Here is a 227,874-nt window from a genome sequence, read left to right as displayed (position 1 = left end):
CCGGGCGAGGGAGCCGGAGAGGACATCGAGCGCGCAGCACGTCCGAGTGACAGCGGTGGCGTAGGACGGGACGCGTCCGGAACGGTAGGCCCCGGGGGGGCGGGTGGCGTATCCGGTGGTTCCAGTGGCGTCGACGCGCGTCGCCCCCGAGCGGTCGGCGCGCCCCCGCGCGCCGAAGAGCTTCCGCGCGCCGAAGGGGCACCGCGACGGCGCGCGGAAGAGCCGCCGCGCCCCCGCGCCGAGGGGGCATCCCGCCCCGGCGCGGAGGAACCGTCCCGCCCTCATGCCGAGGGGGCACCCCGCTCCCCTGCCGAAGGGTCCTGGCGCCCGCGCGCCGAAGAAGCTTCCCGGGCCGCGGAGCCGCCCCACGCCGAGGGGGCACCCCGCCCCCGCGCCGAAGAGCCGCCCCGCCCCCGCGCCGAGGGGGCACCCCACGCCGAGGAGCCCACGCGCACCGAAGCGCCGCCGCGCACTCAGGAACCCTCACGCACCGAACTCCCGCAGCGCGGCCAGGAACCCCCGCGCGCCCAGGAACCCCCGCGCACCGAACTCCCGCAGCGCGCCCAGGAACCCCCACGCGCCCAGGAACCCCCGCGTACCGAACTCCCGCAGCGCGCCCAGGAACCCCCGCGCACCGAACCCCCGCAACGCACCCAGGAACCCCCACGCACCCAGGAACCCCCGAGCCCCCAGGAACCCCCGCCCCCGCGCGCCGACAAGCCCCCCCACCCCGAAGGCCCCCCGCGTGCCCCGCGTGCCCCGCACGCCCCGCACGCCCCAACCCCCCCGCCCGACGACGTCACCTGGCAGAGCAGCCCCCCGGGGTCCCTCTACGACTACATCAAGGTCGCGTCGTTCTCGATCGGCCCGGACGGGCTGGTCGACCAGTGGAGCGGTCGTGCCGAGCGGCTGTTCGGGGTGGCCGCGCGGGACGCCGTCGGCAAGGACCCGATCGACGCGTTCGTCCCCGCGGCGCTGCGCCCGCGCGGCCACCGCAAGATGGCCGAGATCCTCGACGGGCGGGAGTGGACCGGCTCCGTCCCGTTCCGTCTGCCCCCGGCCGACGGCGGCCTCAGGGACGGCTACGGCGACCTGGCCGACGCCTCGGTCACCGGCGTCCGCGAGGGCGTCGCCGAGGTCTACGTCATGCCCGCGCGGACGAAGGACGGCGACCGGTCGGCGGTGTGCATCGTCGTCGACGTCCGCGCGCTGCGGCAGGTCGAGACCGACCTCGCCGCCTCCCAGGCCGTCTTCGGCCAGTCCCCCTTCGGCTTCCTGCTGTTCGGCACCGACCTGAAGGTGCAGCGCGCCAACCGCCGCGTCGCCGCCGTCTTCGGCGGCGCCGTCGAGGATCACCGCGGCCGCACCGTCCACGACTACCTGCCGCGCCACGAGGCCGACCGCATGCAGGCCGCGCTGCGCCGCGTCCTGGAGACCGGCGAGGCCGTCGTCGACATGCAGATCGTCGGGCCCGTACCCGGCGGCGGCGAGCGCCGCCACTGGTCGGTCAACCTCTACCGCGTGCACAGCGGCTCCGGCCGCCCCATCGGCGTCGCGGGCCTCGGCAACGACGTCACCAGCCGCCACGCCGCCGCCCGCGAGGCCGCCCACGCCCGCCGCAACCTCGCCCTGCTCAACGACGCCGGGACCCGCATCGGCAACTCCCTCGACCTGGAGACCACCGCCCGCGAACTGCTCGACGTCGCCGTCCCCGGCTTCTGCGACCTCGCCTCCGTCGACCTCTACCAGGGCCTCCTCGACGGCGACGAGACCGCCCACGTGCGCGCCAGCCTCGCCGACGGCAGCGCCGAACTGCGCCGCGTCGCCTTCGCGAGCGCCGTGTCCGACGCGCCGTTCCCCGACGGCACCGGCCCCGTCGAGGTCGGCTCCGTGCACCGCTTCGCCTTCACCTCGCCCTGCGCCGACGCCCTGCGCACCGCCCGGCCCAAGCTGATCGCCGCCGACGACGGCAGCGGGCCCGCGCGCCGCCTCACCAGCGGGCTGATCCAGTCGACGCTCGCCGTGCCGATGGTGGCGCACGACACCGTGGTCGGCCTCGCCCAGTTCGCCCGCGCGAAGGGCAGCGAGCCCTTCGGCGAACGCGACCGGTCCCTCGCCGTGGAGCTGGCCGCGCGCGCCGCCGTCTGCATCGACAACGCCCGCCTCTACCGCCGCGAGCACGAGCGCGCCCTGATACTGCAACGGTCCCTGCTCCCGCCCGGCGACCCGGAGGCCGCGGGGCTCGACATCGCCTGTCGCTATCTGCCGGGCAACACCGCGACCGAGGTCGGCGGCGACTGGTTCGACGTCATCGAACTGCCGGGCCACCGCACCGCCCTCGTCGTCGGCGACGTCATGGGCCGCGGCCTGCGCGCCGCCGTCGCCATGGGCGAGCTGCGCTCCGCCGTGCGCACCCTCGCGCTGCTCGACCTGGAGCCCGCCGAGGTGCTCTCCGCGCTCGACGAGATCGCGGGCGGCCTCGGCAACCCCGCGGGCCCGCGGCACACCTCCCGCTCCGCCCGCGCCTCCTCGGCCCGGCGCGCCGCGCCCGACGCCGACGACCTCGCCGAGGTCTACCTGGCGACGTGCGTGTACGCCGTGTACGACGCCGTCACCCGCCGCGTCACCTTCGCCAACGCGGGCCATCTGCCGCCCGTCCTGGTCGAGCCCGGCGAGTCCGCGCTGATGCTCGACGTGCCGCCCGGCATGCCCCTCGGCGTCGGCGGCGAGCCCTTCGAGGAGGTCGAGGTGGACCTGCCCGAGGGCGCCCTGCTCGCCCTCTACACCGACGGCCTCGTCGAGTCCCGCGACCACGCCCTCGACGAGGGCCTGAACGCGTTCGTCGGCGCGCTCACCGACCCCGCGGACGCCCTTGAGGACATCTGCGACCACGTGCTCAACACCCTCGACACCCACCACGGCGAGGACGACATCGCGCTGCTCCTGGCCCGCGTCCAGGGCCTGCCCGCCGAGCACGTCGGCGACTGGACGCTGCCGCGCGAGCCGCAGTCCGTGGGCCGCGCCCGCGAGCTGGCCTGCGCCCGCCTGCGCGAGTGGGACCTGGAGGCGCTCGTCGACACCGCCGAGCTGCTCGTCAGCGAACTCGTCACCAACGCCCTGCGGTACGGCGAGGGCGAGATCCGGCTGCGCCTGCTGCTCGACCGGACGCTGGTCTGCGAGGTCTGGGACACCGGGCTCGTCCAGCCGCGCCGCCGCCGCGCCCGCGACACCGACGAGGGCGGCCGCGGCCTCCAACTCGTCGACCTGCTCAGCGAGTCCTGGGGCTCACGCCGCACGCCCCGCGGCAAGACGGTCTGGTTCGAACTGGCCCTGCCGGACGGCGACGCACCCCGCATGGACACGGCGGAGGCACTGATGAGCCTGTTCTGAGTACGGGGGTCCGGTGCGGGGTCGCGTACGGGGGCGGGGGCGGGGGCGGGGCCAAGCAGTACGCATCGGGGCTGTCCCCGGGGGCCCTGGCGGGCCGTCACGTCGTCGCCTTGAGCGCGGCGAGCCGCGCCGCCACCTCCGCCGCGTCCCCCAGCCGCTCGCCCAGCTCGAACTCCGCCAGGAGCGCCGGGCCTTCGGGTCCGTCCGCCCGCCGCACCGCCTCCGCGAACCGCGCCACCTCGTCACCCGTGCCCCCGGCGCCGGGCTCCGGCGCCACGCTGTCGCGCGCGTGGGCCACCCACCGGTCCCGGTGCGACTGGAGGTCCGTGAGCCGGATCTTGAGCGAGTCGAGGGCGTCCCCCAGCCGGTCGGCGACGGCGGTCTGCGCGGCGATCACCGCCGCCATGCCGTCGGCGGCCCGCTCGGCCCGCACCTGCCGCACCAGGGCGGCCCTCGCGAGCCCGTCGAGCCGGTCGGCCTCCTCGGTGCGGCCCGCGCCCCGCAGCGCGTCCGCCCTGCCGCTGGCGGCGCGTGCCTGGGCGGCCCACGCGGCGGCCGCGCGCTGGTCCTCCGCGTGGTCCTCGCCGAGGAACCGCAGCTCGGTGCGGGCGGCGGCGACGGCCTGCTCCGCTTCGAGCACGGTCCCGGCGCACTCCGCCACCAGCGCCGCGAGGGCCTTGCCCGGATCCTCGGCCGGGTCGAGCAGCGCGTGGAGGTCGGCCCCGGCCAGGCGCGTCACCCGCCCCAGGATCGTCTGCTTGGTCATCCCTGCGCTCCCTGCGCTCCCTGAGTGCCCCGCACTCCGTACGCTCCCTGTGTGCCCCGCGCTCCCCGGCGCCCGAACTCCCCGAGCCGCGCGCGGGTCCGCGGCCCGCCGAACGCTGCGGGCACACCGCCCTCGACGAGGATCCCACCCAGCACGGCACCGCCCACACCGCTTTCCGGCACTCCGTCCGCCGACGGATTGCCGTACGCGCGTACGTCCCGCTCGGCGAGCGCCCGCGCCCGGCGGCCGGACTCCGCGGCCCGCCGGGCCCCGTCGAGCGCCGCGCCCAGCCGCGCCCGGCCACCGCCGCCGGGCGCCCGCGACCCGGCCGCGTCCGCCTCCGCGTGCCGCTGCTCCGCCTCGCGCAGCCACCGCCCCGCCTCCGCGAGCCGAGTGCGCGCCGCGCAGCCCACCGCGCCCCGGTGCGTGGCGACGCGGTCGTCGGCCGCCGCGACGTCGCCGCGGGCGATCAGCAGCGCCTGGTCGAGCAGCGCACGGGCCCGGCCGTCCGCCTCGTCCCCCGCGCCCGCCTCCGCCAGTGCCTCGGCCAGCGCCGCGTGGGCCTCCACCAGGCGTCGCAGCGCGCCGACCGGGTCGTACGACTCCGTGTCCCGCTCCCGCCGCACCTCCGCCACGACGTGCTCCACCCGCTCGACCCGTTCGACCCGCTCCGCCCGCGCCCCACCGGCTCCGCCCGCCCCGCGCGCGTCGGCGGCGTCGGCCTCGGCCGCCTCCAGCGCCCCGGGCAGCCGCCAGTCGGCCGCGCCGACCTCCCAGGCGAACCGCAGCACACCGTCGACGAGCCTGCCCGCCTGGCCCACCGCGCCCTCGGCCGCGCGCAGATGGACGGCGGCCCTGCCGGGGTCGGCGGTGTCGAGGGCCTGGCGGGCCTGGTTCAGCCGGGTCGTGGCGAACACCAGCCGGTCCTTGGCCTGCTCCACGTCGCCGAGGACCGCGTCGGACGCCGCGGGCGCGTACCGCGAGCGCAGCTCCTTGAGCATGCCGTCCGCCTCCAGGGCGCGGGCGTTGACCTGCCGGAACACCCGTTCCGCGCGCTCCACCGCGTCCGGCGCCCGCTGTTCGAGCGCGCGCAGCTCGTCCCAGGCCGCCGCCTCGGCGTCCAGGAGGCGGCCCGCCCGGGAGCAGTGGGCGGTGATCTCGTCGAGCAGCCGCCGCCGCGTCCCGTCGTCGCCGCGGAACCCGTCCAGCCGCTGCCGCAGCGCGAAGGCCGCCGCCACCTCCTCGCGCGCGGCGGCCACCGCGGCCACGGCGGCCACGGCGTCTCCGGACCCGCTCGGCGCCCGCTCGCCCTCCGTACCGGACGCGGCGGTCACGAACGCCACCTCCTCGGCGCTGGTGCGCACCGCGTCATCGGTCGCGACCAGCAGCCGCCGCGCCTCCGCGTCCAGGTCCGCCAACGGCACCCGAGGGGCACCCGTGCCGCCCGGAGTCGTCCGCGTGGTGAAGCGCCGCCTGCGGCGCACGGCGGCCACGGCCGCGAACGCCGCAGCGGCGCCCACCGCGACGACCGGCAGCGCCAGGTCACCCGCGACGCCGTCGTCCTGGGCCCGGGTGACGGGGGCGGTGGCCCCGCCCGGAGCGGCGTGCGCCGTCGGCGTGCCTCCCGGGAGCCAGCACCCGAGGAGCAGCGCGGCGGCCACGGCCCGCGCGGCGGTGCGCGACGGGCGCGACGGGGACGTCGGCGTCACACCTGGCAGCGTAGGCGGGCCCCCGGGGCCTCGCGACCGGGGCCGGACCCCCACCTCGTACGGTGTACGGCACACGGGGAGCAGAAGGGGGCGCGGGGTGGACGGGATCTGGGCGGGCGTGCGCGAACGGGTGCTCGCGGTGCGGGACGCGCCGCACTGGCGGGAGGTCTTCGGCGCCGACTGGCTGGGCACGCACGGCCATGGCTTCCGCCTGGAGCCGGTGCTCACGGAGGCCGAGGTGGCGGCCGTCGAACGGCGGCTGGGCGCGGAGCTGCCCGCCGAGTACCGGGCGTTCCTGCGCCAGGTCGGCGCGGGCGGCGCGGGCCCCGACTACGGCCTCTTCCCGCGGCGCCCGCCCGCGCCGGACGCCGAGCCCGGCCAGGCGGGGCCCCCGTTCCGCCCGGAGGCCACCGCGGAGCTGGACGCCCACGAGGCGCGGGAGCCCCGCGCGGCCGACTACGACGACGGGGACGGCGGGGACGGCGGGGACGCCCTGCGCCGCGCCTACGCCGCCTGGGAGCGCCGCCGCGATCAGCTCGAAGCCGCCCTCACCGAAGGGACCCTCTACCTGGGCGAGCGGGGCTGCGCCTACTCCAACCTGCTGGTCGTGACGGGCCCGGAGCGCGGCACCGTGTGGGAGGACGTGCGGGCCGTCGGCGAGGGGTGCGGCCCCTGCGGCGCCGGGGCCGGGACCGGGTCACCTTCGCCGAGTGGTACCTCGGCTGGCTGGAGCACGCGGAGCGGACGGCCGCCGAGGGGCGGCGCGGCTACGGCACGTAGCGCACCTCGGGGAAGCGCGCCGACGGGCCGTCCAGGAGGCGGCCGTCCCGGTCGCGCAGCCAGCGGTCGAAGAACGCGGTGACATAGGCGCGCTGGGCGGCGACCGCGCGCTCCGGGTCGACGGTGCCGATGTTCTTCTCGACGACGTCGTGGGGGCGGCCCGCCTGGGGCAGGACGGATGCCAGGTCCGTGTACGTCTGGTGGCGGGAGCCGCGGAGGGTGAAGTCCCGCTTCCAGCCCGGCGTGCGGGACCAGAAGGCGCCCCAGGAGGGCTCGGTGGTGTGGTCGCTGCCGTCGCGGCCCATCAGGAGCAGCGGGCGGTCCACGCCGTGCTCGGCGACCGGGGTGAGGTGGGTGCCGTTGGGCTCGCCGTTCAGTTCCAGCGTGCCGTCCAGGTCCACGGCGGCCTTGACGCGCCGGTCCTCGTACATCGTCTCGGCGGCGGCGACACCGCCCGCGGACTGCCCGACCATGCCGACGCGCCCGCGGTCGACCACCCGGGACAGGCCGCCCGGCAGGTCGCCGAGCCGGTCCAGGACGAACCGGTCGTCGGCGACCCGGACCTCCAGGACCTTCTTCAGGAGCCGGGACAGCGCCTCGTCGCCGTCCACCCCGGCCAGGGCGTCCCGCAGCGGCTTGTCGTCCCTGACGGTCCCGTCGGGGAACTGCACGCCCGGCGCCTCGTAGGTGTGGTCCACGGTGACGACGACGTAGCCGCGGCTCGCCAGCTCCTCCACCAGCGACGTGCCCCAGGTACGGGGGTCGCCCGCGCCCGCCGAGTACAGCAGCACCGGCAACCGGCCGCCGCGGGCGTCCACCGGGGCCCCCTGGCGGGCGTGGGAGCGCATGCCCGCCCAGTCGACGGCGCCCTGGGGGATCCCGTGCGGGGCCGCCGCGTCCCAGCGCTCGGCGGCGCCCGCCGCCATGTACGGCGCGGTCCGGGCGCCGCCCGCCTTCCGGGCCGGGTACCAGACGCTCACCATCAGCTCCCGGTACGGCTGCGAGGTGACCCACGGGTCGTGCCGGGAGCGGTCGACGAGGCGGGTCGAGAGGGTGCCGACGGGGTGCGGGCCGGTGGGGGCGGGCAGCTCGGGGCGGACGGCCGCCGTCGGCGCCTTCAGGGCGGCGGAAGCGGCGGAAGCAGAGGGCACGGCGGTGGCGTGCGGTGCGGCGGCCGGAGCGGCGCCCGCGGTGCCCAGTGTGACGGCGGCGGCGAGCCCGAGGCCCAGCAGGGTCCGGCGGTGGCGCGGAGCGCGCGCGGCGTGACGATCCATGCCTCCATGCTGGTCCCGCGCGGCACCCCGAACCATGGGGGCCACCAGCAGAATCCCGCCTGGGGGATTACCCCCAGGCCCTCAGGCCCCCCGGGTCCCGCCCGGTCGCCCCGGCGACCCCGCTACCGCCCCCGCCGCCGGATCCGGTTCCCCAGCCACACCAGCGGGTCGTACTTGCGGTCCACCGTCCGCTCCTTCAGCGGGATCAGCGCGTTGTCCGTGATGCGGATGCCCTCGGGGCACACCTCCGTGCAGCACTTGGTGATGTTGCAGTAGCCGAGGCCGTGCTCGTCCTGGGCGGTGGTCTTGCGGTCCAGGCCCGCGTCCGCCGCCGCGTCCAGCGGGTGCATGTCCAGCTCGGCGACCCGCATCAGGAAGCGCGGCCCCGCGAACGCCGCCTTGTTCTCCTCGTGGTCCCGCACCACATGGCAGGTGTCCTGGCACAGGAAGCACTCGATGCACTTGCGGAACTCCTGGGAGCGGTCCACGTCCTCCTGCGTCATGCGGTACTCGCCGGGCGCCACCCCGGGCGGCGGCACGAAGGCGGGCACCTCCCGCGCCTTGGCGTAGTTGAAGCCGACGTCCGTCACCAGGTCGCGGACGACGGGGAAGGCCCGCAGCGGCGTCACGGTGATCGTCTCGTCCCGGGCGAACACCGACATGCGGGTCATGCACATCAGCCGGGGCCGCCCGTTGATCTCCGCCGAGCAGGAACCGCACTTGCCCGCCTTGCAGTTCCAGCGCACCGCGAGGTCCGGGGCCTGCGTCGCCTGGAGGCGGTGGACGATGTCGAGGACCACCTCGCCGTCGTTGACCTCGACGGTGAAGTCCTCAAGGCCGCCGCCGTCGACGTCCCCCCGCCAGACCTTGAATCGCGCGTCGTACGAACTCACTCGTAGAGCTCCTCTTCGGCGAGGTACTTGACCAGCTCCTCCTTGTCGAACAGGGCGAGCAGGTCGGGACGGATGGGGTCGGTGGTGACCCGGGTCAGGGCGATCTGGCCGCGGGCGGGATCCTCCGCGTTCGCCGCCGTGGGGTCGGCCAGGCGGCACAGCAGGTTCACGGGGCGCCAGGCGCGGTTCATCCCCGGGTGGTCCTCGCGGGTGTGGCCGCCGCGGCTCTCCGTGCGCTCCAGGGCGGCGCGCGCCACGCACTCGCTGACCAGGAGCATGTTCCGCAGGTCCAGCGCCAGGTGCCAGCCCGGGTTGAACTGGCGGTGGCCCTCCACCCCGGCCCGGCGCGCCCGCGCCCGCAGCCGCCCCAGCCGGTGCAGGGCGTCCGCCATCTCGCCCTCGCGGCGGATGATGCCGACCAGGTCGTTCATGGTCTGCTGGAGCTCCTGGTGCAGGGCGTACGGGTTCTCGGGGGCGGCGCCCGCCTCGGGGTCCTCGGCGCTGAACGGCCGCAGCGCCTCCGCCGCCGCCGCGTCCACCTGCGCGTCGTCCACCGGGGGCCGGGCGGCGAGGTCGGCCGCGTACCGGGCCGCGTACAGACCGGCGCGCCGCCCGAAGACCAGCAGGTCGGACAGGGAGTTGCCGCCGAGCCGGTTGGAGCCGTGCATGCCGCCCGCGACCTCGCCCGCGGCGAAGAGCCCGGGCACGCCCTGGGCCGCCGCCGTGTCCGAGTCGACGGCGACGCCGCCCATCACGTAGTGGCAGGTCGGCCCGACCTCCATCGCCTCGGCGGTGATGTCGACGTCCGCCAGCTCCTTGAACTGGTGGTACATGGACGGCAGTCGGCGCTTGATGACCTCGGCGGGCATCCGCGTCGACACGTCGAGGAAGACCCCGCCGTGCGGGGAGCCGCGGCCCGCCTTCACCTCGGCGTTGATGGCCCGGGCCACCTCGTCGCGGGGCAGGAGTTCGGGCGGGCGGCGGTTGTGGTCCGGGTCGTCGTACCAGCGGTCGCCCTCGTCCTCCGACTCCGCGTACTTCTCCTTGAAGACGTCCGGGATGTAGTCGAACATGAACCGCTTGCCGTCGGAATTGCGCAGCACGCCGCCGTCGCCGCGGACCGACTCGGTGACGAGGATGCCTTTCACCGAGGGCGGCCACACCATGCCCGTCGGATGGAACTGCACGAACTCCATGTTCAGCAGCGGCGCGCCCGCGAGCAGCGCCAGCGCGTGCCCGTCGCCCGTGTACTCCCACGAGTTCGACGTCACCTTGAAGGACTTGCCGATGCCGCCGGTGGCGAGGACCACGCTCGGCGCCTCGACGACGAAGAAGCGGCCGCTCTCCCGCTCGTAGCAGAAGGCGCCGCTCACCCGCTCGCCGTCCTTCAGCACACGGGTGACCGTGCACTCCTGGAAGACCTTCAACCGGGCCTCGTAGTCCCCGAATTCGCGCCTGTCCTCCTGCTGGAGGGCGACGACCTTCTGCTGGAGGGTGCGGATCAGTTCGAGGCCGGTGCGGTCGCCGACGTGGGCGAGCCGGGGGTACTCGTGCCCGCCGAAGTTCCGCTGCGAGATGCGGCCGTCCTTCGTGCGGTCGAAGAGGGCGCCCCAGGTCTCCAGTTCCCACACGCGGTCGGGCGCCTCGCGCGCGTGGAGTTCCGCCATGCGCCACTGGTTGAGGAACTTGCCGCCGCGCATCGTGTCGCGGAAGTGCACCTGCCAGTTGTCACCGGAGTTCACATTGCCCATGGCCGCCGCGATGCCGCCCTCGGCCATCACCGTGTGGGCCTTGCCGAACAGCGACTTGCAGATCACCGCCGTACGGGCGCCCTGCTCACGGGCCTCGATCGCGGCCCTGAGGCCCGCGCCGCCCGCGCCCACCACGACGACGTCCCACTGCTGGCGCTCCACTTGAGACATCAGAACAACCTCGGATCGTCGAAGGCCCCGGACGCGATGAGATACACGTAGAAGTCGGCCAGCGCCACGCTGATCAGCGAGGCCCAGGCGAGCAGCATGTGGCGGCCGTTGAGCCAGCCCACCCACCGCCACATCCGGTAGCGCACCGGGTGCTTGGAGAAGTGCTTGAGCTTTCCGCCGACGACATGCCGACAGGAGTGGCAGGACAGCGTGTACGCCCAGATCAGCGCGATGTTCACCAGGAACACCAGCGTGCCGAGGCCCATGTGGCCCCAGTCGTAGTGCTCGTCGCGGAAGGCGAGCACGGTGTCGTACGTGAGGATGCCCGCGACCGGCACGGCGGCGTAGAAGAAGTAGCGGTGGACGTTCTGCAGGATCAGCGGGAAACGCGTCTCACCGGTGTACGAGGCGTGCGGCTCGGCCACCGCGCAGGCGGGCGGGGACGCCCAGAACCCCCGGTAGTACGCCTTGCGGTAGTAGTAGCAGGTGAGGCGGAAGCCGAGCGGGAAGATCAGGATGAGCAGCGCCGGGGAGAGGCCCCACCAGCTGCCGAAGACCTCCCAGTTGGGGCCGTCGCGCATCGGCGCGCAGTTGTCCGCGAGGCAGGGGGAGTAGAACGGCGAGACGTAGGGCGCCTCGTAGTAGTCGGCGTTGTCGAATGCCCGCCAGGTCGAGTACACGACGAACGCGAGCAGTCCCGCGGCGGTCGCGGCGGGCTGCAGCCACCAGCGGTCGGTGCGCAGATGGGCAGCGGCGATCGCGGCGCGCGTGCCGTGCCGTACGCCGCCGGGGGCCGTGCCCTTCTTCAGATGGGGTTCGGTGCCAGTGGCCAACGAGGCTCCACTCCTTCGTCGACGAGCGGGCGGGGCGGACTGGGGCGGGGGGCGGGGTGGGAGCAGGGCGGTGCGGCTAGGGGGCGCGGCGGTGCTGGGCGCCGAGGCCCTCGTCGTCGCTGTCCGTCCACAGGGAGCTGTCGTACGGGGTGTCCGGGACGGGCACCATCGGGGGCTGCTCCCGGGGCTTCGGGGGTGCGGGGGTGCGGGGGCGGGGCGGGCGCCGTTGCCGCGCGCAGCAGGGCGACGCTGTCGCGGAGGTGGTCGGTGTCCATGCGGACCCGGCGGAAGTCGACCCCCGACAGCTGCGCGTCGGCTCGGCGCGCGACCTGGTCCACCGTGCGGACCAGGTCGTCCACGCAGCGCTGAATGGCCGTCAGATCATCGTGCAGAGCCATGACTTGCCCTCACTTCACGGGTGCGGTGGCAACGTTCACGCAATCGCTCATGCGCCTGCGAGTGTCGCGCGTCACATCCGGCTTGGGAAGGGATCTGCCGGGATTCCAGCCCATCGGGGCGCCCGCCTCCGGCGTGGGCGCCCGGCGCCGCCGCAGCGGCGCCTCCCGCGCCCCGCCCCCGGGCGCCGGACGTGCTCGGGCGGCCCGGCGTCGGACGGGCTCGGGCGGCCCGGCGTCGGACGGGCTCGGGCGGCCCGGCGTTGGGCCGCACGGGTGGTGTGGGCGGGGGATGCCGCCGTGTCGGCGGGGCGTGCCACGCCCCGTCGCCTTCAGTGGGGTGATATCGGCGATACATGTGATCAACTCCATATTTGCCCCGGAGGTACCCGTCATGCCCCACGACCGCGCCAGGCCGCGACCGGTCCGCCCGGCGGCCACGGTCCGATCCGCCGTGTTCCTCGTCGCCGGAGTGCTCGCGCTGCCCGCCCTCGCGGGCTGCGGCGCGCCCGACGAGGCGGCCAGGGCGACCGCCGGGCAGGACGTCGCGCCCGCCGCCCGCGACCTCGTGGCCGACGGCGGCACCCTGAAGTGGGCGGTGGATGCGCTTCCGGAGACCTTCAACACCTTCCAGTCGGACGCCGACGCCGCCACCTCCCGCGTCGTGGGCGCCGTCCTGCCGTCGATGTACCGGCTCGACGCGCAGGGCAGGGTCGAGGCCGACGCCGACTTCCTGGAGTCGGCGAAGGTCGTCGAGCGCGAGCCGAAGCAGGTCGTCCTGTACAAGCTGAACCAGCAGGCGGTGTGGAGCGACGGCCGCGAGATCGGCGCCGACGACTTCGCCGCCCAGTGGCGGGCGCTGTCCGGCAAGGACAGCGCGTACTGGACGGCCCGCAACGCGGGCTACGACCGCATCGAGAAGATCGAGCGCGGCGCGAACAACCTGGAGGTCCGGGTCACCTTCGCCAAGCCCTACGCCGACTGGCGCGCGCTGTTCTCGCCGCTGTACCCGAAGGACGTCATGGGCACCCCCGACTCCTTCAACGACGGCGCCCGCGCCAGGCTCAAGGTCACCGCGGGCCCCTTCGCCCTGAAGGACGTCGACCGCGACGCGGGCGAGATCCGGCTGAAGCGCAACCCCCGCTGGTGGGGCAGCCCCGCCAAGCTCGACCAGCTGGTCCTGCGCGAGGTGCCGCGGGACCGCAGGGCCGCCGCGCTCGCCGCGGGCAAGGTCGACCTGGCGGAGGTCGACGCCGCCGACGCGGGCCGCATCGCCCTCGCTGGCCGCGACAAGGCCGCCGGGGGCCCCTCGCGCACGGCCCCGGCGCCCGGCTCACGCCCGCGGCCGCCCTGCGCTCCTGGGCCGTCGCCAACGGCTCCGACGAGGAGGCCGCCGAGGCCGAGCAGCAGGCCCGGGAGAAGACCCGGAAGGCCGTCGAGCGCTACCGCGGCGAACAGCGGGGCCTCGGCGGCTATGTCGTCCGCAAGTCCCTCGAACCCGCCTACACCCAGCTCGCCCTCAACGGCTCCGAGGGCCCCCTCGCCGACGACCGCGTGCGCCGCGCCGTCGCCCGCGCCCTGGACCGCGCCGAGCTGGCCGAAACGGTTCTGAAGCCCCTCGGCCTGCCCGCCAAGCCCGTCGGCAGCCATCTGGCGCTGGCCGGGCAGGCGGCGTACGAGGACAACAGCGGCGCCCTCGGCGACCAGGACGCCGAGGAGGCGCGGGCGCTGCTCGCCGACGCGGGCTGGACGCCCGGCGGTCCCGTCGACGCCGACCAGGAGAAGAAGGACAAGAAGGAGAGGGACAAGAAGAAGGAGAAGGACAGGGAGGAGAAAGAGGGCCTGGCCGGGGGCGGGGCCGACACCGACGAGGCGGCCGACGACGGCACGTACATCGTCGGCGAGGACGACCAGAAGCCCGCGGACGACCAGAAGCCCGCGGACGACCAGAAGCCCGCGGACGACCAGAAGCCCGCGGACGACCAGAAGCCCGGTGACAGCGGCACCTCCGTGCTCGCCCCCGCCCCGGCCGCCGCGTACCAGCGGGCCGTGCTCCTGCACCAGGCCGACGCGCTCGGCGCGCGCCGCGAGGCCGACAAGGAGAAGCGCAAGGACCCCGGCGGCCACGCCAAGGAGCACGCCCGCGGCGGCGCGCCCGGCGCGTACGCCCCGAAGGGCACCGCCGCCCCCAAGGGCCCCGCTAAGGAGGGCCCCGCCAAGAAGAACGGCCCCGCCTCCGGACCCCTCGCCAAGGACGGCAAGGCCCTCACCCTCCGCTTCGTGCTGCCCTCCGGCGACGGCTCCGAGGCGCTGCGCACCGTGGCCGACCGGATCTCGCGGATGCTGGACCGCATCGGTGTCCGCACGGAGATCGCGAAGGTCGCCGACGAGAGCTACTTCAAGGACCACATCGCGTCCGGCCAGTACGACCTGGCCCTGTACTCCTGGCCCGCGTCCGCCTTCCCGGCCACCGACGCCCGCCCGATCTACGCCAAGCCGGTCCCGGCCGCCGACGGCTCCCTGAACGTCGAGCAGAACTACACGCGCGTCGGCACCGACCACATCGACCAGCTCTTCGACCAGGCCCTCGCCGAGCTGGACGAGGGCGAGAACCAGTCCCTGGTGAAGCAGGCCGACGCCCGCATCTGGGCCGCCGCGGGCTCCATCCCGCTCTACCAGCGCCCCCAGCTCGTGGCGGCCCGCGCCAACCTCGCCAACGCGGGCGCCTTCGGCTTCCAGACCCCGCAGTACGAGGACATCGGCTATCTGAAGCCGGGGGCGAAGCCGTCGGCTCCGGCACGCTGAGCTGCGCGGATCACGGCCTTCGGCCTGGTTCGTCCTCAAGCGCCGGACGGGCTGGATCTCCCCCGTCAGGCCGCTTCCAGCGGTGGCACGTAGGATGGGGTATGGCCGTGGCGTGTCCTGCCCGGCAGGGCGCGCGTACCGCAAAAGGAAAGGTACGCGCAGCCGTCCACTCATCCCGGGAGAAGCGCAGCTCGCATGCCCACGCGCCACGACATCCGCAACGTCGCCATCGTCGCCCACGTCGACCACGGCAAGACGACCATCGTCGACGCCATGCTCAAGCAGGCCGGTGCCTTCGCCGCGCACCAGCTCGACTCCGTCGACGACCGCATGATGGACTCGAACGACCTGGAGCGTGAGAAGGGCATCACGATCCTGGCGAAGAACACCGCCGTCAAGTACCACCCCAAGGACGGCGGCGACCCGATCACGATCAACATCATCGACACCCCCGGCCACGCCGACTTCGGCGGCGAGGTCGAGCGCGGCCTGTCGATGGTGGACGCGGTCGTCCTCCTGGTCGACGCCTCCGAGGGCCCGCTGCCGCAGACCCGCTTCGTGCTGCGCAAGGCCCTCCAGCAGCGGCTGCCCGTCATCCTGTGCATCAACAAGACGGACCGCCCCGACTCGCGCATCGACGAGGTCGTCAACGAGACCTACGACCTCTTCCTCGACCTGGACGCCGACGAGGACCAGATCGAGTTCCCGATCGTCTACGCCTGCGGCCGCGACGGCATCGCCTCGCTGACCAAGCCGGAGGACGGCACGGTCCCGCAGGACAGCGACAGCCTGGAGCCGTTCTTCTCCACGCTCCTGGAGCACGTCCCGGCGCCGGAGTACGACGAGGGCGCCCCGCTCCAGGCCCACGTGACGAACCTGGACGCGGACAACTTCCTCGGCCGCATCGCGCTGCTCCGCGTCGAGCAGGGCGAGCTGAAGAAGGGCCAGACCGTCGCCTGGATCAAGCGCGACGGCACCATCGCCAACGTCCGCATCGCCGAGCTGATGATGACCGAGGCGCTCACCCGCAAGCCCGCCGAGAAGGCCGGTCCCGGCGACATCTGCGCCGTCGCGGGCATCCCCGACATCATGATCGGCGAGACCCTCGCGGACCCGGAGAACCCGGTCGCGCTCCCGCTGATCACGGTCGACGAGCCCGCGATCTCCATGACCATCGGTACGAACACCTCGCCGCTGGTCGGCCGCGGCGGCACCGGCAAGGGCGCCGACGCGAAGGCCGCCGTGAAGGACCGCAAGGTCACCGCCCGCCAGGTCAAGGACCGCCTCGACCGCGAGCTGATCGGCAACGTCTCGCTGCGCGTCCTGGACACCGAGCGCCCCGACGCCTGGGAGGTCCAGGGCCGCGGTGAGCTGGCCCTGGCGATCCTCGTGGAGACCATGCGCCGCGAGGGCTACGAGATGACGGTCGGCAAGCCCCAGGTCGTCACCAAGGAGGTCGACGGCAAGACGTACGAGCCCGTCGAGCGCATGACGATCGACGTGCCCGAGGAGCACATGGGCGCCGTCACGCAGCTCATGGGCGTCCGCAAGGGCCGCATGGACAACATGTCGAACCACGGCTCCGGCTGGGTGCGCATGGAGTTCGTCGTTCCGTCCCGCGGCCTCATCGGCTTCCGTACGGAGTTCCTGACCAACACCCGCGGCACGGGCATCGCGCACTCCATCCACGAGGGCCACGAGCCCTGGTTCGGCACCCTGACGACCCGCAACAACGGCTCGCTCGTCGCCGACCGCTCCGGTGCCGTCACCGCGTTCGCGATGACGAACCTCCAGGAGCGCGGCGTGCTCTTCGTGGAGCCGGGCACCGAGGTGTACGAGGGCATGATCGTCGGCGAGAACTCCCGCTCCGACGACATGGACGTCAACATCACCAAGGAGAAGAAGCTCACGAACATGCGGTCCTCGACCGCTGACGTGGCCGAGTCCATCGTCCCGCCGCGCAAGCTCTCCCTGGAGCAGTCCCTGGAGTTCTGCCGGGACGACGAGTGCGTCGAGGTCACCCCGGAGGCGGTTCGCATCCGCAAGGTGAACCTGGACCAGCGCGAGCGCGCCCGCGCCGCGTCGCGCGCCAAGCACGGATAGCCGCCGCCCGCTGTCTTCTCGCTGCGGCCTCGTCGTGGCAGGTCGCGCAGTTCCCCGCGCCCCTTCGGGGCGCTGAGGCCGGTTTCCCCCACACAGGTTCCGTGTGGGGAAACCGGCCTCCGGCGCATCCGGGACCGGTAGCGTGGCGCGCGACACCCGCCCCACGGGACGTCCAGCACCCCTCGGCAACCGGTTTTTGGCTCGGATCTGTCCGCTATACGGACAGCTCTGACCGTTAGATGGGTAACACGTCCGTTTCGCAACCATCTATCTCGGATCGGTTTGTCCGGATTTTGGAAGTTGTACGGACCAGGTGTGATTGAACCGAGACCAAAAGGGTGTGGTCGGGCCGTATCTCATGGCTAATAGTTGACCGCGTATAGCTCGGGTCAATGGGTCACGCGCTGTGGGGAGCGCCGACTCACGAGCACACTGGGGTACTCGATCTTCGCCGTCAGGGGTGTCGGCGCTGCTTCACGTACCCCCTCTTGTAGTGAACAAGTGGACTCATGAGGAGGAACCCCATGCGTGGTGCCAAGAGCGCCAAGTGGGTCGCGATAGCCGGCGTTGTGGCGCTTACCGCCACTGCCTGTGGTGGGGGCGACGACGACAAGAAGAACAGCGGGAAGGTCGACCCCAAGGGGATCGTCAGCTACGCCAACGGTGAGCCGCAGAACCCGCTGCAGCCGTCGAACACCATGGAGGCGTACGGCAGCGTCGTTATCGACTCCCTCTTCACCGGGCTTGTTCACTACGACAAGCAGGGCAACATCACCTACGAGAACGCCGAGTCGGTGAAGCCGTCCCAGGGCAACAAGGTCTGGACGGTCAAGCTGAAGCCGGGCTGGAAGTTCCACAATGGCGAGCCGGTCACGGCCAAGTCCTACGTGGACGCCTGGAACTGGGCCGCCGACCCGGCCAACGGCCAGCAGAACAGCGCCTGGTACCGGGACATCGTCGGCTACGACGACGTGCACCCGGCCAAGGGCAAGGCCAAGAAGAAGGCCATGTCCGGTCTGAAGGTCGTCGACCAGAACACCTTCACCATCACGCTGAAGAACGGCATTCCCTACTACGAGTACAAGCTCGTGTACACGCCGTTCTACCCGCTGCCCTCGGAGGCCCTGAAGGACCCGAAGAAGTACGGCGAGGCCCCCGTCGGCAACGGCCCGTACAAGTTCCAGAAGTGGGACCACAAGAAGGTCATCTCGGTCCGCGCCTGGGACGGCTACAAGGGCAACAACAAGCCGAAGAACGGCGGCATCGACTTCAAGGCGTACACCAAGGACACCGCGGCCTACGCCGACCTGAAGTCGGACAACGTCGACACGATGCCGCTCGTCCCGAACAGCGAGCTGGCCAACTTCAAGAACGACTTCGGCGACCGCGCCATCGAGTCGGACTACTCGGCGCTCAACACGGTCAACTTCGCCTTCTACAAGCCGCAGTGGAAGGACATCGACGTCAAGGTCCTCCAGGGCCTGTCGATGGCCATCGACCGCGACACCATCGCCAAGACGGTGTTCTACGGCACCCGTGAGTCGGCCACCGGCTGGGTCGCCAAGGGCGTGAAGGGCTACCAGGAAGACGCCTGCGGCAAGTTCTGCAAGTACGACCCGAAGGCCGCCAAGGACTCGATCAAGGCCGGTGGCGGTGTCCCCGGCAACAAGATCTCCATCCAGTACAACGCCGACCAGCCGCACAAGGACTGGGTCGTCGCGGTCTGCAACTCGATCACCAAGGCGACCGGTGTGAAGTGCACCGGCGACGCGGTGACCGACTTCGCGGCCGACACGGAGATCCGTGACCAGAAGAAGGTCAAGTCGATGTACCGCTCCGGCTGGGTGCTCGACTACCCGTTCAACGGCAACTTCCTCGCCGACCTCTACGGCACCGGCGTCGACGGCAACAAGGGCGGCTTCTCGGACAAGAAGTTCGACAAGCTGACCGCCGAGGCCGACAAGGCGAAGACCACGGACGAGTCCGCGGAGCTGTACCAGAAGGCCGAGAAGGAGCTGGTCAACAGCTTCCCGGGCATCCCGCTCTGGTACAACAAGACGCTCTCCGCCTACTCGAACAACGTGAAGAAGATCGAGTTCGACCAGGCCGGTGACCCCGTGCTCACCGAGGTCGAGGTCTTCGAGAAGTAGCAGTCGCCGGAGCCACACTCCCGTGAAGCGACGCCCGGCGATCCCGGGCGTCGCTTCCGGGCGGCTCCGCAATGGACGGAGGCACCACTATGGGGCGCTACGTCGCGAGGCGACTGCTCCAGATGATCCCGGTCTTCATCGGGACCACCCTGCTGATCTTCCTGATGGTCAACGCCCTGCCCGGCGACCCAGTCAAGGCGCTGTGGGGCGACAAGCCGCCGGACCCGGCACAGGTCGCGCAGATCAAGCACGACCGGGGCCTGGACCTGCCCCTGTGGGAGCAGTATCTGCACTACATGAAGGGCCTGTTCCAGGGAGACTTCGGCAACACCATCGCCGGTAACCGGCCCATCCTCGACGAGATCACGCAGGCCTTCCCGGTCTCGATGCGGCTTGCCGCCATGGCCTGGACCTTCGAACTCGTCGTCGGCATCACCCTGGGCGTGATCGCCGGAGTGCGGCGCGGCCGCATCCTGGACAACACGGTGACGCTCTTCACGCTGCTCGTGATTTCCGTCCCGATCTTCGTGTTCGGCCTGGGACTCCAGCTGATCTTCGGCAACGAGCTCGGCTGGGTGAAACCCACGGTGCAGGACTCGGAGAACTTCCAGCAGCTGATGCTGCCCGCGCTGGTCCTCGGCCTGGTCGGCCTGGCCTACGTGGCGCGTCTGACCCGTACCTCCATCAAGGAGAACCGGTCGGCGGACTACATGCGCACCGCGGTCGCCAAGGGCCTGCCGCGCCAGCGCATCGTCACGCGGCACCTGCTGCGCAACTCCCTGATCCCCGTGGTGACGTACCTCGGTACGGACATCGGCACGCTGATGGGCGGCGCCGTGATCACCGAGGGCATCTTCAACGTGACGGGCGTGGGCAACCTGCTCTTCCAGGGCATCGCCCGGCGTGAAGGCGCGATCATCGTCGGTGTCGTCACCGTCCTGGTCCTCGTGTACCTCCTGGCCAGCCTGCTCGTCGACCTGCTTTACGCGGTCCTGGACCCGAGGATCCGTTATGCCTGACCTCACCAAGACCACGCCCGCCGAGGCGGCGGCCGAGACGCCGGTCGTCACCGCGAAGCCCGACGGGGGCGAGGCGAGCGCCGCCCGCAGCCTGTGGGGCGACGCCTGGCGGGACCTGCGCCGCAGGCCGCTGTTCGTCATCTCCGCCGCGCTGATCCTCCTGGTGCTGCTGGTGTCGGCCTTCCCGGGCCTGTTCACCAGCACCGACCCCGCGAGCGGCGATCTGCAGAAGCACTTCCTGGGCTCGCCCAACCTCGGGCACTTCTTCCAGGAGGACTGGTTCGGGTACGACCGGCAGGGCCGCAGCATCTACGCCCGCATGGTCTACGGCGCCCGCAACTCCGTGATGGTCGGCCTCGGCGTGACCGTGCTGGTCACCGTCTTCGGCGGTCTGGTCGGCATGCTGGCGGGCTACTTCGGCGGCTTCTGGGACAGCCTGCTCTCCCGGATCACCGATGTGTTCTTCGGCATCCCGTTCCTGCTCGGCGCGATGGTCGTCCTGAACGCCTTCACCGAGCGCAACGTCTGGGTGATCACCGGCGCCCTCGCCTTCCTCGGCTGGACGCAGATCGCCCGCGTGATGCGCGGCGCGGTCATCACGACCAAGCACGCGGACTACGTGGTGGCGGCGCGGGCCCTCGGCGCGGACACCAAGCGGATCCTGTTCCGGCACGTGCTGCCGAACGCCATCGCGCCGGTCATCGTCATCGCCACCATCGCGCTCGGCACGTACATCGTCGCGGAGTCGACGCTGTCGTACCTGGGCCTCGGCTTCGCCAGCGACTCCGTCTCGTGGGGCGCCGACATCTCCGACGCCACCCAGGACATCCGGAACAACCCGCACACGCTGATCTTCCCGGCGGGAATGCTCAGCATCACCGTGCTGGCGTTCATCATGCTCGGCGACGCGGTACGCGAAGCCCTCGACCCGAAGCTGCGCTGAGGGAGGCGTACGTGACGATCACAGAGAAGACCGCGGACGTCCCCGCCCCGCGTTCGGGCGGGAAGCCGAGCGGGCGCCTGCTCGACGTGAAGGACCTGCACGTCGAGTTCCACACCCGCGACGGCGTGGTCAAGGCCGTCAACGGCGTCAACTACAGCGTGGACGCGGGCGAAACGCTCGCCGTGCTCGGCGAGTCCGGCTCCGGCAAGTCCGTGACCGCGCAGGCCATCATGGGCATCCTCGACATGCCGCCCGGAAAGATCCCGCAGGGCGAGATCCTCTTCCGCGGCCAGGACATGCTGAAGATGTCGAACGAGGAGCGCCGGAAGATCCGCGGCCGCAAGATCGCGATGATCTTCCAGGACGCGCTCAGCTCGCTCAACCCGGTGCTCAGCGTGGGCTACCAGCTCGGCGAGATGTTCCGGGTGCACGAGGGCATGAGCCGCAAGGAAGCCAAGGCCAAGGCCATCGAGCTGATGGAGCGGGTCAAGATCCCGGCGGCCAAGGAGCGGGTCAACGACTACCCGCACCAGTTCTCGGGCGGTATGCGCCAGCGCATCATGATCGCGATGGCGCTGGCCCTCGAACCGGACCTGATCATCGCCGACGAGCCCACCACGGCGCTCGACGTGACGGTCCAGGCCCAGGTCATGGACCTCCTGGCGGAGCTCCAGTCCGAGTACAACATGGGCCTGATCCTCATCACCCACGACCTGGGTGTGGTCGCGGACGTCGCCGACAAGATCGCGGTGATGTACGCGGGCCGGATCGTGGAGACGGCGCCGGTGCACGAGCTGTACAAGCGGCCCGCGCACCCGTACACGCGCGGTCTGCTCGACTCCATCCCGCGGCTCGACCAGAAGGGCCAGGAGCTCTACGCGATCAAGGGGCTGCCGCCGAACCTGCTGCGGATCCCCTCGGGCTGCGCCTTCAACCCGCGCTGCCCCAAGGCGCAGGACATCTGCCGTACCGAGGTCCCGCCGCTCGTCTCCGTGACGGAGCGGGACGGCGCGGAGCTGGCGGGTCGCGGCAGCGCGTGCCACTTCTGGAAGGAGACGATCCATGGCTGAGCAGCCCAAGAAGGACGCCGCGGACGTCACGGACACCACCGACGCCACGCCGAACGTCTCGGAGGTGGAAACGGTCGACGCCGTCACCGAGACGGAGGCCGTCGCCGCCATCGAGACGCCCGCCGAGCGCGGCGAGCCGATCCTCCAGGTCCGCAACCTGATGAAGCACTTCCCGCTGACCCAGGGCATCCTCGTCAAGCGCCAGATCGGCGCGGTGAAGGCGGTCGACGGCGTCTCGTTCGACCTCTACCAGGGCGAAACCCTCGGCATCGTGGGCGAGTCGGGCTGCGGCAAGTCCACGGTCGCCAAGCTCCTGATGACCCTGGAGCGGGCCACCGCCGGTGAGGTCTTCTACAAGGGCCAGGACATCACCAAGCTGTCCGGGCGCGCGCTGAAGGCGGTCCGCCGGAACATCCAGATGGTGTTCCAGGACCCGTACACCTCGCTCAACCCCCGTATGACGGTGGGCGACATCATCGGGGAGCCCTTCGAGATCCACCCCGAGGTGGCCCCGAAGGGCGACCGGCGCCGCAAGGTCCAGGAACTCCTGGACGTCGTCGGCCTCAACCCCGAGTACATCAACCGCTACCCGCACCAGTTCTCGGGCGGTCAGCGCCAGCGCATCGGCATCGCACGCGGCCTGGCGCTCAACCCCGAGATCATCATCTGCGACGAGCCGGTCTCGGCCCTGGACGTGTCCGTCCAGGCCCAGGTCATCAACCTGATGGAGAAGCTCCAGGACGAGTTCAACCTGTCCTACATCTTCATCGCGCACGACCTGTCGATCGTCCGGCACATCTCGGACCGCGTGGGCGTGATGTACCTCGGCAAGATGGCCGAGATCGGCACGGACGAGCAGATCTACGACCACCCGACGCACCCGTACACGCAGGCGCTGCTGTCCGCGGTCCCCGTCCCGGACCCGGAGGCCCGCGAGGGCCGCGAGCGCATCATCCTCACCGGTGACGTGCCCTCGCCCGCCAACCCGCCGTCCGGCTGCCGCTTCCGCACCCGCTGCTGGAAGGCGCAGGACAAGTGCGCGGAGGAGATCCCGCTGCTCGCGGTCCCCGAGCGCTTCAAGGGCAAGGACACCCCCGCCGCCCACGAGTCGGCGTGCCACTTCGCGGAGGAGAAGGACGTGGTGCACGCGGCCTGACGCCGCCGTGCGCCGCGCGCGCTGATTCGCCAAGGGCCCGGAACCGGTCGTCGGTTCCGGGCCCTTGGCGTGCGGGCGTAACACCGGCGGGCCCTCAGGCGTGTACCAGGCGTGGACAGCAGCCGAGCGATCAGAAGCGGGGGGCGATGATCCAGCGAGTGGACGAGCCGGGAGACGCCCGGCGAACGGGGAACGGGCGGCGGGGCCGGTCGCGGAGTTCGACGCGTTCTACGCCGCGACGGCCAAGCGGGTCGTCGCCGCCGTGTACGCCATGACCGGTGACCTCGCCGAGGCGGAGGATGCCGTTCAGGAGGCGTACGTACGGGCCTGGCAACGGTGGGGCGGCTCACCCGGGGTGGCGCCGACCCGCTGCCGTGGGTGCGGACGGTGGCGGGGCGGCTCGCCATCAGCACGTGGCGCAGGGCGCGGAACCGGGCGGTGGCCCACTTCCGGCACGGCCCGCAGGCACACGTGCCGGAACTGTCGGCGGACCGCGTGGCGTTGCTCGCCGCCCTGCGCGAACTACCGCCCCGGCAGCGGCAGGTGGTCGTCCTGCACCACCTGCTCGACCTGCCGGTGGCGCAGGTGGCCCGCGAGACGGGCACCACCAGCGGCGCGGTGCGCACGCGCCTGAGCCGGGCGCGCAAGGTGCTCGGCACCCGCCTGACCGAGGCGGGCACCGAGGACGCCGACGGCGGGCGTCCCGCGCCCCTCACCCAGGAGGCCCTCAACCATGGCTGACGTGAAGATCGACGAGCTGCTCGACGACGTGCAGGTCACCCTGCCGAGCGCCGCGGAGGTACGGGCGCGGGGCGGGCGGCGGCGGGCCAGGCGCCGGGCCGCGGGTGTCGCGGCGGCCGTGGCGGTGGTCGCCGCCGGGGCCGTGACCTGGGTGGCGCTGCCGGACGACGCGGGCAGGGACGCGCGCCCCGCGACCCGGCCTGGCCCGACGCTCGTGGTCGAAGGCATGCCGCGCATGCTGCCGCCCGACCAGCTTCCGGACGACGCCCGCCGCGACTGGCGCACTGAGGAGGCGGGCGTCAAGGACTTTCCCCTGCCGCGGATCGCGGACCGCAGCACCTGCCCCGACGCGTATCGCTCCCGGAAGACGCCGCGCCACATCCAGTACCTCGACAGGTACTACGCCACCAAGGGCGACCACGCCGACGCCACTCACCGCGTCGTCGAGTACGCGAACCCGGCGGTGGCCGCGCGGGAGCTTGAGGTCTACCAGGGTGAACTGGCTGCCTGCGGGCTGCACTTCACCGCTGGCGACAAGCCGTACTACTCGGGTGCCGCCAAGGGCGACGGCTCGCGCCTGCACGTGACCGTCGAGCGCGACGGCAAGTGGGTCTCGGTGGTGGAGGTGCAGGTCGAGGGGATCGGCGGCTAAGGGTGACGGCGCGGGGCCCGGGTGTCAGACGGGCTCCGGGTGTCACACGGGCTCCGCCTCCACGATGTCCGGGAACGTGGGGGCCTCGATGAGGCGGGTGAGGCGGAAGCCCGCCTTCTGGAAGAGGGCGGCGAACTCGTCCCGGGTGCGTTCCTGGCCGGTGAAGGCCGCCAGCATGATGACGTCGACGGCCTTGCCGAAGTGCGGGGCGTTGCCCTCGGGCAGGACCGGGTCGACGGCGACGAGGCGGCCCGTGGGCGGGACGGCGGCGCGGATGGCGCGCAGGATGCCCAGGCACTCCTCGTCGCTCCAGTCGTGCAGGATGTGCTTGAGGACGTAGACGTCGCCGCCCGGCGGTACGGCCGTGAAGAAGTCCCCGGCCTGGGCCCGCCACCGCCCCGTCAGCTCCTTGGTGTCGAGCAGGTGGCGGGCGACGGTCTGCTCCTGGTCGAAGAGCACGCCGGTGAGCCCGGGACGGCGCGTGAGTACGGCTTTCAGCAGGCCGCCGCGGCCGCCGCCGACGTCCACGACGGTGCCGGTCTCCGGGAACGGGTACGTCTCCGCGATGACCTCGTCCACGGGGCCGGACAGCGCGGCCATGCCGAGGTCGAACAGGCTCTGGGCGTCGGGGTGCGTGGCGAGGTAGGCGAAGAACGGTGCCCCGTGCACGGTGTCGAAGCCGGGGGTGCCCGTGCGGAGCGTGTCGTCCAGGGCGGCGATGGCCCGCACCATGAGGGCGTCGGTGCTGAAGAGGACCTCGTCGCGCTGCGCGCCCGGCGTGCCGCGCAGCCGCTCGGCGGCCGGGGTCAGCGCGAAGGCGCCGTCCGCGTCCTCGCGGAAGACCCCCTTGGTGGCGAGCAGCCGCAGCACGCGGCGCAGCGACGGGGCGTGCACGCCCGCGCGCCGGGCGAGTTCGGGGACGGGCAGGGTGCCGCCCGCGTCGGCGAGGTGGTCCGCCACGCGGTGCACGGTCACGGCGCGCAGGGCGGAGGAGTAGAGGTGGCTGGCGGCGAGTTCGGTCACCACGAGGGCGGTCTCGGCGGCGGCGCGCGTACGGACGGGGTCCGTGTCGAGGCTCGCGGCGGGATCGCCGGGTGAGCGGGTCACCGTACGCCTCCCCTCCTGAACCGTGGCCCGTGAACCGTGGCCTGTGGCCCGTGGATGTGACGCGGACGCGCCACCCCCTCAGCGTGGCAGCGGCGGATTCCCCCTGTCACGGCCGGGTGCGGCCGGACCGTCGAAGTCCGGCCACGGGGCGGGGGAGGCGCCCGCCTCCACCCCCGCCCCCGCCTCCGCCCCCGGCGAGACACCGCGCTGCGGCATCCGGATGGCTTGGTTCCTCATACGGGTGGGCTAAATGTGCGAGATGCCCCTCATGTCGCGATATTGGCCGTAACACGCGCACCGCACCGCTGGCGCGCAGAGCGATCGAGGAGGCAGTTCATGCGAGGAGCCACGCACGCCAAGTGGGCCGCTTGCGCGGTGGTCGTCGCGCTCGCGGCGACGGGCTGTGGGGGTGGGAGCGGCGGCGGCGACGGCTCCGGGGTCGTGGGGTCCTCCTGGGGCGACCCGCAGAACCCGCTGGAGCCCGCCAACACCAACGAGGTGCAGGGCGGCAAGGTCCTCGACATGATCTTCCGCGGCCTGAAGCGGTACGACCCGAAGACCGGCGAGGCCAAGGACATGATCGCGGAGTCGATCGAGACCAAGGACTCGCAGACCTTCACCGTCAAGCTCAAGGACGGCTGGAAGTTCAGCAACGGCGAGGCCGTCACCGCGAAGTCGTTCGTGGACGCGTGGAACTACGGGGCGCATCTGAAGAACAACCAGAAGAACGCCTACTTCTTCGGCTACATCGAGGGCTACGACAAGGTCCACCCCGAGAAGGGGGACCCCACCGCCGACACCCTCTCCGGGCTCAAGGTCGTCGACCCGCGCACCTTCACCGTGAAGCTCACCCAGAAGTTCTCCACCTGGCCCGAGACCCTCGGCTACCCGGCGTTCGCCCCGCTGCCGCGCGCCTTCTTCGACGACCACGCGGCCTGGCTGTCCAAGCCCGTCGGCAACGGCCCGTACACCATCAAGTCGTACCGCAAGGGCGCCAAGATGGAGCTGCGCAAGTGGGAGGAGTACAAGGGCCCCGACGAGGCGCAGAACGGCGGCGTGGACCTCACCGTCTACACCGACAACAACACCGCCTACACCGCCCTCATGGCGGGCAACCTCGACCTCGTCGACGACGTCCCCGCGGCGCAGCTCCGCAACGTCAAGAGCGACCTCGGCGACCGCTACATCAACACGCCCGCGGGCATCATCCAGACGCTGTCCTTTCCGTTCTACGACCGCCAGTGGAACAAGCCGGGCATGGAGAAGGTCCGCCGCGGCCTGTCCATGGCCATCAACCGGCAGCAGATCACCGACACGATCTTCCAGAAGACCCGCACCCCCGCCAAGGACTGGACCTCGCCGGTGCTCGGCGAGGACGGCGGCTACAGCTCGACCCTGTGCGGCGACGCCTGCGACTACGACGCCGAGCAGGCCAAGAAGCTCGTCGAGGAGGGCGGCGGCATCCCCGGCGGCACCCTGAAGATCTCGTACAACGCCGACACCGGCTCCCACAAGGAGTGGGTGGACGCCGTCTGCAACTCCATCAACAAGGCGCTCGGCAGCGGCAAGGCCTGCGTCGGCAACCCCATCGGCACCTTCGCCGACTTCCGCAGCCAGGCCTCGCAGCAGAAGCTGTCCGGCGCCTGGCGCGCGGGCTGGCAGATGGACTACCCGCTGATCCAGAACTTCCTCGCCCCGCTGTACTACACCGACGCGCCGTCCAACGACGGCAAGTACAGCAGCGAGGAGTTCGACAAGCTCGTCGACGAGGCCAACGCCGAGACCGACACCGCCAAGGCCGTCGCCACGTTCCAGGACGCCGAGAAGGTCCTCGCCAAGGACATGGCCGCCATCCCGCTCTGGTACCAGAACGGCAGCGCGGGCTACTCCGACCGCGTCTCCGACGTGCGGCTGAACCAGTTCAGCGTGCCCGTCTACGCGGAGATCAAGGTCAACTGAGCCGAGCGGCCGCCCCGCACCGCGGCCGGGGCGGCCGCTTCCCAACCTCCGGAGCGAGCCCATGGGCCGATACGTGATCCGGCGCCTGCTGCAGATGATCCCGGTCTTCTTCGGCGCCACCCTGCTGATCTTCCTGATGGTGCACGTGATGGGCGACCCCGTCGCGGGCCTGTGCGGCGACCGCAAGTGCGACCCCGCGACGGCCGCCCAGCTCAAGAAGGAGTTCGGCCTCGATAAGCCCGTGTGGCAGCAGTACACGACCTACATGGGCAACGTCTTCACCGGCGACTTCGGCACCGCCTTCAACGGGCAGAAGGTCACCGAGCTGATGGCGGACGCGTTCCCCGTGACCATCCGGCTCACGCTCGTCGCCATCGTCTTCGAGATCGTCATCGGGATCAGCCTGGGCGTCCTGACGGGCCTTCGGCGCGGCAAGCCCATCGACACCACGGTCCTGCTGCTCACCCTCGTCGTCATCTCCGTCCCCACGTTCGTCACCGGCCTGCTCCTGCAACTGCTGCTCGGCGTCGAGTGGGGCGTCATCAAGCCCGCCGTCTCCGCCGAGGCCACCGTCGACGAGCTGATCGTGCCCGGCCTGGTGCTGGCGTCGGTGTCCCTCGCGTACGTCACCCGGCTCACCCGGACCTCCATCGCCGAGAACCGCCGCGCCGACTACGTCCGCACGGCCGTCGCCAAGGGCCTGCCCCGGCGCCGCGTCGTCGTCCGCCACCTGCTGCGCAACTCGCTCATCCCGGTCGTCACGTTCATCGGCACCGACGTGGGCGCCCTCATGGGCGGCGCGATCGTCACCGAGCGGATCTTCAACATCCACGGCGTCGGCTACCAGCTCTACCAGGGCATCCTGCGGCAGAGCACCCAGACCGTCGTCGGCTTCGTGACCGTACTCGTCCTCGTCTTCCTGGCGGCCAACCTGATCGTCGACCTCCTGTACGCCGTACTCGACCCGAGGATCCGCTATGCCTGAGCCGCACGAGCCCGAGGGCGCCATCGCCGGGACCGGCGCGGGCGGGGCGATGGACCTCGCGACCAGCGAGGCCACCACCCTCGCCCCCGGCGGCCCCGGCGGGGACCCGCCGCACCCGCCCGCAGCCTGTGGTCCGACGCCTGGCGCGACCTGCGGCGCAACCCGGTCTTCCTGATCTCGGGCCTGATCATCCTCTTCCTGGTCTTCGTCTCCCTGTGGCCCTCCGCGATCGCCTCCGGCGACCCGCTGGACTGCGACCTGGCCAACGCCCAGAAGGGCTCCTCGCCCGGCCACCCCTTCGGCTTCGACGGCCAGGGCTGCGACGTCTACACGCGGACCGTGTACGGCGCCCGGGCCTCCGTCACCGTCGGCGTCTGCGCCACGCTCGGCGTGGCGGTCCTCGGCAGCGTCCTCGGCGGGCTCGCGGGCTTCTTCGGCGGCGTCTGGGACGCGATCCTCTCCCGCGTCACGGACATCTTCTTCGCCATCCCCGTCGTCCTCGGCGGCCTCGTGCTGCTGTCCGTGGTCACCTCCAGCACCGTCTGGCCGGTCATCGGCTTCATGGTGCTGCTCGGTTGGCCGCAGATCTCCCGCATCGCCCGCGGCTCGGTGATCACCGCCAAGCAGAACGACTACGTGCAGGCGGCCCGCGCCCTCGGCGCCTCGAACTCCCGCATGCTGCTGCGCCACATCGCGCCCAACGCCGTGGCCCCGGTGATCGTCGTCGCCACCATCGCGCTCGGCACGTACATCGCGCTGGAGGCGACCCTGTCCTACCTCGGCGTCGGCCTGAAGCCGCCCACCGTGAGCTGGGGCATCGACATCTCCGCCGCCTCCCCGTACATCCGCAACGCCCCGCACATGCTGCTGTGGCCCGCGGGCGCCCTCGCGGTGACCGTGCTCGCGTTCATCATGCTCGGCGACGCGGTGCGCGACGCCCTCGACCCGAAGCTGAGGTAGCGCCCATGGCGAACACGGCATCCACGGAACCCACGGCGCCCGCGGCCCCCCTGCTGGAAGTGCGCGACCTGCACGTGGAGTTCAAGACCCGCGACGGCGTCGCCAAGGCCGTCAACGGGGTCGCGTACGCCGTCGCGGCGGGCGAGACCCTCGCGGTGCTCGGCGAGTCCGGCTCCGGCAAGTCGGTCACCGCCCAGGCGATCATGGGCATCCTCGACATGCCGCCCGGCCGCGTCACCGGCGGCGAGATCCTCTTCCAGGGCCGGGACCTGCTGAAGCTCAAGGAGGAGGAGCGGCGCAAGGTCCGCGGCGCGGGCATGGCGATGATCTTCCAGGACGCGCTCAGCTCCCTGAACCCCGTCCTGAGCGTCGGCGACCAGCTCGGCGAGATGTTCGTCGTCCACCGGGGCATGTCCCGCAAGGACGCCCGCGCCAAGGCCGTCGAGCTGATGGACCGGGTGCGCATCCCCGCCGCCAAGGAGCGCGTCGGCCAGTACCCGCACCAGTTCAGCGGCGGCATGCGCCAGCGCATCATGATCGCCATGGCGCTGGCCCTGGAACCCGCGCTGATCATCGCCGACGAGCCCACGACCGCCCTGGACGTCACCGTCCAGGCCCAGGTCATGGACCTCCTCGCCGAGCTCCAGCGGGAGCTGAACATGGGCCTGATCCTCATCACCCACGACCTCGGTGTGGTCGCGGACGTCGCCGACACCATCGCCGTCATGTACGCGGGCCGGATCGTCGAGAAGGCGCCCGTCCACGAGATCTACAAGGCCCCGGCCCACCCCTACACCCGCGGCCTGCTCGACTCCATCCCCCGCCTGGACCAGAAGGGCCAGGACCTCTACGCCATCAAGGGCCTGCCGCCCAACCTCATGAACATCCCGCCCGGCTGCGCCTTCAACCCCCGCTGCCCGCTGGCCCAGGACGTGTGCCGCACCGAGGAGCCGCCGCTCGCGAAGGTCACGTACGAGGGCCTGACCGCCGAGCGGCGCAGCGCCTGCCACTTCTGGAAGGAGACCCTCCGTGGCTGAGCCCATCCTGGAGGTGCGGGGCCTCGTCAAGCACTACCCGCTCACGCAGGGCGTCCTGATCAAGAAGCAGGTCGGCGCGGTCAAGGCCGTCGACGGCGTCGACTTCGACCTCGGGCGCGGCGAGACCCTGGGCATCGTCGGGGAGTCCGGCTGCGGCAAGTCCACCGTCGCCAAGATGCTGGTCAACCTGGAGCGGCCGACCGCCGGGGCGATCCGCTTCAAGGGCGAGGACATCACCAAGCTGTCCGGCCGCGCCCTGAAAACCGTGCGCCGCAACATCCAGATGGTGTTCCAGGACCCGTACACCTCCCTCAACCCCCGCATGACCGTCGGCGACATCATCGGGGAGCCGTACGAGATCCATCCCGAGGTCGCGCCGAAGGGCTCGCGCCGCGCGAAGGTCCAGGAACTCCTGGACGTCGTCGGCCTCAACCCCGAGTACATCAACCGCTATCCGCACCAGTTCTCCGGCGGCCAGCGCCAGCGCATCGGCATCGCCCGCGGGCTCGCGCTGCGGCCCGAGGTCATCGTCGCCGACGAGCCCGTCTCCGCCCTGGACGTGTCCGTCCAGGCCCAGGTCGTCAACCTCCTCGAACGCCTCCAGGACGAGTTCGACCTGAGCTACGTCTTCATCGCGCACGACCTGTCGATCGTGCGGCACATCTCCGACCGGGTCGGGGTGATGTACCTCGGGCGGATCGTCGAGATCGGTACGGACGCGGAGATCTACGAGCATCCGACGCACCCCTACACACAGGCGCTGCTGTCCGCGGTGCCCGTGCCCGACCCCGAGGCGCGGGAGGGGCGCGAGCGGATCATCCTCTCCGGGGACGTGCCCTCGCCCGCGAATCCGCCGTCCGGCTGCCGCTTCCGGACGCGGTGCTGGAAGGCGCGGGAGCGGTGTGCCCTTGAGGTGCCGCTGCTCGCCGTCCCGGCGGAGTTCCGGTCCGTGGCCGGACCGGCGGCCCATGACTCGGCGTGCCACTTCGCGGAGGAGAAGCGGGTAGTGCCGTAGGGACCCTCGCGGGGGGGCCTCAAACGCCGGACGGGCTTTCCCTGGCGGCGAAACACGGGTGCAACCCCGGCGACGCGGGGGCGTCATGAGAGCGCGCCACCCTGGTGGCGTACGGCCGTGCGGGTGCCGTCGGACCGGCCGGGGCGCGCCATGTCGCCCCGGCCGGTCGCCGTGTCACGCCAGGCCGAGCGACCGCTTGAGGAAGTCGACCTGGAGGAGCAGCAGGTTCTCGGCGACCTGTTCCTGCGGGGTCATGTGCGTGACCCCGGAGAGGGGGAGCACCTCGTGCGGCCGTCCGGCGGCGAGCAGCGCGGAGGACAGGCGCAGGGCGTGCGCGACGACCACGTTGTCGTCGGCGAGGCCGTGGACGATGAGCATCGGGCGGTGCGGCTCGGCGGGGTCGACGAGCCCGTCGTCCGTGACGAGCGAGCTGTGCCGGTAGGCCTCGGGGGAGGTCCGCGGGTCGCCCAGGTACCGCTCCTGGTAGTGGGTGTCGTACAGCCGCAGATCCGTCACCGGCGCCCCGACGACCGCCGCGTGGAAGACGTCGGGGCGGCGCAGCGCGGCCATCCCGGCGAGGTAGCCGCCGAACGACCAGCCGCGGATGGCGACCCGGGACAGGTCGAGCGGGAAGCGCTCGGCGAGCGCGTGCAGGGCCGCCACCTGGTCGTCGAGGGTCAGCGTGAGGTCGCCCTTGATCGACTTCTCCCAGGCGGGGGAGCGGCCGGGCGTGCCGCGGCCGTCCGCGACGACGACGGCGAAGCCCTGCTCGGCGAACCACTGCGAGGTGAGGAACATGTTCCGCGCCTTGAGCACCCGCTGGGCGTGCGGGCCGCCGTACGGATCGAGGAGGACCGGCAGCGGCCCGTCCGCCGGGTCGTACCCGGTGGGCAGCAGCACGGCGCTCGGAACGCGGCGCGCGCCCGCCTCGGTGAACGTCACGCGGGGGCTGAGCACCGGCTGCTGCGCGTGCGAGGCGACGGTCGCCACGTCCTTGCCGTCGCGCAGCACCCGCACCCGCGCGCCGGAGCGGTCGAGCGTGGCCGAAACGAGCACGGTGACGTCGCCCGCCCGGACCGCCGAGTGCACCCCGGGCTCCTGGGAGATCCGCTCCACGCCGAGTTCGTTGACGCGGTAGACATGGACCTCGCCCAGCTCCGGGTCGTCGGCCCCCTCGCCCGCGGACGCCGAGACCAGGACCGAGTCGTCGGTCACGTCGAGGACGGCGCGGACGTGCAACTGCGCTCCGGTGAGCGGCCGTTCACCCACCGCGAGGACCCGCGCGCCGCCCTCGTCGGCGATCCGCACGAGCTGTCCGCTGGGCGACCAGCAGGGCACTCCGGGGAACAGTTCCAGCCAGTCCTCGTCCTCGTCGGCGTGCACCATCCGGGTCGAGCCGTCGGCCGGGTCCACGGCCAGGTAGAGCAGGCTGCGCTGGTCCCTGGCCTGCACGAGGAGCAGCGGCGCCCCGCTGGCCGACCAGTGCACCCGCGCCAGGTACGGGTAGCGGCCCCGGTCCCAGACGACCTCGGTGCGCGCGCCGTCCAGGTCCACCACGAAGAGCCGCACGTCCGCGTTGGCGGTGCCCGCCGCCGGGTACGCGACCGGCACCGGCTCCCGGTCCGGGTGCGCGGGGTCGGCGATCCACCAGCGCCGCACGGGCGCGTCGTCGACCCGCGCGACGAGCAGCCGGTCGGACTCCGGTGACCACCAGAAGCCCCGGTGCCGGTCCATCTCCTCGGCCGCGATGAACTCCGCGAGCCCGTACGTCACCGTGTCCGCCTCGGCGGCCTCCGGCGCGGCCAGGGCCCTGTCGCCCGTGCCGTCGGCCGCCGTGACGCGCAGGGCGCCCTGGGCGACGTACGCGACATGACGGCCGTCGGGGGAGGGGCGCGGGTCGATCACCGGGCCCGGCACGGGCAGTTCGCGGGCCGTGCCCGCGCGCAGCTCCGCGGTGAACAGGCGGCCCGACAGGGCGAAGGCGGCCAGCTCCACGGCCGCGTCCGTGGCGTAGCCGACGATGCCCGCGCCGCCCTCGCGGGTGCGCTCGCGCCGGGCCCGCTCGGCGGCGGACAGGCGCTCCGACGAGCCGCCCAGGAGCACGCCGGGGTCGGCGGCGATCCGCTCGCCGCCGTCGGCGCCGTCCGCGAGGTCCAGGACCCACAGCTGGTTCGCGCGGTCGGTGCCGGACGCGGAGCGCGTGAAGACGACCCGCGAGCCGTCCGGCGCCACGGTGAACGCGCGGGGCGCCCCGAGTGAGAAGCGCTGCGTGCGGGCATGCTGTCGCGGGAAGGAGAGCCGCCCGGCCGAACTGTCGACGGGGCCGGGGGATTCGGGGATCTCGGTGGTCATCCTCCGAGCCTAGGCGGCGTGCGACCCACGTGCTTCGGTGCTTCGACTCATGCTGTCCGTCGGATAGTTATGATCCGTAGCGCGTGGTGGGTATGACCTTGCTGGCGGTCGGGGTAGGACTTCCGCCGGCAGGGCTGGGGTGCGGCTTGGGGAAGTGGGAGGTGATCCGCCGTGGTGCTGTCCGTCTCGGTGGTGCTGCTGCTGGCCATCATCGTGGTCATGCTGGTGCGGAAGCAGGGGCTCAAGACGATTCACGCGATCGTCTGCGGCCTGCTCGGTTTCTATCTGGCGAGCTCGTCGATGGCTCCGACCATCGACGAACTGTCGAACAACCTCGCCAACGTGATCGAGGACATAAAGTTCTGACCGCGTCCGGCCGCCGCTGCCGCGGGGGCCCGTCCGGTGGTCACCGGCGGGCGTGCGCGGCAGCGGCGGTCAGGCACGGGCGCGCGCGGTCGGCGCGCGGCAGGGGCGCGTCGGACTCGTAGGCTGTTCCCATGACGGAACTGCCCGCCCGGCGCCTGCTCCTCGTGCACGCGCACCCCGACGACGAGTCGATCAACAACGGCGCCACCATGGCCAGGTACGCGGCCGAAGGCGCCCACGTCACGGTGGTGACCTGCACGCTCGGCGAGGAGGGCGAGGTCATCCCGGCCGAGCTGGCGCACCTCGCGCCCGACCGCGAGGACACCCTCGGCGCGCACCGCGTCGGCGAGCTGGCCGCCGCGATGAAGGCGCTCGGCGTCACCGACCACCGCTTCCTCGGCGGCGCGGGCCGCTACCGCGACTCCGGCATGATGGGCGCCGAGCAGAACCACCGCGACGGCGCCTTCTGGTCCGCCGACGTCGACGAGGCCGCGGCGTCGCTGGTCGAGGTGATCCGCGAGGTGCGCCCGCAGGTCCTGGTCACCTACGACCCCGACGGGGGCTACGGCCACCCCGACCACATCCAGGCCCACCGCGTCGCCATGCGCGCGGCCGACCTCGCGGGCGAGCCCTCCTTCCGCGCCGACCTGGGCGCGCCGCACACGATCGCCAAGGTCTACTGGAACCGGGCGCCGCGCACGGTCGTCGAAGAGGCGTTCCGCGGGCTTGCGGACGCGCTGGTGGCCTCGTCGTTCACGACCCCGGCCACCGTCGCCGACGTACCCGGCGTGACGGACGACGAACGGATCACGACGGAGATCGACGGACGGGCCTTCGCCGCGGCGAAGGCGGCGGCCATGCGGGCGCACGCCACGCAGATCGAGGTGGACGGGCCGCTGTTCGTGCTGTCCAACCACCTGGCCCAGCCGATCTTCGACGTGGAGTACTACGAGCTGGTGAGAGGCGAGGCGAGCGCGGTGGACGGAGCGCGCGAGACGGATCTGTTCGCGGGGCTCGGCCTCGGGGACCACGGACACCACGGAGAGGTGGCGCAGTGAGTACGCGGTCCAGGGCTTCCTCTTCTTCCTCCTCCTCGGCGCCGAAGGGCTCCGCCAAGGGCGCCGCGGGGACCAGGGCCTCCGGCCCGGCGAAGGCCGCGTCCGGGGCCAAGGGCGCTCCCGTCGCCCAGCAGGCGGCGCCCGGCGGGTTCCTCGCGCAGCCGCTGAACGGCGTCCGCCTGGTCGCCTACGCCGGGCTGTTCCTGCTTGGCGCGGTCGTCGGCGTCGCGGGCGCCCTCGTCCAACAGGGCTGGTTCCCGGGCGGGTTGCTGCTCGCGCTGGTCGGCACGGCCGGTGCCTTCTACGGCGGCTCGTGCGCGACCGGCACCAGAGGCGGGGCGGTCGCGCCCGCCGCGGGCTGGCTCGTCGCCGTCATGCTGCTCACGGCGACGCGCCCGGAGGGCGACTTCGTGTTCGGCGCCGGACTCGGCTCGTACGCCTTCCTGCTGGGCGGTATGGGCGTGGCTGTGATGTGTGCCACGCTCTGGCAGCGACCGCAACCGGGGTCGTCCACCGCCCGACTTGGCAAGTGACGTACCACTTCGGCCCGTGTCCCGCAGGGGTTTGACGCCGGTCACGGGATGACCGCCGAGCGCGGCCAGTATGGTGGTGCGCGCCGCCGAGCCGCCCGAGTGGTCGAGACGGGCGGCGGAGCCAACCAGGAGAACCTGCCTTGAGTCGTGAAACTGACAGTTCGTCCTCCGGTCCCCAGGGGCGCTCGGGTGCCGCGTATCCCTCGGGTACGCCGCCGTACGGCTCGCCCACCCAGGGCATCGCGCCCGGCGCGGACGGAGCCCGGCCCGGCGACGAGCGGTCCGGCGAACCCAAGACCGAGACCACGCTGACCACCCGCATCCGGATCAACATCCCCGGGTCGCGGCCGATCCCGCCCGTCGTCATGCGCAAGCCCGTGGGCGACGCCGACGGCGACGCCGACACCGGCGCGGGTCCCGACGACGCGGGATCCGGCGTGGGCGCCCTCAGCGGCGCCTCGGCGCTCTCCTCCTCGGCGCCCGCGGCGCCCGCGGCGCCTTCCGTGCCGACCGCACCCTCCGTGACCGGCACGGCTTCCGGTCTCTCCAGCCGCTCCGGTGGCGCCGAGCGTGACGGCGGGGCCAGCGGCTCGGCTTCCGGCGCCGCGTCGGGGGCTCCGCGCGCCGCCGCCGACGACTCGGTGGGCGGCGGGGGCGCGGGCGACGACGGCAAGACCAGCGACTGGTTCGCGCCGCGCAAGAGTCCGAAGACGCCGTCCGCCCCGGCCACCGGTTCGGGTGATTCCGGCTCCGGTGGCTTCGACGTGTCCGGCGCGGTCGCGGCCGGGCCGCTCGGCTCCGGCGGCCCCGGCGCGCCGCAGGGCGGGTACCCCGGGCCCGACGGCCCCACCGGCGGCCCGGTGACCGGCGACGGCCCGATGCTGCCGCCCGAGCCGCCCGCCGGATCCGACCCGCTCACGGACCCCCTCACCGATCCGCTGCCCGACCCGCTGACCGATCCGCTCGCGGGCCCGCCCGGCGGCCCCGGCCGGATGAGCGACGACACCGCCATCCTCACGCCGCAGAAGCCCGCGCCGGGCCCCGGCCCGGGTCACGGCGGCCCGCGCCCGCCCGCCTCCGGTGCCCCTGGCGGCCCCGGCACCCCGGGCGCCCCGGGCGTTCCCGGTGGCAATGTCTCCGGGGACACCCTCAACAGCGGCATCCCGGTCGTCCCGCCGCACACCGGCCAGGGCGCGCCGGGCTCCCCGTTCGCCCCCGGCGGGCAGCCCGACGAGCCGCAGCCGCACACGCCGCCGAAGCTGCCCGAGCCGCCCAAGTCCAGCGGCCCGGCCGCCCCGGCGCCGAAGAAGAAGGGCCGCAGCAAGCTGGTCCTGCTGGTCGGCGTGGTCGTCGTCCTCGGCTGCGGCGCGTACGGCGCGGGGCTGCTCATGAACCACGCCGACGTGCCGAAGGGCACCACCGTCCTCGGCGTCGACATCGGCGGCGGCACCCGCGACGAGGCCGTCAAGAAGATCGACGCGGCGCTCGGCGAGCGGATCAACAAGCCGCTGAAGCTGTCCGTCGGCGGCGAGCAGGTCTCCCTGCGCCCCGACCAGGCCGGGCTCACCCTCGACAGCCAGGCCACGGTCCGCTCCGCCGCGGGCAGCGACTACAACCCCGTGTCGGTGATCGGCGGCCTGTTCGGCGGCGAGCGCGTCGTCGAGCCCGAGATGCCGGTCGACGAGGAGAAGCTGGCGGCCGCCCTGGAGCGCGCCGCGGGCGGCTCCGGCTCCGCCAAGGAGGGCACGGTCAAGTTCGTGCCCGGCAAGGCCGTCGCCGTCTACGGCAAGGCGGGCAAGGGCATCGACGCCGACAAGGCCTCGGACGCGGTCGCTCAGGCGTACAAGAAGCAGGTCGAGACCGGCAGCGCGGGCAGCGTCGCCGTGCCCGTCACCAACCGCAGCCCGAAGGTCTCCGACGCCGAGGTCGACCGGTTCATGCGGACCTTCGCCAAGCCCGCCATGTCCGGCAACGTCACCATCAAGACGGAGAGCGGCGGCGGCATCCCGCTCGGCCCGGCCAGGTCGCTGCCGCAGGTGCTCGGCGTGAAGGTCGTCGACGGCAAGCTCGTCGAGACGTACGACCTGAAGGCCCTCAAGGCGCTCTACGGCAGCACGTTCGACGGCGTCCTGATCCAGCGCGGCAACGGCGAGAAGACACCGGTCCAGCCGACGGACGTCGCGCAGGCCATGGCCAAGGCCCTGCGCGGCAAGACGCCCGCGGAGCGGATCGTGACGATCGAGACCAACCCCAGCTGACGGCCGCCGCCGGACCACCGGCTTCGCCGGGTTCGTCCACCTGTGCCGGACGGGCGGGATTTCCCCCGGCCCGTCCGGCTTTCGTCTGCGCGCCTGTCCCCGTGTTTCGTCTGTGCGCCTGTCCCCGTGACAGGACATCGCCAAGCAGCTGTCATCCGGCGGACATGACATCTGTCATCCCGGGAACGGCACGGACGACACTGCCGCCGCACCCCCCTGACCAGCAACGATGGGGGCATGAAGACGACAGGTAACGCCGTCACCTTCGACCGGGTGACCAAGGCGTACGGCGATGTCCGGGCCGTCGACGGGCTCACCCTCACCCTGCACCCGGGCGAGACCGTGGCGCTGCTCGGGCCGAACGGCGCGGGCAAGTCCTCCACCCTCGACCTGCTGCTCGGGCTCAGGCGCCCGGACAGCGGCACGGTGAGCGTGTTCGGCACCAGCCCCCGCGAGGCCATCACCGCGGGGAAGGTCGGCGCGATGCTGCAGAGCGGCGGGCTCATGGACGAGGTCACCGTGCGGGAGCTGGTCCGCCTCGCCTGCGACCTGCACCCGAGGCCCCACCGGGCGGGCGACGTGCTGGCCCGCGCGGGCATCACGGAGATCGCGGACCGCAAGGTCAACAAGCTCTCCGGCGGCCAGGAGCAGCGTGTGCGGTTCGCGCTCGCGACGGCGGGCGCCAACGACCTGATCGTGCTCGACGAGCCGACCACCGGCATGGACGTCACGGCCCGGCAGGCGTTCTGGGCGACCATCCGCGAGCAGGCCGACCAGGGCCGCGCGGTGCTGTTCGCCACCCACTACCTGGAGGAGGCCGACGCCATCGCCGACCGCGTCCTCGTCCTGCACCGCGGGCGGCTCCTCGCGGACGGCTCCGCCACCGCCATCAAGGCCATGGCGGGCGCCCGCAAGGTCAGCTTCGACCTGGAGGAGCTGGGCGGACCCGGCGGCCCCGGCGGTGCCGCGGCCGCCGACACGGTCCGCGGGCTGCGCGCGCTGCCCTGCGTCACCGGCCTCGACGTGTCGGGCCGCACGGTCCGGCTGCGGTCCACCGACGCCGACGCGACCGTGCACGCGCTGTACGGGCTCGGCGTGTACCCGCGCAACCTGGAGGTCGCGGGCCTCGGCCTGGAGCAGGCCTTCGTCGCGATCACGACGGCTGAGGAGGCCAAGGCGGCATGAAGAGCGGCTCCCTCGTCCGGCTGGAGATCAGCCGGTCCCTGCGCAACAAGAAGTTCCTGTTCTTCTCCGTGCTCTATCCGGTGCTCCTGTTCCTGATCGTCTCCGGCAGCCAGGACGCGTCCAGCAGGGTCGGCGGCACCGACCTGAGCGTGCCCGCGTTCATGATGGTGTCGATGGCGTCGTTCGGGGCGCTCACCGCCGTCCTGATGGGCAACAGCGAGCGCATCGCCAAGGAGCGCGAGAGCGGCTGGGTGCGGCAGCTGCGCCTGACCAGCCTGCCGGGCCGCGGCTACGTCCTGGCGAAGACGGCCAGCGCCGCCGTGATCAGCCTGCCGTCGATCGTGCTCGTCCTCGCCGCCGGCGCCGTGGTCAAGGGCGTGCGCCTGGACGCCTGGCAGTGGCTCGCGCTGACCGGCGCGATCTGGGCGGGCAGCCTGTGCTTCGCCGCGCTCGGCGTGGCCGTGGGCTACCTCGCGACCGGCGACACCGTGCGGCCCATCAGCATGATCCTGTACTTCGGCCTGTCGCTGCTCGGCGGCCTGTGGATGCCCGCGACGACGTTCCCGCGCTGGCTGCGGGACCTCGCCGAGTGGCTGCCCACGCACGCGTACGCCGCCCTCGGCCGGTCCATCGAGCTGGGCGACGCCCCGCACGCCCGGGACGTGCTGCTGCTGGCCGCGTACTGCGCGCTCTTCGCGGGCGCCGCGGCCTGGCTGTACCGGAAGGACACACTGAAGGCGTGAACGACGCACCGCACCTCGACCGCCACCCCATGCACACCTTCGGACAGGGCGACCTGAGCCGCCGCCAGGCCCGCGCCAAGCTCGGCTGGATCGGCATCTGGCTGGTCTTCATGGCCGCGCCGGTGCGGGACCTGGTGGAGGGCGGGCGCCCGCTCGCCGCGACCGTGCTCGGCTGGCTGGGGCTCGGCGCGTTCGTCGGCTGCTACCTGGTGCTGGTGTTCCGCTACACCCTGAAGGTCGAGCGGTGGCGCCTGGTGCACGCGACGCTCGGCGCCCTGGTGGCCCTCGCCGCCGCCCTGTCGACCGGCATGGACGCCGCCTGGCTCGGCCTGTGGGTGTACGTCGCGGTATCGGCGGGCGCTGTCCTGCCCACCCGGCAGGCCGCCTGGGTCATCCCCGGCGTCACCGCCCTGATGCTGGTGATCGGCGTGTACGCGCACGGGGTGCGCGCCGTTGACCTGGTCATGGGGCTCGGCGTGACGACGCTCCTGGTCGGGTACGCGATGACGGGCGTGCGCCACCTCATCCGTACGACGGTCCAGCTGCGGCAGGCCCGAGCCACCGTCGCCCAGCTCGCCGCCAACGAGGAGCGGCTGCGCCTCGCCCGCGACCTGCACGACCTGCTCGGCCACTCGCTGTCCCTGATCACCCTGAAGAGCGAGCTGGCCGGGCGCATGCTGCCCGGCCAGCCCGACAAGGCCGCCCAGCAGGTCGCCGACATCGAGCAGGTCAGCCGCCAGGCCCTGGTGGACGTGCGGGCCGCCGTCACCGGCTACCGCAGGCTCACCCTGCCCGGCCAGCTCGCCGGGGCCCGCACGGCACTCCTCGCCGCGGGCATCGACGCCCACGTGCCCCTGGAGCCGCCGGGGGAGGGGCCCGCGCCCGACGAGGAGCGGGAGGCCGCGCTCGCCTGGGCGCTGCGCGAGGCGGTGACCAACGTGGTCCGGCACAGCGGCGCCCGGAACTGCGCGGTGACGCTCGCCTCGCGGCAGACCCTCGCGGGCCCCGTCCTGGAGCTGACCGTCGAGGACGACGGCGTGGGGCCCGCGCACGGCGTGACGCCCGCCGTCCCGCACGGCAACGGCCTCACGGGGCTCACCGAACGCTTGGCGGCCGTCGGCGGCGCCCTCGACGTCGGCCCGGCCTCGGAGCGGGGCCCGGCGCGGGGCGAGCGGCGCAAGGGGCACCCCGGCTTCCGGCTCACCGCGCGGGTGCCGCTGGAGCCGGACCCGGCGCGGGACGGCGCCGCCTCGGCTCTAGGATCTCCCGCATGACCGGCACGAAAGGGCCCGCCAGCGGGTCGGCACCGGGACCCGGCGGCACCGTCAGGGTGCTGCTCGCCGAGGACCAGTCGATGGTCCGGGAGGCGCTCGCGGCGCTGCTCGGCCTGGAACCGGACATCGAGGTCGTCGCGCAGGCCGCCCGGGGCGACGAGGTGCTCGCCGCGGCGCGCGCCCACGCCGTGGACGTGGCGCTCCTCGACATCGAGATGCCCGGCGGCACCGGCATCGAGGCCGCCGCCGAACTGCGCGCCGAGCTGCCCGAGGTGAAGGTCGTCGTGCTGACCACCTTCGGCCGCCCCGGCTATCTGCGCAGCGCCATGGAGGCCGGGGCGGTCGCCTTCCTGGTCAAGGACGCGCCCGCCGCGCAGCTCGCCGACGCCGTGCGCCGGGTCCTCGCGGGGGAGCGGGTCATCGACCCGACGCTGGCCGCCGCCGCGCTCGCCGAGGGCGCCAACCCGCTCACCGACCGGGAGCGCGAGGTGCTGCGCGCCGCCGCCGACGGCGCCACCAACGCCGAGCTGGCCGCCGCCCTGCACCTCTCCCAGGGCACGGTGCGCAACTACCTGTCGACGGCCATCCAGAAGCTGGCCGCCCGCAACCGCGCCGACGCGGTCCGGGTCGCCCGCGACAAGGGCTGGCTGTGACCCGCGGGCCCGCCGCGTGACTCAGTCCGCCTGACTCAGTCCGCCTGACCCGCGGAGCCCGGCGTCCGGCCCGCGGGCCCGTCAGTTGAGCCGTGCCCGCGCCGCCCGCGCCTGCCGCCGCACCCGCTCCGCGGCCGCCTCGTCGGTGGCGGTGAGCGTCTGCGCGTACCGCTCCAGCTCCACGGCCCCCGCCGGGAAGTCACCGGTCTGCACCAGGAGCAGCGCCCGGTCGTAGCGCAGCCGGTGCGCGGGCGACGGAAGGAGCAGGGACAGCTCGACGGCCCACAGGGCGACGTCGGCGCGCTCGGGGCGGGCGGCGGCCCACACCCGGATGTTGTTCAGGACCCGCAGCACGATGTCCAGCGGCTCGGCGGGCCGCAGCATCGCCGGATCGAGCGACGCCCCCGTCGCCCCCGCGACCAGGAGCTGGGCGTCCGCGCAGCTCAGCACCCGCCCCCCGCCGAACGGATCGGCGAGCACCGGCTCCGGCCTGCCGTACGCCTCGGGGCTGCCGAAGCCGACGACGAAGTGCCCGGGCAGGGCCACCCCGTGCACCGGCGCCCCGGCGCGGCGCGCGACCTCCATCCACAGCACCGAGAGCAGGATCGGCAGGCCCCGGCGCCGCCGCAGCACCTCGTGCAGCAGGGACGACTCCAGGCGCTGGTAGTCACCCGGGCGGCCCCGGAACCCGTAGGCCCCGCCCAGGAGTTCGGCGAGCGCCACGGCCCACTCGTGGGGGCCGCCGGGCCGGGGCCGCAGCAGCGCCGCCAGCTGGTCGAGCCGCCGCAGCGCCGCCGCCATGCCCGCGTCGCCGAGCGCGGGGTCCGCCTCCGCGCCGATCAGCAGGCACAGTCGGGCCACGTCGGGCCGCTCGGCCCGCGCCTCGGCGGCGAAGGCCCGGCGCCGGCGCCCGGTCCTGACAGGTCGGGGATGCATACGTCCCTGGTGCCCTGCCGGGCCGATCGCTAGTGGTCGCCACGGCGGCCGGGGCGGCGTCAGTTGAGCTTCGCGCGGGCCGCCCGCGCCTGCTGCCGCACCCGCTCCGCGGTCGTCGGCTCGATGGCGGCCACGATGTCCGCGTACTCCTCCAGGCCGCGCGCGCCCGTGAGGAAGTCACCGCGCTCCACCAGGAGCTGGGCCCGTTCGTAGCGCAGCCGCGCCGGGTGCGCGGGCAGCAGCAGGGACAGCTCCAGGGCCCACAGTGCCACGTGGGAGCGCTCCGAGCGGGCCGCCGCCCAGGCGCGGATGTTGTTGAGGATGCGCAGCATGATGTTCAGCGGGTCGGCCGCCGCCAGCAGCGACGGGTTGAGCTTGCCGCCCGTCGTCTGCGCCACCAGCTGCTCGGCGTCCTCGCTGGTGAGCAGCTTTCCGCCGTTGAAGGGGTCGGCCAGGACCTGCTCCGGCCTGCCGTACGCCTCGGGGCTGCCGAAGCCGACGACGAAGTGCCCGGGCAGGGCCACCCCGTACACCGGCGCCCCGGCGCGGCGCGCGACCTCCATCCACAGCACCGAGAGCAGGATCGGCAGGCCCCGCTTGCGCCGCAGCACCTCGTGCAGCAGCGAGGACTCCAGGCGCTGGTAGTCGGCGGCCGTGCCGTGGAACCCGTGCCGCCCGCCGAGGAGTTCGGCCACCGCCTCGGCCCACGCGCGCGGCCCGCCCGGCCGGAACGGCAGCTCGCCCGCCAGCTTGTCCAGCTCGATCTGCGCGGCGTCGATGCCCGCCTCGTCGAGCGCCGGGTCCGCCTCCCCGCTCAGGAGCAGGCACAGCAAGGACAGGTCGGGCCGCTCCGACCGGGCCTCGTCGGCGAACCTGCGCCGCCATTCACTGGACTTCGCGGGCTGTGCGCGCATCCCTGCCTCGTCGTTTCTGTGTGGGCCGGTCCGGCGGGGCCGGGACGGTGGTGCCGGTGGTGCTGCTTCCCGTGCTCTGTTCGTCGTACGCGTGCCCGGCTGTGCGCCGTGCGCGCCGTACGGGTCCCCCGCGACTTTCGTATCCCTGCCTGTACGGACGCCCCTACGTCCGTACGGGGCTCGGCGGGTCCCTGAGGATCCGTACGGGCCACGCACCGTTCGTGGGACGTGGGCCGGGGCGGCCGCTGGGGGACGATCGCCCACGGGGTTCCGCTGCTGTCTGCGTCGTGCGGCGCCGTGCCGTCACAGGGGCCGCGGGGGAGCGTGGCCGCTCAGGGCCCCTCGGCGCCCGTTCCGGGCACCCCCGGCGCCCCTCACGGCGCGGTCCCTTCCGGCTCCCGGTAGTGGTGGTAGCGGTGGTGGAGAGCGAAGCCCATCCGGTCGTACAGCGCCAGCGCCCCGGCGTTGTCCTCCTCCACCTGGAGCCAGGCCGCCGAGGCGCCCTCGTCGAGGGCCCGCCGCGCGAGCGCCGCCATCACGGCCGTGGCCAGGCCCTGGCGCCGCCGCGCCGGGTCCACCTCCACCGCCATGAAGCCCGCCCACCGGCCGTCGACCACGCACCGCCCGATCGCCGCGGGCACGCCGTCGCCGCCGCTCTCGCCGGGCACGGCGGCGAACCACACCGAGGGTCCGCCCGTGAGCACCTTGAGCATGTGCGGCCCCGGCCGCGCGGACCGCTGGTAGCGGCGCAGCCACGCCTCGTCGACGTCCCGGGTCAGGGCCACGCGGCCCGTGTCCGCGTCCAGGTCGCCGACCGGCGCGAGCCCGCCGACGTGCACCCGCGTCGTCACCTCCCGCCGCCAGCCCCGCTCGTCGAGCGCGGCGCACAGCGCCTCCTGGGTGCCCGCGGCGCCCGTGGCGGCCTGCACATAGGCGGGCAGCCCCCGCCGCGCGTACCAACTCCGCACGTACGCCAGGGCCGTATCCAGCGGGCGGCCCGGATCGCCCAGCGGCAGCACCGAGTTGGCCCGCCGCGTGAACCCGGAGGCCCCCCGCAGTTCCCACTCCCCGAGCCGCTCGCTCTCCACCGGCGGCCAGGCCCGCGCGCAGGCCCGCGCCACCTCCTCGTACGACGCGGCGGGCCCCCGCCTGCGGGCGGGCGCGGCCGGGACGACCTTCCCGGCCACCAGGGCTTTCTCCGCGATCCGGACACTCTCGCCGTCCCGCCGTGTGATCACGAGCACACCGTCAGTCCACGATGTGAGAACACCGACCGTGTCGGTGAATCCGACGCCGTGCTCGCCTCCGCCGGTGCCTCGCCGGACCGATACGCGTTTACCCACGTCAGCAGGGGTGATGCGGACCTCAAGCCGTCCGCCCGCAGTGAATTCCACAGCTCTGTGCGCCCCTCGTGTTCGGATCATGCCCAAGAACGGAGATACTAGGTGCGGGCATCGACGACGCCGCGCTCCCGCGCGCCAGGCGAGCGGAGCCTGAGGACGGCCCGCCAACGCCCGTATCGAGGAGGAACGACAGCGTGACCTACGTCATCGCGCAGCCTTGTGTCGACGTCAAGGACAAGGCGTGCATCGAGGAGTGCCCGGTCGACTGCATTTACGAGGGCAACCGGTCCTTGTACATCCACCCGGACGAATGCGTCGACTGCGGAGCTTGCGAACCGGTCTGCCCGGTCGAGGCGATCTTCTACGAGGACGACACTCCTGAAGAGTGGAAGGACTACTACAAGGCGAACGTCGAGTTCTTCGACGAGCTCGGCTCGCCCGGTGGCGCCAGCAAGCTCGGCCTGATCGAGCGCGACCACCCCTTCATCGCAGCGCTGCCGCCGCAGAACGGTTAAGCGGCCGCATGAGCGCCACCCCGGTCCCGTACGGCGATTCCCGCTGTACGGGACCGGGGCGTTCGTCACAGAACCACATCCCCGCGGGAGCCCGTCAGTGTCCGTAGTCTCCGACCGTCTGCCCACCTTCCCCTGGGACAAGCTCGAACCGTACAAGGCGACGGCCGCCGCCCACCCGGACGGCATCGTCGACCTGTCGGTCGGCACGCCCGTCGACCCGGTGCCCGAGGTGATCCAGAAGGCGCTCGTCGCGGCGGCCGACTCCCCGGGCTATCCGACGGTGTGGGGCACGCCCGAGCTGCGGGACGCCCTCACCGGCTGGTGCGAGCGCCGCCTGGGCGCCCGGGGCGTCACGCACCGCAACGTCCTGCCGATCGTCGGCTCCAAGGAGCTGGTCGCCTGGCTGCCCACCCAGCTGGGCCTCGGCCCCGGCGACCGGGTGGCCTACCCGCGCCTGGCCTACCCGACGTACGAGGTCGGCGCCCGCCTGGCCCGCGCCGACCACGTCACGTACGACGACCCGACGGAGCTGGACCCCGCGGGCCTGAAGCTGCTCTGGCTCAACTCGCCCTCCAACCCGACCGGCCGTGTCCTGTCAAAGGACGAACTGACCCGCGCCGTGGCCTGGGCGCGCGAGCACGGCGTGCTCGTCGCCAGCGACGAGTGCTATCTGGAGCTGGGCTGGGAGGCCGACCCCACGTCGGTCCTGCACCCGGACGTCTGCGGCGGTTCGTACGACGGCGTCGTCGCCGTCCACTCCCTGTCGAAGCGGTCGAACCTCGCCGGTTACCGCGCCGCGTTCCTCGCCGGGGACGCCGCCGTCCTCGGCGAACTGCTCCAGATCCGCAAGCACGGCGGCATGATGACGTCCGCGCCGACGCAGGCCGCGGTGGTGGCCGCGCTCGGCGACGACGCCCACGTCCGCGAGCAGCGCGAGCGCTACGCCGCCCGCCGCGCCGTCCTGCGCGAGGCCCTCGTCGGCCACGGCTTCCGCATCGAACACAGCGAGGCCAGCCTCTACTTGTGGGCCACCCGCGACGAGTCCTGCTGGGACACCGTCGCCCACCTCGCGACTCTGGGCATCCTCGTGGCCCCCGGCGACTTCTACGGAGAGGCGGGCCGCGATTTCGTCCGCGTGGCCCTCACGGCCACGGACGAACGAGTCCGCGCGGCAGCCACCCGCCTGAACTAGCACCCCAGCCACGCTGAACGCTGCCGCTCACGCTGCCCGTGCTGGGCGGTGCCGTTCCGCCGTCCCGGCTGTGGGCAATCGTCCCGCTGGGCGGGACGGGTGGGCACAGCCCACCCGGTGCCGGGTGCCCGGAAAGCAGAAGGGTGCGGAGCCGAGCTCCCGCACCCCCAGCCACGCACAAGGCGCCCACGCCAGGAAAGGGCGTCCGCGCCAGAAAATGGCCTTAGCCCACCGGCAGGTCCTTCACCGGCAGCTGGTCGGTCGACAGACCCTTGCCCAGCTCACCCGAGGGCAGCCCGCCCTGCGCGTCGTCCAGCACCTTGCCCGCGCTACCGGCCACGTCGTCCGCCGCCTGCTGCGCCACCGGCGCCCCCGTGCGGACGCTCTTGCCCGCGGCCTTCCCCACGGCCGGAACGGCCTTCGTCATCGCCTTGCCACCGGCTTCCCCGGCGAGGCCGCTCACGTGCCGGGTCGCGCCATCGACGGCGCCGCCCAGCTCCGCGGCGTCCACCGCGGTGACTCCGGCCGTGTGCGGGGAGGCGGGGAGCTCGACGGCGCTCGCGGAGCCGGCCGCACCGACCACGGGTGCCGCTCCCGCCGCGACGAGCAGCGCGGCACGGGCGATCCGGCGGGTCAGAGGGAGGGACATGATGCTCCTTAGACGGAAGAGAACGGTGGAGTGTCCGACCGGAGGGCTCCGGTGCCCGGACGCAGTGACTACCGCTCGAAGCCCGGGAAGGTTGCGGCGCGGCAACGTAAAGAGTTGGTAATGCGTCGCATAATCGCCTGCGGATAAAATCGGGCAAAGTTCATCTGCGATGGCGCCGCCGAAATGGCCCAATTCCCTTTCCGCACAAGGAATTCCGGCCCCTTGCCCGCCCGGCGCGAAAGCCCGTGCCCGTCGTCACCTCCATGGGCGCCCCGTGCCTCTTCCGGGTGAGGTCCCGCACTACTGCCCAGCGACGATTCGGACGTCGCCCATGCCCCTGTCGGCCCCCTCGGAGCCGTACGCCGACGCCCCGGAGTCACTCCCCGCGGCACCGGAGCGCTCTTTCCCCACGGAATGTTCACGCCGGGAACGCAGCACGCGCCACGCGTCGCCGCTCTTCCCGCCGCGCCCGGCCCGCCATTCGCGGCCCGCGTACGACACCCGCTCCACACCGAGCGCGGAGGCGTTGGCCACGGCCCAGTGCGCCACCTCCCAGCCGCGCTGCGGAGCGCCAGCTTCCGGTGAGAGCGCGGCCGTGCCGGTCACCGGGACGCGCACCGTCCGCCCGTGCGCGGGCGCCCCCTCCGGCAGCACCTCGCGCCCGAAGTCCCGCACCAGCGCCCGCCGCACCGCCCGCGCGCCCCCGGGCTCGTCCGGCTCCGCGGCGCCCCGCCCCTCGCAGGTGAAGGCCGCCGGTGCCCGGCCGGTGAGCGCGGCGGCGAGCAGCGCGGCGTCCGGCTCGTGCTTGGCGTACGCCTGCGGGAAGCCGCTGCGCTGCACGCGCTGCGCGGCGACCGTCAGGGGCAGCCGCGAGTAGCCCGGCACCTTGTCGAGCCGGGCGTAGAACCGCTCCGCCGCGTACACCGGGTCCATGATCTGCCGCTCGCTGCCCCAGCCCTGGGACGGCCGCTGCTGGAACAGGCCGAGCGAATCCCGGTCCCCGTGGCGGATGTTGTGCAGCCCCGACTCCTGGAGGGCGGTCGCCAGGGCGATGGTCACCGCGCGCTCGGGCATGCCGCGCCGGGTGCCGACGACGGCGACCGTCGCCGCGTTCGCGGCCTGCTCCGCGCTCAGTTCGTACCGCGCGCCGTCGCCGTCGCCCGACACCACCACGCACCGCGCCGGACGCCCGCCGCTCACGTACTGCACCACCACGTAGGCCACGACCGCGAGCAGCACCGCGAGGGCCGCCCCGACGCGCAGGAGGCGGCCGCGCCGGACGAACAAGGACGGCGGCGACGGTGGCGACGGCGTCGACGGCGTCGACGGCAGGGACGGATCGGACACGCGGACCAAGGTACTGGAGCCCCCCGACCATGCCGGAACCAGCGACTCCGCTGCTGGCGGCACGCTGCTGACGGCCCCCCGGCGGAGCCTTGCTGACGGCCCGCGGCGGAGCGTTAGGGTCGACGCCATGGACGCGACCTCAGCCAAGCCCGCACTCGACCTCACGCTCGACGCCGCCGCGCTCACCGCCGCCCTCGTGGACTTCCCGTCCCCGAGCGGCCAGGAGGCGGCGCTCGCGGACGCCATCGAGACGGCGCTGCGTGCCCTGCCGCACCTGACGGTCGACCGGTACGGCAACAACGTGGTGGCCCGCACCCACCTGGGTCGCGCCGAGCGGGTCATCCTCGCCGGGCACATCGACACCGTGCCCATCGCCGACAACGTACCCTCGCGCCTGGACGAGGACGGCGTCCTGTGGGGCTGCGGCACCTGCGACATGAAGTCCGGCGTCGCGGTGCAGCTGCGCATCGCCCAGGAGGTCACCGCGCCCAACCGCGACCTGACCTTCGTCTTCTACGACAACGAGGAGGTCGCCGCGCACCTCAACGGCCTCGGACACGTGGCCGACGCCCACCCCGAGTGGCTCGCGGGCGACTTCGCGGTGCTCCTCGAACCCACCGACGGCCTGGTCGAGGGCGGCTGCCAGGGCACGCTGCGCATGCACCTGAAGACCACGGGGGAGCGGGCGCACTCCGCGCGCGCCTGGATGGGCTCCAACGCGATCCACGCGGCCGCCCCGATCCTCGCCAAGCTCGCCGCGTACGAGCCGCGCAGGCCCGTCGTCGACGGCCTCCAGTACCACGAGGGCCTCAACGCCGTCGGCATCGAGGGCGGCGTCGCGACCAACGTCATCCCCGACGCCTGCACCGTCGTCGTCAACTTCCGCTACGCGCCGGACCGCACGCCCGAGGAGGCGGAGGCCTTCGTCCGCGACTACTTCGCCGACTGCGGGGTCGACGAGTTCGTCGTCGACGACCACACCGGGGGCGCCCGGCCCGGCCTCACCCACCCCGCCGCGGCCGCCTTCCTCGCAGCCGTCGGCGGCGAGGCGCGGCCCAAGTTCGGCTGGACCGACGTCTCCCGCTTCAGCGCGCTCGGCGTGCCCGCCGTCAACTACGGCCCCGGGGCGCCGCTGCTCGCCCACAAGGTGGACGAGCGGGTGCGGGCCTCCCTGATCCCCGAGGCCGAGCACCGCCTGCGAGCCTGGCTGACCTCCTGACCTCCTGACCGGCCTCGCTGGCCTCCTCAGGCACTTCCTTCTGTCATGACTTCTGTTATTACGCCGTACGTAACGCCCTGAGACCTACGCTGAAGTGGCACACGTCAGTGGAAGGGGATGGTCATGGGCAGTCCGGAAGCACAGGGTCCGCCGGAGGAGCAGCGTCTGGGGCCGGTGGTGCGGCGGCGTGAGCAGATCACACCCGGCACCACCGACCAGCGCCTCCTCGACACCGAGGGCGACTCGGAGTGGGTGCACACCGACCCCTGGCGGGTGATGCGGATCCAGTCCGAGTTCGTCGAGGGCTTCGGCGCCCTCGCCGAACTCCCCAGCGCCATCAGCGTCTTCGGCTCCGCGCGCACGCGCCCCGACTCGCCGGAGTACGAGGCGGGCGTGCGCCTCGGCCGGGCCCTGGTCGAGGCGGGCTTCGCCGTGATCACCGGCGGCGGGCCCGGCGCGATGGAGGCCGCCAACAAGGGCGCGCGCGCCGCCAAGGGCGTCTCCGTCGGGCTCGGCATCGAGCTGCCCTTCGAGCAGGGCCTCAACCCGCACGTCGACATCGGCGTCAACTTCCGCTACTTCTTCGTCCGCAAGACGATGTTCGTGAAGTACGCGCAGGGGTTCGTCGTCCTGCCCGGGGGCCTCGGCACGCTCGACGAGCTCTTCGAGGCCCTCACGCTCGTCCAGACGCGCAAGGTCACCCGCTTCCCCATCGTCCTCTTCGGCTCCGCCTACTGGGGCGGCCTCGTCGACTGGCTCCGCGACACCGTGGTCGCCCAGGGCAAGGCCTCCGAGCACGACCTGCTGCTCTTCCACGTGACGGACGACGTGGAGGAGGCGGTGACGCTGGTGACGAAGGAGGTCGGCCGCTGACCCTGGCGGGGGCGCCCCGTACCGGGGTCGTCGGCGCTGCGCGCCTCGCCCTCAAGCGCCGGGCGGGCTCCTTCGCCCACCCACCCGCCCTCCATCGCGCTGGCGCGCTCGTCCTCAAACGCCGGACGGGCTGGAAATAGCCCGTCCGGCGTTTGAGGACGAGGCCGTCAGGCCGATGGAGCGGGGTGCCAGGGGCGGCAGCCCCTGGTTTCGGGAAGGGGCGGGATTGGGGAGCCCCCGGCAGGGTCAGGCCAGCCCGCGGCGCGCCACCGCGGGGCGACGGTGGCCCGCGATGGACGCCACCATGTCCACCACCTGCCGCGTCTCCGCGACTTCGTGGACGCGGTACACCTGCGCCCCCAGCCACGCCGAGACCGCCGTGGTGGCCAAGGTCCCCACCACCCGCTCCTTCACGGGCCGGTCCAGCGTCTCCCCGACGAAGTCCTTGTTGGACAGCGACACCAGGACGGGCCACCCGGTCTCCACCAGCTCCCCGAGCCGCCGCGTGGCCTCCAGCGAGTGCCGCGTGTTCTTGCCGAAGTCGTGCCCGGGATCGATCAGGACGGACTCGCGCGGCACGCCCAGCTCCACGGCCCGCTCGGCGAGCCCCACGGTCACCCGGAGGATGTCGGCCACGACGTCCTCGTACTCCACCCGATGCGGCCGGGTCCGCGGCTCCGCGCCGCCCGCGTGGGTGCAGACGAGACCCACCCCGTACCGCGCCGCGACCTCCGCGAGCTTCGGGTCGACGCCGCCCCAGGCGTCGTTGAGCAGATCGGCGCCCACGTCGCACACGGCCTCGCCGACCTCGTGCCGCCAGGTGTCGACGCTGATGACGACGTCCGGGAAGCGCCGCCGCACCTCGGCGACGAACCCGACCGTGCGGCGCGCCTCCTCCTCGGCGGTGACCTCCTCGCCGGGACCGGCCTTGACGCCGCCGATGTCGATGATGGCGGCGCCCTCGGCCACCGCCTGCTCCACGCGGGCGAGGGCGGCCTCGTCGTGGAACGTGGCGCCCTGGTCGTAGAAGGAGTCCGGGGTCCGGTTCACGATCGCCATGATCACCGGCTCGTGCGCATCGAACACGCGCCTGCCCAGCTTGAGCATCCCCTGTGCGCCTCCTTGTAGTTCTTCGGCGTTCTTCAGCCGCCGCCGACTGCCGCCAGTGACCTTAACTGTCAGACCCGCATGGCACGATCGGACCGAGACAGTTGCCGAGCGTGGGGACCCGCACAGATGGTCATGTTCCTGTTCCTGGTCATCGCCCTGGTCGTCGTGGTCGGCGCGGTGACGCTGGCCGTCCTCGGCGGCTCGGAGAGCGGCGCGCTGGCGGACGTGCCGCCGGAGCGGTTCGCCGACCCGCTGCCGCCGGACCGCCCACTGCGCCGCGCCGACGTGGAGGCGGTCCGCTTCCCGATGACGGTCCGGGGCTATCGGATGGTGGACGTGGACGAGGCCCTGGACCGCCTGGCCGCGGAGCTGGCCGAGCGGGACGCCCGCATCGCGGAGCTGGAGACGGCCCTCGCGGGCGCCCAGGCGACGGCGGTCGGCGGCTCGGCCCTGTTCCGGGGGTACGGCGCGGGAGCCGCCCCGGCCGACCCGCCGACCGCCGGACCCGTGGCCGACCGGCCGGTCGAGCTGCGCGACCAGAGGACCGCGAGTGACGTGAGCGGCCCGAGCGACCGCAAGGACCTGAGCGGACCGAGCGACCGCGCCAACCCGGCTGACCGCGCCAACCCGGCTGACCGCGCCGACCAGTCGGCCCCCGGTCCCGCGTCCGAGGAGAAGGAGGACGACCGGTGAGCGGCGGCGCCATAGCGGGCCCGGACGGCGCGCTGCGCTGCCCCTGGGGCCTGTCCACGGACGACTACGTGGCGTACCACGACGAGGAGTGGGGCCGCCCGGTGCACGGCGACGACGCCCTGTTCGAGCGCCTCTCCCTGGAGGCCTTCCAGTCGGGGCTGTCCTGGATCACGATCCTGCGCCGCCGCGAGGGCTTCCGGGCGGCGTTCTCCGGCTTCAAGATCGCCGAGGTCGCCGCGTTCACGGACGCCGACCGCGAGCGCCTCCTGGCCGACGCGGGCATCATCCGCAACCGCGCCAAGGTCGACGCGACCCTCGCCAACGCCCGCGTGCTCGCCGACTGGCCCGAGGGCGAGCTGGACCGGCTGATCTGGTCGTTCGCCCCGGACCCCGCCGCCCGCCCGGCACCGCGCACGCTCGCCGACGTGCCCGCGGTCACGGACGCGTCGACGGCCCTGTCCAAGGCCCTCAAGAAGCAGGGCCTCCGCTTCGTCGGCCCCACCACGGCGTACGCGCTGATGCAGGCCTGCGGCCTCGTCAACGACCACTTGGCGGACTGCGTGGCCCGCCCGGCCAGCGGGGCCCGGTGAGGCGTCCGGCGGGGGCTCAGCGGCCCAGGTAGCGCGGCTTGGCCTTGTCGAGGAAGGCCTGGACGGCGATCGCGTGGTCCTCGGACTCGCCCGCCCTCGACTGCAGCTCGTCCTCCTTGTCGAGGGTCTCGTCGAGGGAGTGCGACGCGGCGTACGCGAGTGACTCCTTGATCGCGGCGTAGGCGACCGTGGGGCCCTCGGCGAGCGCCCGGGCCACCGCGCGGGCCTCGTCGGCCAGCGCGTCCGCCGGGACGACCTTGTGCGCGATCCCCAGGTCGTACGCCTCCTGGGCCTTGAGGGAGCGCGGGAAGAGCAGCAGGTCGGCGGCGCGGCTCGGGCCGAGCAGCCGGGACAGCGTCCAGGACACGCCCGAGTCGGCGGTCAGCGCGACTCCGGCGAAGGAGGTGGTGAACGACGCCGTGTCCGCGACGACGCGGTAGTCCGCGGCCAGCGCGAAGCCGAAGCCCGCCCCCGCGGCCACGCCGTTCACGCCCGCCACGACCGGCTTCGGCATGCCGGTCAGGGCCCGCACGATCGGGTTGTAGTGCTCCCGCACGGTGCTCATCGTCTGCCCGCCGCCCGACGCGCGGGACTCCTTCAGGACGCCGACGTGCTCCTTGAGGTCCTGGCCCACGCAGAAGGCGCGGCCCGTCGCGGTGAGCAGCACCGCCCGCACGGCGGAGTCCGCGGCGGCCTCCCGGGCCGCCTCCCTGAAGGCGACCTTGGCCTCGACGTTCATCGCGTTCATCGCGTCGGGGCGGTTCAGCGTGATCGTCGCGAGCCCGTCGCTCACCTCGTAGAGCACGGTGTCGGCCATGGTGTCCCTTCCGTGGGGTCCGCCGGGTCGGTCGGACGGCGTCCGGACGGCGTCGTCGGGCCCAGCATGACCTAGATCATCGGCCTCCGGTATGCGGCGGTGGATGTGACCTGCGTCAAAGAAACTGAGGCGGGAGGAACGTGTGGGGCGGCGCAGTATTGCAGCCACATCGCCGAATTGAGTGGTTTTGCGGGCGCGCGTTGCGCAAGCGATGCCGACCGATGTTGGTCATCGGGTCCCGCGATGCGGGATAATGACCTGGAAGCAATGTGTTCGATGCCGGTGACACCTGGGTTGTCGGCTGCGACAAGGCTGGTTTCAGGAAGGGGAACGAGCATGGCGGCCATGAAGCCGCGGACGGGCGACGGCCCGCTCGAGGTGACCAAGGAGGGGCGGGGCATCGTCATGCGCGTTCCGCTCGAAGGCGGCGGTCGACTTGTCGTCGAACTGACCCCGGACGAGGCCGACGCGCTCGGCGACGCCCTGAAGAAGGTCGTCGGCTGACGCGTAGCGCCCACACGTTTCCACTGCCCCGGCAGCGCCGTACGCATCGTACGACGCACCGGGGCAGTGCCGTGTCCTAGCCGGACGGCCCCAACAGGATCTTGATGCCCCGCACCTAGGAGCCCCGGTGGCGCCCCGAAGGGGCGCGGGCGGTGTCGGTATGCGGCTCCGCCGCGTGGGCGCGCTCAGTCAGGGGCGGCTAAGCGGTGCCGTGCCCCGGGCAGCGCGGGCGACGGTAGCGCCCCGAAGGGGCGCGGGGAACTGCGCGCTCAGCCAGATGCGGCCCGCAGAGGGAAGGCGACCGCGAGGGGCACGACGGACCGTCCAGCGCCGTGCCCCGGGCAACGGGGGTACACGGTGGCGCCCCGAATGGGGTGCGGGGCGGTGTCGGTATGCGGCTCCGCCGCGTGGGCGCGCTCAGCCAGGGGCGGCTAAGCGGTGCCGTGCCCCGGGCAGCGCGGGCGACGGTAGCGCCCCGAAGGGGCGCGGGGAACTGCGCGCTCAGCCAGATGCGGCCCGCAGAGGGAAGGCGGCCTGGACGGGCACGACGGACCGTCCAGCGCCGGGCCCCGGGCAACGGGGGCACACGGTGGCGCCCTGAAGGGGCGCGGGGAACTGCGCGCTCAGCCAGATGCGGCCCGCAGGGAGAAGACGACCGCGCGCGGCCCCGCCGCAGGCGGCCCGCACGGCAGTGGGGCCAGAGGACCCCGCCCAAGCACAGCGCAGCGTTACCGCTTGACCGCGCACAACAGCCCGTCCCCCACCGGCAGCAGCGACGGCACCAGGTGCTGGCTCTCGTGCACGGCCCGCAGCAGCTCGCGCAGGTGCAGCACCTCCACGGGCTGCGGGCCCGAGTCCACGGTGCGGCCGTCCGCGAAGACCCCCTCGAAGCAGACGAGGCCGCCGGGCCGCAGCAGGCGCAACGATTCAGCGAGGTAGTCGAGGCACTCCAGCCGGTCGCCGTCGCAGAAGACGAGGTCGTAGCCGCCGTCGGCGAGGCGCGGCAGGACGTCCAGGGCCCGGCCCGGGATGAACCGCGCGCGGTTCCCGGCGAAGCCCGCCGCCCGGAAGGCCATGCGGGCGAACTGCTGGCGCTCCGGCTCCGGGTCCACGGTCGTCAGGACGCCGTCGGGACGCATGCCGTGCAGCAAGTGGATGCCCGAGACGCCGGTGCCCGTGCCGATCTCGGCGACCGCCTTGGCGTCCACGGCGGCGGCGAGCATCCCCAGCGCGGCGCCGGTGCCGGGCGACACCGAGCGGAGGCCCGCGTCCCTGGCCCGGTCCCGGGCCCAGCGCAGCGCCTCGTCCTCGGCGACAAAGGCGTCGGCGAACGCCCAGCTCGTCTGCCGGTTGCCGGTAATGGCCCTCTCCTGTCCCCGTGGTTGCCTGGCCGTGACTGTATCCGTTGGGGCCGGGAACCCGCAGATGGGACCGTGCGTTAAGGAGGGGTGTAAGGACAACGGGGGTTACGGATGGATCAAGTCGCCGGGTCGGGCGCCGACGAAGTCGGGACGCACCTCACGAAGGCTGTACCAAATTCCAGTAAAAACCCTTATCCGGAGCTAACGGGCGAGGTGGTTATGGTAGGGGCTCCACTGGACACCACCAGAGCCGACAGGGGAGGTGCGGCCGAGTCCGCGGATCGGGGAGGAGCGCTCCGGCGTTTTCTCAGGTTGGCGGGTAGGCCGAAATCCGTGACCGACACCGCTGACCGCGCCATCGACTCCGCTCAGACCGCGACCTTTGCCGCTGACGCGGATTCGCAGGCGTGGACTCCTCCCACGTGGGAAGAGATCGTCAGCACCCACAGCGGCCGCGTCTACCGCCTCGCCTACCGCCTGACGGGCAACCAGCACGACGCCGAGGACCTCACCCAGGAAGTCTTCGTCCGCGTCTTCCGCTCCCTGTCGACGTACACGCCCGGCACCTTCGAGGGCTGGCTGCACCGCATCACCACCAACCTCTTCCTGGACATGGTGCGCCGCAAGCAGCGCATCCGCTTCGACGCCCTCGGCGACGACGCGGCGGAGCGGCTGCCCAGCCGCGAGCCGTCCCCCAGCAGGTGTTCAACGACACGCACTTCGACGCGGACGTCCAGCAGGCGCTGGACACGCTCGCGCCCGAGTTCCGCGCCGCCGTCGTCCTGTGCGACATCGAGGGCCTGTCGTACGAGGAGATCGCCGCCACCCTGGGCGTCAAGCTCGGTACGGTCCGCAGCCGTATCCACCGCGGCCGCTCCCAGCTCCGCAAGGCGCTCCAGCACCGTTCCCCGAGGCCCGCGCCGAGCGTCGCTCGCTCGCCGTCACCGGGGCCATGGCGCTGGGAGGAGGGGGCGCGACCGCGTGAGTGGATCACGGTCGAATCCTGCCGAGCGGCACTTCGCCGAGCAGCACCTGGGAGACCGACTCGCCGCGCTGGTCGATGGCGAGCTCAGTCATGACGCGCGCGAGCGAGTCCTCGCGCACCTGGCCACCTGTCCGAAGTGCAAGACCGAGGCCGACGCCCAGCGTCGGCTCAAGAGCGTGTTCGCACAGACGGCGCCGCCACCGCCCAGCGAGAGCTTCCTCGCCCGCCTCCAGAGCCTGCCCGCGAGCGACCTCGACGACTTCGACGACATCGGGCGGAGCGGTGGCCCCCGCTCGCCCGTCGACGAGGGCTTCGCCACCGGGTCGTCCGAGTCCACGGGGCTGCCCGGGGGAGGCGTCTTCACCGTCAGCGGCGGTCGGCCCCTCGCGGGATATCTGCCCTCGGGTGCCCACGCCGCGGTGCTGCCGAGCGAGCAGCGCGGCTTCCGCATCCACGACGTCGGCAGGCCCGAGGCCGTCGACCGGGGCGGCTGGCGCGGGCGGCGGTTCGCCTTCGCGGCGGCCGGAGCGGTGTCGCTGGCCGCGATAGCCCTCGGCGGGGTCACGGTCAACGCCCCCGTCGCCACGGGCGAGCAGCGCGGCGGAGCCAACAGCAACAGCAACGCCACGTCCCCCCGCTCCCAGAACGCCCCGGCCACGGGCGTCCCCGAGTCGCTGCGCCGCCGGGGCAACAGCCCGTTCTCCGCGCAGGCCCAGCGGCCCCCGCGGGTGCTCGCGCCGACGGCCGCCGCGGTCCCGCTCCTCGCGGGCGCGGGCGCCCCGGCGGGGCGTACACCGCAGCAGGTCACCGCCTCCCTCCTCGCGGGCGCGGGCGTCCTGTCCCCGCTGGTCCGGGCCGTCGCCCCGGACGCCGAAGGCGGGGCGACCAGGGGGCTCACCCTCAGCGCCGCGGACTCCGCGCCGATCGCGCCGCCCTCGGCGTACGGCCCGGTGCGGGGCGCTTCGCGGATCCACTGAGGTCTCGGGGCGGGGCCGTCCGCCTCGTTCCCGCTCTTTCCGGCGCTGACGCGCGCTGCACGTCCGCGGGGAGACCTGATTGAATCCTCCGTGTCCGCCGGAGCCCCCGGCGGACTCGGAGCCGCGCCGCAATCGGCGCCCGCCGCAGGCCAGTTGTGGGGAGAGCATGGACGACGGGAAGCCCACCCAGGCGAAGCCGAACTGGTGGAGTCAGCCCCGCCGGGACGCGGGGCCTGACGCGGGCGCGGGCACCTCTGCCGGTGCGGGCGAGGGTTCCGTGACCGCGGGTCACGCCCCGGCTGCCGACGGCGACCCCGTGGCGGACGCCGAGCCGACCCGGGCCCCCGAGCCCACCGGGACCCCAGGAGCCGAGCGTCCCCGCCCCCTGCACGACCCGGACCCGTACAGCACGCCGCCGTACGGCGAGCCGGGCCCCTGGGCGCCCGCCCCGCCCGTCCAGCACCCCATGGCGACCCCGTCGCACGGCACACCGGCGTACGGCGCCCAGCCGCCGACCGCCCCCGCGCACGGCACCCCGGCCCACGGCACCCCGGCCCACGGAGTCCCCGCGCCCACCGCACCGGCTCCGGCCGCCCCCGCGCATGGCATGCCCACACCCGGCCCCCAGGGCCCCGGCACGGCGCCTGCCTCCCCGCCGCCCGCCGACCCCTACGGCGCCCCCGCCGCGGGCGCACAGCCCCCCGCCGCCCCCACCCAGGCGGCCCACCCCGCCCCGGCCGACGGCACCCCCGCGCCGAGCGCCCCCGCCGCCGCACCGGCCCCCGGCGCCCCCGCCCACGGCACCCCGACACCCGGCGTCCCCGGCGCCCCCGCCCCCGTAGACCCCTGGCAGCGCTACGACCCCTGGAGCGCGCCGCTTCAGCAGACCGGGGCCGGGGTGGACACCGTGGAGCGGCGGCGCAAGCGGCGGCGGCGCGGGCTGGTGCTCGGAGCCGTGGTGATCGCTCTCGTGGCGGGTGGGGTCGGGGGAGTCACCGGGGCCTATCTGGAGCGGGAGGGCGGCTTCGGCCAAGACGTGGAGCTGCCGCAGGCCGGGGCGGAGTCCCAGGCGCGGCCCAAGGACAGCGTCGCCGGGATCGCCGCGAGCGCGCTGCCCGGCGTCGTGACGCTGCACGTGCGCGGCGACGACGGCGCGGGCACCGGCACCGGCTTCGTGCTCGACGGCAAGGGCCACATCCTCACCAACAACCACGTCGTGGAGCCCGGCGGCACCGGCGGCGAGATATCCGTGACCTTCAGCGGCGGCGAGACCGCGCGCGCCAAGGTCGTCGGCCGCGACGCCGGGTACGACCTCGCCGTCGTCAAGGTCTCCGGCGTACGCGGACTGAAGCCGCTGCCCCTCGGCAACTCCGAGAACGTCCGGGTCGGTGACCCCGTCGTTGCCATCGGCGCGCCCTTCGACCTCGCCAACACCGTCACCTCCGGGATCATCAGCGCCAAGGAGCGCCCGATCACGGCGGGCGGCGAGAAGGGCGACGGCAGCGACGTGTCGTACGTGAACGCCCTGCAGACCGACGCGCCCATCAACCCGGGCAACTCGGGCGGCCCCCTGGTCGACTCCAAGGCCCGCGTCATCGGCATCAACAGCGCCATCCGCTCCGCCGACGGCGGCTCGGAGTCCGACGGCGGCCAGTCCGGCTCGATCGGCCTCGGCTTCGCCATACCGATCAACCAGGGCAAGCGGGTCGCCGAGGAGCTGATCAACACGGGGCGCGCCACGCACCCGGTGATCGGCGTCACCATCGACAAGCGGTTCACGGGGGACGGCGCCCGCATCGCCCGCGAGAGCCAGGACGGCGGCCCCGCCGTCAACCGCGGCGGCCCCGGCGACCGGGCCGGGCTCAGGCCGGGCGACGTGATCACCGAGGTCGACGGCCAGCGCGTGCACTCCGGCGACGAGCTGATCGTCAAGGTCCGCGCGCACCGGCCGAAGGACCGCCTGGAGCTGACGGTCGAGCGGGACGGAGACGAACGCGAGGTGACGCTGGTCCTCGGCTCCGCGAGCGGGGACTGACGAGCGGGGGCTGACGAGGGGGACTGAACGGGGCCGGTCCCCGGGCGTTCGGATTCGGTTCACGTCCGATCCAGGTTGTCGCCCGGCGGCTACCGGCTGGACAGCAGCGGCGGGTACCGTAGAGCGGGTCCGGACGGCAAGGAGTTCAGGGTGTTCAACGACATCGGCGTATTCGAGATAGTGACGCTGGTCATCCTCGCCGTGCTCATCTTCGGCCCGGACAAGCTGCCGAAGCTGATCCAGGACGTCGCCAGGACCGTCCGCAAGATCCGCCAGTTCTCCGACAGTGCGAAGCAGGACATACGGGACGAGCTGGGGCCGGAGTTCAAGGACTTCGAGTTCGAGGACCTGAACCCGAAGAAGTTCCTCCGCAAGCAGCTGGAGAACGACGACCTCGGTCTGAAGGAAATCCGCAACGGCTTCGACCTGCGCAAGGAAATGGCCGAAGTCGCGGACGCCGTGCACGGCCGCGAGAGCGAGTCGGGCGAGGACTCCGGCTCCCGGCCCGCCACCGGCGGCGCCAGCGGCGCCCGCGTCGACATGACCAAGCGGCCCGAGAAGCCCGCGGCGGACGAGCACCCGCCGTTCGACGCGGACGCCACCTGACCGGTCCGGCGGGCGCCGCGCGCCCCCTGCCGCGCGCCCGGACCGCCCCCGCCGGGCGCCGTCCGTCCGGCGTCCGGCCACCGCTTCCGGCCGGTGCCGCCCGCCCGGCGCCGCGCGTGCGCCAGCGGACGCTCCCCGTGCGCCGCCCGGCGCTCCCCGCGCGCTGAGGGCCGCGATCCGGACACCCGCCCGTCCACTGCCTTACCGGCATCGGGAATCGGTGTGGCTATCCTGCCTTGTTGTCCGGCGTGAGGACGCCCGAGGGGGGCGGGCCGCTCCGGACCCACGAGAGTGAGGAGGCGGCCAGGTACATGGAGACGACGAGTCGGGTAGGCGCACAGGCGTCGGCCGCGGAAGGGACCGCGCAGGCGGTGCCCTCCGCCCGGCGCACGGTCGACGGCTACCTGTTGGCGCCCTTTCCCTGGTACGGCCTGGACGAGGCCTTCACGGGACCGCGCTGGCTGATGCGGGTCGGCACCGCCGCGGACGGCGCCGTGGAGCACGGTTCGATCGGCCACGGCGAGGAGCCGTCGGTGCGGACCGAAGGGGGGTTCGGGAACGGGGACAGGGAGCGGTTCGCGGTCGTGGTGACCGTCGCCGCCAACCCGGTGCGCCGCAGCGCGGACGGCACCGGCGTCCTTGAGGCGACCTCGGTGTCCTCCGCGGCCTGGCTCGCCGGGGTCGGTCTGCTGTCCCTCACCTGGCCCGGGCAGATGGACCACAGCCTGCGGGACGACTGGCTCGACCAGCAGACGGAGACCGCGTGGGTCCTCGCGGACGACCTGGACGGCGCCGACTGGTCGACGCTGTCCCTCCCCGTGGACGGGGAGCCCACCTCGTTCCACTACCGGGAGTCCGAGTACGGCTGGGTGCTCGCCGGGTCCACCAAGGAGGGGGTGCATCTGGGGGCGTACGGACGCGGGATGAGCGCGTACGGCCTTGGCTTCGCCGTGATCAAGGACATCGCCCAGTACGCCGGGTGACTCCGCGGGCCCGCTGTGGTGCTCCGCCGCCGCGCGGCGGATTTCCCCGCCCATCCGCCCCCTTTCAGGGCGGGTGGGCGGGAAAAGAGCGTCTAGAACTTGTTCCGCGGCGTGATCCCCAGGGACATGCCCGACAGGCCGCGCTGGCGGCCGCCCAGCTTGCCCGCGATCGTGCGCAGCGCGCTGCCCGCGGGGGAGTCGGGGTCGGCGAGGACCACCGGCCTGCCCTCGTCGCCGCCCTCGCGCAGCCGCACGTCGATCGGGATGGAGCCGAGGACGGGCACCGTCGCGCCGGTCGTCCGGGTGAGGCCCTCGGCGACCTTCTGACCGCCGCCCGTGCCGAAGACGTCGACCATCTCGCCGCAGTGCGGGCAGGGCAGGCCCGACATGTTCTCCACCACGCCGACGATCTTCTGGTGGGTCTGCACGGCGATGGAGCCCGCGCGCTCGGCGACCTCGGCGGCGGCCTGCTGCGGCGTGGTCACCACCAGGATCTCCGCGTTCGGCACGAGCTGGGCGACGGAGATCGCGATGTCGCCCGTGCCCGGCGGCAGGTCCAGGAGCAGCACGTCCAGGTCGCCCCAGAAGACGTCCGCGAGGAACTGCTGGAGCGCGCGGTGCAGCATCGGGCCGCGCCACACCACCGGCGCGTTGCCCGGCGTGAACATGCCGATGGAGATGACCTTCACGCCGTTCGCCGACGGCGGCATGATCATGTTCTCGACCTGGGTGGGGCTGCCCTCCACGCCCAGCATGCGCGGCACCGAGTGGCCGTAGATGTCGGCGTCGACCACGCCGACCTTCAGGCCGTCGGCGGCCATCGCCGCCGCCAGGTTCACCGTCACGGACGACTTGCCGACGCCGCCCTTGCCGGAGGCGACCGCGTACACCCGGGTGAGCGAGCCGGGCTTGGCGAACGGCACCTCGCGCTCGGCCTGGCCGCCGCGCAGCGCCGCCGCCAGCTCCTTGCGCTGCTCGTCGCTCATCACGTCGAGGGTCACGTCGACGCGCGTGACGCCCTCGACGCGGGAGACGGCGTCCGACACGTTCGTCGTGATGGTGTCCCGCATCGGGCAGCCGGAGACCGTCAGATACACGGTGACCGCGACCGCGCCATCCGCGCCGATCTCCACGGACTTGACCATCCCCAGCTCGGTGATGGGCCGCTGGATCTCGGGGTCGTTCACCGTCGCCAGCGCTTCGCGCACCGCGTCTTCCGTAACCATGTACTCGATGGTACGGCTCCCGGTAGGGGGTCCGGAAGGCCCGTCAGCGGTCGCCTACATCACGTGCCGGACGGGACTCGGACGGGAAGAGCGCGCGCTGCTCCTCCAGCTCCCTGACCAGGTCCTGGAGTTCGGAGCGCAGCCAGTCGCGGGTGGCGACCTCGCCGAGGCCCATGCGCAGCGAGGCCAGCTCCCGCGTCAGGTACTCGGTGTCGGCGATGGAGCGCTCGTTCTGCTTGCGGTCCTGCTCGTGGGTGACGCGGTCGCGGTCGTCCTGGCGGTTCTGCGCGAGCAGGATCAGCGGGGCGGCGTACGAGGCCTGGAGCGAGAGCATCAGCGTCAGGAAGATGAAGGGGTACTGGTCGAAGCGGAGTTCCTTCGGCGCGGAGACGTTCCACACCACCCACAGGATGATCACGACCGTCATCCAGACGATGAACCGGCCCGTGCCGAGGAAGCGGGCGATGCGCTCCGAGAGCCGCCCGAACGCCTCCGGGTCGTAGTCCGGAAGCAGCTTGCGGCGCGGCGCCCGCGGCTGGTCGAGGCGGAACCGGGGGCGGTTCTCGCGGCCCTCGCCCCGGCCCTCGCGCCGCTCCCCGCGCGGCTCGCGGTCACGCGCCATGACCGGCCCCTTCCTGGAGGTGGAACTCCGTCTCGCGCCAGTCGTCGGGCAGCATGTGGTCGAGGACGTCGTCGACGGTGACCGCGCCGAGCAGCGAGCCGCCCTCGTCGACGACGGGCGCCGCCACCATGTCGTACGTGGCGAAGAAGCCCGCGACGACCGGCAGCGGGTCCTCCGGGGCGAGCGGGCGCAGGTCGTCGTCGAGGATCGAGCCGACCAGCGTGTACGGGGGGTCGCGCAGCAGCCGCTGGAAGTGCACCGTGCCCAGGTACTTCCCGGTCGGCGTCTCGTCCGGCGGGCGGCACACGTAGACCTGCGCGGCGAGCGCGGGGGACAGGTCCTGCTGGCGCACCCGCGCCAGCGCGTCGGCGACCGTCGCGTCGGGCCGCAGCACGATCGGCTCGGTCGTCATCAGACCGCCCGCGGTCCGCTCCTCGTACGCCATCAGGCGGCGCACGTCCGCGGCCTCGCCCGGCTGCATCAGGGTCAGCAGCCGCTCCTTGTCGTCCTCGGGCAGCTCGGCGAGCAGGTCGGCGGCGTCGTCGGGGTCCATGGCCTCCAGGACGTCGGCGGCGCGCTCCTCCTTGAGCTTGCCTAGGATCTCGATCTGGTCGTCCTCGGGCAGCTCTTCGAGGACGTCCGCGAGCCGGTCGTCGTCGAGGGCGGCGGCGACCTCGGCGCGGCGCTTGGCGGAGAGGTGGTGCAGCACGTTGGCGAGGTCGGCGGGGCGCAGCTGCTCGAAGGTGGCGAGCAGGCTCTCCGCGCCCTGCCCGTGCTCTTCGAGGGAGAAGCCGTCCACGGCCGACCAGTCCACGGTCAGCGCCTCCCCCTTGCGCCGGAAGGTGCCCCCCTTGCCCTTGCGTACGAAGACCCGGTCGACCTCCCACTCGCGGCGGGCCGGGAGCTGGGTCACCGACACGTCGAGGACGGTGACCTCCTCGCCGGTCTCCACCAGGCGCACCCGGCGGTCCAGCATCTCGCCGAGGATGAGCCGTTCGGTGGGGCGCTGCTCGAAGCGGCGCACGTTCAGCACGCCGGTGGAGATGACCTGGCCCGACTCGATGCCGGTCACCCGGGTCATGGGCAGGAAGATGCGCTTGCGGGTCGCCAGCTCCACGACGAGCCCCAGCAGCCGCGGTGGGCGGTGGCGCAGGCGGAGCATCACGACGAGGTCGCGCACCCGGCCGACCTGGTCGCCGTTGGGGTCGAAGACGGCGGTGTCGGACAGGTGCGAGACGAAGATCCGGGGCGCGCCTCCTGCCATGCGCCGCGCCTTTCTGCCGGTCGGATGCGCCGAGCGCCGGTTTGCCGGGGCATGCCGCTTTGATCACGCCATGCGTGCTTCAGGCTAGCCCGTACCGGCCGCATATGCCCTGGTGAGACGTCCGGACGGAGGGGGTCCGGAGGCGGTGCGCGGCACCGGTACGCTGACGCCTGTGACTGCGATGCGAGGGGCTGGCCGTACGCGAAGGGCCGCTCTGGTGAGCACGGTGTGCGCGGGTCTGGTCGTGACCGGGTGCGGGGGCGGCGGCGAGGATCCGGACGCGGGCACCAACGGCGTCGGCAAGCTGTCCCCGGCGAAGATCCAGAGCCGGACCGTGAGCGTCGCCAAGGCCGCGCCCGCGGTGCGCCTGTCCGGCTCGGTCACCAGCAAGGGCCACACGTACAAGCTCGACATGCGGCTCAAGGAGGACGGCGGTACGGGCTCGGTGACGGCCAAGGGCGAGACGTTCCGCCTGCTGCGCGTCGGCGAGAACCTGTACCTGAAGGCGGACGCGGGCTTCTGGGCGCACGACGCCAAGGCGGGCGGCGGATCGCCCGCGGACAGCTCGGCGGCGGCCAAGCTCGACGGCAAGTACGTGAAGGTGCCCACCGGTGACCCCGCCTACCAGCAGCTGAGCGGCTTCACCGACAAGGACGTCCTCCTCGACGGCACGCTCACCCTGCACGGCACGCTCACCAAGGGGGACCGCACCACGTCCGGTGCCCAGCGCGTCATCAAGCTCACCGGCGACGACGGGGCGGGCGGCACGCTCGCGGTGGCCCTCGACGGGAAGCCGTACCCGCTGCGGCTCCAGCGGGCGGGCGGCGCGGGCACGCTGCGGCTCAGCGAGTGGGGCAAGGACTTCCCCCTCGCGGAGCCGGGCCCGGCGGAGACGGTGGACTACGGCAAGCAGCTGCCGACGCGCTAGGCGTCGCGGGGCGGGCGGGGGTCCGCGGACACGGCCTGGCGCCGCTTGCGGCGCCCGCGCAGCAGCCGGGGCAGGGCCGCGGGCATCGGCTGCCGGGTCGTCGCGGGCGTCGGCAGGGGCGGCGCCGCGAGGGAGCCGTCCGGCAGGTCCAGGTCGGCCGTCACGGGCGTGAGGCGCAGCACGCGGCAGGTCGCCGCCCAGCGCTCCACCATCGCCTCGCCGTCGGGCGCGTTCAGGCGCTTGCCCTTCAGCTCGGCCACGGCGGCCTCCCAGGCCTCCGAGCGCGGCGGCAGTTCGGTGACGGTCGCGGTCCAGGCGACGACGCGGCCGCCCTTGTCCTTGCTGCGGACGGTGACCTCGGCGGTGGCGCCGTCGCCGAGGCCCGGCAGGGGCTGCTCGCCGGGGCCGTCGCCGACGAGGTGGGCGGCGCCGTCGTGCCAGACGTGCCACAGGGCCCGGTCGGGGCCCGCGCCGCGCACCCAGATCAGCCCGGACTTCTTGGTGGCCTCCTCGACCAGCGCGCGCTCCAGCAATGCCTCAGTCATACCGGCAGCGTATCCCCGGCGTGGGCGGGTGGAGCCCGTCCGGCGTTTGAGGACGAGCGCGCAGCGCGATCAACCTCGCGTGCGGCTCACAGCCACCCGTTGCGCTTCAGGGTGCGGTGGATCGCGTAGCAGACCGTGGCGATCAGGCCGAGGACCATGGGGTAGCCGAAGCGCCAGTGCAGCTCCGGCATGTGGTCGAAGTTCATGCCGTACACGCCGCAGACCGCCGTCGGGACGGCGATGATCGCCGCCCAGGAGGTGATCTTCCGCATGTCCTCGTTCTGGGCGACCGCGGCCTGCGCGAGGTTGGCCTGGAGGATGGAGTTGAGGAGTTCGTCGAAGCCGAGGACCTGCTCCTGGACGCGCGCGAGGTGGTCGGCGACGTCGCGGAAGTACTTCTGGATGTCGGGGTCGACGAGCCGCATGGGCCGCTCGCTGAGCAGCTGCATGGGCCGCAGCAGCGGCGACACGGCGCGCTTGAACTCCAGGACCTCGCGCTTGAGCTGGTAGATCCGCCCGGCGTCGACGCCGCGCGAGACGCCCTTGCCGGTGGGCGCGAACACCTCGTTCTCGACGTCGTCGATGTCGACCTGCATGGCGTCGGCGACGGCGAGGTAGCCGTCGACGACGTGGTCGGCGATGGTGTGCAGGACGGCCGAGGGGCCCTTGGCGAGCAGTTCGGGCTCGTCCTGGAGGCGGCTTCGCAGCGCGCGCAGCGAGCCGTGGCCGCCGTGCCGCACGGTGATGAAGAAGTCCCGGCCGGTGAAGCACATGACCTCGCCGGTCTCGACGACCTCGCTGGTGGCGGTGAGTTCGGCGTGCTCGACGTAGTGGATGGTCTTGAAGACCGTGAACAGCGTGTCGTCGTACCGCTCCAGCTTGGGCCGCTGGTGGGCGTGGACGGCGTCCTCGACGGCCAGCGGGTGCAGGCCGAACTCGGCGGCGATCCCGGCGAACTCGGCCTCCGTGGGCTCGTGCAGCCCGATCCAGGCGAAGCCGCCGTCGCGGCGGACCTGGAGCATCGCCTCGTGCGGCGTCAGCGCCTCGCCGGGCTTGTCGCAGGAGACGCGGCGGCCGTCGCGGTAGACGGCGCAGTCGACGACGGCGGAGGCGGCGCGGGGGTCGCGCGTGGCGTCGTACGAGGTGTAGGGGGAGGCACTGTCCTTGCGCAGGGACGGGCGTACGACGGCACGCAGGTCGCGGATCATCGACATGGGCGGGCTCCTTCGACGAAAGGCCGCCTGCGACGGGTGGAACTGCCCGGAATGGGGACGTTCGGGCCGTGGGAACGGGCACGTCCACAAAGCGGGGAGCACCGCACCGGCGCGGTGGCAGCAACGCTACTGATGCAGATCAGGTGAAACGCGGTGCTCTTCCGTGGTGCCGGGCACGCACCGGCCGGGGGCCGGTGGTTGGCGGCGTGCCGTCAGCACGGTCGCAGCCTCGTCGCTGCGGGGGTTCAGCGGGCGGAAGAGCGGGTGGTACTGCACGGTCGACTTCGATCCATGACAGCCCCACCTCCTCCGGCCGGTCCCCCGTAGGGGAGGTCCAGGCGCACCGGGCGCCGTCCGTCGAGTCGGGCCCCGAGGGGCCCTGAGGTCCGGGCTTGAGAGCGACGCTTCTGCGTGCCGCCCGGGCCAGCAGCCAACAGTATCAGCCGACTGCCGCGTCAAACCCCCACCTTTACCCATCACTGACGAGTTCTATGCTCGCGTCATGGCTGATGTTCTTGCGCTCGTTGAGGCCCGGCTACGCGAGAGCCTGGGGGAGCCGGACGCGCGCGCCGCGGTGACGTTCCTCGGCACGGACCGCGTGGAGGTGCTGCGCTTCCTGGACGGGGACGTCGTCCGGTACGCCACGCTCGGCATGGCGGCGGCGCCCATGGCCGACCCCACGGCGGTGCTCGCCGACCCGGTCAGGGGTCCGCGGGCGGAGCTGGTCCTCTCGGTGCGCGGCGGTCTCGCCGACACCGGCAAGGTGCTGCGGCCGCTGGCCGTGCTGGCGGCGTCGCCGCAGGTGGAGGGCGTGATCGTGGCGCCCGGTGCCTCGCTGGACGTGGGGGAGCCGCTGTGGCCCGGGGCGCCGTTCACCTCGGTGCTCGTCGCCGAGTCCGGCGGTCTGGTGCCGGACCTGGAGCTGGACGCCCCGATGGACCCCGTGCGGTTCCTGCCGCTGCTGCCGATGACCCCCAACGAGGCGGCGTGGAAGCGTGTGCACGGCGCGCAGGCGCTCCAGGAGCGCTGGCTGGCGCGCGGCACGGATCTGCGCGATCCCCTGCGCGGGTCCGTGCCGCTCGACTGACGTACGGGGTGTACGCGGCTGACGTACGGGGCGTACGCGGCTGACGTACGGGGCGTACGCGTACGGGCGGAGGCGCGCCGGGCGCCCGTGGGGCGCGGCCAACCGCCCGTCGGAGCGGGTCAGTTGGCGAAGGCGCTGACGCCGTCCTCCGTCGCGTGGCGGGGCTGAAGCTCCTCGGCCTCGCGCGTGAGCGCGGTGCGCCGGGCCCAGACCACCGCCGCGCCGAGCACCGCCGCCACGGCGGCGACCACGAACGGGATGTGGACGTCGGTCCACTCCTCGATCTTCGGCGCGAAGTACGGGGCCGCGGCTGCGGCGAACCAGCGCACGAAGTTGTAGCCCGCGCTGGCCACCGGCCGCGGCGCGTTGGAGACGCCGAGCGCCAGCTCTGTGTACACGGTGTTGTTCACGCCGATGAACGCGCCGGACAGGACCGTGCAGACGACGGCCGCCGTGTGGTTTCCGTACCCCAGGACCAGCACGTCCGCGGCGAGCAGCACGAGCGAGCCGCCGAGCACCTTCAGGGAGCCGAACCGCTCCTGGAGCCGGGGCGCGACGAGCACCGAGAACACGGCGAGCAGCACGCCCCAGGCGAAGAACACCGCCCCCGATTTGTACGGGGTCATGTCCAGGACGAAGGGCGTGAAGGCCAGGACCGTGAAGAACGTGTAGTTGTAGAAGAACGCGGAGGCCGCCACCGAGGCCAGACCGCCGTGGCCGAGCGCCCGGACGGGGTCGAGCAGCGAGGTCCTGCGGGCGGGCCGCGGCTGCTCCTTGAGGAACGCGGCGATGCACAGGAAGCCGACGGCCATCAGGGCGGCGGTGCCGAAGAACGGGTAGCGCCAGCTCGCGTCCCCGAGCAGCGCGCCGAGCAGCGGCCCGCAGGCCATGCCGAGGCCGAGCGCCGACTCGTACAGCAGGATCGCGGCGGCGCTGCCCCCGGCCGCGGCGCCCACGATGACGGCGAGCGCGGTGGACACGAACAGGGCGTTGCCGAGGCCCCACCCGGCGCGGAACCCGACGAGCTGCGCGACCGAGTCCGAGGTCCCCGCGAGGCCCGCGAAGACCACCACGAGCGCGAGCCCGGCGAGCAGCGTCTTCCTGCCGCCGACGCGGCTGGACACGAAGCCGGTGACCAGCATGGCCACGGCGGTGATCAGGAAGTACGAGGTGAACAGCAGCGAGACCTGGCTCGGCGTGGCGTCGAGCCCCTGGGCGATGGACGGCAGGATCGGGTCGACGAGCCCGATGCCCATGAACGCCACGACGGACGCGCCCGCCGTGGCCCACACCGCCTTCGGCTGGCGCAGGATCCCGCCCGCGCCCGCGTCGAAGGGGTCGCCCTCGGCGGGGCCTGCTGTGCTGGTGCGCATACGGCCGCTCCTAGATCGTTGAGGTATGCACATATTAAGTTAGCGGGGCTAACTAATGCAAGCTACATCTAGTTTTCCCTGGTGGGGGCGGTGGGGAGGGGTGGCGGGTCCGGGGCGCGGACCGTGCGGAGACCGCCTCCGGACGGGTGATCGTCCTTGACGCGGCGGCCGGGGGTAGGACCGTGGGGCGCTATGAGGGGCGAACCCAGTTGCCCGAAGTGTGGTGGCCGGGTCAGGGCTCCCGGCCTCTTTGCCGACTCCTGGCAGTGCGATGTGCACGGGACCGTGCATCCGCTGCAACCCGTGATCCCGCCCAGCGTCGAGGCCCTCCAGGTCGTGGTGCACCGCGCCCGGGTGCCGGTGTGGATGCCCTGGCCGCTGCCCGTCGGATGGCTGTTCACGGGCGTGGCCTGCGCGGGCGACGACCGCAGCGGGGGGCGGGCGACCGCCGTGGCCTGCTCGGGGCCCGCGCCGCTCGGCGGGATCGGTGAACTGGTCCTGGTCGCCGAGGAGTTGGGCGTCGGCCTCGGCGCGCGCTACGCGGGCATCGACGGGCCCGACCCCGGCCCCGCCATGAGCCTCGGCAAGCCGCCAGCCGCCAAGGTCCTCGCGGCGGGGCGGCCCACGCCCATGTGGCACGTGCCCGGGGCGCCGGACGACCGGGCGGTGTTCGCGGGGGAGGCGCGGGGGCTCTGGCTGTGGGCCATCGCCTGGCCCGAGCAGTCGGGGCTCCTCATGTACGACGAGGTGGTCCTGACGGACCTGCGCGACGCGGGCGCGGAGGTGGAACTCCTGCCGTGCGGAGCGCTCTCCCCACGCCTCCTGACGCCGTAGCCCTCGCGGGAGGGCGCCCCAGTCCCGCCCCTTCACCGAAACCAGGGGGCTCCGCCCCCTGGCACCCCCGAATCGGCGCTTCGCGCCTCGTCCTCAAACGCCGGACGGGCTGGATCCCGCCTGCTCGCCGCCGTCGGCTCCCCGGGGCGCGCCGCGGGGCCACCCGGCAGGGACCGTTACCCTTAAGTGTCCCCCGTCCGCCCGAACCGCGTGGAGCCGAGCCGTGCGCATCGACCTGCACACCCACTCCACCGCGTCCGACGGCACGGACACCCCCGCCCAGCTCGTGCGCAACGCCGCGGCCGCCGGGCTCGACGTCATCGCGCTGACCGACCACGACACCACCCGCGGCCACGCCGAGGCCATCGCCGCGCTGCCGCCGGGGCTCACCCTGGTCACCGGCGCCGAGCTGTCCTGCCGCCTCGACGGCGTCGGCCTGCACATGCTGGCCTACCTCTTCGACCCCGACGAGCCGGAGCTGGCCCGCGAGCGGGAGCTGGTCCGCGACGACCGGGTCCCGCGCGCCAAGGCGATGGTCGCCAAGCTCCAGGAGCTGGGCGTGCCCGTGACCTGGGAGCAGGTCGCGCGCATCGCGGGCGACGGCTCCGTGGGCCGCCCGCACGTCGCGGAGGCCCTCGTCGAGCTGGGCGTCGTCGCCAGCGTCTCCGACGCCTTCACGCCCGCCTGGCTCGCCGACGGCGGCCGCGCCTACGCCGGGAAGCACGAACTCGACCCCTTCGAGGCGATCCGCCTGGTCAAGGCCGCGGGCGGCGTCACCGTCCTCGCGCACCCGGCCGCCGCCCAGCGCGGCAAGGTCGTCCCGGAGTCCGCCATAGCCGAGCTGGCCGCCGCGGGCCTCGACGGCGTCGAGGTCGACCACCCCGAGCAGCTCGCGTACGCGCCCGAGGCGGGCCCCCGCCTGCGCGGCCTCGCCGCCGACCTGGGCCTGCTCGTCACCGGCTCCAGCGACTACCACGGCAGCCGCAAGACCGTCTCGCTCGGCGAGTACACCACCGACCCCGAGATCTACGGCGAGATCACCCGCCGCGCCACCGGGGCGTTCCCGGTGCCCGGCGCGGGCGGACGCACCACCGCCTGACCGGGCGCCACCCCCTCACTCCCCTCACCACGGCCGCCGCCGTCACCGACGGTGGGCCCGCCCCTGGGCGCGCTCACCGGTGCCCGTCCGGCGCCGCACCCCTCGTACGACTCCTCGCAAGGCCATCACTGTGTTCGACATCGCTGTCTTCGGATCCCTCTTCCTCACCCTGTTCGTCATCATGGACCCCCCGGGGATCACCCCGATCTTCCTCGCCCTGACCGCGGGCCGCCCCGCCAAGGTGCAGAAGAAGATGGCCTTCCAGGCGGTGTGCGTGGCCTTCGGGGTCATCGCCGTCTTCGGCGTCGTAGGCCAGCAGATCCTCGACTACCTGCACGTCTCCACCCAGGCGCTGATGATCGCCGGTGGTCTGCTGCTGCTCCTGGTAGCGCTCGACCTGCTCACCGGCAAGACCGACGAGCCCAAGCAGACCAAGGACGTGAACGTCGCGCTGGTGCCGCTCGGCATGCCGCTGCTCGCCGGGCCCGGCGCGATCGTGCAGGTCATCCTGGCCGTGCAGCACGCCAGCGGCGCCGAGCAGGTGTCGGTGTGGGTGGCGATCCTCGCCATCCACGTGGTGCTGTTCCTGGCGATGCGCTTCTCGCTGCTGATCATCCGGGTGATCAAGGACGGCGGCGTCGTCCTGGTGACCCGGCTCGCGGGCATGATGCTCTCGGCCATCGCCGTCCAGCAGATCATCAACGGCGTCACGCAGGTGATCAACGGCGCCTGACGCGCCGCGCGACGGCACGCGGCGCGCCCCGCGCGACAGAGCCCTGTACGGCACCGGTCGGTCCGGTGTCATACAGGGCTCTGCGGCGTGCGGGGACGGATGCGGCGTTACGAGGCGGTGGTCTCGGCCGGGCGGATGTAGAGGCGCTGGCCTATGGCCGCGGCCTGCTGCACGATCCGATTGACGGAGGCGGCGTCCACAACGGTGCTGTCCACGGCGGTGCCGTCGACGTCGTCGAGTCGCAGGATTTCGAAGCGCACGGGCTTCTCCCTTCGTCTGGTGATCCTCCTGAAGGAGAACTTCTGGTGGCTGCCGGAGCAGCCTTCACACGAGTCACAACGACTTGCCCTCGTCAAACATTCCCTACGCTAAAGAAAATTTTCGCGTGGCTAATGAACACCGTGTGTCGTGACTGTATCGCGGCTGGTTGTGTTCGCTGAGTGACGGCCTCTGGTTGTGCCCGCAGTGTGACGGACGGGACAATGCGCTCTGTATGGACACGGACGACACCCTCGACGAGACCGGCGGTATCGCCGCCCAGCTCGCGCGCGCCAACGGCCTCCTCGAGCGCATGCTCGCCGAAGTGGCGAAGACCCCGTCCACCCACGCGATCTTCGTCGACGCCGGGTACCTCTACGCCGCAGCGGGCCGCCTCGCCGCCGGTACCGAGGACCGCCGCGCCTTCGACCTGGACGCCGAGGGGCTGATCGACGCGCTGATCGACAAGGCCCGCACCGTCTTCGCCGACAGCAGACTGCTCCGCGTCTACTGGTACGACGGCGCCCGGCGCCGCATCCACACCATCGAGCAGCAGTCCATCGCCGAGCTGCCGGACGTCAAGGTGCGCCTGGGCAACCTCAACGCGAACAACCAGCAGAAGGGCGTCGACTCGCTGATCCGCGGCGACCTGGAGTCCCTGGCCCGGCACCGCGCCATCAGCGACGCGGCCCTGATCGGCGGCGACGAGGACCTCGTATCGGCCGTGGAGGCCGCGCAGGGGTACGGGGCCCGGGTCCACCTGTGGGGCATCGAGGCCCCCGAGGGCCGCAACCAGGCGGAGCCGCTGCTGTGGGAGGTCGACAGCCAGCGCACCCTCGACGCCGACTTCTTCAAGCCGTTCATCACGCGCCGCCCCGCCGTGCCCTACGAGGGGCCGACGGCCACGCCCCGCCCCTCACGGGAGGACGTGCGCTTCGTCGGCGCGCAGATCTCCGCCAAGTGGCTCTCCGCGCGCGGGCGCGAGGCGCTGGTGGGCCTGCTGCCCGGCCATCCGTACCTGCCGGGCTCCGTCGACCAGGAGCTGCTGGTCGAGGCCGAGCGGCTGCTCGACTACTCGCTGCGCGGCCAGTCCGACCTGCGCCGGGTGCTGCGCGACGGCTTCTGGGAGCACCTCCAGAAGTGCTACTGACAGCGCTTCTGACCGGGCCGCGCGCTACCGGTCCCAGAAGGCGATCAGCGCGGCGGCCGTGGCCTGAGGCCGGTCGGTGTTGGGGGAGTGCTCGGCGCCGGTGATCACCGTGCGGTGGGCGCCGAGGCGGCGGGCCATGTCGTCCAGGAGCGGCACCGGCCAGGTGTCGTCGCGCTCACCGGAGAGCACGTGCTTGGGCAGCGCGGTGGCCTTCAGCTCGTCGACGCGGTCGGGCTCCACGCAGAGCTGACGGCCGGTGGCGATGAGCTGCGCCGGGTTGTTGCGCAGCCAGCGGGCGCGCAGGGCGGCGCCCTCCGCGCCCCCGTTCACATCGGTGTCCTCCGGCGGCTCCAGCGCCCACATGGCCTCCCACACGGCGGCCATGGAGTGGGCGGCGACCGCCTCGGTCAGCAGCTCGGCGCGCTCGCGCTGCCGCGGCGAGATCCGGCCCGGCCCCGACGACATCAGCGTGAGCGAGGCGAACGTCCCGGGCGCGAGCAGCACCGCCGCCCGCGCGATCAGCCCGCCCAGGGAGTGGCCGAGCAGGTGGAGCGGGGTGCCGGGCGGACCGGCGACGGCCGCCGCCTGCGCGAGCACGTCACGCGCCAGCTCGTCCCTCGCGTACGCCGACTCGTCGTCGGGCCCCGGCGACTCGTACTGGCCCCGGCCGTCCACCGCCACCGGCCGGTACCCGGCGTCGGCCAGCGGCCGCAGCAGCGCGATGAAGTCCTCCTTGCTGCCGGTGAAACCCGGAAGCAGCAGCACCGTTCCCTTGTCCGGGCCGACGGGCTCGGCGTCGAGCACGGCGAACGCGCCGCGCTCGGTGTCCAGCGTCCGGGCGCGGGTGCCCGGCGGCGGAGTGAAGGTGGGGGGCCGACTCATGGGCACGAGGCTACTGGCCCCGGGGCACCGGCCGCGCGGGCGCTGCGCCGGACCCGGCCGGGAAACGCGTCCGCCCGCCCCGGTGCGTACGGCACCGGGGCGGGCGGGGCGGCGTCAGCCGGGGGCCTTACGCCTCCGGGGCCTCGGGGGCCTGCGCGACCGACTTGCGCGTGCGGCGGCGGCGCGGCTTGGGCGCCGCCTCCTCAGCGGCCGGGGCGGCCTCGGCCGCGGGGGCCGCGGCAGCGGCGGTCTCGGCGCCCGCGCGCGTCCGGCGACGGCGGCGGGGCGCACGCGCGGGAGCGGCCTCCGCCACGGCGGCCTCGGCAGCGGCCGGGGCCGCCTCCTCGGTCGCCGCGGGGGCGGGCGCCGCGTCCACGGGCGCTCCGGCCCGCGTGCGGCGGCGGCGCCGCGGCGTGCGCGCGGGGCGCTCGGCCGGGGCCGCCTCCTCCGTCGCCCGGGAGCGGGTGCGGGACCGGCCGCCCCGCCCGCCGCCGCGGGCGGAGGGCTCGCCGAGGTCCTCGATCTCCTCGGCGTCGAGCCCGGCGCGGGTGCGCTCGGCACGGGGCAGGACGCCCTTGGTGCCCTCGGGGATGTTCAGGTCCGTGAAGAGGTGCGGGGAGCTGGAGTAGGTCTCCGCCGGGTCGTTGAAGTCCAGGTCGAGCGCCTTGTTGATCAGCTGCCAGCGCGGGATGTCGTCCCAGTCGACCAGCGTGATCGCGGTGCCCGACGCGCCCGCGCGGCCGGTGCGGCCGATGCGGTGCAGATAGGTCTTCTCGTCCTCGGGCGACTGGTAGTTGATGACGTGCGTGACGCCCTCGACGTCGATGCCGCGGGCGGCGACGTCGGTGCAGACGAGCACGTCCACCTTGCCGTTGCGGAAGGCGCGCAGCGCCTGCTCGCGGGCGCCCTGGCCGAGGTCGCCGTGGACCGCGCCGGAGGCGAAGCCGCGCCGCTCCAGCTGCTCGGCGATGTCGGCCGCCGTGCGCTTCGTACGGCAGAAGATCATCGCCAGGCCGCGGCCCTCCGCCTGGAGGATGCGGGCGACCATCTCGGGCTTGTCCATGGAGTGCGCGCGGTAGACGAACTGCGCGATGTTCGCCACGGTCGCGCCCTCGTCGTCCGGCGCGGTGGCGCGGATGTGCGTGGGCTGCGACATGTAGCGCCGCGCGAGGCCGATGACCGCGCCCGGCATGGTCGCCGAGAACAGCATGGTCTGGCGCTTCACCGGAAGCATGTTGATGATCTTCTCGACGTCGGGCAGGAAGCCCAGGTCGAGCATCTCGTCGGCCTCGTCCAGGACGAGGCACTTGACGTGCTTCAGGTTCAGCTTGCGCTGGCCCGCGAGGTCGAGCAGGCGGCCCGGCGTGCCGACGACCACGTCGACGCCCTTCTTGAGGGCCTCGACCTGCGGCTCGTAGGCCCGGCCGCCGTATATGGCGAGGACGCGGACGTTGCGCGCCTTGCCCGCGGTCAGCAGGTCGTTGGTGACCTGCGTGCACAGCTCGCGGGTGGGGACGACCACGAGCGCCTGGGGGGCCTGCGTGAGGTCCTCGGGGGTGCCGCGGCCCGCCTCGACGTCGGCGGGGACGACGACGCGCTCCAGGAGCGGAAGGCCGAAGCCGAGCGTCTTGCCCGTGCCGGTCTTGGCCTGGCCGATGACGTCGGTGCCGGAGAGCGCGACCGGGAGGGTCATCTCCTGGATGGGGAAGGGGTTCACGATGCCGACGGCCTCCAGGGCCTCGGCTGTCTCGGGGAGGATTCCGAGTTCTCGGAAAGTCGTAGTCAGGGTTATGCCTCTTCTGTGAGACGCGGCGCGAGGCGAACGCTGGGGGTCGTGACCGTGCTGGGGACAGCCGACCGCCTGTGGAACGAGCTGGCGAGCCGGGTGACACGGGACCACTGCCGACGCTCTAGCGCTCACACCGCTGAGGGGATCCCTCCGTCTGCCGCACGCATGTCGCGCACCGCCCAGGAGGGCTGTCTGGTCGGAGCCGATCGGGCCACCGACCGGGCATCCTCATTCATACGGCCCGTCGAATACTCGGCGGGCGCATTACCACTGTACCCCGGAATCTCGCATGCGTGTCCGGGGAATTGTCCACGTACTCATCGTCACAGTGGCTGACCAGGGCCTTACCGCTGGCGGCAGGGGGGCTATTGTGCGCTTCATGGAGACGCCTGACACCCCTGCCAACGCCCCCGAAGCAGCCGAAGCGCCCACCGGGGTCGCCGCCCAGGACTGGGCGAAAGCTTCCGCCGACCCGCAGTACCGGGCCGCGGTCGTGGACCTGCTCGGCGCGCTCGCCTACGGAGAGCTGGCGGCGTTCGAGCGGCTGGCGGAGGACGCGAAGCTGGCGCCGACGCTCGCCGACAAGGCGGAGCTGGCGAAGATGGCGTCCGCCGAGTTCCACCACTTCGAGCAGTTGCGCGACCGGCTCGCCGCGATCGGCGCGGAGCCCACCGAGGCCATGGAGCCGTTCGTCGCCGCCCTGGACGGCTTCCACCGGCAGACCGCGCCGTCGGACTGGCTGGAGGGCCTGGTCAAGGCGTACGTGGGCGACTCGATCGCCAGTGACTTCTACCGCGAGGTGGCGGCGCGGCTCGACGTCGACACGCGCGGGCTCGTCCTGGGCGTGCTGGACGACACCGGGCACGCCAGCTTCGCCGTCGAGAAGGTGCGCGCCGCGATCGACGCCGACCCGCGCGTCGGCGGGCGGCTCGCGCTGTGGGCGCGGCGGCTGATGGGCGAGGCCCTGTCGCAGTCCCAGCGGGTGGTCGCCGACCGGGACGCCCTGTCGACCATGCTGGTCGGCGGCGTGGCGGACGGCTTCGACCTGGCGGAGGTCGGCCGGATGTTCTCCCGCATCACGGAGGCGCACACCAAGCGGATGTCCGCCCTGGGCCTGGCGGCCTGACCCCGCCGCCCCGGGCCCGCGGGGGCGGGGGTCAGGCCGGGAGCTGGCGGCGGTGCAGCCGCCGCCGCGGGCGCAGCAGCAGCGAGAGCAGCGCGGCGGCCACCACCACGGCCCCGACGAGCGTGGCGGCGGCATGGCCCGCGCCGAGCGCCGTGTGCGTCACGAACGCGCCGAAGAGCGCGCCGCACACGCCGGTCGCGAGGACGAGCGCCCGGGACGGAAGCCGGTCGGGCAGGCGGCGGGACGACGCCCAGGCGAGGGCCAGGCCGAGGAGTGTGGAGCCGAGCGCTTCCAGGATCACTGTGTGGTCCCTCCCTCAAGGTCCGAGGCCAGGTGTGAATCCGGTCCGGGACCAGCTGCGAGTCCGGTCCGGGACCAGGTGCGAGTCCGGTCCGGGACCGGCTGCGCATCCGGTCCGAGGCCAGGTGCAAATCGGTCCTAGCCGGTCTTACCCCCGGGACCCGGAACACAACCCTCCACACCACCCCTGTCTCCGAACGGACGGCCCCCACCGCCATCTGCGGTGAACGGTGGGTGAACTGGACGGAACGTGGGGGTGGGGCCTGAGGCGCAGGGGGAAGCGGGGGCGCTCAGGGGCGCGCGGGTGCGTGGCATGGCGGTGCTGAGGCGCCCGGCCGTCCGGGGGCGCGGGGGTCACGGCGTTCATCGGCCACTCCGGCGTCGGGAGGCGCCCGGCCGTCCGGGGGCGCGGGCGCGTGTGGGGGCGGGTACGAGAACGGCCCGGTGGTCGGGACCACCGGGCCGATGCCGTGCGGGCCGCCGCGCGAGCGGCGCCGTCGTGGGGCTACAGGGCGCCGAAGCCCACCTTCCGCTGGGTCGGCTCGCCGATCTCCACGTACGCGAGGCGGTCGGCGGGGACCAGGACCTTGCGGCCGTGGTCGTCCACCAGGGTCAGGAGCTGGGCCTTGCCCGCCAGGGCGTCGGACACCGCGCTCTCGACCTCCTCGACGCTCTGACCGCTCTCCAGAACGATCTCGCGCGGCGCGTGCTGCACGCCGATCTTGACCTCCACGCCTTGTCCCTCCGCCGGTCAGTGATGTGCGCGGCCGCCCGCGCCGTACCAGCACAGATTAGCCCGGTGAGGCGACGGGAACGGCTCCGGCCGCGCACGCCAGGAGCGAACACCGGCCGGGAAGAACCGCGGGGCGCCGGGGCGCCCCGCGGTCAGTGGCCCTCCGCGCCGTGCAGCGGGAAGCCCGCGATGCCGCGCCAGGCCAGCGAGGTGAGCAGTTCCACGGCCCGCTCGCGGGGCACGCCGCCGTCACTGTGCAGCCAGTAGCGCGCGACCACCTGGGCGAGGCCGCCGAGGCCGGAGGCGAGCAGCATCGACTCGGCCTTGGACAGGCCGGTGTCCTCCGCGATGACCTCGCAGATCGCCTCCGCGCACTCCAGGGTGACCTTGTCCACGCGCTCGCGGACCGCGGGCTCGTTCGTCAGGTCCGACTCGAAGACCAGCCGGAACGCGCCGCCGTCGTCCTCCACGTACCCGAAGTAGGCGTCCATGGTGGCCGCCACGCGCTGCTTGTTCTCCGTGGTCGAGGCGAGGGCCGCGCGGACCGCCTGGAGCAGGTTCTCGCAGTGCTGGTCGAGCAGGGCCAGGTAGAGGTCGAGCTTGCCGGGGAAGTGCTGGTAGAGCACCGGCTTGCTGACGCCCGCCCGCTCGGCGATGTCGTCCATGGCCGCCGCGTGGTACCCCTGGGCGACGAAGACCTCCTGGGCCGCGCCGAGGAGCTGGTTGCGTCGGGCACGGCGCGGCAGGCGTGTGCCTCGCGGGCGTGCCGCCTCTGTCTGCTCGATGGCTGTCACGCCGCCTCCCAAATTCGTCCTTGTGCCGCGGTGTGCGCCGCGCCGCCATCGTACTTTTCGGTAACTGTGATGTGCGCGGTGCGAGCGCAGAATTTCACGGACTGGATGCTCGCGAAAGCCGTGTGTAGCGGGGCGAACACGGGCAGGCGCGGTCCGTGCGCGTGCGCCGGGTGGGCGCACGCGCACGGCGTCGGCGGCATCTTAGGCGCCACCGGTCACTCGGCGGTGGCGGTCCTCGTCCGTCAGCGGTAGTCGTCCTCGTCGAGGTCCACCACGCGGGCCTGCTCGGCGGCGTCGGCCACGTTGGCGGCGCCCGGGTCGACGTCCTCCAGGGAGCCGTCGCGCCGCGGGGCCAGGTCGGTGTGCTGCTCGGCGGCGTCGGCCTCGGGCGTCTCCTCGTCGTACTCGTCCGGGGCCTGCTCGGCCTCGAACGTGTCCGGGTCGCTGGGGTCAACCGTCATGGTGGGGACTCCTCGGCTCTCTTGTCCGGGACGTGCGCGGGGCTTTCCCCGGCGCGGCCCGGGGTGCGGGTGGCCTGCGGCGTGGTCCTCTGCGCGTTCCCCGTCGAGCCTAGGCAACACCCGCGGGAGGCGCTACGCGATCTGTCGGCGTCCGACGGTCGGCCTGTCGGCCTGTCGGCGTCCGATAATCGGCGTCCGAGCTGTTACGAGATCCGAACGGGCCCTGTGATGCCGAACACGCGATCCAACGCGTGATCACCTCGTAACATTGCCGCATGTCCTCGACCGAGTTGCCGCACGCCCTGGCCGCCTCCGCCGCCCCCAGGCCGGGGGGCGTGGGCGGGACCGAGGGCGAGCGTCTGGACTCGGTGTCCCTGCCGGGCCTGACGCTCGGCGTCCGCTCCCGCCCCGGGGCCCGGGCGGACCTGCCTCCCGCGCTGTACGTGCACGGGCTCGGGGGCTCCTCGCAGAACTGGTCGGCGCTGATGCCGCTGGTCGAGGATGTCGTCGACGGGGAGGCCCTGGACCTGCCGGGCTTCGGCGACTCCCCGCCGCCGGACGACGGCGACTACTCGGTGACCGGGCACGCCCGCGCGGTCATCCGCTATCTGGACGCGCGCGGACGCGGCCCGGTGCACCTGGTCGGCAACTCGCTGGGCGGCGCGATCACCACGCGCGTCGCCGCGGTCCGCCCCGACCTGGTCCGCACGCTCACGCTGATCTCGCCCGCCCTGCCCGAGCTGCGCGTGCAGCGCACGGCGGTGCCCACGGGCCTGCTCGCCATCCCCGGCGTGGCCGCCCTGTTCACCCGGCTCACCAAGGACTGGACGCCCGAGCAGCGGGTCCGCGGCGTCATGGAGCTGTGCTACGGCGATCCGGCGAACGCCTCGCCGGAGGCGTTCGCCGCCGCCGTGCGCGAGATGGAGCGCCGCCTCGCGCACCCCTACTTCTGGGACGCCATGGCCCGCTCGGCCCGCGGCATCGTGAACGCGTACACGCTGGGCGGCCAGCACGGCCTCTGGCGCCAGGCCGAGCGGGTGCTCGCCCCGACGCTGCTGGTGTACGGCGGGCGGGACCTGCTCGTGTCGTACCGCATGGCCCGCAAGGCCTCGGCGGCCTTCCGCGACTCCCGGCTGCTCACCCTGCCGGAGGCGGGGCACGTGGCGATGATGGAGTTCCCGGCCGTGGTGGCCAACGCGTTCCGTGAACTCCTGGCCGAAGCCGATGAGTTGAGGGATGCCGGGGGTGTGCGGGATCGTGGCGGCGTGAGCGACGACCGCCGTGATTCGGGTACTCCTTCGGGTACGACTTCGGGTGCGAGGAGCTGAGGCGCCGCGTGGGACGTCATAGCCGCCGGGGCCCGGCCGACACAGCAGACACCAGCAGCACCTCCGGTATACCGAAGGCCCAGGCGACCCCGTCCGGGCCCGGCACCGGCCGCCGCCGACGCGGCACCGCACCCGACGGCACACCGGCGCACGGCATCCCCCAGGCGACGCCGCCCCATGGCGTCCCGCAGGCGACGCCGCCCCATGGCGTCCCGCAGGCCAGACCCCCGCGCGGGGCCGCACCGGCGACGCCGCCGCACGGCGTGCCGCAGGCGGCCCCGCCCGGCGGCACCCCCCACGTCCGGGGCGGGCACCCCGAGCAGCGGGAGGCCGGGGGCGGCTGGGGCGAGGTCGGCGGGGGAGCGGTGCGCGCTCCGCGGGGCGGGGCGCCCCGGGGGCGGGTGCCCGGACCCCGGCGGGAGGACGTGGCGGCCTTCGACCGGCTGCCCGACCCCCGCGGCGAGGAGGACGCCCCCGCCTCCCGGGCGTCCCACGCGCCGCCGCCCCGCGACCCGTACGAGTCCGTCACGGACTGGGACCCCGAAGGGCCCGGCGGCGACGGAGCCGAGAACGCCGAGAACGCCGACGAAGAGCCGGAGGCCCCCGTGCGGGAGCGTCGTCGTGGCCGCACCGTGACCGGCATCGCCGCCGCGGCCGTGACCACCGTCCTCGCGATCGTCGTGGCCGGTCAGGTGGCCGGTGACGCCAAGGGCGACGGGTCCGGCGCCGCGGCCGCGAAGGGCGGCGCGGACGACCGGGGCGGCGACGACTCCGCGTCCCGCTCGGACAACCGGCCGACCCCGGCCGACTCCCCGTCCGCGGCCCCCGCGTCGTACGAGCAGAAGATGGGCCGGAAGTATCCGCTCGCCCCGAAACTCACGGCGTCGGGGAAGTTCGAGGTGATTCCCGGATTCGACCGGGCGCCGGGGCGGGGCAGAAGTTCCGGTACCGCGTCGACGTCGAGAAGGGAATGCGTCTTGACGGTGAACTCTTCGCCGAGGCCGTGCAGAAGACCCTGAACGACAACCGGAGTTGGGCCCACAACGGCGCCCGCACCTTCGAGCGGATCTCCTCCGGGAAACCCGATTTCGTGATTACGCTCGCGAGTCCCGGAACCACCGGAAAATGGTGTGCGAAGTCCGGCCTGAACGTCGTGGAACAGAACGTGTCCTGCGACTCCGCCGCCACTGAGCGCGTCATGATCAACGCCTATCGCTGGGCGCAGGGCGCCAAGACCTACGGCGACCGCATCCACCCCTACCGGCAGATGCTGATCAATCACGAGGTCGGCCACCGGCTCGGCCACGGCCACGTGGACTGCCAGCGCGACGGCGAACTCGCTCCGGTCATGCAGCAGCAGACCAAGTTCCTCGATCACGACGGAATCCGCTGCAAGGCCAACCCCTGGGTATTTCCCAAGGGTTGAGACGGATTGGCTCGACTGCAGAGACATCGCGTTGACATTCCGCGCGGCATCGTCCATATTTCTCCGCATGTCGATCCGTCACGCCTCCAACAGCGCCGCCCTTGAGCTGGCGCTCTTCGGCGTGACCGCGCTCTGCGTGGCCGACATTCACTGTCGCTGACGCCCGCCCCCGGCGCGTGCGTCGCGTTTCTTCCCCCGTATCGCGTTCCCGGCCGCCTGTGTGCCGTGGCACGGTCCACGATGTGGTCTGGCGTCCGGATCCCGGACAAGCGGTCGGGGCGTGCGCGCCCGGGGCGGGCTCTCGCGCATTCCCCGTTGTTCCCCCCCCGCTGATTCCGTTTCCGGCTCCACCGCTTTCCGAGAGGCACTCCGATGCGTCTGCGTCGTCAGAAGTCCGTCATATCCCGCCGCACGGCAGTGGCGTCCGCCACCCTGGTCGTCCTGGCCGTGGGCGCCGCCGCCTGCGCGGGACCTGAGGACAAGAGCGACGCGGGCGGCGACGGCAAGCCCCGCAAGGGCGGCACGCTCACCGTCCTGAACCGGGACCCGCAGAGCGACTTCGACCCGGCGCGCCTGTACACCTCCGGCGGCGGCAATGTGCCGAGCCTGGTCTTCCGCACCCTCACCACCCGCAACCGCGAGAACGGCGCCGAGGGCACCAAGGTCGTCCCCGACCTCGCCGAGAGCCTCGGCAAGCCCAGCAAGAACGCCACCGTGTGGACGTACAAGCTGAAGCCGGGCCTCAAGTTCGAGGACGGCTCGCCGATCACCACCAAGGACATCAAGTACGGCATCGAGCGGTCCTTCGCCGCCGAGCTGTCCGGCGGCGCGCCCTTCCTGCGGGACTGGCTCATCGGCGGGTCCACCTACCAGGGCCCGTACAAGGACAAGAAGGGCCTGGACTCCGTCGAGACGCCGGACGACCGGACGATTGTCTTCCGTCTCAATAAGCCCGTCGGCGACTTCGACTACGTCGCCACCCAGACGTCGTTCGCGCCCGTGCCGAAGGCCAAGGACAAGGGCACCAAGTACGAGGAGCACCCGGTCTCCTCGGGCCCGTACAAGGTCGTCAAGAACACGGGCGACGGCGAGCGCCTCCAGCTGGAGCGCAACCCGCACTGGTCGCCGAAGACCGACGCCGAGCGCAAGGCCTACCCGGACGCCATCGACGTCCGCTCCGGCCTGAACTCCTCCGTCATCAACCAGCGCCTGTCCGCGAGCCAGGGCGCCGACGCCGCCGCCGTCACCACCGACACCAACCTCGGCCCGGCCGAGCTGGCCAAGGTCAGCGGCGACAAGAAGCTCGCCGCGCAGGTCGGCACCGGCCACTTCGGCTACACCAACTACCTGGCCTTCAACCCGAAGAAGAAGCCCTTCGACAACCCGAAGGTGCGCCAGGCCATCGCCTACGCCGTCGACCGCTCCTCGGTCATCAACGCCGCCGGCGGCTCCTCGCTCGCCGAGCCCGCCACCACCTTCCTGCCGAACCAGGAGGCCTTCGGCTACCAGAAGTTCGACCACTTCCCGGCGGGTGACAGCGGCAACCCCGAGAAGGCCAAGGAACTGCTGAAGCAGGCCGGGTACAAGGACGGCCTGACCATCACCCTCACGCATTCCAACGCCAAGAACTTCGAGACCAGCCCGGAGATCGCCACCGCCCTCCAGGACGCCCTGAAGAAGGCCGGGATCAAGGTCAAGCTGCAGGGCCTGGAGGACAACGACTACGAGGACAAGGCCCACGACGCCAAGGAGGAGCCCGGTCTGTTCCTCGCCCACTGGGGCGCCGACTGGCCCTCCGGCGGCCCCTTCCTCGCCCCGATCTTCGACGGCCGCCAGATCGTGAAGGACGGCTACAACTTCAACTCCGCCTTCCTGAACGACAAGGCCGTCAACAAGGAGATCGACGAGATCAACAAGCTGACCGACCACGCCGAGGCGGCCAAGCGCTGGGGCGCCCTCGACAAGAAGATCGGTGAGAAGGCCGTCAACGTGCCGCTGTTCCACCCGGTCTACAAGCGTTTGTACGGCAAGGACGTCAAGAACGTCGTGATCAGTGACTGGACGGGCGTCCTCGACGTGTCCCAGGTCGCGGTCAAGTAAGGGTCCACAGGTCAACGCGTCATGAGTGAGGCCCTGTTGGCCTCGGAGAGCGCGGGAGCGGGCACCGAAGCGGTGCCCGCTGCCGCCGCCTCCGGAGCCCGTCAGTTCTGGCGGCGCCTGCGCACCCAGCGCGCCGCCCTCGTCGCGGGCGGCGTCGTCGCCCTGCTCGTCCTGGTCGCGGTCGCCGCGCCGCTGCTCACCGCCCTCGCGGGCCAGGACCCCACCACGTACCACCCCGAGCTGATCGACTCCGCCCGCGGCGGCGTGCCCGTCGGCTCCCTCGGCGGCATGAGCGGCGAGCACTGGCTCGGCGTGGAGCCGCAGACCGGCCGGGACCTGTTCGCCCGGCTCGTGTACGGCGCCCGGGTGTCCCTCGGCGTGGCCCTGGTCGCCACCGTCGTCCAGGTCGCCATCGGCATCGCCGTCGGGCTCGCCAGCGGGCTCGGCAACCGCTGGGTGGACCTCGTCCTGAGCCGCGCCACCGACGTCATGGTGGCGCTGCCCCTGATGGTCCTCGCGCTCGGCCTGCTCGCCATCGTGCCCAGCGACTTCCCGCGCCCCGTGCTGGTCGCGCTGGTCATCGGCATCGTCGGCTGGGGCGGCATCGCCAAGATCGTGCGGGCCCAGACCATCTCCCTGAAGGCCCTCGACCACGTGGCCGCCGCGCGCCTGAGCGGCTGGAGCGGCGTGCGGATCGCCCGCCGCGAGCTGCTGCCCGCGCTCGCCGCGCCCGTCATCACGTACGCGGCCCTGCTCGTGCCCGCCAACGTCACCGTCGAGGCCGCCCTGTCGTTCCTCGGCGTCGGCGTCAAACCGCCCACCGCGTCCTGGGGGCAGATGATCACCTCCGCCGACGTCTGGTACCAGGCGGCGCCGCAGTACCTGCTGCTGCCCGCCGCCGCCCTCTTCGTCACCGTCCTCGCCCTGACCGTCCTCGGTGACGGCGTGCGCACCGCCCTCGACCCGCGCGCGGCCTCGCGGCTGCGGATCGGCACCGGGCGCAAGCGGAAGGAGGGCTCGTGAACTGGGGCTCCGGGTTCACCGGCTTCGTCCTGCGGCGCGCCGTCGGCGCCGTCGCCACGCTCTTCGTCCTGTCCGTCGTCATCTACGCCGTCTTCTACGTGGCGCCCGGCGACGTCGCCCAGATCACCTGCGGCCCGCGCTGCTCGCCCGCCCAGGTGCAGCAGGTCGCCGACCAGCTGCGGCTCGACGACCCGCTGTACGAGCGCTACCTGGACTTCCTGCGCGGTATCTTCGTCGGCCACGACTACTCGACCGGCACCGGCACGCAGCACTGCTCCGCGCCCTGCCTCGGCCTGTCGTACCAGACCGACCAGCAGGTCACCGAGCTGATCCTGGACAAGGTCCCGGTCACCGGCTCCCTCGCGCTCGGCGCGATGGTCCTGTGGCTGATCCTCGGCGTCGGCACCGGCGTCCTGTCCGCGTGGCGGCGCGGGCGCGTCACCGAGCGCGTCCTGACCGCCGTCACGCTCGCGGGCACCGCGACCCCCGTGTTCGTCATCGGCCTGCTCCTGATGATCCTCGTCTGCGGCCAGCTCCAGTGGCTGCCGTTCCCGCAGTACGTGGCCTTCACCGACGACCCGCAGCAGTGGGCGTGGAACCTGCTGCTCCCCTGGGTGTCCCTGGCGCTGATCGAGTCCGCCAAGTACGCCCGGCTCACCCGCTCCGCGATGCTGGAGACCCTCGCCGAGGACCATGTGCGCACCTTCCGCGCGTACGGCGTCAGCGAGCGGTCCATCGTGGGGCGGCACGCCCTGCGCGGTGCCCTGGCGCCGGTGATCGCGCTCAGCGCCAACGACTTCGGGTCGATGTTCGGCGGCGCCCTGCTCACCGAGACGCTGTTCGGGCTCCCCGGGCTCGGCCGCGAGCTGGTGCAGGCGGTGCGGGTCGTCGACCTGCCGGTGGTCGTCGGCATGGTGCTCGTCACCGGCTTCTTCGTGGTCCTCGCCAACGCCGTCGCGGACGTCCTGTACGCGGTGGCCGACCGACGGGTGGTGCTCGCGTGAGCCTCGTACAAGTGGACGGCCTGAGCGTCGCGTTCGGCGACGTCACCGCCGTCGACGGCGTCTCCTTCACCCTGGAGCGCGGCGCGGCCCTCGGCCTCGTCGGCGAGTCCGGCTCCGGCAAGTCGACCGTGGCGTCCGCGCTGCTCGGCCTGCACCGGGGCACCGGCGCGCGCGTCAGCGGCTCGGTCCGGGTCGGCGGCACCGACGTCGGCGCGGCCACCGACGCCGAGCTGCGGCGGCTGCGCGGCCCGGTCGCCGCCATGGTCTTCCAGGACCCGCTGTCCTCCCTGGACCCGTACTACGCGGTGGGCGACCAGATCGCCGAGGTGTACCGGACGCACGCGGGCGGTTCCCGGCGCGCCGCCCGCGCCCGCGCCGTCGAGGTGCTCGACCGGGTGGGCATCGCGGACGCCGCCCGGCGCGCCCGCTCCCGCCCGCACGAGTTCAGCGGCGGCATGCGCCAGCGCGCCCTGATCGCCATGGCCCTGGCCTGCGGCCCCGAGCTGCTGATCGCCGACGAGCCGACCACCGCCCTGGACGTCACCGTGCAGGCGCAGATCCTCGACCTGCTGCACGGGCTGCGCGCCGAGACCGGCATGGGCCTGCTCCTGGTCACGCACGACGTGGGCGTCGCCGCCGAGAGCATCGACGACGTGCTCGTCATGCGGCACGGCCGGGTGGTCGAGCGCGGCGCCGTCGGCGACGTCCTGTCGGCGCCCGAGGAGGCGTACACCCAGGAGCTGCTGAGCGCGGTGCCGCGCGTGGACGCCGAGCGGGACCGGCGTCCGGACGCCGCCGGTGACGTCGTCGTGGAGGCCACCGACCTGCGGCGCGTCTTCGGGCGCGGCAAGGGGGCCTTCACCGCCGTCGACGGGGTCTCGCTGACCGTGCGGCGCGGCGAGACGCTCGGCGTGGTCGGCGAGAGCGGCAGCGGCAAGACCACCCTCGGCCGGATGCTCGTGGGGCTGCTTGAGCCGACCTCGGGGCGGATCAGCCACGCGGGCGCACAGCGGCGCGGCGGCGGGCCGGTGCCCGGGGTGCAGATGGTGTTCCAGGACCCGGTCTCCTCGCTCAACCCGCGCCGCTCCGTGGGCGAGGCCGTCGCCGACCCGCTGCGCGCCCGGGGCGACCGCGACGAGACGGCGATCCGCGCCCGCGTACGGGATCTGATGGAGCGCGTCGGGCTCGACCCGGCGCACTACGACCGCTACCCGCACGAATTCAGCGGCGGCCAGCGGCAGCGCGTCGGCATCGCCCGGGCGCTCGCCGCCGAGCCCCGGCTCATCGTCTGCGACGAGCCGGTCTCGGCGCTCGACGTGACCACGCAGGCCCAGGTCACCGCGCTGCTCGCCGAGTTGCAGCGCGAGCTGGGGCTCGCCCTGGTCTTCGTCGCGCACGACCTCGCGGTGGTGCGGCAGGTCAGCGACCGGGTCGCGGTGATGCGGCGCGGCCGGATCGTCGAGCAGGGCACCGTGGACGAGGTCTACGGCGCGCCCCAGGACCCGTACACCCAGCGGCTGCTGGCGGCCGTGCCCGCCCTCGACCCGGCGGTCGCGGCGAAGCGGCGCGCCGCGCGGCTCGCGGCAGCGCGGACGGCGCACGAGGAGTTGGCCGTGGCCTGACTCCGCGTGACCGGTGGGGGCGTCCCAGGCGCCCCTCATAACGGCATTCGTCGCGCTATGGGACTCCCATAGCGCGACGGAACGCGACCAGCGCGGGAAAGTTACTGCTCTTCACCCCTTTTGGTGGCGCGACGGACAACCGTCCGTCGCGCCACCCGCATGTCCGCATACGTTCGTCCCGCTGCGAGCCGCCGGTCCAACGGCGGCTCCCCATACGGGAGATCGGGGGTGCACACGTGCGCGTCGGACTGCTTACGGAGAGTGGCTATCCGTATGTGGACGGTGAGGCAGGGCTCTGGTGCGACCGGCTCGTGCGCGGGCTCGGGCAGCACGAGTTCCACGTCTACGCGCTCAGCCGCAGCCGCCGCCAGGAGGCGCTGGGCTGGGTCGACCTGCCGCCGCAGGTCCGCCGGGTGCACACCGCTCCGCTGTGGGCGGCGGGGGCCGGGGGAGCCCGGTTCACGCTGGGGCGGCGGGCGCGGCGCCGGTTCGCCGAGGGGTACGGGGAGCTGGTCGGCGCGGTGTGCGAGGGCGCTCCGGGGGGCGGGGCCCGGGTTGCCTTAAGCCCGTTCTCGGCGGCCGGGGAGGGCTCCGCCCCCCAGGCGGACCGTTTCGGCAGCGCGTTGTACGCGCTCGCCGACCTCGCCCGCGAACACGGCGGCCTCGGTGACGCCCCGCGCTCCGAAGTCGCGGTGCGCGCCCTGGAGAGCGCCTGTCGCGCGCCCGGCGCGTCCCGGGCCGCGCGCGCCGCCCGCGTCCCCGACCTGCTCGCCGTCGCGAGCCGTCTGGAGCGGGTGCTGCGCCCCCTGTCCCTCGACTGGTACGGACCCGACCGGCTCGGCGCGGTCGACCTCTGCCACGCCACGGCGGGCGACGCCGCGGCCCTGCCGGGGCTGCTCGCCGGGCACTTCGCGGGGGTGCCGCTGCTGGTGACGGAGTACGGGGTGCGGCTGCGGGCGCACTATCTGGCGGGGGCGCCTTCTCTGGCGGGGGCGCCTTGGGGAGGGGGGCTTCGGGAGGCTTGGCGGGCGCTGGATGGCCGGGGGGCGCTGGATGGCCAGGGGGTGCTGGGGGCCCAGGGGACGCCGGTGGTTCAAGAGGCGCTGGGGGCCTGCGGGGGACCGGCAGTGCGGGGCGCGTCGGCAGTGCGGGGTGTGTCGGCGGCGCAGAGCGTATCGGTGGCCCAAGGCGTGGCGGCGTCCCAAGGCGTGGCGGCGTCCCAAGGTGTGTCCGTGGCCCTGGGCTCCCAGGCCGCCGCCCTGGGCTCACCGGCCGCCGCGCAGGCCCCGGCGGGCGCCCCGGCACCGGCCGCCGCGCAGGCCCCGGCGCTGAGCGCGCCCGCGCGGGCGCTGCTCGCCTCCTTCCACGGCCGCCTCGCCGCCGAGGTGTACCGCAGGGCCGCGCTCATCACCCCCGGCAACGCGCACGCCCGCCGCTGGCAGGAACGGTGCGGCGCCGACCCGGCGAAGCTGCGCACCGTCCACCCCGGCCTGGACGCCGCCCGGTTCGCCGACGTCGGCGAGGCCGAGCACCCGGGTGAGCCGTTCACGCTCCTGTGGGTCGGCCGCGTCGAGCCCGCCAAGGACCTGATCGCCCTGCTGCACGCCTTCGGCGAGGTGCGCGCGCACGAGCCGCGCGCCCGGCTGCGGATCGTCGGCACCCTCGCGGACGGCCCCGAGGCGGCGGCGTACCTCGCCCACTGCCGGGCGCTGGCCGCGCGGCTCTTCCCCGACGAGGCCGACAGCGCCCACGCGGTCGGCACCAGCCCCGTGTCCTTCGAGGAGATCGGCGGCCCGGGGGCGCCCGACCTCGCCACCGCGTACGCCGCGGGCTGCGTGGTGGTCCTGTCGAGCGCCGTCGAGGGCTTCCCGGTCAGCCTCGTCGAGGCCATGCTGTGCGGCCGCGCCACGGTGTCCACGGACGTCGGCGCGGTGCTCGAAGTCATCGGCGGCACCGGCCTCGTGGTGCCGCCGCGCAATCCGCGGGCGCTCGCCGACGCGTGCCTGGCGCTGCTGCGCGACCCCGAGCGGCGCGCGCGCCTCGGCGCCGCGGCGCGCGCCCGGGCGCTCGAACTCTTCACGGTCGAGCAGAACATCGCCGCGTTCCACGGCATCTACCTGGAGATCGTCTCCCACTGCCCGGTACGGCGCGACGCCCTGGACGCGGCGGGCGAGCCCGTCCCGTTCGCCCACCCCGCCGAGGCCCATGTGCCCGGCCGGTGGGCCGTCGGGACCGGCGGCTGCGGGGGCCCGGCCGCCGGGCCGAGCTGGGCCGCGGGCGCCCCGGCGCGGGCCCGGCTGAGAGGGGCGCTGTCATGAGCGGTTCGGTGGACCTGCCGCGCACCCCGCGGGGGGCCGGAGGCTGGGACGCGCGGTCCCAGGAACTGGTCACCGGCGACGGCGGACCGGCGCCCGCCCCCACGGCCGGACGGGGGCCCGCCCCCGCCCCGCCGCCGTGGACCCCGTGAAGGCGCTGATGCACCGCCACCGCGAGCTGTGCGAGCGCGCCGTCGACCCCCTGGAGATCGCGGCGGGCCTCGAAGCGCACGGGGTGACCGACCGCACCGCCGCCCGGTTCCGGCACCGCGACGTGTTCGCGCTGGCCGAGGAGATGTACGCGCGCGTCCCGCAGGACGGCGCCGAGTGGGACGCCCTGGGCGCGGACCTCGCCGCGCGACCCGGCGCCGCGCGCCCCGAAGTGCCGCCGGGGTGGGCGCTGTTCGCGCTGCTGCCCGGCCTGGTGTGCGCGCTCACCGCCGTCGGCGCCTGGCTGACCGAGGGGCGCGCGCGGCTCGCGGTCGGCGTCGGCGGTGCGCTCGCTCTGGCCGCCGCGGTGCGGCTCGCGCTCCGGTACGGGCCGCTGCGCGCCGCCCGGCCCGGCTCGACGGCCGCCCGCGCGGGGGCGTGCTGGCTGCTCGCGTACGCCCTCGCGGGCGACGCGCTGCTGCGGGCCGCCGTGGGCGGCGGCCCCTTCACGCCGTACGGCGCGTCGTACGGCACGACGTCCTCGGCGGCGTACCAGGTGTCGGCGGCCGTGGCGCTCGGGCTCGCGGCCGCCGTCGCGCCCGGCGCGTGGTGCGCGCGGCTCTTCGAGGTACGGGCCCACGGCAGGCTCGGCACCAGCAGGGGCCTCGCCGACTTCACGGCGTCCGTACGGCCGCTGCTGGTCACCGTGTTCGGGCTGTTCCTGTGCGCGGTCGCCGCGGTCCTGGCCGGGGCCCGCGCGGCGCTGGGCGCGCAGGCCGTGGCGGCGTTCGCGGGCGCCGGGGCGCTGGCCGCGCTGCTGTGGCTCGGGCGGCTGCTCGCCGTCCACGGCTCCACGCGGGCGCCCGCGCTGGTGTACGCCGCCGTGGGCGTCGGCGAGGCCCTGGCGCTCGCCCTGGCGTGGGCGGGTCGCCTTCCGGGCTGCGGGGCGCTCGCGGCCCCCGTGCGGAGCGCGGTCGCCGAGTGGGGCACCGGCGCGGTGCCCGCCCTCGCCTGCGCCCTCGGCGCGACGGTGCTCCTGGCCCGCGCGATCCGCGTACTGGGCCGCGCCTCCGCGCACGCCGGGGGCGCCCCGTGACGACGTACCCGCCCCGACACCCGGCACCCCTGCGACACCGCCCTCACGGCACACCCCACGGGGCCGCCTGGCCCCCGCCACTCCGGGGCACCCTCCTGGCGCTGCGGCACGGGGCCGGGCGCCGCCCGGCACCGCCGTGCGGGAACACCCGTCCTGCCTGGTCGTACGGGACCGTGCACGCGACGCCGTCGCTTCGGAGTGCCCGCCGAGTACCGCCGTGCCGGGCCGCCTGTTTCGCGCAGCTGCACGCGGCCGGGTGCCGCCCGGTGCTGCGGTCCGGGGGCGCCCGTCCTGCCTGGTCGTGCGCAGCTGTGTGCCTGGTGCCGTCGCTTCGGAGTGTCTGTCCCGGTCGGTCGTGTGCAGTCTGGCGTCCTGGGGCGCCGCGCGGGAGTGCCCGTCGGGTCGGGGTGTGCCGAGCCGTTCGCCGCGTCCCGGCGTACCTGGTCGCGCGTGCGACGCCGTCGCTTCGGAGTGCCCGGCGGCTTCCGCCGGGCCGAGCCGCCTGCCCAGGGCGCCCGCGCCAGGCCGCGTACGCCGTCCGCCGCGCAGCGGGCCCGCTCGTCCGCCCCCACCGGCCTCCCGACCGCACCGTGGAACCGGCCGTCCCCCGAGGCTTCCGGCCCTTACTCGTCACGTTCCCGCTTCACCTGAAGGAGACAGCAAGATGACAAGCCCCAGCCTCCGCGCGTCCGTCCAGGGAGGCGGCCGATGAGGGTGCTGCTGATCGGAGCCAACGGATACCTGGGCCGGTTCGTGGCCGACCGGCTGCTCGCCGACCCGGCGGTGCAGCTCACCGCGCTCGGCCGCGGCGACGACTCGGACGTGCGGTTCGACCTCGCGAGCGGCAGCCCCGGCGCGCTCACCCGCTTCCTGGACGCCGTGCACCCGGGCGTCGTCATCAACTGCGCGGGCACCACCCGCGGCGGCGCCCGCGAACTGACCCGGCACAACACCGTCGCCGTCGCCACCATCTGCGAGGCCCTGCGCCGCAGCGGCTGCGGCGCGCGCCTGGTGCAACTGGGCTGCGCCGCCGAGTACGGGCCGAGCCAGCCCGGCTCGTCCACCGCCGAGGACGCCGTGCCCCGGCCCGGCGGGCCCTACGGCGTCAGCAAGCTCGCCGCCACCGAACTCGTCCTCGGGTCGGGCCTGGACGCCGTGGTGCTCAGGGTGTTCTCGCCCGCGGGGCCCGGCACCCCCGCCGGATCGCCGCTGGGGCGGCTCGCCGAGGCCATGCGGCGCGCCATGCAGTCCGGCGACGGCGAGCTGAAGCTCGGCGGGCTCGGCGCGCAGCGGGACTTCATCGACGTACGCGACATCGCGCGCGCCGTGCACGCCGCCTCGCTCTCCGCCGCCCAGGGCGTCGTCAACATCGGCTCCGGGCGCGCCGTGCGGCTGCGCGACGCCGCCGCCGTCCTCGCCCGCGTCGCGGGCTACGGCGGCGCCCTGCACGAGCTGGACCAGCCGCCCGGCAGGCCCGGCATCGTCCACCCGCGCGCCGAGTCCGACCACGCCGCCCCCGCCGCGTACCCCTACCCCGACGGCTGCGGAAGCTGGCAGCAGGCCGACGTGCGCACCGCGCGCGACCGGCTCGGCTGGCGGCCCCGCATCAACCTCGAAGAGTCACTCGCGGACATCTGGATGGAGGCCGCATGCCGCATCTGAAACCCACGACGACGGCCACGACGAGCACCCGCCGCGACGTCGGCATCGCCGTCCCCGGCCTCGCCCACCCGCTGCTCGCGCCCGCCGACTGGGCCGAACTCACCCGCCCCGGCACGCCCCTGCACTGGACGGTGCTCGCCGTCGGCAACGGCGTGAGCACCGGGCACGGCCCCGGCGACCGGCCCGACCCGCACTGCCTCGACGCCACCGGCAAGCTCCGGAACGCGGGCGTCCGAGTGCTCGGCCAGCTCGACGCGGCGTACGGCGCCCGCGCCTTCGGGGAGCTGGTCGCCGACGCCCACCGCTATCTGGACTGGTACCTCGTCGACGGGTTCTACCTCGCCCGCTGCCCCACCGAGCGCACGGCGCTGCCCGAGGTGCGCCGGACCCTCGCGACCCTGCGCGCCCTGCTCGGCGGCGGACACCTCGTCCTCAGGCACGGCACGCACCCGTACCCCGGATACGCCGAGAGCGCCGACCAGTTGGTCACCTTCAGCGGCCCCTGGAGCGACTACCGCTGGTCCCAAGTGGCCGAGTGGACCGCCGACTACCCGCCCGAGCGCTTCTGCCACCTGGTGCACGGCACGCCGCGCGGCCACCTCGACGAGGCGCTGCGCGTCGCCCGCTGGCAGGGAGCGGCGACGATCTACTTCACCGACCGCACGGAACCCCCCGCCCACCGCGCGGACGGCGGCGGCCCCACGGGCGAGCCCTGGGAGGCCCTGCCCGGGTACTGGGACGATATCGTCTCGCGCATCGGACCAGGTGTCTCGGAATGAAGAAGGCCGTGGCAGTGTTACGGGGAGAACCACCGTTCCGCATATCCGACCAACGGAGTCCCCGTGTCGCTGCCACCCCTGGTCGAGCCCGCATCCGAGCTCACCGTCGACGAGGTCCGCAGGTACTCCCGCCACCTGATCATCCCGGACGTCGGGATGGACGGGCAGAAGCGGCTCAAGAACGCCAAGGTGCTCTGTGTGGGCGCGGGCGGCCTCGGCTCACCGGCGCTGATGTACCTCGCGGCGGCGGGCGTCGGCACCCTGGGCATCGTGGAGTTCGACGAGGTCGACGAGTCGAACCTCCAGCGCCAGATCATCCACAGCCAGTCCGACATCGGCCGGTCCAAGGCGGAGTCCGCGCGCGACAGCGTGCTCGGCATCAACCCGTACGTCAACGTGGTCCTGCACGAGGAGCGGCTCGAAGCCGAGAACGTGATGGACATCTTCGGTCAGTACGACCTGATCGTCGACGGCACGGACAACTTCGCCACGCGCTACCTGGTCAACGACGCCTGCGTGCTGCTCAACAAGCCGTACGTGTGGGGGTCCATCTACCGCTTCGACGGCCAGGCCTCCGTCTTCTGGTCCGAGCACGGGCCCTGCTACCGCTGCCTCTACCCGGAGCCCCGCCCCCCGGCATGGTCCCGTCCTGCGCCGAGGGCGGCGTCCTCGGCGTGCTGTGCGCCTCCATCGGCTCCATCCAGGTCAACGAGGCCATCAAGCTCCTCGCGGGCATCGGCGAGCCCCTCGTCGGCCGCCTGATGATCTACGACGCCCTGGAGATGCAGTACCGCCAGGTCAAGGTCCGCAAGGACCCCAACTGCGCGGTCTGCGGCGAGAACCCCACGGTCACCGAGCTGATCGACTACGAGGCGTTCTGCGGCGTCGTCTCCGAGGAGGCCCAGGAGGCCGCCGCCGGTTCGACGATCACTCCCCAGCAGCTCAAGGAGTGGATCGACGCCGACGAGAAGATCGAGATCATCGACGTCCGCGAGCCCAACGAGTACGAGATCGTCTCGATCCCCGGCGCCAAGCTGATCCCGAAGAACGAGTTCCTCATGGGCACGGCCCTGGAGACCCTGCCGCAGGACAAGAAGATCGTCTTGCACTGCAAGACGGGTGTCCGCAGTGCGGAAGTCCTCGCCGTCCTGAAGTCCGCGGGCTTCGCGGACGCCGTGCACGTGGGCGGCGGCGTGATCGGCTGGGTCAACCAGATCGAGCCCGAGAAGCCGGTCTACTAGGCAGCCGGTCTACTAGGCGTAGGCATAGGCACAGGCGTAGGGCCCGAGCGGGGGGCCGCACCGTTCGCGGTGCGGCCCCTCTGCCGTGATCGCCGCCTCGGGGGCTCCGCCTCCCCGGCCCCCCGAAGCGCCCTCGGGCTCCGCCTCGACCGCCGGACGGGCCGACGGCCTCAGGACTCGCAGACCTTGCCGTCCTTCGGGACCTTCCCCTCGATCAGGTAGTCGTTCACCGTGGCGTCCACGCAGTCGCTGCCCTTGCCGTACGCCCCGTGGCCCTGGCCCTTGTACGTCAGCTCGACGCCGACGCCGTCGCCCAGCTCGTCCGCCATCCTGCGCGCGCCCTCGTACGGCGTCGCCGGGTCGCCCGTGTTGCCGACCACGAGGATCGGGGCGGCTGAGGGGGCGCTCACCTCCGGGGTGTCACGCACCCCGGGCACCGGCCAGTCGTGGCACCAGCCCGCCGTGTCCCAGCCCATGTACGCGCCGAACACCGGGGACGTCCTGCGGAACTCCGCGAGCCGCGCCTTGGCCTCGGCGGCCGTCGGGCGCTCCTTCTCGTCGCGGCAGGAGATGGCGCGCTGCGAGTGGCTCTGCGTGCTGTAACGCCCGGACGGGTCGCGCTCGTTGTACGCGTCGGCGAGCTGGAGCAGGGCCGAGCCGTCGCCCTTCTCCGCGTCCTCCAGGGCGCCGGTCAGCATCGGCCAGTACTGCTTGTCGTAGAGCGCGACGATGATGCCCGTGGTCGCCAGGGACTCGCTCAGTTTCCGGCCGTCCGACGTGGTCCGCAGGGGCTCGGCGTCGGCGCGGCGCAGCAGGCGGACTATCTTGCGGGTGCCTGCCTCAGGGTCCTGGCCGTTGGCCTTCAGGTAGTTCTCCAGGGCGCGCTGGAAGCCGCGGGCCTGGTTCAGCGCGTGGTCCACGCCGCCCGCCGTCGGGTCGACGACCGCGTCCAGGGCGAGGCGGCCGACGCGCCGGGGAACAGGTGCGCGTACGTGCCGCCGAGGTCGGTGCCGTACGAGATGCCCATGTAGTGCAGCTTGTCGTCGCCGAGGACCTGGCGCAGCACGTCCATGTCGCGGGCGGCCTCGGCCGTCGTCAGGTGCGGCAGCAGCTTCGCGGCGTCCCGCGCGCAGCCCGCGCCGAAGGCGGCCGCGTCCGCGAAGTACGCCTTCTCCTCGGCCGGGGTGTCCGGGGTGGGGTCCGTGTTCTCCGCGGCCTGGGTGGCCTTGTCGTCGCGGCAGCGCACGCCCTCGCTGGCGGCGACTCCGCGCGGGTCGAAGCTCACCAGGTCGTACCGCTCGCGCAGCGCCTCGTAGTCACTGGCCAGCGCGGGCAGCATGGAGACTCCGGAGCCGCCGGGCCCGCCGAAGTTGAACAGCAGGGAGCCGATGCGGTCGCCGGGCTTCTTGGCCGTGGTCCGGGCGCGGATCAGGGCGACGCCGATGGTCTCGCCGTCCGGCTTCGCGTAGTCCAGGGGGACCTTGAGGGTGGCGCACTGCCACTCGTCGCCGGGCGCTGCCTTGCCCTCGGACGCCTCGCAGGCGCCCCAGTCCAGCTTCTGCGTGGTGAGCGCGGCGGGCAGGGTGGAGGACGGGTCCGGCCTCGGCGTGGGGTCGGCTCCCCGGGCGGGAGGCCGCTTCCCGTCCGGGCGGCCCTGGTCGCCGCCGTCGCTGCAACCGGCCAGCAGCCCTGCCACCAGTGCGCCTGCGGCGGCCAGCGCGGCCGGTCGTGCGAAACGCGGCATGTGAGGTTCCCCCCGCTTTGTGGGACAGTCAGGCCATAGTAGGTCGGGTCACTGACAGTGCCCGTGGCGCCCCGAAGGTGCACGGGGAGAACAGGTCAAGGCGCGGGGCGAACGGCTCAAGGCGCGGGGAGAACAACTCAAGGCGCGGGGAGTACGGCTCAAGCGCCGCACACCGTGCCGGACTTGGGCACCGTCCCGTTCAGCAGGTAGCCGTCCACGGCCTTCCGCACGCACCGGTCCCCGCTGTCGTACGCGCCGTGCCCCTGGCCCTTGTACGTCAGCTCGACGCCGACGCCCTTGCCGAGCGCCGCGGCCATCTTGCGGGCGCCTTCGTAGGGGGTGGCCGGGTCCCCGGTGTTGCCGATGACGACGATGGGGGCCGCGCCCGGGGCGCTCACGTCGGGGTGGTCGGCGGCGCCCTCGACCGCCCAGTCGGTGCAACTGACCATGCCCCAGGCCAGGTAGTCACCGAAGAGGGGGAGGCCTTCCGGAACTCGGGGAGCTTCGCCTCGACGTCGGACGCGGTGTAGCGGGGCTTGTCGTCGGCGCAGTTGATGGCGACGTTCGCGGCCTGCACGTTGCTGTACTCGCCGTCCTCGTTGCGGCCGTTCATCGAGTCGGACAGGAGCAGCAGGACCCTGCCGTCGCCGTCGTAGGCCTGTTCGAGGCCCTCCTTGAGGTACGGCCAGAAGTCCTGGGAGTACAGGGCCTGGGCGATGCCGTTGGTCGCCGCGGTCTGGGTGAGGCGGCGCGGCGGCAGCGCGGGCAGCGGCTTGGCGTCCAGGTCCTTCAGGAGCTTCGCGATGCGGTCCTTGACGTCCTGCGCGCTGTCGCCGACGGGGCAGTCGTCGTCCTGGGAGACGCAGTCCTCGGCGAAGTTGTCGAGCGCGAGCTGGAAGCCCGCTGCCTGGCCGAGCGAGCCCTGTTCGGCCGTCTGCGTGGGGTCGACGACGGCGTCGAAGACGGCGCGGCCCACGTTCTTGGGGAACAAGTGGGCGTAGACGCCGCCGAGTTCGGTGCCGTACGAGATGCCGAAGTAGTGCAACTTGTCGTCTCCGAGCACCTGGCGCAGGAGGTCCAGGTCACGGGCGGCGTCGGTGGTGCCCACGTGGGGGAGCACCTTCTGGGAGTTCTTCTCGCACGCGCCGTTGAAGTCCCTGATGTTGTCGACGAGCCGGTCGCGCTCGGCCGCGTCGTCGGGTGTCGCGTCCTGCTGGAAGAACTCGTCGAGCTGTTCGTCGTCCTCGCAGGTCACGCCCGCGCTGCGGCCCACGCCGCGCGGGTCGAAGCTCACCAGGTCGTAGCGGGTGCGCAGCTTCGCGTACTCCTGGCCGAACGCGGGCAGCGTGGTCACTCCGGAGCCGCCGGGCCCGCCGAAGTTGAACACCAGGGAGCCGATCCGCTGGTCGGCGGTGCCGCTGGTGCGGGCGCGGACGAGTGCGATGCCGATGGTGTCGCCCTCGGGGTCGTCCCAGTCGAGCGGGGCCTTCATGGTGGCGCACTGCCACCTGGCGCCGCCGGGCAGCGGGGAGGGCGCGTCACCGCCCCCTTGGGCGGCCGACGGTGCCGGGCAGTCCTTCCAGCTCAGCTTCTGGTCCGGCAGGGCCTCGCCTGAGGAGTCCCCGGAGTCCGCGTCCCCGCACGCCGTGAGGACGGCGGACAGCAGGACGGCGGTGGCGGCCAGGGCGGGGGCGCGCGGCGGGAGCTTGGGCATGGCTCCATCCTGCGGCGCGGGCGCCGGGGGCGCTCGGGGCACGGGCCGTGCGGGTGATCCCGTACGCCGCGTCCGGCCGCGTCCCGTACGCCGTGTCCCGTCGCGTCCTGTGCGCCACTCCGGGCGCGTCCCGTACGCCGCGTCCGGTCACGCCCGGTCGTGCCCGGTATGGCGCTACAACAGCCCCTTGCGCGTCAGATGGTTGAAGAACAGCCACCCCGGGAGCACCGGGAGCCACAGCGTCAGGAGGCGGTACAGCAGCACCGCGGGCGCCGCCACGTCCTTGGGGACGCCCACCGCGATGAGGCCGAACGTGAGCGTCGCCTCGACCGCGCCGACGCCGCCGGGCGTGGGCGCCGCCGAGCCGAGGGCGTTGCCCGCGAGGAAGACCACGGCGACGCTGGCGAGGCTCAGGGTGCCCATCTCCTGGCTGGCGAACGCCCGCACGGACGCGTCCAGGCACAGGACGAAGAAGAACGTCAGGAGCAGCATCCCGCCGATGCCGGTGAGCAGCTTCTGCGGGCGCTGGAGCACGTCCAGCATGCGCGGCACGACGCCCGCGAACAGCGACCGCACGCGCGTGACGACGAACTTCCGCAGGAAGGGGATGGCGGTCACCACGAGGACGAGGACCGCGACCGAGAGCAGGCCCGCGATGACCGTGCGGGACGGCGTCAGGGTGGGCGTCTTCTGGGTGCCCGTCACATAGCCGAAGACGAGCAGCAGGATGATGTGCGCGCCCAGCCCGAACAGCTGCGAGGCGCCGACGCTCGCCACCGCGAGCCCGGACCGCACTCCGGAGCGCTGGAGGAACCGGGTGTTCAGCGCCACGCCGCCCACCGCGGCGGGCGCCACGATCTTCACGAACGACCCGGCGACCTGCGCCGCCACCGCCCGCAGGAACGGCACCCGCTCCGGTACGAAGCCGAGCAGGCTCATCGCGGCGGCGAAGTAACTCAGCGCGGAGAACGCCACGGCCGCGGCGACCCAGCCCCACTCGGCCTCCTCGACGATGGTGCCGAAGTCGACGTGGGTGAGCTGCGACAGCAGGAAGTACGCGCCGAAGGCACCGGCGATGAAGCTGATGAGCGTGCGCGGCCTGATGCGTTCGAGCTGCGCCGGTTCGACGGGCGCGGTCGGGCGGATCAGCAGCACCTGGTGGCGGATCTGGCTGAGCAGGTCCTCCTCGCGGGCCTGCTCCAGGGCCTCGTCTATGGCCTGCTTCTCGGCCTGCCGCTCCGCGCGCGCGGCCTTGCGGGCCGCCGCCGCGTCCTTGCCGTCGGCCGTCTCCTCGGCCTCGCCGCGCGCCAGCTTCGCCCTGCGGGACGCCTCCAGGACCGCCTCGCGCTCCCGCTCGGCGCGCTCCCGGGCCCGCTTGCGCAGCGCCCCGCGCGTGGAGCGGGTCAGGGCGATCGGCTGGAGCAGCGGCAGGCAGTCCGCCACCACGTCCGGGCCGAGCACGTCGACGGCCGTGGCCACCGCGCGCTCCGCGCCGACCCGCAGGCCGAACGCGGTCAGGAGCTGCGCGATGTCCATGCGCAGGACCAGGTCACCGGCGGCGATCTCGCCGCCGCGCAGATCCGTCAGGATCACCGTGCCGGAACGATCCACCAGGATCGCGTCGCCCGCCAGCCTGCGGTGTGCGATGCGCCGCGACTGGAGCGCCTTCACCTGCCGCCAGGTGTCGCGCAGCAGGCCGTCGGTGAGCGCCGTGTCCGGCAGCGAGTCGAGGCTGCGGCCGCCCGTGTGCTCGTAGACCAGGATCACCGCGTCCGGGCCCAGCTCGGAGGTGGCGATCAGCTTGGGCGCGTTGGCGCCCGCCGCGATCGCCGCGTACGCGAGCAGCGCCTCCTGCTCCAGCGCCTGGCGCAGCGACTGGAGGCTGCGCCGGGTGGTGATGCTGCGCAGCGTGAGCCTGCGCCACACGCGGTAGAAGAAGCCCTGCGCCTGCTGCTCGCGGTCGATGACCGTGACGTCCAGGGGCGGGCCGTCCTCCAGGGTGACGAAGTAGCGCCTGCCGCGGTCGCCCTGGTCGGGGGCGTCGGCGGAGTCCTCGCGGGCCGCGCTCACCGGCCGGAAGCCGACGTGCCTGAGGCCCGCGAGCAGCGTCTGGCCGGTGGGCTGCACGTTGGGCGAGCCGACCGCGTACAGCGTGCCGTACGCCACGGTCCAGCCGATCAGGACCGTCAGGATGATCGAGAACGGCGTGGTGTTGCCCGAGACCAGCATCGTGAAGGCTTCGAGCAGCAGCACCACGAGCAGCACGACGCGCCAGCGCGGCCTGCGCGACATGCCCACGGCCGTCATGTACGCGATGACGGGGGCGAGATAGCCGTGCACCGGGTCGGTCAGCGAGTTGACGTCCCCCGGGGAGGGCTGGGTCAGGGCGTCCTGGATGGACTCGGGCGCGCCTCTGGCCACCCACAGGTCGGTGGCCAGCGTCACGCCGTGCGCGAGGACGGCGGCGAGGACGCCGTCGGCGATGCGCAGCCCGTCGCGTTTGATCAGGCGTTCGATCGCGAACGCCACGGGCACGAGCAGCACGCCGATGCTCGCGGTGAGCCCCGACAGTTTCATCAGCAGGTCCGGCGGTGAGCCGGTGCCCGCGTTGATGTCCTGTTCCAGGCCGGACGTCGTGCCGTGCGCGAACGCGGAGATGGCGAGCAGGACGGCGATCGCGAGGATGCCGACGAGCAGCCGCATCAGGTCGGAGGGCCGGTGCACGCGCGCGGGCAGCAGCGGCTCGTCGCCCTCGACGCGCTCGGCGTGCGCCTCGTCGCCGTCGACGCAGTCGGGGCCGTGGCTGTGGTCGTGGTCGTGGCTGTGGTCGTGGTCGTCGGCTGCTTCGGGGGGCCGGAGCCTTCGGGGGCGCTGGGGGCGTCGTGGTCTGCTGGGCCGGTCCGGCCGGGCTGGCGGCTCTGGTCAGCCTGGCCGGTTTGGTCGGTCTGCGCGATCCGGTCGGTCCCGTGGGCCTGGTCGGTCTGGTCGGTCCCGTCGGCCTGGTCGCGGTGGTCGTCCTGGTCGGTCCGGTCGCGGTGGTCGGCCTGGTCGTTCTCGTCGCGATGCGGGGTCTCGGAGTCGGCGCGGGCCGGGCGCGCGTCCTGGGACGAGCGTCGCTTTTCGGACCGGGAGCGCCGCCGGGCGGACCGGCGGGAGGGCCGCTGCTGGGCCTGCTCCTCGGACCGTGGGGTCTGTTCGTCGGTGGCCGGGCGTGACGTGTCGGCAGAGGTGCCAGCCGTCTTCTCGGAATGCACGCTCTGCTGCTCCGTCGCCTCTTCTTGATCTCGTATCACCAGTCACCGCCCGCACGATGGTGGCATGCCACGTCCCCGACAGGGGGCATCAGGGGGCGATGCGGGGGCGCAAAACGGTCACGATTTGCCAGTTCGGACGCGTGTGTAGCGGCGTACGTACGCTCTGTGGCCGCCCCGTCGGGGTGTCGGAGCCATGCGGCAGGATGGTCCGGATGAGCGAGGAGAGCCGACCGACGCACGAGTTGCCGGAGTACGCGGAGCGGGTCCTTGAGGTCACGGAGCTGATTCCGCCGGGCCGGGTGATGACCTACGGAGACGTCGCGGAGTGGCTTGAAGAGGGCGGACCGAGACAGGTCGGCCGGGTGATGGCCCTCTACGGAGACGTGGTGCCGTGGTGGCGCGTGGTCCGCGCGGACGGACGCCTCCTGCCGGGCCACGAACTGCGCGCCCTCGCCGCGTACCGCTCCGAGGGCACGCCCCTGAAGGAGGCGGGCCGGGCGGCGGAGGGGCACGTGCCGCGCCTGGACATGCGCAGGGCGCGCTGGGACGGGGTTGGCGCCGTGACGGGTGACGCCGTGGCGGGTGGCGCTGGGGGCGGCGGGCGCGTGGGCGACGGTGACGAGCGCGCGGAGGACGTCGGCGGGGAGGACGTCGGAGGGGAGCGCGGCGGGCGCCGGGCCGGGAGCGGCGGCGCGCGTGGCGGGCGCGGGGGGCGCGGCGGTCGCGCGGGCGGCAGGGGCGGCGGCCCGCAGGCTCCGGGGGCTCACACCTGACAGCTTCCGCCATCGCGCCGCGCGGGGGCGGGCCGGTGGCCCGTACGGGGGAAGCCGCACGCCCCACGCGTTCGCTGGCGTAGCGTCGACTGCACGCATGCACACCTACTCCGCGGCTGCCCCGCAGCCGCACTCGGACCAGTACACCCTTCAGGACCGGCGACCACGTGAGCTCCACTCCATCCGTTCAGCACACCCGGCCCCTGTCGTACCAGCGCGTACGGCAGGGAGCCTCGGGTGCCTATCGACTGGTGCGTACCCCACCGGTCGCCGCGGATCCTCCTGAACTGGACGCACGGCAGCGTGCGGTGGTTGACCACGTGGGCGGTCCGCTGCTCGTTCTCGCAGGTCCGGGCACCGGCAAGACCACGACGCTGGTCGAGTCGGTGGCCGCGCGCATCGCCAAGGGCACCGACCCCGAGCGCGTCCTGGTGCTCACGTTCAGCCGCAGGGCGGCCGTGGAGCTGCGCGACCGGATGGCGCACCGCATAGGCGCCGCCGACGCCCCGCAGGCGACCACGTTCCACTCCTTCTGCTACGCCCTCGTCCGCGCCCACCAGGACGCCGACCTGTTCGTCGAGCCGCTGCGCCTGCTCTCGGGTCCCGAGCAGGACGTCGCCGTGCGCGAGCTGCTCGCGGGCCAGGCCGACCTCGGGCAGGAGGGCCTCGCCCGGGTCCGCTGGCCGGACGAGCTGCGGGCCTGCCTGACGACGCGCGGCTTCGCCGACGAGGTGCGCGCCGTCCTCGCCCGCAGCCGCGAGCTGGGCCTCGCCCCGGCCGCGCTGGACGACTTCGCCCGGTGCGGCGGCCGCCCCGACTGGCGCGCGGCGGCGGCCTTCCTCGCCGAGTACCTCGACGTCCTCGACCTCCAGGGGGTGCTCGACTACGCCGAGCTGGTGCACCGCGCGGTGCTGCTCGCGCGCCGCCCCGAGGTGACGCGGGCGCTCGCCGCGCAGTACGACGCCGTCTTCGTGGACGAGTACCAGGACACGGACCCCGCACAGGTGCGGCTGCTGCGCGCCCTCGCGGGCGGCGGGCGCGACCTCGTCGCCTTCGGAGACCCCGACCAGTCGATCTACGCCTTCCGGGGCGCCGATGTGAACGGCATCCTCCGCTTCCCGGCGGACTTCCCGTGCCGGGACGGAAGCCCGGCGCCGGTCGAGGTCCTGACGACGTCCCGGCGCTCCGGCGCCCAGCTCCTCGCGGCCACCCGGCTGCTGGCCCGGCGCATGCCCCTGACCCGGCTCCCCGCGGATAAGGTCCGGGCCCACCGGGAGCTGACGGCGGCCCTGGACGGCGGCCGCGTCGACGTCCGTACGTACCCCACCGCCGGTGCGGAGCTGGACAACATCGCGGACATCCTGCGCCGCGCGCACCTGGAGGACGGCGTCCCCTGGAGCGAGATGGCCGTCCTCGTGCGCGCGGGCGCCCGCACCATCCCGTCCGTCCGCCGCGCGCTCACCGCCGCGGGCGTCCCCCTGGACATAGACGGCGACGACATCGCCCTGCGCCACGAACCCGCGGTCACGGCCCTCCTGACGGCGCTTCGCGCGGTGGCCACGGCGGAGCTGGGGGAGGGGCCGGAAAGGGGCGAGCCGCAGGCGCCTCCGGAGGGGGCGCCTTCATCGGAGGGGGCGCCTTCATCGGAGGGGGCGGCCCCTTCGGAGGTGGCGCCTTCTTCGGAGGGGGCGGCCTCTTCGGAGGTGGCGCCTTCATCGGAGGGGGCGGTTTCCTCAGCGGACCCGGCCTCTTCGGAGGAGACGGGATCCGACGCGACCGCCGGGGACGTCGCGGACGTCGCTACGGAGGACGGGACGACCGCCGGGGACGGCGTGACCGTCGCTACGGAGACCCCCGCCCAGGGCACCCCCTCCCCGGTCACCCCCGCCCAGGACACCCCCACCCAGATCACCGCCCCCGCCTGGCTCGACACCGAGACGGCCCTCACCCTGCTCACCTCCCCGCTCGCGGGTATGGACGCCGCTGACCTGCGCCGCCTCGGCCGCGCCCTGCGCGAGGAGGAGCGCGCCGGGGGCAACCCCCTTCCGCCCCCCTCCGACGTGCTGCTCGCCCGCGCGCTCGCCGAGCCCGAGCGGCTCGCCGCGCACGACCCGTCGTACGCGCAGGGCGCCCAGCGCCTCGGCAAGCTGCTGCGCGCGGCGCGCCGGTGCCTCGCCGACGGCGGCACCGCCGAGCAGGCCCTGTGGGAGCTGTGGAGCGGCACCCCCTGGCCCCGGCGCCTGGAGGGCGCGGCACGGCGCGGGGGCGCCGCGGCCCGCAACGCCGACCGGGACCTCGACGCGGTGTGCGCCCTGTTCGCGACCGCCGCCCGCGCGGAGGAGCGCACCGGCGGCCGGGGCGCGCTCAACTTCCTGGCGGAGATCGAGGCGCAGGACATCGCCGCGGACACGCTCACGCGCCGGGCGGTGCGCCCCGACGCCGTACGCCTGATGACGGCGCACCGCTCCAAGGGCCTGGAGTGGCGGCTCGTCGTGGTCGCCGGGGTGCAGGAGGGACTGTGGCCGGACCTGCGCCGCCGCGGCTCCCTCCTGGAGGCCGACCGCATCGGGCGCGACGGCATCGCCGAACCCCTCACCCCGGGGGCGCTGCTCGCCGAGGAGCGCCGCCTGTTCTACGTGGCCGCCACCCGCGCGCGGGAGCGGCTGGTCGTCACCGCGGTGAAGGCCCCCGCCGACGACGGCGACCAGCCGTCCCGCTTCCTCACCGAACTCGGCGTCGAACCCAAGGACGTCACGGGCCGCCCGCGCCGCCCCCTGTCGGTCTCCGCGCTGGTCGCGGAGTTGCGGGCCACCACGGTCGACCCGCGTGCCTCGGACGCGCTGCGCGAGGCCGCCGCCCAGCGCCTGGCCCGCCTGGCCGGGCTCAGCGACTCCGACGGGCGCCCCTTGGTGCCGTCCGCGCACCCGCAGCGCTGGTGGGGCGTGTTCGAGCCGACGGCGAGCGCCGTGCCCCTGAGGGACCGCGACAAGCCGGTCGTCCTGTCCGGCAGCGCCCTGGACCAGCTCGCCAACACCTGCGCCCTCCAGTGGTTCCTGGGGCGCGAGGTGAAGGCCGACGCGCCCGCGACCGCGGCCCAGGGCTTCGGCAACGTCGTGCACGTCCTCGCCGACGAGGTCGCCTCTGGCCGCACCCCCGCCGACCTCGACGTGCTCATGGAGCGCCTGGAGTCGGTGTGGGACGCGCTCGCCTTCGACGCCCCCTGGAAGTCGGACCAGGAGAAGGAGCACGCGCGCGTGGCGCTCGAACGCTTCCTCCAGTGGCACGTCAGCGGCGCCCACGCGGGCCGCACCCCCGTCGCCAGTGAGCACGACTTCGACGTGACCCTCGAAGCGGGCCCCTACGAAGTGCGGGTCCGCGGCTCCATGGACCGCGTCGAGCGCGACGGCGAAGGCCGCGCCTACGTAGTGGACTTCAAGACCGGCAAGCAGGCCCCGACCGCCGCCGAGGTCCACCGCCATCCGCAGCTCGCCGTCTACCAGCTCGCCGTGCGCGAGGGCGCCGCCGACGACGTCTTCGACGGCGTACGCCCCGACGTGGGCGGCGCGGAACTGGTGCACCTGCGCCAGGGCGCCGCCCAGAAGGACGGAGGTGACGCCCTGCCGAAGGTCCAGTCCCAGCAGCCGCTGGACGGCGACTGGATCGGCGACCTCCTGGCCACCGCAGCGGGCAAGGTCCTCGACGAGCGCTTCACCCCCGCCACGGGCCAGCACTGCACCCACTGCGCCTTCCGCGCCTCCTGCAGCGCCCTCCCGGAGGGCCGCCACGTCGTGGAGTGACCCCGCGCGCCACCGCGCCTGACGGTGGCCAACGTCACGTCCCGCTCCCTCCGCGCATACCACTGGCGGAGTCCATCTAAAGTCTCGGTAAACCTGAACGTCTTCCCTAGGAGAAACACCATGGCAGCCAACCGGAAGCTCCTGGCAGCGGCAGCCGCCTGCGCCGCCGCCGTCATCGGCATCACGGGCTGCGGCAGCGACGACGGCGACAAGGACCCCTTCGAGGGCATGAGCGCCGACAAGATCGCCAAGAAGGCCGTGGACGCCTCGAAGGGGGCGGGCTCCTTCAAGGTCTCCGGCCAGGGCGAGGAAGACGGCAAGCAGGTCCAGATCGACTTCGCGGTCGCCAAGTCCGGCGACTGCCAGGGCAAGACCGGCTCCGCCGCGCAGGGCAGCGGCGAGATCGTCGTGGTCGACAAGACGTCGTACTTCAAGGGCGACGAGAAGTTCTGGCAGAACACCGGCAGCGCCCAGATGGGCAAGAAGCTCAAGGGCCGCTGGATGAAGTCCCCGGGCGGCAAGGACAGCGAGACCTGCGACAAGGACGAGATGTTCAACTCCGCGAAGCTCAAGGGGCTCAAGCGGGAGAAGGACGCCGAGGTCGACGGCGAGAAGGCGGCCGTCCTCACCAAGAAGACCGGCAAGAAGCGGTTCACGTACTACGTCGCGATGGACGGCAAGCCGTACTTCCTGCGCATCGAGGAGAAGAGCGACGAGTCGACCAAGATGACCTTCAGCGACTACGGCACCTCCATCACCGTGAAGGCCCCGCCCGCTGACCAGGTCGTCGACGAGAAGGACCTGGAGGACCTGCTCGGCGGCTGACGCCGACGCGCCTGACGCGGCGGTCACCGGCATCCGGTTCCGTCCCGGCTGTCAGTGGCCGCCGCTAGCCTCTCTGACGTGTCCTCCCGCCTCACCGACCCCGAAGAGCTCAAGACGCTCCTGGGGATCCCGTTCACCCCGGAGCAGACGGCCTGCATCACCGCGCCGCCCGCCCCGCAGGTGATCGTGGCCGGTGCCGGGTCGGGCAAGACGACGGTGATGGCCGCGCGCGTGGTGTGGCTGGTCGGCACCGGCCAGGTCGCCCCGGAGCAGGTCCTCGGCCTGACGTTCACGAACAAGGCGGCGGGCGAGCTGGCGGACCGCGTCCGCCGGGCGCTGATCAAGGCGGGCGTCACGGACCCCGACCCGGCCGACCCCGACGACACCCCGGGCGAGCCGGTCATCTCGACGTACCACGCCTTCGCCGGGCGTCTGCTGACCGACCACGGTCTGCGCATCGGCCTGGAGCCCACCACGCGGCTGCTCGCCGACGCCACGCGCTTCCAGCTCGCCGCCCGCGTCCTGCGCGAGGCCCCCGGCCCGTATCCGGCGCTGACCCGCTCGTTCCCCGACCTCGTCAGCGACCTCCTCGCCCTCGACGGCGAGCTGGCCGAGCACCTCGTGGAGCCCGGCAGGCTGCGCGCGTACGACACCGAGCTGCTGCGCACCCTGGCGGGCGCCAAGCTCTCCAACGCCGACCTGCGCAAGGTCCCCGAGACGGCGGCGGCCCGCATCGAGCTGGCCGGGCTGGTCGAGCGGTACCGGGACGCGAAGCGCGCCCGCGACCTGCTCGACTTCGGCGACCAGATCGCCCACTCCGCGACGCTCGCCCGCTCCCGCGCGGAGGTCGGCCGCATCCTGCGCGAGGAGTTCCGCGTCGTCCTCCTCGACGAGTACCAGGACACGTCGGTGGCCCAGCGCATCCTCCTGGCGGGCCTCTTCGGAGGCGGCACCGGCCACCCCGTGACCGCGGTCGGCGACCCCTGCCAGGCCATCTACGGCTGGCGCGGCGCCTCCGTCGCCAACCTGGACGACTTCCCGCACCACTTCGCGGACGCCGACGGCCGCCCCGCCGCGCGCTACGCCCTCAGCGAGAACCGCCGCAGCGGCGGCCGCCTCCTCGACCTCGCCAACGGCCTGGCGGCGCCCCTGCGCGCCCTGCACACGGGCGTGGAAGCCCTGCGGCCCGCCCCCGGTGCCGAGCGCGACGGCACGGTGCGCTGCGCCCTGCTGCGCACCCACAGCGAGGAGATCGACTGGATCGCCGACTCCCTCGCCCACCTCGTGCGCACCGGCACGCCCCCCGGGGAGATCGCCGTCCTGTGCCGCACGGCGACGGACTTCGCCGAGATCCAGGGCGCGCTCGTCGCCCGCGACGTCCCGGTCGAGGTCGTCGGCCTCTCCGGGCTGCTGCACCTGCCCGAGGTCGCCGACCTCGTCGCCGTCTGCGAGGTGCTCCAGGACCCGGGCGCCAACGCCTCCCTGGTGCGCCTGCTCAGCGGCCCCCGCTGGCGCGTCGGCCCCCGCGACCTCGCCCTCCTGGGGCGCCGGGCCCGCCTCCTGGTACGGCACGGCCCCACCGACGCTCCGGAGGACCCCGACCGGCGCCTCGCCGAAGCCGTCGAGGGCGTCGACCCGTCCGAGGTGATATCGCTCGCCGACGCGCTCGACACGTTCCTGGAGACGCCGCTCGACGCCTCCTCCGTAGACGACGGTCTGCCGTTCTCCGCGGAGGCGCGCGTCCGCTTCGCGCACCTCGCCAGGGAACTGCGCGACCTGCGCCGCTCGCTCGCCGACCCGCTGATGGACGTCCTGCACCGCGTGCTCGCCGTCACCGGCCTCGACGTCGAGCTGGCCGCGTCCCCGCACGCCCTCGCCGCCCGCCGCCGCGAGACCCTGTCGAACTTCCTGGACGTCGCCGCGTCCTTCGCCGCCCACGACCCCTCCGCGTCCCTCCTCGCCTTCCTCGGGTTCCTGCGCACCGCCGCGCAGTACGAGAAGGGCCTCGACAACGCCCTGCCGGGCGGCGAGAACACGGTGAAGGTGCTCACCGCCCACAAGTCCAAGGGCCTGGAGTGGGACGTCGTCGCCGTGCCCGGCCTGGTCACCGGCACCTTCCCCAGCGCCCAGGGCCGCGAGAAGTGGACGTCCCAGGCCCGGGTCGTCCCGCACGCGCTGCGCGGCGACGCGGACACGCTCCCCGACGTCGAGGAGTGGGACACCAAGGGCCTGCGCGCCTTCCAGACCGCCATGAAGGAGCACCAGCGCACCGAAGAGCTGCGCCTGGGCTACGTGACGTTCACGCGCCCGCGCAGCCTCCTGCTCGGCTCCGGCCACTGGTGGGGCCCCACCCAGAAGAAGCCCCGCGGCCCCTCGGACTTCCTGACGGCGCTGTACGAGCACTGCGCCGCCGGACACGGCGAGATCGAGGCCTGGGCCGACGCTCCGGAGGACGGCGAGGAGAACCCGGCGCTGCGCGAGAGGACCGCCGACCACGCCTGGCCGCTGCCGCTCGACCCCGAGTCCCTGGCCCGCCGCCGCGCCGCCGCCGACACGGTCCTGGCCCACCTGGACCGCCTCACGGCACCCGGCGCCCGCTCCCACGAGGAGCCCCACCCCGCGGCTCCCGCGAACACGGCGCACGACACCCCGGCGTACGACACCCCGGCGTACGGCTCCGCGACGTACGACACCGCCGCGTACGCCGACGCTGAGCACCCTGACTGGCCGCCCCCGCCGGACGACGACGAGCCCTACGCCGACCCCGAGGCGGCCAGCGGCGAAGACCCGGGGGACTGGGACTCGTGGACCACACAGCGCCCGCGGCTGCCGCACCCCGCTCCGGAGGCGGACCCCGCCCACGCGCACGCGCACCCCGGGGACGACCCGCACCCCGAGCCCGCGCGCCGCCGGGACGACCTGGCCCCCGAGAGCGTCCGGCGCCCGGACGACCCGGCGCACGAGACGGTTCCGCACGCCCGCGCGCCGCAACCACCCGCGCCCCACCGCCCCCCGGGGGAGGAGCCCCACCACACCCCAGAGGAGCCCCACCGCACCCCGGAGGAACACCCCGCCCTCACTCCGGAGGAGACCCGCACCCTCGCCTCCTGGGACCGCGACCTGGACGCCCTTACCGAGGAGCTGCTGCGCGCCCGCGAAGGCGTCCGGGACGTGCCCCTGCCGACCACGCTCACCGCCTCGCAGCTGCTGCGCCTGGCCGCCGACCCGGACGGCCTCGCCCAGGAGCTGGCCCGCCCCATGCCGCGCCCGCCCCAGCCCGCGGCCCGCCGCGGCACCCGCTTCCACGCGTGGATCGAGGCCCGCTTCGAAGAGCTGCGCCTGCCGATGCTCGACCCGGACGAACTGCCCGGCGGCGGCCCCGGGGAGGCCGAGATCGCCGACGAGCGGGACCTGGAGGCGCTCAAGGAGGCCTTCGAGCGCACGGAGTACGCCCACCGCACGCCCTACCGCGTCGAGGCACCCTTCCAGCTGGCGCTCGCGGGCCGCGTCATCAGGGGCCGTATGGACGCCGTCTACCGGCTCGCGGACGGCGACGGCGTCGCGTACGAGATCGTCGACTGGAAGACCGGCCGCACCCAGCAGGGGGACCCGCTCCAGCTCGCCGTCTACCGCCTGGCCTGGGCCGAGCAGCAGGGCGTGCCCCTGGAGTCGGTCACGGCCGCCTTCCTGTACGTCCGCAGCGGCGACGTCGTCCGCCCGGCGAACCTGCCGGGCCGCGCGGCGCTCGAACGGATCCTGCGGGGTGACGCGGACGACACGGCCGCCGCGGACGGCGCGGCGGGCGCAGGCGACGGCGCCCGCGCCCACGGTGACGCCCACCGGCCCGGGGGCGAGCAGCCGCCCGGCCGGAGCACCCCCGTGGGCCGATAGGCTCAGGAGCATGAGCAAGCCCGTCAGCAGCGCTGCCACCGATGCCAGCGCCGTCAGCGCCGTGCGCGCGTACGTCGACGCCCACCGCGCCGCCTTCCTCGACGACCTCGCCGAGTGGCTGCGCATCCCGTCCGTCTCGGCGCAGCCCGAGCACGCGGACGACGTACGCCGCAGCGCCGACTGGCTCGCCGCGCACCTGAAGGCGACCGGCTTCCCCACCGCCGAGGTGTGGCGGACGCCGGGCGCCCCCGCCGTCTTCGCCGAGTGGCCGTCCGACGACCCGGGAGCGCCCACGGTCCTGGTCTACGGCCACCACGACGTGCAGCCCGCCGCCCGCGAGGACGGCTGGGACACCGACCCCTTCGAGCCGGTCGTGCGCGGCGACCGCCTGCACGCGCGCGGCGCGGCCGACGACAAGGGGCAGGTGTTCTTCCACACACTCGGCGTGCGCGCCCACCTCGCCGCGACCGGCCGCGGCGCCCCGGCCGTGCACCTGAAGCTGCTCGTCGAGGGCGAGGAGGAGTCCGGCTCACCGCACTTCCGGGACCTCGTCGAGCAGCACAGGGAGCGCCTCGCGGCCGACGCCGTCATCGTCTCGGACACCGGCATGTGGTCCCGGGACACCCCCACCGTCTGCACGGGCATGCGGGGCGTCGCCGACTGCGAGATCGAACTGCGCGGGCCGGACCAGGACATCCACTCCGGCTCCTTCGGAGGGGCCGTGCCCAACCCGGCCACCGCCGTGGGCCGCCTCGTCGCCGCCCTGCACGACGAGCACGCGCGCGTGGCGATACCCGGCTTCTACGAAGGCGTGACCGAACTCACCGACCGAGAGCGCGAGCTGTTCGCGGAGCTGCCCTTCGACGAGGCCGAGTGGCTGCGCACGGCCGCTTCGTACGCCCCCTACGGAGAGGCGGGGTACACCACCCTGGAGCGGGTCTGGGCCCGCCCGACGGCCGAGGTCAACGGCATCGGCGGCGGCTACCAGGGCGCGGGCGGCAAGACGATCATCCCGGCGAGCGCCATGCTGAAGCTCTCGTTCCGGCTGGTCGCGGGCCAGGACCCGGACCGGATCGAGGCCTCCGTCCGCGCGTGGGTGGCCGACCAGGTCCCCGCCGGAATCCGCCACACCATCACCTTCGGCGCCCCGACGCGCCCCTGTCTGACCCCGCTCGACCACCCCGCGCTCCAGTCCGTCGCCCGCGCCATGGGCCGCGCCTTCGAGCAGGAGGTCCGCTTCACCCGCGAGGGCGGCTCGGGCCCGGCGGCCGACCTCCAGGACGTCCTGAAGGCGCCCGTGCTGTTCCTCGGCGTCTCCATCCCGTCGGACGGCTGGCACGCCCCGAACGAGAAGGTCGATCTTGACCTGCTCCTCAAGGGCGCCGAGACCACCGCCTACCTGTGGACCGACCTCGCGGAGCACTGGCGCGACACAGACTGAAGGCAGACTGAACGCACCCGCGCGCCCCGCAGGGCCCCGAGCCGCCCCGCCCGCCCCACCGGGCCCCGTACGCCGCGAACCGACCCGCTAGCCGCACCCACGCTCACCGAACCACCCATTCCACCGGGGGAGTTGGAAGCACCAGTGACCACCTGGACCGACCGCGCCGCTGACCGTCCCGTCTCGCTCACCGCGCCGAGCGGCATCGACCGCGCGGCCCACCACCGTCTCGACGAGGCCTGGCTCGCCGCCGCGTGGAGCCACCCCACGACACGGGTCTTCGTGGTCTCCGGCGGCCAGGTCCTCATCGACGAGACGCCCGACGGCCGCACCGAACTGGTGATGACCCCCACCTTCGAAGCGCCCCTCACGGAGGCCCACCGCTACTTCCTGGGCACCGACGAGGACGGCGTGAGCTACTTCGCGCTCCAGAAGGACAGCCTCCCCGGCCGCATGGACGCCTCCGCCCGCGCCGCCGGGCTGCGCGAGGCGGGCCTGCTCCTGTCGCCGCGCGACGCGGGCCTCATGGTGCACGCCGTCGCCCTGGAGAACTGGCAGCGCATGCACCGCTTCTGCTCGCGCTGCGGCGAGCGCACCGTCATCGCGGCCGCCGGGCACATCCGCCGCTGCCAGGCCTGCGGCGCCGAGCACTACCCGCGCACCGACCCGGCCGTGATCATGCTCGTGACGGACGAGAAGGACCGCGCGCTCCTCGGCCGCCAGGTGCACTGGCCCGAGGGCCGCTTCTCGACCCTCGCGGGCTTCGTGGAGCCGGGGGAGTCCATCGAGCAGTCCGTGCGCCGCGAGGTCTGGGAGGAGGCGGGCGTCACCGTCGGCGACGTGGAGTACGTCGCCAGCCAGCCCTGGCCCTTCCCGTCCAGCCTGATGCTCGGCTTCATGGCGCGGGCCACGTCGTCGGAGATCAACGTGGACGGCGAGGAGATCCACGAGGCGCGCTGGTTCTCCCGCGACGACCTCCGGGCGGCCTTCGCCTCCGGAGAGGTGCTGCCGCCCTTCGGCATCTCCATCGCGGCCCGCCTGATCGAGCTGTGGTACGGCGAGCCGCTGCCGAAGCCCGGCACGCCCGCCTGACCCCGGGGCTCCGGGACGGCCCGGGTGTCCCGGGCACCCCGGGCACCCCCGGGCACGACGAAGCCCCCGGCCGGTGCCGGGGGCCCGCGTGCCGTGGGCGTGGCTCAGGCGGCCATGGCCTGCTTGACCTGGGCCAGCGACGGGTTCGTCATCACCGACTCCGTACCGGCCTCGGAGACCACGAGGACCGTGGGCACCGTCTGGTTCCCGCCGTTCGCCTTCTCGACGAAGGCCGCGGACTCCGGGTCCTGCTCGATGTTGATCTCGTTGTACGCGATGCCCTCGCGGTCCATCTGGCTCTTCAGCCTGCGGCAGTAGCCGCACCACGTGGTGCTGTACATCGTCACGGTGCCCGGCATGTCTCTCGTGCTCCTTCGCGGCTCGGGGTGCGTCCTCGCACTGACACGAACGTACGTGACCTGGCCACCATTCCCGCATTAGTACGACTAACGCTGCTCCCCTGTGGACAACCGGCTCACCCGCCTCGCCAGACCTGGCAGCATGGCGGGGTGACAGCAGCAACGCACTCCACCCTGTTCCCGCAGGCCCCTGACTCGGCCGACGCGGTGCTCGACGGGCTCGACCCGGAGCAGCGCGAGGTCGCCACGGCCCTGCACGGACCGGTCTGCGTGCTCGCGGGCGCGGGCACGGGCAAGACCCGCGCCATCACGCACCGGATCGCCTACGGGGTCCGCGCGGGCATCCTCCCGCCCGCCAGCGTGCTCGCCGTCACCTTCACCAACCGCGCCGCGGGCGAGATGCGCGGCCGCCTGCGCCAGCTCGGCGCCCACGGCGTCCAGGCGCGCACGTTCCACTCGGCGGCCCTGCGCCAGCTCCAGTACTTCTGGCCGAAGGCCGTCGGCGGCCCGCTGCCCCGCCTCGTCGAGCGCAAGATCCAGCTCGTCGCCGACGCCGCGGCCGCCTGCCGCGTCCGCCTCGACCGGAACGAGCTGCGCGATGTCACCGGCGAGATCGAGTGGTCCAAGGTCACCCAGACCGTCCCCGCGGACTACGCCGCCGCGGCCGCCAAGGCGGGCCGCGAAGCCCCCCGCGACCCCGCCGAGATCTCCCAGCTCTACGCCGCGTACGAGGACCTCAAGCGCGACCGCTCCGTCATCGACTTCGAGGACGTGCTGCTGCTCGCCGTCGGCATCCTTCAGGACCGCCACGACATCGCCGAGCAGGTCCGTTCCCAGTACCAGCACTTCGTGGTCGACGAGTACCAGGACGTCAGCCCCCTCCAGCAGCGCCTCCTGGAGCTGTGGCTCGGCGACCGCGACACCCTGTGCGTGGTCGGCGACGCCAGCCAGACGATCTACTCCTTCACCGGCGCCACCCCCGACCACCTCCTGGACTTCCGCACCCGCCACCCGGGCGCCACGGTCGTCAAGCTCGTCCGCGACTACCGCTCCACCCCCCAGGTCGTCCACCTCGCCAACGGCCTGCTCGCCCAGGCCAGCGGCCGCGCCGCCGACCACCGCCTCCAGCTCGTCTCCCAGCGCGACCCCGGCGCCGAGCCGGTCTACACGGAGTACGCCGACGAGCCCGCCGAAGCCGAAGGCACCGCCCACCGCATCCGCGCCCTGCTCGCCGAGGGCGTCCCGGCCAGCGAGATCGCCGTCCTGTTCCGTACGAACTCCCAGTCGGAGCTCTACGAACAGGCCCTGGCCGACGCGGGCATCCCCTACCAGCTCCGCGGCGCCGAGCGCTTCTTCGAGCGCACCGAGGTGCGCGAGGCCGGAGCCGCCCTGCGCGGCGCCGCCCGCTTCGGCGCCAACGACTCCCTCCTGGACGACGTGGTCGACCTGCCCTCACAGGTCAGAGCCGTCCTTTCCACCAAGGGCTGGACGACCGAGCCCCCGCGGGCTCCGGCGCCGTCCGCGAGCGCTGGGAGTCCCTGGCCGCCCTGGTGCGCCTCGCCGAGGACTTCGCCCGGGCCCGCCCCGAGGCCACCCTCGCCGACCTGGTCGCCGAGCTGGACGAGCGCGCCGCCGCCCAGCACGCCCCGACCGTCCAGGGCGTCACCCTGGCGTCCCTGCACGCCGCGAAGGGCCTGGAGTGGGACGCCGTGTTCCTGGTGGGCCTGGCCGAGGGCATGATGCCGATCGCCTACGCCAAGACCGACGAGCAGGTCGAGGAGGAGCGCCGCCTCCTCTATGTGGGCGTGACCCGCGCCCGCGTCCACCTCCACCTGTCCTGGGCCGTGTCCCGCTCGCCGGGCGGCCGCCCCAACCGCCGGGCGACCCGGTTCCTCGACGGACTGCGCCCCGGCTCCGGCGCGGCCGCGGGCCGTCGCCCGGCGGGCGGCGCCGGAGGCATCGAGCGGGGCACGGGCACGGTCGGCGGCCCCGGCGCCGCGGTCGCCCGCCGTAGCAGACGCACACCGGCCCGCTGCCGGGTCTGCGGGCGGACGCTCACCGAGGCGGGTGAGATGAAGCTCATGCGCTGCGACGACTGCCCGTCCGACATGGACGAGGGGCTGTACGAGCGGCTGCGGGAGTGGCGGGCGGTCCAGGCCGGACGCATGGGGCAGCCCGCGTTCTGCGTCTTCACGGACAAGACGCTGGTCGCGATCGCTGAGGCCGTGCCCGAGGAGGAGGGCGAGCTTGCCCGCATCCCCGGCGTCGGCCTGCGCAAGCTCCGCCGCTTCGGCGCCGACGTCCTGGCCATCTGCGCAGGTCAGGACGTTACCGAAGACGACGACAGCGACTGATTCAAACTCGTCGAAAAAATAGTTTGCGCATGCGCCAGCAATCCCCATAGGTTCTTAAGCACGGAAACAGCGGCTTCTCCGAAGCCCTGGTTCCGTGCTGTACTTAATAGTCCGCAGGTCCGGTTCCGGCCGGTCCCCTAGACGCCGAGAGGAGGCGATTCCAGTGATCAGCACCAACAAGAGCTTCATCCGCACCGCCAAACTGGCCGATCGCTCGATCGTCGCCTCCTGCCTGCTCGGCCTCTCGAACCCGGGCACCGGTCTGTCCGTCGGCAGCGCCGCCGTGCGTCCTGGTGCCTCCCTGTCCCTCGCCGGTCTGCCGATCCGTGAGGGCAATGAGCGACCGACCAAGGCACCGGCAGCAGTAGTGACGGCACAGGCGCAGGCCTATGCCTTCGCGGCAGCCGGTGCCGGATTCCGGAAGCAGACGACGCAGCACCACACGATGTGGGCCTTCCGTGGGCTCGAACCCTGGAGTGATCCAGCCTGATCTCGATCAGGCCGGCGCCTTCAGGGCCGCGGAACCCCACCCGGGATCCGCGGCCCTTCTGTTTTCCCTGAAACAGGGAGACGGAGCGAAGGGGTCACAGCACGACCCGGTACCAGCCGCCAGCCGGCCGACCAGGCCGGAACGACCAGACGAGGAAGAACACCACCGTGCAACTCGAAGCGCACGCCCCGTCCGTACCGCCTTCAGAGACCACGCCGCCGCCCGCACCCACGGAGGACCCGACCTTGACCCCCCTCACCGCGCTCACCGCGCTCGACGACGCCATCGAGAACCTCGGCGTACCCGTCCCCTGCCGCGCCTACGACCCGGAGGTCTTCTTCGCCGAGTCGCCCGCGGACGTCGAGTACGCCAAGTCCCTGTGCCGGACCTGCCCGCTCATGGAGGCCTGCCTGGCCGGTGCCAAGGAGCGGCGTGAGCCCTGGGGCGTCTGGGGCGGCGAGCTGTTCGTCCAGGGAGTGGTCGTAGCCCGCAAGCGGCCGCGTGGCCGTCCGCGGAAGAACCCGGTAGTGGCATGAGCACCGCCGGAACGATCGACCGACCCATGACGCACGACCCGAAGAAGCAGGCCCCGATGAAGGCACCCACCAGCGAACCCACCGGCTTCGCGACCCCGGACTTCACCACGAACGGCGTGACCCGCTCGCGCCAGAACAGGACCCGAGAAATGCAACTCATCCCAGAAGCCCTGGCCCGTGCGCATATGCACGAGCGTCTGCGTGAGGCCGAGCAGGAGCGCCCGGCCCTCCGCCTGATCGCGGCCCGCCGCATGCAGCGCCGCGCCGAGCGCGCGTCGCTCCGTGCCCGCCGCGCCCTGGCGATGGCGGTCATGCAGTAGCCGAACGGCGCGGCCGACGGCGACGCACGACCCACGCAGTAGGGAAGCTCCCGATGAGCTTCCCGACGACACCCCGCGGGGGCCGGTCCGAACGGACCGGCCCCCGCGGTGCGTTGTGCCCGCCGATCGTCCGGCGACGACGATAAGGTCACCGGGTGGACCAGCAGTCTTCCCCACCCGCGGACGCCGCGGCCCCCACGGACGCCGAGAACGCCGGGAGCGATGGGAACCTCGTGTGCTCCTGCTGCGGCGCCGTCGCCGACGGCCAGCCCCCCACCTGGACCTGCTCCGTCGAGAACGGCGTCCGCCGCTACTTCTGCGACACCTGCGCGCGCGACAACATCCGCGCGATCGAGGGCCGCCTCGACTCGGCCTGGTGGTGAGCCCCGCCGCTCACCCGGCTACGCTTCCGCCGCCCCCAGCGCCTCGTCCTGTGCCCCCTCGTCCTCGACGCCGCCGTCCGCCGCCTCCTCCTCCGGCAGGAATCCGGGCACCCACGCCTCCATCTCGGCCCGCATGCGCACGGTCGCGCCCAACTGGCACAGGACACCGATCGTGCTGAGCGTCACGCGGTGGATCAGGAGGTACGACGGCGGCAGGTTCAGCCGCTTGCCCAACTGGTAGGCGGGGGAGCGGGGGTCGGCCACCCGCGCCGCCTGGCTGCGCATCCAGCCCCGCGCGAAGGTGAACTCCTCCGCCAGCGCGGGCTCGATGATCGGCAGCAGATAGTCGAGCACCGCCTCCGGCTCCAGCTCGACGGACTCCTTGACGAAGCCCTCCTCGCAGAGCATGTCGTACACCGCGTCGGCCTCGCCCTCCACGGTCATGCGCAGTGCGTGGCCGATGGTCGGGGGCAGCCCGCCGGGCAGCCGGTCCACCGTGCCGAAGTCCAGGACGCCGAGCCGCCAGGTGTCCATGTCCCCGGGCTCGCCGGACTCTCCGGGGGCGCCGGGCAGCAGCCGGAAGTTGCCCGGGTGCGGGTCCGCGTGCAGCAGGCCCGTGCGGGCCGGGCCGGAGAACAGGAACCGCGTCAGGAGCTGACCGGCCCGGTCCCGCTGCTCCTGGGTGCCGTCGGCGATCACCTCCGACAGCGGCACCCCGTCGATCCACTCCGTGACCAGGACCTGGTCGCACTGGTGCACCACGTCGGGGACCACCACGTCCGGGTCGTCCGCGAACTCCCGGGCGTGCTCGCGCTGGGCCTGGGCCTCCAGGCCGTAGTCCAACTCCTCGGAGACGCGGTCGCGCAGCTCCGCGATGAGGGGCTTGATGTCCATGCCCGGGATCAGCGGCCCCAGGACCCGGGCGAAGCGGCCCAGTTGGTTCAGGTCCGAAAGCAGCGCCTCGCCCGCGCCCGGGTACTGGACCTTCACCGCCACGTCGCGCCCGTCCTGCCACACAGCCCGGTGCACCTGGCCGATCGACGCCGCCGCCGCGGGCTTGTCCTCGAACTCCAGGAACAACTCGCGCCAGTCGGCGCCGAGCCGCTCCGCCAGCACCGCGTGCACGGTGCTGGTCGGCATCGGCGGCGCCGCCTCCTGGAGCTTCGTCAGCGCGGCGCGATAGGGCCCCGCGACCTCCTCCGGGAGCGCCGACTCGAAGACGGACAGCGCCTGCCCGAACTTCATGGCGCCGCCCTTCAACTCGCCCAGCACCTTGAACAGCTGCTCCGCCGTGCGCTGTTGCAACTCGCGTCCGACGAGTTCCGCCGACTTGCCCCCGATCCGTTTGCCGAGCCCCCAGGTCGCGCGGCCCGCGATGCCGAGCGGCAGCGCGGCCAGTTTGGCGGTACGGGTGACCGCCTTCCGGGGAAGATCAGACATGCGCCCCTCCAAGTCCCAGGCAGCCGCGCCTTGTCAGGCGGTTACCCGGACATTGTCTCGTGCGGCACTTGATCCACGGAGGTCCGCTCCCCCTTTCGTTGCTCATTCGCCCGACAAGGGCACCGCGGGTGGGCGGGCGTGCGCTGCGTCCGCCACTGGTATCCGGGCGTGGACGTCAGCCAGCGGGTGTCCGTCAGGGCCGGTTCGGCGCCGTCGAGGAAGGCCAGGGCGTGCGCCGCGGCGAGCCCCGCCACCGTGGTCGACAGGGCCAGGTCACAGGCGGGCACATGGCGCTGGCGACCCGAGTGCCACTGCGCCAGCATGCGGGGCCAGGCCGCGTCCTCGTCCGACTGGTGCAGGGCGAGGCAGCCCGCGCAGGCCGTCACTCCCGGCAGGACCAGCGGGCCCACCACTCCGGTGCCCTCGATCACGCCCGCGTACAGATGGGGCGTCCCGGCGGCGACGAACTGCTCGGCGGTGGCGGGCGCCGGGGCGAAGGCGTCGAGGCCGTCGCGCGGGGTGAGGACGACCAGGGACAGAGGGCGTTCGCCGTCCTGCCCGCCCTCGGGGTGGCGCGGCGGTCGGCCCGGCGCCGCCCGACGCACGGCCCGGCGCGCGGCGGCGTCCCTGCGCTGCCCGACGGACTCGGCGGGCAGCCCGCCCGGGGCGACGTCCCACGGCTCGACGCAGCCCCCGTCCATCACGTCGACCTGCCCGATCCCGGCCCCGGACAGGACCGAGGCGACCAGGGCCCCCACCCGGCCGGTGCCCCGCACCCGCACGCGTGTGGCCCGGCGGGCGGCCACCTTGCGGATGCCGTCGGACGGCTGGGGCATCACCGTCGACAGGGCGGCGAGGTCGGGGCGCAGCCGGTCCAGGGTGTCCGCGCGGGTCCGCAGGGCGTCGGCCGCCGGGCCGCCGCCGGTGGCGTCGTCGAGCAGCCCGGCGTCGGCGAGGCGGCGCAGCAGCCCGTCCACATGCCCGTCCGGCAGGCCCATCCTGCGGCCCTCCGCACGCAGCAGCGGCAGTCCGCGGGTGCCGTCGAGGAGGGTGAGGAAGCTGCCCGTCGCCGTGTCGACCGGGGCGAGCACCCGGGCGTGCGCGGGCGCCACTCCGAACTGCACGGTGTTCAGGTCGCGCCAGCCGCGGCGCAGCGTGGGCTTGAGAATCGGATGCATGGTCGCCCCCCCGTGTCGTGCCCGCCCGGGTGCGAGCGGGCTTGTCCCCTGGTCGTGCTGGCCGATTGCCGTGCGCGGGACTGCCCGCACGGCTGCTCACATGGCCGCCCCGCAAGGCTGCCCGCACGGCCGCCCGCACGGCCGCCTGCAAGGCTGCGTACACGGCCGCCCGCACGGCGGGCCCGTCGGCGTCCGGTCAGCCCGGCCAGCTCGATCGATTCCGAGCATGCCCGGTCCGGCCGACGCCTGCGTCGCGTTATCCACAGGCGTCGAGTACTTGTCGTACTAATCCGCCTCGGCGGCTGCCCGGGGGGTGGATCCCCGCCGAACCGTCCCGGAGGCGGGACTTCCCCTATGCCAAGCGGGTAACGTCAAGGCGTGCCCGCCGACTCGTCCCCGGGCTTCACTGGGGAGACCCCACTGCACCGCGCCGGAAGTCCACAGCGCACCGCGACCGGCCCGCCCTCGGCCGGTACGGCGGCGAGCCCGGTCGAAGTGCGGCGGAGCGCCCGTCGGCGCAGGACGGTCTCGGCGTACCGGGAGGGCGACCGCACCGTCGTCCTCATCCCCGCCCGCATGTCCGAGGCGGAGGAGCGCCGCTGGGTGAACGTGATGCTCGACAAGCTGGCGGCGCAGGAGAGCAAGCGGGTCCTCGGCGACAGTGAGCTGGCCGAGCGGGCGAGCCGCCTCTCGGAGCAGTTCTTCGACGGCCGGGCGCGGCCGTCCTCCGTGCGCTGGGTCACGAACCAGAACACCCGTTGGGGGTCGTGCACGCCGTCGGAGGGCAGCATCCGCCTGTCGCACCGGTTGCAGGGCATGCCGGAGTACGTGGTGGACTACGTCCTCGTCCACGAGCTGGCCCACCTTCTGGTCCCCGGTCACGGGCCCCGCTTCTGGCGGCTGCTGGAGGCGTATCCGCGTACGGAGCGCGCCCGGGGCTATCTCGAAGGGGTGGTGGCCGCCGAGCGGCTGCCGCATCTGCCCGCGGCCCGCGAGGAGTGAGCCGCGGGCCCCGCGGCCGGGCCGGGGCGGGGCCGCCCCGGCGGGCGCGGGGGCGCGTGCGCCGGTTGTGTACCGGGTCTGTACCGGCTTCGTCCGTTGTCGGACTTTGCGGTTAGCCTGGCGCGACGCATTCACCATCGGGATGGGGGACGGTCGTAACGCATGGCCAGGGAATTCCAACGCGGCCACAAGGCCAAGATCAGTGACCTCACGGCCGGGACCGATCTGTACGTCGGCGTGCACATCGCTGCCCCCGGGCTGACCTTCGACATCAGTTGCTTCGGCCTGGACGCGAGCGAGCGGCTCTCGGACGACCGCTACTTCATCTTCTACAACCAGCCGAAGTCCCCGGAGGAGTCGCTTCAGCTCCTGGGGGCGCAGGCGGGCGACAACGAGTCCTTCCGCGTCACGCTGGACCGCATCCCGCCGCAGATCCAGAAGCTGTCGTTCACAGCCGCGATCGACGGCGCCGGGCAGATGTCGCAGATCACGTCGGGCTACATCCGGATCGTGGCGGGCGGCGAGGAGGTGGCCCGGTACGCGTTCAGCGGCGCGGAGTTCTCCACCGAGCGCGCCCTGATGCTGGGCGACTTCTACCTGAAGGACGTGTGGCGCTTCGCCGCGGTCGGGCAGGGCTTCGACGGCGGCCTCGACGCGCTGCTCAGGAACTTCGGCGGGGAGGTCGCGGACGACGAGCCCGCCGCGGCGCCCCCGGCGCAGGCGTCCGCGCCCGGCTTCGCGCCCCCGGCGGACGCCTCGGCGCCCCCCGCGTTCGCCGCCCCCGCCGCAGCCGCCCCGGTCCCCGCGGCGCCCGCCCCCGCCGCGCCCGCGCCCGCGGCCCCCACTCCTCCGGCCCCGGCCCCGGCCCCCGCCCCGCAGCAGCCCGCGCCCCCGCAGAGCGCCACCCCGCCGCCGCCCGCCGCCCCGGCGGTGCACTCCGCGCAGACCGTCGTGGCCCCCCTGAACCAACCGCCGCACCAGCCCGCGAGCCCGCCCGGCGCCCCCGTGCCGCCCCCGCAGGCCGACCCGTACGGCCAGCCGGGCGCGCAGCCGCAGGGCCAGCCCTACGGCCAGCCCGGCCAGCCCCAGCAGTTCGGCCAGACGCCGGGGCAGCAGCCCTCCGCGCCGCTCCCGCCGGGCTACGGCCAGCAGCCCTCGGCGGCCCCGCCGCCCGGGTACGGCCAGCAGCCGCAGCCCCCTGGATACGGCCAGCAGCCCCAGGCACCGGGGTACGGCCAGCCCGCCGCGCCCCAGCCGCCCGGGTACGGCCAGCAGCCCCAGGCGCCGATCCCCGGTCAGGCACCCGCCCCGTTCGGCCAGGGCGCCCCGGGCGTCCCGCAGGCCGCGCCCCAGGGCGCCGGAGTGGCCGCCGCGCTCCAGAAGTACCGCGAGGCCGGGACCGGCCAGCGCTGGACGCAGCAGAACGAGAAGCTGGTCCGCATCGACTTGAACGTCGGCGGCCAGCCCGTCCTCGCCCGCCAGGGCAGCATGGTGCTCTACCAGGGCAAGGTCGAGTTCAGCTACAAGGGCGCGGGCTTCGCGGGCCGCATCGTGGGCAACGCCACTGGCCAGGAGATGCAGCTGATGCGCTGCACCGGGCGCGGCCAGGTCTTCCTCGCCGAGCAGGGCACGCATCTGCACCCCATCGAGCTCCAGGGCGACGCCATCTGCGTCTCCGCGGAGAACGTCCTCGCCTTCGATGAGTCGCTCCAGTACGAGGTGCGCCGCATCGAGGGGCACGGCATCCCCGGGGGCGCGCTGTTCGTCATGCAGTTCCAGGGAGCGGGCACCGTCGTCGTGAAGACCCACGGCATGCCCGTCGTGCTGCCGGTGACGCCGACGACCTTCGCCGACTGCCACGCCGTGGTCGCGTGGTCCGCCGCCGCCCAGGCGATCGTGTCCAGCCAGGTCCGGCTGCGCGGCAACGCCTCCGCGGGTTCCACGGGGGAGAGCGTGAACCTCCAGTTCCGTGGCGCGCCCGGCAATTTCATCGTCGTCCAGCCGTACGAGGTCTGAGGGAGCCCGTCATGAACCAGCAGCAGCTCGCGGGCTACGCCCCGGCCCCGGTGGCCGCCCGCATGGAGAACCACGGCCACCACATGGTCAAGGTCGCCATGCAGACCGGACACGACCTCCTCGCCCGCGTGGGCTCGATGGTCGCCTACGAAGGGTTCGTGCAGTACGAGCCCAACCCGCCCGCCGTCCGCCAGGTCGCCCGCGAATGGATGACCGGCGAGGGCGCCCCGTTGATGAAGTGCTCCGGAGACGGCCTGCTCTACCTCGCCGACTACGGAGCGGACGTCGTCGTCATCAACCTGGCGGGCGACGCACTCTCGGTGAACGGCACCAACCTGCTCGCCTTCGACGCGAGCCTCCAGTGGGGCGTCGAACGGGTCAAGGGCCTCGCGAAGTTCGCGGGGCAGGGCCTGTGGAACGTCAGGATCTCCGGTCAGGGCTGGGTGGCGCTGACCTCGCGGGGCACGCCGATCGTGGTCGACTGCGGCCGCGGCGAGGACGAGACGTACGTGGACCCGGACGCCCTGATCGCCTGGTCGCCCAACCTGAAGGTGAAGGGCAAGCGGAGCTTCAAGGCCGGGTCGCTCATCGGGCGCGGCAGCGGCGAGGCCTACCAGATGGGCTTCTCCGGAGAGGGCATCGTCGTCGTACAGCCCAGTGAGGACAGCACCGACCGCCTCCGGATCCGGAGCTGAGGGGGAGCAACACACCATGCAGAGCTCGCTTTTCGCGCACGCCGAGCAGCAGTCCCAGGAGCGCTACACCGTGCAGAACCCGCAGCTGCTGCGGGTCGCCTTGGAGGGCCACGACGACGTGCTGGCCCGCAAGGGCTCGATGGTCGCCTACCAGGGGCTCGTCGAGTTCGACGCCGAGTACCAGAGCGGCGGTCAGCGGCGCGCCCGCGCGCACACGGGCGAGGGCCTGGACCTGATGCGCTGCCACGGCCAGGGCGCCGTCTACTTCGCCAACCTCGCGCAGTACATCCACATCGTGGACGTCGACCAGGACGGCCTGACCGTCGACAGCGCCTACGTCCTCGCCATGGACTCGTCGCTGTCCCACCAGGTGATCGCGGTGGACAGCCAGTACGGCATCTCCGGGTCCGGCAAGTACCAGCTCAACATCACCGGGCGCGGCAAGGTCGCCCTGATGACGTCGGGCCAGCCGCTGATGCTCCAGGTCACCCCGGACCGCTATGTGAACGCCGACGCGGACGCGATCGTCGCCTGGTCCACCGGCCTCAGGGTGCAGATGCAGGCGCAGACGCATTCCTCGGGCGTATGGCGGCGGCGCGGCAACACCGGTGAGGGCTGGGAGCTCAGCTTCATGGGCCAGGGGTACGCGCTCGTCCAGCCCAGCGAGATGCTGCCGCCGCAGCACGCCGCCATCGGGCAGGGCGTGGCCGCCCAGTTCGGCATGGGGCAGCAGGGCGCGCGGGGGCAGAACCAGGGCAACGTCTGGAACTGACCTCCAGCAGAACCATGTGCGCACCATGTGTAAGGGGCGGTCGCCCTGGCGACCGCCCCTTACACATCTCCGCATGTCGCCCCCCGCGTGAGGGGTGTGGCGTCACACCTGGAGGCGTGCCCGCGTGCCCTCCATAAGGCGGACGACGGACGTGTCAGCCACGTCCGCCACCTCGTCGTACGCGAACCAGCGCAGGTCGAGCGACTCGTCGCTGATCGCCGCGGTCGCGTCGGCGGGGGCGAGCGCGGCGAACTGCACGTCCAGGTGCTGGGTGCAGGGGCCCGGGATCGGGTGCCGGTCCAGGCGCACCGGGCCGCCCGGCAGCAGCGTCAGGCCCGGGACGCCGGACTCCTCCGTGGCTTCGCGCAGCGCGGCGGCGGCGAGCGTCGCGTCGCCCGGCTCGCAGTGGCCGCCCATCTGGAGCCACATCCGCAGCTTCCGGTGCAGCGTCAGCAGTACGCGCCCCCGCGACGGGTCGACCACCAGGGCGCTGGCCGTCACGTGCCCGTCCGTGCAGGACTTCCACAGGCCGTCCTCGGGGTGGGCCGCCAGGTGGTCCAGGTAGTACTGGCGCAGCTCGTCCTGGTCCTCGTACGCCTTCAGCGTGAGGACCGCGTCGTCGTGCAGGCTCACTTCGCGCCGTCGTCCTCGCCGTCACCCGGAGCGGCGTCGTCGCCCTTGGAGCCCTCGCCGCCCTTGGAATCCTCGCCCTTGGAGAGGTCAGGCTTGCCGGAGGAGGCGGCGCCGTCCGCGGCCTCGCCGAGCATCTTGTCCAGCTCGGAGAAGTCCAGCTGCTCGCGGTGCACGAAGCCGTCCGGGTCGTCCAGGTCGGTGGCCGTCGGGAGCATGTCCGGGTGCGCCCACAGGCCGTCGCGGCCGTCGACGCCACGCGCGTCCGTCAGGGAGGCCCACAGGCGCGAGGCGTCCCGCAGGCGGCGCGGGCGCAGCTCCAGGCCGATGAGCGTCGCGAACGTCTGCTCGGCGGGGCCGCCCGTGGCGCGGCGGCGGCGCAGGGTCTCGCGCAGCGCGTCGGCCGCCGACAGGCGGGGCTTCGCCGCGGCGTGCACCACCGCGTCCACCCAGCCCTCGACGAGCGCGAGCGCCGTCTCCAGGCGGGCCAGGGCGGCCTTCTGCTCGGGGGAGTCCTCCGGCTGGAACATGCCCTGCTGGAGGGCGTCCTGGAGCTGCTCCGGATTCTGCGGGTCGAACTGGCCGACGACGTCCTCCAGCTTGGAGGTGTCGACCTTGATGCCGCGGGCATAGCCCTCGACCGCGCCGAACAGGTGCGAGCGCAGCCACGGCACGTGGGCGAAGAGCCGCTGGTGGGCCGCCTCGCGCAGCGCCAGATAGAGCCGCACCTCCTCCATGGGGACGCTCAGGTCCTTGCCGAAGGCGGACACGTTCACCGGGAGCAGGGCGGCCTTGCCGGACGGGCCGAGGGGCAGGCCGATGTCCGTGGAGCCCACGACCTCGCCCGCGAGGACGCCCACGGCCTGGCCGATCTGCTGGCCGAACATGGCGCCGCCCATGGAGCGCATCATGCCGATCAGCGGGCCCGCCATGGCCTGCATCTCCTCGGGCAGGACGTCCCCCATGGCGGCGCCCACGCGCTCGGCGACCGGGTCGACCAGCTCCCGCCAGGCCGGGAGGGTCGCCTCGACCCACTCGGCGCGGCTCCAGGCCACGGCCGTGCCGGAGCCGGACGGCAGGGACGTGGCGTCATCCAGCCACAGGTCGGCCAGGCGGACGGCCTCCTCCACGGCGGTGCGGTCGGCGGGGCCGACGCTCTCGTCCTTGGTGCCGTCCGCGGTGCCCTGGGAGACCGTCTGGCGGGCGATGTCCTTGGCCATGTCCCAGTTCACCGGCCCGCCCTCGTACGACAGCATCTGGCCGAGCTGCTGGAAGGCGGCGCCCAGGTCCGTGGGGTTCATCGAACCGAACATGGCCGCGAACGGGTTCTCCGCACCGCCCGGGCCGCCCATTCCGGGCAGGCCGAAACCGAACGGGTTCCCAGGGCCGCCGGAACCCTGGCCCCCTCCGGGGGTGTCCTTCTTCTTGCCCTCGTCGCCGTTCTCCGGCTCCTCCGGCGGAAGGCCGAATCCGAATGGGGTGTCACTCACGGGTTTCCTCGGCTCGTAAGGCCACCGGATCTGGGTCCGGCGGCGGCTGCCCGACAACACCTCCCAGCCTAGACACCCCGGCGCGATCGGGCCTCGGTGCTTCGCCGCCCGGAGGGCTGCGGCAGGATGGATGCCACCTGGTACGTACGCGTCATTCACGTACGTACTGAAGACAACCGCTGGAGACGCCCGGTGAGTTCCCCAGATCCGCAGGTTCGCGCAGCGCGAAACCCCTCAGGCAGGACGCCGCCCGACGAGCGGACCGCCCCGGCGCCGCTGCGCGAGGCCGCGCCGTCGCCCGTGCGCGGGCCCGTCGTCGCCGTCACCGGCGCGGCGGCGGGCGTGGGGGCGCGCCTGACCGAGCGCCTGGCCGCGTCCGACGCGGTCAAGCAGGTCGTGGCGATCGACGAGCGCCGGGGGACTGCGCGCAGGCCCAGTGGCACGTCCTGGACGTGCGGGACCCGGCCATCGCCGAGAAGCTGCGCGGCGTCGACGTCGTGGTGCACCTCGCGCTCGACCTGGACCTGGAGACCGACGCCGCCGCCCGCACCGCGTACAACGTACGCGGCACCCAGACCGTCCTGACCGCGGCCGCCGCGGCGGGCGTGCACCGCGTCGTCCTGTGCACCTCGGCCATGGTCTACGGAGCGCTGGCCGACAACGAACTGCCCCTCTCCGAAGACGCCGAACTGCGCGCCACCGCGGAGGCCACGGGCGTCGGCGACCTCCTGGAGATCGAGCGGCTCGCCCGGCGCGCGCCCCGGGCGCACCCCGGCCTGAACGTCACCGTGGTGCGGCCCGCCATCCTCGTGGGCGGCACCGACACCGCGCTCACCCGGTACTTCGAGTCGCCCCGGCTCCTGGTGGTCGCCGGGTCCCGGCCCGCCTGGCAGTTCTGCCACGTCGACGACCTGTGCAGCGCCCTGGAGTACGCCGTCCTGGAGCGGGTCGACGGGGAGCTGGCCGTGGGGTGCGACGGCTGGCTGGAGCAGGAGGAGGTCGAGGAACTGAGCGGCATCCGGCGCATGGAGCTGCCGTCCGCGGTGGCCCTGGGCGCCGCCGCGCGGCTGCACCGCATCGGCCTCACGCCGTCTCCGGCCGGGGACCTGGCGTACACCATGTACCCCTGGGTGGTCAGTGTGAGCCGACTGCACGACGCCGGGTGGCGGCCGCGGTGGACCAACGAGGAGGTGCTCGCGGAGCTGCTGGAGGAGGTCTCCGGGCGCAAGACGGTCGCGGGGCGGCGGCTGGGGCGCAAGGACGCGACGGCGGCGGGGGCCGCCGGGGCGACCGTCGCCCTGTTGGGTACGGCCGCGCTGGTCCGCCGGGCGCGGAAGGCTCGGCGCAGGCTGTAGTGCCCCCGGGCTCCGGGGGCGGGCGTCTCCGGGACTCCTGTCCGGCGCCGAGGGGCGGGCGTCTCCTGGAGGGTGCCCACAGCGGGGGCGGCACGGCCAGGACGGAGCAGCACGGCCAGGACGGAGCAGCACGGACGGGACACACGGTCGGCGGGTTCCGTAGGGAACTCCAAGTTCGTCCCCCGCGTGCCGGGGGATCAGGGGATTCCTCGTTGTCAGTGCCGTACGGCACCATGGCCGCATGGCACGCAATGCGAAGGATCACCCCGGTGAGCTGGCGGCTGACGACCCGATCCGGCTGCTCGGCATCCGGGAGACGCCGCTGTCGCTCGACGAGGTCTTCAAGGCCGTGGGGGACGACGCCGCGGGCGGCACGGCGCTGTTCGTCGGGACCGTGCGGGACCACGACGGCGGCGCGGATGTCGACGCGCTGGCGTACTCCAGCCACCCCAGCGCCGAGGCCGAGCTGCGCCGGGTGGCCGAGAAGGTCGTCGCCGAGTTCCCGGTGCGCGCCCTCGCCGCCGTGCACCGCGTCGGTGACCTGGCCGTGGGCGACCTCGCCGTCGTCGTCGCCGTCTCCTGCGCGCACCGGGCGGAGGCCTTCGCGGCCTGCCGCAAGCTGATCGACGACCTGAAGCACGAGGTGCCGATCTGGAAGCACCAGACGTTCTCCGACGGCAGACAGGAGTGGGTCGGCGCCTGCTAGGGCGCGTCGGGGCACGTCAGGGCGTCACGGCCGGGGCCCCGCGGGGCCTCCGGTTGCGTAACCGCCCCCCTGCCGTGAGCGTTGTCGCAGCGGATGGTTAATCTGCTGATCAGTCAGTTCGCTGTCGCTCACGTTGTCGCTCAAGGGGTCGGGAGGTCGACATGGCGTCGCTTGCCTGGTTGCTGATTCCGCTGCTGGCGGCGGTTGGTGCCGGTCTGTGGGCCGTCCTGGCCAACCGGAACCGCGCCAGCGGCAAGACCGGTGACAACACCGAGCTGAACGGCTACGCGGCGTTCCGCAGGGCCATGGAGAAGACCCACTCGGCCGCTCTGGAGAAGACCCCTTCGGGCACCGACGCCGCCTGATCCCCGGCCCCGACCCTACGTAGCCGCCCCGCCCGTACAGGCTGGCCCCAGCTCGTACGGACCGGCCCCAGCCCGGACGGACCGGCCCCGGGGGTGCGCTCACAGGACCGTCCCGTACTGTCGTTCCATGCCACGCCGCACCGCGACGATGCTCGCCTCCACCCTCATGCTGATCGCGCTGCTCTGCGCGGGTGTGCTGATCAAGGTCCCGTACGCGGAGATGTCGCCGGGCCCGACGGTGAACACCCTGGGCGACCACGACGGCGAGCCGGTGCTGCAGATCTCGGGGCACAAGACCTATCCGACCAGCGGCCATCTGAACATGACGACGGTCCGGGTCACCAGCGCCGACTACAAGATGAACCTCGCCGAGGCCGTCTACGGCTGGCTCTCGCACGACAACATCGTGGTGCCGCACGACACGCTCTACCCGGACGGCAAGACCGAGCAGCAGTCGAACCGGGAGAACGCCGAGGAGTTCAGCCAGTCCCAGGAGAGCGCGAAGGTCGCCGCCCTGAAGCAGCTGAAGCTGCCGGTGAAGACCCAGGTGGTGGTCTCCACCGTCTTCAAGGACAGCCCGGCGGAGGGCAAGCTGCACGCGGGCGACGTCATCGAGAGCGTGGACGGCAGGAAGGTGACACGGACCTCGGACGTCGCGAAGTTCGTCACCAAGCGCAAGCCGGGCCAGCCCGTGGTCTTCACCGTCGTCCCCGTCAAGGAGGCGGCCGCCGCCGAGAAGTCGGGCAAGAAGCCGAGCAGGACCGAGGACGTCAGGATCGTCACGGAGAAGGCCGAGGACAGCGGGCCCGACCGGGCCGTCGTCGGCATCCAGGCCGGAACCGACCACACCTTCCCGTTCACCATCGACATCAAGCTCGCCGACGTGGGCGGGCCCAGCGCGGGCCTGATGTTCGCGCTCGGCATCGTCGACAAGCTCACGCCCGGCCCGCTGACCGGCGGCAAGTTCGTCGCGGGCACCGGCACCATCGAGGAGGACGGCACGGTCGGCCCGATCGGCGGCGTCGAGATGAAGACCGTCGGCGCGCGCGACAAGGGCGCCGAGTACTTCCTGACGCCGAAGGACAACTGCGCGGCCGCCGCCAGCGACGTCCCCGACGGGCTCACCCTGGTCAAGGTCGACACGATCAAGGACGCGGTCAGCTCCCTGGAGAAGATCCGCAAGGGCGACACCGACGACCTGCCGCGCTGCACCAAGAGCTGACCCGGCGGACACGACAACGACAGTAGCCGGGGACGGCCCACGCCACCCCCGGCCACCGAACACGGCCTGCGGGACCTGCTCGCGCACGTCGCCGCCAGCTGCCTGCTTCGCGCACGTCGCCGCCAGCGACCTGCTCAGCGCAGGTCGCCGTCAGCTGCCTACTCCGCGAACGTCGCGGCCAGCCACCTACTCCGCGAACGTCGCCGCCAGCGCCTCCGCGAGCCCCGGCACCAGGTCGGACCCCGTGAGCACCTCCGCCGGCGAGTCCTTCTCGCGCAGCCGCAGGGCCGACTCGCGCGCGCCGTCCCGCAGCACCGCGACCGTCATCCGCACCTCCTGGCGCTCGGGGTGCTTGGCCACCCAGTCGCCCAGCTCCCGCTCGCCGAGGTCCTGCGGAACGGACGCCTCCGCGGACGGCGGCAGCATCAGGCGCTCCACGGTCAGGGCGCAGCCCGCGACCGCCTCGGGCCAGGCGATGGTGCCGAGGAACTCGTCGAGGGCGGCGCCCGCGGGCAGCTCGTCCTGCTCGATGGGGGTCAGGGGCGCGCCGGACGCGTCGTCCGCCAGGCCGAGGCGGTCGGCGAGGCCGGGCTCCTGGGCGCGGAGCTGAGCGGTGTCCACGAGGGCGAAGAGACGGGCGGGCTGGTCCCAGCCGAGGGTCGCGACATAGTCGTCGATCTCCAGGACGGCTCGGGTGAGGGGGCTCGCGGCCATCGGTGGGCCGGAGGGGGAAACGTTGGGCATGCCCAATATCCTGCCTCGTTCAGACCCCGGAACGGGAACTGAGTAAAGCGTCGGTAAGTTGCATGAGTGGGCTCTACGATCGCGGGGCCTGTTTCAGCCACAGCTACAGCGAACTTCGAGGTGCGCACCTTGGCTTTCCAGATGCCGGACCGCGGCGGAGGCCCGACGGGGCCACGGATCAGAGTGGGCCGACCGTCCCGTCGCGTCCGGACCCTGCTGATGACACTGGGCGTCCTGGCCGTCCTTGCCATGGCGTTCGTCATGTTCGCGGGGTTCTGGACGGACTGGCTCTGGTACCGCTCGGTCCACTACTCATCGGTCTTCACCACCACCCTGTGGACCAAGATCGGCCTGTTCTTCGTCTTCGGCCTGCTCATGGCGGCCGCGGTCGGCGTGAACATCTGGCTCGCGCACCGGCTGCGCCCGCCGCTGAGCGCCATGTCGATGGAGCAGCAGAGCCTCGACCGCTACCGCATGGCGATCGCGCCGTACAAGAAGTGGCTGCTCATCGGCATCACGGCGCTCGTCGGCCTGATCGCGGGCGCGTCCGCCGCGGGCCAGTGGCGCACCTGGCTGATGTGGGTCAACGGCGTCCCCTTCCACCAGAAGGACCCCCAGTTCCACCTGGACGTCTCCTTCTACGCCTTCGACCTGCCGTGGTACCGCTTCCTGCTCGGCTTCGGCTTCGCGGCCGCGGTCCTTTCGGTGATCGCCGCCGCCCTGACGCACTACCTGTACGGCGGCCTGCGCATCACCAGCCCCGGCGGGCGGGCCACGGCCGCGGCCACCGGGCACCTGTCGGTGCTCATCGGCGTTTTCGTGGCGCTGAAGGCGGTCGCCTACTGGCTCGACCGGTACGGCCTCGCGGTGAAGTCCAGCGACTTCAAGGCGACGGACAACTGGACGGGCCTGCGGTACGTCGACGCGAACGCGTACCTGCCCGCGAAGACCATCCTGTTCTGCATCGCCGTCATCTGCGCGCTGCTGTTCTTCGCGACCCTGTGGCGGCGGACCTGGCAGCTGCCGGTCATCGGCTTCGGCCTGATGGTGCTCTCCGCGATCCTCATCGGCGGCCTGTACCCGGCGATCGTCCAGAAGTTCCAGGTCCAGCCGAACGAGCAGGCCAAGGAAGCCCCGTACATCGCCAAGAACATCAAGGCGACCCGCGAGGCCTACGGCATCAAGGACGTGAAGCCGGAGTCGTACGACGGCACGGGTGTGGTCGGCAAGGACGCCAAGGAGAAGCGCGACGCCGCCGACTCCGCCGCCAGCTACCGCCTGAACGACCCGAACATCGTCTCGCCGACGTTCCAGCAGCTGGAGCAGAAGCGTGAGTACTACCAGTTCCCGATGACGCTGGACGTCGACCGGTACGAGGGCCAGGACACGGTCATCGGCCTGCGCGAGCTGAACCTGGACAAGCTCGACAAGCGCAACTGGATCAACGACCACTTCGTCTACACCCACGGCTACGGCGCGGTCGCGGCCAAGGGCACGGAGACGGCGAAGGGCTCCAAGGGCGAGCCCGCGTTCACCGAGAAGGGCCTGCCCACCAGCGGCTCGCTCGGGGACTACCAGCAGCGGATCTACTACGGCGAGAAGACCAAGTCGTACGCGATCGTCGGCGGCCCCCAGAAGGAGCTGGACTACGAGCAGGCGGGCAGCCAGAAGACGTACAGCTACGAGGGCAAGAGCGGCGTCGACCTGTCCAACCCGATCAACAGGGCGGCGTACGCGGTGACGCTCAGCGAGCCGCAGATCCTGTACTCGGGCGCGATCGGCGAGGGCTCCCGGCTGCTGTACAACCGCACCCCCAAGGAGCGCGTGGAGGCCGTCGCCCCCTGGCTGACCATCGACGGAGACGCCTATCCCACGGTGGTCAAGGGCCGCGTCCAGTGGGTGGTGGACGCCTACACGACGGTCAACAACTACCCCTACTCGTCGTGGACGACGCTCGGGGACACCACGGCCGACTCCCTGTCCGACAAGGACAGTCAGCGCGCCGTCATCGCCCAGCAGAACCGCGTGAACTACATCCGCAACTCGGTGAAGGCCACCGTCGACGCCTATGACGGCACGGTCAAGCTGTACACGTGGGACGAGAAGGACCCCGTCCTGAAGACGTGGAAGAACGCGTTCCCGGGCACCGTCAAGGACAAGAGCGACATCCCCGCGGAGCTGAAGGAGCATCTGCGCTACCCGCAGGACCTGTTCAAGGTCCAGCGCCAGCTCCTGACGAAGTACCACGTCACCAGCCCCGGCCCGTTCTACAACGGCAGTGACGCCTGGCAGGTGCCGAACGACCCGGCGAAGCAGCAGAACAGCTCGGTGCCGCCGTACTACCTGTCCATGAAGACGCCGGGCTCGGACGCGCAGCAGTTCTCCCTGACGACCACGTTCACGCCCAGCAAGCGGCCCAACCTCAGCGCCTTCCTGGCGGTGGACGCGGACGCGAGCAGCGAGAACTACGGCAAGTTCACGCTGCTGAGAGTGAACAAGGGCGATCCCTACGGACCGGAGCAGGTCCAGAACAAACTGGTGTCGCTGCCCGAAGTGGGCAACTTCATCCGGGACATGAAGGGCGCGGCGTCCGACGTCCTCTACGGCAACCTGATGACGGTGCCGTTGAAGAACGGCTTCCTGTACGTCGAGCCGATGTACGTCCAGGGCCGCAAGTCGCCGTATCCGCAGCTGAAGAAGGTGGCCGTCTCCTACGGCTCGGAGAACGTCTTCGCGGACAACCTGGGTGACGCGCTCGACAAGCTCTTCAGGACCAACGGCGGCGATCCCGACGAGCCATCGGACGACCCGGATAAGTCAGGCAAGCCGGATAAGCCGGATGACGGTGACAAGCAGAAGCCTCCGGCGTCGGACAACCCCAGGCTCCAGGAGGCCATCGACGACGCTCAGGCGGCGATCGACGAGGGCAAGGAGGCCCTGAAGGAGGACGACTGGGAGGCGTACGGCAAGGCGCAGAAGAAGCTCCAGGACGCCCTTCAGCGCGCCGAGGACGCCCAGACCGAGGAGCCCGCGAAGAGCGACAAGGGCGGAGACAAGAGCGGCGACAAGGGCAGACGCGAGAACGGATAGCGGCTCGCGGGGTCCGGAGCGCGCGACCCGCGCACGGGCCCCGACCCCGCGCCGTGGTACGGTGAATCGCACAACGGCGCGGGGTGGAGCAGCTCGGTAGCTCGCTGGGCTCATAACCCAGAGGTCGCAGGTTCAAATCCTGTCCCCGCTACTCGAAGGCCGAAGGCCCGGAACCAAGGACGGTTCCGGGCCTTCGCCGTGTGCCCGGGGCCGCCCGCGTCCGCGCGCTCCGTGCGGCGCGCCCCTCGGGCGGGTGCTCATGCCGGTGTCCCATGCCAGTGCTGTGGGGTTCTTGCGAAGAGTGCGCCGGGCGGCGGCAGTTGGGAGAACCTGTGTTTCACTTATCTCTCTGTGGGCATGTCGACAAAACGCTGAAGTGACCTCACTGGCTGCGGTATACCAGATGTACCCAGGTTGCAGGTGGTGCGACGATGGACGTTATGGGGGACAAGGCAACTCTGTTGGAGACAGGGCGGTTTGCGCAGCAGGCCGACCGGGAGGACCCCGGTGAGGTCGCGGAGGAGATGCGGTACCGGATCGCGGCCGAGGCCGGTGACGTGGGCGCGATGAGCGTGCTCGGCAGCCTGCTGCTGCGCCGCGGCGACCTGGACGGTGCCGAATCCTTGCTGCGCGGAGCCACGGCGGCCGGTGACCGGGCCGCGGCCAACAACCTCGGAGTCCTTCTGCACCAGCGCGGGTACGTCGACGAGGCGGCCGGATGGTGGCGGATCGCCGCCGTCGCCGGGTCCGCCGCCGCCGCCCACGCCCTCGGCCGCTACCACCGCGAGCGCGGCGACGAGCCCGCCGCCGAGTACTGGCTGCGCCAGTCCGCGGAGCAGGGCCACACCCTCGGGGCGTACGCGCTCGCCGACCTCCTGGAGCACCGCGGCGACGTCGGAGCCGAGCTGTGGATGCGCACGGCCGCCGAGCGCGGCCACCGCGAGGCCGCCTACCGCCTGGCGCGCGCCCTCGACAAGCGCGCCGAGCGCGAGTGCCCCGGCGAGAGCGGCGCGCGGGAGCGGAGCGCGCGCCGCGAAGGGCCGCGCACCGGTGCGCGCGCCGACAGGACGACCACCGCTACGGAGAAGAGGGCCACCCCTACGGAGAGGGGGGCCGTCGCTACGGAGAAGAGAGGCGCCCCCACGGAGAAGGGCGCCGCGAGAGGCGAGAAGCCCGGCGGGAGGCCTGGAGCGAAGCCCGGCGAGAAGGCCGCTGGGAAGCCCGGCGAGAAGGACCAGGGGAAGGGCCGCGAGAAGGGCCGCGAGAAGAGGGCGCTGTCCCTCCTCGAAGAGGCCGAGCAGTGGTACCGCCAGGCGGCGGCCCGAGGCCACCGCAGGGCGGCGCTGCACCTCGGCGCCATCCTGGAGGGGCGCGGCGAGCTGAAGGAGGCCGGGCGCTGGTACCTGACGTCCGCCAAGGACGGCGAGCCGCGCGCCGCCTGCGCCCTCGGCTTCCTGCTGCGCGACGCCGGGGACACGGAGAACGCCGCCGTGTGGTGGCTCAGGGCCGCCCAGGACGGCGACGGGAACGCCGCCAACGCCCTCGGCGCGCTGCACGCCGAGCGCGGCGAGACCCAGACCGCCGAGCGCTGGTACCGCGCGGCCATGGACGCGGGCGACATCAACGGCGCGTACAACCTGGGCCTGCTGTGCGCCGAGCAGAAGCGCACCGCCCAGGCCGACCAGTGGTACCGCCGCGCCGCCTACGCGGGGCACCGCGAGGCGGCCAACGCACTCGCCGTGCTGCTGCTCCAGGGCGGCGACGCCGCGGGCGCCGAGCCCTGGTTCTCCAAGGCCGCGGAGGCGGGCAGCGTCGACGCCGCGTTCAACCTGGGGATCCTGTACGCGGGCCGGGGCGACGACGCCGCGGCCCTCAGGTGGTACGAGCGCGCCGCGGCGGCGGGCCACACCGAGGCCGCGCTCCAGGTGGGCACGGCCCGGCTGCGCGACGGCGACGAGCAGGAGGCCGAGCGGCACCTGCGGTGCGCGGCGGGCGGCGGCAGCGCGGAGGCCGCCTACCGGCTCGGCACGGTCCTCGACGCCCGCCGCCCCGCCGCCGCCGAGCCCGCGCTCGGCGAGCCCGCGGTGCGGAAGACCGAGTGCGAGGAGTGGTACGAGCGCGCCGCCGAGCTGGGCCACCGGCGCGCCCAGGTCCGCGTCGGCATGCTGGCCGCGGGCCGGGGCGACGTGGTCGAGGCCGCCCGCTGGTACCGCCAGGCGGCGGAGGCCGGGAGCCGCAACGGCGCGTTCAACCTGGGCCTGCTGCTCGCCCGCGAGGGCAGCGAGCCGGAGGCCGCCCTGTGGTGGACCCGCGCCGCCGACGCCGGACACGGCCGGGCCGCGCTGCGCCTGGCGCTGCTGTACGCGCGCCGGGGCCAGCTCGCCGAGGGGCAGCGCTGGGCCGCCCGCGCGGTCGACCTCGGCCCGCCGGAGGTCGCCGAGCGCGCGGCCCGGCTCGGCGAGGCGCTGCGCCAGGAACTCACGGCGTAGCGCCTTCGGGCATCCGCTTCTCCGCGCGGAGAGTCCGTACGAAGAAGCGGGGGACTCTGTACGGAGAAGCGGGGCACCCCTACGGGGAAGCGATTTGCGCTGGTCGTAGGCGTGGCGTACTGTTGGGTTCACCGACGCGGGGTGGAGCAGCTCGGTAGCTCGCTGGGCTCATAACCCAGAGGTCGCAGGTTCAAATCCTGTCCCCGCTACTCAGAGGCCGAAGGCCCGGAACCGATCAGGTTTCCGGGCCTTCGGTGTTTCACGAGCACTTGCGCGAGCACGTACAGGTAAGCCCCGGTCACCAGGTGACCGGGGCTTACCTGTGTCTACGTAGGTGCGTTGACGCCGTTAACGCGTCGCCGCGCAACTGGGGCACACGCCCCGGTATGTGACCTCCACGTCCGAGATCGTGAAGCCGAAGCGCTCCGAGTCCGGGAGGTTCGCCAGCGGATTGCCCGTCGGGTGCACGTCGCGGATCGCGCCGCAGTGGGCGCAGACCAGGTGCTGGTGCGGCCGGTGCGCGTTCGGGTCGTACCTCTTCGCCCTGCGGTCCGTGGAGACCTCGAGGATCTCGCCGAGGGAGACCAGCTCGCCGAGCGTGTTGTACACGGTCGCCCGGGAGATCTCCGGGAGCTTGACGACGGCACGCGCGTGCACCTCGTCGGCCGTCAGATGCGTGTGGTCCCCGTCGAGGACCTCGGCCACGACGCGTCGCTGCGCGGTCATGCGCCAGCCGCGTCCGCGCAGCCGTTCCAACAGGTCACTCATATCGCCAGCCTAACAGGTGAGGGGATCAGATCCCGAACGAGTGTGACTCTGGATGCTTACTTGACTTAGACAATGTCTATCGTAGGATCGAGTTCGGCAAACGCCACGGGACAGGACGTGTAAGGAATGACGCAGGAGGCGCACGTGACGCAGGGACCCCTCACCACCGAGGCCGGAGCGCCGGTCGCCGACAACCAGAACAGCGAGACCGCGGGCGTCGGCGGTCCGGTCCTCCTCCAGGACCAGCACCTCCTGGAGAAGCTGGCGCACTTCAACCGCGAGCGCATCCCGGAGCGCGTGGTGCACGCGCGGGGCGCGGGCGCGTACGGCACGTTCACGGTGACCGCGGACGTCACTCCGTACACGCGGGCCGCGTTCCTCTCCGAGGTCGGCAAGGAGACCGAGGTCTTCCTGCGCTTCTCCACGGTCGCGGGCAACCTGGGCGCGGCCGACGCGGTGCGCGACCCGCGCGGCTTCTCGCTGAAGTTCTACACGGAGGACGGCAACTACGACCTCGTCGGGAACAACACGCCGATCTTCTTCATCAAGGACGCCATCAAGTTCCCGGACTTCATCCACACCCAGAAGCGCGACCCGTACACGGGCTCGCAGGAGCCCGACAACGTCTGGGACTTCTGGGGCCTGAGCCCGGAGTCCACGCACCAGGTGACCTGGCTCTTCGGCGACCGGGGCATACCCGCGTCGTACCGCCACATGGACGGCTTCGGCTCGCACACCTTCCAGTGGCAGAACGAGGCCGGGGAGGTCTTCTGGGTCAAGTACCACTTCAAGACCGACCAGGGCATCAAGAACCTCACCGCCCAGGAGGCCGAGGTCCTCGCGGGCAAGGACCCCGACAGCCACCAGCGGGACCTGCGCGAGTCCATCGAGCGCGGCGAGTTCCCGAGCTGGACCGCGTACGTGCAGATCATGCCCGCGGCCGACGCGGCGACCTACCGCTTCAACCCCTTCGACCTCACCAAGGTGTGGCCGCACGCGGACTACCCGCTGATCGAGTTCGGCAAGCTGGAGCTCAACCGCAACCCGGAGAACGTGTTCGCCGAGGTCGAGCAGGCCATCTTCTCGCCCGCGCACTTCGTCCCCGGCATCGGCCCGTCCCCGGACAAGATGCTCCAGGGCCGCCTGTTCGCGTACGCCGACGCGCACCGCTACCGGGTCGGGATCAACGCCGACCACCTGCCGGTGAACCGCCCGCACGCGACCGAGGCCCGCTCCTACGGCCGTGACGGCTTCATGTACGACGGCCGCCACAAGGGCGCGAAGAACTACGAGCCCAACTCCTTCGGCGGCCCGGTCCAGACGGACCGCCCGCTGTGGGGCTCCACCGCGAACTTCACCGGCGGCACCGGAAACCACGAGGCGCCCTCGCACGCCGAGGACAACGACTTCGTGCAGGCGGGCAACCTCTACCGCCTGATGTCCGACGACGAGAAGCAGCGCCTGATCGACAACCTCGCGGCGGGCATCGCGGGCGTCTCCCGCGACGACATCGCCGAGCGCGCGATCAACAACTTCCGTCAGGCGGACGACGACTTCGGCAAGCGACTGGAGGCCGCGGTCCAGGCCCTGCGCGGCTAAGACCCCAGTCCCTCGTCGAGGACGGCGGGCCGGATCCCCTCGGGGGTCCGGCCCGCCCGCCGTGTCAGACGGGCTGCGCGGCGCGGCGGCTCGGTGCCCAGCAGCGGATGATGTCGCGGACGGACACGATGCCCGCGGGCTCGCCGCGGTCGAGCACGATCAGATGCCGGAAGCCGCCGTGGGACATGGCCTCGGCCGCGTCCTGAAGGGTCCATACCGGCCCGGCGAACACGACGTCGGTCGTCGTGTGCGCGCCCGCGGTCTCCAGGTCCGGGTCCTGGCCGCGGCCCAGGGAGTTGAGGATGTCGCGCTCGGTCAGGATGCCGATCCCGGTGTCGTCGGGGTCGAAGACGACCGCCGCGCCGACGCGGCGCGCCGACATCAGCCGGGCGGCCTGGCGGAGGGTGTGGGCGGGGCCGATGGTGAGGACCAACGTGCTCATGGCGTCGCGGACGAGCATGGGCGTGAGCCACCTCCTTGGTGAGCCCTTTGCCCTTGGCATGCCGGGAGCTGAGAACGGCATTGCCAAGAGAAGGGATTCACAAGTTCACAAGTGGGGGACTCTCAGGGTCGCAGCGAAGCGGAACGCCAACAAGGGGGCGCGTGGGGTCAGTTCACGGCGCCGGGCCGTCGGGCCGCCGGGGGCGGCGGGGCTGCGGGGCCGTGTGCGCGGGGCCAGGCGCGCGGTCCCGGTCACGCAGGCCAGGCGCGCGGTTCAGGTATGTGGTGCGGAGGCGTGGGGCGGGTGCGCGAATGAGGCACGCGGTCCAACGCGTGGGTCGGCACGCGGTCCGGACAGGCGAGGCAGACACGCCAGCCAGGCGCGGGGGTCGGGCGCGTAGTGCGGGTGCGTGGGGCGGGCGGACGGTGCGGACGCACGAGCCAGGCGTGCGAGCCAGGCGTGCGGGCCAGGAACGCGGATCAGATGCCCGGATCAGGCGCGTGGTGCGGACGCACGAGCCAGGCGCGTGGTGCAGGCGTGCGGGCCGGGCGCACGAGCCAGGCCTGCGGACCGGGCGCACGCGCTAGGCGTGCGGGGCTGGCGCGTGGGTCAGGTGGGTGGGTCAGGTGGGTGGGTTGAGGTACGCGAGCAGCTCCTCGTGGAGCAGGCCGTTCGACGCCGCCGCGTTGCCGCTGTGCGGGCCGGGGGTGCCGTCGAGGCCGGTGTAGCGGCCGCCCGCCTCCGTCACCACGATCGCGGGCGCCGCCATGTCCCACAGCGACAGCTCCGGCTCCGCGCAGATGTCCACCGAGCCCTCCGCGACCATCATGTACGGCCAGAAGTCGCCGTACGCACGGGTGCGCCAGCAGGCGCGCGTGAGGTCGAGGAAGCCGTCGAGCCGCCCGTGCTCCTCCCAGCCGCCGAGCGAGGAGTACGCGAACGACGCGTCGCTCAGCCGCCCGACCTTCGAGACGTGCAGCCGCGTCGCGGACGACAGGCTGCGGCCCGTGTACGCGCCGCTGCCCTTCGCCGCCCACCAGCGGCGGCCGAGCGCGGGCGCGGAGACGACGCCGACCACCGGCTGGTAGCCCCCCTCGCCCGCCTCCATCAGGGAGATGAGCGTGGCCCAGACCGGCACGCCGCGCACGTAGTTCTTGGTGCCGTCGATGGGGTCGACGACCCAGCGGCGCGGGCCCGTGCCCTCGATGCCGTACTCCTCGCCGAGGATGGCGTCGCGCGGCCGGGCGCGCTGGAGCTGGCCGCGGATCAGTTCCTCGGCGGCCTTGTCGGCCTCGCTGACCGGCGTCATGTCCGGCTTGGTCTCGACCTTCAGGTCGAGGGCCTTGAACCGGTCCATCGTCGCCGCGTCGGCGGCGTCCGCGAGGACGTGGGCGAGGCGCAGATCATCGTGGTAGTCGGGCATGGATGAACAGTATCGATCTCGATTCGCGCGAGCCACAGCGCGTATCGGGCGCCGCCCGCCGCACCCCTTGACAGCCCTTTCCGGCACGTCAACTCTGACCAGCAGAACCGCCTGGGCCGCCCCGGCCCGTGGCAGCGGGAGGCGACGATGCCTGCAGCGCGGGAATCACTGCTCGACGCGGCGTACACCGCACTGGCCCGCAGGCCGTGGGCGGGGGTGAGGATGGTCGACGTGGCGGCGGTCGCCGGGGTGTCCCGGCAGACGCTGTACAACGAGTTCGGCAGCAAGGACGGCCTCGCGCGGGCGCTGCTGCGGCGGGAGACCGACGCGTACCTGCGAGGCGTCGAGCGGGCCCTGGCGCAGGCCCGCGACCCCGTGGACCGGCTCGCCGCGGTGAGCGCCTGGACCATCGGCGCGGCCCGGGACAACGTCCTGGTGCGGGCCGTGCTCACGGGGTTCTGGAGCGAGCGGCTGCCCGCGCCGAGCCGGGCGGCGGTGTCGAGTTCGCCGGTGCCCGCGCAGCGCCGCGCGGACGCGGGCGTGCCCACCCCCGGGGAGCTGCTCGCGCAGGTGCGGGACCGGGCCGTGGCCGCCCTCGCTGAGCGCGGCCGCCCGTCGGAGGCGGAGGACCTGGCGCGGGCCTGCGAGAGCGCGGTGCGGGTGGCGCTCTCGTACGTGGTGGCCCCCGCGGGCCGCGACGACGAACCGGCCCAGCTGCTCCGGCGGGTGATCTCGGGCGCGGTGGGCCGCTGAGCGCCGGGCGGCCACCCGGCGCCCCTCACGGGAGCCGGAAGCCGCCCCTCGGCACCGCCCCGCGGCAGGTGACGGCGGCCCCCCGGCGGATCAGTGCGCCGAGCCCGAGAGCTGGAGGCCGATGACGCCGACGATGACCAGGGAGATGGAGACGATCTTCAGCGTGGAGACCAGGTCGCCGAGGAAGATCATGCCGTAGATCGCCGTGCCCGCGGCGCCGATGCCCGTCCACACCGCGTACGCCGGGCCCACGTCCAGCTTCTTCAGGGCGAGCGTGAGCAGTCCGAAGCTGCCGAGCGCGAAGCAGGCGAAGGCGATGGTCGGCCAGATCCTGGTGAACCCGTGCGACAGCTTCAGGCAGACCGCGAAGCCCGTTTCGAGGATTCCGGCGACGATGACCAGCAGCCACGCCATGGTTGTGCCTCCCGCATCCGTACGACCCGTACGTTCCGTGACCGCTTAGCCAAAGCTTGGAACAATCTTGGTGCGATTATGCACTTACCTCCGGGCCCGGGGCGTAAACAACGCGAAGATCGGGTCACCCGCAAGGGGCGGCGTATCAGGGACGGTCAGTCGCCGTCGTGGCGCTCGCGCGTGGCGAGCAGCCGCCGCAGCGAGTACAGCCGGGCCGGGTCCGCGTGCCCCTCGGCGACCCAGGCGTCCAGCGCGCAGTCCGGCTCGTCGTGGCTGCACGCGCGCGGGCAGTCCGCCGTGCCGGGCTCCAGGTCGGGGAAGGCGTGGATGACGCGCGAGGGGTCCACGTGGTGCAGGCCGAAGGAGCGCACGCCGGGGGTGTCGATGACCCAGCCGTCGTCGCCGGACAGGGGCAGCGCGAGCGCGGACGTCGTCGTGTGCCGCCCGCGGCCGGTCACCGCGTTGACGTGGCCCGTGGTCCGCCGCTGGTCCTCGGGGACCAGGGCGTTCACCAGCGTGGTCTTGCCGACGCCGGAGTGGCCGACGAACGCCGTGACCTTGCCCGCGAGTTCGGCGCGCACGCGCCGCACGGCGCTGCCGTCGGCCAGCTCCTCGCGGCTGGTGACGACGTAGGGGATGTCCAAGTCGCCGTACAGCTCCAGGAGTTTGTCCGGCGGCGCCAGGTCGGACTTGGTGAGCACGAGCAGCGGGCTGAGGCCGCCGTCGTACGCCGCGACCAGACAGCGGTCGATCATGCGGGGGCGCGGCTCGGGGTCGGCGAGGGCGGTGACGATGGCGAGCTGGTCGGCGTTGGCCACGACCACGCGCTCGTACGGATCGTCGTCGTCGGCGGTGCGGCGGAGCACCGAGGTGCGCTCCTCGATGCGCACCATGCGGGCGAGGGTGTCCTTCTTGCCGGACAGATCCCCGACGAGGGCCACCCGGTCGCCGACCACGGCGGCCTTGCGGCCCAGCTCGCGGGCCTTCATGGCGGTGACGGGCCGGTCCTCGACGAGCACGGTCAGACGGCCGCGGTCGACGGTGAGGACCATGCCCTCCGCCGCGTCCTCGTGCTTGGGGCGGATGCTCGTGCGCGGGCGGTTGCCCTTGCGGTTGGGGCGGGAGCGGATGTCGTCCTCGTCCGTGTGCTTGCCGTAGCGGCGCATCGTCTCGTACCGCCCGTCAGTTCTTCCCGAGCATCCCGGTCCACAGGTCGGGGAAGTCCGGCAGGGTCTTGGCGGTCGTCGCGACGTTCTCGATCCGTACGCCGTCCACGGCGAGGCCGATGATCGCGCCCGCGGTGGCCATGCGGTGGTCGTCGTACGTGTGGAAGACGCCGCCGTGCAGCGGGCGCGGGCGGATGTGCAGGCCGTCGGCGGTCTCCGTGACGTCGCCGCCCAGCTCGTTGATCTCCTTGGTGAGCGCGGCCAGGCGGTCCGTCTCGTGCAGCCGCAGATGGGCCACGCCGCGCAGCGTGGAGGGGGAGTCGGCGAGCGCGGCGACGGCCGCGATGCCCGGCGTCAGCTCGCCCACCTCGCTGAGGTCGGCGTCGATGCCGTGCACCGAACCGGAGCCGGTGAACGTCAGGCCCGCCTCCGTCAGCTCGCAGGAGCCGCCCATCTCCGTGAACAGCTGGCGCAGCGCGTCGCCGGGCTGCGTGGTGCGCGCGGGCCAGTCGGGGATCGTCACGCGGCCGCCGGTGACCAGGGCGGCGGCCAGGAACGGCTGGGCGTTGGACAGGTCGGGCTCGATGGTCAGGTCGCGGCCGAGGAGGGCGCCCGGGGTGACCCGCCACACGTTCGGCTCGCCGCCCGCCTCAGGCGTGTCGACCTGGGCGCCCGCCGAGCGCAGCATGTCCACGGTCATGCGGATGTGCGGCATCGAGGGCAGGGCGCTGCCCACGTGCCGCACCTCCACGCCCTGGTTGAAGCGCGGGCCGGAGAGCAGCAGCGCGGACACGAACTGGGACGAGGAGGAGGCGTCGATCTCGACCTGGCCGCCGTCCAGGGCGCCGCCGCCGTGCACGGTCAGGGGCAGGGCGCCGCGGCCGTCGTCGTCGATGCGGGCGCCGAGCGCGCGCAGCGCGTCGATCACGCCGTGCAGCGGGCGCTCGTACGAACGCGGGTCGCCGTCGAAGCGGATGGGGCCGTCGGCGAGGGTGGCGACCGGGGGCAGGAAGCGCATCACCGTGCCCGCGTTGCCCACGTCGACCGTGGCCGGGCCGTGCAGGCCCGACGGGATCACGCGCCAGGCCTCCCCGGAGCCGTCCGGGCCCACCCCTTCCTCGATGCCCACGCCCATGGCGCGCAGCGCGGCGGCCATCAGGAGGGTGTCCCGGGAGCGCAGCGGGCGGCGCAGCCAGCCGGGCTCGGCGGCGAGGGCGGCGAGGACCAGGGCGCGGTTGGTGACTGACTTGGAGCCCGGCACGTGGACCGTCGCGGCGACGGCTCCGCTCGCGTGCGGGGCTGGCCAGAGGGCGGTGTGCGTCGGGTTCACGGTCATGCCCCTCACTTTAGTGGCTGGCGGCAGCCACAGATCTTGATCAAAAGCGGAGGAACCCAGGCGAAACAGAGAAGCGAGGGGGCGCGCGGCGCCACGCGCGGGTGTCGGCGCAGTGGGCAAGAGGCGGGCAAGAGGCGGCCAAGAGGCGGGCAAGAGGCGGCCAAGGGGCGGCCGAGGGGTGGCGAAGGGGTGGCCGGAAGGCGCCGCTCTGGCTTCCGGCCTGGTGGGGCCCGGGGCGGCGGCCCCTCACACCGTGAGCAGCCAGCGGCCGCCCCCTATCAGCGAGCAGAGCGACACCGCGTGGAACAGAAACAGCCACATTCCGGCCGGGACGTGCGTCAGCCGCGACAACTGGTCGGCGTCGGAGTCCCCGGCCCCGCCGTGCCGCCGCTTCGCCTGGAGCTCGAAGGCCGGGCGCACGCCCCCGAGGAGCAGGAACCACACCACCGCGTACGCGAACGCCGCCTGCACGTCGGTGTCCGCCAGCCAGGAGACCGCGAGGAACACCCCGCCCGTGACGATCACCGTGAGCGCCCCGTACGCGTTGCGGATCATCACCAGCATCGCGATCAGGAGGGCCGTGGCGACCCACAGCAGCGCCGTGATGTGGCCCTCGCCGAGCAGCGCGGCGCCGCCGAGGCCGAGCAGCGGGGGAGCGGTGTACCCCGCGGCGGCGGTCAGGATCATGCCGAGGCCGGTGGGCTTGCCGCGGCTGACGGTCAGGCCGCTGGTGTCCGAGTGCAGCCGGATGCCGTCGAGGCGGCGGCCGGTCAGCAGGGCGACCAGGCCGTGGCCGCCCTCGTGGGCGATGGTGATGGCGTTGCGGGCCACCCGCCACACCCCGTGCGGCAGCACGGCGGCGAGCGCGACGGCGCCGGTGGCGAGCACCAGCCACTGCTCGGGCGCGGACTGCGTGCCGGTGAGCCGGTCCCACAGGTCGCTCAGGCTGGCGGAGGCGGAGGTGTGCATTGCTCGGTTGGCTCCCTCGGGTTGACCGCGGCATGGCAGTGTGGCATGTATGTGCGGACGGTATGCATCGAGTCGTAGGCCCGAGGATCTCGCGGGAATCTTCGAGATCGAGAAGTGGGAGCCCGAGGAGACCCTTGAGGCCGACTACAACGTGGCTCCCACGAAAGAGGTCTACGCCGTCCTCGACCGCCCCCTGAAAGACGCCGAGGACAAGCGTCCGGTTCGTCAGCTGCGCAAGCTGAAGTGGGGTCTGGTGCCGTCCTGGGCCAAGACGCCCGAGGGCGGCGCGCGGATGATCAACGCCCGGGCCGAGACCGTGCACGAGAAGCCGTCCTACCGGCGGGCCTTCGCCGCCCGCCGCTGCATCCTGCCCGCCGACGGCTACTACGAGTGGGTCACCGCCGCCGCCGAGCGGGACCTGGAGGTCGAGGGCAAGAAGAAGCGGCCCCGCAAGCAGCCGTACTTCGTGCTGCCCGCCGACGGCTCGGTGTTCGCGATGGCGGGTCTGTACGAGTTCTGGCGGGACCGCACGCTGCCCGACGAGCACCCCCTGGCGTGGTGGGTGACCTGCACGGTGATCACCACGGAGGCGGAGACGACGCCGCTGGCCGTGGCGCCCGAGGACGGCCCCCGCTCGCTGGCCGACATCCACCCGCGGATGCCCCTGATGCTCACCCCCGACCGCTGGGACGCCTGGCTGGACCCGGCGCGCACGGACGTCGACGACCTGCGCACCCTCCTGGAGCCGCCCCCGGCCGGGCTGATGCGGGCGTACCCGGTGTCGACGGCCGTCAGCAACGTGCGCAACAACGGCCCGGAGCTGCTGACGGAACTGGACGGTCCGGAAGAAGGCACACTCTTCTGAAGAAGGCACACTCTTCTGATGTGACCTCTCCTGATGTGACGCACGTGACGCAGAGCGAGACCGCGCGGCCGGTCGCACAGACCGTACCGACGGACGCCGGTGAGGCCCGGATCACCTGGCACCGGGCGAGGAAGCCCCGCCTCGTCCTCGCCGTCGGCCATGGCGCGGGCGGCGGCATCGAGGCCCGGGACCTGGTGGCGCTGGCCGCCGAGCTGCCCGCGCACGGCGTGACCGTGGCCCTCGTGGAGCAGCCCTGGCGGGTCGCGGGCAAGAAGGTGGCGCCCGCGCCCAGGACGCTCGACGTCGGGTGGCGCGGCGTGTGGCCCGCGCTCGCCGAGCCCGGCCTGCCGGTGATCGCGGGCGGCCGCAGCGCCGGGGCCCGCGTCGCCTGCCGCACCGCCGCCGACCTGGGCGCGGCGGCCGTGCTCGCCCTGAGCTTCCCCCTGCACCCGCCGGGCAAGCCGGAGAAGTCCCGCGCCGGTGAACTCCTCGGCGCGGGCGTCCCCACCCTCGTAGTCCAGGGCGGCAACGACCCCTTCGGCAAGCCCGCCGAGTTCCCCGACGACGCGGCGTACGAACTCGTCGAGGTCCCCTTCGGCGACCACTCGTTCGCCGTACCGAAGCGGGCGGAGATCGGCCAGGACGAGGCTGTGCGGCGGATCACGGACGCGGTCGCCGCCTGGACGGGCCGGGTGGGAATGTCGGGCGCGTGACGTCTGTTGTCGCCAACAGACCGCAAACAGTGTTCGTAGAAGAGGGGTACGCCCGCATGGGATCGACCATCTGCCCGAACCGCTCCAGCGCCCCTGACCTGGAGTGGAGCGTGCTGAGCGCGCCCAAGGCGACCCCTATTCGAGCGGCGCGCAAAGCAGGTGTTCGTCTATCCTCCGATGCGAGTGGGCCCGCTTTCGGGACCACCACGTCGTTGGAGGAGGTGGGTCCGGTCACTGGGACCGACGCAGGGACCGAGAACGGCCAGGCCGAGCAGTCAGGGCAGCGCGAGGAGACGGCCGCGGAGCGCACGGCCCGCTTCGAGCGGGACGCGCTGACGTTCCTCGACCAGATGTACTCGGCGGCGCTGCGCATGACGCGCAACCCGGCGGACGCGGAGGACCTGGTCCAGGAGACGTACGCCAAGGCGTACGGGTCGTTCCACCAGTTCCGCGAGGGCACCAACCTCAAGGCGTGGCTGTACCGGATCCTCACCAACACGTTCATCAACTCGTACCGCAAGAAGCAGCGCGAGCCCCAGCGCAGCGCCGCCGAGGAGATCGAGGACTGGCAGCTCGCCCGCGCCGAGTCGCACATGTCCACCGGACTGCGCTCGGCCGAGTCGCAGGCGCTCGACCACCTGCCGGACTCCGATGTGAAGAACGCGCTCCAGGCCATCCCGGAGGAGTTCCGCATCGCCGTCTATCTCGCGGACGTAGAGGGCTTTGCGTACAAGGAGATCGCCGACATCATGGGTACACCCATCGGTACGGTGATGTCCCGCCTTCACCGCGGCCGCCGCCAGTTGCGCGGCATGCTCGAGGACTACGCGCGTGACCGCGGCTTGGTCCCGGCCGGTGCCGGAGATGCGAACGAAGCGAAAGGCTCGGGCTCATGAGCTGCGGAGAGCCGCACGAGACTGACTGCAGTGAGGTCCTGGACCATCTCTATGAGTTCCTCGACCACGAGATGCCGGACAGCGACTGCACCAAGTTCGAGACGCACTTCGAGGAGTGCTCTCCGTGCCTGGAGAAGTACGGCCTCGAACAGGCGGTGAAGAAGCTGGTCAAGCGCTGCTGCGGCCAGGACGACGTGCCCGCGGACCTGCGGGCCAAGGTCATGGGCCGCATCGAGCTGATCCGCTCCGGGCAGACCGTGCCGGACGAGGACCTGGCGCCCGGGACCTGATCTGGCCCCTGGGCCTTGAGCTGGCCCCTGGGCCCTGAGCCGGGTCTCTTCCGCCCGCCCACCCGTTCTCAGCGGTACGCCGGGGGCGCCCCCCCCCGCAGCGGCTGAGGGGCGTCGCGCCCCCCCGCAGGGGCTGAGGGGCGTCGGCGGCGGCCGCGACGGGGTCGTGGCAGGGGAACGTTTCTTCTGCTTTCTCCTGGGGTTTCTCACCCGAAGGTGCTAATTCGCCGCCGCGAGCGCGGGCGCGCTCCGCGCCCGTTCTAGTCTCCCGACCTGATCCGCGGACCGGGAGGAGACGGCTATGCGCTCGGTGTCGGCACGGGCCCTCGGCTACATCCTGTGCGCCGTGCTCGGCGCCGCCGCCTGCGTCGCGCCCGCCCTCGGCCCGGACACCCCGTGGACCGCGGTCGCGCTGCTCGCCCTGCTGTACGCCGGGGGCGAGCGGGTCGCCCCGCGGTCGGGCCCGGCCGCCCGCACCTGCTTCCCCGTGCTGCTCGCCGGGGTGTTCCTGCTGCCGCCCGCCGCGGCGGCGCTCGTCGCCGTGCCCGGCGCGCTGCTCGCCCCCGTCGACCGGCGGCCCCGCCGGACCTGGCGGGCCGCCCAACTCGCCCTCGCCGCCTGGGCGTCCGGGCACGCCTACGCCGTGCTCGGCGGCCCCGAGGCCACGGCCGCGCCCGACTTCCCGTACGTCCTGCTGCCCGCCGCGCTCGCCGTGCTCGCCTTCTCCGGTGCGCTCACCGCCCTCGACGGCGGCATCCTCGTCACCGCCGAGCGGGTGCCCGCGCGGTCCGCCTGGCGCGGCCCGCTGCTCGGGCCGCTCGCCCCGGTCGGCGTGCACGGGCTCGCCGGGCTGATGATGGCGGTCCTCTGGAGCAGCCCCTACGGGCCCCCGGCCGCGCTCCTCGTGCTGCTGCCGATGGGCGTGTCCTGCTGGGTGTTCGCCCAGTACCACCGCGAGCGGGCCGCCCACCAGGCCACCATCCGCGCCCTCGTCCAGGCCGTCGACCTCAAGGACCGGTACACGCGCGGGCACAGCGAGCGGGTCGGCCGCGCCTCGGTGATGATCGCGCGGGAACTCGGCATGGACGACGAGCGCGTGGAGGTCCTCCGCTTCGCCGGGATCCTGCACGACGTCGGCAAGCTCGGCGTCCCCACCCGCCTGCTGCGCAAGGAGGGCCCGCTGACCCCCCGGGAGCGGCAGCTCATCGAGCTGCATCCCGAGTACGGGCACGAGATGGTGCGCGGCATCGGGTTCCTCGGCGAGGCGCGGGCGGCGATCCTGCACCACCACGAGCGCGTCGACGGCAGCGGATACCCCTACGGGCTCGTCGGGCGGCAGATCCCGGAGTGCGCCCGGGTGGTCGCCGTCGCCGACGCCTTCGACGCCATGACGTCCTCCCGCTCCTACCGCCCCGCCCGCCCCGTCCCCGCCGCCGTCGCCGAACTCCACCGCTGCGCCGGGAGCCAGTTCGACCCGGCGGTGGTGGACGCGTTGACGCGTGCGCTGGAGCGGCTGGGGTGGGAGGGGGACGTCACGGCGGGGAGCGGGGCGCCGGAGGCCGCGGGCTCGGCCGTGGCGCCGGGCGGTGGGTCCCGGGGGGTGGGCGCGGCCGACGGTGGGACCGCGCCGGTGGGGCAGGGGCTGGCGGGCGCGGGCGGTGACGCGGGGGCGGCCGGTGGCGGGGCCTGCGTGGGGCGGGACCCGGGCACGGCGGCCGCGGGCTCGACCGTGAGGCCCGGGGGCGGGGGCGGGGGCGGCGGGGCCGGGGCGGGGGCGTGGTGAGCGCGCGGGGCGCGGCGCGCTCAGTCACGGCGCGCTCAGTCACGGCGGTGCGCCGGGGCGCCTTCCTGCTGGCCGCCGTGGCCGTCGGTACGACCCTGTGGCGGGGCGTGGCGGAGCCCGGCACCGCCCTCGCCTTCGGCGCCCTCACGGCCCTCGGCGAACTCGCCCGGTGGGGCAGCGGCAGCAAGCGGGAGCCCGCGCCGCTGGGTGCCGCCGGGGCCCTCGCGTACGCCCTGCTCGGCGAGAGCGGCGGGCAGGCCACCCACCACGGCGTGCTCCAGGTGATCGCGGTCGTCGCGACCGCCGGGGCCGTCGGCGCCGTACCGCGCCTGGGCGGCGGCCGCGGGCCCGGGGCCGACCACGTCGCCCGCCGGATCCTGACCGCCGGATTCGCCGCGCTGTGCTTCCAGCCGCTGTACAACTCCGGGACGCTGGGGGAGCGGGTCGGGCACGGGCCCTGGTACCCGGCCGTCATCCTGGTGCTGCTCGCCCTCACCGCCCTGTGCGACGCGCTGCTGGCCGCCGCCGTGGCGCACGCGCGCACGGGGTGGCCGTTCGCCCCGCTGCTGCGGGACGAGCTGCGGGGCACGGCGGGGATCGCGTCGGCCGTGTGCGCCACGGGGGCCGTGATGGCGCTGGCCGTCGCCGCGGCGGGGCTGTGGGCGCTGCCGGTGTTCAGCCTGCCGCTGCTCCTCACCCAGCTGGGCTTCCGGCGCTACGCCGCCGTGCGCGCCACCTACCGGCAGACCATCGCCTCGCTCGCCCGGGCCACCGAGATCGCCGGGTACACCCCGGCCGGGCACGCGCGGCGCGTGGCCGAGCTGAGCGTGGCCGTGGGGCGGGAGCTGGGGCTCGGCGGGGCCGATCTGGTCGTCCTGGAGTACGCCGCCCTGATGCACGACATCGGGCAGCTCTCCCTGGTGGACCCCGTGCCCGCGGGCGCCACGGCGGGGCTGCCGCCGGGGAGCAGCGGCGGATCGCGCTGCTCGGCGGGGCCGTGGTGCGGCAGACCGGGGTGGCCTCCGCGGTGGCCGTGGTCGTGGAGCGGCAGGCGGACCCCTACCGGGAGCAGCCGGTCAGCGCGCGGATCGTGCGGGTGGTGAACGCGTACGACGAGATGGTGCGGGAGCGGGGGGCCCGGGGGGCCCTGGGGGCGCTTGAGCGGTTGCGGCTCGGTACGGGACGGGAGTACCAGGCGGAGGTGGTGGGGGCGCTGGCCCGGGTACTGGCCCGCTAGCCCTCGCGGGGGATCACGGAAAGCCGACGACAGCGAGAAGACACAGACCCAGCCCGTCCGGCGTTTGAGGACGGGGCGCGAAGCGCCCATCAGGCGGTGCCGGGCGCCCACGCCAGGAAGGGGCGCGTCCGCGTGGGCGTCTGGGCCCGGGGTACGTGGGTAACCCATGGGTAATGAGCGGCCGTCCGGCCGCACGTGGTTGGATGCGAAGAAGAGCGGGGACATCCCGACAAGAGCTGGCAGGCGGGAATCGTGAGGATCTTCGGCAAGGGACGGCACCGGCCCTCCGCCTCCTGGCGGCAGGCCACCGACAGGGCGTTCACGCTCATCGGCGACGGCCGCTACGAGGACGCGGGCGCGCTCCTGACGCGCGCCGCCGATCTCGAACCCTGGCTGTCGGAGTCCTGGTTCAACCTCGCGCTGCTGCACAAGTTCCGGCACGACTGGGAGCAGGCCAGGGCCGCGGGCCTGCGCGCCGTGGCCCTGCTCGACCGCTCGGCGGGCGCCCCCGACTGGTGGAACGTGGGCATCGCGGCCACCGCCCTCCAGGACTGGCCCCTGGCCCGCAGGGCCTGGCAGGCGTACGGCCTGAGGGTGCCCGGCGGGGTCGCCGCGACCGGCGAGCCGACGGGCATGGACCTCGGCAGCGCGGCGGTGCGCCTGTCGCCGGAGGGCGAGGCCGAGGTCGTGTGGGGCCGCAGGCTCGACCCGGCCCGCATCGAGGTGCTGTCCATCCCGCTGCCGTCCTCCGGGCGCCGCTGGGGCGAGGTCGTCCTGCACGACGGGGTGCCGCACGGCGAGCGCACGACGGCGGCCGGGCACGCGTACCCGGTCTTCGACGAGATCGAGCTGTGGGCGCCGTCACCGGTGCCGACGTGGGTGGTGCTCCTGGAGGCCGCGACCGAGGAGGACCGCGACGCCCTGGAGCGGCTCGCGGCGGACGCGGGCTTCGCCGCCGAGGACTGGTCGTCGTCCGTGCGGCTGCTGTGCCGGATGTGCTCGGAGTCGCGGATGCCCAGCGACGAGGGCGACGGGGAGCACCTGGACCCGCACGACCACAGTGAGCCGGGCCACCCCGGCCCGCTGGGCCACCGCAGCCCCGGCGCCCTGTGGGTGCCCGAGCGGGAGTGCGGGATCGCCGCCCCCGCGGGGCTGGTCCGGGGCCTCCTCGACGGCTGGGTGGCGGACAGCCCGGACTCGCGCGACTGGCGGGACCTCGAAGAGGTCTGCTAGCCGCCGGACGAGCGCGCTGCCGTGGCGGGGAGCTGCCCGTACCCTGTACGGGCAGTACACATCCCGAGGAAGCCCCAGGAAGAAGGCATACGGCGGATATGGCGCAGGACACTGAGCAGCAGCGGCCGGGCGGAGTGCTCCCGGTCGACGACGAGGGCTTCGTCATCGACACGGAGGACTGCGAGGCGCGCGAGACGGCCTACCGCGAGCGCGGCACGTACCGTCCGATCACCGTCGTCGGCAATCCGGTGCTGCACAAGGAGTGCAAGGACGTCACGGCGTTCGACGACGAGCTGGAGCAGCTGATCTGCGACATGTTCGAGAGCCAGCGCGTGGCGCAGGGCGTCGGCGTGGCCGCCAACCAGGTCGGCGTGGACCTCAAGGTCTTCGTGTACGACTGCCAGGACGACGAGGGCGTGCGGCACGTGGGCGTCGTGTGCAACCCGGTGCTCCAGGAGCTGCCCGCGGACCAGCGCCGCCTGGACGACTCCGGCGAGGGCTGTCTGTCGGTGCCCACGGCCTACGCGCCGCTGGCCCGGCCGGACTACGCGGTGGTGACCGGGCAGGACGAGAAGGGCAACCCCATCAAGGTGCGCGGCAGCGGCTACTTCGCGCGCTGCCTCCAGCACGAGACGGACCACCTGTACGGGTACCTGTACATCGACCGCCTCTCCAAGCGGGAGCGCAAGGACGCGCTGCGGCAGATGGCGGAGGGCACTCCACGCTACCCCGTGGTGCCCAACGACTGATATGCGACACGGATGAGGCGCGCGGGAAGCGCGTGACCGCAGCGGCCCCTGGTCGGGAACACCCCACTGACCAGGGGCCGTCGCCGTATGCGTGCAGAACCGGACAGGTCTGGCCCAGGTCCAGCCGCCGGTGATCCAGATTCAGTCACGTAAGGGGATGTTCTCGGCATGCTGGGGTAGTGAATGGCGCAAATCTGTTCCCTGAACGGTCAGTTGTGGTGCTGAATGGAAAGCGCGGGGATACGCAACGGCGCGCGCCCGGCACGGCGGGAGGGGTGCGCGTCTCAGGGCGGTCGAGAGGGGTTTGTTCGTGCCTGCTTCCTCACACAGCACTTCACAGTCGGATCGAACCGCACGGGTACCGGTACGCGTTCCGGCATATGCCGCGGAACGCGTACCGCGACAGCGCAGCAAGCCGGTCGGGACAGGACAGTCATCCGTACAGTCAGCTGTTCGAGCGCGGGCGGTATCGGTGCCGCCCGCGCTGGCCCTTCCGGTGGTGGAGTCGGAGTTTCCCCGGCATCTGCATCCGTATTGGCCAAAGCTTCAGGAGAGTTCACGTGCGTGGCTCCTCGAAAAGCGCCTCATGCCGCCCGACAAGGTCGCGGCATATGCCGACAGCCTGTGCTACACGGACTTGGTGGCGGGCTACTACATCGGCGCCCCGGACGAACTGCTCGCCGCCATCGCGGACTTGAGCTCCTGGTTCTTCGGCTGGGACGACCGGCACGACCGTGACGCGGTGCACGGCAGGGCGGAGCGCTGGGCCGGGCTCTGCCGCGCCCTGCACCGGACCCTCCAGGACCCGGCGGAGCAACTGCACCACGCGGACCCCCTGGTCGCGGGCTTCGCGGACTGCGTCACCAGGCTGTACTCGCACCTCGGGCGACGCTGGAACGAGCGCTTCGCCCGCCACTTCCACCCGGTGATCGACGCCTACGACCACGAGTTCGGCAACCGGCGCACCGGCACGGTGCCGAGCGTCGAGGCGTACATCGAACTGCGCCGCCTCACCTTCGCGCACTGGGTCTGGATCGATCTGCTCGAACCGACCGCGGGACGGGAATTGCCGGACGAAGTCCGCAGGCATCCCGCCTATCGCGAGGCGGCGCGCGCGACACAGGACTTCTCCGCCTGGTACAACGACCTCTGCTCGCTCCCCAAGGAACTCGCGGGCGACGAGGTGCACAATCTGGGAATCTCCCTGATCCACCACGAGGGGCTTTCCCTGGAAGAGGCGGTGAGGGAAGTCCACCGGCGCGTCAGCGAATGCGTACGGGACTTCCTCGCAGTCGAGCCGGACGTCCTGGAGATCGCCGATTCCTGGGGCGGAAAGGGTGCGGAGGGCCGCGAGGTGAAGGCCGCCATCGAGTCCTGCGTATTCAACATGCGGAACTGGTTCAGTTCCGTGTACTGGTTCCACCACGAATCCGGGAGATACCGCGTGGAAAGCTGGGCGGACCAGACCCTGCCGCCCTATGTGTCGGACCTGGAAATCCCCGAGACCCCCGGCAGCGAACTGGCAGGAATCGACCTCTCAGGTGGTGAAGAATGACCGTGGAATCCTCGGCGTCCGCCATAACGCCCGCCGCTTCCGCGCCCCCGCGCACCCCACCGCTCGCCGGGGGCGGAGCACCACTTCTCGGCCACGCCTGGAACCTGGCGCGGGACCCCCTCGGCTTCCTCGCCGCGCTGCGCGACCACGGGGACCTCGTCCGGATCCGACTAGGACCGAAGACCGCGTACGCGGTGTGCGATCCGCAGTTGGTCGGCGCGCTCCTCAAGAGCCCGGAGTACGTGGTCGGCGGCCCCCTGTGGGACACCCTGGAGGTGCTCCTCGGCAAGGGCGTGGCGACCAGCAACGGCCCCCTGCACCGGCGCCAGCGGCGCATGATGCAGCCCGCCTTCCGGCCCGAGCGCATCGCCGACTACGCGCGCGTGATGGAGCAGGAGGCGCGCGCGACGGCGGCCCGCTGGGAGCACGGGGCGACGGTGGACGTCAGCGCGGAGATGTTCCGCACCGCCGTGCGCGTCGTGTCCCGCTCCCTGCTGGAGGTCGGCTCCATCGGGGAGAAGGCGGACCGCATCAGCGATTCGCTGCACACCGTCTTCGAGGGCCTCTACCGCCGCATGGTGCTGTCCGTCGGGCCGCTCTACCGGGTGCCGACCCCCGCCAACCGGCGTTTCGAGCGCGCCCTCGCCGATCTGCACGCGCTGGTCGACGAGATCGTCGAGGAACGGCGCACGGGGGAAACGGCACGGAAGAGGACCTGCTCGCCGTATTGCTCACGGCGCGCGACGAATCCGGGCAGCCGCTCACGGACCAGGAGATCCACGACCACGTGGTCTCGCTCGTGGTGGCGGGCGCGGAGAATGTCGCCTCCACGCTGGCGTGGACCTTCCATCTGCTCACCGAACACCCGGAGCACGAAAGGCGGTTGGTTGAAGAGGTAAATTCCGTGACGGGCGGACGGGACGTCGCCTTCGCCGATCTCGGCGAGCTGCGCCACACCCGCAATGTCGTCACGGAGGCGATGCGTATCCGACCGGCGGCCTGGATTTTCACCCGGCGGTCGGTGGCCGAGACCAGCCTCGGCGGCTATCGCATTCCGGCCGACGCCGACATCGTGTACAGCGTGTACGCGATGCAGCGCGATCCGCGTTCCTTCGAGCGGCATCTGGAGTTCGACCCGGACCGCTGGAATCCGGAACGCGCCGCGAGCGTACCGGAGTTCGCGATGATGCCGTTCGGCGTCGGCAACCGTAAGTGCCCGGGCGACCACTTCAGCCTCGCGGAACTCGCCATCATCCTGGCGACGATCGCGCCGAAGTGGCGCCTGGCACCGGTCGGGGACACCGACACCCGCACCAAGGTCGGCATCACGCTGCACCCGCGCAACCTGGTCCTCAGGGCCGAGCGGCGCTGACCCCGCGCGGGCCCGGCGTCAGGCCGCCGAGTCGACGCCGGGCCCCCGGAACGTCCTCCGGTACGCGTTCGGGGTGGTCCCGAGGGCCCGGACGAACTGGTGGCGCAGCGCGGCCGCGGTCCCGAACCCGGACCGCGCCGCCACCGCGTCCACCGTCTCGTCCGTGCCCTCCAGCAACTCCTGGGCCCGCAGCAGCCGTTGGCGCAGCAGCCAGCGGTAGGGCGTGGTGCCCGTCTCCTGCTGGAAGCGGCGGGCGAAGGTGCGCGGCGACATATGGGCGCGGGCGGCCAGCTGGTCGACGGTCACCTCCCGGTCGAGGTGGCGCTCCATCCACGCCAGGGCGCCGCCGACGGTGTCGCACCGGGTGCGCGGCAGCGGCCGCTCGATGTACTGGGCCTGGCCGCCGTCGCGGTGCGGCGGCACGATCATGCGGCGCGCGATGGCGTTGGCGACCTCCGCGCCGTTCTCCCGGCGGACCAGGTGCAGGGCGGCGTCGATGCCCGCGGCGGTGCCCGCGGAGGTGATGACCGGGTCCTCGTCGACGTACAGCACGTCCGGCTCCACGGCGGCGCGCGGATAGCGGCGCCGCAGCTCCTCGGCGTGCCGCCAGTGCACCGCGCACCGCCGCCCGTCCAGCAGACCGGCCGCGCCGAGCACGAACACGCCCGTGCAGACGCTCAGGATGCGGGTGCCGCGCGCGGCGGCCCGGCGCAGGGCGTCCAGCAGGGCGGGCGGGAAGTCCCGGGTCACATAGGAGTCACCGGCCGGGACGGTGATGAGGTCGGCCTCTTCGAGCCGGTCCAGGCCGTGCGGCGTGGAGATGGTGAACCCGGCGTGCGTGCTCAGCGTGGGCCCCTCGGCCGACACCAGCGCGAAGTCGTACACCGGGAGGCCCTCGTCGCTGCGGTCGAGGCCGAACACCTCGGACACCACGCCGAGTTCGAAGGGATGCACGCCGTCGAGCGCCACGGCCGCCACATTGCTCAGCATGGCGCCCAGTGTGCCGGGCCATTGGCAGGAAATCGAGGGGGTGCGTCAGTTCTGCCACTCACGTGCGGGGACGGCCAGCGCGAGAGTGGTCGTCATGAACGCACACGACGCACTCGACACGCTGGCCGTCCTCGGGGTGTTCCTGCTCATGGCCCTGCCGTCACTGATCGGCCACGCCCACGACCGCCGGATCGACCGGCAGCTGCGGCGGGCCGAGCAGGGGCCGGATCAGAACTCGTCGTCGAACGACACCGAGCCCTCCACGGCGACCTGGTACGCCGACGGGCGCCGCTCGAAGAAGTTGGTCAGCTCCTGCACGCCCTGAAGCTCCATGAACGAGAACGGGTTCTCCGAGCCGTACACCGGCGCGAAGCCAAGACGCGTCAGGCGCTGGTCGGCGACGCACTCCAGGTACTGGCGCATCGACTCGGTGTTCATGCCCGGCAGGCCGTCGCCGCACAGGTCGCGGGCGAACTGCAGCTCCGCCTCGACGGCCTCCTTCAGCATGTCCGTGACCTGCTGCTGAAGCGCGTCGTCGAACAGGTCCGGCTCCTCCTTGCGGACGGTGTCCACGACGTCGAAGGCGAACGACATGTGCATCGTCTCGTCGCGGAACACCCAGTTGGTGCCGGTCGCCAGGCCGTGCAGCAGACCGCGGGACCGGAACCAGTAGACGTACGCGAAGGCCCCGTAGAAGAACAGCCCCTCGATGCACGCGGCGAAGCAGATCAGGTTCAGCAGGAAGCGGCGCCGGTCGGCCTTGGACTCCAGGCGGTCCAGCTTCTCCACCGAGTCCATCCACCGGAAGCAGAACTCGGCCTTCTCCCGGATGGAGGGGATGTTCTCCACGGCCGCGAAGGCGGCCGCGCGGTCCTCCGGGTCGGGCAGATAGGTGTCGAGCAGCGTCAGATAGAACTGGACGTGCACGGCCTCCTCGAACAGCTGACGGCTCAGGTACAGCCGCGCCTCGGGGGAGTTGATGTGCTTGTACAGCGTCAGCACCAGGTTGTTCGCCACGATCGAGTCGCCGGTCGCGAAGAACGCGACCAGGCGGCCGATCAGGTGCTGCTCCTCGGGCGTCAGCTTGGCCAGGTCGGCCACGTCCGAGTGGAGGTCGACCTCCTCGACGGTCCAGGTGTTCTTGATGGCGTCCCGGTAGCGCTCGTAGAAGTCGGGGTAGCGCATCGGGCGCAGGGTGAGCTCGAAACCGGGGTCGAGCAGGTTCTTCTCGGCGGAACTCATTACTGGCAGGCCTCGCAGGACTCGGGGTTCTCCAGGGAGCAGGCGACCGCCTCGGGGTCGGCGACCTGCTGGGGGACGGGGGTCGTGCCGGAGGCGGCACGGGCGATGCGCGTCGCGGGGCGCGAGCGCAGGTAGTACGTGGTCTTCAGGCCCCGCTGCCAGGCGTAGGCGTACATCGAGGAGAGCTTGCCGATGGTCGGCGTCTCCAGGAACAGGTTCAGGGACTGCGACTGGTCCAGGTACGGGGTGCGGGCGGCCGCCATGTCGATCAGGCCGCGCTGCGGGATCTCCCAGGCCGTGCGGTACAGGGCGCGCACGTCCTCGGGCACCCAGGTGAAGCCCTGCACCGAGCCGTTGGACTCGCGCAGCGCCTCCCGGGTGCGGGCGTCCCACGCGCCGAGCCGCTTCAGGTCCTCGACCAGGTAGGAGTTGACCTGGAGGAACTCCCCCGACAGCGTCTCGCGCTTGAACAGGTTGGAGACCTGCGGCTCGATGCACTCGTAGACGCCCGCGATGGACGCGATGGTCGCCGTCGGGGCGATGGCGAGCAGCAGCGAGTTGCGCAGGCCGACCTTCCCGATGCGCGCCCGCAGCGCCTCCCAGCGCTCGGGCCAGGCCTGCTCGGTGTCGTAGTGGTCCGGGTGCAGCACGCCGCGCGCGGTGCGGGTCTTCTCCCAGGCGGGCAGCGGCCCGTGGCGCTCGGCCAGGTCCGCCGACGCCTCGTACGCGGCCAGCATGATCCGCTCGGCGATCCTCGTCGACAGCGCCTTGGCCTCGGGGGAGTCGAAGGGCAGGCGCAGCTGGAAGAAGACGTCCTGGAGGCCCATGGCGCCCAGGCCCACCGGGCGCCACTTGGCGTTGGAGCGCCCCGCCTGCTCGGTCGGGTAGAAGTTGATGTCCACGACGCGGTCGAGGAACGTCACGGCCGTGCGGACGGTGGCGTCGAGCCGCTCCCAGTCGATGTCCCCGGCCGCCGTGTCGACGAACGCCCCGAGGTTCACCGAGCCGAGGTTGCAGACGGCCGTCTCGCCGTCGTCGGTGACCTCCAGGATCTCCGTGCACAGGTTGGAGGAGTGCACGGTGTGGCCGGGCTCGGCGGTCTGGTTGGCCGTCCGGTTGGAGGTGTCCTTGAAGGTCATCCAGCCGTTGCCGGTCTGCGCGAGGGCGCGCATCATCCGGCCGTACAGCTCGCGCGCGGGCATGGTCTTCTGCGCGAGACCGGCCGCCTCCGCCTTCTTGTACGCCGCGTCGAACTCCTCGCCCCACAGGTCGACAAGGTCGGGCACGTCGGAGGGCGAGAACAGCGACCACTCCTGGTCGGCGGCGACGCGGCGCATGAACTCGTCGGGGATCCAGTGCGCCAGGTTCAGGTTGTGGGTGCGCCGGGCGTCCTCGCCCGTGTTGTCGCGCAGCTCCAGGAACTCCTCGATGTCGGAGTGCCAGGTCTCCAGGTAGACCGCGGCGGCGCCCTTGCGGCGGCCGCCCTGGTTGACCGCCGCCACCGACGCGTCGAGGGTCTTCAGGAACGGCACGATGCCGTTGGAGTGCCCGTTGGTGCCGCGGATCAGCGAGCCGCGCGAGCGGATGCGGGAGTACGACAGGCCGATGCCGCCCGCGTGCTTCGACAGGCGCGCCACCTGGTGGTAGCGGTCGTAGATGGAGTCCAGCTCGTCAAGCGGCGAGTCGAGCAGGTAGCAGCTGGACATCTGCGGGTGCCGGGTGCCGGAGTTGAAGAGCGTCGGCGAGGACGGCAGGTAGTCCAGGCGGCTCATCAGGCCGTACAGCGCGGCGACCTCGTCGAGCGCGCGCTCGCTGTCGTCCTCGGCGAGCCCGGCGGCCACGCGCAGCATGAAGTGCTGCGGCGTCTCGATGACCTTGCGGGTGATCGGGTGCCGCAGCAGATAGCGGCTGTGCAGGGTGCGCAGGCCGAAGTAGCCGAAGCGGCGGTCGGCGCCGTCGGCGAGGGCGGCCTCCACGAGCCCGTCGAGGCGGGCGGCGTGCCGGGCGGCGAACGCGGCGGTGCGGTCGGCGATCAGGCCCTCGCGGTGCCCCACCGCGACCGACTCGGAGAACGACGTCACGCCCTGCGACGCGGCCTCCTCGCGGATGCCGATGGTCAGCAGGCGGGCGGCGAGCCGGGAGTACGCGGGGTCCTCGGAGATGAGCCCGGCGGCGGCCTCGGTGGCGAGTTCCCTCAGCTCCGCCTCGTCGGCCTTCGCCGAGCGGCCGCGCAGCGCGGCGGCGGCGACCCGGCCGGGGTCGGCGTCGGGGAGGTCGGCGGTGAGGTCGGTCAGGGTGCGCAACAGCGCGGTACCGGGACCGTCGGTGGTCGGCGCGGACCGCTCGGCGGTCTCGTTACCGGCTGCGGCCTGCGCTGACGCGGGCTCGGCGGGCGCGATGGTCACGTGGTGCTCTCCCTCGCTCGGCTCGGGGCCTGGCGGCGGGACGAGGGCACGCGGGCGCGACCGCGCGCGGCGGTGGCGTACTGCGCGTCCTTCAGCCCACTCCACGAGGCCCGGACATCTGGCGCCCGGACCGGGCGGTACGGGCGCGCTGTCGGCAGGTCCTCGGACTGATGGGTACGCAAAAGCGCACACGTACACCGTTGCGGGACAGTTCCGGACTTGCACCGGATTCCCCTGCGGCGACAGCGAGCACGAGCATACATCTTGTGCTGGCTTCTGGAAGCGCCCCTAGATGTTGTGTCGGAGGGTGACGCAGACCTCACCGGAAGGTGCCGTCGGGCGTCAACCGCGGGGGTGCGCGCGGCGGTCCGCACGGCGGCGGGCGCGGCGGCACACGGCCCCGGCCGCACCGCCGTTCACAGCGGTCTACAGGGGCCTACGGGGGTCTACAGGGGCCTACGGCGGCCTACGGCGGTCTACAGCGGCAACGCGTAGGCGAGCAGCGGAAGGCCGGGCAGCGGCTCCCAGTCCCGGCGCGGGGCGCGGACGAAGCCCAGGCGCACGTACAGCCGCTGCGCCGCGCCCATCGCGGGCTGGGTGGACAGCACCAGCGCCGTGCGCCCGGCGGCGCGGGCTCGGCGGGCGCAGTCGCGTACGAGGGCTTCGCCCGCGCCCCGGCCGCGCGCCTCGCGGCCGACGGCCAGCATGCGGATCTCGGCCTCGCCGTCCCGGCAGATCTCGGCGAGCGGCCCGCCCGCCGACGGCACGTACGTCACGCCGCCGAGCAGCCGCTCGCCCTCGACGGCCACCAGGACCTCGGCGGCGGCGTCCCGCCCGGCCACGTCCCGCAGCTGCTCCCGGTACCCGTCGGCCTCGTCGAAGGCCAGCAGACCGGCGTCCGCGTAGACCTCGGCCGTGAGGGTGCCCAGCGCCGCGTACTCGTCCGGCCGCACCCGTCTGATGGTGATGTCCATGCGCGGCAGTGTGCCCGAGGGCGGCGGTGGCGGGCCCCGTTTTCCCGCTTCCTCAGCCGCCGACGTGCGGTGGGTCCGTCGGCGCCTGGTCGCCGAACTCCGGCAGGTCGCCGCGCTCCACGGGGGCGGTGGGTGTGCTGGGTGTGCGGGGCGTGGCGGGCGTGCCCGTGTCGCCGCCGTCCGTGGGCAGGCCCATGGGGTCCGCGGGCCTCGGCAGGATCGCGTCGAGTTCGCGGTCGTCGGCGCGGTGGGCGCGCTCGGCGGCGGCGCGCAGCACGTCCCGGCCGACGGCCCCGCGGTCGGCGGAGACCTGGACGCGCAGCCCGTTCTCGGAGCGGGCGTATTCGTGCGCCTGGCCGGTCACGCGGTACCAGCCCGGACCGTCCTTCTCGCACCTGCTGGCCGCAGGCGGGACGGTGCGGCAGTTCGCGTCGTCGACGGTGCCGCGGTCGACGCGCAGGGCGATCCGCCCGCCGCCGCGCTTGTGCACGTACGTGACCTGGAAGCCGTCGGCGCCGAGCACGCCCGCGGACTGGGTCGCCGCCGTGTACCCGTCGGCCTCGGTCACGTACACGTGCTCGACGACGGTCTGCGCCGCCCGGGCCCGCGCCTCCAACTCGGCGCGGTCCGGGGCGGATCCCGCACCGGAGTCCTCCGTACCGCACCCCGTCAGGGCGAGCAGCAGGCACACGGGCGGCAGCAGACGTCGTCTCATGGGGCCATCCTCGCGTAGGGCGCGGATCAGTGCCCGGCGCCCACCTTCGGCAGCTCGGCCCGGACGCCCGCGTCCCCGGCGTCCGCCGTGTAGTCCTCGGGAGACGTCTCGTCGACGCCCTCGGGGGCCTTGAGGGCCCTCAGGACGACGGTGAGGACGACGGTCACCACCACGTTGAGGACGAACGCCGTCAGACCGATGTAGCCGATCTCGCCGATGCCGGGGATCTCCTTGGCGGAGCCGCCGAAGTGCTTCTGCGTCGGCGAGGCGACGCCGTACGCCGCGACCGTCCCGTACACCATGCCGACCGCCCACCCGGCGAGCAGCGCCCAGCGGTGGAACCACCGTGTGAACAGGCCGCCGACCAGCGCGGGCATGGTCTGGAGGATCCAGATGCCGCCCAGGAGCTGGAAGTTGATCGCCACCGTCTTGTCCATGCCGAGGACGAAGACGAGCGCGCCGACCTTCACCAGGAGCGACACCAGCTTGGAGACCTTCGTCTCCTGCTCGGGCGTCGCGTCCGGCCTCAGGAAGTCCTTGTAGATGTTGCGCGTGAACAGGTTCGCGGCCGCGATGGACATGATGGCCGCGGGCACCAGCGCGCCGATGCCGATCGCCGCGAACGCGACGCCCGTGAACCAGTCGGGGAACATGTCCTCGAACAGCTGCGGGATCGCCAACTGGCCGTTGTCGACCTTCACCCCGGCCGCGATCGCCATGAAGCCGAGCAGCGCGAGCAGGCCCAGCATCAGCGAGTACAGCGGCAGGATGGTGGTGTTGCGTCGGATCACGTCACGGCTGCGCGAGGACAGCGTCGCGGTGATCGAATGCGGATACATGAAGAGCGCGAGCGCCGAGCCGAGGGCCAGTGTGGCGTACGTCCACGTCCCCGCGTCGCCCGGCACGAGCGCGCCCACCGGCTTCCCGGTCGCCTCGTTCGTCGCGGAGAACTTCTCGTTCGCCGCGTGGAAGATCTCGTCGAAGCCGCCGAGCTTGATCGGGATGTAGATGACGGCCACCACGATCACGAGGTAGATCAGGGTGTCCTTCACGAACGCGATCAGCGCGGGCGCGCGCAGCCCCGACGAGTAGGTGTACGTGGCGAGCACGCCGAAGGCGATCAGCAGCGGCAGGTCCTTGACGAACCAGTTGGTGTCGTCGCCGCCGCCCACGCCCATCACGTCCAGGACGGCCTGGATGCCGACGAGTTGGAGCGCGATGTACGGCATGGTGGCGAGGATGCCGGTGACCGCCACGGCCAGCGACAGGCCCTTGGAGCCGAACCGCCCCCGGACGAAGTCCGACGTCGTCACGTACCCGTGCTTGTGCGAGACCGACCACAGACGCGGCAGGAAGGTGAAGATCAGCGGATAGACGAGGATGGTGTACGGCACGGCGAAGAACCCGGCCGCCCCCGCCGCGTAGATCGCCGCCGGGACGGCCACGAAGGTGTACGCCGTGTAGAGGTCGCCGCCCAGCAGGAACCAGGTCACCCAGGTGCCGAACGACCGGCCGCCGAGGCCCCACTCGTCGAGGCTGTGCTCGTTCTCGGCCTTGCGCCAGCGGGCGGCGAGGAAGCCCATGACGGTGACCGCGAGGAAGAAGAAGACGAAGACGGCGAGCGCGACGCCGTTGACACCGCCGCTCACCGGTCCGCACCGCCCCGCCGGGCCGTGCGGGCGCGCTGGTCGCGCTGCCACAGCCGGTAGGCGACCATCGTGAGCGCGGTCGATATCAGCACCCACAGCATCTGGTACCAGTAGAAGAACGGGATGCCGATGAAGGCCGGGTCGGCCTTGGCGTAGGAGCTGACCCAGAGCATGGCCACGAACGGCGCCGCGAGGCAGAGGGCCACGACCACGCGGACCGGCGTGACCGCGGGCTCTCTCCCTTCCGGCGCGACCGGCACTTCAGGCACGTCGGGCATGGCGCGGCTCCGTTCACTCAGTCGTCCCGTGATCACGCTCGTCTGATCACGCTCGTCCCGTGATCAACGTGCGGGAAATCTAAGTGACGGTCTCGCCTTTTGGAACCCCTGTCCGCATAACGGACAAGGGTGGTGAGGGCGGGGCAGGGGCCGAGGGCATGCCCTCTCAGCAGCAGCGGAACCCCTGCCGGGGGTCCGAGTCCTGCCGGTCCGTCCGCATCCGCTCGAACGCCCGGCGGCTCGGCACGGCGGCGTCCGGATGGTCCTTGCGCACGTGCGCCACGTACCGCTCGTACGCCGACTCGTCGGTCAACTCCCGTACGTACCAGCGGATTCCGCGCAGCGCGCGCAGCACCAGCCTTCCGGGCGGCCTCCCGCTCATGAGCGCGCGTCGGCGCTCTCGCGCTCCCGCGCCGCCGCCAGCTCCGCCTTCTCCTCCTTCGTCGGGAAGAGACCGGCGGGCGCCACCGTCCTGGACTCCACGAACGGGGCCTCGCTCAGGCGCGAGGCCAGCGGGTCGCGGACGTGCCGTACGCACACCCGGGCCGCGTCCGCGATCACCACGATGATCAGCAGCGCGAGCACCGCCGAAAGCACCCCGTCGACCGTGGAGTTGGTGACGACGGTGTGCATGTCGTCCATGGACTTGGCGGGCGGCAGGATCCTGCCGTCGTCGATGGCGTCCTGGTAGATCGAGCGCTGCTTGAAGAAGCCGACGCGCGGATCGCTGGAGAACACCTTCTGCCAGCTCGCCGTGAGCGTGACCGTGGCATCCCAGACGAGCGGGACGCCGGTGATCCAGGCCCACTTGAGGCGCCCGGACTTCACCAGGAGCGTGGTGCACACGGCGAGCGCGACGGCGGCCAGGAGCTGGTTGGCGATGCCGAAGATCGGGAAGAGCTGGTTGATGCCGCCGAGCGGCTCGTGCACGCCGACCCACAGGAAGTAGCCCCACAGGCCGGTCACGGCGGCGCTGGTGAGGACCAGGCCCGGCTTCCAACTGACGTTCCTGAAGGGCTTGTAGACGTTGCCCAGCATGTCCTGGAGCATGAACCGGCCCACGCGCGTGCCCGCGTCGAGCGCGGTGAGGATGAACAGCGCCTCGAACATGATCGCGAAGTGGTACCAGAAGGCCCGCAGCGAGTCCCCGGTGACCTTGGAGAAGATCTCCGAGACGCCGACGGCGAGGGTGGGCGCGCCGCCGGTGCGGGACAGCAGCGAGCTCTCCTCGACGTTCTTGGCGGCCTGCGCCAGGTCCTCGGGGGAGATGCTGTACCCGAAGTTCGCGACGGCCCGCGAGGCCTCCTGGACGGTGTCGCCGACGACCCCGGCGGGCGCGTTCATCGCGAAGTACAGGCCGGGGTCGATGATGGACGCGGCCACCAGGGCCATGATCGCCACGGACGACTCCATCAGCATGGAGCCGTAGCCGATCATCCGGACCTGCGTCTCCTTCTGGATCATCTTCGGCGTCGTACCGGAGGAGATCAGCGCGTGGAAGCCGGAGAGCGCGCCGCAGGCGATGGTGATGAACACGAACGGGAAGAGCGAGCCCGCGAAGACCGGCCCGTCGCCGCGCGAGGCGAAGTCGGTGACCGCGTCCATCTTCAGCGTCGGCAGCGTGACGACCACGCCGAGCGCGAGCAGCACGATCGTGCCGATCTTCATGAACGTCGACAGGTAGTCGCGCGGCGCGAGCAGCATCCACACCGGCAGGATCGACGCGATGAAGCCGTACGCCACCAGCCAGATCACCAGCGTGGAGGGCGCCAGCGTGAACGCCTCGGCCCAGGAGGACTCCGCGACCCAGCGGCCCCCGACGAGCGCGAGCAGCAGCAGCGCGATGCCGATGAGGGAGACCTCGCTGACCCGGCCGGGCCGCAGGACCCGCAGGTAGAAGCCCATGAGCAGGGCGATCGGGATGGTCATCGCGATGGAGAAGGTGCCCCACGGCGACTCGGCGAGCGCGTTCACGATCACCAGCGCCAGCACGCCGAGCAGGATGATCATGATCGCGAAGGTGGCGAGCAGTGCGGCGGCGCCGCCGAACGGTCCGATCTCGTCGCGTGCCATCTGCCCGAGCGAGCGGCCGTCGCGGCGGGTGGAGAAGAACAGGACCACCATGTCCTGCACGGCCCCCGCGAAGATCACCCCCGCGATGATCCAGATCGTGCCCGGCAGATACCCCATCTGGGCGGCGAGCACCGGCCCGACCAGCGGGCCCGCGCCCGCGATCGCCGCGAAGTGGTGCCCGAGCAGCACGCGCCGGTCGGTGGGGTGGAAGTCCACGCCGTTGTCGAGCCGTTCGGCGGGCGTGGCCCGGCGCTTGTCGACGCGCAGCACCTTGTACGCGATGAACTTCGCGTAGAAGCGGTAGGCGATGGCGTACGAGCCGAGCGCGGCGGCCACCATCCAGGCGGCCGACACCTCCTCGTCCCGGGAGAGCGCGAGCACGGTCCAGCCCGCGGCGCCGACCAGGGCGACGAGCGTCCACAGGGCGATGGTCTTCGGGTTCGCTGTGCGCACGGACCGTCCTCCCGTTGTCTGCGGTGACGGGAGGACGGTAGGCCAGGAAAGTGATCTGCGCTACGGGGCGGACGCGACTGGGTGCGGACGAGTTCCCGGGCGGGCCCCGGGACCGGCGCCGGGGTCAGTCCTGCGGCCGCTTGAGGCGGGCCACGAACTTGTACCGGTCGCCGCGGTAGACGGAGCGCACCCACTCCACCGGCTGGCCGCCGCCGTCGAGGGAGTGCCGGGACAGCATCAGCATCGGCAGCCCCACGTCGGTGCCGAGCAGGCCCGCCTCGCGCGGTGTGGCCAGGGAGGTCTCGATGGTCTCCTCGGCCTCGGCGAGGTGCACGTCGTACACCTCCGCGAGGGCCGTGTACAGCGAGGTGTACTTCACCAGGGAGCGCCGCAGCGCCGGGAAGCGCTTGGCCGACAGGTGCGTGGTCTCGATGGCCATCGGCTCGCCGCTGGCCAGCCGCAGCCGCTCGATGCGCAGCACGCGCCCGCCGGTGGTGATGTCGAGCAGTCCGGCGAGGGTGTCGTCCGCGGTGATGTACCCGATGTCCAGGAGCTGCGAGGTCGGCTCCAGGCCCTGGGCCTTCATGTCCTCGGTGTACGAGGTGAGCTGGAGGGCCTGCGACACCTTGGGCTTGGCGACGAACGTGCCCTTGCCCTGGATGCGCTCCAGGCGGCCCTCGACGACCAGTTCCTGGAGGGCCTGGCGGACCGTGGTGCGGGAGGTGTCGAACTCGGCGGCGAGGGTGCGCTCGGGCGGGACCGGGGTGCCGGGCGGCAGGGTCTCGGTCATGTCGAGCAAGTGCCGCTTCAGGCGGTAGTACTTGGGCACGCGGGCCGGGCGCACGGACTTGCCGGGGCCGGATCCGTCGCCCGGCGCGGGCGCGGGGGCCGCGGGGCCCGCGAGGAGGCCCGGCGACCCGGCGGGGGCCGTTCCGGGGGACCCCGCGGGGGCCGTGGACGTGCTCGCGGCCGCCGTCGCCGAGGCGCCCGCCTCGGCCTGGGTGCTGCCCGCCTCTGTGCCCATGCTCCGCCTTCCCGGCTCCTGCTCCGCTGTCACCGGCTCCTGTGCTGCTGCCGTCACCGGCTCCTCCGTCTGTCGCGGCTCACATCGTGGCACGGTCCGGTCCGAGCGGTCTTTGCCCGCTCAGGTGTCGGTCCGATAACGGAGGCGACTGCCCTTCTTATACACCCTTGACACCCCAAAAGGTCTAGGCCAAGCTCCCCCGTACTGGTCTACACCATTAAAGACCAGGTCCAGTCCCACGGGCAGTACTTTCGACTTTCGGTCCTCTTGGTCGCTGCGGGTGGGGGGTTGGCTGGCATCCAAAGGAGGATGACGTGAAGCGCAAGCTCATAGCGGCGATCGGTGTCGCGGGCATGTTGGTTTCGATCGCGGCCTGTGGTGACGACGGGGATGACAAGAAGGCCGGAAAGGACGGCTTCAAGGGCGAGACGCTGACGCTCTGGGCCATGGACGGTTCGACTCCGGACCAGTGGACCAAGGATGTCACGGCCGCCTTCGAGAAGAAGACCGGCGCCAAGCTGAAGATCGAGGTCCAGGACTGGAACGGCATTCAGCAGAAGCTGACCGCCGCCCTGTCGGAGGAGAACCCGCCGGACGTCTTCGAGATCGGCAACACCCAGACCGCCGCCTACGCCAAGTCCGGTGGCCTCGCTGACCTCAGCGACCTCAAGAAGTCCATCGGCGCCGACTGGACCGAGTCGGTCAACAAGTCCACGGTCGTCGACGGCAAGCAGTACGCCGCCCCGTGGTTCGTCCTGAACCGCGTGGTGCTCTACAACAAGAAGATCTGGGCCGAGGCGGGCATCAAGGACACGCCCAAGACCCGTGACGAGTTCTACGCCGACCTGAAGAAGATCGGTGAGAAGACGGACGCGGAGCCGATCTACCTGCCGGGCCAGAACTGGTACCACTTCGTCGGCCTCGTGATCGGTGAGGGCGGCGAGCTGGTCAAGAAGGACGGCGACAAGTGGGTCTCCAACCTGGACGACCCGAAGGTCGTCAAGGCCGCTGAGACGTACAAGAAGTTCCAGGCCCTGTCCAAGGCGCCGAAGAACAAGGACGAGGCCACCCCGCAGCAGGCCGAGGTCTTCGCCAAGGGCAAGACCGGCGCGTTCATCGGCATGGCCTGGGAGACCGCCACCGCCGTCAAGGCCAACAAGAAGATCGAGAAGGACATCGGCTACTTCACGATCCCGGGGGCCACGGCCGACAAGCCCGAGGGCGTCTTCCTCGGCGGCTCCAACCTCGCCGTCGCCGCCACCAGCGAGAAGCAGGAACTCGCCAAGGAGTTCCTGAAGATCGCGCTGTCCGACAAGTTCGAGGGCCAGCTCGCCAAGGAAGGCGGCGTGATCCCGAACAAGCAGGCCCTGGAGTCCAACCTCAAGGGCAACGCGGCCGCCGAGGCCATGTCCCCGGCCACCGCGGGCGGCGGCATCACCCCGCTGATCCCGGAGTGGGGCGCCGTCGAGAACGAGCCCAACCCGATCAAGAGCTACCTGACCGCGGTCATGAACGGCGATTCGCCCGCCGACGCCGCGAAGAAGGTCGAGGGCGAGTTCAACAAGCGCCTGTCGCAGAAGCAGTAAGGAAGCGCCCCGCCGGGGGCGGTGACACCAGGGTCGTGCCCGCGATCCTCACCTCGCCGCCCCCGGCGCATTCCTGTGTGACGTGCCGATGAAAGAGATGGCGAGCATGACCGTACAGACCGAACGGCCGCCCTCCGGCCCGCCGGAGGTAGTGAAGTCGGGCGGCGGGCGCACCGGGGCCCCGCGCACGCCCCGCGCGAAGGCCGCGGCCCTCGCGCCTTATCTGCTGCTGCTTCCCGCGCTCTTGGCGACCCTGCTGTTCCTCGGCTGGCCGCTGGTGAACAACGGGATCCTGTCGTTCCAGAACCTCAACATGAGACAGGTCATCCTGCATCTCACCGAGTGGAACGGCGTCGACAACTACAAGGAGATCCTCAAGAGCGAGGACTTCTGGCGCGTCACCGGGCGGTCGGTCGTCTTCACCGCCATCAACGTCGTGCTCATCATGGTGTTCGGCACCCTGATCGGCCTGCTGCTCGCCAAGCTCGGCAACAAGATGCGACGGCTGCTCCTGTTCGGCCTCGTCCTCGCCTGGGCCATGCCCGTCGTCGCGGGCACCACCGTCTACCAGTGGCTGTTCGCGCAGCGCTACGGCGTCGTCAACTGGGTGCTCGCCAAGATCGGCTTCAGCTCCATGGCCGACTACGACTGGTTCGGCAGCCAGTACTCCACCTTCTTCGTGATCATCACGCTGATCGTGTGGATGTCGATCCCCTTCGTGGCGATCAACCTGTACGCCGCCACCACGACCATCCCCAAGGAGCTGTACGAGGCCGCCTCGCTCGACGGCGCGGGCGCCTGGAAGCAGTTCACCTCGGTGACCCTGCCGTTCCTGCGGCCCTTCCTCTACGCCACGACCTTCCTCGAGGTCATCTGGGTCTTCAAGGCCCTCGTCCAGGTCTACGCCATCAACCAGGGCGGCCCCGACCGGCTCACGGAGATCCTGCCCGTCTACGCCTACATCGAGGGCTCGGGCAACCAGCACTACGGCATGGGCTCCGCCATCGCCATGCTGACCATCATCATCATGCTCTTCCTGACCGCGTACCACCTGCGCATCGTGCTCAAGCAAGAGGAGGACGCGTGAAGCGCTCCCGGTTCGGCCGCGTCTGGCCCAACGTCGTAGCCGTCGTCCTCTTCATCGGCTTCGTCTTCCCCGTGTACTGGATGTTCGCCACGGCCTTCAAGCCGACCGGCGACATCATCAGCGAGGACCCCGTCTGGATCCCCTTCGACGTCACCGTCGAGCACTTCAAGACGGCCGTAGACGCCGACCACTTCTGGCAGATGGTCCGGAACTCGGTGACCGTCACCGTCCTCGCGGTCGTCTTCTCCCTGGTCCTCGCCCTGCTCTCGGCCTTCGCCCTCGCCCGCATGCGGTTCAAGGGCCGCCGGGGCTTCATCATCGGCTTCATGCTGGCCCAGATGGCGCCCTGGGAAGTCATGGTCATCTCGATCTACATGATCGTGCGCGACGCCGACATGCTGAACAGCATGGTGCCGCTCACCCTCTTCTACATGGTGATGATCCTGCCCTTCACGATCCTGACGCTGCGCGGCTTCGTCGCCGCCGTGCCCAAGGAACTGGAGGAGTCGGCGATGGTCGACGGCTGCACCCGCATGCAGGCGTTCCGCCGCGTCATCCTGCCGCTGCTCGCCCCCGGCCTGATGTCCACCTCGCTCTTCGGCTTCATCACCGCCTGGAACGAGTTCCCCATCGCCATGCTGGTCAACAAGGACCCGGAGGCCAAGACCCTCCCGGCGTGGCTGACGAGCTTCCAGACCGTCTACGGCGACGACTGGGGCGCCACCATGGCGGCCTCCTCGATCTTCGCCATCCCGATCCTGCTCCTCTTCGTCTTCCTCCAGCGCCGTGCCGTCTCCGGCCTCACCGACGGCGCCGTGAAGGGATAACCGCACACCCATGAGCACCACAGCATCCGCACCCGACGCCCTCACGCGCGACGCCCTGGCCGTCCTCCAGCCCGGCTTCGGCGGCACCACCGCCCCCGACTGGCTGCTCCGCCGCATCGGCGAGGGCCTGGCCTCCGTGGGCGTGTTCGGCCGCAACGTCCACACGCCCGAGCAGCTGGCCGCGCTCACCGCCCAGCTGCGGGCCGAGCGCGAGGACGTCCTGGTCGCCATCGACGAGGAGAGCGGCGACGTCACCCGCCTCGAAGTGCGCACCGGCTCCTCCTTCCCCGGCAACCACGCCCTCGGCGCCGTGGACGACGTGGCGCTCACCCGGGGCGTGGCCGCCGAACTCGGCCGCCGCCTCGCCGAGTGCGGCGTGAACTTCAACTGGGCGCCGTCCGCCGACGTCAACTCCGACCCCGACAACCCGGTCATCGGCGTACGCTCCTTCGGCGCCGACCCCGACCTGGTGGCCCGGCACACCGCCGCCTACATCGAGGGCCTGCAGTCCTCCGGCGTCGCCGCCTGCGCCAAGCACTTCCCGGGCCACGGCGACACCTCGGTCGACTCCCACCACGCCGTCCCGCACATCGACATCGACCCGGACCTGCTGAACGCCCGCGAACTGGTGCCGTTCCGGGCCGCGCTCGCCGCGGGCACCCGCGCCGTGATGAGCGCCCACATCCGCGTCCCCGCCCTCGACCCGGACCTCCCGGCGACCCTCTCGCGCCGCATCCTCACCGATCTGCTCCGCGGCGAACTCGGCTTCGACGGCCTGATCGTCACCGACGGCATCGAGATGAAGGCGATCTCCGGCACGTACGGCATCGAGAACGGCGTCGTCCGCGCCATCGCCGCGGGCTGCGACGCCATCTGCGTCGGCGGCGGCCTGCACGACGAACTCACCGTGCTGCGCCTGCGGGACGCGCTCGTCGCGGCCGTCCGCGCGGGCGAACTCCCCGAGGAGCGGCTCGCCGACGCCGCCGCCCGCGTCCGCGCGCTCGCCGCCTGGACGTCCGGCCCCGGCGCCGCGGCCCGCGCGGGCGTCGCGCCCGACCAGGAGATCGGCCTGCGCGCGGCCCGCCGCGCCCTGACCATCACCCACAGCGAGACCTACGCGGGCCCCCTGACGGACGCTCCGTATGTCGCCGCCTTCACCCCCCTCGCCAATATCGCCGTCGGCGACGAGACCCCCTGGGGCGTCGGCGCCGAACTCGCCCGCCGCCTGCCCGGCACCGAGACCGGCTCCTTCACCGGCGACCGCGCGGGCGAGGAGGCCCTCGCGGCGGCGGGGGAGCGGCGCGTGGTCGCCGTCGTCCGCGACGCCCACCGCCACGCGTGGATGGCGGCGGCCGTCGACCACCTCCTGGCGGCCCGCCCCGACACCGTCGTCATCGAGATGGGCGTCCCCCAGTCCAAGCCGACCGGCGCCCTCCACATCGCCACCCACGGCGCGGCCCGCGTCTGCGGCACGGCGGCAGCGGAGGCCTTGACGGGGGCGTAGCCCCTGCGCGGGGAGCGGTACGCCGGTCCTGCCGGGAGGCGGTGTGCGCCCACCCCCGGGCCCGAGCCCGACGCGCTACCCGCACCAGAACACAAAACGGCGCCGGGCGCCCCACCGAAAGGGGGGGCGCCCGGCGCTGTCTGCTTACCGCCTTGCCGCGATACCGCCTTACCGCACGGGAGGCTAAAGCCCCTGCCACGCGGGCTTGTTGGCGTACGTGTGCCGGAAGTACTCCCCGAGCTTCAGCTTGGACGCGGCGGCCTCGTCCACGACCACCGTCGCGTGCGGGTGCAGCTGCAGCGCCGACGCGGGCACGATGGAGGCGACCGGCCCCTCGACGGTCGCCGCCACGGCGTCCGCCTTGCCCTCACCCGTGGCGAGCAGCACCAGGTGCCGCGCCTCCAGGATCGTCCCGATGCCCTGCGTGATCACGTGGTGCGGGACCTGGTCTATGTCCCCGTCGAAGAACCGCGCGTTGTCCACCCGGGTCTGCTCGGTCAGCGTCTTGATCCGCGTCCGCGAGGCCAGCGACGAGCACGGCTCGTTGAACCCGATGTGCCCGTCCGTACCGATCCCGAGCAGCTGGAGATCCACCCCGCCCGCCTCGGCGAGCGCCTTGTCGTACGCCTCGCACGCGCCCTGCACGTCCTCGGCACTGCCGTCCGGCCCCATGAACGCGTCCTCGCTCAGCCCGAGCGGCTCGACGACCTCACGCAGCACCACCGAGCGGTACGACTCCGGGTGCCCCACCGGCAGCCCCACGTACTCGTCGAGCTGGCAGATCCGCGCCCGCGCCACGTCGACGGCACCGGAGCGGACCTTCGCCGCCAGCGCTTCATAGATGGGCAGCGGGGTCGAACCGGTGGCGACACCGAGCAGGGCGTCAGGCTTACGGCGCACCAGGGCGGCCATGGCCTCCGCAATCAGCTCGCCGCCTGCCTCGGCGTCCGGGACGATGACAACTTCCACGCTGGGCCTGCCGATCTGAAGAGGGGACGGGGTCCGGGGAACGGGACGGATCCGGGCGGATCCAGAATGTGGTATAGACCAATCTAGCAGAGTGCCCCCCACTCCCGGAGCCCTCCCGCCCATGCTCGACCCTCCCCACCCCCCTCGCCCCCGGAACCACACCACCCCCGAGAACAGCCCACCCGGGACGGGGCCCATCCGCTTGGGGTGAGGCCCACCTGCCGGTGGCGAGGCCTATCCGTCTGGGGTGAGGCCCACCTGCGCGTTGCGAGGTCTACCGGCCGGTGACGAGGCCCACCCGTCCGGGGTGGGGTCCGCCCGTCCGGGGTGGGGGAGGCCCACCTGCCCGGGCGAGGTCTGCCCACCGGTGGCGAGGCCCGCCCGTCCGGGAGGTAGGCCTATCCGTCCGGGGGGTAGGCACGCCCGTCCGGGGCGTGGTCCGCTCCCTGAGCGCTCGGTCCACCTGCCCGAAGCGGAGCCCATCTGCCCGAAGCGGAGCCCATCTGCCCGAAGCGGAGCCCACCTGCCCGAGGTGGAGCCCACCCGGGGCGGGCCCCTCTACCAAGAGGTGCAGCCCCTCTCCCCGTGGGGGGCCGCCGACCCCAGGCGGGGCCACGCCCGCCCGTCCGGGGCGAGGCCCGCCCCCCTGAGCGCGCGGCGGCCCACCCCGGCGCCCCGACCACACCCCCTGGGGGCGCGCGCCCGGCCGGGAGCGAGCACAGTGGTAGGCATGACCGTGACGCCGTCCTCCCCGTACAGCGAGCAGCCCGGCCGCATCATGGCGCGCGAGATGGCCGAACAGCCCGACGTGCTGCGCCGCATCCTCGACACCGGCGCCCCCGAGATCCGCCGGACCGCCGAAGAGGTCGCCGCCAAGCGCCCCCGCTTCGTCCTGCTCACCGCCCGCGGCACCTCCGACAACGCCGCCCTCTACGCCAAGTACCTCCTCGAAGTCCGCCTCGGCCTGCCCTGCGGGCTGACCTCCATGTCCACCACCACCGCCTACGGCGCCAAGCCCGACCTGCGGGACGTCCTGGTCGTCACCGTGAGCCAGTCCGGCGGCTCACCGGACCTCGTGGCCTCCACCCAGGCCGCCCGCGAGGCCGGAGCCATCACCCTCGCCGTCACCAACAACCCGGACTCCCCCCTGGCCGCCGTCTCCGAACACCACATCGACATCCTCGCCGGACCCGAGAAGGCCCTGCCAGCGACGAAGACCTACACCGCCTCCCTGCTCTCCCTGTACCTCTTCGTCGAGGGGCTGCGCGACGGCGACGGCTCCGCCGCGGCCGTGCTGCCCGGGCTCGCCGCCGACCTCCTCGACCGGCAACCCGAGGTCCGGACGCTCGCCGCCCGCTACCGGTTCGCTGAACGCATGGTGATCACCTCCCGCGGCTACGGCTATCCCACTGCCAAGGAAGCCGCCCTGAAACTGATGGAGACCAGCTACATCCCCGCCCTCTCCTACTCCGGCGCCGACCTGCTGCACGGCCCCCTCGCGATGGTCGACAACATCTCTCCGGTCATCGCCGTCGTGACGGACGGCAGGGGAGGGGAGGCTCTCCAGCCCGTCCTCGACCGACTGCGCGGCCGCGGCGCGGACCTCGTGGTCATCGGCCCGAAGGCACAGGTCGAGCAGGCCTCCGCCGGTTTCGTCCTGCCGACGGAAGGCGTGGCCGAGGAAGTCCAGCCCATCCTGGAGATCATCCCCCTCCAACTCCTCGCCTACGAGGTCACCATCGCCCGGGGCCAGGACCCCGATGCCCCCAGGGCACTGGCGAAGGTGACGGAGACCCGATGACTGCGGTGGAGACCCGGTGACCGCGGTCGGTCGCCTACGGGTCGGGCGGTGACTCGTGACCGGCGGTCCCGGGGTTGGTGACCGGTGGTCTGGGGCTGGTGACCGGTGATCTAGGGGGCTGGTGACTGGTGACTGGTGCCCGGCTGAGGTGCGGGGCCAGCCGCCCTGCCGCCAGCCTCCCCTCTAGGCCCGGTGTCCCCACCAGGTCCAGCCTTCCCTCCAGGCCCGGTCTCCCCGCCAGGCCGCAGCCACCCCGCATCGGGTCACCGGCCGCCGCCAGGCCGCTGCCGCCTCGCCACCGCCCAGCCAGCCGCCACCGCCCCGCCGGACCGCAGCCCCCACGCCAGCCAGCAGCCCCCCACGAGCCCCCACGCCACGCCCGGCCGCAGCCCCGCCCAGCCAAGCCGCCCCCGCCGCCAGGCCAAGCGGTCTCACCCAGCCAGTGCCCCCGCTCCAGGCGCCCCGCCAGGCCGCAGTCAGGTCGCAGTCAGGCTCACGTCGGCCCTCAGGCCAGCGATCCCCCCGTCGCGTCGATCCACTGCCCCGTTACCCACCGCCCGTCCGGTGAGGCGAGGAACGCGACCACGTCGGCTATGTCCGCGGGCGTCCCGACCCTGCCGAGGGCGGACATCGCCGCCGCCCCCGCCCACGCGTCCTTGTTCTCCTCGCCGCGCAGCCAGTCCGCGTTGACGTCGGTGTCGACGATGCCGGGGGCGACCGAGTTGACCGTGATGCCGCGGGGGCCGAGGACCTTGGACAGGTTCCGCGTGAAGACGTCGAGGGCGCCCTTCGTCATCGCGTACGTCACGATGTCCGGCAGGACCGCGGCGCGGGAGACGCCCGACGAGATGTTGACGATCCGGCCGCCGTCGCGCAGCCGGTCCGCGCCGAGCTGCGTGATGAAGTACGGAGCCTTCGCGTTCACCGCGAACAGCCGGTCGAACTCGGCCTCGTCCGTGTCCGCGAACGGCCGTGACGTACCGATGCCCGCGTTGTTCACCAGGATGTCCAAGCCGTCCGCGTGCGCGTCGAAGGCCGACCACAGCTTCCGCGCGTCGCCCGGCGTGCCCAGCTCCACGCCGATGGTGAACGCGGAACCGCCCGCGCGCTCGATCTCCGCCACCGTCTCCTTCGCGGCCTGCGCATTGCTGCCGTAGTGCACCCCGATCCGGGCGCCGTCCTGCGCGAGGCGCACGGCGATGCCCCGCCCGATGCCGCGGCTGCCGCCCGTGACCAGCGCGGTCTTGCCCGCGAGTCGCCCCTCGGCCGTCCCCGCGGCCACACCCTGCTCCGACACGTTCTCCGTCAGCGCACCCATGGTCAGGCGCCCCCCAACTTTCTCTAGCGGTCGCTACACAAAGACCGTACCCGATCTCCGCCCCGCTTTTCTAGCGCCCGCTATAGAATTTTTCCCATGGCGACGAAACAGCGAGGCAGGCCCCGCTCCTTCGACCGCGAGACGGCCCTGGAGAAGGCGCTGCGCAGGTTCTGGGAGCACGGGTACGAGGCGACGTCGGTCTCCGACCTCACCCGCGAGATGGGCATCGGCGCCCCGAGCCTGTACGCGGCCTTCGGCGACAAGCGGACCCTGTTCACCGAGGTCCTCCAGCGGTACGCGGTGTCGTACGGAGCGTTCGGCGGGCGCGCGCTCGACGAGGAGCCGACCGCCCGTGCAGGCGTCGAGCGCATGCTCCGCGAGGCCGCCGCGGCGTACACGGACCCGGAGCACCCGCACGGCTGCCTCGTCATCCACGCGGCGACCAACTGCACGACGCCCGAGGTCGAGCAGACCCTGCGCGCGCGGCGCAACGCCAACATCGCCGCGATGGAGGAGCGCATAAGGGCGGACATCGAATCCGGCGAGCTTCCTGGGGACACGGACGCCGCGGCCCTGGCCCGCTACGCGGGAGCGGTCCTCCAGGGCCTGTCCCAGCAGTCGCGGGACGGCGCCACACGCGAGGAACTGGAGGCGGTGGCCCAGTTGTCGATGCGGGCCTGGCCCGCACCCAGGACGACATCCGGAGCGACGCCCGCCTCAACGTCGCAGTCGCCCCGAGCCAACGCCTGAGGCGGCGTACACGACCCGCGCCGCCAGCCCGACCCCACCGGTCGCCCCGCCGCGCCGTCGTTGCGCCGCCTCCCCGCGAGCGTCGCCCCCACGAGTGCCGCCCCGCGAGCCGCGGACCCCGGCCCTCGCGTCAGACGCGCCCCGCCCGGCAGAACGGGGAAGAGTCGGCAACAAACCTCGTCCCGCGCATAGACACGGCAGAATGGTCTAGTCCACAATGCGGGAGTAAAGCACCGCTCTCCCCGCACAGGAGAGCGGACCGAGGACCCGGCGCTCTCTGCCCTGACCGCGCCGGATTCTCCCGGGTCGGCGGCCGGTACCGCACATTCCAGCCGCTGGCGCACCTGAGGGCTGCGGTGTTGGGGACGGGTTGAGGGTCCCGCCCTGGCGCCGCGGCCCGTCGGGCACCCCGCGACGAGTCGGCGAGAGGCCCGCGGCAGTGGGCCCGCGGCCCCGCCCGAGCGGCCAGGTACGCTCGCACATGTGCCCTCCATGAACGACCTCGTACGTCAGCACACGGCCCTCGGCGACTCCGACCTCGAGTGGCTGCACCTGCTGGTCTCGGAGTGGCAACTGCTCTCCGACCTGTCCTTCGCCGACCTCGTCCTGTGGGTCCCCACCCGCGACGGCACGCGCTACGTCTCCGTCGCGCAGATGCGTCCCAACACCGGCCCCACCTCCTACCAGGACGACATGGTCGGCCACCTGGTCCCGCGCGGCCGCCGCCCGCTCCTGGACGCCGCGCTGGACGAGGGGCGCATCGTGCGCGAGGGCGACCCCGAGTGGCGCGAGGAGGTCCCCGTACGGGTCGAGTCCATCCCCGTACGCAGGGAGGGCCGTGTCCTCGGCGTCATCGCCCGGAACACCAACCTGCTGACCGTGCGCACCCCTTCGCGCCTGGAGCTCACCTACCTCCAGTCGGCCTCGGACCTGGCCCAGATGATCGCCGCGGGCTCGTTCCCCTTCGAGGGGCAGCAGGTCGACATGGACGCCTCCCCGCGCGTGGGCGACGGACTGATCCGGCTGGACGCGGACGGCATCGTGCAGTACGCGTCCCCGAACGCCCTGTCGGCGTACCACCGCCTCGGCCTCGCCGCCGACCTCGTGGGCCACCACCTGGGCCAGGCCACCGCCGAACTCGCCCCGTCCCGGGGGCCGGTGGACGAGGCGCTGATCAAGCTCGCCAGCGGCTGGGCGCCCCGCGAGTTCGAGATCGAGGGCGGCGACGGAGTGATCCAGCTGCGCGCCATCCCGCTCAAGCCCAAGGGGCCGCGCATCGGCTCGCTCGTCCTCCTGCGCGACGTCACCGAACTGCGCCGCCGCGAGCGCGAGTTGATCACCAAGGACGCCACCATCCGGGAGATCCACCACCGGGTGAAGAACAACCTCCAGACGGTCGCGGCCCTGCTGCGCCTCCAGGCGCGCCGCATCGACTCCGTGTCGGGCCGCGAGGCACTCGAAGAGGCGGTGCGCCGCGTGGGCTCCATCGCGATTGTCCACGAGACGCTGTCGCAGAACCTGGACGAGCGCGTGGAGTTCGACGACATCGCCGACCGGGTCCTCGCCATGGTCGCCGAGATCTCGCCCGGCAAGGTGACGGGCCGCCGCACGGGCCGCTTCGGCATCCTCGACGCGGAGGTCGCGACGCCCCTGTCGATGGTGCTTACGGAGATCCTGCAGAACGCCCTGGAGCACGGCTTCCGGCAGGGCGACACGGGCACGGTCGAGGTCGCCGCCCTGCGGGGCGGTACGCCGAAGGAGGCCCGCCTCCTCATCACCGTCCAGGACGACGGCGTCGGCCTCCCCGACGACTTCGACCCGCACAGCTCGGGCAACCTGGGCCTGCAGATCGTACGCACCCTCGTGGAGGGCGAGTTGGGCGGCACGTTCGACATGGTGCGCGCGCCGGAGCGCGGCACGCGCGTGGTCCTCGACATCCCGGTGCGCGCCGACAAGTGACATCGCCGCGCCCGGCGGCCCGGCGCGTGACCTCGCCGGGCGCAGAACGACCTCGCCGGGCGCAGAACGACCTCGCCGGTCGCCGCACGCGCACAGCGAGAAGCCCCGGACCATGTCGGTCCGGGGCTTCTCGCTCACGTTGCGATGCGCATCGGGGGTACTGCGCGGCTGCGGCTCGGGGGCGGGGGTTGCGTACGCGCTGCACGCGCCGCCGGGCTCAGGCTCGTGGGGCGTGGGCGTCAGGCGCTGGCCTGGCGCGCCCGGTTGCGGGCGGCGCGGCGCTTCATCGCGCGGCGCTCGTCCTCGCTGAGGCCACCCCAGACGCCGGAGTCCTGGCCGGACTCAAGCGCCCACTGCAGGCACTGCTCCATGACGGGGCAGCGACGGCAGACGGCCTTGGCTTCCTCGATCTGCAGCAGCGCAGGACCGGTGTTGCCGATGGGGAAGAACAGCTCGGGGTCTTCCTCGCGGCAAACGGCGTTGTGACGCCAGTCCATGGCTGCTACCTCTCCTTGGTCTTACATGCAAGATGCTTGTGAATGTGAACGCTTTCACGAATCCCTCCGCGCGGGAAGGGCCGACTCCCAGTTGCCTGGTGTGGACCTTGTGTGAGAGGAGGGGTTCTGGCTCTCTGTGGGGGCCGATGATGCGGGCCGTCCCGATCGCCAAGTAGAGATTCGCAAACCTCGGCTGCGGATACAACCCCTTCCGGAAAGTTTTTTTTGATTCCTCAGTGTCGACTGGGTCACAGCCGTACTTCCATGGGGTGGATCCTGGCCTAAACGTTCGAGTGAAAGGACTTTAGGCCCTTCCACTCACACAATCACACGCAGTGCACGGCGTACGCCTGTGAACGTCACGCTCGTCCGCAGCCCCAAGTGGTCACCGTCCATCTGGAGGGGCAGGGGCGCCTTGGAATGCAAGGTGAAGTCGGTCAGGTCGTGCAGCGAGACGGCGTTCTTGCCGCGCGGGCCGCGCTCGGGCGTCGAGCGCAGCAGCTGAGTGCCGTACTTCGCCACCGAGGCGGTCGAAAGACGCTTGAGTCCCAGCACGTCGAGGCCCGTGTCGAACGACGCCTTCGGAGACGCGTACAGCGGGCGATTGCCCAGGTAGGACCACGGAGAGGTGTTGCAGACTATGGACATCACCAGGTCGGTCACGGGCTCCTCGCCCGCCCGCTCCAGGGTGATCGAGCCGTGTCGGCGGTCGCTCTCCCCGAGGAACTGGCGTACCACCTGGCGCACGTAAAGGGCGTGCGTCGAGCGCTTGCCCCGCTCCCTGTGCTGCTCGACCCGGCCGACCACGCCCGCGTCGAAACCGAGCCCCGCCGCGAAGGTGAACCAGCGCGGCGGCACCGCCTCGTCCTCCGTGCCCGGAGTGCCCGAGACGCGGCCCAGGCTCACCGTCCGTTCGCCGCCCTCACGCAGCGCGTCCAGCAGGGCGCCCGTCGCCTCCACGGCGTCGTTCGGCAGCCCCAGGGCGCGGGCGAAGACGTTGGTGGAGCCCCCGGGGACCACGGCGAGGCGGGGCAGGCTCTCCGGAGAGGGGCCGTCGTGCAGGAGACCGTTGACGACCTCGTTGACGGTGCCGTCGCCGCCCAGGGCGACCACCAGCTCGATGTCCTTGCTCTCCGCCGCCTGGCGGCCGAGGTCCCGGGCGTGACCCCGGTACTCCGTAGTGACCGCCTCCAGCTTCATCTCGCTGGCGAGCGCGTGGATCAGCACGTCACGCGTGCGCGCACTGGTGGTAGTAGCCGCCGGGTTGACCACGAGTAGTGCACGCATGCGCAGCAGCCTACCCACCGGTCTTTACCCGGCCCAGACCGAGGTCTGGGCCAAGGGCCCCGCACGGGCGCCACCTGGTGCGTCCTGGTGCGCGGTACGCCCCGTGCGCACCGTCGTGCCGGGGCGCGCGCCCGCGCGGCTACCCTCGAACGGTGAGCACTGAGCCGAAGACCACCCCTGAAGCCCCGGCGTCGGGCCCGCGTCCCGGGCGCCTGACGGCCGCCGCGGCGCTCGCCGCCCTTGAGGGCCTCGCCCTCGTCGTCGGCGGTGCCTACATGCTCGTGATGGGCCTCGCGGGCAGCCCCGACAACCCGAGCCAGGCCGTGACCGGCGGTGTCACGCTGATCGTCCTGGCGCTGCTTCCGCTGCTCGCGGCGCGCGGCCTCCTGGGGCTGCGCCGCTGGGCCCGGGGGCCCGCGATCATCACGCAGATCATGGCCCTGCCCGTGGCGTGGCAGCTCCTCCAGGCGGACAGCGCGATGATCCCCGGCGGCATCGCGCTCGCCGCCGTCGCCGTCGCCGCGCTCGTCCTGCTCATCCACCCCGCCACGACCGAGGCCCTCGGCATCGGTCGCCCCGGTGAGGTCCCAGAGGGCGGCGGCAAGGGCCGCTGAGCGGGAGCCGCCGCGCTCCGCCTCCGGTGTCACTCCTCGAAGGCCCCCGCGTCACGGGAGCGGCCGGTACCGCGTCACGGGAGCGGCCATACCGCGGCCGCGCGCGGTCACTCCTCGACGAGGAGCTTCTCCCGCAGCTGGGCCAGCGTGCGGGCCAGCAGCCGGGAGACGTGCATCTGGGAGATGCCGACCTCTTGGGCGATCTGCGACTGGGTCATGTTCCCGAAGAAGCGGAGCAGCAGGATGCGCTTCTCGCGGGGCGGCAGGTCCTCCAGGAGCGGCTTCAGGGACTCGCGGTACTCGACGCCCTCCAGGGCCTCGTCCTCCGCGCCGAGGGTGTCCGCGACGGCCGGGGACTCGTCGTCCGTGTCCGGGACGTCCAGGGACAGCGTGGAGTACGCGTTCGCCGACTCCAGGCCCTCCAGGACCTCCTCTTCGGAGATCGCCAGCTTCTCGGCCAGCTCGTGCACGGTGGGGGAGCGGCCGTGCAGCTGCGACAGCTCGGCGGTCGCCGTCGTCAGGGCGAGGCGCAGCTCCTGAAGGCGCCTCGGGACGCGCACCGCCCAGCCCTTGTCGCGGAAGTGGCGCTTGATCTCGCCGACGACCGTGGGCGTCGCGTACGTCGAGAACTCCACGCCGCGGTCCGGGTCGAAGCGGTCCACGGACTTGATCAGGCCGATCGTGGCGACCTGGGTCAGATCGTCCAGCGGCTCGCCGCGGTTGCGGAAGCGGCGGGCCAGGTGCTCCACGAGCGGCAGGTGCATGCGGACCAGCTGGTTGCGCAGCTCCGCGTACTCCGGGCTGCCGTCCGCCAGCGAGCGCAGCTCGACGAACATCGCTCGCGCGCCGCTGCGGTCCTGTGGATCGTGTCGGCTGTGCTGCTCGTGCTCGCTCATCGTCCCGCCCGTCACCAGCCGCCGCCCTTCCGGGGAGCCGTCCCCCGTGCTGGACGCCCGGGGGACCCCCTGCGTGCGGCGCCTACTTGGTCCTGTCGCCCGCCGACCGGCCCGGACAGCTCGTCGAAGCCGCCCTCGGCGATCGGCTCTGCCTGCTCCGGCATCGCTGTCCCGTCGGCCGCCACGGGCGGACCGGACTGCTCCGGGTCCTCCGGGTGCGGCCTGGCCTGCTGCTCGGGGATGCCGCCGGGGGCAGGCCCCGGCTCCACCGGACCGCGCCCTCCCGGACGCGTGCCGCCCCTGCCGCGGGCGGGCAGACCGTGCTTGCCGTGCGCTCCGCGCTCTTCGTCCCGCACCGGCCCGTCCCCGTTCCTCACGCCGGCCCGGGTCCCGCGCCGCGCTTCTTGTAGAGGCTGATCGAAACGGTTTTGTCGTCGCCGACCGAGGAGTCCACCATGCCCGCCAACGCCGAGAGCACGGTCCAGGCGAACGTGTCCCGCTCCGGGGCGCGGCCGTCGGTGGTGGGCGCCGAGACGGTCACCTCCAGCGAGTCGTCGACGAGCCGGAAGACGCAGCGGAGCACCGATCCGGGCACGGCCTGCTGGAGCAGGATCGCGCAGGCCTCGTCGACCGCGATGCGGAGGTCCTCGATCTCGTCCAGGGTGAAGTCCAAGCGCGCCGCGAGTCCGGCCGTGGCCGTACGCAGCACCGACAGGTAGGCACCCGCAGCCGGAAGGCGGACCTCGACGAAGTCCTGGTTTCCGGGCTCGCCTGCGATCTGGGACACCCTCACCTCCAAGGTGGTACAAGCGTTTTCGGGGCTCCGGGGCCGCGCCGTGGCGGTCCGGACTGCGTCACTCGGGTAACGCACCTCGTCTTTCAGCGGTGACGCTACCGCGCTGCTCAGTTCCGTGTCCCAGGGCCCCGCCCCGTTGCTGTCACTCATAGTAAGCCTATGAGTACGGACAGTGGCTAGGGGTTGCGCGGGCCCAATTGGAAAGAACGAGCGTCGGGTTGACGTACCCAGGCGTCAGACGATCGAACCGTCGACAAAGCACCAACGCCAGCTCTCGCCCAGCTCGAAGGTTCGCATCACAGGGTGACCGGTCTCTTTGAAGTGTGCCGTCGCGTGCTGGAAGGGCGAGGAGTCGCAGCAGCCGACGTGCCCGCACTCCAGGCACAGCCGCAGCTGCACGGGGTGGCTGCCGACCGCCAGGCACTCCAGGCAGGTGTCGCTCAGGGGCGCGGGCTCGGGGCGGGGCAGCGCGCTGACGTGCGAGCACTCGTTCATGATGGCCAGGTTACGACGGGAGAGCGGACGGTGGAGGGCCTCGCCATGGACGTACTGCCCCTGGTGGCACTGATCGCGGCGAGCGCCGCCGTGGCGGGTGCCGCGCGCCGGACACCGGTGCCCGCGCCGCTGCTCCTGGTCGGCGTCGGGCTGATCGCCTCGTACGTCCCCGGGGTGCCCGACTACCACCTCGACCCGCACGTAGTGCTGCCCCTGGTGCTGCCGCCGCTGCTGCACACGGCCGCCCTGGAGAGCTCGTATCTGGACCTGCGCGCCAATGTGCGGCCCGTGGCGCTCCTGTCGGTCGGTTACGTTCTGTTCGCGACGGTGGTCGTCGGCTGGCTCGCGTACCTGCTGATCCCCGACCTTCCGCTGACCGCCGCGCTGGTCCTGGGGGCCGTGATCGCCCCGCCGGACGCCGTCGCGGCCACCGCCATCGCGCGCCGGGTGGGGCTGCCCTCGCGCCTCACCACGATCCTCCAGGGCGAGTCCCTGGTGAACGACGCCACGGCGATCACCGCCTACAAGGTGGCGCTCGCCGCGGCCGTCGGCGAGGGCGCGAGCTGGGCGGGCGGCATCGAGGAGTTCCTGGTGGCGGCGGTCGGCGGCGTCGGTGTGGGGCTGCTCCTGATGGTGCCGATCCACTGGCTGCGCACCCATCTGAGGGAGGCGCTGCTCCAGAACACCCTGTCGCTGCTCATCCCCTTCGTCGCGTACGCCGCCGCGGAGCAGGTCCACGCCTCCGGAGTGCTGGCCGTCGTCGTGGTGGCCCTCTACCTGGGGCACCGCTCCTGGCAGGTCGACTTCGAGACGCGGCTCCAGGAGGCGGCGGTGTGGAGGGTGGTGGGGTTCCTCCTGGAGTCGGCGGTGTTCGCGCTCATCGGGCTCCAGCTGCCCGTCGTCCTGCGGGACCTCGGTGAGTACAGCGTGGGGCAGGCCGTCTGGTACGCGGTCGCGGTCTTCGTCGTCGTGGTCGCGGTGCGCTTCGTGTGGTCGTATCCGGCGACGTATCTGCCGCGCCTGGTGTCGCGGCGGATCCGGGAGCGGGAGAGCGACATGGACTGGCGGCGGCCGCTGATCGTGAGCTGGGCCGGGATGCGAGGTGTGGTGTCGCTGGCGATCGCCTTCTCGATCCCGCTCGCCATGGACGACGGCGAGGACTTCCCCGCCCGCAACCTCGTGCTCTTCCTGACCTTCACCACGGTCATCGGCACGCTGGTGGTGCAGGGGCTCTCGCTGCCCTGGCTCATCAAGGTCCTCAGGATGCCCGCGCCCGACACGCAGGCCCGCACGCTCGCCGAGGCGCAGGCGCAGAACGCCGCCTCACAGGCCGCGGAGGCCCGCCTCGACGCATTGATGGCGGACGAGCGCAACCGCCTTCCAGGGCCCCTCCAGGACCGTCTGCGCACGGTTCTGGAGCGGCGCCGCAACTCCGTGTGGGAGCGGCTCGGGCAGTCCAACCCGGTGACGGGGGAGTCCGCGGACGACACCTACCGCAGGCTCGCGCGCGAGGCGATCGCGGCCGAGCGCGAGGTGTTCGTGCGGATGCGCGACGAGCGGCGCATCGACGACGAGCTGCTGCGGACCCTGCTGCGCAAGCTGGACCTGGAGGAGGCGGCCGCCTACCGGGAGGTTCAGGAGTGAGGCCCCGCTGAGCCGGGTTCGGGAGTGCCGGTGACGACGGCGGTGACCGTCGTCCCCGGAGCGAAGGCCCCCTCTTCGGAGAGGGCGGTCAGCGCGTACAGGAGCTTGGCGACGTAGACGCGCTCCACGGGGAGGCCGTGCCGGTCCTCGAAGTCGTCGGCGAAGGCGGTGAGCGCGTCGGTGGTGCGGGCGAAGCCGCCGCAGTGGAAGCGGTCGTCCACGGTCCAGTTGGCGGTGGGGGCACCGAAGGCGGCGCGCTGGAGGCCCCGTATCTCCGTGGCGAGGAACCCGCCCTTGAGGACGGGTATGCCGAGGGCCCGCTGCCGCGGGGCGAGGCCCGCGGCCAGGCCCGCGAGAGTGCCGCCGGTGCCGCAGGCCACGGCGGCGACGTCCGTGCGGCCGCGCAGCTCCTCGCCGAGCGCCGTGCAGCCGTGCACGGCGAGGGCGTTGCTGCCGCCCTCGGGGATGACGTACGCGTCCTCGGTGGCCGTCTCCCGCTGGAGCGCGGCGAGGACGGCGGGCGTCGTCTTCTGCCGGTACGTCGCCCTGTCGACGAAGTGCAGGCGCATGCCGTCGGCGGCGCACTGGGCGAGGGACGGGTTGAGGGGCTGGTGGGCCAGCTCGTCGCCGCGGACGACGCCGACAGTCGCGAAGCCGAGGAGGCGGCCCGCCGCGGCCGTGGCCCTCAGGTGGTTGGAGTACGCCCCGCCGAACGTGAGCAGCGCCCGGTGGCCCTCGGCCCGCGCGCGCTCCAGGTTGAGGGCCAGCTTGCGGTACTTGTTGCCCGGCAGGGCCGGGTGGATGCGGTCGTCGCGCTTGAGCAGGAGGCGGACGCCGTGCTCGTCGAAGCGTGGGTCGGCGACCGGCTGGAGAGGGGTGGGCAGGGCGGGGCGCAGCGCGGGCGGGTTCGGAGGGGGCGGCGGGGTGTCGGGCACCAGGCCATTGTCGCTCCGGGGCGACGCGGATTCCTGGTGAGCCCTGCGCCGTGGGGCCGCACGGAGGCGGCCGGGGCCGGGCGTGGGGGGTTGGTGGGGCCGTGGGAGTAGGTGCAAGGGGGGAACTGGGAGCGCGGTGGTCCGGGAGGGGCTACTTCAGCCGCTCGTGGATCCGGTCCCGCATGCTGTCCATCGTGAAGCCCTTCGGGTCTATCTTGCCGGGCTGCCACTCCAGGTGGCCGATCACCGAGCGGGCCGTCCACCCGTGGTGGCGGCAGATCGCGGCGGAGACGCGCTCGATGGCGTCGAGCTGGGCCTCGGGCCAGGGGTCCTCGCCGTCGCCGAGGTTCTCGCACTCGAAGCCGTAGAAGTGGCGGTTGCCGTCGGTGTTGGCCTCGTTGTCCGGCGGCAGTCGGCGCTCGGCGATGACGGCGCGCAGAACCTCGTCGTCGCCGAGGCCCGCGTGGTTGGCGCGGCCGTAGCCGACGAGGTGGACGCGGCCGTCCTTGGTGATCACGCCGTGGCACAGAGGGCCGGGCAGGCCCTCGTAGCCCTCGCGGCAGATGCGTACGGTGTTCTTGGCGCCGGACGTCACCGTGTGGTGGATCATCACGCCGTGCACCGGGCCCCAGGGGCCTTTGTGGTTGCGATTGTGCTCGCGCCAGTTGCCGACTTCGACGACGGTCACGCCTTCGTCCCGCAGCGCGTCCAGGAATCTGTTCGCGGACATGGGTGTGGCCATGGCCGCCTCCTTCGCGGGCGCGACGGCCGCCGGTCGCGGCCGCCTCGTACGCTGGTTGATACCGGAACATCAGGGCGCGAACCATCTGTTCGCGCCCTGTTCGGGCTCGCGTGCGAGTCGATCCGGTCAGCGCCCGCGCGGAGGCGGTGGCACGGTGCGGGTCAGGCCCGGAGGAAGCCGTCCCCGTGCGTCGCTATGTGCGCCTCAAGGGCGGACAGGGCCTGCTGGGTGGCGTCGGGCGTGCCGCTGCCGCGGCGCTCCGCGTAGTACGCCGCGCCCAGCTGCTTCAGCAGGTCGTTGCCCGCGCGCTGCGCCTGGACGTCGTCCAGCTTCTGCTTGCCCTGGGTGAGACCCTGCTGCACCTGTTCCCTGGCTCGGTCGAGGAAGCCTGCCATGTCGCTCTCTCCTGACGGTGTGCTGCGGATGGTGGGCCCATGGACGCTGGGGGTCCGAACACCGCGTTCGTGCCCCTCGTCCTCCTCAACGTGCCGCCGGATCTTGGAGTTCCCGCCGCCCCGGGGCAGGGGCGCGTGTACAGCGCGTGATACTCGGGCTGGAACGTGGCGGTGAAGCACGGCAGGAAGTGGAAGCCGTGCCCGGGATCCGGGGTGCGGCCCGCGTGGTCGGCGGCCCACTGCGGCGCACCGCGCGAGGGCCTGGCGTCCGCGCAGGCGAGCGGCCCCGCCCGACTAGCTGAGGAAATGCGTGCCCCGCTCCCCGAGTTCCGTGCGCGGCGGACCCGATCAGTAATTCCTCGGCCTGCGGAATCCGTTTGACTGCTGTTTGGCTGCCGCCGCCTGAAGTCAAGTGCTGACTCTTATGGTTGGCTTGAATCGTTCGCCCCGTAGCGAGGGTTCCGTTTGCCCCGTAGCGAGGGTTCCGTTCGCCCCGTAGAGGGGGATCCATCTCGTGACGCCGTGCGCGGCCAGGCTGCCGCCCGGTGTTCACCGGGCGCCGGGCGTTATCCACCGAACGTGGATGAACGTACGAATGATCCCGCCTGGTGCACCCCGATGTGCCCCGTCGGACCCACATCCATTCCCGCTCTTTTGTGTAATGGCGGCCGCACTCGCGGTGCTGAAAGGCTTGCGTGCGCGCATTCAGCACATCATCGGGAGGGCGTTGTCAATGTCGGTAGGCGAAGAGATCCGTACGGATGAAGGCAGGCCGCAGCAGAGTCTCGGCACTTCTGCCGCGCGGAATCTGGCCACCACCACCAAGTCCGTGCCGCAGATGCAGGAGATCAGCTCCCGCTGGCTGCTGCGAATGCTGCCCTGGGTGCAGGTACAGGGCGGTACGTACCGTGTGAACCGCAGGACGAGTTACTCGGTCGGCGACGGCCGGGTCACCTTCATCAAGACGGGAGACCGCGTCGAGGTCATCCCCGCCGAGCTCGGTGAGCTGCCGGTGCTGCGCGACTTCGAGGACCAGGACGTGCTCGCCGAGCTCGCCCAGCGCTGCCAGCAGCGGGAGTTCGAGGCCGGGTCGGTCCTCGCCTCCTTCGGCAGTCAGGCCGACGAGGTGTTCCTGCTCGCGCACGGCCGCGCCGAGCAGATCGGCACCGGCCCCTACGGAGACGACACCGTCCTCGGGACGCTCGCCGACGGCGCGTACTTCGGAGAGCAGGCCCTGGTCGACTCGGAGACCATCTGGGAGTACACGGTGCGCGCGGTGACCGCCTGCACGGTCCTGACGCTGCCGCGCCAGGACCTGGAGCAGGTCGCCGAGCGCTCCGAATCCCTGCGCGCCCACCTTGACCGCCTGCGCTCCATCCCCGCCCAGCGCACCAACGAGTACGGAGAGGCGGCCATCGACCTCTCCGCGGGCCACGTGGGCGAGGCCGTCCTGCCCGGCACCTACGTGGACTACGAGGCCCGCCCGCGCGAGTACGAGCTGAGCGTCGCCCAGACCGTGCTGCGCATCCACACGCGCGTGGCCGACCTCTACAACCAGCCGATGAACCAGACCGAGCAGCAACTGCGGCTCACCGTGGAGGCCTTGAAGGAGCGCCAGGAGCACGAGCTCATCAACAACCGCGAGTTCGGCCTGCTCAACAACTGCGAGTACGACCAGCGCATCCAGCCGCACGACGGCGTACCGAGCCCGGACGACCTGGACGAACTGCTCAGCCGCAGGCGCGGATCGAAGCTGTTCCTCGCCCACCCGCGCGCGATCGCCGCGTTCGGCCGCGAGTGCAACAAGCGCGGCCTGGTCCCGGAGACCATCGACATGGCCGGTCACCGCATCCCCACCTGGCGCGGCGTGCCGATCTTCCCGTGCAACAAGATCCCGGTGACCGAGGCGCGGACCACGTCGATCATCTGCATGCGTACGGGCGAGGAGGAGCAGGGCGTCATCGGCCTGCGCCAGGCGGGCATCCCGGACGAGATCGAGCCCAGCCTGTCCGTGCGCTTCATGGGCATCAGCGAGCAGGCGATCATCTCCTACCTGGTGTCGACGTACTACTCGGCGGCGGTCCTGGTCCCCGACGCGCTCGGCATCCTGGAGAACGTCGAGATCGGCCGCTGGCAGTGAGCCACCGCCCGTGCCCGTGGCGGGGCCGCCCGCGCCGGTGTCCCCTCCAGCGACGCCGGGTCCGCCCCTTCCGTACGCGCCCACAGGCCAAGGGTCGGCCACTGTCCGCCGCCACACCGGGGTGAGTCCATGACGGACACCACGGACATGACGGACTGTGCGCGCCCGGTGCGCGGGCACTCCCAGGGGCACGGGCTCGGCCGCACCCGCGGGTACGAGGCGGCGGAGATCCTCGCGGCGGCGCGGCGCTGCGTCGACCCGGAGCTGCGCGGGGCGGTGGAGTCGCTGCCCGGCTCCCTGCGCCGCGTCGCGCTGTACCACTTCGGCTGGGAGCGCGCGGACGGCACGCCCGCGGCGGGGAGCGCGGGCAAGGCCATCCGGCCCGCGCTCGTCCTGGCCGCCGTCCGGGCGCTCGGCGGCGACCCCGCCGCCGCGGCGCGGGCGGCGACCGCCGTGGAGCTGACGCACAACTTCACCCTGCTCCACGACGACGTCATGGACCACGACGCGACGCGCCGCCACCGGCCCACCGCCTGGGCCGTGTTCGGCGAGGCCGACGCGATCCTCGCCGGGGACGCGTTGCAGGCCCTGGCGCAGCGGCTGCTCGCCGAGGACCCCCACCCGGGGGCCCCGGCGGCGGCCGCCCGCCTCGCCGCCTGCGTGGTGGAGCTGTGCGCCGGGCAGCAGACGGACTGCGCGCTCGAAGCGCGGGCGCCCGACGAGGTCACCCTCGACGAGTGCCTGGCGATGGCGGAGGCCAAGACGGGGGCGCTCCTCGGCTGCGCCTGCGCGATCGGCGCGCTGTACGCGGGAGCGGATGGCGACACGGTGGCCGCCCTCGACGGGTTCGGCCGTCAGGCCGGGCTCGCCTTCCAGCTCATCGACGACGTCATCGGCATCTGGGGAGACCCCGCGCGCACCGGGAAACCGGCCCGCGCGGACCTCGTGGCACGCAAGAAGTCGCTGCCGGTGGTGGCCGCGCTCGCCTCCGGTACGGAGGACGGCGCGACCCTCGCCGCGCTGTACCGGCAGGACGCCGCCGACGGCGACCCGGAGCGCATGGCCCGGGTCGTCGAGGGCGCGGGCGGACGGGACTGGGCGCAGCTCCACGCGGCCGACCGGATGGCCCTGGCCCTGGGCGAGCTGGCCCGCGCGGTGCCGGACCCCGAGCGGGCGGGCGGACTGCTCGCCCTCGCGGAGTTCGTCACGCGCAGATCTCGCTGACCCGCCGGAGCACGTCCGGGCCGTCGCCCTTCACAAAACGATCACCTAGGCTGCAACCGGCGGAACGGGGGCGGGAGTTGATCTGAAGGGGTGGTGGCCGTGGGCGTGGCGATCCGGAGAGCGACCGAGGACGACCGGGCGGACGTGGTGCGTCTGCTCGACGAGGCCTTCCGGCGGGACCCGGTGAGCACCTGGCTGTTCCCGGACGAGCAGCACTGGCGGCAGCGGCACGGCGCGCTGATGGCCGCCTTCCTCGACATCGCGTTCGCCGAGGGGTTCGTGGACGTCGCCGAGGACGGCTCGGCCGCGGCGCTGTGGTGGTCCGTGCCCGAGGGCGCGCCCCATGAGGGCGGCGCCGTCGCTACGGAGACCGCCGACACTCCGGCGCAGCTCCGGGAGGCCGTCGACCCGGACAACGAACGCGTCGAGCTGGTCGGCCAGCTGACGTCCGAGGCCCACCCGACCGACCGCGCGCACCAGTACCTGCACCTCATCGCCGTACGGCCCGGGCGGCAGGGCGAGGGGATAGGGACCGCGCTCGTCTCCACGGTCCTCGACCAGTGCGACCGCGAGGGGCTGCACGCGTACCTGGAGGCGAGCAGCGAGCGCAGCCGCAGGCTCTATCAGCGCCTTGGCTTCACGGACGTCGGCCCGGCGGTGGAACTGCCCGGCGGGCCCCGGATGTGGCCGATGTGGCGGGAGCCGCGGGGTTCCTGAGCCAGGGTTCCGGTCCCCCCGGGTGACGCACCAGGGCGGGCGGCGTCGCGCCAGGGCGGACCGGGCATCGAGCGGGCCGCCGGTCCGGCGTTGGTCCGGCCAGTCCGGCGTCGGGCCGCCAGCCCTGCGTTGGTCCCACCAGCCCGTATTGGGCCGACGCGCCCCCCTAGACATCACTGCACTTGCAGTACTATAACTGGAGTGGTTCGCGGGATGGGGCGACCCGACCGTCGCCCGGACCGCGATCCCTCCCTGCCTCCTGCGGAAAGAGACCCAGCTTGCGCAAGCTCACCTACTTCGTCGCCGTGTCGATCGACGGCTTCATCGGCGACCCGGGCGGCGACGCCAACTCCTACATGAAGTTCGTGGACGACGAGTTCCTGCACTTCCTTAGGACGGAGTACCCGGAGACCGTCTCCGTCGCGGGGCGCCGCGCCCTCGGCTTCGACGACGTGCCCAACCAGAAGTTCGACACGGTCATCCAGGGCCGGAACAGCTACCAGCTCGGCCTGGACGAGGGCCTGGCGAGCCCGTACGGGCACCTGCGCGAGTATGTCGCCTCGCGCAGCCTCCGCGAGTCGCCCCACCCGAACGTCGAGATCATCGCCGACGACCTCGTCGGCGCGGTCCGCGCCCTCAAGGCGGAGGACGGCGACCTCGGCATCTGGCTGTGCGGCGGCGCACAGCTCGCGGGCCAGCTGTACGACGACATCGACGAGCTGGTCCTCAAGACGTACCCCGTGCTGCTCGGCTCGGGCATGCCGATGTTCGCGGGCGTGGAGAGCGCCGTCAGCGAGTTCGCGCTGACCGAGTCCCGGGTCTTCGGCAACGGCGTCGTCGTACGGCACTACGTACGCAGGCCCGCGAAGGGGTGACCGCTGGGCTGTCCGACCCTCCAGTACCGCCCTACCCTGGAGACATGGGCAGCGATGGACGCCGGTCCGTCCCCCGTGCGCAGAGCGAGCCCGTGTGCCCGAGCTGCGGACGGCCTGTCGGCACGGCCATCAAGCGACGCAAGGTGCTCGGGGCGTACGTCCCCGTGTGGGGCCCGGCGCCTTGCCGCAACCCCCAGTGCGACGCGTGTGTCACCGAGGAGCCCGAGGAGAAGGCTGGACCGGGCCGTGGGTTCAAGAGCAAGCGCCGACGCGGCCACCGGCCGGAGGGCGGAATTCCCGCCGAGGGCCGGGCCGAGGGCAGCGAGAGCGCTGACAGCGAGACCGCACGCGTCACATCTGAAGGCGCCAAAGCTGAAGGCACCGAGGCCGAAGGCGCGGAGGCGAAGGAGGCGAAGGAGGCGAAGGGCGTGCAGGGTCCCGGGCCCGGCGAGGGCGGCTGAGCCCAACGCCGGGCGCCCGGACCGGACTTCGGACGCGGCGGCCGGGCGCCGGGCGCTGCGCGGGCGGACGTCCTCGACGGCCGATTGTCAGTGGGCGCCGATACCGTTGGCTGCATGAGGTCGACGTGGGCGGCGACGCGGGTGACGCGGTGGGCGCGGTGGATGGCCACCGTGGTCATGGTGCTGGCCGTCGCCGGATGCGCCTCCGTGACGCGCGGGAGCGGCACGGCGGACGGCGAACCATCGACGCCCGGCACGCCCGTGGTGAGGACCGAGCGCGACCTGCCCGAACTGCCCCTGGACCGGTACGAGTTCAGCAGGCGGGACTACGGCCGTCAGGAGGCGGCGGTCCGCCGCCTCACACAGCGGTGCATGCGGTCCCACGGCTTCGCCGACTTCCCGTCCCGCTGGCGCGAGCGCCCCACCACCATGGCCGACACCCATGTCCTGACGGTGTACTCGACCACCCTGTACGGCACGCTCGACCTCGGAGAAGCCCGCCGGTCGGGGTACGGCGTGGTGCGTGACGCGCCCCGGGAGCGCGACAAGGAGCAGCAGAAGGGCCGCCTGATCACGCGGGACGAGTACGCCGTGCTGCGCGGCGAGCCGTCGGGCACCGCCGCGTCCCGGAAGGGCGGCTTCAAGGCCAACGGCCGCGCTGTGCCCAGCGGCGGCTGCGCCCAGTGGGCCGAGCGCCGCCTGTGGGCGGACGTGAAGGACGAGACCCGCATGGCGGGATACGTCGTCAACCGCCAAGCGGCCCTGGACAAGGCCGTCGCCCAGGATGGGCGAATACGCCGCGCCCTGAAGGCCTGGGCGGACTGTGTCGTCGACAAGGGCTACAAGCGGTACGCGAGCCCCGCGGCGGCCTTCAGGGACAAGGCATGGGGACGCGACGGCCGCGGGCGCACCGGGCGCACACCGCGGGAGCGGGGCACGGCCGTCGCCGACATCGAGTGCAAGCGCACGCACAACACGGTCGGGGTGTGGTCAGCCGTCACCGCCGAGAAGCAGCGCCGGGACCTCGCCCGCCACTGGTCCGCGTACGAGGCCGTGCGCGCCGACCAGGACCGGGTGCGGGCGGTGGTGCGACGGGTGCTGGGCGGGAAGGGGCCAGCGAGCGGGTAGCCCGGGCCGGTGGGGGAGGCGAAGCCCGCGCGAGGGAAGGCGGGGGAGGCGAGCCCCGTGCGGGGGAGGCGAGGCCCGTGCGGGGGGAGGCGAGGCCCGTGCGGGGGAGCGGCCGCGGACCCGCCCGCTCCGGAACCGGGCACGGCACCCCCGCCCCAGCGACCGGCACGGCGCACCCGGCCAGCCCGGTGACCGGCATGATGGGGGCATGACCCGACTCCAAGGCCCCGCCCGGTGACCGCCGCCCAGATCCCGGCCATACGCCCCGCGGACCCCACCGCGCCCCGGCCCTTCGACGCCGTCCTGACCGACCTCGACGGCGTCATCCGCTTCTACGACATGTCGGACGTCGCCGAGCTGGAACGCGCCGCCGGGCTGCCCGACGGCGCCACCGCCGAGGTGGCCTTCGCGCCCGAGACCGACCTGCCCCTGATGCTCGGGCGGATCGGCAAGGACCAGTGGGTGGAGTCGATCGCGGCGGGCCTCGCGGAGCGCCAGGGGCTGGCCCTGGACCGCGGCCGTGAACTCGGCCTCGCGCTCGCCGACTCCAAGTTCTGGGCCGACCAGACGGTCGTCGACCTGCTGCGCCGCGCCCGCGCGCACGTGCCGGTGTCGATCGTCACCAACGCCACGCCCTGGCTGGACGACGACCTGGCGCTGCTCGGTCTGACCGGGCTCGTCGACGACGTGGTCGGCAGTGCCGCGCTCGGCCTGGCCAAGCCCGACCGGCGCATCTACGAGCGGGCGGCCGAGCGCCTCGGCGTCGACATGACCCGCTGCCTGTTCGTGGACGACCGCCAGGAGAACGTCGACGCGGCGGTCGCGCTCGGCATGACGGGCGTGCGGTTCGGGAGCGCCGAGGACCTGCGCGCGGCCCTGGCGCCACTGCTGGGCTGACCGGGCCGGGGGCGGCGCGGCGGGGCGCCCCACCCGGTGTCCCGCGCGGGGGCGGCGTACGTCGCTGCTCCGGTGGCGCACCCGGCGCTCGGGGTGCGCGCCGTCACCACGACGTCCCGCCGGGCTGCCGGGTGATGGCGTTGACCCGGTTGAACAGGTTCGTGATGCCGATCCACAGGACGAGGGACGCCAGCTGCTCCTCGGTGAAGTGCTCGGCGGCCGCGTTCCAGACGGCGTCCGGCACCGGGTCGGGGGAGTCGGCGAGGCGGGTGCCCGCCTCCGCGAGGGCGAGCGCGGCCCGCTCGGCGTCCGTGAAGTACGGGGCCTCGCGCCACGCGGCGACGGCGAACAGGCGCTCGTCGGTCTCGCCCGCCTTCTTCGCGTTCTGGGCGCCGCCGATGACGCAGTAGCTGCACCCGTTGATCTGGCTGGCCCGCAGGTGCACCAGGTCCAGGACGGTCTGTGGGACACCGCCCTTGGTGGCCTCCTTGAGGAGGGTGAGCACGGCGGGCATCGCGCCGGGCAGCACCTGGGCCGGGTTGGGCATGCGCGCGGTCGTGGTCATGTCGTTGTCCTCCATGTCACAGCGATGGCGACGGGGCCGCGGTACCGCCGTGGGCGTGCTTCGTGATCTGCTGGTCGGCACTGCGGTGTCGGCCTGCGGCGCGCCCCCGCTCGGGCGCGTCACTGCTATGACGGATCACGACGAAGGAATGTGACGGATGGACGGAACCAGCCTTCTGGCGCGGCGTTTCGAAGAGAACCGGCCCCGTCTGAAGTCAGTCGCCTACCGCATGCTCGGCTCCCTGAGCGAGGCCGAGGACGCCGTCCAGGAGACCTGGCTGAAGCTCAGCCGCGCCGACAGCGACGGCGTGCGGAACCTGAGCGGCTGGCTGACGACGGTCGTGGGCCGCGTCTGCCTGGACATGCTGCGGTCCCGCCAGCAGCGGGGCGAGCAGCCCCTCGACGTGCCCGGCACCTTCGTACCCGACCCCGAAGTGCGCCCCCTGCCCGGCCGCGGGGAAGCCCACGACCCCGAGGAAGAGGCGCTGCTCACCGACTCGGTGGGGCTCGCGCTGCTCGTCGTCCTCGACACGCTGGGCCCCGCGGAGCGGCTCGCCTTCGTGCTGCACGACATGTTCGCCGTGCCGTTCGAGGACATCGCGCCGATCGTGGAGCGCGCCCCCGCCGCGACCCGGCAGCTGGCGAGCCGGGCCCGCCGCCGGGTGCGGGACGCGGCGCCGGTGCCGGACCCGGACCGGGCCAGGCAGCGCGAGGTGGTCGAGGCGTTCCTCGCGGCGGCGCGCGGCGGCGACTTCGACGCGCTGCTCGAACTCCTCGACCCGGACGTGGTGTTGCGGGCGGACGGCGGCGACGTCGGTGGCCTGTCGCGGCTCGTGCGCGGGGCCGCGTCGGTGGTCGCGGGGGCGCGCTCGTTCGGCTCGCTCGCGGGCAGCACCTATCTGGCGCTGGTCAACGGCCGGGTGGGGCACGTGTCGCTGCTGGACGGCAAGGCCTTCTCGGTCGGGGAGTTCACCGTACGGGACGGCAGGATCGTGGAGATCAACATCCTGGCGGACCGCGACCGGCTGAGCACCCTCGTCGACGAGGCGACGGTCGCGGCGCTCAGGGACGCCGAGGACGGGGGCTGACCCATCGGGGGGGCGGGCCCAGGGGGCGCGGGCTGGTGGCCTGCGCCCCCCCGCGTCCCTCTACGCCCCCCGTCCCTCTACGCCCCCCGCGTCCCCCTACGTCCCTCCCCCGGGGCACCCCCTCGCCCCCGACTCATGCCCTGGCGGCCCCCAGCCCCCAGGAACTCGACGGCCCCGGCCAGACACGCAGCCGTATCTCCAGCAGAACAGCCCTCAGCGCCCCCCGCCCCCCACCACCGGCATCACCCCGTCCGCCCCCGAACCCGCCGCACATACCCCCGCCAGTCCAACGGATCGTGATCCGTCCGCGGACGCGTCGGGGGGACGCCCCGCACGGCCTCGTAGTGGGCGAACGCGGTCTCCACCTCCCCCTCGCCGCGCGTGAGTCCCGGAAGGGCCCGCTCAAGGCCGTGCACGTGCGCCGCGGGGACCACGCCGTCGAGGACGTACGAGGAGCCGCGCACCACCGGTGCGTGCGGCACCGCGCGCAGCCTGCCCAGGGCGGGCAGCAGCGTGCCGAACACCTCGGCCGGGGCGGTCAGCGTGAACCGGTGCATCGGCTCGTGCACCCTCGTGCCCGCCCGCCGCAGCGCGCCCATCAGGACGAGCGGCGTGAGCAGCCGGAAGTCACCGGCGGTGCTGGACATGCTCTTGTCGAACACCGCGTGCGCGTGGCTCTGCCGCGGCCAGTACCCGCAGCGCGTCATGGTGACGACGGCGTCGGGCACCTCCCAGCCGTACAGCCCTTGCCGCAGCGTCTCCCGGACCGCCTCCTCGACGGCCTTGAAGAACGCGTACGGCATCGATCCGAGCTCGACGCCGAGGCGGAACTCCACCCCGGCGCCCGCCGGAGCGGGCTCCACGCGCAGCCCCACCGTCGCGAGGAACGGATTCGCGCCGGTGTCGATGACCTCCACGTGCTCCCCGGTGCCGAGGACCCGCTCCACGCAGATCGTGCTGGTCTCGCGGAAGTCGACGCCGACGCCGTACTCGTCGGCGAGCGTCGCCTCGATGACCTCCTTCTGCACCTCCCCGTACAGCGACACGGAGATCTCCTGCCGCAGCGGGTCCCGCCGCAGGCCGATCAGCGGGTCCTGCTCGGCGAGCTGGGTGAGCGCGGCGTGCAGGGCGCCCCTGTCTCCGGGGCGCCGGGGCACGACCACCGTCTCCAGGGTGGGGGCGCGAAGTGGCCCGCGCGCCGGTCGGGCACGGCGCGCGCGTCGCCGAGCACATCCCCGATCCGTACGCCGTCGAGTCCCCACAGCCGCGCGATCTGCCCGGCGGCCACGGCGTCCCGCCGGGTGTCCGTGCCCTGAGCGAAGACGCTGACGGCGGTGACCTTGGCGTCTCCGCCCTGGTCCCCGAGCGGCACCCGGTCACGGACGCGCAGCGTGCCCGAGAACATCCGCGCGTACGCCACCTTCTCGCCCGCACCGCCGCGCTCGACCTTGAAGACGGCGCCCGCCACGGGCCCGTCCGCGGCGCCGGACGCCGCGGGCAGCAGGTCCCTGATGGCGCGGGTCAGCGCGGTGAGTCCGGTGCCGGTGATGGCCGAGCCGAAGAGCACCGGGTGCGCCTCGGCCCGCCGGGTCTGCGCGGCGAGCGCCGCGCGCAGCTCGCCGGGCGCCAGCGCGTCGGCGTCGTCCTCGACGTACGCGGCCAGGACGGCATCGTCGTGCTCGGCGACCACCTCGGCGAGGCGCGCGGTGAAGGCGGGGTCGTCGTCGGCGAACGGCACGGCCCGCGCGGCGCGCGTGCCGACGTCGTGCACCGTGCCCATGGCGACGACGGACGGCGTGAGCCTCCGGGCGATGTCGGCGAGGACGCGCTCGCCGTCGGCGCCGTGCCGGTCGACCTTGTTGACGAAGACGAGCGTGGGGATCGCGAGGCGGCGCAGGGTGCGCATCAGGACGCGCGTCTGCGGCTGCACGCCCTCCACGGCGGACACCACGAGCACCGCGCCGTCCAGCACGCTGAGGACCCGCTCCACCTCGGCGATGAAGTCCGGGTGGCCGGGGGTGTCGATGACATTGACCGTGGTGTCGTCAAGCGCGAACGACACCACCGCGGACTTGATGGTGATGCCGCGCCGCCGCTCAAGGGCGAGCGAGTCGGTCAGGGTGGATCCGGCGTCGACGCTGCCGAGCTCGTCGACGACACCGGCGGCGTGCAGCAGCCGCTCGGTCAGGCTGGTCTTACCGGCGTCTACGTGCGCCAGGATGCCCAGATTCAGGATGCGCGACGGCGCGTGTGCGGGGGTGTGCGATGGCACTAGGCGTCATGTCCTCGTGACGGGGGTCGATTCCTTCCTGGTGGGACATGGACGTCTGGCGCATTCCGGGCTCCTGGGTCGGGAGGGGCGGGTGTCACCAGTGCAGCAGGGCGCCCGCGCGCACGGCAACCGATTTCTCCGCACCCCCCGCGGTCGACGGACAGGCATGGCGAAGGGGTCCCGCCGGACGTCCGGCGGGACCCCTTCGTCGTACGGAGCCGTGGGCGAACCGCCCGCGGGTCACGCCTTCTTGGTCTCCCAGAAGATGCGGTCGATCTCGGCGATGAGCTCCAGCGCCTTCTCGCCCGTCTTCGGGTCCGTCGACGCCTTGGCGGCCGACAGGGCCTTCAGGGTGTCGTTGACCAGCACGTGCAGCTGCGGGTACTTCTCGAAGTGCGGCGGCTTGAAGTAGTCGCTCCAGAGCACCGACACGTGGTGCTTGGCGAGCTCGGCGCGCTGCTCCTTGATGACCGTGGCACGGGCCTGGAAGTGCGGGTCGTCGTTGGCGGCCATCTTCTCCTGGACGGCCTTGACCGACTCCGCCTCGATACGGGCCTGGGCCGGGTCGTACACGCCGCAAGGCAGGTCGCAGTGGGCGCTGGCCTTCACCTTGGGGGCAAACAGGCGGGAGAGCATTGAGCTGTCCTTCCTCGTGATCGTCTTCTCAGGTGGGACATTACTCCGTGAGAGACCTGATTTCGCGAGTGCCCCCATGGGCTTACGACAAAAGTCCAGGGTCACACTGGGACTGGTGGAGGATTGGACCGGGAGGTTGTCTGATGCCGGAGATGACGGCAGACGGGCGGGAGACACGCGTGCCGTTCCAGTTGATCGAGGTCGACGGGCCGTCCATGGTGCCCACGCTGAATCCGGGCGACTGGATGCTGGTGCGGCACGGCGCGCGGACGCGCCCCGGTGACGTGGTGATCCTGCGGCATCCGCTCCAGCAGGACCTGCTGGTGGTGAAGCGGGCGGTGGAGCGGCGCGAGGGCGGCTGGTGGGTGCTCGGCGACAATCCGTACAACGCGGGGGGCGACAGCACCGTCTACGGAGTGGTGCCCGAAGAGCTGGTGCTCGCCCGGGTGCTGGGCCGCTTCCGGCCGCTCGGCAGGTTCCGCGAGGAGCGGGAGGCGGCCGGGCGGCGTCAGCTCTCGCTGGCCGCGCTGGTCTCCTGGACCTTCTCCGCCGTGCGCCCGGTGCTCGCCGACCGCTCGCTCTCCAGGCGCTTGCGCGCGCGGTAGGCCGCGACGTTCGCGCGGGTCGCGCAGCGGTCCGAGCAGTAGCGCCGGGAGCGGTTGGTCGAGGTGTCCAGGTAGGCGTTGCGGCACGGCGCCGCCTCGCACAGGCCGAGCCGGTCCACGCCGTACTCGGTGAGGTGGAAGGCGAGCCCCATGGCCGCGATCGCCGCGTACCCCGAGGTCGCGTTGGACGGGTGGTCCGCCAGGTGCATGTGCCACAGCGGGCGCCCGTCGTCGTCGCGGTAGTCGTGGCCCGAGATCTGCGGGCTCACCGGGAACTCCAGGAGCAGCGAGTTCAGCAGGTCCACGGCGAGCGTCTCGTCGCCGCCGTCCGCCGCCTCGAAGACCGACCTGAGCCGGGCCCGCACCGAACGGAAGCGCGTCACGTCCGCGTCGGTGGCGCGCCGGGCCACCGCGGATCCCTCACCGAACAGCTCCCGGATCGCCTCCACCGACGTCAGCGTGTCCTTGTTGCGACCCGGCTCCTCGGTGTTGACCAGGCGTACGGCATAGTCCGAGTAATAGGCCAGTTCCACTTGTAGTCCTTACGAGGGCGGGCTATCGTCGTCTGCGCGTCAGGTAACAGTCGTTTTTCCATCCTGGGTGTTACCTGCCGAGACTAGTCGAGCGTAGTACGGGACGGAGGTCTTCCGGTGACGGAGACGGCGAGCGGTACGGGCTTCGGGACCGACTGGCGGGCCTGGCAGGACAGTTGGGACCGGCAGCAGGAGTGGTACATGCCGGACCGCGAGGAGCGCTTCCGCGTGATGCTCGACATGGTCGAGGCGCTGGTCGGCCCCGAGCCGCGCGTCCTGGACCTCGCCTGCGGCACGGGCAGCATCACCGACCGCGTCCTGAAGCGGTTCCCGAAGGCCACCAGCACGGGCGTCGACCTCGACCCGGCGCTGCTCGCGATCGCCGAGGGCACCTTCGCGGGCGACGACCGCGTCACCTTCGTCACCGCCGACCTGAAGGACCCCGACTGGCCGTCCGCGCTGCCCCACGACGCGTACGACGCCGTGCTCACCGCCACCGCCCTGCACTGGCTGCACAGCGAGCCGCTGACCGCGCTCTACGGCCAGGTCGCCGGGCTCGTCCGCGACGGCGGTGTGTTCCTGAACGCCGACCACATGCCCGACCCCGCCACCCCGCGCATCAACGCCGCCGACCGCGAGATGCGCCACCGCCGCCAGGACGCCGCCAAGGCGCGGGGCGCCCTCGACTGGGCGGACTGGTGGGCGCTCGCCGCCAAGGACCCGGTGCTCGCCGAGCCCACGGCCAAGCGCTTCGAGATCTACGGGGAGCACGCGGACGGCGACACGCCCTCCGCCGAGTGGCACGCCCGCACCCTGCGCGAGGCGGGCTTCGCCGAGGCACGCACGGTGTGGGCCGCGCCGTCGGACGCGATGGTGCTCGCGCTGAAGTAGCTGCCGTAGCTGACGCGCGGAAACCCGTCACTACGGGGAGAGCCCGTCACTACGGAGGAAACCCGTCACTACGGGGAGGACCCGTCACTACGGGGAGGACCCGTCACTACGGGGAGGACCCGTCACTACGTAGAGGGGCGGTACGGATCGCCGATCCGTACCGCCCCTCTACGTAGTGCGCGGTCTTCTGTACTGCCCGGGGACCCGCTACAGCACCTTCGACAGGAACGACTTCGTCCGCTCGTGCTGCGGATCGGTCAGGACATCCCGCGGATTGCCGGATTCCACGACCACGCCGCCGTCCATGAAGACCAGACTGTCGCCGACCTCGCGGGCGAAGCCCATCTCGTGGGTGACGACGACCATCGTCATGCCGGACTCGGCCAGGTCACGCATCACGTCGAGCACGTCGCCGACCAGCTCCGGGTCCAGCGCGGACGTCGGCTCGTCGAACAGCATCAGCTTCGGGTCCATGGCGAGCGCGCGGGCGATGGCCACGCGCTGCTGCTGGCCGCCGGAGAGCTGCGAGGGGTAGTTCTTCGCCTTGTCGGCGAGCCCGACGCGCTCCAGGAGCTGCCCCGCGCGCTCCCGCGCCGCAGCCTTGGGCTGGCCCTTGACCTGGACCGGCGCCTCCATGACGTTCTCCAGGGCCGTCATGTGCGGGAAGAGGTTGAAGCGCTGGAAGACCATGCCGATGTCCCGGCGCTTCATGGCCACTTCGCTGTCCTTGAGCTCGTACAGCTTGTCGCCCTTCTGCCGGTAGCCGACCAGCTCCCCGTCGACGTACAACCGCCCGGCGTTGATCTTCTCCAGGTGGTTGATGCAGCGCAGGAACGTCGACTTGCCGGAGCCCGACGGGCCGATGAGGCAGAAGACCTCGCCGGACCTCACTTCCAGGTCGATGCCCTTGAGGACCTCGACGTGGCCGAACGACTTGTGGACGCCCTCGGCCTTCACCATGGCGGTCATCGGATGCCTCCCCCGCGGTTGCTGAGTCCCAGCATGTTGGCCTTGATCTTCTGCCAGGGGGTGTCCGGCAGGGTGCGCGACGAGCCGCGCGCGTAGTACCGCTCCAGGTAGTACTGGCCGACGCTGAGGATCGACGTCATGATCAGGTACCAGGTGGCGGCGAGGAACAGCGCCTCGACGGTCGCGCCGGACGACGTGCCGATGTCCTGGGCGTAGCGCAGCAGTTCGTAGTACTGCACCGCCGCGACCAGCGAGGTCGTCTTCAGCATGTTGATGACCTCGTTGCCCGTCGGCGGCACGATCACGCGCATCGCCTGCGGGATGATGATGCGCCGCAGCGTCTTGCCGTGGCTCATGCCGAGCGCCTGCGAGGCCTCCGTCTGGCCCTCGTCGACCGAGAGCAGACCGGCGCGGCAGATCTCCGCCATGTACGCGGCCTCGTTCAGGCCGAGGCCGAGCAGCGCCGTCAGGAACGGCGTCATGAAGTCCGACCACTCGTCCTGGTAGATCGGCCCCAGGTTGATGTACTCGAAGACGAAGCCCAGGTTGAACCAGACGAAGAGCTGGACCAGGACCGGCGTGCCGCGGAAGAACCAGATGTAGAACCAGGCGATCGACGAGGTCACCGGGTTCTTCGACAGGCGCATCACCGACAGGATCACGCCGCCGACGATGCCGATGAGCATCGACAGGACCGTCAGGATCAGCGTCTCGCGGACGCCCTTGACGATGCGCTCGTCGAAGAAGTTGTCGGGGATGGCACCCCAGTTGATGTCGCCCTGGGAGAAGGCGTAGATGATCGCGCCGAGCACCCCGAGGGCGATGACCGCCGCTACGTAGCGGCCGTAGTGCCGTACGGGGATGGCTCTGATGGCTTCCGGAGCGGCGCGTGGCGGCTCGTCCTGCGGGCCTGGCGCGCCCGACTTGGTGATGTCCGTTGTCACGGGTGTTGCCTTTCAGCGACGGAGCGACGAGGGGTACGGCTGACAGGCGTACGACTGCGGGGTGCACGTCTGCGGGGTGTGCTGCCGCGCGGTGCCTGGCCGCGCGGTGCGGGTCCGGCAGGGTGCGACCGGCAGCGATGCGACCGGCAGGGGTACGTCTGCGGTGTGTCCGTGTGCGCGGCGTACGACCGCGGGGCGTACGACTGCGCGGCGTACGTCTGAGGGGCGTACGTCCGCACGCGGTCGGAGGCCGGTCACGAACCGCCGTTGATCTTGGCCTTCTTGACCGCGCCTGCCTCGACGCCCCACTTCTTTATGATCTTCTCGTACTGGCCGTTCGCGATGATCGCGTCCAGGGCGGCCTTGATGGCGTCGCGCAGCTTCGGGTTGTTCTTGGCGACCGCGATGCCGTACGGAGCTGCCTCGACCTGCTCGCCGACCAGCTCGAAGTCCTTGCCGCCGCCGGAGGTCTTCACGGCGTACGCCGCGACCGGGAAGTCCGACGAGCCCGCGTCCGCGCCGCCGGAGCGCAGCCGGGTCTGGGCCTGCTGGTCGTTGTCGAAGGACTCGATCGCGATCTTCTTGCCGCCCCCGCACTTCTTCGACTCGGCCTTGGCCATGTCGTGCGAGACCGTGCCGCGCTGCACCACGACCTTCTTGCCGCACAGGTCGGACCAGGTCTTGATGCCCTGGGTCTCGCCCTTCTTGGTGTAGATGGAGACGCCCGCGACGAAGTAGTCGACGAAGTCGACGCCGGTGCCGACCTTCTTGCCGGTCTCCTCGTCGATGCCCTCCTGGCGGTTCTTGGTGTCGGTCATCGCCGACATCGCCAGGTGGTAGCGCTTGGAGCGCAGGCCGCCGAGCAGGGTGTCGAAGGTGCCGTTGTCGAACTCGAACTCCACGCCGAGCTGCTTGCCCATGGCCTCGGCGATGTCCGGGTCGATGCCGACGGTCTTGCCGTCCTCCTTGTCCTTGAACTCGACGGGCGGATAGGCGATGTCCGAGCCGACCTTGATGACGCCCTTGTTGCGGATGTCCGCGGGCAGCATGTCGGAAAGGGGCGCGTCGACGACCTTCTTGCCGCCGTCGCCCTTGTTGTCCCGCTGGTCGCCGCAGCCGGTCAGGAGCAGCGAGCCGGCGACCGCGATCGCGCCGACAGCGACGATCCGGGACTTCGCGGACTTCGCATCGGTCGTGCGACTAGGGGTGCCTGCGCTCATAGGGGTCCTCCGGCGGATGGGGAGTAGCCATGTGGGATGTGGGGTCGTGCACACACCTTCGGGCGTCGCGACCTCGTGTGATGAGGCATCTTGCCATTCGGACCGTCCGATTCTGGGGGCCCGAGATGTCAAAATCGGATAACGGGCGTTCCCCGGACCCCAACGGGCAGGGATGTCGCGGACATTGGCGGAGCGGGGCGAAACGCGGCAGTCGGTCGATAACCACCTCATCTCGCTATGCGGACCACCCAAATGCGCATTTCCCATTAAATGGGACATTTATTTTACGGCTCCTGCCGGAAACCCGCCGTTCATGTCGGACTGAGACAGATATGGCTCGTCGGCGGCAGGAAGCATCCGGTAGAAAAGACGGTTACACCCCTCATCCGGGGCTCAGGGCACGTGTGCGGCGTGCCCGCGCGTTCGTACGTACTTCCGTACCGCTTCGCCGCGAGGTGGAGTATCGCTTCGCCGTCAGGCGGAGAGCCGCTTCGCCGTCAGGCGGAGAGCCGGGGGCCGGGCAGGCCCATGGCTCCGGGGACCGACCGGTCCCCGGCGACAGCACGGACGCGGTGCCCGCCCCACTTCTGCACCAGGAAGTGGACCACCCTCAACCATGAAGACCTAAGGGGTCAGACACAGTGGCAGCGGAGATCGTCAACCCTCGCAGCGGTACGAGTACGGGTCCCGAAGGCGCCGACGAGCCCTTCGATCCGGCCTTCGCGCTGCATCGCGGCGGCAAGATGGCCGTCCAGGCGACCGTCCCGGTCCGGGACAAGGACGACCTGTCCCTCGCGTACACGCCCGGCGTGGCGAAGGTGTGCAGCGCCATCGCCGAGCAGCCCGAACTCGTCCACGACTACACATGGAAGTCGAACGTCGTCGCCGTCGTCACCGACGGCACCGCCGTGCTCGGCCTCGGTGACATCGGGGCGGAGGCCTCCCTTCCGGTGATGGAGGGCAAGGCCATCCTCTTCAAGCAGTTCGGCGGCGTCGACGCGGTGCCCCTCGCGCTCGGCACCACGGACACGGACGAGATCATCGACACCGTGGTGCGCCTCGCCCCGTCCTTCGGCGGCGTGAACCTGGAGGACATCTCGGCGCCGCGCTGCTTCGAGATCGAGCGGCGGCTCCAGGAGCGTCTCGACATCCCGGTCTTCCACGACGACCAGCACGGAACGGCGGTCGTCACCCTCGCCGCGCTGCGCAACGCGGCCCGGCTCACCGGCCGCACCCTCGGCGACCTGCGCGGCGTGATCTCCGGCGCGGGCGCGGCGGGCGTCGCCATCGCCAAGTTCCTCCTCGAGGCCGGGCTCGGCGACGTCGCGGTCGCGGACCGCAAGGGCATCGTCAGCCGGGACCGGGACGACCTCACGCCGGTCAAGCACGAGCTGGCCGAGCTGACCAACAAAGCGGGCCTCAGCGGCTCCCTGGAGAGCGCCCTCGCGGGTGCGGACGTGTTCATCGGCGTCTCCGGAGGTACGGTCCCCGAAGCCGCCGTCGCCTCGATGGCCCCGAACTCCTTCGTGTTCGCCATGGCCAACCCGAACCCCGAGGTGCACCCCGACGTCGCCCACAAGTACGCCGCCGTGGTCGCGACGGGCCGCTCGGACTACCCGAACCAGATCAACAACGTCCTCGCCTTCCCCGGCATCTTCGCGGGCGCCCTCCAGGTGCGGGCCTCACGGATCACGGAGGGCATGAAGATCGCGGCGGCCGACGCGCTGGCCGACGTGGTCGGGGACGAACTGTCCGCCTCGTACGTGATTCCGTCGCCGTTCGACGAGCGGGTGGCCCCCGCCGTGACCGCGGCGGTGGCCGCGGCGGCGCGGGCCGAAGGGGTCGCGCGCCGCTGACGCCTCGCGGCGGGCCGGTGGGTTCTGCTCTGCCCGCCTGCCCGCCTGCCCGCCTGCCCGCCTGCCCGCCTGCCCGCCTGCCCGCCTGCCCGCCTGCCCGCTTGCCCGCTTGCCCGCTTGCCCGCCTGTCCGCTTGCCCGCTTGCCCGCCTGTTCGCCTGTTCGCCTGTTCGCCTGTCCGCCTGTTCGCCTGTTCGCCTGTTCGCCTGTCCGCCTGTTCGCCTGTTCGCCTGTCCGCCTGTCCGCCGCCCCGCCCGCCTGTTGCCGGTTGCACCTGGGCGGGCGCCTCTGCTGGGGGTTGCCCGCCGGTGGCGGCTTGTGGGGTGCGCGGGGGCTGGGCAGGGGGAGCGGGCTGGGTGGCTGGGGAGCCGGGGAGCCCGGGGGCCGGGAAGCCGGGCGAGCTGGCTGGGCGGACGGGAGGGTCGGGGGCCGCGGCCGCCCCGCAGGCCGTCTGGAGGCTGCCTCGGGGGCGCAGGCGAGCGGGCTGGGTCACATCCGTGTCCCGTTCCTAAGGGCCGGGCGCGCGCATATGGTCAGGTGCATGTTCGCTGCCTACGCTGCCCGAATCGACCGTGACCAGCCGTTGCGTGGCCTGGAGTTGGGGGAGCGGCCAGCCCCCGAGTCCCGCCCGGGCTGGTCGACCGTGAACGTCAAGGCCGCATCGCTGAACCACCACGACCTGTGGTCCCTGCGCGGAGTCGGCCTCGACGAGGACAAGCTCCCGATGATCCTCGGCTGTGACGCGGCGGGCGTCGACGAGGGCGGCAACGAGGTCGTCCTGCACTCCGTCATCGGCCAGTCCGGCCACGGCGTCGGCCCCCGTGAGCGCCGCACCCTCCTCACCGAGAAGTACCAGGGCACCTTCGCCGAGCAGGTCTCCGTCCCCACCTGGAACGTGCTGCCCAAGCCGAGGGAGCTGTCCTTCGCCGAGGCCGCCTGCCTGCCCACGGCCTGGCTCACGGCGTACCGCATGCTGTTCACCAACGCCGGCGTGCGCCCCGGCGACTCCGTTCTCGTCCAGGGCGCCGGCGGCGGCGTCGCGACGGCCGCCATCGTGCTGGGCAAGGCGGCGGGCCTCAGGGTCTTCGCCACCAGCCGCGACGAGGCCAAGCGCAAGCGGGCCCTGGACCTGGGCGCGGTGGAGGCGGTCCCGTCCGGGGCGAGGCTGCCCGAGCGGGTCGACGCGGTCATCGAGACGGTCGGCGCCGCCACCTGGTCCCACTCCATCAAGTCGCTGCGCCCCGGCGGCACGCTGGTGATCTCCGGCGCCACGTCCGGCGACCGCCCCTCGCACGCCGAGCTGACCCGGGTCTTCTTCCTCGAACTCAAGATCGTCGGCTCCACGATGGGCTCGAAGGACGAACTGGAGGACCTGCTGTCGTTCTGCGCCCACACCGGCGTACGGCCCGTCATCGACGAGGTCCTGCCGCTCGACCGCGCCCGCGAGGGCTTCGAGCGCCTGGAGGACGGCGGCCAGTTCGGCAAGATCGTGCTCACTGTGTGACGGGTCCGGCTTCGGGTCGGGTTTCGGGCTTGGGTTCGCGGCACCCACCCCCTCTGGTGTCAACCACAGTTGACACCAGAGGGGGTGTCAACCTACGTTGACACCATGACCGAAGCAACGGATCTCGCCGAGCGCGCGGGCGACCGCGATCCACGGGTCGGGCTGCGGGCCGTCACCGCCCTGCGGCGACTCGTGGAGCAGCTTGAGGCCGTGCAGGTGCGCAGCGCGCGCCAGCAGGGCTGGTCGTGGCAGGAGATCGCCGCGGAACTCGGCGTCAGCAGGCAGGCCGTGCACAAGAAGTACGGGAGGCAGTGATGTTCGAGCGGTTCACCAAGAGTGCGCGTGCCGTGGTCACGGGGGCCGTCGAGCACTGCGAGCGGGAGGGCGCCGACGCGATCGACAACGGCCATGTGCTGCTCGCCCTCCTCGACCGCGAGGGCAGCCGTGCCTCCTTCGCCCTGGCCGCCCTCGGGGCCGACCGGCGCCGCGAGGAGATCACCCGGGCCCTGGCCGACGCGCGCCGCCGGGGCGGACTCACCCAGGCCGAGACCGAGGCGCTGGCCGGGCTCGGCATCGACGTCGACCAGATCGTCCGCCGCGTCGAGCAGGCCCATGGGGCGGGGGTCCTTGCGGGGGTCGGCGCCGGTCGCCCGCGCGGACGTCTCGCGACGCGCCTCGGACACCGCCCCTTCCAGCGGGAGGCCAAGGACACGCTGGTCCTCGCCCTGCGCATCGCCGTGGCCCGCGAGGAACGGGTCATCGGCGACGAGCACATCCTCCTGGCCCTGACGACCCGGCGGTGCGTCGTCGCCGAGACCCTCGCGGACCACGGGGTGACGCGGGCCGGGGTCGAGCGGGTGCTCTACCAGGCCTGAGCCGCCCGGCCGGTGCGCCTCCGGTGCGGGGTGGGCCGCCGACGTGGGGCGGGCCGACGGGGCGGGGTGGGCCGACGGGGCGGGGTGGGCCGACGGGGCGGGGTGGGCCGACGGGGCGGGGTGGGCCGACGGGGCGGGGTGGGCCGACGGGACGGCGTGGGCCGACGGGGCGGGGTGGGCCGCCCCACGTCGGCGATTCGCCGGGGCGCGGGGCGGCCGAAGGGTGGGCATGGCGTCAGGCGCGCGGCTGGTGCAGGCTGGCGGCGATGTGGGCGGCGGCCTGCGACAGCTGGCGGCGGATGTCGCGAAGCTGGTCCTCGGACACCCCGTGGTCGCGGGCCGCGTCCCGGATGTCATCCCGGAAGCGGTCCAGGAGCCGCTCCAGATCGCGGCCGGGCTCCCCGGACGAACGGATCGCATCCTCATCGGCCCACTCCGGGACGTACTCCACCGGCACCCCGTCGGGCTTCGCCATGAACAGGGGGTCCGACGCCGCCGCGCCCTCGTCCCGCCCGCCCTGCTCCGCAGCGTCGCCGTACGGGGAGGTGCCCTGCGTGCCCTGCGGGGAGCCGTCGCGCCGCTCGCCGTCGCCGTGCCGCGGGTCGTCCCGTCGTGTGCTGTCCTTTCGGGCGTCGCGGTCACGTGTCTCGCTGGTGCTCGCGTCGTGGGCCCAGGCCCGCGTGCCGTCCGGCGTGTCCTCGTACGCGGTGTCGCCGTCCTGCTCGTCCTCGGTCGTCGGGGCGCAGCCGAAGTCCCTGCTCAAGTCGACGACGAAGTCCTTGCCGAACTCTCTGCCCAGCTCGCCGAACTCCTTGGCCAGCTCGGCGAGGCCCTCACGGACCCCCGTCGGCCAGTCGCCGCGCGCGAAGTGGTCCTGCACCTGCTCCTGCACCCGTCGAGCCATGCGCTGCCACTCTTCCTGGGCCTCTTCGCGCGCCTTCTCCTGGGCGTCCCGCGCCTGGCGCCGAGCCCGCTGCGCCTCCTCGCGGGCCCTGCGGCTCTCGTCCTTCGCGCGCCGGGCCTGCTCCTTCCACTCCTGCCGCGCGCGCCGGAACTCCTCCTTGGCCTGGCGCCAGCCCTCGGTGTCCGTCCAGGCGCCGTCGAGGAAGTCGCCCGGGTGCGGGAAGCCGCTGCGGGGGGCGGACTTGCCAGCGGTCCGCGCCTGCTGGGCGGCCGCTCGCATCTCGCGGCGCACCTCGCCCGCCGCGCCCTGCACGCCGTCGCGGATCTCCGCGGCCAACTCGGCGACCGACTCACGGATCTCCAGCTCCAGGTCGGCCAGCTCGCCACTGCGGTCGGCCAGCTCGGCCCGCCCGGCGTCCGTGATCGCGTAGACCTTGCGGCCGCCCTCCGTGGTGTGCGTCACCAGGCCCTCGGCCTCCAGCTTGGCCAGGCGGGGATAGACGGTGCCCGCGGAGGGGGCGTACAGGCCCTGGAAGCGCTCTTCGAGGAGGCGGATCACCTCGTAGCCATGGCGGGGGGCCTCGTCCAGGAGCTTGAGCAGGTACAGGCGCAGACGGCCGTGGGCGAACACGGGGGGCATCTCAGAGCACCTTCTTGTCGGTCGGGGCTTCGGCGGTGGGGTCCGCCTTCGGCGCGTCGGTCGGGGCGTCGGGGGAGGGGGCGGCCGAGGAAGCCGGTGCCGAGTCCGCCGGAGGGGGATCCTGCGGTGGCGTCTCGGCCGGGGGCTTCTCGGGCCCGTACAGATCTTCCTCCACCTGCGGCCTGCGCAGCACGGCGATGGAACCGGAGATCGTCTTCGCCCGGAGGCGGCCGCCTCCGGAGCCCAGCCGACCCGTGATCTTCTTGGCGCCCCACTGGCCGGTGACTCTGAGGTCCTCGAAGTCGCAGGAGACCGAGCCGCTCGCCGTGTCAGCCCGCACGTCCGCGTCCACCGGGTGGGGGAGGCGGACGGCGATCTCGCCGGAGACGCTGGTGAGCCCGATGTCCGTGGGGTCGCCGACCGGGTCCAGGTCCACGATCATCGAGCCGCTCACCGACTGGGCCCTGACGGACGGCCCCGTGCCCTCGAAGACCGTCAGGTCGCCCGAGACCGACTCGAAGCGCAGGTCGCCGGTGACGCCCTGGGCCTCCACGTTGCCGGAGAAGGACTCCGTCCGCACCGGGCCGGTCAGGCCGACCAGGGTCGCGTCACCCGTGATGCTGCGGACCGCGGCGTGGTCCTCGATCCCCGTGATCACCGCCCCCGCGCTGATCACGCCGACCTCGACGCGGGTCCCGGCGGGGACGGCGAGGGAGACCACCGCCTTCCGTCGGGTCTCCCGCGACTCCCTGGGATCCAGCCATTCCAGGAGGCCCATCCAGGGCAGGTCCTCATACGCCACGGACAGGCTGTCGCCGGACTGTGTCACCGTGAGTGGAGGGCCGGAGATTTCGGATACCTCCAGCCTCGCCTCGTCTTCGTCGGTGCCCACGACGTTCACCGCGCCGCCCACCACGCGGACGCGCAGTGTCCGCACGGGCGCGTCGAACGTCAGCTGCTTCGGCTCGGCGACGGACCACTCGGGCATGGTGGCTGACCTCCCTTGACCGGGTCGGACGCGACGCGCCATATCGCGTCTCTGCTACACACGATATATCGCGGGTCCGGAATGTCAAGACCTATCTCTTCTCCGCCGTCGGCGGGCGCGGTGGGCCGTCGACATCCGTGCCGCCGGGCGATCCGTGCCGCCACCGGGCGCGGCTGGGCCTGCTGCGCCGCCGTCGGCGAGCGCGGTCGGGCCCCGGCGGCTGGCGGGCGGCCCCTCGGTCGGCTCATCCCTGCGCCAAACGTCAGCGTTTGTCCTAGCGTGGGGCCATGCCTTCCGAGCCGACCGCCGCCTCAGGCGCCGCCGAACCCTCCGGCAGTCCCCGGACCGTTGGGACCGCCGGTGCCCTGCTGCTCTGCCGGGCCCGGCCGGACGCCGTCGAGACCGTGACCCAGCTGCTGCGCGACCGGATGCTGCTCGCGCCCGCGGGGGCCGAGTGGAGCGTGCTCGTACCCGAGGGCAAGCCGTGGTCGCAGGGCGGCGAGCCGGTCGACCGGGTGCTCACCGGCTGGGCCACCGCGCTCGCCGTCGGCTCGCCGTGGCCCGTACTCGCGCTGTGGTGGGACGCCGAGCGCGCCGGATTCACGCTCGCGGCGGGCTTCCGGCGCACCGTCGGCTACATCTGGCTCGCGAACGGCACGCCCGTCGGCGAGGACGAGGCCATGCGGACGTTCGCCGCGCGCCTCGGCCTCGACCCCGTACTCGACATGCAGGCCCTGGACACCCTCACCCGGCCCGATACCGACGCCGACGCCCGGGCCCGGCTGCGCGGCCTCCTCGCCGTCCTGAGGCGCGCGGGCGTCGACCTGCCGCCCGGCCTGCGCCCCGGAGAGCCCGCCGACCAGCTACGGGAGGCGGCCCGCGCCGTGAGCGGCGTACGCCAGGTCGAGTGGTCGGGCTGGCGCGACGCCGTACGCGCGGAGCTCGACGCCGTCGAGAGCGGACCGCTCGGCCCCTGGCTGCGCGGGCCCCGGGCCCGGGCCCTCGCGGGCGCCCAACTGGCTGCGGGGCTGCCGCTGCTCGCCTGGTCCCTGCGGCGCCGTGGAGGCGGCGGCTGGACGGTGGCCGGACTCGTCCTCGTCGTACACGGGGCGCTGGGCCTCGCGTACGACCGTGCGCGGGAGCACGACTGACGCGAGGCCCGGCGCCCACCCCTCTGCGAGCGGCGGCAGAGGCTGCGCGGGCCGCTGGGTGCTCGCCCGTCTCCGGTGACACGACGGGCGCGATGCTCCGGCGGCCGCACCCGTGCCGCACATGCCCTCCCTAGGGCCGTGCGCGGCCTCCTCCCCGGGTACGGGCCCCTCCCCATGAGCGGGCCCCCTCCCGCGCACGACGCTGGTCCCGCCCGGCACGGCCCGCGTCCCGCTCCCGGTGTCCCTCCCGCAGTCCGCCCCCTCTCCGTAGAGGCCGCTCGGCGCTGTCGAGTCCGGACAGTGCCGCCAGTTCCGCCCACTGCTGTGCCGTCAGGTGCTTGGGCAGGTGGGCCGGGCCGAGCCCGTGCTCGCGCAGCCACGCCTGGAGTTCGCGGCGGGGGAGCCCCGGGCACGCCGTGCCGAGGATCTGCGGCAGGCCCCGTCCCTTGCCTGTGAAGACGCGGTGGACGAGGTCCTGGTAGCCCCGCTGGACGGTGGGTTCGACCAGAGGGCGCTCGCGTCGTGCGATCGTCATCAGGCCCCCGTCGACGTTGGGGCGGGGCCGGAACGCCGCCGCCGGGACGCGGCGGGCGAGCCCGAACTCGAACCAGGGCCACCACTGCGCCGTCATCATCGTCGCCCCGCCGACGCCCGCACGGCGCCGCGCGACCTCCCACTGCACGAGCAGGACGGCGTCGGTCCAGCCCGGCGACCGCAGGATGCGGCGCAGCATGGGCGTGGTCTCGTGGAAGGGCAGGTTGCCGACCAGGGTGTGCGGTGCCTTCGGGGCGGAGTACCGCAGGAAGTCGGCGTGGACGATCGTGGTGGACGGACGGGTGCGGCGGGCGAGGCGCTCGGCGCGGCGCCCGTCGATCTCGATGCCCGTCAGGGGCCTGCCGAGGCTCTCCAGGGGCAGGGTGAGGGCACCGTCGCCGGTGCCGATCTCGACGATCGGGCCCGGTGTGCGGGCCACCAGGTCGACGAAGGCGCCGATGGTGTCCCGGTCGACGAGGAAGTTCTGGCCGTACTCGTGACGGCCGTGGCGGGGCGTGGCAGGGGTGGTGCGGTGCGTGCGCACAGGATCTCCGCGGCTTCGAGGCAAAGCCGGGCAGCACGAAGAGCCGCCCGGCGCTGACGCGTAGAAGCGGCGGAAAGTCCCGCTCTTCGGAGAAGCGAAGTCGAGGTCAGGCCGCCGCTAGGAGCGGCGGGTCCTCGTCGCCGCACTGGCGGCGCAGCATGCGATTCCACACATGGGACGCAGCCTACGTCGTCCCCCAGAGAGGGCGGCAAGCGGTTTTCGTGCGCTACGGATTGGTGTGTCGTGCGCTAGGGATTCGTGCGCTACGGAGGGGCGGTGCTGCCCTGCCGTGCCTACGGAGGGGCCCCGGTGTCCAACGGGGGACGCGCGCGGCCCCACGGGATCACCGCGCGGCGCTACGGAGCCATGCCACGCCACTACGGAGCCGCGGCGGTCTGCCCTTCGTGAGGACTACTCGGAGGACTACTCTTCCTCGTCCTCATCGTCCATACGGGCCAGCCACGTCGCCAGACGCTCCACCGGAACCTCGAAGTCCGGGTTGAGGTCCACAAACGTACGGAGCTGCTCGGCCAGCCACTCGAAGGTGACCTCCTCCTCGCCACGCCGCTTCTCCAGTTCCTCGATGCCACGGTCGGTGAAGTACAACTCTCGCTCCTGCTGCGCGTACGTCGGGATTGCTTGCCTCATCGTAGGCCGACACGCCGGTGGGCCCGGCCCCGCGTCCATCAGGGACGCGGGGCCGGGCCCACCTTCGTACGGCCGGAGCGGTCGCCGGGGCCCGTGCGGGCCGCCGGGACTACGCCTCGAACACCTCGCGCACGAGCTGCTCCTGCTCCGCCTGGTGGCGCTTGGCCGAGCCGACCGCCGGGGCCGAGCCGTGCGGCCGCGAGATGCGGCGCAGCCGCTCGCCGTGCGGGATGTCGGCGCCGACCGCCAGGTCCAGGTGGTCGATGAGGTTCAGGGCGATGAACGGCCACGCGCCCTGGTTCGCGGGCTCCTCCTGGGCCCACAGGTACTTCTCGGCGTTCGGGTACTTGGCGATCTCCGCCTGGAGCTCGGCACCCGCCAGCGGGTACAGGCGCTCGATCCGGATGATCGCCGTGTCCGTCACGCCGCGCTTCTGCCGCTCGGCCTCGAGTTCGTAGTAGAACTTGCCCGCGCAGAAGACGACCTTGCGGACCGCGTTCGCGTCCACCGTGCTGTCGCCGATGACGGGGCGGAAGCCGCCCGTCGTGAACTCCTCCGTCTTCGAAGCGGCGGCCTTGAGGCGCAGCATCGACTTCGGAGTGAAGACCACCAGCGGCTTGTGGTGCGGGTTGTGCACCTGCCACCGCAGGAGGTGGAAGTAGTTCGACGGGAGCGTCGGCATCGCGACCGTCATGTTGTTCTGCGCGCACAGCTGGAGGAAGCGCTCCACGCGGGCGGAGGAGTGGTCCGGCCCCTGGCCCTCGTAGCCGTGCGGCAGCAGCAGGGTGACGCCGGAGGTCTGGTTCCACTTCTGCTCGGCCGACGAGATGAACTCGTCGATGACCGTCTGCGCGCCGTTGGCGAAGTCGCCGAACTGCGCCTCCCACATGACGAGGGACTCGGGCCGGGACAGCGAGTAGCCGTACTCGAAGCCCATCGCCGCGTACTCGGACAGGAGCGAGTCGTAGACGTTGTAGCGGGCCTGGTCCTCGGAGAGGTACTGCAGCGGGGTGTAGTCCTCGCCGGTCGTCTGGTCCACGAGGACGCCGTGCCGCTGGCCGAAGGTGCCGCGGCGGGAGTCCTGGCCCGCCAGGCGGACCGGGGTGCCCTCCATCAGCAGGGAGCCGATGGCGAGGGTCTCGCCCATGCCCCAGTCGATCGTGCCGTCCTCGACCATGGTCGCGCGGCGCTGCAGCTGCGGCAGCAGGCGCGGGTGCACGGTGATGTGGTCGGGGATGTTGACCTGGGACTCGGCGATCCGCTTGACGATCTCCTGGGAGACCGCCGTGTCCATGGCCACCGGGAACTCGGTCTGCGGGGCCGGGACCTCCGCGGGGGCCGGGGTCGTGGTGGCCTCGCGGACCTCCGTGAAGACCTTCTCCAGCTGGCCCTGGAAGTCCTGGAGGGCCTGCTCGGCCTCTTCCAGGGTGATGTCGCCGCGACCGATCAGGGACTCGGTGTAGAGCTTGCGCACCGAGCGCTTCTTGTCGATCAGGCTGTACATCTGCGGGTTTGTGAACGACGGGTTGTCGGTCTCGTTGTGCCCGCGGCGGCGGTAGCAGATGAGGTCGATGACCACGTCCTTGTTGAACGCCTGCCGGAACTCGAAGGCCAGGCGGGCCACGCGGACCACGGCCTCCGGGTCGTCGCCGTTCACGTGGAAGATCGGCGCCTCGATCATGCGGGCCACGTCGGTGGAGTACATCGACGAGCGCGCGGACTCCGGCGGGGCCGTGAAGCCGACCTGGTTGTTGATGACGATGTGGACCGTGCCGCCCGTGCGGTAGCCGCGGAGCTGCGACATGTTGAGCGTCTCCGCGACGACGCCCTGGCCCGCGAAGGCCGCGTCTCCGTGGAGGGCGACCGGCAGGACGGTGAAGTCCGTGCCGCCCTTGTTGATGATGTCCTGCTTGGCGCGGGCGACGCCCTCCAGGACCGGGTCGACCGCCTCCAGGTGCGAGGGGTTGGCGACCAGGGAGACCTTGATCTGCTCGCCGTCCAGGCCCGTGAAGGTGCCCTCGGCGCCCAGGTGGTACTTCACGTCGCCGGAGCCGTGCATCGACTTCGGGTCGAGGTTGCCCTCGAACTCGCGGAAGATCTGCGCGTACGACTTGCCGACGATGTTGGCGAGGACGTTCAGACGGCCGCGGTGGGCCATGCCGATGACGACCTCGTCCAGGCGCGACTCGGCCGCGGAGTCGATGACCGCGTCGAGCAGCGGGATGACGGACTCGCCGCCCTCCAGGGAGAAGCGCTTCTGGCCGACGTACTTCGTCTGCAGGAAGGTCTCGAACGCTTCGGCGGCGTTCAGACGGCGCAGGATGCGCAGCTGCTCCTCGCGCTCCGGCTTGGCGTGCGGGCGTTCGATGCGGTCCTGGAGCCACTTGCGCTGCTTCGGGTCCTGGATGTGCATGAACTCGATGCCGGTGGTGCGGCAGTACGAGTCGCGCAGGACGCCGAGGATGTCGCGGAGCTTCATCATCGACTTGCCCGCGAAGCCGCCGACGGCGAACTCGCGCTCCAGGTCCCAGAGCGTGAGGCCGTGCTCGGTGATGTCCAGGTCCGGGTGCTTGCGCTGCTTGTACTCCAGCGGGTCCGTGTCGGCCATGACGTGGCCGCGGACGCGGTAGGAGTGGATCAGCTCGAAGACGCGGGCGGCCTTGGTGACGTCGTCGTCGTGCGACGTGTCGATGTCCTTGAGCCAGCGGACCGGCTCGTAGGGGATGCGCAGCGCCTCGAAGATCTCGTCGTAGAAGCCGTTCTCCCCGAGGAGGAGGTTCGCGACGATCCGCAGGAACTCGCCGGAGGCGGCGCCCTGGATGACCCGGTGGTCGTACGTCGAGGTCAGGGTCATGACCTTGGAGATGCCCAGCTTGTTCAGGGTGTCCTGGGAGGTGCCCTGGAACTCCGCCGGGTAGTCCATGGAGCCGACGCCCATGATGACCGACTGGCCGGGCATCAGGCGCGGCACGGAGTGGACCGTGCCGAGGCCGCCGGGGTTGGTCAGGGAGACCGTCACTCCGGAGAAGTCGTCCATCGTCAGCTTGCCGTCGCGGGCGCGGCGGACGATGTCCTCGTAGGCCTGCCAGAACTCGAAGAAGTTCAGCGTCTCGGCCTTCTTGATGCCCGCTACAACCAGTTGCCGGTCGCCATTGGGCTTCACGAGGTCGATGGCCAGGCCGAAGTTGACGTGCTCCGGCTTGACGAGGGTGGGCTTGCCGTCCTTCTCGGCGTACGAGTAGTTCATCGACGGCATGGCCTTGATGGCCTGCACCATCGCGTACCCGATGAGGTGCGTGAAGGAGATCTTCCCGCCGCGGGCGCGCTTGAGGTGGTTGTTGATGACGATGCGGTTGTCGAACAGCAGCTTCACCGGGACCGCGCGCACGGACGTGGCCGTGGGCAGCTCCAGGGAGGCGTTCATGTTCTTCGCCACGGCCGCGGAGGGGCCGCGCAGCGTCACGTACTCGGGGCCCTGAGGGGCCTCGGTGGCCGGTGCGGCCTTCGCGGGCGCGGCCTTGGGGGTCGCGGGCTTCGCGGGCGCCGTGGGGGCCTTGGAGGGCGCCTCAGCGGGCTTGGCGGGGGCCTGCGCGGCGGGCGCGGCGGTGGCCGCGGGCTTCGCCGCGGGGGCGGCAGCCGTCTGGGACGTGGTGGGCGCGGCCCCCGCGGCCGCGTCACCCGCCGGCTTGGCCGGAGCGGCGGCCACGGTGGCGCCTACCCCTGGCTTGTAGTCGGCGAAGAAGTCCCACCAGGCACGGTCGACCGAATTCGGGTCCTGGAGGTACTGCTGATAGATCTCGTCGACGAGCCACTCATTGGGACCGAACGCGGCAGCGGGGTTCTTGCCCTGCGCTTCTTGGTCGGTCGTGGTGCTCGACTTACTGGGGGACTCTGGCGACACGGCGGCAACCGCCCTCTTCCGCTTCACAAGGTGATGGACAGCGGAAATAAAGGCTACGCCTCCAACCTCGTCCGGTGCAGACCGGGCCCGCCATCCGTCGTGTAAGTCACATCGGATTGGTGGTTTCGGCGCTGGAAATGGCGGGAAACAAGCGAGGTTTGCCAACGACTCAGCGCCGCGTGGAGACCCTCTGGAGACGGTCACGGCACGTCTGTACGCGTCATGAGTACGTCTGTACGCGTCCTGGGCACATCGGCACGCGGCTGCGGCGCTTCCGGGGCGCTGTCGCTTGCCCCCGCACCGCTTCCACGTCGAACTTTACGTCAACTTCAGTCTTCGGGCAGACCCGGAAGGCTGACCTGGATCCGGCACCCGCGAGCCGATTCGGCCACTCCGATGTGCCCGCCGTGGAGGTCGACCGCCCAGCGCGCGATGGCTAGCCCGAGGCCCGTTCCGCCGTCGCCGCCGGAGGAGGCGCCCGCGTGCGCTCCCCGGTTGAAGCGCTCGAAGACGCGGTGCCACTCCGACTCCGGAATGCCGGGGCCCTCGTCGAGGACCTCCAGGTCCAGGGACTCGGGGTAGGGGCCGCGCCGGGCGCGCACCGTCACCCGGCCGTGGGGCGGGCTGTGCTTGACCGCGTTGTCGATGAGGTTCGCGACCACCTGGTGCAGGCGTTCGGCGTCCGCGTGCGCCGTCAGCTCCGGGGGCGACACGTCCAGGTGCAGATGGACGTCCGTCCGCGTGTGACTGCCGGAGCCGGACGGCATCCCCTTGCGCGCGGAGGCCACCATGTTGGCCTCCTTCAAGACGCCCGACAGGTAGGGCCACACTTCGAAGCGCCGGGCTCTCAGCGGTACGACACCGTTGTCGAGCCTGGACAGGTCCAGCAGGGTCTCCACGAGGCGGCCGAGGCGCTCCGTCTGCTTCAGGGCCGTGCGCATCGTCTCGGGGTCGGCGGCCGAGACGCCGTCGACGACGTTCTCCAGGACCGCGCGCAGGGCGGCGATGGGGGTGCGCAGCTCGTGCGAGACGTTGGCGACGAGCTCCTTGCGCTGCTGGTCCTGGGCTTCGAGGTCGTCGGCCATGCGGTTGATCGTCGTGGCGACGTCGCCCAGCTCGTCGCGGCGGTCGGCTCCGCGCACGCGGCGCGTGTAGTCGCCGTGCGAGACCGCGCGGGCCACGGAGTTCATCTCGTCCAGCGGCGCGGTGAGGCTGTGGGCGACGAACTGGGTGATGAGCAGCGTGGCGATCACGGAGAACACCGTGATGAAGCGCAGCTCGGTCTCCGTCTTCGTGGCCACGATCAGCAGGCCGGTGGTGATGAAGACCGAGACGACGACCAGCGTGCCGAGCTTCGTCTTGATCGAGAAGGGCCGGAGGCCGCCGAAGGGGTTGCTCATTCCGAACCCTCCGCCCCGGTCGGAGCGCCAGGCCCGAGCGAGGCTCGGCGCGTCACGAGCCGCACTCCCCGCGGCGCCGACCGCCCCCTCCGGGGACGCGGCCGGGCTCCCCGGAGAGACGCCCGTGCCCCCTGGAGAGCTGCCCGAACCCTCCGGAGCGCCGCGTGTGCCGCTCAGGGTGTGGCCGACGGTGCTCGGGGCGTGGCCCGCGGCGCCGGGGTCCGGCGTCATGGCGTCGGGGTCTCCAGGGCGTACCCGACCCCGTGGACCGTGCGGATGCGTTCCGCGCCGATCTTGCGGCGCAGCGCCTTGATGTGGCTGTCGACGGTGCGGGTACCGGAGGCGTCGGCCCAGTCCCACACCTCCGCGAGCAATTGCTCGCGGGAGAGCACCGCGCGCGGGGTGTTGGCCAGGCACACCAGGAGATCGAACTCCGTGGGCGTCAGGTGCACGTCCTCGCTGCGCACCCGCACCCTGCGCTGCGCGTGGTCGATCTCCAGCTCGCCCAGGCGCAGGATTCCGCTGCGCGGCGTCGTGGCCGCGAGCGCCGCCCGCTCGACCCGGCGCAGCAGCACGTGCACGCGCGCCGCGAGCTCGCGCATCGAGAACGGCTTGGTCATGTAGTCGTCCGCGCCGACGCCGAGCCCGACGAGCATGTCCGTCTCGTCGTCCCGCGCCGTGAGCATCAGCACCGGCACGGGCCGCTGGGCCTGGACGCGACGGCAGACCTCCAGGCCGTCGAAGCCCGGCAGCATGATGTCGAGGATCAGCAGATCGGGCTGCCAGGCCTGGGCCGTGTCCACTGCGGCCGGGCCGTCCGCCGCCGTTTGCACGACGAAACCCTCGGCGCGCAGTCGGGCCGCGATGGCGTCCACGATCGTCGGGTCGTCCTCGACGACCAGCACCCGGCGCTGTGCTCCAGGCATCGCCGCCGTGGTGCTGTTGTGGGAGGTGTGTGTCTGCTCCATCGCCCCGCCCCTGACGTGATCGCTTGGTGTCCGGTCAGCAGAGTACGGGGCGTGACGGCCCCTCGGCTACGCAGCCCTTGTCGCGAGGTGCACCACGTCCGGTACGCCCCGGGCAACGGGGATCTCTTCCGTACGTACCTGATGGAATCCGGCATTCCGTAGAGCGGAGTCGAAAGTGGGTGACGGCTGCGCCGACCACACGGCGAGCACGCCGCCCGGGTTCAGCAGCGCCTTGCAGGCGGCGAGGCCGGTGGGGAGTAGAGACTGTCGTTGCCCGGCGTGACGGTCCAGTCGGGGCCGTTGTCGATGTCGAGGCACAGGGCGTCGTACGTGGCCGGGCGGGACTCCGGCGGCGCGGCGTTCGAATCGTTGACGCTTGCGAATGGGCCCGTGACATATGCGATCAGATCCACGTTCAGGATCTCGGTACGCGGATCGGCGAGCGCCTGCCGCGTGAGCTCCGCCAGCGGGCCCTCGCGGTGCCAGTCGATGACGGCCGTCTCGCGCTCGACGACGGTGATGCGGCCCCAGCGGGCGTCAGCGGCCGCGTGGGCGAGCGAGAAGCCCACGCCCAGGCCGCCGATCAGGACGCTCGGGCGCGGGGCGCCCTCGGCGCGCGGGAGGCCGTCGAGCGCGTCGTACGCGGCGTCGACGAGAAGCCGCTCGGAGCGGCCGTCGGAGGTGTCCATCAGGAAGGTGCCGTTGGCGATGATCTGGAGCAGATCTCCGTGGCGGCGCAGCACGACTTCGCCGTAGGGGCCTTCGCGCCGGTCGAGAACCACGGGGGGATCGGGTCGGTACGGAGTGTGCATGCGGGTCATCCTCTCGCCGACCCCTCGGACGGCCGCGGCCCGGCGTGCGGGACGCCTCGGAATGCGATGGGGTTGCCGTGAGTTCCTGTGAGACGCGTCTCACGTGGCGTCGGTCATAGACAGCGCGGGAACGATCAGTGAAGCGTGGCCGTGATCTCTTCGTGATGCAAGGCCCCCGACCGAAGGAGCGCCCCGGAGTGAACCGCACCGAACAGGTTTCTGGCGGGGGCGCCGCCGCGGGCGCCGGGAGCGACGCTCCGGAGGCTGAGGGCGATGCTCCGGGTGCCGATGGCCTGGTGACCCTGGACGCGGTGCCGCGTCAAGGGGGTGGGCGTCGCGCGCGGGTGGCCTCCGGCCGGGGTGGCGGCGAGGGGGCGGCCTGGGGCGGCCTCTCCGTAGAGGGGGGTGACTGTGACGCGGGCACGGTCTCTGGGGAGGGCGTCGTCTCTGGGGGAGGCGATGGCTTCGAAGAGGCGGTTCGTGAGGGGGCGGTTCGTGAGGGGGCCGGTCTTCGGGGAGCGGTTCGTGCGGGGAGCCGGGGGCGAATAGGGGGCGTGGATTCGGGCGGTGAGGGGGCCTTCGGGCGGGTGACTCAGGCCGGGCGGGCCTGCGACGCCGGTGGCGATGGACGTGACGCCGACCTTCACGCCGGTCGTGGCGCTGGTCGTGGCGTTGGCCGTGGCGTTGGTCGTGCGGTCGAGGCCGCCGAGCGGGCCGGTCGCGGGGAAGTGCCCGCCTGGCGTGAGCCGTCGGCCTCGGGCCCGCTGCCCCTCTCCGGGGCCGCCGCCACCGCCGCTTCGGCCTCCACACCGGCCGCGCCGCGCTCGTCCGGTTCCGCCACCGCGTACGCCGCCGCCCGCGTCGACGCCCTCCGGGCCCGGCTCCGTGGCCTTCGGCCCTGGCGGCTGTTCCCGACACCCGTAGGGACGCCCTTCACCTTTGGGTACGGGGTTGTCCTCGCCGTCACCTCGGGGCTCGCCGACCACGCGGACCCCGCGCTGATCTCGACGCTGCACCACGGATCGAGCACGGACGTCGCGCACCTCGCCGACCGGCCCCTGTTCGTCCTGGTCGCCAGCGCGCTGTGGATCGCGGGCGGGATCACGTCGCCGTACGCCATCGGATTCCTGTTCGTGCTCACCGCGCTGGAGCGCCGCGTCGGAAGCGTGCGCGCGGCGGGCGTCTTCGTCCTCGGGCACGTCGTCGCCACGCTCGCCACCGAGATCCCCGTCGGCCTCTCGGTCCTCGCGGGCCATCTGCCCGGCAGTTCGCTGCACCGGCTCGACTACGGCATCAGCTTCGGCGTGGCCGCGAGCGTCGGCGCGCTCGCCGGAGTGCTCACGCCGTGGCTGCGGTGGGTGCTCCTCGCCGGATTCGGCGCGATGCTCGTCGACGACCTCATCGCGTTCTACGACCCGATGACCAACTGGGGCCATCTGCTCGCCCTCGCCGTCGGCGTGACGACGTGGCCGCTGCTGCGAGGCGGGGCGGGGGCGGGGCGCGGCCGGGGCGGGGAACGGCGGGCTGCGGCGGCGTAGACGGCGGCAGCGCCGGGGTCACCCGCCAGCGCGGCTCGGGCGGTTCATGGCCTGGCGCCCATCGGCGCAACCCTGCCCGAGCGGTTCCTGGCGTCGCGTCGTCCAGCCGCGCGCCCCCGCCCAGGCCGTTCCCGCCCGCCTGAGCGGTCCGGTCTGCTTGAGCGGTCCCACCTGCTTGGGCGTTCCCGCCTCCTGCTCGGGCGGTCACGCGCCGCGCGGTACCGCACGGCCTTCTCGTCGCGTCGCACACCTTCACCTGCGCCGCCTCTCGTCTTCACCTGCGCCGCCCCTCGTCGTCCGCGGCTCCCACGCCGCGCCGCATACCTCTCCTCGACGCCCCCCCACGACATCTCGTCCGCGCGGCTCACGTGCCCACCTCGCACGCCCCCGCCGCACCCCGCACACCCCGCCGCGACCCTCTTCTCGATCAATCCCGCGAAAGAGTCTTGCGCCGCAAGATAATCCTCGACTATCTTGTACCGCATGACAAAGGAACTGCCTGCGTCGCACGACCAGCGCCGCAGTCAGCTACTGCGCGGGGTGCTCGACCTGTGCCTGCTCGCGCTCATCGCCGAGCGGCCTCGGTATGGCTACGAGTTCGTGGAAGCCCTCACCGAGAGCGGTCTCGAGCTGGTGAGCGAGGGGAGCATCTATCCCTTGCTCGCCCGCATGGAGCGAGCCGGGCTCGTCGACTCCTATCGCGCGCCGTCCGCCGCGGGCGGCGCGCCGCGCAAGTACTACCGCCTCACGGAAGCGGGCCGCGCCGAGCTGGCCGCGGGCCGCACCACCTGGAGCGCCTTCACGACGGCGGTCTCCAGGACCCTGCGAGGCACCACGGACAGGCAAGATCGTGACACGGGGGGCGCACGACATGACGAGCACGACGAACGAGTTCAGCGCGACGACTGACAAGTCGACGGACGCCTCGACGGGCATCAAGGCGCCGACACCAGACGGGGTGGGGCAAGGCGCGGCGCCGGAGGCGGAGAGCGGCGGGACACTGACGCGCGAGCGCGTCCTGGCGGTCTGCCGCAGCAACTGGGAGTACCGAGGCGTTGACGACGCCTCCGTGCGCGAAATGCTCGCCGAGCTCACCGCCCACCTGGAAGAGGCGGCCGCCGCAGGCCGGACACCGCAGGACGTGGTCGGCCCCGACGTGAAGGCCTTCGCCGCAGCCTGGGCCCGGGCGCGCACACCACTGCTGCAGCGAGCCCTGCGCATGGCGGCGCTGGCCCCGCTGGCCCTCGGTGCGCTCCTGCTGCTCACCCACCTGCTCGACCGGTCCCTGGTCCTGCCCGTCGAAGCGCCCCGCGTGGCGTTCTACGTGGTCCTGGCGGCCGCCGCGGTCGCCTGGGAAACGCGCCGGGGGAACCTCGGATTCAGAGGCTGGGTCATCGCGGGCATGAGCTCGCTCGTCATCTCCCAGCTCATCTCCTGGGGCATAGGTGACGACCCGCTGTTCCACCTGCCGCTGTGGGGCACGCTGCTGTTCCTCCTGCCCGGCCTGCCCTACGCCGTCCACGACATCCGCGCCAAGAGGGCGGAGACGCCGACAGGCTGACCCGGGCGAACGGAGGGCGGCGCTCAGGATTCGTCCGGCCCCTTACGCCGGGCGCTCGTCAGGAGGGACTCCACCCGCCAGCCCAACGACTCGTACAGCGCGCGCCCCTCCACCGTCCCCGCCAGGACGCCGACCTCCGCCCCCTGCTCGAACGCCGCAGTCGACAGCGTCCGCATGACCAAGCTGCCCAGACCCCGGCGACGGTGATCAGGCGACGTCTCGATCTGGTCGGCGACCGCCGTGCGACCCGTCGGCGCGATCTGACCGCGCGCCGCCCAACTGCCGTCCCCGGTGGTCACCATGGCGCGGATGACACCGCCCCGCGTCCACGTGCGCAGCCGATAGCCCTCCGGAACGGCCACACCTTCAGCGGCCGACCGGGCCAGCGGCACCGTCATCAGGAACCCGTCCTCCGGGTCCAGCCACCACTCAGGGCCAAGCCACGCGGCGACCCGGCCCGGGGCGTCAAAGACCTTCAACCACACATCCGCGCCCGTCACCGACGCGGCGACCTTGCGGACATCGCCCTCCAGCGCGCCCGCGTCCGTCACGCCGAACACATGACGCGACGGATGCTTCGCCAGACCGACATCAATCGTGTAGCCCCACGGCTCCACCACAGGCGGCGCGGCGCCCCGCGACACCACCCAGCCATCGACCCACGCCCGTACGACCTCGCTGCCCTCCACGGCCACCCCTCCTGCCGTCGGCCGACCGGTAACGATCACTTAGCGGGTGCGGCCATCACGTGTAATAGGTCTATTTGGAAAGTGCATATTACGAGGCGGTGATTTCAGGCCGATAGGGGTGATCGCTCAGAGCGAACACGGCCGAGGGAACATTCGGAGGCTCATAAGCATTGAGTCGGTACAGCTCAACTTGAATGCCGAAGGGGAGATCATGGCTGCTGAGTCCACTGCGTCCACACCGCTCGCTCTGCCCGTGCTGCCGCTCGACGACGAGGTCGTGCTGCCCGGCATGGTGGTGCCGTTCGACCTGTCCGATGCCGAGGTGCGCGCCGCGGTGGAGGCGGCCCAGGCCGCCGCGCGGTCCAGTGGGAGCAGTAGCAAGCCGCAGGTGCTGCTTGTTCCACGCATCGACGGGACATACGCGGGCGTGGGCGTGCTCGGCACGGTCGAGCAGGTGGGGCGCCTCGCGGACGGTGACCCGGGCGCGCTGATCCGCGGCCGGGGCCGGGTGCGCATCGGGGCGGGCACGACCGGGCCCGGCGCGGCCCTGTGGGTGGAGGGCGTCCAGGTCGAGGAGACGACGCCGGACCCGCTGCCCGGCGCCACCGCAGAGCTGGTCAAGGAGTACAAGGCGCTGGCCACGAGCTGGCTGAAGAAGCGCGGCG

General features: G+C 72.8%; 187 protein-coding genes, 2 tRNA genes, 16 pseudogenes and 1 riboswitch (2 of these 206 only partly in view). Of the genes and pseudogenes, 121 read left to right on the top strand and 84 right to left on the bottom strand.

All coding sequences use genetic code 11. The features are described 5' to 3' along the window. Together ACOBQU_RS13660 and ACOBQU_RS13655 are read right to left on the bottom strand one after the other, a co-directional pair. Positions 1-285, bottom strand: the 5' portion of a protein-coding gene (locus ACOBQU_RS13660) for a hypothetical protein (RefSeq protein WP_423635021.1). It extends 141 nt beyond the left edge of the window; only the first 285 of its 426 coding nucleotides appear in the window; the start codon lies at positions 283-285; its stop codon lies off the left edge, out of view. Between the two features lie 198 nt (positions 286-483). Further along, positions 484-648: a hypothetical protein gene (locus ACOBQU_RS13655; RefSeq protein WP_423635019.1), complete on the bottom strand. Its 165-nt coding sequence runs from the start codon at positions 646-648 to the stop codon at positions 484-486. 192 nt (positions 649-840) lie between these two features. On the opposite strand from ACOBQU_RS13655, the gene ACOBQU_RS13650 reads away from it, so the two are divergent. Continuing rightward, on the top strand, positions 841-3,390 hold the full coding sequence (locus tag ACOBQU_RS13650; RefSeq protein ID WP_423634450.1) for a SpoIIE family protein phosphatase: 2,550 nt from the start codon (positions 841-843) through the stop codon (positions 3,388-3,390). Positions 3,391-3,487: 97 nt separating this feature from the next. Here ACOBQU_RS13650 and ACOBQU_RS13645 read toward each other — a convergent pair whose 3' ends face one another. Together ACOBQU_RS13645 and ACOBQU_RS13640 are read right to left on the bottom strand one after the other, a co-directional pair. Then, positions 3,488-4,156 carry a PspA/IM30 family protein gene (locus ACOBQU_RS13645; protein ID WP_423626989.1) on the bottom strand — a complete coding sequence of 223 codons (669 nt, stop codon included), beginning with the start codon at positions 4,154-4,156 and terminating at the stop codon, positions 3,488-3,490. Beyond that, on the bottom strand, positions 4,153-5,865 hold the full coding sequence (locus ACOBQU_RS13640) for a TPM domain-containing protein (protein WP_423626987.1): 1,713 nt from the start codon (positions 5,863-5,865) through the stop codon (positions 4,153-4,155). The genes ACOBQU_RS13645 and ACOBQU_RS13640 overlap by 4 nt, the downstream gene beginning before the upstream one ends. A 97-nt stretch (positions 5,866-5,962) precedes the next feature. On the opposite strand from ACOBQU_RS13640, the gene ACOBQU_RS13635 reads away from it, so the two are divergent. Continuing rightward, the gene (locus ACOBQU_RS13635; RefSeq protein ID WP_423626985.1) at positions 5,963-6,727 is read left to right on the top strand and encodes an SMI1/KNR4 family protein; all 765 of its coding nucleotides are present in this window, start codon (positions 5,963-5,965) and stop codon (positions 6,725-6,727) included. Here the strand turns inward: ACOBQU_RS13635 and ACOBQU_RS13630 are convergent. The 4 genes from ACOBQU_RS13630 to ACOBQU_RS13615 all read right to left on the bottom strand — a co-directional run bounded on the left by ACOBQU_RS13630 (position 6,633) and on the right by ACOBQU_RS13615 (position 11,567). Further along, positions 6,633-7,919 carry an alpha/beta hydrolase family protein gene (locus ACOBQU_RS13630; protein ID WP_423626983.1) on the bottom strand — a complete coding sequence of 429 codons (1,287 nt, stop codon included), beginning with the start codon at positions 7,917-7,919 and terminating at the stop codon, positions 6,633-6,635. The genes ACOBQU_RS13635 and ACOBQU_RS13630 overlap by 95 nt on opposite strands. A 122-nt stretch (positions 7,920-8,041) precedes the next feature. Beyond that, on the bottom strand, positions 8,042-8,812 hold the full coding sequence (locus ACOBQU_RS13625; protein WP_423626981.1) for a succinate dehydrogenase/fumarate reductase iron-sulfur subunit: 771 nt from the start codon (positions 8,810-8,812) through the stop codon (positions 8,042-8,044). Next, complete coding sequence (locus tag ACOBQU_RS13620; protein ID WP_423626979.1) at positions 8,809-10,734, bottom strand: fumarate reductase/succinate dehydrogenase flavoprotein subunit; 1,926 nt, start codon at positions 10,732-10,734, stop codon at positions 8,809-8,811. The genes ACOBQU_RS13625 and ACOBQU_RS13620 overlap by 4 nt, the downstream gene beginning before the upstream one ends. Continuing rightward, on the bottom strand, positions 10,734-11,567 hold the full coding sequence (locus ACOBQU_RS13615; protein WP_423626977.1) for a hypothetical protein: 834 nt from the start codon (positions 11,565-11,567) through the stop codon (positions 10,734-10,736). The genes ACOBQU_RS13620 and ACOBQU_RS13615 overlap by 1 nt, the downstream gene beginning before the upstream one ends. Before the next feature lie 842 nt (positions 11,568-12,409). Between ACOBQU_RS13615 and ACOBQU_RS13610 the strand changes: the two are divergent. The 9 genes and pseudogenes from ACOBQU_RS13610 to ACOBQU_RS13570 all read left to right on the top strand — a co-directional run. Next, positions 12,410-14,767: pseudogene (locus ACOBQU_RS13610) on the top strand (ABC transporter family substrate-binding protein); the annotation flags it as partial. Between the two features lie 195 nt (positions 14,768-14,962). Continuing rightward, positions 14,963-16,870 carry a translational GTPase TypA gene (gene typA, locus ACOBQU_RS13605; protein WP_423626975.1) on the top strand — a complete coding sequence of 636 codons (1,908 nt, stop codon included), beginning with the start codon at positions 14,963-14,965 and terminating at the stop codon, positions 16,868-16,870. Positions 16,871-17,394: 524 nt separating this feature from the next. Further along, positions 17,395-19,020, top strand: coding sequence for a peptide ABC transporter substrate-binding protein (locus ACOBQU_RS13600; protein ID WP_423626974.1), 1,626 nt, complete (start codon positions 17,395-17,397; stop codon positions 19,018-19,020). Between the two features lie 89 nt (positions 19,021-19,109). Next, entirely contained in the window at positions 19,110-20,039 is a 930-nt protein-coding gene (locus tag ACOBQU_RS13595) for an ABC transporter permease (RefSeq protein WP_423626972.1), read from the top strand. After that, on the top strand, positions 20,032-20,982 hold the full coding sequence (locus tag ACOBQU_RS13590; RefSeq protein ID WP_423626970.1) for an ABC transporter permease: 951 nt from the start codon (positions 20,032-20,034) through the stop codon (positions 20,980-20,982). Before ACOBQU_RS13595 ends, ACOBQU_RS13590 begins: the two co-directional genes overlap by 8 nt. Before the next feature lie 11 nt (positions 20,983-20,993). Beyond that, a complete protein-coding gene (locus tag ACOBQU_RS13585) occupies positions 20,994-22,052 on the top strand; it encodes an ABC transporter ATP-binding protein (RefSeq protein ID WP_423626968.1) in 1,059 nt (352 codons plus the stop codon). Then, a complete protein-coding gene (locus ACOBQU_RS13580; protein ID WP_423626967.1) occupies positions 22,045-23,208 on the top strand; it encodes an ABC transporter ATP-binding protein in 1,164 nt (387 codons plus the stop codon). The genes ACOBQU_RS13585 and ACOBQU_RS13580 overlap by 8 nt, the downstream gene beginning before the upstream one ends. Positions 23,209-23,470: 262 nt before the next feature. Then, positions 23,471-23,949 (top strand): annotated as a pseudogene (locus ACOBQU_RS13575) (SigE family RNA polymerase sigma factor). Further along, positions 23,942-24,601: a hypothetical protein gene (locus ACOBQU_RS13570; RefSeq protein WP_423626966.1), complete on the top strand. Its 660-nt coding sequence runs from the start codon at positions 23,942-23,944 to the stop codon at positions 24,599-24,601. The pseudogene ACOBQU_RS13575 and the gene ACOBQU_RS13570 overlap by 8 nt, the downstream one beginning before the upstream one ends. Before the next feature lie 42 nt (positions 24,602-24,643). Here the strand turns inward: ACOBQU_RS13570 and ACOBQU_RS13565 are convergent, their stop codons facing one another. Further along, positions 24,644-25,708 carry a methyltransferase gene (locus ACOBQU_RS13565; protein ID WP_423626964.1) on the bottom strand — a complete coding sequence of 355 codons (1,065 nt, stop codon included), beginning with the start codon at positions 25,706-25,708 and terminating at the stop codon, positions 24,644-24,646. Between the two features lie 336 nt (positions 25,709-26,044). Here ACOBQU_RS13565 and ACOBQU_RS13560 point away from each other — a divergent pair, with 336 nt between their 5' ends. The 5 genes and pseudogenes from ACOBQU_RS13560 (at position 26,045) to ACOBQU_RS13540 (ending at position 31,664) form a co-directional block, all read left to right on the top strand. Then, positions 26,045-27,667: a peptide ABC transporter substrate-binding protein gene (locus tag ACOBQU_RS13560; protein ID WP_423626962.1), complete on the top strand. Its 1,623-nt coding sequence runs from the start codon at positions 26,045-26,047 to the stop codon at positions 27,665-27,667. 61 nt (positions 27,668-27,728) lie between these two features. Beyond that, a complete protein-coding gene (locus ACOBQU_RS13555; RefSeq protein WP_423626960.1) occupies positions 27,729-28,652 on the top strand; it encodes an ABC transporter permease in 924 nt (307 codons plus the stop codon). Beyond that, positions 28,645-29,612, top strand: a pseudogene (locus ACOBQU_RS13550) (ABC transporter permease). Before ACOBQU_RS13555 ends, ACOBQU_RS13550 begins: the two are co-directional and overlap by 8 nt. A gap of 5 nt (positions 29,613-29,617) precedes the next feature. Continuing rightward, on the top strand, positions 29,618-30,649 hold the full coding sequence (locus ACOBQU_RS13545; RefSeq protein ID WP_423626958.1) for an ABC transporter ATP-binding protein: 1,032 nt from the start codon (positions 29,618-29,620) through the stop codon (positions 30,647-30,649). Continuing rightward, on the top strand, positions 30,642-31,664 hold the full coding sequence (locus ACOBQU_RS13540; protein WP_423626956.1) for an ABC transporter ATP-binding protein: 1,023 nt from the start codon (positions 30,642-30,644) through the stop codon (positions 31,662-31,664). The genes ACOBQU_RS13545 and ACOBQU_RS13540 overlap by 8 nt, the downstream gene beginning before the upstream one ends. Before the next feature lie 174 nt (positions 31,665-31,838). On the opposite strand, the gene ACOBQU_RS13535 is transcribed toward ACOBQU_RS13540, so the two are convergent. Further along, complete coding sequence (locus ACOBQU_RS13535; RefSeq protein ID WP_423626955.1) at positions 31,839-34,016, bottom strand: prolyl oligopeptidase family serine peptidase; 2,178 nt, start codon at positions 34,014-34,016, stop codon at positions 31,839-31,841. 171 nt (positions 34,017-34,187) lie between these two features. On the opposite strand from ACOBQU_RS13535, the gene ACOBQU_RS13530 reads away from it, so the two are divergent. From ACOBQU_RS13530 to ACOBQU_RS13495, 8 genes are all read left to right on the top strand, one after another. Further along, complete coding sequence (locus ACOBQU_RS13530; protein WP_423626953.1) at positions 34,188-34,382, top strand: hypothetical protein; 195 nt, start codon at positions 34,188-34,190, stop codon at positions 34,380-34,382. A gap of 131 nt (positions 34,383-34,513) precedes the next feature. Further along, positions 34,514-35,440 carry an N-acetyl-1-D-myo-inositol-2-amino-2-deoxy-alpha-D-glucopyranoside deacetylase gene (gene mshB, locus ACOBQU_RS13525; RefSeq protein WP_423626952.1) on the top strand — a complete coding sequence of 309 codons (927 nt, stop codon included), beginning with the start codon at positions 34,514-34,516 and terminating at the stop codon, positions 35,438-35,440. Next, positions 35,437-35,973 carry a DUF6113 family protein gene (locus ACOBQU_RS13520; protein ID WP_423626950.1) on the top strand — a complete coding sequence of 179 codons (537 nt, stop codon included), beginning with the start codon at positions 35,437-35,439 and terminating at the stop codon, positions 35,971-35,973. Before mshB ends, ACOBQU_RS13520 begins: the two co-directional genes overlap by 4 nt. A 140-nt stretch (positions 35,974-36,113) precedes the next feature. Beyond that, a complete protein-coding gene (locus ACOBQU_RS13515; RefSeq protein WP_423626948.1) occupies positions 36,114-38,231 on the top strand; it encodes a hypothetical protein in 2,118 nt (705 codons plus the stop codon). A gap of 237 nt (positions 38,232-38,468) precedes the next feature. Continuing rightward, entirely contained in the window at positions 38,469-39,416 is a 948-nt protein-coding gene (locus tag ACOBQU_RS13510; RefSeq protein WP_423626946.1) for an ABC transporter ATP-binding protein, read from the top strand. After that, positions 39,413-40,159 (top strand): ABC transporter permease, encoded by a 747-nt coding sequence (locus tag ACOBQU_RS13505; RefSeq protein ID WP_423626944.1) that lies wholly within the window; start codon positions 39,413-39,415, stop codon positions 40,157-40,159. Before ACOBQU_RS13510 ends, ACOBQU_RS13505 begins: the two co-directional genes overlap by 4 nt. 29 nt (positions 40,160-40,188) lie before the next feature. Then, entirely contained in the window at positions 40,189-41,433 is a 1,245-nt protein-coding gene (locus ACOBQU_RS13500; RefSeq protein ID WP_423634448.1) for a sensor histidine kinase, read from the top strand. Then, positions 41,430-42,086, top strand: coding sequence for a response regulator transcription factor (locus ACOBQU_RS13495; RefSeq protein ID WP_423626942.1), 657 nt, complete (start codon positions 41,430-41,432; stop codon positions 42,084-42,086). The genes ACOBQU_RS13500 and ACOBQU_RS13495 overlap by 4 nt, the downstream gene beginning before the upstream one ends. Positions 42,087-42,167: 81 nt before the next feature. On the opposite strand, the gene ACOBQU_RS13490 is transcribed toward ACOBQU_RS13495, so the two are convergent. From ACOBQU_RS13490 to ACOBQU_RS13480, 3 genes are all read right to left on the bottom strand, one after another. Then, entirely contained in the window at positions 42,168-43,022 is an 855-nt protein-coding gene (locus ACOBQU_RS13490; RefSeq protein ID WP_423626940.1) for a SirB1 family protein, read from the bottom strand. A 59-nt stretch (positions 43,023-43,081) separates the two neighbouring features. After that, positions 43,082-43,936: a transglutaminase-like domain-containing protein gene (locus tag ACOBQU_RS13485; protein WP_423626938.1), complete on the bottom strand. Its 855-nt coding sequence runs from the start codon at positions 43,934-43,936 to the stop codon at positions 43,082-43,084. A gap of 374 nt (positions 43,937-44,310) precedes the next feature. Continuing rightward, entirely contained in the window at positions 44,311-45,330 is a 1,020-nt protein-coding gene (locus ACOBQU_RS13480; protein ID WP_423626936.1) for a GNAT family N-acetyltransferase, read from the bottom strand. 143 nt (positions 45,331-45,473) lie between these two features. On the opposite strand from ACOBQU_RS13480, the gene fdxA reads away from it, so the two are divergent. Both fdxA and ACOBQU_RS13470 read left to right on the top strand, forming a co-directional pair. Beyond that, positions 45,474-45,794, top strand: a complete 321-nt coding sequence (fdxA, locus tag ACOBQU_RS13475; RefSeq protein ID WP_144381353.1) for a ferredoxin — start codon at positions 45,474-45,476, stop codon at positions 45,792-45,794. A 97-nt stretch (positions 45,795-45,891) separates the two neighbouring features. After that, a complete protein-coding gene (locus tag ACOBQU_RS13470; protein WP_423626934.1) occupies positions 45,892-46,986 on the top strand; it encodes a bifunctional succinyldiaminopimelate transaminase/glutamate-prephenate aminotransferase in 1,095 nt (364 codons plus the stop codon). Positions 46,987-47,209: 223 nt separating this feature from the next. Here the strand turns inward: ACOBQU_RS13470 and ACOBQU_RS13465 are convergent, their stop codons facing one another. Both ACOBQU_RS13465 and ACOBQU_RS13460 read right to left on the bottom strand, forming a co-directional pair. Beyond that, positions 47,210-47,635: an ATP-binding protein gene (locus ACOBQU_RS13465; RefSeq protein ID WP_423626932.1), complete on the bottom strand. Its 426-nt coding sequence runs from the start codon at positions 47,633-47,635 to the stop codon at positions 47,210-47,212. A gap of 300 nt (positions 47,636-47,935) precedes the next feature. Beyond that, on the bottom strand, positions 47,936-48,967 hold the full coding sequence (locus tag ACOBQU_RS13460) for a heavy metal transporter (RefSeq protein WP_423634446.1): 1,032 nt from the start codon (positions 48,965-48,967) through the stop codon (positions 47,936-47,938). 142 nt (positions 48,968-49,109) lie between these two features. Between ACOBQU_RS13460 and dapE the strand changes: the two genes are divergently transcribed. Then, entirely contained in the window at positions 49,110-50,201 is a 1,092-nt protein-coding gene (gene dapE / locus ACOBQU_RS13455; protein ID WP_423626930.1) for a succinyl-diaminopimelate desuccinylase, read from the top strand. A 123-nt stretch (positions 50,202-50,324) separates the two neighbouring features. Next, entirely contained in the window at positions 50,325-51,074 is a 750-nt protein-coding gene (locus ACOBQU_RS13450) for a TIGR00730 family Rossman fold protein (protein WP_423626929.1), read from the top strand. Between the two features lie 246 nt (positions 51,075-51,320). On the opposite strand, the gene folP is transcribed toward ACOBQU_RS13450, so the two are convergent. Beyond that, positions 51,321-52,181 (bottom strand): dihydropteroate synthase, encoded by an 861-nt coding sequence (gene folP / locus ACOBQU_RS13445; protein WP_423626927.1) that lies wholly within the window; start codon positions 52,179-52,181, stop codon positions 51,321-51,323. A 129-nt stretch (positions 52,182-52,310) separates the two neighbouring features. Here folP and ACOBQU_RS13440 point away from each other — a divergent pair, with 129 nt between their 5' ends. Together ACOBQU_RS13440 and ACOBQU_RS13435 are read left to right on the top strand one after the other, a co-directional pair. Beyond that, positions 52,311-52,877 carry a DivIVA domain-containing protein gene (locus ACOBQU_RS13440; protein WP_423626925.1) on the top strand — a complete coding sequence of 189 codons (567 nt, stop codon included), beginning with the start codon at positions 52,311-52,313 and terminating at the stop codon, positions 52,875-52,877. Beyond that, positions 52,874-53,467 carry a DNA-3-methyladenine glycosylase I gene (locus ACOBQU_RS13435; RefSeq protein ID WP_423626923.1) on the top strand — a complete coding sequence of 198 codons (594 nt, stop codon included), beginning with the start codon at positions 52,874-52,876 and terminating at the stop codon, positions 53,465-53,467. The genes ACOBQU_RS13440 and ACOBQU_RS13435 overlap by 4 nt, the downstream gene beginning before the upstream one ends. A 16-nt stretch (positions 53,468-53,483) precedes the next feature. Here ACOBQU_RS13435 and ACOBQU_RS13430 read toward each other — a convergent pair whose 3' ends face one another. Further along, positions 53,484-54,284, bottom strand: a complete 801-nt coding sequence (locus tag ACOBQU_RS13430) for an enoyl-CoA hydratase-related protein (RefSeq protein WP_423626921.1) — start codon at positions 54,282-54,284, stop codon at positions 53,484-53,486. 336 nt (positions 54,285-54,620) lie between these two features. Here ACOBQU_RS13430 and ACOBQU_RS13425 point away from each other — a divergent pair, with 336 nt between their 5' ends. Next, a complete protein-coding gene (locus ACOBQU_RS13425; protein ID WP_003966491.1) occupies positions 54,621-54,788 on the top strand; it encodes a DUF3117 domain-containing protein in 168 nt (55 codons plus the stop codon). Positions 54,789-55,516: 728 nt separating this feature from the next. Here the strand turns inward: ACOBQU_RS13425 and ACOBQU_RS13420 are convergent. Further along, positions 55,517-56,215 (bottom strand): O-methyltransferase, encoded by a 699-nt coding sequence (locus ACOBQU_RS13420; protein ID WP_423634444.1) that lies wholly within the window; start codon positions 56,213-56,215, stop codon positions 55,517-55,519. Between the two features lie 153 nt (positions 56,216-56,368). Here ACOBQU_RS13420 and sigE point away from each other — a divergent pair. From sigE to ACOBQU_RS13395, 5 genes and pseudogenes are all read left to right on the top strand, one after another. Further along, positions 56,369-57,134: pseudogene (gene sigE, locus ACOBQU_RS13415) on the top strand (RNA polymerase sigma factor SigE). Continuing rightward, on the top strand, positions 57,131-58,111 hold the full coding sequence (locus tag ACOBQU_RS13410) for a zf-HC2 domain-containing protein (protein ID WP_423626920.1): 981 nt from the start codon (positions 57,131-57,133) through the stop codon (positions 58,109-58,111). The pseudogene sigE and the gene ACOBQU_RS13410 overlap by 4 nt, the downstream one beginning before the upstream one ends. Before the next feature lie 166 nt (positions 58,112-58,277). Beyond that, positions 58,278-60,146, top strand: a complete 1,869-nt coding sequence (locus ACOBQU_RS13405) for a trypsin-like peptidase domain-containing protein (RefSeq protein ID WP_423626918.1) — start codon at positions 58,278-58,280, stop codon at positions 60,144-60,146. 150 nt (positions 60,147-60,296) lie between these two features. Then, positions 60,297-60,752: a sec-independent translocase gene (locus ACOBQU_RS13400; protein WP_423626916.1), complete on the top strand. Its 456-nt coding sequence runs from the start codon at positions 60,297-60,299 to the stop codon at positions 60,750-60,752. Between the two features lie 311 nt (positions 60,753-61,063). Further along, positions 61,064-61,735, top strand: coding sequence for a hypothetical protein (locus ACOBQU_RS13395; protein ID WP_423626914.1), 672 nt, complete (start codon positions 61,064-61,066; stop codon positions 61,733-61,735). A gap of 92 nt (positions 61,736-61,827) precedes the next feature. Here the strand turns inward: ACOBQU_RS13395 and ACOBQU_RS13390 are convergent, their stop codons facing one another. From ACOBQU_RS13390 to ACOBQU_RS13380, 3 genes are read right to left on the bottom strand one after another with little or no spacing between them, the layout of a single operon-like run. After that, positions 61,828-62,961, bottom strand: coding sequence for an Mrp/NBP35 family ATP-binding protein (locus tag ACOBQU_RS13390; RefSeq protein ID WP_423626912.1), 1,134 nt, complete (start codon positions 62,959-62,961; stop codon positions 61,828-61,830). Between the two features lie 43 nt (positions 62,962-63,004). Next, positions 63,005-63,583 (bottom strand): DUF1003 domain-containing protein, encoded by a 579-nt coding sequence (locus ACOBQU_RS13385; RefSeq protein ID WP_423626911.1) that lies wholly within the window; start codon positions 63,581-63,583, stop codon positions 63,005-63,007. Then, entirely contained in the window at positions 63,573-64,847 is a 1,275-nt protein-coding gene (locus tag ACOBQU_RS13380) for a magnesium transporter MgtE N-terminal domain-containing protein (protein ID WP_423626909.1), read from the bottom strand. Before ACOBQU_RS13380 ends, ACOBQU_RS13385 begins: the two co-directional genes overlap by 11 nt. A 181-nt stretch (positions 64,848-65,028) precedes the next feature. Here ACOBQU_RS13380 and ACOBQU_RS13375 point away from each other — a divergent pair, with 181 nt between their 5' ends. Then, positions 65,029-65,775: a hypothetical protein gene (locus tag ACOBQU_RS13375; RefSeq protein WP_423634443.1), complete on the top strand. Its 747-nt coding sequence runs from the start codon at positions 65,029-65,031 to the stop codon at positions 65,773-65,775. Here ACOBQU_RS13375 and ACOBQU_RS13370 read toward each other — a convergent pair. Next, the gene (locus tag ACOBQU_RS13370; protein WP_423626908.1) at positions 65,772-66,320 is read right to left on the bottom strand and encodes a hypothetical protein; all 549 of its coding nucleotides are present in this window, start codon (positions 66,318-66,320) and stop codon (positions 65,772-65,774) included. The genes ACOBQU_RS13375 and ACOBQU_RS13370 overlap by 4 nt on opposite strands. An 86-nt stretch (positions 66,321-66,406) precedes the next feature. Continuing rightward, on the bottom strand, positions 66,407-67,534 hold the full coding sequence (locus tag ACOBQU_RS13365) for a magnesium and cobalt transport protein CorA (protein ID WP_423626906.1): 1,128 nt from the start codon (positions 67,532-67,534) through the stop codon (positions 66,407-66,409). A 502-nt stretch (positions 67,535-68,036) separates the two neighbouring features. Here ACOBQU_RS13365 and ACOBQU_RS13360 point away from each other — a divergent pair. Then, complete coding sequence (locus tag ACOBQU_RS13360) at positions 68,037-68,621, top strand: suppressor of fused domain protein (RefSeq protein WP_423626904.1); 585 nt, start codon at positions 68,037-68,039, stop codon at positions 68,619-68,621. A 119-nt stretch (positions 68,622-68,740) separates the two neighbouring features. Here ACOBQU_RS13360 and ACOBQU_RS13355 read toward each other — a convergent pair whose 3' ends face one another. Beyond that, the gene (locus ACOBQU_RS13355; RefSeq protein ID WP_423626902.1) at positions 68,741-69,994 is read right to left on the bottom strand and encodes an MFS transporter; all 1,254 of its coding nucleotides are present in this window, start codon (positions 69,992-69,994) and stop codon (positions 68,741-68,743) included. A gap of 192 nt (positions 69,995-70,186) precedes the next feature. Between ACOBQU_RS13355 and ACOBQU_RS13350 the strand changes: the two genes are divergently transcribed. The 3 genes from ACOBQU_RS13350 to ACOBQU_RS13340 all read left to right on the top strand — a co-directional run bounded on the left by ACOBQU_RS13350 (position 70,187) and on the right by ACOBQU_RS13340 (position 72,660). Next, positions 70,187-70,828, top strand: a complete 642-nt coding sequence (locus ACOBQU_RS13350; protein WP_423626900.1) for a DUF6758 family protein — start codon at positions 70,187-70,189, stop codon at positions 70,826-70,828. A gap of 223 nt (positions 70,829-71,051) precedes the next feature. After that, positions 71,052-71,927, top strand: a complete 876-nt coding sequence (locus tag ACOBQU_RS13345; protein ID WP_423626898.1) for a PHP domain-containing protein — start codon at positions 71,052-71,054, stop codon at positions 71,925-71,927. Between the two features lie 130 nt (positions 71,928-72,057). Continuing rightward, a complete protein-coding gene (locus ACOBQU_RS13340) occupies positions 72,058-72,660 on the top strand; it encodes a MarC family protein (protein ID WP_423626896.1) in 603 nt (200 codons plus the stop codon). Positions 72,661-72,767: 107 nt separating this feature from the next. Here the strand turns inward: ACOBQU_RS13340 and ACOBQU_RS13335 are convergent, their stop codons facing one another. Then, positions 72,768-72,920, bottom strand: a complete 153-nt coding sequence (locus ACOBQU_RS13335; protein WP_423626895.1) for a hypothetical protein — start codon at positions 72,918-72,920, stop codon at positions 72,768-72,770. Between the two features lie 233 nt (positions 72,921-73,153). Here ACOBQU_RS13335 and ACOBQU_RS13330 point away from each other — a divergent pair, with 233 nt between their 5' ends. Next, entirely contained in the window at positions 73,154-74,068 is a 915-nt protein-coding gene (locus ACOBQU_RS13330) for an NYN domain-containing protein (protein WP_423626893.1), read from the top strand. Between the two features lie 24 nt (positions 74,069-74,092). On the opposite strand, the gene ACOBQU_RS13325 is transcribed toward ACOBQU_RS13330, so the two are convergent. Continuing rightward, a complete protein-coding gene (locus tag ACOBQU_RS13325) occupies positions 74,093-74,950 on the bottom strand; it encodes an alpha/beta fold hydrolase (protein WP_423626891.1) in 858 nt (285 codons plus the stop codon). A 127-nt stretch (positions 74,951-75,077) separates the two neighbouring features. Next, positions 75,078-76,667, bottom strand: a complete 1,590-nt coding sequence (locus tag ACOBQU_RS13320; protein ID WP_423626889.1) for a DEAD/DEAH box helicase — start codon at positions 76,665-76,667, stop codon at positions 75,078-75,080. 442 nt (positions 76,668-77,109) lie between these two features. Here ACOBQU_RS13320 and ACOBQU_RS13315 point away from each other — a divergent pair, with 442 nt between their 5' ends. Continuing rightward, positions 77,110-77,865, top strand: a complete 756-nt coding sequence (locus ACOBQU_RS13315) for a ferritin-like fold-containing protein (RefSeq protein ID WP_423626887.1) — start codon at positions 77,110-77,112, stop codon at positions 77,863-77,865. A gap of 31 nt (positions 77,866-77,896) precedes the next feature. Here ACOBQU_RS13315 and ACOBQU_RS13310 read toward each other — a convergent pair whose 3' ends face one another. The 4 genes from ACOBQU_RS13310 to ACOBQU_RS13295 form a co-directional block, all read right to left on the bottom strand. After that, positions 77,897-78,166 (bottom strand): hypothetical protein, encoded by a 270-nt coding sequence (locus ACOBQU_RS13310; RefSeq protein WP_423626885.1) that lies wholly within the window; start codon positions 78,164-78,166, stop codon positions 77,897-77,899. Positions 78,167-78,670: 504 nt separating this feature from the next. Beyond that, on the bottom strand, positions 78,671-78,898 hold the full coding sequence (locus ACOBQU_RS13305) for a DUF3107 domain-containing protein (RefSeq protein ID WP_423626883.1): 228 nt from the start codon (positions 78,896-78,898) through the stop codon (positions 78,671-78,673). Between the two features lie 152 nt (positions 78,899-79,050). Next, positions 79,051-79,692 carry a TetR/AcrR family transcriptional regulator gene (locus ACOBQU_RS13300; RefSeq protein WP_423626881.1) on the bottom strand — a complete coding sequence of 214 codons (642 nt, stop codon included), beginning with the start codon at positions 79,690-79,692 and terminating at the stop codon, positions 79,051-79,053. Positions 79,693-79,934: 242 nt separating this feature from the next. Continuing rightward, on the bottom strand, positions 79,935-80,153 hold the full coding sequence (locus ACOBQU_RS13295) for a hypothetical protein (RefSeq protein ID WP_423626879.1): 219 nt from the start codon (positions 80,151-80,153) through the stop codon (positions 79,935-79,937). 275 nt (positions 80,154-80,428) lie between these two features. On the opposite strand from ACOBQU_RS13295, the gene ACOBQU_RS13290 reads away from it, so the two are divergent. The 13 genes and pseudogenes from ACOBQU_RS13290 to moeZ all read left to right on the top strand — a co-directional run bounded on the left by ACOBQU_RS13290 (position 80,429) and on the right by moeZ (position 95,899). Further along, positions 80,429-81,481 carry an alpha/beta fold hydrolase gene (locus tag ACOBQU_RS13290; protein WP_423626877.1) on the top strand — a complete coding sequence of 351 codons (1,053 nt, stop codon included), beginning with the start codon at positions 80,429-80,431 and terminating at the stop codon, positions 81,479-81,481. A gap of 8 nt (positions 81,482-81,489) precedes the next feature. Continuing rightward, a pseudogene (locus ACOBQU_RS13285) lies at positions 81,490-82,907 on the top strand (DUF3152 domain-containing protein). Between the two features lie 67 nt (positions 82,908-82,974). Next, on the top strand, positions 82,975-83,067 hold the full coding sequence (locus ACOBQU_RS13280) for an Ms4533A family Cys-rich leader peptide (protein WP_384793221.1): 93 nt from the start codon (positions 82,975-82,977) through the stop codon (positions 83,065-83,067). Positions 83,068-83,279: 212 nt separating this feature from the next. Further along, complete coding sequence (locus ACOBQU_RS13275) at positions 83,280-85,007, top strand: ABC transporter substrate-binding protein (RefSeq protein WP_423626875.1); 1,728 nt, start codon at positions 83,280-83,282, stop codon at positions 85,005-85,007. A gap of 21 nt (positions 85,008-85,028) precedes the next feature. Further along, the gene (locus ACOBQU_RS13270; protein WP_423626873.1) at positions 85,029-86,030 is read left to right on the top strand and encodes an ABC transporter permease; all 1,002 of its coding nucleotides are present in this window, start codon (positions 85,029-85,031) and stop codon (positions 86,028-86,030) included. Further along, positions 86,027-87,034, top strand: coding sequence for an ABC transporter permease (locus ACOBQU_RS13265; protein ID WP_423626871.1), 1,008 nt, complete (start codon positions 86,027-86,029; stop codon positions 87,032-87,034). Before ACOBQU_RS13270 ends, ACOBQU_RS13265 begins: the two co-directional genes overlap by 4 nt. Further along, positions 87,031-88,656, top strand: a complete 1,626-nt coding sequence (locus ACOBQU_RS13260; RefSeq protein ID WP_423626870.1) for a dipeptide ABC transporter ATP-binding protein — start codon at positions 87,031-87,033, stop codon at positions 88,654-88,656. The genes ACOBQU_RS13265 and ACOBQU_RS13260 overlap by 4 nt, the downstream gene beginning before the upstream one ends. 236 nt (positions 88,657-88,892) lie before the next feature. After that, complete coding sequence (locus ACOBQU_RS13255) at positions 88,893-90,974, top strand: glycosyltransferase (protein WP_423626868.1); 2,082 nt, start codon at positions 88,893-88,895, stop codon at positions 90,972-90,974. Beyond that, entirely contained in the window at positions 90,971-91,123 is a 153-nt protein-coding gene (locus ACOBQU_RS13250) for a hypothetical protein (protein ID WP_423626866.1), read from the top strand. The genes ACOBQU_RS13255 and ACOBQU_RS13250 overlap by 4 nt, the downstream gene beginning before the upstream one ends. Next, positions 91,111-92,217, top strand: coding sequence for a hypothetical protein (locus ACOBQU_RS13245; protein WP_423626864.1), 1,107 nt, complete (start codon positions 91,111-91,113; stop codon positions 92,215-92,217). Before ACOBQU_RS13250 ends, ACOBQU_RS13245 begins: the two co-directional genes overlap by 13 nt. Positions 92,218-92,925: 708 nt before the next feature. Continuing rightward, entirely contained in the window at positions 92,926-93,879 is a 954-nt protein-coding gene (locus ACOBQU_RS13240; RefSeq protein WP_423626862.1) for an NAD-dependent epimerase/dehydratase family protein, read from the top strand. Beyond that, positions 93,867-94,658: a spherulation-specific family 4 protein gene (locus ACOBQU_RS13235; protein ID WP_423626860.1), complete on the top strand. Its 792-nt coding sequence runs from the start codon at positions 93,867-93,869 to the stop codon at positions 94,656-94,658. Before ACOBQU_RS13240 ends, ACOBQU_RS13235 begins: the two co-directional genes overlap by 13 nt. A gap of 63 nt (positions 94,659-94,721) precedes the next feature. Continuing rightward, positions 94,722-95,899, top strand: a pseudogene (gene moeZ / locus ACOBQU_RS13230) (adenylyltransferase/sulfurtransferase MoeZ). A gap of 170 nt (positions 95,900-96,069) precedes the next feature. On the opposite strand, the pseudogene ACOBQU_RS13225 reads toward moeZ, so the two are convergent. The 3 genes and pseudogenes from ACOBQU_RS13225 to ACOBQU_RS13215 form a co-directional block, all read right to left on the bottom strand. Beyond that, positions 96,070-97,643, bottom strand: a pseudogene (locus tag ACOBQU_RS13225) (alpha/beta hydrolase). Between the two features lie 158 nt (positions 97,644-97,801). Continuing rightward, positions 97,802-99,357, bottom strand: a pseudogene (locus ACOBQU_RS13220) (alpha/beta hydrolase). Between the two features lie 174 nt (positions 99,358-99,531). Then, positions 99,532-102,060, bottom strand: coding sequence for a lysylphosphatidylglycerol synthase transmembrane domain-containing protein (locus ACOBQU_RS13215; RefSeq protein WP_423634441.1), 2,529 nt, complete (start codon positions 102,058-102,060; stop codon positions 99,532-99,534). A gap of 179 nt (positions 102,061-102,239) precedes the next feature. Between ACOBQU_RS13215 and ACOBQU_RS13210 the strand changes: the two genes are divergently transcribed. The 7 genes and pseudogenes from ACOBQU_RS13210 (at position 102,240) to nudC (ending at position 114,430) form a co-directional block, all read left to right on the top strand. Beyond that, entirely contained in the window at positions 102,240-102,572 is a 333-nt protein-coding gene (locus ACOBQU_RS13210) for a hypothetical protein (protein ID WP_423626859.1), read from the top strand. 251 nt (positions 102,573-102,823) lie between these two features. Next, positions 102,824-103,180, top strand: a pseudogene (locus ACOBQU_RS13205) (MGMT family protein); the annotation flags it as partial. Between the two features lie 512 nt (positions 103,181-103,692). Then, entirely contained in the window at positions 103,693-107,181 is a 3,489-nt protein-coding gene (locus ACOBQU_RS13200) for a UvrD-helicase domain-containing protein (RefSeq protein WP_423626857.1), read from the top strand. A gap of 120 nt (positions 107,182-107,301) precedes the next feature. Then, a complete protein-coding gene (locus tag ACOBQU_RS13195) occupies positions 107,302-108,006 on the top strand; it encodes a hypothetical protein (RefSeq protein WP_423626855.1) in 705 nt (234 codons plus the stop codon). 78 nt (positions 108,007-108,084) lie between these two features. Next, complete coding sequence (locus ACOBQU_RS13190) at positions 108,085-111,897, top strand: UvrD-helicase domain-containing protein (RefSeq protein WP_423626853.1); 3,813 nt, start codon at positions 108,085-108,087, stop codon at positions 111,895-111,897. A 10-nt stretch (positions 111,898-111,907) separates the two neighbouring features. Next, on the top strand, positions 111,908-113,338 hold the full coding sequence (locus tag ACOBQU_RS13185; protein ID WP_423626851.1) for a dipeptidase: 1,431 nt from the start codon (positions 111,908-111,910) through the stop codon (positions 113,336-113,338). Between the two features lie 144 nt (positions 113,339-113,482). Beyond that, a complete protein-coding gene (nudC, locus tag ACOBQU_RS13180) occupies positions 113,483-114,430 on the top strand; it encodes an NAD(+) diphosphatase (RefSeq protein ID WP_423626849.1) in 948 nt (315 codons plus the stop codon). Positions 114,431-114,534: 104 nt separating this feature from the next. On the opposite strand, the gene ACOBQU_RS13175 is transcribed toward nudC, so the two are convergent. After that, entirely contained in the window at positions 114,535-114,789 is a 255-nt protein-coding gene (locus ACOBQU_RS13175) for a mycoredoxin (protein WP_423626848.1), read from the bottom strand. A 150-nt stretch (positions 114,790-114,939) separates the two neighbouring features. On the opposite strand from ACOBQU_RS13175, the pseudogene ACOBQU_RS13170 reads away from it, so the two are divergent. From ACOBQU_RS13170 to ACOBQU_RS13150, 5 genes and pseudogenes are all read left to right on the top strand, one after another. After that, positions 114,940-117,143, top strand: a pseudogene (locus ACOBQU_RS13170) (ATP-dependent DNA helicase UvrD2). 163 nt (positions 117,144-117,306) lie between these two features. Next, a complete protein-coding gene (locus ACOBQU_RS13165) occupies positions 117,307-117,633 on the top strand; it encodes a hypothetical protein (RefSeq protein WP_423626847.1) in 327 nt (108 codons plus the stop codon). Between the two features lie 167 nt (positions 117,634-117,800). After that, positions 117,801-118,169, top strand: a complete 369-nt coding sequence (locus ACOBQU_RS13160) for a WhiB family transcriptional regulator (RefSeq protein WP_423626846.1) — start codon at positions 117,801-117,803, stop codon at positions 118,167-118,169. Beyond that, a complete protein-coding gene (locus ACOBQU_RS13155; RefSeq protein WP_423626844.1) occupies positions 118,166-118,489 on the top strand; it encodes a hypothetical protein in 324 nt (107 codons plus the stop codon). The genes ACOBQU_RS13160 and ACOBQU_RS13155 overlap by 4 nt, the downstream gene beginning before the upstream one ends. A gap of 155 nt (positions 118,490-118,644) precedes the next feature. After that, a complete protein-coding gene (locus tag ACOBQU_RS13150; RefSeq protein ID WP_423626843.1) occupies positions 118,645-118,872 on the top strand; it encodes a hypothetical protein in 228 nt (75 codons plus the stop codon). A gap of 18 nt (positions 118,873-118,890) precedes the next feature. Here the strand turns inward: ACOBQU_RS13150 and ACOBQU_RS13145 are convergent, their stop codons facing one another. Together ACOBQU_RS13145 and ACOBQU_RS13140 are read right to left on the bottom strand one after the other, a co-directional pair. Further along, a complete protein-coding gene (locus ACOBQU_RS13145) occupies positions 118,891-120,312 on the bottom strand; it encodes an ABC1 kinase family protein (RefSeq protein WP_423626841.1) in 1,422 nt (473 codons plus the stop codon). 41 nt (positions 120,313-120,353) lie between these two features. Further along, positions 120,354-121,490 (bottom strand): ThiF family adenylyltransferase, encoded by a 1,137-nt coding sequence (locus ACOBQU_RS13140; protein WP_423626839.1) that lies wholly within the window; start codon positions 121,488-121,490, stop codon positions 120,354-120,356. 378 nt (positions 121,491-121,868) lie between these two features. Between ACOBQU_RS13140 and ACOBQU_RS13135 the strand changes: the two genes are divergently transcribed. The 4 genes from ACOBQU_RS13135 to ACOBQU_RS13120 all read left to right on the top strand — a co-directional run bounded on the left by ACOBQU_RS13135 (position 121,869) and on the right by ACOBQU_RS13120 (position 125,975). Next, entirely contained in the window at positions 121,869-122,492 is a 624-nt protein-coding gene (locus tag ACOBQU_RS13135; RefSeq protein ID WP_423626837.1) for a M48 family metallopeptidase, read from the top strand. A 162-nt stretch (positions 122,493-122,654) separates the two neighbouring features. Beyond that, positions 122,655-124,508 carry a TerD family protein gene (locus ACOBQU_RS13130; protein WP_423626835.1) on the top strand — a complete coding sequence of 618 codons (1,854 nt, stop codon included), beginning with the start codon at positions 122,655-122,657 and terminating at the stop codon, positions 124,506-124,508. A gap of 11 nt (positions 124,509-124,519) precedes the next feature. After that, the gene (locus ACOBQU_RS13125) at positions 124,520-125,203 is read left to right on the top strand and encodes an AIM24 family protein (protein WP_423626834.1); all 684 of its coding nucleotides are present in this window, start codon (positions 124,520-124,522) and stop codon (positions 125,201-125,203) included. A gap of 16 nt (positions 125,204-125,219) precedes the next feature. Continuing rightward, positions 125,220-125,975, top strand: coding sequence for an AIM24 family protein (locus tag ACOBQU_RS13120; RefSeq protein ID WP_423626833.1), 756 nt, complete (start codon positions 125,220-125,222; stop codon positions 125,973-125,975). A 102-nt stretch (positions 125,976-126,077) separates the two neighbouring features. Here ACOBQU_RS13120 and ACOBQU_RS13115 read toward each other — a convergent pair whose 3' ends face one another. Together ACOBQU_RS13115 and ACOBQU_RS13110 are read right to left on the bottom strand one after the other, a co-directional pair. After that, the gene (locus tag ACOBQU_RS13115) at positions 126,078-126,608 is read right to left on the bottom strand and encodes an NUDIX hydrolase (RefSeq protein WP_423626831.1); all 531 of its coding nucleotides are present in this window, start codon (positions 126,606-126,608) and stop codon (positions 126,078-126,080) included. Continuing rightward, positions 126,605-128,095, bottom strand: coding sequence for a zinc-dependent metalloprotease (locus tag ACOBQU_RS13110; protein ID WP_423626830.1), 1,491 nt, complete (start codon positions 128,093-128,095; stop codon positions 126,605-126,607). The genes ACOBQU_RS13115 and ACOBQU_RS13110 overlap by 4 nt, the downstream gene beginning before the upstream one ends. A gap of 192 nt (positions 128,096-128,287) precedes the next feature. On the opposite strand from ACOBQU_RS13110, the pseudogene ACOBQU_RS13105 reads away from it, so the two are divergent. The 4 genes and pseudogenes from ACOBQU_RS13105 (at position 128,288) to ACOBQU_RS13090 (ending at position 131,743) form a co-directional block, all read left to right on the top strand. Then, positions 128,288-129,450 (top strand): annotated as a pseudogene (locus tag ACOBQU_RS13105) (SDR family oxidoreductase). 241 nt (positions 129,451-129,691) lie between these two features. Continuing rightward, on the top strand, positions 129,692-130,156 hold the full coding sequence (locus ACOBQU_RS13100) for a molybdenum cofactor biosynthesis protein MoaE (RefSeq protein ID WP_423626828.1): 465 nt from the start codon (positions 129,692-129,694) through the stop codon (positions 130,154-130,156). 161 nt (positions 130,157-130,317) lie between these two features. After that, entirely contained in the window at positions 130,318-130,521 is a 204-nt protein-coding gene (locus ACOBQU_RS13095; RefSeq protein ID WP_423626826.1) for a hypothetical protein, read from the top strand. Between the two features lie 127 nt (positions 130,522-130,648). Further along, positions 130,649-131,743, top strand: coding sequence for a YlbL family protein (locus ACOBQU_RS13090; RefSeq protein WP_423626824.1), 1,095 nt, complete (start codon positions 130,649-130,651; stop codon positions 131,741-131,743). Between the two features lie 186 nt (positions 131,744-131,929). On the opposite strand, the gene ACOBQU_RS13085 is transcribed toward ACOBQU_RS13090, so the two are convergent. After that, on the bottom strand, positions 131,930-132,487 hold the full coding sequence (locus ACOBQU_RS13085; protein WP_423626822.1) for a PPA1309 family protein: 558 nt from the start codon (positions 132,485-132,487) through the stop codon (positions 131,930-131,932). Between the two features lie 141 nt (positions 132,488-132,628). Here ACOBQU_RS13085 and ACOBQU_RS13080 point away from each other — a divergent pair, with 141 nt between their 5' ends. From ACOBQU_RS13080 to ACOBQU_RS13065, 4 genes are all read left to right on the top strand, one after another. After that, positions 132,629-135,577: a UPF0182 family protein gene (locus ACOBQU_RS13080; protein WP_423634439.1), complete on the top strand. Its 2,949-nt coding sequence runs from the start codon at positions 132,629-132,631 to the stop codon at positions 135,575-135,577. A gap of 77 nt (positions 135,578-135,654) precedes the next feature. Further along, positions 135,655-135,728, top strand: a tRNA-Met gene (locus tag ACOBQU_RS13075). Positions 135,729-136,008: 280 nt separating this feature from the next. Next, positions 136,009-138,066: a sel1 repeat family protein gene (locus tag ACOBQU_RS13070; protein ID WP_423626820.1), complete on the top strand. Its 2,058-nt coding sequence runs from the start codon at positions 136,009-136,011 to the stop codon at positions 138,064-138,066. Positions 138,067-138,201: 135 nt separating this feature from the next. Beyond that, positions 138,202-138,275 (top strand) — tRNA-Met (locus ACOBQU_RS13065). 139 nt (positions 138,276-138,414) lie between these two features. Here ACOBQU_RS13065 and ACOBQU_RS13060 read toward each other — a convergent pair. Then, a complete protein-coding gene (locus ACOBQU_RS13060) occupies positions 138,415-138,834 on the bottom strand; it encodes a Fur family transcriptional regulator (protein ID WP_423626818.1) in 420 nt (139 codons plus the stop codon). 144 nt (positions 138,835-138,978) lie between these two features. Between ACOBQU_RS13060 and ACOBQU_RS13055 the strand changes: the two genes are divergently transcribed. Continuing rightward, positions 138,979-140,433: a catalase gene (locus ACOBQU_RS13055; protein WP_423626816.1), complete on the top strand. Its 1,455-nt coding sequence runs from the start codon at positions 138,979-138,981 to the stop codon at positions 140,431-140,433. A gap of 64 nt (positions 140,434-140,497) precedes the next feature. Here the strand turns inward: ACOBQU_RS13055 and ACOBQU_RS13050 are convergent, their stop codons facing one another. Both ACOBQU_RS13050 and hisN read right to left on the bottom strand, forming a co-directional pair. Further along, entirely contained in the window at positions 140,498-140,893 is a 396-nt protein-coding gene (locus ACOBQU_RS13050; protein ID WP_423626814.1) for a cyclic nucleotide-binding/CBS domain-containing protein, read from the bottom strand. A 604-nt stretch (positions 140,894-141,497) separates the two neighbouring features. Continuing rightward, on the bottom strand, positions 141,498-142,298 hold the full coding sequence (gene hisN, locus ACOBQU_RS13045; RefSeq protein ID WP_423626812.1) for a histidinol-phosphatase: 801 nt from the start codon (positions 142,296-142,298) through the stop codon (positions 141,498-141,500). 147 nt (positions 142,299-142,445) lie between these two features. Between hisN and ACOBQU_RS13040 the strand changes: the two genes are divergently transcribed. Continuing rightward, positions 142,446-143,051: a TetR/AcrR family transcriptional regulator gene (locus ACOBQU_RS13040; RefSeq protein WP_423626810.1), complete on the top strand. Its 606-nt coding sequence runs from the start codon at positions 142,446-142,448 to the stop codon at positions 143,049-143,051. Positions 143,052-143,141: 90 nt separating this feature from the next. On the opposite strand, the gene ACOBQU_RS13035 is transcribed toward ACOBQU_RS13040, so the two are convergent. From ACOBQU_RS13035 to ACOBQU_RS13020, 4 genes are all read right to left on the bottom strand, one after another. After that, positions 143,142-143,465, bottom strand: a complete 324-nt coding sequence (locus ACOBQU_RS13035) for a DMT family transporter (protein ID WP_190138952.1) — start codon at positions 143,463-143,465, stop codon at positions 143,142-143,144. A gap of 155 nt (positions 143,466-143,620) precedes the next feature. Then, complete coding sequence (gene rsgA, locus ACOBQU_RS13030) at positions 143,621-144,631, bottom strand: ribosome small subunit-dependent GTPase A (protein ID WP_423626808.1); 1,011 nt, start codon at positions 144,629-144,631, stop codon at positions 143,621-143,623. A 16-nt stretch (positions 144,632-144,647) separates the two neighbouring features. Then, positions 144,648-145,967 carry a 3-phosphoshikimate 1-carboxyvinyltransferase gene (gene aroA, locus ACOBQU_RS13025; protein WP_423626807.1) on the bottom strand — a complete coding sequence of 440 codons (1,320 nt, stop codon included), beginning with the start codon at positions 145,965-145,967 and terminating at the stop codon, positions 144,648-144,650. A gap of 246 nt (positions 145,968-146,213) precedes the next feature. Continuing rightward, the gene (locus ACOBQU_RS13020) at positions 146,214-146,936 is read right to left on the bottom strand and encodes a M50 family metallopeptidase (RefSeq protein ID WP_423626806.1); all 723 of its coding nucleotides are present in this window, start codon (positions 146,934-146,936) and stop codon (positions 146,214-146,216) included. A gap of 49 nt (positions 146,937-146,985) precedes the next feature. Here ACOBQU_RS13020 and ACOBQU_RS13015 point away from each other — a divergent pair, with 49 nt between their 5' ends. The 10 genes and pseudogenes from ACOBQU_RS13015 (at position 146,986) to ACOBQU_RS12970 (ending at position 157,629) form a co-directional block, all read left to right on the top strand. After that, positions 146,986-147,801 (top strand): SOS response-associated peptidase, encoded by an 816-nt coding sequence (locus tag ACOBQU_RS13015; protein WP_423626804.1) that lies wholly within the window; start codon positions 146,986-146,988, stop codon positions 147,799-147,801. Positions 147,802-147,845: 44 nt separating this feature from the next. Beyond that, on the top strand, positions 147,846-148,514 hold the full coding sequence (locus ACOBQU_RS13010; protein WP_423626802.1) for an alpha/beta family hydrolase: 669 nt from the start codon (positions 147,846-147,848) through the stop codon (positions 148,512-148,514). Between the two features lie 221 nt (positions 148,515-148,735). Beyond that, complete coding sequence (locus tag ACOBQU_RS13005; RefSeq protein WP_423626800.1) at positions 148,736-149,410, top strand: sigma-70 family RNA polymerase sigma factor; 675 nt, start codon at positions 148,736-148,738, stop codon at positions 149,408-149,410. Then, entirely contained in the window at positions 149,407-149,700 is a 294-nt protein-coding gene (gene rsrA, locus ACOBQU_RS13000; RefSeq protein WP_423626798.1) for a mycothiol system anti-sigma-R factor, read from the top strand. The genes ACOBQU_RS13005 and rsrA overlap by 4 nt, the downstream gene beginning before the upstream one ends. 301 nt (positions 149,701-150,001) lie before the next feature. Continuing rightward, positions 150,002-151,483, top strand: a complete 1,482-nt coding sequence (locus ACOBQU_RS12995) for an HD-GYP domain-containing protein (RefSeq protein ID WP_423626796.1) — start codon at positions 150,002-150,004, stop codon at positions 151,481-151,483. Between the two features lie 47 nt (positions 151,484-151,530). Then, positions 151,531-152,720, top strand: a pseudogene (locus tag ACOBQU_RS12990) (HD-GYP domain-containing protein). A 252-nt stretch (positions 152,721-152,972) separates the two neighbouring features. Continuing rightward, complete coding sequence (locus ACOBQU_RS12985) at positions 152,973-153,953, top strand: tetratricopeptide repeat protein (protein ID WP_423626794.1); 981 nt, start codon at positions 152,973-152,975, stop codon at positions 153,951-153,953. 98 nt (positions 153,954-154,051) lie between these two features. After that, the gene (gene def, locus ACOBQU_RS12980) at positions 154,052-154,702 is read left to right on the top strand and encodes a peptide deformylase (RefSeq protein WP_423626792.1); all 651 of its coding nucleotides are present in this window, start codon (positions 154,052-154,054) and stop codon (positions 154,700-154,702) included. Positions 154,703-155,288: 586 nt separating this feature from the next. Continuing rightward, a complete protein-coding gene (locus ACOBQU_RS12975) occupies positions 155,289-156,257 on the top strand; it encodes a terpene synthase family protein (RefSeq protein ID WP_423626791.1) in 969 nt (322 codons plus the stop codon). Continuing rightward, a pseudogene (locus ACOBQU_RS12970) lies at positions 156,254-157,629 on the top strand (cytochrome P450). Before ACOBQU_RS12975 ends, ACOBQU_RS12970 begins: the two are co-directional and overlap by 4 nt. Positions 157,630-157,647: 18 nt before the next feature. On the opposite strand, the gene ACOBQU_RS12965 reads toward ACOBQU_RS12970, so the two are convergent. Beyond that, positions 157,648-158,619, bottom strand: coding sequence for a GlxA family transcriptional regulator (locus tag ACOBQU_RS12965; RefSeq protein ID WP_423626789.1), 972 nt, complete (start codon positions 158,617-158,619; stop codon positions 157,648-157,650). A gap of 94 nt (positions 158,620-158,713) precedes the next feature. On the opposite strand from ACOBQU_RS12965, the gene ACOBQU_RS12960 reads away from it, so the two are divergent. Next, positions 158,714-158,944: a hypothetical protein gene (locus tag ACOBQU_RS12960; RefSeq protein ID WP_423626787.1), complete on the top strand. Its 231-nt coding sequence runs from the start codon at positions 158,714-158,716 to the stop codon at positions 158,942-158,944. On the opposite strand, the gene ACOBQU_RS12955 is transcribed toward ACOBQU_RS12960, so the two are convergent. The 9 genes from ACOBQU_RS12955 to ACOBQU_RS12915 form a co-directional block, all read right to left on the bottom strand. Continuing rightward, positions 158,848-159,861 carry a ribonucleotide-diphosphate reductase subunit beta gene (locus ACOBQU_RS12955; protein ID WP_423626785.1) on the bottom strand — a complete coding sequence of 338 codons (1,014 nt, stop codon included), beginning with the start codon at positions 159,859-159,861 and terminating at the stop codon, positions 158,848-158,850. The genes ACOBQU_RS12960 and ACOBQU_RS12955 overlap by 97 nt on opposite strands. Next, entirely contained in the window at positions 159,861-162,266 is a 2,406-nt protein-coding gene (locus ACOBQU_RS12950; RefSeq protein ID WP_423626783.1) for a ribonucleoside-diphosphate reductase subunit alpha, read from the bottom strand. The genes ACOBQU_RS12955 and ACOBQU_RS12950 overlap by 1 nt, the downstream gene beginning before the upstream one ends. A gap of 136 nt (positions 162,267-162,402) precedes the next feature. Continuing rightward, positions 162,403-162,525, bottom strand: a riboswitch (cobalamin riboswitch). A 217-nt stretch (positions 162,526-162,742) separates the two neighbouring features. Then, positions 162,743-163,240: a GNAT family N-acetyltransferase gene (locus ACOBQU_RS12945; protein WP_423626782.1), complete on the bottom strand. Its 498-nt coding sequence runs from the start codon at positions 163,238-163,240 to the stop codon at positions 162,743-162,745. A 52-nt stretch (positions 163,241-163,292) separates the two neighbouring features. Continuing rightward, positions 163,293-163,955, bottom strand: a complete 663-nt coding sequence (locus tag ACOBQU_RS12940) for a hypothetical protein (protein WP_423626780.1) — start codon at positions 163,953-163,955, stop codon at positions 163,293-163,295. A 26-nt stretch (positions 163,956-163,981) separates the two neighbouring features. Further along, on the bottom strand, positions 163,982-165,604 hold the full coding sequence (mctP, locus tag ACOBQU_RS12935; protein ID WP_423626778.1) for a monocarboxylate uptake permease MctP: 1,623 nt from the start codon (positions 165,602-165,604) through the stop codon (positions 163,982-163,984). Further along, positions 165,601-165,882, bottom strand: a complete 282-nt coding sequence (locus ACOBQU_RS12930; RefSeq protein WP_423626777.1) for a DUF3311 domain-containing protein — start codon at positions 165,880-165,882, stop codon at positions 165,601-165,603. The genes mctP and ACOBQU_RS12930 overlap by 4 nt, the downstream gene beginning before the upstream one ends. A 166-nt stretch (positions 165,883-166,048) precedes the next feature. Further along, a complete protein-coding gene (locus ACOBQU_RS12925) occupies positions 166,049-166,264 on the bottom strand; it encodes a YbdD/YjiX family protein (protein WP_423626775.1) in 216 nt (71 codons plus the stop codon). Further along, positions 166,261-168,408, bottom strand: coding sequence for a carbon starvation CstA family protein (locus tag ACOBQU_RS12920; RefSeq protein WP_423626773.1), 2,148 nt, complete (start codon positions 168,406-168,408; stop codon positions 166,261-166,263). Before ACOBQU_RS12920 ends, ACOBQU_RS12925 begins: the two co-directional genes overlap by 4 nt. Positions 168,409-168,532: 124 nt before the next feature. Then, positions 168,533-169,432: a GntR family transcriptional regulator gene (locus ACOBQU_RS12915; RefSeq protein ID WP_423626771.1), complete on the bottom strand. Its 900-nt coding sequence runs from the start codon at positions 169,430-169,432 to the stop codon at positions 168,533-168,535. A gap of 314 nt (positions 169,433-169,746) precedes the next feature. Here ACOBQU_RS12915 and ACOBQU_RS12910 point away from each other — a divergent pair, with 314 nt between their 5' ends. From ACOBQU_RS12910 to ACOBQU_RS12895, 4 genes are all read left to right on the top strand, one after another. Then, on the top strand, positions 169,747-171,018 hold the full coding sequence (locus ACOBQU_RS12910; protein ID WP_423626769.1) for an extracellular solute-binding protein: 1,272 nt from the start codon (positions 169,747-169,749) through the stop codon (positions 171,016-171,018). A gap of 106 nt (positions 171,019-171,124) precedes the next feature. Continuing rightward, the gene (locus tag ACOBQU_RS12905; protein WP_423626767.1) at positions 171,125-172,105 is read left to right on the top strand and encodes a carbohydrate ABC transporter permease; all 981 of its coding nucleotides are present in this window, start codon (positions 171,125-171,127) and stop codon (positions 172,103-172,105) included. Next, positions 172,102-172,932 carry a carbohydrate ABC transporter permease gene (locus ACOBQU_RS12900; RefSeq protein ID WP_423626765.1) on the top strand — a complete coding sequence of 277 codons (831 nt, stop codon included), beginning with the start codon at positions 172,102-172,104 and terminating at the stop codon, positions 172,930-172,932. Before ACOBQU_RS12905 ends, ACOBQU_RS12900 begins: the two co-directional genes overlap by 4 nt. A gap of 10 nt (positions 172,933-172,942) precedes the next feature. Further along, positions 172,943-174,436: a glycoside hydrolase family 3 protein gene (locus ACOBQU_RS12895; RefSeq protein WP_423626763.1), complete on the top strand. Its 1,494-nt coding sequence runs from the start codon at positions 172,943-172,945 to the stop codon at positions 174,434-174,436. A gap of 183 nt (positions 174,437-174,619) precedes the next feature. Here ACOBQU_RS12895 and nagB read toward each other — a convergent pair whose 3' ends face one another. Next, complete coding sequence (nagB, locus tag ACOBQU_RS12890; protein WP_423626762.1) at positions 174,620-175,405, bottom strand: glucosamine-6-phosphate deaminase; 786 nt, start codon at positions 175,403-175,405, stop codon at positions 174,620-174,622. 730 nt (positions 175,406-176,135) lie between these two features. Between nagB and ACOBQU_RS12885 the strand changes: the two genes are divergently transcribed. Beyond that, the gene (locus ACOBQU_RS12885) at positions 176,136-177,206 is read left to right on the top strand and encodes an SIS domain-containing protein (protein WP_423626760.1); all 1,071 of its coding nucleotides are present in this window, start codon (positions 176,136-176,138) and stop codon (positions 177,204-177,206) included. A gap of 505 nt (positions 177,207-177,711) precedes the next feature. On the opposite strand, the gene ACOBQU_RS12880 is transcribed toward ACOBQU_RS12885, so the two are convergent. Continuing rightward, the gene (locus ACOBQU_RS12880; RefSeq protein ID WP_423626758.1) at positions 177,712-178,524 is read right to left on the bottom strand and encodes an SDR family oxidoreductase; all 813 of its coding nucleotides are present in this window, start codon (positions 178,522-178,524) and stop codon (positions 177,712-177,714) included. Positions 178,525-178,620: 96 nt separating this feature from the next. Between ACOBQU_RS12880 and ACOBQU_RS12875 the strand changes: the two genes are divergently transcribed. Together ACOBQU_RS12875 and ACOBQU_RS12870 are read left to right on the top strand one after the other, a co-directional pair. Then, a complete protein-coding gene (locus ACOBQU_RS12875; RefSeq protein ID WP_423626756.1) occupies positions 178,621-179,274 on the top strand; it encodes a TetR/AcrR family transcriptional regulator in 654 nt (217 codons plus the stop codon). A gap of 492 nt (positions 179,275-179,766) precedes the next feature. Beyond that, complete coding sequence (locus ACOBQU_RS12870) at positions 179,767-181,233, top strand: PAS domain-containing sensor histidine kinase (protein WP_423634437.1); 1,467 nt, start codon at positions 179,767-179,769, stop codon at positions 181,231-181,233. 239 nt (positions 181,234-181,472) lie between these two features. Here ACOBQU_RS12870 and ACOBQU_RS12865 read toward each other — a convergent pair whose 3' ends face one another. After that, entirely contained in the window at positions 181,473-181,730 is a 258-nt protein-coding gene (locus tag ACOBQU_RS12865; RefSeq protein ID WP_016639615.1) for a WhiB family transcriptional regulator, read from the bottom strand. Positions 181,731-182,048: 318 nt separating this feature from the next. Further along, positions 182,049-183,017 carry a diacylglycerol/lipid kinase family protein gene (locus ACOBQU_RS12860; protein ID WP_423626754.1) on the bottom strand — a complete coding sequence of 323 codons (969 nt, stop codon included), beginning with the start codon at positions 183,015-183,017 and terminating at the stop codon, positions 182,049-182,051. Between the two features lie 152 nt (positions 183,018-183,169). Between ACOBQU_RS12860 and ACOBQU_RS12855 the strand changes: the two genes are divergently transcribed. Beyond that, complete coding sequence (locus ACOBQU_RS12855) at positions 183,170-183,631, top strand: hypothetical protein (RefSeq protein WP_423626752.1); 462 nt, start codon at positions 183,170-183,172, stop codon at positions 183,629-183,631. A gap of 107 nt (positions 183,632-183,738) precedes the next feature. Here the strand turns inward: ACOBQU_RS12855 and ACOBQU_RS12850 are convergent. From ACOBQU_RS12850 to ACOBQU_RS12840, 3 genes and pseudogenes are all read right to left on the bottom strand, one after another. Then, positions 183,739-184,904 (bottom strand): annotated as a pseudogene (locus ACOBQU_RS12850) (RNA polymerase sigma factor SigF). Continuing rightward, positions 184,901-185,314 (bottom strand): anti-sigma regulatory factor, encoded by a 414-nt coding sequence (locus ACOBQU_RS12845; RefSeq protein ID WP_190139359.1) that lies wholly within the window; start codon positions 185,312-185,314, stop codon positions 184,901-184,903. Before ACOBQU_RS12845 ends, ACOBQU_RS12850 begins: the two are co-directional and overlap by 4 nt. 243 nt (positions 185,315-185,557) lie before the next feature. Beyond that, positions 185,558-185,818: a UBP-type zinc finger domain-containing protein gene (locus tag ACOBQU_RS12840; RefSeq protein WP_423626750.1), complete on the bottom strand. Its 261-nt coding sequence runs from the start codon at positions 185,816-185,818 to the stop codon at positions 185,558-185,560. 45 nt (positions 185,819-185,863) lie between these two features. Between ACOBQU_RS12840 and ACOBQU_RS12835 the strand changes: the two genes are divergently transcribed. Next, the gene (locus ACOBQU_RS12835) at positions 185,864-187,462 is read left to right on the top strand and encodes a Na+/H+ antiporter (RefSeq protein WP_423626748.1); all 1,599 of its coding nucleotides are present in this window, start codon (positions 185,864-185,866) and stop codon (positions 187,460-187,462) included. Here the strand turns inward: ACOBQU_RS12835 and ACOBQU_RS12830 are convergent. From ACOBQU_RS12830 to ACOBQU_RS12820, 3 genes are all read right to left on the bottom strand, one after another. Next, a complete protein-coding gene (locus ACOBQU_RS12830) occupies positions 187,453-188,397 on the bottom strand; it encodes a 1-aminocyclopropane-1-carboxylate deaminase/D-cysteine desulfhydrase (protein ID WP_423626746.1) in 945 nt (314 codons plus the stop codon). The two genes, ACOBQU_RS12835 and ACOBQU_RS12830, sit on opposite strands and share 10 nt — an antisense overlap. A 151-nt stretch (positions 188,398-188,548) precedes the next feature. Next, positions 188,549-189,139 carry an N-acetylmuramoyl-L-alanine amidase gene (locus ACOBQU_RS12825; protein WP_423626744.1) on the bottom strand — a complete coding sequence of 197 codons (591 nt, stop codon included), beginning with the start codon at positions 189,137-189,139 and terminating at the stop codon, positions 188,549-188,551. Positions 189,140-189,300: 161 nt separating this feature from the next. Next, positions 189,301-189,534 (bottom strand): hypothetical protein, encoded by a 234-nt coding sequence (locus tag ACOBQU_RS12820; protein WP_380848035.1) that lies wholly within the window; start codon positions 189,532-189,534, stop codon positions 189,301-189,303. A gap of 733 nt (positions 189,535-190,267) precedes the next feature. On the opposite strand from ACOBQU_RS12820, the gene ACOBQU_RS12815 reads away from it, so the two are divergent. The 7 genes from ACOBQU_RS12815 to ACOBQU_RS12785 all read left to right on the top strand — a co-directional run bounded on the left by ACOBQU_RS12815 (position 190,268) and on the right by ACOBQU_RS12785 (position 196,976). Then, positions 190,268-191,674: a family 2B encapsulin nanocompartment shell protein gene (locus ACOBQU_RS12815; protein ID WP_423626742.1), complete on the top strand. Its 1,407-nt coding sequence runs from the start codon at positions 190,268-190,270 to the stop codon at positions 191,672-191,674. A 147-nt stretch (positions 191,675-191,821) separates the two neighbouring features. Further along, positions 191,822-192,898 (top strand): family 2 encapsulin nanocompartment cargo protein polyprenyl transferase, encoded by a 1,077-nt coding sequence (locus ACOBQU_RS12810; RefSeq protein WP_423634435.1) that lies wholly within the window; start codon positions 191,822-191,824, stop codon positions 192,896-192,898. A 99-nt stretch (positions 192,899-192,997) separates the two neighbouring features. Next, positions 192,998-193,615 carry a GNAT family N-acetyltransferase gene (locus ACOBQU_RS12805; protein ID WP_423626740.1) on the top strand — a complete coding sequence of 206 codons (618 nt, stop codon included), beginning with the start codon at positions 192,998-193,000 and terminating at the stop codon, positions 193,613-193,615. A 278-nt stretch (positions 193,616-193,893) separates the two neighbouring features. After that, positions 193,894-194,490: a dihydrofolate reductase family protein gene (locus ACOBQU_RS12800; RefSeq protein ID WP_423626739.1), complete on the top strand. Its 597-nt coding sequence runs from the start codon at positions 193,894-193,896 to the stop codon at positions 194,488-194,490. 44 nt (positions 194,491-194,534) lie between these two features. After that, the gene (locus ACOBQU_RS12795; RefSeq protein WP_423626737.1) at positions 194,535-194,951 is read left to right on the top strand and encodes a hypothetical protein; all 417 of its coding nucleotides are present in this window, start codon (positions 194,535-194,537) and stop codon (positions 194,949-194,951) included. A 114-nt stretch (positions 194,952-195,065) separates the two neighbouring features. Then, positions 195,066-196,079, top strand: coding sequence for a hypothetical protein (locus tag ACOBQU_RS12790; protein ID WP_423626735.1), 1,014 nt, complete (start codon positions 195,066-195,068; stop codon positions 196,077-196,079). Positions 196,080-196,313: 234 nt separating this feature from the next. Next, on the top strand, positions 196,314-196,976 hold the full coding sequence (locus tag ACOBQU_RS12785) for an HAD-IA family hydrolase (protein WP_423626733.1): 663 nt from the start codon (positions 196,314-196,316) through the stop codon (positions 196,974-196,976). A 103-nt stretch (positions 196,977-197,079) separates the two neighbouring features. On the opposite strand, the gene ACOBQU_RS12780 is transcribed toward ACOBQU_RS12785, so the two are convergent. Next, complete coding sequence (locus tag ACOBQU_RS12780) at positions 197,080-197,541, bottom strand: carboxymuconolactone decarboxylase family protein (RefSeq protein ID WP_423626732.1); 462 nt, start codon at positions 197,539-197,541, stop codon at positions 197,080-197,082. Positions 197,542-197,698: 157 nt separating this feature from the next. Here ACOBQU_RS12780 and ACOBQU_RS12775 point away from each other — a divergent pair, with 157 nt between their 5' ends. Beyond that, complete coding sequence (locus tag ACOBQU_RS12775; protein ID WP_423626730.1) at positions 197,699-198,628, top strand: sigma-70 family RNA polymerase sigma factor; 930 nt, start codon at positions 197,699-197,701, stop codon at positions 198,626-198,628. Between the two features lie 242 nt (positions 198,629-198,870). Here ACOBQU_RS12775 and ACOBQU_RS12770 read toward each other — a convergent pair whose 3' ends face one another. The 3 genes from ACOBQU_RS12770 to sodN all read right to left on the bottom strand — a co-directional run bounded on the left by ACOBQU_RS12770 (position 198,871) and on the right by sodN (position 201,536). Further along, on the bottom strand, positions 198,871-199,791 hold the full coding sequence (locus ACOBQU_RS12770; protein ID WP_423626728.1) for a hypothetical protein: 921 nt from the start codon (positions 199,789-199,791) through the stop codon (positions 198,871-198,873). Next, positions 199,713-200,900 (bottom strand): GTP-binding protein, encoded by a 1,188-nt coding sequence (locus ACOBQU_RS12765; RefSeq protein ID WP_423626726.1) that lies wholly within the window; start codon positions 200,898-200,900, stop codon positions 199,713-199,715. The genes ACOBQU_RS12770 and ACOBQU_RS12765 overlap by 79 nt, the downstream gene beginning before the upstream one ends. Positions 200,901-201,140: 240 nt before the next feature. Beyond that, the gene (sodN, locus tag ACOBQU_RS12760) at positions 201,141-201,536 is read right to left on the bottom strand and encodes a superoxide dismutase, Ni (RefSeq protein ID WP_030683420.1); all 396 of its coding nucleotides are present in this window, start codon (positions 201,534-201,536) and stop codon (positions 201,141-201,143) included. A gap of 143 nt (positions 201,537-201,679) precedes the next feature. On the opposite strand from sodN, the gene sodX reads away from it, so the two are divergent. Further along, positions 201,680-202,141 (top strand): nickel-type superoxide dismutase maturation protease, encoded by a 462-nt coding sequence (sodX, locus tag ACOBQU_RS12755; protein WP_423626724.1) that lies wholly within the window; start codon positions 201,680-201,682, stop codon positions 202,139-202,141. Here the strand turns inward: sodX and ACOBQU_RS12750 are convergent. Continuing rightward, a complete protein-coding gene (locus ACOBQU_RS12750; protein ID WP_423626722.1) occupies positions 202,045-202,674 on the bottom strand; it encodes a CGNR zinc finger domain-containing protein in 630 nt (209 codons plus the stop codon). The two genes, sodX and ACOBQU_RS12750, sit on opposite strands and share 97 nt — an antisense overlap. A gap of 117 nt (positions 202,675-202,791) precedes the next feature. Here ACOBQU_RS12750 and ACOBQU_RS12745 point away from each other — a divergent pair, with 117 nt between their 5' ends. Next, the gene (locus ACOBQU_RS12745; RefSeq protein WP_423626720.1) at positions 202,792-203,565 is read left to right on the top strand and encodes a methyltransferase domain-containing protein; all 774 of its coding nucleotides are present in this window, start codon (positions 202,792-202,794) and stop codon (positions 203,563-203,565) included. Positions 203,566-203,772: 207 nt separating this feature from the next. Here the strand turns inward: ACOBQU_RS12745 and ACOBQU_RS12740 are convergent, their stop codons facing one another. The 3 genes from ACOBQU_RS12740 to ACOBQU_RS12730 all read right to left on the bottom strand — a co-directional run bounded on the left by ACOBQU_RS12740 (position 203,773) and on the right by ACOBQU_RS12730 (position 206,698). Then, a complete protein-coding gene (locus ACOBQU_RS12740; protein ID WP_423626718.1) occupies positions 203,773-204,534 on the bottom strand; it encodes an amino acid ABC transporter ATP-binding protein in 762 nt (253 codons plus the stop codon). Beyond that, positions 204,531-205,478, bottom strand: a complete 948-nt coding sequence (locus ACOBQU_RS12735; protein WP_423626716.1) for an amino acid ABC transporter permease — start codon at positions 205,476-205,478, stop codon at positions 204,531-204,533. Before ACOBQU_RS12735 ends, ACOBQU_RS12740 begins: the two co-directional genes overlap by 4 nt. A gap of 254 nt (positions 205,479-205,732) precedes the next feature. Then, positions 205,733-206,698, bottom strand: coding sequence for an ABC transporter substrate-binding protein (locus ACOBQU_RS12730; RefSeq protein ID WP_423626714.1), 966 nt, complete (start codon positions 206,696-206,698; stop codon positions 205,733-205,735). Positions 206,699-207,339: 641 nt separating this feature from the next. On the opposite strand from ACOBQU_RS12730, the gene ACOBQU_RS12725 reads away from it, so the two are divergent. The 4 genes from ACOBQU_RS12725 to ACOBQU_RS12710 all read left to right on the top strand — a co-directional run bounded on the left by ACOBQU_RS12725 (position 207,340) and on the right by ACOBQU_RS12710 (position 210,932). Then, positions 207,340-208,554 carry an NAD(P)-dependent malic enzyme gene (locus ACOBQU_RS12725; protein WP_423626712.1) on the top strand — a complete coding sequence of 405 codons (1,215 nt, stop codon included), beginning with the start codon at positions 207,340-207,342 and terminating at the stop codon, positions 208,552-208,554. 540 nt (positions 208,555-209,094) lie between these two features. Continuing rightward, complete coding sequence (locus tag ACOBQU_RS12720; RefSeq protein WP_423626710.1) at positions 209,095-210,057, top strand: zinc-binding dehydrogenase; 963 nt, start codon at positions 209,095-209,097, stop codon at positions 210,055-210,057. A 105-nt stretch (positions 210,058-210,162) separates the two neighbouring features. Beyond that, positions 210,163-210,372, top strand: a complete 210-nt coding sequence (locus ACOBQU_RS12715; protein WP_030687611.1) for a helix-turn-helix domain-containing protein — start codon at positions 210,163-210,165, stop codon at positions 210,370-210,372. Beyond that, positions 210,372-210,932, top strand: a complete 561-nt coding sequence (locus ACOBQU_RS12710; RefSeq protein WP_423626709.1) for a Clp protease N-terminal domain-containing protein — start codon at positions 210,372-210,374, stop codon at positions 210,930-210,932. Before ACOBQU_RS12715 ends, ACOBQU_RS12710 begins: the two co-directional genes overlap by 1 nt. 235 nt (positions 210,933-211,167) lie before the next feature. Here the strand turns inward: ACOBQU_RS12710 and ACOBQU_RS12705 are convergent, their stop codons facing one another. Then, entirely contained in the window at positions 211,168-212,475 is a 1,308-nt protein-coding gene (locus tag ACOBQU_RS12705) for a helix-turn-helix transcriptional regulator (protein WP_423626707.1), read from the bottom strand. 1 nt (position 212,476) lies between these two features. After that, positions 212,477-213,463, bottom strand: coding sequence for a DUF4097 family beta strand repeat-containing protein (locus tag ACOBQU_RS12700; RefSeq protein ID WP_423626705.1), 987 nt, complete (start codon positions 213,461-213,463; stop codon positions 212,477-212,479). A gap of 287 nt (positions 213,464-213,750) precedes the next feature. On the opposite strand from ACOBQU_RS12700, the gene ACOBQU_RS12695 reads away from it, so the two are divergent. Further along, entirely contained in the window at positions 213,751-214,614 is an 864-nt protein-coding gene (locus ACOBQU_RS12695; protein WP_423626704.1) for a hypothetical protein, read from the top strand. Positions 214,615-214,906: 292 nt separating this feature from the next. Here ACOBQU_RS12695 and erm read toward each other — a convergent pair. The 6 genes and pseudogenes from erm to ACOBQU_RS12665 form a co-directional block, all read right to left on the bottom strand. Next, a pseudogene (gene erm / locus ACOBQU_RS12690) lies at positions 214,907-215,692 on the bottom strand (23S ribosomal RNA methyltransferase Erm); the annotation flags it as partial. A 423-nt stretch (positions 215,693-216,115) separates the two neighbouring features. Next, positions 216,116-216,298, bottom strand: coding sequence for a DUF6104 family protein (locus ACOBQU_RS12685; RefSeq protein ID WP_423634433.1), 183 nt, complete (start codon positions 216,296-216,298; stop codon positions 216,116-216,118). 151 nt (positions 216,299-216,449) lie between these two features. Beyond that, complete coding sequence (locus ACOBQU_RS12680) at positions 216,450-220,241, bottom strand: multifunctional oxoglutarate decarboxylase/oxoglutarate dehydrogenase thiamine pyrophosphate-binding subunit/dihydrolipoyllysine-residue succinyltransferase subunit (RefSeq protein WP_423626702.1); 3,792 nt, start codon at positions 220,239-220,241, stop codon at positions 216,450-216,452. Between the two features lie 329 nt (positions 220,242-220,570). Then, positions 220,571-221,641: a HAMP domain-containing sensor histidine kinase gene (locus tag ACOBQU_RS12675; RefSeq protein ID WP_423626700.1), complete on the bottom strand. Its 1,071-nt coding sequence runs from the start codon at positions 221,639-221,641 to the stop codon at positions 220,571-220,573. A gap of 227 nt (positions 221,642-221,868) precedes the next feature. Further along, on the bottom strand, positions 221,869-222,609 hold the full coding sequence (locus ACOBQU_RS12670) for a response regulator transcription factor (protein WP_423626698.1): 741 nt from the start codon (positions 222,607-222,609) through the stop codon (positions 221,869-221,871). A 66-nt stretch (positions 222,610-222,675) separates the two neighbouring features. Beyond that, positions 222,676-223,421 (bottom strand): annotated as a pseudogene (locus tag ACOBQU_RS12665) (spermidine synthase). 728 nt (positions 223,422-224,149) lie between these two features. On the opposite strand from ACOBQU_RS12665, the gene ACOBQU_RS12660 reads away from it, so the two are divergent. From ACOBQU_RS12660 to ACOBQU_RS12650, 3 genes are all read left to right on the top strand, one after another. Continuing rightward, positions 224,150-224,959 (top strand): rhomboid-like protein, encoded by an 810-nt coding sequence (locus ACOBQU_RS12660; RefSeq protein ID WP_423626696.1) that lies wholly within the window; start codon positions 224,150-224,152, stop codon positions 224,957-224,959. A 483-nt stretch (positions 224,960-225,442) separates the two neighbouring features. Beyond that, positions 225,443-225,868 (top strand): PadR family transcriptional regulator, encoded by a 426-nt coding sequence (locus tag ACOBQU_RS12655; RefSeq protein WP_423626694.1) that lies wholly within the window; start codon positions 225,443-225,445, stop codon positions 225,866-225,868. Then, a complete protein-coding gene (locus ACOBQU_RS12650) occupies positions 225,831-226,520 on the top strand; it encodes a hypothetical protein (protein WP_423626692.1) in 690 nt (229 codons plus the stop codon). The genes ACOBQU_RS12655 and ACOBQU_RS12650 overlap by 38 nt, the downstream gene beginning before the upstream one ends. A gap of 23 nt (positions 226,521-226,543) precedes the next feature. Here ACOBQU_RS12650 and ACOBQU_RS12645 read toward each other — a convergent pair whose 3' ends face one another. Further along, positions 226,544-227,209 carry a GNAT family N-acetyltransferase gene (locus ACOBQU_RS12645; RefSeq protein WP_423626690.1) on the bottom strand — a complete coding sequence of 222 codons (666 nt, stop codon included), beginning with the start codon at positions 227,207-227,209 and terminating at the stop codon, positions 226,544-226,546. A 211-nt stretch (positions 227,210-227,420) separates the two neighbouring features. Here ACOBQU_RS12645 and lon point away from each other — a divergent pair, with 211 nt between their 5' ends. Further along, a protein-coding gene (gene lon, locus ACOBQU_RS12640; RefSeq protein WP_423626688.1) for an endopeptidase La crosses the window boundary here: on the top strand, positions 227,421-227,874 show its start. 1,976 nt of this gene lie beyond the right edge of the window; only the first 454 of its 2,430 coding nucleotides appear in the window; it begins with the start codon at positions 227,421-227,423; the stop codon falls past the right edge of the window.

Source organism: Streptomyces sp. G45, from assembly GCF_049542095.1.
Classification (GTDB): domain Bacteria; phylum Actinomycetota; class Actinomycetes; order Streptomycetales; family Streptomycetaceae; genus Streptomyces.
This window is presented reverse-complemented; position numbering and strand designations above follow the sequence as displayed.

Coding starts and splice junctions, on each gene's coding strand:
- mshB (WP_423626952.1), top strand. CDS start 34,514: ATGACGGAACTGCCCGCCCGGCGCCTGCTCCTCGTGCACGCGCACCCC.
- ACOBQU_RS13505 (WP_423626944.1), top strand. CDS start 39,413: ATGAAGAGCGGCTCCCTCGTCCGGCTGGAGATCAGCCGGTCCCTGCGC.
- ACOBQU_RS13375 (WP_423634443.1), top strand. CDS start 65,029: ATGCGAGGGGCTGGCCGTACGCGAAGGGCCGCTCTGGTGAGCACGGTG.
- ACOBQU_RS12840 (WP_423626750.1), bottom strand. CDS start 185,818: ATGAACGAGTGCTCGCACGTCAGCGCGCTGCCCCGCCCCGAGCCCGCG.
- ACOBQU_RS13425 (WP_003966491.1), top strand. CDS start 54,621: ATGGCGGCCATGAAGCCGCGGACGGGCGACGGCCCGCTCGAGGTGACC.
- ACOBQU_RS13580 (WP_423626967.1), top strand. CDS start 22,045: ATGGCTGAGCAGCCCAAGAAGGACGCCGCGGACGTCACGGACACCACC.
- rsrA (WP_423626798.1), top strand. CDS start 149,407: ATGAGCTGCGGAGAGCCGCACGAGACTGACTGCAGTGAGGTCCTGGAC.
- ACOBQU_RS12655 (WP_423626694.1), top strand. CDS start 225,443: ATGACAAAGGAACTGCCTGCGTCGCACGACCAGCGCCGCAGTCAGCTA.
- ACOBQU_RS12670 (WP_423626698.1), bottom strand. CDS start 222,609: ATGGAGCAGACACACACCTCCCACAACAGCACCACGGCGGCGATGCCT.
- ACOBQU_RS12905 (WP_423626767.1), top strand. CDS start 171,125: ATGACCGTACAGACCGAACGGCCGCCCTCCGGCCCGCCGGAGGTAGTG.
- aroA (WP_423626807.1), bottom strand. CDS start 145,967: ATGACCGTGAACCCGACGCACACCGCCCTCTGGCCAGCCCCGCACGCG.
- ACOBQU_RS13370 (WP_423626908.1), bottom strand. CDS start 66,320: ATGACTGAGGCATTGCTGGAGCGCGCGCTGGTCGAGGAGGCCACCAAG.
- ACOBQU_RS13490 (WP_423626940.1), bottom strand. CDS start 43,022: ATGCATCCCCGACCTGTCAGGACCGGGCGCCGGCGCCGGGCCTTCGCC.
- ACOBQU_RS12965 (WP_423626789.1), bottom strand. CDS start 158,619: ATGCTGAGCAATGTGGCGGCCGTGGCGCTCGACGGCGTGCATCCCTTC.
- ACOBQU_RS12810 (WP_423634435.1), top strand. CDS start 191,822: ATGACGGACTGTGCGCGCCCGGTGCGCGGGCACTCCCAGGGGCACGGG.
- ACOBQU_RS13185 (WP_423626851.1), top strand. CDS start 111,908: ATGAGCAAGCCCGTCAGCAGCGCTGCCACCGATGCCAGCGCCGTCAGC.
- ACOBQU_RS12940 (WP_423626780.1), bottom strand. CDS start 163,955: ATGAGACGACGTCTGCTGCCGCCCGTGTGCCTGCTGCTCGCCCTGACG.
- ACOBQU_RS13330 (WP_423626893.1), top strand. CDS start 73,154: ATGGACACGGACGACACCCTCGACGAGACCGGCGGTATCGCCGCCCAG.
- ACOBQU_RS13485 (WP_423626938.1), bottom strand. CDS start 43,936: ATGCGCGCACAGCCCGCGAAGTCCAGTGAATGGCGGCGCAGGTTCGCC.
- ACOBQU_RS13395 (WP_423626914.1), top strand. CDS start 61,064: ATGGAGACGACGAGTCGGGTAGGCGCACAGGCGTCGGCCGCGGAAGGG.
- ACOBQU_RS13350 (WP_423626900.1), top strand. CDS start 70,187: ATGAGGGGCGAACCCAGTTGCCCGAAGTGTGGTGGCCGGGTCAGGGCT.
- ACOBQU_RS13120 (WP_423626833.1), top strand. CDS start 125,220: ATGCAGAGCTCGCTTTTCGCGCACGCCGAGCAGCAGTCCCAGGAGCGC.
- ACOBQU_RS12880 (WP_423626758.1), bottom strand. CDS start 178,524: ATGGGTGCGCTGACGGAGAACGTGTCGGAGCAGGGTGTGGCCGCGGGG.
- typA (WP_423626975.1), top strand. CDS start 14,963: ATGCCCACGCGCCACGACATCCGCAACGTCGCCATCGTCGCCCACGTC.
- ACOBQU_RS13390 (WP_423626912.1), bottom strand. CDS start 62,961: ATGGTTACGGAAGACGCGGTGCGCGAAGCGCTGGCGACGGTGAACGAC.
- ACOBQU_RS12860 (WP_423626754.1), bottom strand. CDS start 183,017: ATGCGTGCACTACTCGTGGTCAACCCGGCGGCTACTACCACCAGTGCG.
- ACOBQU_RS12975 (WP_423626791.1), top strand. CDS start 155,289: ATGCCGCCCGACAAGGTCGCGGCATATGCCGACAGCCTGTGCTACACG.
- ACOBQU_RS12955 (WP_423626785.1), bottom strand. CDS start 159,861: ATGAGTTCCGCCGAGAAGAACCTGCTCGACCCCGGTTTCGAGCTCACC.
- ACOBQU_RS13280 (WP_384793221.1), top strand. CDS start 82,975: ATGTCGATCCGTCACGCCTCCAACAGCGCCGCCCTTGAGCTGGCGCTC.
- ACOBQU_RS13195 (WP_423626855.1), top strand. CDS start 107,302: ATGGCAGCCAACCGGAAGCTCCTGGCAGCGGCAGCCGCCTGCGCCGCC.
- ACOBQU_RS13140 (WP_423626839.1), bottom strand. CDS start 121,490: ATGCATCCGATTCTCAAGCCCACGCTGCGCCGCGGCTGGCGCGACCTG.
- ACOBQU_RS13500 (WP_423634448.1), top strand. CDS start 40,189: ATGCACACCTTCGGACAGGGCGACCTGAGCCGCCGCCAGGCCCGCGCC.
- ACOBQU_RS13040 (WP_423626810.1), top strand. CDS start 142,446: ATGCCTGCAGCGCGGGAATCACTGCTCGACGCGGCGTACACCGCACTG.
- ACOBQU_RS13440 (WP_423626925.1), top strand. CDS start 52,311: ATGGTCATGTTCCTGTTCCTGGTCATCGCCCTGGTCGTCGTGGTCGGC.
- ACOBQU_RS13250 (WP_423626866.1), top strand. CDS start 90,971: ATGAGCGGTTCGGTGGACCTGCCGCGCACCCCGCGGGGGGCCGGAGGC.
- ACOBQU_RS13175 (WP_423626848.1), bottom strand. CDS start 114,789: ATGCCGGGCACCGTGACGATGTACAGCACCACGTGGTGCGGCTACTGC.
- ACOBQU_RS13595 (WP_423626972.1), top strand. CDS start 19,110: ATGGGGCGCTACGTCGCGAGGCGACTGCTCCAGATGATCCCGGTCTTC.
- ACOBQU_RS13355 (WP_423626902.1), bottom strand. CDS start 69,994: ATGCGCACCAGCACAGCAGGCCCCGCCGAGGGCGACCCCTTCGACGCG.
- ACOBQU_RS12775 (WP_423626730.1), top strand. CDS start 197,699: ATGGACGGAACCAGCCTTCTGGCGCGGCGTTTCGAAGAGAACCGGCCC.
- ACOBQU_RS13235 (WP_423626860.1), top strand. CDS start 93,867: ATGCCGCATCTGAAACCCACGACGACGGCCACGACGAGCACCCGCCGC.
- ACOBQU_RS13100 (WP_423626828.1), top strand. CDS start 129,692: ATGGCACGCAATGCGAAGGATCACCCCGGTGAGCTGGCGGCTGACGAC.
- rsgA (WP_423626808.1), bottom strand. CDS start 144,631: ATGCGCCGCTACGGCAAGCACACGGACGAGGACGACATCCGCTCCCGC.
- ACOBQU_RS12835 (WP_423626748.1), top strand. CDS start 185,864: ATGGACGTACTGCCCCTGGTGGCACTGATCGCGGCGAGCGCCGCCGTG.
- ACOBQU_RS13035 (WP_190138952.1), bottom strand. CDS start 143,465: ATGGCGTGGCTGCTGGTCATCGTCGCCGGAATCCTCGAAACGGGCTTC.
- ACOBQU_RS13070 (WP_423626820.1), top strand. CDS start 136,009: ATGGACGTTATGGGGGACAAGGCAACTCTGTTGGAGACAGGGCGGTTT.
- ACOBQU_RS13155 (WP_423626844.1), top strand. CDS start 118,166: ATGAGCACCGCCGGAACGATCGACCGACCCATGACGCACGACCCGAAG.
- ACOBQU_RS13275 (WP_423626875.1), top strand. CDS start 83,280: ATGCGTCTGCGTCGTCAGAAGTCCGTCATATCCCGCCGCACGGCAGTG.
- ACOBQU_RS12705 (WP_423626707.1), bottom strand. CDS start 212,475: ATGCCCCCCGTGTTCGCCCACGGCCGTCTGCGCCTGTACCTGCTCAAG.
- ACOBQU_RS13535 (WP_423626955.1), bottom strand. CDS start 34,016: ATGACCACCGAGATCCCCGAATCCCCCGGCCCCGTCGACAGTTCGGCC.
- sodX (WP_423626724.1), top strand. CDS start 201,680: ATGCCGGAGATGACGGCAGACGGGCGGGAGACACGCGTGCCGTTCCAG.
- ACOBQU_RS13145 (WP_423626841.1), bottom strand. CDS start 120,312: ATGTCTGATCTTCCCCGGAAGGCGGTCACCCGTACCGCCAAACTGGCC.
- ACOBQU_RS12815 (WP_423626742.1), top strand. CDS start 190,268: ATGTCGGTAGGCGAAGAGATCCGTACGGATGAAGGCAGGCCGCAGCAG.
- ACOBQU_RS13125 (WP_423626834.1), top strand. CDS start 124,520: ATGAACCAGCAGCAGCTCGCGGGCTACGCCCCGGCCCCGGTGGCCGCC.
- ACOBQU_RS12740 (WP_423626718.1), bottom strand. CDS start 204,534: ATGACCGCCATGGTGAAGGCCGAGGGCGTCCACAAGTCGTTCGGCCAC.
- ACOBQU_RS12925 (WP_423626775.1), bottom strand. CDS start 166,264: ATGAGCGGGAGGCCGCCCGGAAGGCTGGTGCTGCGCGCGCTGCGCGGA.
- ACOBQU_RS12945 (WP_423626782.1), bottom strand. CDS start 163,240: ATGGACATCACCATCAGACGGGTGCGGCCGGACGAGTACGCGGCGCTG.
- dapE (WP_423626930.1), top strand. CDS start 49,110: ATGGACGCGACCTCAGCCAAGCCCGCACTCGACCTCACGCTCGACGCC.
- ACOBQU_RS13090 (WP_423626824.1), top strand. CDS start 130,649: ATGCCACGCCGCACCGCGACGATGCTCGCCTCCACCCTCATGCTGATC.
- ACOBQU_RS13590 (WP_423626970.1), top strand. CDS start 20,032: ATGCCTGACCTCACCAAGACCACGCCCGCCGAGGCGGCGGCCGAGACG.
- ACOBQU_RS13430 (WP_423626921.1), bottom strand. CDS start 54,284: ATGGCCGACACCGTGCTCTACGAGGTGAGCGACGGGCTCGCGACGATC.
- hisN (WP_423626812.1), bottom strand. CDS start 142,298: ATGCCCGACTACCACGATGATCTGCGCCTCGCCCACGTCCTCGCGGAC.
- ACOBQU_RS12915 (WP_423626771.1), bottom strand. CDS start 169,432: ATGGGCACAGAGGCGGGCAGCACCCAGGCCGAGGCGGGCGCCTCGGCG.
- ACOBQU_RS12710 (WP_423626709.1), top strand. CDS start 210,372: ATGTTCGAGCGGTTCACCAAGAGTGCGCGTGCCGTGGTCACGGGGGCC.
- ACOBQU_RS13510 (WP_423626946.1), top strand. CDS start 38,469: ATGAAGACGACAGGTAACGCCGTCACCTTCGACCGGGTGACCAAGGCG.
- ACOBQU_RS12790 (WP_423626735.1), top strand. CDS start 195,066: ATGAGGTCGACGTGGGCGGCGACGCGGGTGACGCGGTGGGCGCGGTGG.
- ACOBQU_RS12695 (WP_423626704.1), top strand. CDS start 213,751: ATGCCTTCCGAGCCGACCGCCGCCTCAGGCGCCGCCGAACCCTCCGGC.
- ACOBQU_RS12995 (WP_423626796.1), top strand. CDS start 150,002: ATGCGCTCGGTGTCGGCACGGGCCCTCGGCTACATCCTGTGCGCCGTG.
- ACOBQU_RS12895 (WP_423626763.1), top strand. CDS start 172,943: ATGAGCACCACAGCATCCGCACCCGACGCCCTCACGCGCGACGCCCTG.
- ACOBQU_RS13450 (WP_423626929.1), top strand. CDS start 50,325: ATGGGCAGTCCGGAAGCACAGGGTCCGCCGGAGGAGCAGCGTCTGGGG.
- ACOBQU_RS13325 (WP_423626891.1), bottom strand. CDS start 74,950: ATGAGTCGGCCCCCCACCTTCACTCCGCCGCCGGGCACCCGCGCCCGG.
- ACOBQU_RS12720 (WP_423626710.1), top strand. CDS start 209,095: ATGTTCGCTGCCTACGCTGCCCGAATCGACCGTGACCAGCCGTTGCGT.
- ACOBQU_RS12715 (WP_030687611.1), top strand. CDS start 210,163: ATGACCGAAGCAACGGATCTCGCCGAGCGCGCGGGCGACCGCGATCCA.
- ACOBQU_RS13620 (WP_423626979.1), bottom strand. CDS start 10,734: ATGTCTCAAGTGGAGCGCCAGCAGTGGGACGTCGTCGTGGTGGGCGCG.
- ACOBQU_RS13060 (WP_423626818.1), bottom strand. CDS start 138,834: ATGAGTGACCTGTTGGAACGGCTGCGCGGACGCGGCTGGCGCATGACC.
- ACOBQU_RS13545 (WP_423626958.1), top strand. CDS start 29,618: ATGGCGAACACGGCATCCACGGAACCCACGGCGCCCGCGGCCCCCCTG.
- ACOBQU_RS12930 (WP_423626777.1), bottom strand. CDS start 165,882: ATGCCCGACGTGCCTGAAGTGCCGGTCGCGCCGGAAGGGAGAGAGCCC.
- ACOBQU_RS13465 (WP_423626932.1), bottom strand. CDS start 47,635: ATGTCCCTCCCTCTGACCCGCCGGATCGCCCGTGCCGCGCTGCTCGTC.
- ACOBQU_RS12865 (WP_016639615.1), bottom strand. CDS start 181,730: ATGGACTGGCGTCACAACGCCGTTTGCCGCGAGGAAGACCCCGAGCTG.
- ACOBQU_RS13495 (WP_423626942.1), top strand. CDS start 41,430: ATGACCGGCACGAAAGGGCCCGCCAGCGGGTCGGCACCGGGACCCGGC.
- ACOBQU_RS12730 (WP_423626714.1), bottom strand. CDS start 206,698: ATGAGCGCAGGCACCCCTAGTCGCACGACCGATGCGAAGTCCGCGAAG.
- ACOBQU_RS13130 (WP_423626835.1), top strand. CDS start 122,655: ATGGCCAGGGAATTCCAACGCGGCCACAAGGCCAAGATCAGTGACCTC.
- ACOBQU_RS13050 (WP_423626814.1), bottom strand. CDS start 140,893: ATGCTCGTCCGCGACGCCATGAGCACGTTGGTCCTCACCATCGGCCCC.
- ACOBQU_RS12820 (WP_380848035.1), bottom strand. CDS start 189,534: ATGGCAGGCTTCCTCGACCGAGCCAGGGAACAGGTGCAGCAGGGTCTC.
- ACOBQU_RS13600 (WP_423626974.1), top strand. CDS start 17,395: ATGCGTGGTGCCAAGAGCGCCAAGTGGGTCGCGATAGCCGGCGTTGTG.
- ACOBQU_RS13015 (WP_423626804.1), top strand. CDS start 146,986: ATGTGCGGACGGTATGCATCGAGTCGTAGGCCCGAGGATCTCGCGGGA.
- ACOBQU_RS13215 (WP_423634441.1), bottom strand. CDS start 102,060: ATGCGGCTGCTCGTCGGCATCCTCGCGATCGCCGTCCTGCTCGCCATC.
- ACOBQU_RS13570 (WP_423626966.1), top strand. CDS start 23,942: ATGGCTGACGTGAAGATCGACGAGCTGCTCGACGACGTGCAGGTCACC.
- ACOBQU_RS12960 (WP_423626787.1), top strand. CDS start 158,714: ATGAACGCACACGACGCACTCGACACGCTGGCCGTCCTCGGGGTGTTC.
- ACOBQU_RS12700 (WP_423626705.1), bottom strand. CDS start 213,463: ATGCCCGAGTGGTCCGTCGCCGAGCCGAAGCAGCTGACGTTCGACGCG.
- ACOBQU_RS13365 (WP_423626906.1), bottom strand. CDS start 67,534: ATGTCGATGATCCGCGACCTGCGTGCCGTCGTACGCCCGTCCCTGCGC.
- ACOBQU_RS13020 (WP_423626806.1), bottom strand. CDS start 146,936: ATGCACACCTCCGCCTCCGCCAGCCTGAGCGACCTGTGGGACCGGCTC.
- ACOBQU_RS13290 (WP_423626877.1), top strand. CDS start 80,429: ATGTCCTCGACCGAGTTGCCGCACGCCCTGGCCGCCTCCGCCGCCCCC.
- ACOBQU_RS13270 (WP_423626873.1), top strand. CDS start 85,029: ATGAGTGAGGCCCTGTTGGCCTCGGAGAGCGCGGGAGCGGGCACCGAA.
- ACOBQU_RS12870 (WP_423634437.1), top strand. CDS start 179,767: ATGAACGACCTCGTACGTCAGCACACGGCCCTCGGCGACTCCGACCTC.
- ACOBQU_RS12795 (WP_423626737.1), top strand. CDS start 194,535: ATGGGCAGCGATGGACGCCGGTCCGTCCCCCGTGCGCAGAGCGAGCCC.
- ACOBQU_RS13560 (WP_423626962.1), top strand. CDS start 26,045: ATGCGAGGAGCCACGCACGCCAAGTGGGCCGCTTGCGCGGTGGTCGTC.
- ACOBQU_RS13630 (WP_423626983.1), bottom strand. CDS start 7,919: ATGGATCGTCACGCCGCGCGCGCTCCGCGCCACCGCCGGACCCTGCTG.
- ACOBQU_RS13240 (WP_423626862.1), top strand. CDS start 92,926: ATGAGGGTGCTGCTGATCGGAGCCAACGGATACCTGGGCCGGTTCGTG.
- ACOBQU_RS12885 (WP_423626760.1), top strand. CDS start 176,136: ATGACCGTGACGCCGTCCTCCCCGTACAGCGAGCAGCCCGGCCGCATC.
- ACOBQU_RS13085 (WP_423626822.1), bottom strand. CDS start 132,487: ATGCCCAACGTTTCCCCCTCCGGCCCACCGATGGCCGCGAGCCCCCTC.
- ACOBQU_RS13405 (WP_423626918.1), top strand. CDS start 58,278: ATGGACGACGGGAAGCCCACCCAGGCGAAGCCGAACTGGTGGAGTCAG.
- ACOBQU_RS13360 (WP_423626904.1), top strand. CDS start 68,037: ATGGCTGATGTTCTTGCGCTCGTTGAGGCCCGGCTACGCGAGAGCCTG.
- ACOBQU_RS12650 (WP_423626692.1), top strand. CDS start 225,831: ATGACGAGCACGACGAACGAGTTCAGCGCGACGACTGACAAGTCGACG.
- ACOBQU_RS13095 (WP_423626826.1), top strand. CDS start 130,318: ATGGCGTCGCTTGCCTGGTTGCTGATTCCGCTGCTGGCGGCGGTTGGT.
- ACOBQU_RS13380 (WP_423626909.1), bottom strand. CDS start 64,847: ATGGCAGGAGGCGCGCCCCGGATCTTCGTCTCGCACCTGTCCGACACC.
- ACOBQU_RS12675 (WP_423626700.1), bottom strand. CDS start 221,641: ATGAGCAACCCCTTCGGCGGCCTCCGGCCCTTCTCGATCAAGACGAAG.
- ACOBQU_RS12780 (WP_423626732.1), bottom strand. CDS start 197,541: ATGACCACGACCGCGCGCATGCCCAACCCGGCCCAGGTGCTGCCCGGC.
- ACOBQU_RS13385 (WP_423626911.1), bottom strand. CDS start 63,583: ATGGCGCGTGACCGCGAGCCGCGCGGGGAGCGGCGCGAGGGCCGGGGC.
- ACOBQU_RS13645 (WP_423626989.1), bottom strand. CDS start 4,156: ATGACCAAGCAGACGATCCTGGGGCGGGTGACGCGCCTGGCCGGGGCC.
- ACOBQU_RS13555 (WP_423626960.1), top strand. CDS start 27,729: ATGGGCCGATACGTGATCCGGCGCCTGCTGCAGATGATCCCGGTCTTC.
- ACOBQU_RS12825 (WP_423626744.1), bottom strand. CDS start 189,139: ATGGCCACACCCATGTCCGCGAACAGATTCCTGGACGCGCTGCGGGAC.
- ACOBQU_RS12875 (WP_423626756.1), top strand. CDS start 178,621: ATGGCGACGAAACAGCGAGGCAGGCCCCGCTCCTTCGACCGCGAGACG.
- def (WP_423626792.1), top strand. CDS start 154,052: ATGGCGCAGGACACTGAGCAGCAGCGGCCGGGCGGAGTGCTCCCGGTC.
- folP (WP_423626927.1), bottom strand. CDS start 52,181: ATGCTCAAGCTGGGCAGGCGCGTGTTCGATGCGCACGAGCCGGTGATC.
- ACOBQU_RS13295 (WP_423626879.1), bottom strand. CDS start 80,153: ATGACGGTTGACCCCAGCGACCCGGACACGTTCGAGGCCGAGCAGGCC.
- sodN (WP_030683420.1), bottom strand. CDS start 201,536: ATGCTCTCCCGCCTGTTTGCCCCCAAGGTGAAGGCCAGCGCCCACTGC.
- ACOBQU_RS13080 (WP_423634439.1), top strand. CDS start 132,629: ATGCCGGACCGCGGCGGAGGCCCGACGGGGCCACGGATCAGAGTGGGC.